Source organism: Nonomuraea sp. 10N515B (assembly GCF_052245915.1).
Taxonomy (GTDB): Bacteria; Actinomycetota; Actinomycetes; order Streptosporangiales; family Streptosporangiaceae; genus Nonomuraea.
The window spans coordinates 1-195,241 of sequence record NZ_JBQQBQ010000015.1 but is presented as its reverse complement, the minus strand read 5'-3'; the positions used below and the strand labels follow the sequence as shown (position 1 = coordinate 195,241).

Here is a 195,241-nt window from a genome sequence, read left to right as displayed (position 1 = left end):
GAGGTGCTCTCCAGCGACGGCATGTCCATCGAGATGCGCGACACCGACGAGGACGTCTTCCGCGCCGCGGAGGAGCTCGGCATCGATCTGTCCCGGCGTGAGCCGAGCAGCGTGGAAGAAGTCTGAGGGGGAGATCGCACAAAATGCTAGACGTCAACTTCTTCGACGAGCTCAGGATCGGTCTTGCGACCGCCGACGACATCCGTCAGTGGTCGCACGGCGAGGTCAAGAAGCCGGAGACGATCAACTACCGGACCCTCAAGCCGGAAAAGGACGGGCTCTTCTGCGAGAAGATCTTCGGTCCGACCCGGGACTGGGAGTGCTACTGCGGTAAGTACAAGCGCGTCCGGTTCAAGGGCATCATCTGTGAGCGCTGCGGCGTCGAGGTGACCCGGGCCAAGGTGCGTCGTGAGCGGATGGGCCACATCGAGCTGGCCGCGCCCGTCACGCACATCTGGTACTTCAAGGGCGTCCCGTCGCGCCTCGGCTACCTGCTCGACCTGGCCCCGAAGGACCTGGAGAAGGTCATCTACTTCGCGGCCTACATGATCACGCATGTCGACACCGAGATGCGTGAGCGTGACCTGCCCTCGCTGGAGGCGAAGATCTCCGTCGAGCGGCAGCACATCGAGCAGCGCCGCGACGCCGACGTCGAGGCCAGGCAGAAGAAGCTCGAGGCCGACCTGGGCGAGCTTGAGGCCGCCGGCGCCAAGGGCGACCAGCGCCGCAAGGTCCGCGAGGGCGCTGAGCGCGAGATGCGTCAGCTGCGCGACCGGGCCCAGCGCGAGCTGGACCGGCTCGACGAGGTCTGGAGTCGCTTCAAGAACCTCAAGGTCCAGGACCTCGAGGGCGACGAGCTGCTCTACCGCGAGATGCGCGACCGCTTCGGCCGCTACTTCAAGGGCGGCATGGGCGCGCAGGCGATCCAGGACCGCCTGATCAGCTTCGACCTCGATGTCGAGTCGGAGAACCTGCGCGAGACCATCCGCAGCGGCAAGGGCCAGAAGAAGGCCCGCGCGCTCAAGCGGCTCAAGGTCGTGTCCGCGTTCCTCAACACCACCAACTCGCCGCGCGGCATGGTGCTGGACTGCATTCCGGTCATCCCGCCGGACCTGCGACCGATGGTGCAGCTCGACGGTGGCCGGTTCGCGACCTCGGACCTCAACGACCTCTACCGCCGGGTCATCAACCGGAACAACCGCCTCAAGAGGCTTCTCGACCTCGGCGCGCCCGAGATCATCGTGAACAACGAGAAGCGGATGCTCCAGGAGGCCGTGGACGCGCTGTTCGACAACGGCCGCCGCGGTCGCCCGGTCACCGGTCCCGGCAACCGTCCGCTGAAGTCCCTCAGCGACATGCTGAAGGGTAAGCAGGGTCGTTTCCGCCAGAACCTGCTGGGCAAGCGAGTCGACTACTCCGGCCGTTCGGTCATCGTCGTCGGCCCGCAGCTCAAGCTGCACCAGTGCGGTCTGCCCAAGCAGATGGCGCTGGAGCTGTTCAAGCCGTTCGTGATGAAGAGGCTCGTGGACCTCAACCACGCGCAGAACATCAAGTCGGCCAAGCGGATGGTCGAGCGCGCCCGCCCCGTGGTGTGGGACGTGCTCGAAGAGGTCATCACCGAGCACCCGGTGCTGCTCAACCGCGCCCCGACGCTCCACCGCCTGGGCATCCAGGCGTTCGAGCCGCAGCTGGTCGAGGGCAAGGCCATCCAGATCCACCCGCTCGTCTGCACCGCGTTCAACGCGGACTTCGACGGCGACCAGATGGCCGTGCACCTGCCGCTGTCGGCTGAGGCCCAGGCCGAGGCACGCATCCTGATGCTCTCGACCAACAACATCCTCAAGCCGGCCGACGGCAAGCCCGTGACGATGCCCACCCAGGACATGGTCATCGGCCTCTACTGGCTGACCACCCAGAAGGACGGCGCGATCGGCGAGGGCCGCGTGTTCGGCTCGATCGCCGAGGCGCAGATGGCCTTCGACCGCGGCGAGCTGGAGATCCAGGCGAAGATCCAGATCCGGCTGAAGGACGATGTCCTGCCGCCGCGCGACTGGGTGGCACCCGAGGGCTGGGAGCAGGGCGACGCGATCAGGCTGGAGACGACCTTCGGCCGGTGCCTGTTCAACCAGACGCTGCCCGAGAGCTACCCGTTCGTCGACTTCCAGGTCGGCAAGAAGCAGCTGTCCACGATCGTGAACGAGCTGGCGGAGACCTACCCCAAGATCGAGGTCGCCAACTCGCTCGACGCGCTCAAGGACGCCGGCTTCCGCTGGGCGACCCGCTCCGGTGTCACGATCTCGATCGAGGACGTCGTCGCGCCGCCCAACAAGACCGACATCATGGAAAACTACGAGCGCAGGGCCGACAAGGTCCAGCGCGAGTACGAGCGCGGTCTGATCACCGACGAGGAGCGCCGTCAGGAGCTCATCGAGATCTGGACGCACGCCACGGCCGACGTCGAGACCGACATGGTCAACGCCTTCCCGGCGACCAACCCGGTCTGGATGATGGTCAACTCCGGCGCCCGTGGTAACAAGATGCAGGTCCGGCAGATCGCCGGCATCCGTGGCCTGGTGTCCAACACCAAGGGTGAGACGATCCCGCGGCCGATCAAGGCCTCGTTCCGCGAGGGCCTGTCGGTGCTGGAATACTTCATCTCCACCCACGGTCAGCGGAAGGGTCTGGCCGACACCGCGCTGCGTACCGCCGACTCGGGTTACCTGACCCGTCGTCTGGTGGACGTCGCACAGGACGTCATCGTGCGCGAGATCGACTGCGGCACCGACCGCGCGGTCCCGCTGCACGTGGCCGACCGCGACGCGTCGGGCAACCTGGTCAAGGCGGAGAACGCCGAGTCCAACGTGCACGGCCGCATCCTGGCCGAGGACGTCGAGGTCGACGGCAAGGTCATCGTCCCGGCGGGCGTCGACATCAACGACACCCACGTGACGAAGCTGGTCGCGGCCGGGGTCGAGACGGTGCGCACGCGTAGCGCGCTCGTCTGCGAGGCGAAGATCGGTGTCTGCGCGACCTGCTACGGCCGCTCGCTGGCCACCGGCAAGCTCGTGGACGTCGGCGAGGCGGTCGGCATCATCGCCGCCCAGTCGATCGGTGAGCCCGGCACGCAGCTGACGATGCGGACCTTCCACACCGGTGGTGTGGCCGGCGCCGACATCACCCACGGTCTGCCCCGTGTCACGGAGCTGTTCGAGGCGCGCATCCCCAAGGGTGTCGCTCCGATCTCCGAGGCCGAGGGCCGGGCTCGCATCGACGAGACCGACAAGACCAGGAAGATCGTCATCACTCCGGACGACGGCTCGGAAGAGATCGCCTACCCGGTGTCGATGCGGTCGCGCCTGCTGGTGCAGGACGGCCAGCGCGTCACGGTCGGCCAGCAGCTGGTCGCCGGTGCGGTCAACCCCAACGAGGTGCTGCGCATCCTCGGCCCGCGGGCCGTGCAGCTGCACCTGGTGGCGGAGGTCCAGCAGGTCTACCGGTCCCAGGGTGTGTCGATCCACGACAAGCACATCGAGATCATCGTTCGGCAGATGCTCAAGCGGGTCAACGTCCTGGAGTCCGGCGACACCGACCTGCTGCCCGGCGAGCTCGTCGAGCGGCCGCGCTTCGAGCTGATGAACCGCGAGACCGTGGCGGAGGGCGGCTCTCCGGCCGCCGGTCGTCCGGTGCTCATGGGCATCACGAAGGCCTCGCTCGCGACCGAGTCGTGGCTGTCAGCGGCGTCCTTCCAGGAGACGACCAGGGTGCTGACGGACGCGGCGATCCACGCCAAGTCCGACTCGCTGCTGGGTCTGAAGGAGAACGTCATCATCGGTAAGCTCATCCCGGCCGGCACGGGCATGCCGCAGTACCGGAACATCCGGGTGGAGCCGACCGAAGAGGCCAAGGCGGCCATGTACACCGTTGGTGGCTACGACGGCACCGCGGCGGACTACACCTTCGGCACCGGCAGTGGCGAGGCGGTCCCGCTGGAGGAGTACGACTTCGGCCAGTACAACCGATGAATTCTTGATCGCCAGTAGGTGACGCGCCCGGGTCTCTTGTCCAAGAGGCCCGGGCGCGCTGCGTTCCCGGCCGGGGTCCTTCTCGCACCAAGTCCGGGCGCGCTGCGTTCAAACCCGGGCCGTTTCCCGGCCGGGGTCCTTCTCGCACCAAGCGCGGGCGCGCTGCGTTCAAACCCTTCTTTCGTTACGGCGGTGCCGTGGCAGCCCAGTCGCCGCACGGGGCTGAGGGCCCTCCAGGGAGACGGTTTCTGAGCCCTTCAGTGGTGCACCGCCGTTACGACGCACAGTGGGCCGAGTTTCAGGGCGCGGCGTGAGCCGCTCGGCTCTACGGTGCGCTGTGGGCCGTGGTGGGGGGTGGCGATTGGTCGCGGTCGGGTGACGGTTGGGCGTACCGGGGACGGAAGGCGGCGGGAGCCTATATCATGTGCGTGGAGCTGTAGATGGGCTGGATGAGATAGGCCCCGGCGACCCGGAGTGGCATGGCTGATCAGCCTTGCCGCGCCGTTTTGACGTGTCGCATGGGCCTGGGTAGTCTTGGACATCGTGCCCGTCTCTATGCGGGCTCTCGACCGTGCGCTCATTACGAGTGCGGGACGGCTTCCTGGCTCGTAAACCTCGCGGGACGTCTGCGTGAATAGCGCGACACGCCCGAGCGCGGGGGCGCCGAGACAGGGAAAACCAGCAGGTCATGACACCGGCAGAACCTGCGAAATGCATCACAACTGACGTAACACCGGCCAAGGCACGAAACGGAGTGGCAGTGCCCACTATTCAGCAGTTGGTCCGCAAGGGCCGGCAGGACAAGGTCTCTAAGACCAAGACTCCTGCCCTCAAGGGGAGTCCGCAGCGGCGCGGCGTGTGCCAGCGCGTCTACACCACGACCCCGAAGAAGCCCAACTCGGCACTGCGTAAGGTGGCCCGCGTTCGGCTTACGAACGGCATTGAGGTCACGGCCTACATCCCCGGTGTGGGTCACAACCTGCAGGAGCACTCCATCGTGCTCGTGCGTGGCGGTCGTGTGAAGGACCTGCCTGGTGTTCGCTACAAGATCATCCGCGGTTCGCTGGACACCCAGGGTGTCCGCAACCGCAAGCAGGCCCGCAGCCGCTACGGCGCGAAGAAGGAGAAGAGCTAACAATGCCTCGTAAGGGTTCTCCTGGCCGTCGTCAGCTCATGGCTGACCCGGTCTACAGCTCGCCGCTGGTGACCGCCCTGATCAACAAGGTGCTCCTGGACGGCAAGCGCTCCATCGCGCAGTCGATCGTCTACGGCGCCCTCGAGGGCTGCAGGGAGAAGACGGGCAACGACCCGGTCGTCACCCTGAAGCGCGCGCTCGACAACGTCAAGCCCACTCTCGAGGTCCGCAGCCGCCGTGTCGGTGGCGCGACCTACCAGGTGCCGGTCGAGGTGCGCGCCGCGCGCAGCACCACCCTGGCCCTGCGCTGGCTGGTGCAATACTCCCGCGCCCGCCGCGAGAAGACCATGACCGAGCGCCTCATGAACGAGCTCCTCGACGCCAGCAACGGCCTCGGGGCGAGCGTCAAGAAGCGTGAGGACACCCACAAGATGGCCGAGTCCAACAAGGCCTTCGCCCACTACCGCTGGTAACAGCGGGTTCGACGAGACGACGAGGACGCGAGTTAAAGTGGCCGCTACGACCGCTCTTGACCTGGCCAAGGTCCGCAACATTGGGATCATGGCCCATATCGACGCGGGCAAGACCACCACGACCGAGCGCATCCTGTTCTACACCGGCATCAACTACAAGATCGGTGAAGTCCACGAGGGCGCTGCCACGATGGACTGGATGGAGCAGGAGCAGGAGCGCGGCATCACGATCACGTCTGCCGCGACCACCTGTGAGTGGATCGGTCACACCATCAACATCATCGACACTCCGGGCCACGTCGACTTCACCATCGAGGTGGAGCGTTCGCTCCGCGTCCTCGACGGTGCGGTCGCCGTGTTCGACGGCGTCGCGGGTGTCGAGCCGCAGTCGGAGACGGTGTGGCGCCAGGCTGACCGCTACGAAGTTCCCCGGATCTGCTTCGTCAACAAGATGGACCGGGTCGGCGCGGAGTTCCACCGCTGCGTCGAGATGATGGTCACCCGCCTGGGTGCGACCCCGGCTGTGATTCAGCTTCCGTGGGGCGTTGAGGCCGACTTCAAGGGCGTCATCGACCTCATCAAGATGAAGGGTCTCATCTGGAGCGCCGAGGCCGCCAAGGGCGAGATGTACGACACCGTCGACATCCCGGCCGACCACGCCGAGGCCGCTCGCGAGTGGCGGGACCGTCTCATCGAGACTGTCGCCGAGAACGACGACGAGCTGATGGAGCTCTTCCTCGAGGGCCAGGAGCCCACCGAGGAGCAGCTGGTGGCGGCGATCCGCCGCGCCACGCTGGCCAGCGCCATCAACCCGGTGCTCTGCGGCACCGCGTTCAAGAACAAGGGCGTGCAGCCCCTGCTCGACGCGATCGTCGCCTACCTCCCCGCCCCGACCGACCTCAAGGCCTTCAAGGGTCACGCGGTCGGCAAGGAGGACCAGGTGATCGAGCGTCACGCGGACCCGGCCGAGCCGTTCTCCGCTCTGGCGTTCAAGATCGCCAGTGACCCGCACCTGGGCAAGCTCACCTACATCCGCATCTACTCGGGCACGCTCGACACCGGTTCACAGGTTGTCAACTCTGTGAAGGGCAAGAAGGAGCGGATCGGCAAGATCTACCAGATGCACGCCAACAAGCGCGAAGAGCGCCCCTCGGCGATCGCTGGTCAGATCGTGGCGGTCATGGGTCTGAAGGACACCACCACCGGTGACACCCTCTCTGACCCGGCTAACCAGGTCGTGCTCGAGTCGATGACGTTCCCGGCTCCGGTGATCAACGTCGCCATCGAGCCCAAGACCAAGGGTGACCAGGAGAAGCTGTCGACCGCGATCCAGCGGCTGGCCGAGGAGGACCCGTCCTTCCAGGTCCGCCGTGACGAGGAGACCGGCCAGACGGTCATCTGGGGCATGGGCGAGCTTCACCTGGAGATCCTCGTCGACCGTATGCGTCGCGAGTTCAAGGTCGAGGCCAACGTCGGCCGTCCGCAGGTTGCCTACCGCGAGACGATCCGCCGCAAGGTGGAGAAGCTCGACTACACCCACAAGAAGCAGACCGGTGGTTCCGGTCAGTTCGCGCGGGTCATCATCAACCTCGAGCCGCTGGGCGAGGGCAACGACGGCTACGAGTTCGAGAACAAGGTCACGGGTGGCCGGGTCCCGAGGGAATACATCCCCTCGGTCGACGCGGGCGCTCAGGAGGCCGCCGAGTTCGGCGTGCTGGCCGGTTACCCGATGGTCGGCGTGAAGGTTACGCTGGTCGACGGTGCCGCGCACGACGTCGACTCCTCGGAAATGGCGTTCAAGATCGCTGGCTCGATGGCCTTCAAGGAGGCCGCGCGCAAGGCGGACGCCGTGCTCCTCGAGCCGATGATGGCCGTCGAGGTCACCACGCCCGAGGACTACATGGGTGACGTCATCGGCGACCTCAACGGTCGCCGCGGGCAGATTCAGTCCATGGACGAGCGGGCCGGCGCCCGTGTCGTCACGGCGCTCGTGCCGCTGTCTGAGATGTTCGGCTACGTGGGTGACCTGCGTAGCAAGACGCAGGGGCGCGCGAGCTACAGCATGCAGTTCGACTCCTACTCGGAGGTGCCTCCGGGCATCGCGAAGGAGATCGTCGCGAAGGCCCGGGGCGAGTAGTTCCTGGTCCGATCCCGCAAGGGATCGAGCCAGGACTTCTGTCCTGGTCCCTGGTGGGGTGGTGCGAGCCACCCCGCCGCCAAGGGGTTCGGGAGTTCCCGGGCCCGAGTGTGTAGACGAAAGTCAGTCAGATTCTCAAGGAGAGAACCAGTGGGCAAGGCCAAGTTCGAGCGGACCAAGCCGCACATGAACATCGGCACCATTGGACACATCGACCACGGCAAGACCACGCTGACCGCGGCGATCACCAAGGTGCTTCACGACCGTTTCCCCGAGCTGAACAAGGCGACCCCGTTCGACAAGATCGACAAGGCGCCGGAGGAGAAGGCTCGCGGCATCACGATCTCGATCGCGCACGTCGAGTACCAGACGGAGAAGCGTCACTACGCGCACGTTGACTGCCCTGGTCACGCGGACTACGTGAAGAACATGATCACCGGTGCCGCTCAGATGGACGGCGCCATCCTCGTGGTCGCCGCCACCGACGGCCCGATGCCGCAGACGAAGGAGCACGTCCTCCTGGCCCGCCAGGTCGGCGTCCCCTACATCGTCGTGGCCCTCAACAAGGCCGACATGGTGGACGACGAGGAGATCCTCGAGCTCGTCGAGCTGGAGGTCCGTGAGCTCCTGTCCGCTCAGGAGTTCCCCGGCGACGACCTGCCGGTCGTCCGCGTCTCCGCGCTCAAGGCTCTCGAGGGCGACGAGAAGTGGGCCGACAGCATCGTCGAGCTGATGAACGCCGTGGACGAGAACGTTCCCGAGCCGCCGCGTGAGACGGACAAGCCGTTCCTCATGCCGGTCGAGGACGTCTTCTCGATCACCGGTCGCGGCACGGTCGTCACCGGCCGTATCGAGCGCGGCATCGTCAAGGTCAACGAGCAGGTCGACATCATCGGCATCAAGCCGGAGAAGACCACGACCACCGTCACCAGCATCGAGATGTTCAACAAGATGCTCGACGAGGGTCACGCCGGTGACAACGCCGCCCTGCTGCTCCGCGGCATCAAGCGCGACGACGTCGAGCGCGGCCAGTGCATCATCAAGCCGGGCACGACGACCCCGCACACCGATTTCACGGGCCAGGTCTACATCCTGTCCAAGGACGAGGGCGGCCGCCACACGCCGTTCTTCAACAACTACCGCCCGCAGTTCTACTTCCGTACGACTGACGTGACCGGTGTCGTGCACCTCCCCGAGGGCACCGAGATGGTCATGCCGGGCGACAACACCGAAATGCGCGTTGAGCTGATCCAGCCCATCGCCATGGAGGAAGGCCTCAAGTTCGCGATCCGTGAGGGTGGCCGCACCGTCGGCGCCGGCCGGGTCGTGAAGATCATCAAGTAGCTAGACCGTCGGGGCGGCGGTCGGCCCCGAACATCTGGGTCCGACCGCCGCACCACGTAAGAGCCTCACGCAAAGCGCCGTGATCCAGCAGTAGCTTCGGCCTCGTGACCGAAGTCACTGCCGGATCACGGAAGAAATGGCAGATCGACTGCGTCTGCCTCGTGGGGTCAAGCGGGCTCTGGCCTGCACCAGCACAGCGGCAACAGGCCGCACGATACTTTTTCAGACGACAGCGAAGGACACCGAGGCCACTATGGCGGGACAGAAGATCCGCATTCGGCTCAAGGCCTATGACCACGAGGTCATCGACAGCTCGGCCAAGAAGATCGTCGAGACGGTGACGCGGACTGGCGCGAAGGTCGCGGGCCCGGTGCCGCTGCCGACCGAGAAGAACGTGTACTGCGTCATCCGCTCGCCGCACAAGTACAAGGACAGCCGCGAGCACTTCGAGATGCGCACGCACAAGCGGCTGATTGACATCATCGACCCGACCCCCAAGACGGTTGACTCGCTCATGCGGCTCGACCTTCCCGCGGGTGTCGACATTTCGATCAAGCTCTGAGGGAACGCACTGACATGGCTAAGACGATGAAGGGCGTCCTGGGCAAGAAGCTCGGCATGACCCAGGTCTTCGACGCGGACAACCGGATGGTTCCGGTGACCGTGGTCGAGGCCGGTCCGTGCGTGGTGACCCGCGTCCGCACCGCAGAGAAGGATGGCTACTCCGCCATCCAGCTCGGCTTCGGGCAGGTCGACCCCCGGAAGGTCAACAAGCCGCTCGGCGACTACCTGCGTAAGCACGACATCACCCCGCGCCGTTACTTCGCGGAGATCCGCACCGACGACGCGAGCGACTACACCCTGGGCCAGGAGCTGCTGGCCGACACCTTCGAGGCCGGCCAGTTCGTCGACGTGACGGGCAAGAGCAAGGGCAAGGGCTTCGCCGGTGTCATGAAGCGGCACGGCTTCGGTGGTCTGGGCGCGTCGCACGGTACGCAGCGCAAGCACCGCTCGCCGGGTTCCATCGGTGGCTGCGCCACCCCGGGCCGCGTTTTCAAGGGTCTGCGCATGGCTGGCCGGATGGGTAACGTCCGCACCACTGTGCAGAGCCTCAAGGTTCACTCCGTGGACGCCGAGAACGGTCTCATCCTGATCAAGGGTGCGATCCCCGGCGCCAACGGCAGCCTGGTCCTCGTCCGTACCGCTGCCAAGAAGGGGGCATCCAAGTGAGCACCACTATCGACGTCCTCGACCCCAGCGGGGCGAAGACCGGCACGGTTGACCTGCCCGAAAACATCTTCGGCACCAAGGTCAACGTTCCGCTGATCCACCAGGTGGTCGTGGCCCAGCTCGCCGCTCGCCGGCAGGGCACGCACAAGGCCAAGACCCGTGGTGAGGTCTCCGGCGGCGGCAAGAAGCCGTACCGCCAGAAGGGCACCGGCCGCGCCCGTCAGGGCTCGACCCGTGCGCCGCAGTTCGCCGGCGGTGGCGTCGTTCACGGTCCCCTGCCGCGTGACTACTCGCAGCGCACGCCCAAGAAGATGAAGGCCGCTGCGCTGCGTGGCGCCCTGTCCGACCGCGCGAGCGGCGGCCGCGTCCACGTGGTCAGCTCGCTGGTCACGGGGGAGACCCCCAAGACCAAGGCCGCGCTCGAGGCGCTGCGCAAGGTCACGCAGGCGCGGCGCGTGCTCGTCGTGGTCGACGAGGCCGACGAGATGACGTGGCTGAGCCTGCGCAACGCCCCTGAGGTCCACCTGCTGGACGCGGGGCAGCTCAACACGTACGACGTGCTCGTGTCCGACGACGTGGTCTTCACCCAGGAGGCGTACGACCAGGTCGTGGCCAGACTGAGCAACGGCGGGAAGGAAGAGGCCTGATGGACAAGATCGCCGACCCGCGCGACGTCATCATCAAGCCGGTCGTCTCTGAGAAGAGCTACGGCCTGATCGATGAGCACAACAAGTACACGTTCCTGGTGAAGACGACCGCGAACAAGACCCAGGTCAAGATCGCTGTTGAGCAGATCTTCGGGGTCAAGGTCACCGACGTGAACACGATCAACCGGCAGGGCAAGCGCAAGCGCACCCGCACCGGCTACGGCAAGCGTCCCGACACCAAGCGCGCGATCGTGAGCCTGGTTGAGGGCGATCGGATCGACATCTTCGGTCAGATCGGCTAGCAGCCACAGATAGTGCGCGGGCCGAACAGGCCCGCGGGGCGAGACCGTCGCACTTCGGTGCGGCGGGCTCACCCATGTAACCGACGAAGGATGAACGAAAAAGATGGGCATCCGTAAGTACAAGCCGACCACTCCGGGTCGCCGCGGATCGAGTGTCTCGGACTTCTCCGAGATCACCCGCAGCGAGCCCGAGAAGTCGTTGCTTGCGCCCCTTCACGGCAAGGGCGGCCGCAACGTACACGGCCGGGTCACCGCACGCCACCAGGGCGGCGGTCACAAGCGCGCCTACCGGATCATTGACTTCCGTAGGCATGACAAGGACGGCATTCCGGCCAAGGTCGCTCACATCGAGTACGACCCCAACCGCACCGCCAATATCGCTCTGCTCCACTACGCCGACGGCGAGAAGCGCTACATCATCGCGCCGACCGGCCTCAAGCAGGGCGACCGTATCGAGAACGGCCCCGCGGCCGACATCAAGCCGGGCAACTGCCTGCCGCTGCGCAACATCCCGACCGGTACCTTCATCCACGCGGTGGAGCTCCGTCCGGGCGGCGGCGCCAAGCTCGGTCGTAGCGCGGGTGCCCAGATCCAGCTGCTCGCCAAGGAAGGCCAGTACGCCACCCTGCGTATGCCGTCCGGTGAGATGCGCATGGTCGACGTGCGCTGCCGGGCGACGGTGGGCCAGGTCGGCAACGCCGAGCAGGCCAACATCAACTGGGGCAAGGCCGGCCGTATGCGGTGGAAGGGCAAGCGCCCCACCGTCCGCGGTGTCGCGATGAACCCCGTCGACCACCCGCACGGTGGTGGTGAGGGCAAGACCTCCGGTGGTCGCCACCCGGTGAACCCGAAGGGCAAGCCCGAGGGGCGCACCCGCCAGGCCAACAAGTCCAGCGACCGGCTGATCATCCGTCGTCGGAGCAAGAGGAAGAAGCGGTAGGAGCAGCCGAAATGCCACGTAGCCTTAAGAAGGGTCCCTTCGTGGACGACCACCTCGCCAAGAAGGTGGACGCCCAGAACGAGAAGGGCACCAAAACCGTCATCAAGACGTGGTCGCGGCGCTCCATGATCGTTCCCGACATGCTCGGGCACACGATCGCCGTGCACGACGGCCGCAAGCACGTCCCGGTGTTCGTCACCGAGTCCATGATCGGCCACAAGCTCGGAGAGTTCGCCCCCACGCGGACGTTCCGCAGCCACGTCAAGGAAGACCGCCGCAGCCGGCGGTAAGCGTCCCGGAAGTAGGAGAAAGCGATGGAAGCCAGGGCTCAGGCGCGGTTCGTCCGTGTCACGCCCCAGAAGGCCCGCCGTGTGGTGGACCTCATTCGCGGGCTGCCCGCTTCGGAGGCGCAGGCCGTGCTGCAGTTCGCTCCCCAGTCGGCGAGCGAGCCGATCTTCAAGGTGCTCAGCAGCGCCATGGCGAATGCTGAGCACAACTTCGACCTCGACCCGCAGACGCTCGTCGTCAGCCGGGCCTGGGTCGACGAGGGCCCGACGCTGAAGCGGTTCCGTCCGCGTGCACAGGGTCGCGCCTATCGGATCAACAAGCGGACGAGCCACATCACTGTGATCGTGGAGTCCCGCGAGCCGAAGGGAAGGACCCGATAGTGGGCCAGAAGGTTAACCCGCACGGGTTCCGCCTCGGCATCACGACCGACTTCAAGAGCCGGTGGTACGCCGACAAGCTGTACAAGTCGTACGTCGCCGAGGACGTGGCGATCCGCCGCATGCTGCAGAAGGGCATGGAGCGGGCCGGCATCTCCAAGGTCGAGATCGAGCGCACCACGGACCGCGTGCAGGTGGACATCCACACCGCGCGGCCCGGCATCGTGATCGGCCGGCGCGGCGCCGAGGCGGACCGTATCCGTGGCGACCTGGAGAAGCTGACCAAGAAGCAGGTCCAGCTCAACATCCTCGAGGTCAAGAACCCGGAGATCGACGCGCAGCTCGTCGCGCAGGGCGTGGCCGAGCAGCTGTCCAGCCGTGTCTCGTTCCGCCGTGCCATGCGCAAGGCGATGCAGTCGGCCATGAAGTCCGGCGCCAAGGGCATCCGTGTCCAGTGCGCGGGTCGTCTGGGCGGCGCTGAGATGTCGAGGTCGGAGTTCTACCGCGAGGGTCGCGTGCCACTGCACACGCTCCGCGCGGACATCGACTACGGCTTCTACGAGGCCCGCACGACCTTCGGCCGCATCGGCGTGAAGGTCTGGATCTACAAGGGCGAGGCTCCGACCAGCCGCGCCGAGCGCGAGGCGGCCGCCGCCGGTGCTCGTGCCGGCCAGCGTCGCGAGCGCGACGACCGTCGTGGCGGTGGCGAGCGTCCCCGCCGTGGTGGTGGCGACCGTCCGCGTCGCGGTGGTGGCCGCGCCCCCCGTACTGAGGCCGCCTCCCAGGCTGCCCCCGAGACCGGCCCGGCCGCGCAGCCGGGTGCTGAAGGGAGCTGACCATGCTGATCCCGCGCAGGGTCAAGCACCGCAAGCAGCACCGGCCCGACCGCAGCGGAGCCGCCAAGGGCGGCACCAGGGTCACGTTCGGCGAGTTCGGCATTCAGGCGATTGAGCACTCTTACGTGACCAACCGTCAGATCGAGTCCGCTCGTATCGCGATGACCCGTCACATCCGCCGTGGTGGCAAGGTGTGGATCAACATCTACCCCGACCGCCCGCTCACCAAGAAGCCCGCCGAGACCCGCATGGGTTCCGGTAAGGGCTCGCCGGAGTGGTGGATCGCCAACGTCAAGCCCGGACGCGTGATGTTCGAGCTGTCCGGCGTGGCGGAGTCGGTGGCGCGTGAGGCGCTCACCAGGGCGATTCACAAGCTCCCGATGAAGTGCAAGATCGTTAAGCGTGAAGTGGGTGAGGCGTGATGGCTAAGGGCCTGACCGCCGGCGAGCTGCGAGTGGAGGACCAGGACACCCTGGTCCAGAAGCTCAAGGAAGCCAAGGAGGAGCTGTTCAACCTCCGCTTCCAGGCAGCGACCGGTCAGTTGGAGAGCCACGGGCGGCTGCGTGCCGTCCGCCGCGAGATCGCCCGTATCTACACCGTGATGCGCGAGCGCGAGCTCGGCATCGTCACGGTCGAGAAGGAGACGAGCGATGGCTGAGACCGAGACCACTGAGAACACCACCGAGAACGCGCGGCACTTCCGCAAGGTCCGCGAGGGCCTGGTCGTCAGCGACAAGATGGACAAGACCGTCGTCGTCGCCGTCGAGGACCGCGTGAAGCACCGTCTGTACGGCAAGGTCATCCGCCGTACGACCAAGTACAAGGCACACGACGAGGCCAACGCCTGCGGCGTCGGCGACCGCGTGCTGCTCATGGAGACCCGCCCCCTCTCCGCCACCAAGCGGTGGAGGGTCGTGGAGATCCTCGAGAAGGCCAAGTAGGCCCTCTCGGATATACCGCGCCTCGTGGGGGCTCTCAGAGCCCCCATGACGGCGTCCAAGGACGCGGGGCCACCTGGTCCCGCGTCGCCTGCGGTGCGGCCCTCAGCGAGGGCTGTGGCCGTGGGAACAAGACAACGACGGTTCCGCCAGGCTCAGAAATGAGAACCGGCGCGACTAACAGGAGTTCAACGTGATCCAGCAGGAGTCGCGGCTCAAGGTCGCCGACAACACGGGCGCAAAGGAGATCCTTTGCATCCGTGTTCTCGGTGGCTCGGGCCGACGCTACGCCGGTATCGGCGACGTCATCGTCGCCACTGTCAAGGACGCGCTGCCCGGCAGCACTGGCGTCAAGAAGGGCGACGTGGTCAAGGCCGTCATCGTCCGCACGGTCAAGGAGCGCCGCCGGCCCGACGGCTCCTACATCCGCTTCGACGAGAACGCCGCCGTCATCATCAAGGACAGCGGTGACCCTCGCGGCACTCGTATCTTCGGCCCGGTCGGTCGCGAGCTGCGTGACAAGAAGTTCATGCGGATCATCTCGCTCGCCCCGGAGGTGCTGTGATGCCGAAGTCGTTGCATGTGAAGAAGGGTGACCTGGTTCAGGTCATCGCGGGCAAGGACAAGGGTGCCAAGGGCCGTGTGATCGCCGCTCTCCCGCGCGAGGACCGCGTGGTGGTGGAGGGCGTCAACATGATCAAGAAGCACGAGAAGGAGTCCAACCAGGGTCCGCGCGGCGCCAAGACTGGTGGCGTGCAGACCATGGAGGCCCCGATCCACGTCTCGAACGTGAAGAAGCTCAAGGACGACAAGCCCGCCGACAAGAAGGCCGACGAGAAGAAGGCCGACGAGAAGACGGGTGAGGACAGCTGATGACCGCCACGACCACTGAGACCGAGCGTCCGACGCCGCGACTCAAGACGAAGTACCGCGAGGAGATCGCGCAGCAGCTTCGCGAGCAGTTCGGCATCGAGAACGTCATGCAGATCCCGGCCCTGACCAAGATCAAGGTCAACATGGGCGTCGGCGAGGCGGCTCGCGACTCGAAGCTCATCGAGGGCGCCGTCCGCGACCTCACCGCGATCACCGGCCAGAAGCCGGCCGTGGTCCGGGCCCGCAAGTCCATCGCGCAGTTCAAGCTGCGTGAGGGCATGCCGATCGGTGCGCACGTCACGCTGCGCGGCGACCGCATGTGGGAGTTCCTGGACCGGCTGCTGGCGCTGGCGCTGCCCCGTATCCGGGACTTCCGCGGCCTGTCGCCCAAGCAGTTCGACGGCAACGGCAACTACACCTTCGGTCTGACCGAGCAGGTCATGTTCCACGAGGTCGACCAGGACAAGGTCGACCGGCCGCGGGGCATGGACATCACGATCGTGACCACCGCGAAGAACGACGACCAGGGCCGGGCGCTGCTGAAGCTCCTCGGCTTCCCCTTCAAGGAGGCCTGATCCAATGGCGAAGAAGTCGCTGATCGCCAAGGCGGGGCGCAAGCAGAAGTTCGAGGTCCGGGCCTACACCCGGTGCACGCGTTGTGGCCGGCCGCGCGCCGTCTACCGCAAGTTCGGGCTCTGCCGTGTGTGCTTCCGCGAGATGGCGCACCGGGGCGAGCTGCCCGGCATCACCAAGTCCAGCTGGTAGATACCCTAGGGGGCGGCCCAGCGTCGCCCCCCGTATATATCAAGAAGATCAGGACGCGCTTTGCGTCCGTGACCGCGCCGAAGGTCCACCGGCAGAGCTCCGCTTGGCCGACTGGAAACCGCGGCGAGGAAGGCCACTGGCCATCATGACGATGACCGACCCGATCGCAGACATGCTGACTCGTCTGCGCAACGCGAACTCGGCGTACCACGACAGCGTGTCGATGCCGTATTCGAAGATCAAGGCGCACATCGCCGAGATCCTCCAGCAGGAGGGCTACATCCAGGCCTGGACCGTCGAAGACGCCAAGGTCGGGAAGAACCTCGTGGTGGAGCTCAAGTTCGGGCCCACCCGTGAGCGATCGCTCGCGGGCCTGCGCCGGGTTTCCAAGCCCGGTCTGCGGGTTTATGCGAAGAAGGACAACCTGCCTCGAGTCCTGGGCGGACTGGGCGTCGCGATCATCTCGACGTCCCACGGCCTCATGACCGACAAGCAGGCCGGCAAGCGTGGTGTGGGCGGGGAAGTCCTCGCCTACGTCTGGTAGAGGGGAGGAACACAGCATGTCGAGAATCGGACGGCTGCCCATCCCTGTGCCCAGTGGCGTAGACATCACGATCGACGGCCAGGATGTCCAGGTCAAGGGCCCGAAGGGCACGCTCAGTCACACGGTCGCCGAGCCCATCAAGGTGGCTCGGGACGAGGACGGCTCCATCGCCGTCACCCGGCCCAACGACGAGAACAAGGTGCGTGCGCTGCACGGCCTGTCCAGGACGCTGATCGCCAACATGGTGCAGGGCGTCACCCAGGGCTACTCGAAGTCCCTGGAGATCGTCGGCGTCGGTTACCGCGTTCAGGCCAAGGGCCCGTCGCAGCTGGAGTTCTCGCTGGGCTTCAGTCACCCGGTCATCGTCGACGCCCCTGAGGGCGTCTCCTTCCGCGTCGAGAAGCCCACCGTGTTCCACGTGGACGGCATCGACAAGCAGAAGGTCGGCGAGGTCGCGGCCAACATCCGAAAGTTGCGCAAGCCTGACCCGTATAAGGGCAAGGGCGTGCGTTACCAGGGCGAACAGATCCGCCGCAAGGTCGGAAAGGCTGGTAAGTAGGCATGGCTCCGAAGACTGCGTTCAGCAAGCACACGGCTGCCCGCACCGTCTCGCGGGCTCGCCGTCACCGCCGCGTCCGCAAGAACGTCGTCGGCACGACCTCGCGTCCGCGCCTGGTCGTCAACCGTTCGACCCGTCACATGTTCGTCCAGATCGTGGACGACACCGTCGGCCACACGCTGGTGAGCGCGTCCACCATGGACCCCTCGCTGCGCTCCCTGGAGGCGGACAAGACGGAGAAGGCCAAGAAGGTCGGCGAGCTCCTCGCTCAGCGGGCCAAGGAAGCCGGGATCACGGCGGTCGTCTTCGACCGCGGTGGCAACCGCTACGCCGGTCGCATCGCGGCCCTGGCGGACAGCGCCCGCGAAGGCGGGCTCGAATTCTGATGGCAACTGAGAAGAGGAACCACTGATGGCTGCAGCTCCGCGTCGCGGTGGCGGCACCGGTGGCGAGCGGCGGGACCGTCGTGACGATCGCCGCGGTGGCGCCGCCGACAAGGGCGTCTCGTACATCGAGCGCGTAGTGAAGATCAACCGAGTGGCCAAGGTCGTGAAGGGTGGTCGTCGCTTCAGCTTCACCGCCCTCGTCGTCGTCGGTGACGGCAACGGCCTGGTCGGCGTCGGCTATGGCAAGGCCAAGGAAGTCCCCGCGGCCATCGCCAAGGGCGTCGAGGAAGCGAAGAAGCACTTCTTCAAGGTGCCCCGCATCCAGGGCACCATCCCGCACACCGTGCAGGGCGAGGAGGCGGCCGGCGTCGTCTTCCTGCGTCCGGCCTCGGCCGGTACCGGCGTCATCGCCGGTGGCCCGGTGCGTGCGGTGCTGGAGTGCGCGGGCATCCACGACGTGCTGTCCAAGTCGCTCGGCTCGGACAACCCGATCAACATCGTGCACGCCACTGTGGCGGCTCTGAAGGGCCTTTCCCGGCCCGAGGAGATCGCCGCCCGCCGTGGCCTGCCGATCGAGGACGTGGCTCCGGCCCGGATGCTCAAGGCTCAGCGCGAGGGCATCGCGGAGGCCGCGGCCGCCAAGGCGGTGAGCTAGTCATGGCACGCCTGAAGATCACTCAGGTTCGCTCGAAGATCGGTGGCAAGCAGAACCAGCGTGACTCGCTGCGTTCGCTTGGCCTGAAGCGAATCGGCGATGTCGTCGTCAAGGAGGACCGGCCCGAGATTCGCGGGATGGTCTCCGTGGTGACGCACCTCGTCGAGGTGGAAGAGGTCGACTAGTCATGACTGACAAGGCTCCGCTCAAGATTCACGACCTGCGTCCTGCTCCCGGCGCCAACAAGGCCAAGATCCGCAAGGGTCGTGGCGAGGCGTCGAAGGGCAAGACGTCCGGTCGCGGCACCAAGGGCAGCCACGCCCGTACGACGGTTCCCCTCGGTTTCGAGGGTGGCCAGGTGCCGCTGCAGAGGCGTCTGCCGAAGCTCAAGGGCTTCTCCAACGCCATGTTCAAGACGACCTACCAGGTCGTCAACCTTGACAGGCTCGGCGAGCTGTTCCCCGAGGGTGGCGAGGTCACCGTCGAGACGCTGGTCGCCAAGGGTGCTGTTCGCAAGAACCAGCTCGTCAAGGTGCTCGGCACCGGCGAGATCTCCGTCGCGGTGAACGTGCAGGCTCACGCCTTCTCGGCCGCCGCGAAGGAGAAGATCGCCGCCGCAGGTGGCTCCGTTACCGAGCTGTAGCAACGCTATGACGAGGCGTGGGGGTTCTGACAATGGGCCCCCACGCCCGTAGTGCGTTAGAGTTCGCAGACGGCAGGCTTCTGTCCGGCTCGTTTGACAATGAGACTCAGATGGCAGATCCCCGCACCATCGCCGCATACTCACATCGCCTTATAGGCGCGCAGGAGGGACCGTGCTGACCGCGTTTACCCGGGCGTTCCGGACGCCGGACCTGCGCAAGAAGTTGCTCTTCACCTTGGGCATCATCGCGCTTTTCCGTCTCGGCTCGGTTCTTCCGACTCCGGGAGTTCACGTACAGAATCTGGCGGCCTGTTTCAACCAGGCGCGCGCTGATCAAGACACCGGCAACATCTACGGGATGGTGCAGCTGTTCAGCGGCGGCGCCCTCCTGAAGCTTTCAGTGTTCGCGCTCGGCATCATGCCGTACATCACCGCGAGCATCATTCTCCAGCTGCTCGTCGTCGTGATCCCGCGCCTCGAGGCACTGAAGAAGGAAGGCCAGTCCGGCCAGACCAAGATCACGCAGTATACGCGTTATCTGACCATCGGACTCGCGGTCCTGCAGTCGACGGCGTTCATCGCGCTGGCCCGTACCGGCCAGCTCTTCCCGAACTGCCAGCAGGACGTCCTGCTCGACCCCGACAACATCTTCGGCATCGTCACGATGGTGGTCATCATGACGGCCGGCACGTCCGTCATCATGTGGCTGGGCGAGCTGATCACCGACCGGGGCGTCGGCAACGGCATGTCCATTCTGATCTTCACCCAGATCGTCGCGGTGTTCCCGTCCGAGCTGGCCAACATCTTCCAGGCCAACAAGTTCACCTTCGCGGTGGTCATGGTGGTCGGCGTCTTCATGATCGCCGCGGTGGTGTTCGTCGAGCAGGGGCAGCGGCGCATCCCGGTTCAATACGCCAAGCGGATGGTCGGCCGCAGGATGTACGGCGGCACGTCCACCTACATCCCGCTCAAGGTCAACCAGGCCGGCATCATCCCGGTCATCTTCGCCTCTTCGCTGCTCTACCTGCCGCAACTCGTCACGTCGCTCTTCCAGACGAGCGACAACGTGGTGATCCGGTGGATCTCTCAGAACCTGGCCACGGGCGACACTGCGATCTACATGGCCACGTTCTTCCTGCTGATCATCTTCTTCACGTACTTCTACGTGTCCATTACGTTCAACCCCGCTGAAGTCGCCGACAACATGAAGAAGTACGGTGGTTTCATTCCGGGCATCCGCCCCGGCCGGCCGACGGCTGAATACCTGAACTTCGTGCTCACCCGTCTGACCACGCCGGGCGCGATCTATCTGGGTCTGATCTCCATGGTCCCGATCGTCGCGCTGGCGATCGCCGGTGCGAGCCAGAACTTCCCGTTCGGAGGGACGAGCATTCTGATCATGGTAGGCGTCGGTCTGGACACGGTTAAGCAGGTCGAGAGTCAGCTGCAGCAGCGTAATTACGAAGGCTTCCTGCGGTAGATGCGTCTCGTTCTGGTCGGGCCCCCCGGAGCGGGTAAGGGGACACAGGCCCAGTACATCGCATCGAACCTGTCCATCCCGAAGATCTCGACAGGTGACATCTTCCGTGCCAACGTCTCGGGTGGCACGGATCTTGGCAGGCTGGCCAAGACATATATGGACCGTGGCGACCTGGTGCCCGACGAGGTCACCATCGCTATGGTTCGTGACCGCCTCTCGGAGCCGGACGCGCAGGACGGTTTCCTGCTCGACGGCTTCCCGCGCAACGTCGCGCAGGCCGAGATCCTGCGCGACATGCTCAAGGACTGGGGCCAGGCGCTGGACCTCGTCCTTGAGCTCGTCGTGGATGACGATGAGGTGGTCAGGCGGCTTGCCGGCCGGCGCACGTGCAGCCAGTGCGGCCGCATCTGGCACGTCGAGTTCGATGACAAGAAGGACGACAGGTGCGACGCGTGCGGGGGCGCGTTGTTCCAGCGGGACGACGACAAGGAGGAGACCGTCCGGCATCGCCTGGAGGTCTACCAGGAGCAGACGGCGCCGCTGGTCTCCTACTACGCCGACGAGGGCATCCTCGTGGGGGTCGACGCGACCGGGCCGGTCGAAGAGGTCACCCAGCGAGCCATGGAGGCGATCCGCCCGTTCATGGGCTAGCTGCGGCGGCACCGATCTGCGGAGGTGGCACGGGTTTCCGTGCCACCTCGCGGCTATTGTGGGGGAATTGGGCCCCCAGGTGGCCCGTTGAGACCCAGGGGGGCAGAACATGTTCAAGAGGAACCGCCACGGAATCCAGATCAAGTCACCGCAGCAGCTCGAGAAGATGCGGGCGGCGGGGCTAGTCGTCGGGCGCACGCTCGACCTGCTGAAGCGCTCGGTCGAGCCCGGCATGACGCCGCTGGACCTGGACTCCGTCGCCGAGAAGGCGATCAGGGGCGAAGGCGCGATCCCGTCGTTCAAGGGTTACCAGGGCTTTCCGGCGACGATCTGCGCGTCGGTGAACGACGAGGTGGTGCACGGCATCCCGACGAACGCCCGCAAGCTGCAAGAGGGCGACATCATCTCGATCGACTGCGGCGCCATCCTCGACGGTTGGCATGGCGACTCGGCGGTCACGGTCGCGGTCGGCGAAGTGGATCCCAAGCTCACGGAGCTGATGCGGGTCACGGAAGAGTCCATGTGGCGCGGCATCGCGGCGCTGCGGCCCGGCCGTCACCTGTCCGACATCGGCCACGAGATCGAGCGGTACGTCAGGTCGCAAGGCCGGTTCGGCATCCCTCAGGAGTACGGCGGCCACGGCATCGGCACCGAGATGCACATGGACCCCTGGATCGCCAACCACGGCCGGCCGGGGCGGGGCCCGGTGCTGGAGGAGGGCATGTGCCTGGCCATCGAGCCGATGGTCAACCTGGGCACGGAGCGCACGCGCGTGCTGGCCGACGACTGGACCGTGGTAACGATCGACGGCAAGGCCTCCGCACACTTCGAACACAGCGTTGCCGTGACACATAATGGTCCTTGGGTGCTAACCGCCCTAGACGGGGGCAAGGAGCGCCTCACTCAATTGCAGACCTAGCCGGGAGTGGGCGGGATGGCGAACAGCCCCGAAATGCGAGCATCCGACTCCGACCGCGACCGGGTGGCAGCCATCCTTCGCGAGCACACTGCGCAGGGCCGCATCACGATGGAGGAGTTCAACGAGCGGCTCGAAGACCTCTACAAGAGCAAGACCTACGGTGAGCTCGCCAAGCTGACGGCCGACCTGCCCGACGTGGACCTGCGCAACCGGCCCGCCAAGACGGCCAAGGCCATCGAGAGCAAAGACGGCATGCATTCGGGCATGAAGGCCGCCTGGGGCGCCTGGGCCATGGCCAGCGGGATCAACTGGGTCATCTGGTTGATCGTCAACCTGTCGTCGTCCGGCGACGTCTATCCGTGGCCGCTGTGGGTGATGGGGCCGTGGGGCGTGATTTTGCTGGTGAGCACCATTTTCGGCAGCAATCAGCCGAAGAAAAAGTAGGACATTGTGCATTAGTGCACTGTGTGGATTCGTGCGCAGAACGGATAAGCGCGACTTCCTAACGTGAGCGGTGTCGGGAAACACGACTCACGGAGGAAATCTCATGCGCAAGGTCCTCGCAGCTGCCGCCCTCGCCGGTTCGATCGCCGTCACCGGCCTCGCCGTCGCCGCCCCCGCCGCCCAGGCGGCCACCGCGACCCAGACCGCCGCCTCGACGGCGACGTCGATGGGCAACTGGGGCAAGTACTACTCCAGCAACCACAAGGCCTACACCTACGGCAAGACCTGGAAGCAGAACGGCAAGGTCTACACGAAGTGGTACGGCAAGGAGTTCACCGCGAAGCACGGCTACGTGTGGTTCAACTACTACTCCGGCGGTAGCTGGCACAAGTTCTACCGCCAGTGGGACGGGTCGTACAGCGAGACCTGGTCCAAGCACGGGATCAAGAAGCTCTACACCTACACCTGCTGGGGCGGCAAGTTCTCCTACTGCGGCTCCCCGCACCGCATCTACTAGTCCGCCCATGGTCGCGAGGCACCGCACTGCCCTGTGAGCCCTATCCCCTGGAAGGCCCGCCGAGTTCTCTCCCTCGGCGGGCCTTCCGCTGTGCGCCTTGGGCCCGATGATCCTGGGGTACACTATTACGTGGTTGTGTCAGGACACCTGGCACGCGTTTCGCGTTTTGGAGTCAGGTGTCGTACACTCCTTAGTCGGCTCACTATGACTATCACGCGTCGGCGGTCTTTGCTGACCGTCGCTCTCTTCGAAGCGTGAAGGTCGCGGCTGCGTAGTGAACCGGAGCCTCAGACGACCGATCAGTGAAACGCGAGGAATTTTGGCCAAGAAAGACGGCGCCATCGAGATCGAGGGCACTGTGGTTGAGTCGCTCCCGAACGCCATGTTCCGGGTGCAGCTCGACAACGGCCATAAGGTCCTGGCCCACATCAGCGGACGGATGCGGATGCACTACATCCGGATCCTTCCTGACGACCGGGTAGTCGTTGAACTGAGCCCCTACGACCTGAGTCGTGGGCGGATCGTCTACCGATACAAGTAAGACGTCTGAGGAACACGAAGGACAATGAAGGTAAAGCCGAGCGTCAAGAAGATCTGCGACAAGTGCAAGGTGATCCGCCGGCACGGTCGCGTCATGGTGATCTGCGACAACCTGCGCCACAAGCAGCGCCAGGGCTAGTCGCCGCAAGGCTTCTCCGAGTCCGCCCCGCGAGGGAGCGGGCTCGACGCATGAGGAGCCTGCAACGAGAAATAGCGTTTCACACCTGAGCAGGCGGGGTTCCGAACCGCTCAGGAGACCCCCGGTCGGAGGCCGGGGCCCTCACCCCGGGCATGGGGAGGGGTAGTGAGGCGCAAGACCTCCGCCACAACGAAGGAGAATGCCCGACCATGGCTCGCCTGGTTGGCGTCGACCTCCCCCGCGAGAAGCGGCTGGAGATCGCTCTCACCTACATTTACGGAATCGGCCGCACCCGCGCCCAGGAGATCCTCCAGGCCACGGGTGTCAGCGGCGACCTCCGCGTGCACCAGCTCTCCGACAACGAGCTCGTCCCGATGCGTGACTACATCGAGGCGAACTTCAAGATCGAGGGTGACCTGCGCCGCGAGGTCCAGGCCGACATTCGTCGCAAGATCGAAATCGGTTGCTACCAGGGCATCAGGCACCGCAAGGGCCTGCCGGTCCACGGTCAGCGCACGCAGACCAACGCGCGCACCCGCAAGGGCAAGAAGAAGACCGTCGCCGGCAAGAAGAAGCCCGGTAAGAAGTAGTCCACGCAGCCGCGGGACCGAAGACCTCAGGAGTAATGGCAAACAATGCCTCCTAAGAGCCGCCAGGGCGCGCCGAAGAAGGTGCGCCGCAAGGAAAAGAAGAACGTCGCTCACGGGCACGCCCACATCAAGAGCACGTTCAACAACACGATCGTTTCGATCACCGATCCCAGCGGGAACGTGATCTCCTGGGCCAGCGCCGGCCACGTGGGTTTCAAGGGCTCCCGTAAGTCCACCCCGTTCGCCGCTCAGATGGCCGCGGAAAACGCCGCTCGCCGCGCCATGGAGCACGGCATGCGCAAGGTCGACGTCTTCGTCAAGGGTCCCGGCTCCGGTCGTGAGACCGCGATCCGCTCGCTGCAGGCCACCGGCCTCGAAGTGGGTTCGATCCAGGACGTCACCCCGGTTCCGCACAACGGCTGCCGTCCGCCGAAGCGCCGCCGCGTCTGAATCCCAGGAGATAGAGAGAAATGGCTCGTTACACGGGCGCGGACTGCAAGCTCTGCCGTCGAGAGAAGACCAAGCTCTTCCTCAAGGGCAGCAAGTGCGAGTCCGCCAAGTGCCCCATCGAGATCCGTCCTTACCCGCCGGGTGAGCACGGTCGCGGACGTCCCAAGGAGTCCGAGTACCAGCTTCAGCTTCGTGAGAAGCAGAAGACCCGCCGCATCTATGGCGTCCTCGAGAAGCAGTTCCGCAACTACTACGAGGAGGCCGCGGGCAAGAGCGGCAAGTCGGGTGAGGTGCTGCTCCAGATCCTGGAGACCCGTCTCGACAACGTCGTCTACCGCGCCGGGTTCGCGCAGTCGCGTGACGCCGCTCGCCAGCAGGTGCGCCACGGCCACATCCTGGTGAACGGCAAGAAGGTGGACATCCCGTCCTACCGCGTTCGCGAGCACGACATCATCGAGGTCCGCGAGAACAAGCGCAACCTGCTGCCCTACGAGGTCGCTCGGGCGACCGCGGGCGAGCGCACCGTTCCCGCGTGGCTCGGCGTCGTGCCGGACAAGCTCCGCGTCCTGGTTCACCAGCTGCCGGTTCGCCAGCAGATCGACACCCAGGTGCAAGAGCAGCTCATCGTCGAGTACTACTCGAAGTGAGCCTTGGTCGAGGTGCGGATTTCCGCACCTCGACTACGCTTTATATCGGAGTGGCGTCATATAGCGGGCGCCACACGAAAAAAGGGGAGACCCACACATGCTGATCGCTCAGCGCCCGACTCTTCTCGAAGAGTCGATCGACGACACCCGGTCCCGATTCGTCATCGAGCCGCTGGAGCCGGGCTTCGGGTACACCATCGGCAACTCGCTGCGCCGCACGCTGCTGTCGTCCATTCCGGGCGCGGCCGTGACGAGCATCCGCATCGAGGGCGTGCTGCACGAGTTCTCGACCGTTCCCGGGGTCAAGGAAGACGTCACCGACATCATCCTCAACCTCAAGGAACTGGTCGTCTCCTCCGAGCACGACGAGCCGGTCGTGATGTACCTGCGCAAGCAGGGCCCGGGTGAGGTCACCGCCGCCGACATCGCGCCGCCGGCCGGTGTCGAGGTGCACAACCCCGAGCTGCGCATCGCCACGCTCAACGGCAAGGCGAAGCTGGAGATGGAGCTGACCGTCGAGCGCGGTCGCGGCTACGTCTCCGCCGCTCAGAACAAGCAGCCGGGTCAGGAGATCGGCCGGATTCCGATCGACTCGATCTACTCCCCGGTGCTCAAGGTCACCTACAAGGTCGAGGCGACCCGAGTCGAGCAGCGTACCGACTTCGACCGCCTCATCCTCGACGTCGAGACCAAGCCGGCCATGAAGCCCCGCGACGCGGTGGCCTCCGCCGGTAAGACCCTCGTCGAGCTCTTCGGCCTTGCCCGCGAGCTCAACGTCGAGGCCGAGGGCATCGACATCGGCCCGTCGCCGACCGACGCCGCTCTGGCCGCCGACCTCGCGCTGCCGATCGAGGAGCTCAACCTCACCGTCCGGTCCTACAACTGCCTCAAGCGCGAGGGCATCCACACCGTGGGTGAGCTCGTCGCGCGCAGCGAGCAGGACCTGCTCGACATCCGCAACTTCGGCGCGAAGTCGATCGAAGAGGTCAAGCAGAAGCTGCACGAGATGTCGCTGGCGCTCAAGGACTCCCCGCCCGGGTTCGACCCGAGCGCGGTGGCCGGGGGCGGCTACGACGACGACGACAGCGCGTACGTCGAGACCGAGCAGTACTAGACACATCCCGCGTGATCGTCTCCGCGCCTTTCGGAGGGCTGAGGTCCTTGGGGGAGGAGAGGAGCGGCGAGAGGTCGCCGCTCCTCGGTCTCCGGGGAAGCTCTCGGGGCGTGGGGGTGTGCGGGTGAAAGTAACGGTGTCGCGCGTTCGCGGCGCCGGCCCGACTCCGGTACCTGATACGGCCGGGGCGGGTTAATCCACAAGGAGAGATGACATGCCCAAGCCCACCAAGGGTGCACGTCTTGGCGGCAGCCCGGCGCACGAGCGGCTGATCCTGGCCAACCTGGCCACCGATCTGTTCCGCTACGGCAAGATCCGTACGACGGTCACGAAGGCCAAGCGCCTGCGTCCGCTGGCGGAGCGCCTGATCACCAAGGCGAAGAAGGGCGACATCCACAACCGTCGCCAGGTCCTGACCGTCGTCAAGGACAAGGGCGTCGTGCACCACCTCTTCACCGAGCTCGCGACGACGTTCGCCGAGCGTCCCGGTGGCTACACCCGTATCACCAAGGTCGGCCCGCGTAAGGGCGACAACGCCCCGATGGCGGTCATCGAGCTGGTGACCGAGCCGCTGAACGCGGTCACCACCCGCCGCACCGAGGCTCCGGCCGCCGCCGCGGCGCCCGCGCCGGCTGCGGAGGAGACCGAGGCGCCCAAGGCTGAGGAGGCCGCGGAGGCTCCTGAGGCCGCGGTCGAGGAGGCTCCGGCCGTCGAGGCCGAGGCGAAGAAGGACGAGGCCTGATCTCGGGCTGAAGAATTCGGGCCCGGACCCCCACGGGGGTTCGGGCCCTTTTCGGTTAAGGAGGATCATCGTGGTACGGCTCCGCCTCGACCTCGCCTACGACGGGACCGACTTCTCCGGGTGGGCCAGGCAACCCGGACGGCGCACGGTCCAGGGCGAGATCGAGCAGGCGCTCGGCCGGATCCTGCGCCTCGGCGAGCCTGCCATGTTGACCGTGGCCGGGCGTACCGACGCCGGAGTGCATGCCCGCGGCCAGGTCGCCCACGTGGACGTGCCCGACGGGTCGCTGGCCGAACTGGACGGGAACCGAGGGCCGCTGAGCGTGGATGAGCGGCTCTCTGCGCTCGTGCGACGGCTGGGCGGGGTCATGACACCCGATGTGCGTATTTATCGGGTCTCAGTGGCTCCTGAGGGCTTTGACGCCCGATTCTCGGCCAGCTTCCGGCGGTACGCGTACCGGGTGAGCGACGCCGTCGGCGGCGTCGACCCGCTGCGCCGGCACGAGGTGGTCTGGCACAACCGGCCCCTGGACCTGGCCGCGCTCAATGCGGCGGCGGCGCGGCTGATCGGTGAGCACGACTTCGCGGCCTTCTGCAAGAAGCGCGAAGGGGCCACCACGATCAGGGAGCTCCAGCGGCTGGAGTGGGTACGGGAGCCGGACGGCGTCCTGGTGGCCACCGTCGTGGCCGACGCGTTCTGCCACTCGATGGTGCGGGCGCTGGTCGGCTCCCTGCTTGCGGTCGGTGACGGGCGGCGGCCGGTGGAGTGGCCTGGGGAGGTGCTGACCCGCGCTGCACGGGACTCTGGCGTGCACGTGGCTCCCGCCCGCGGGCTGTGCCTGGAAGAGGTCGGCTACCCGCCGGAGCCTGAGCTCGCCGCGCGGGCCGAGGCCACGAGGCGGGTACGGATGTTGTCACCCCTTGGTGGCGCGGCGCTCGAGGACGAGTGAGAGCTGGTCGCGGAACGCGCCGCTGACCTTCGGCAGCGCCTTCTCCTTGGCCGCCGGGGTGTGACCGTCGGCATGGGTGGCGTAGCTGAAGACGATGTAGCGGCCCCACACCAGACCGGCCGCGTAGCCGCCGGCTATGTGCACCCGCTCCCCGCCTGACCCGTCCGCTCCGGGCAGGGGCCGGAACCAGACGTTCTTGCCGAGGTCCTTCTCCTGGTCGACGGCCGTGGCCGCGTCCTTGGTCGGGAGCACGGCGATACCCGTGGTGACGGCGTAGCGGCGCTTGTTGTCGACGTATGTGGCGCGTAGGACGCGGCTGCACTTCTGTTCCTTCAGCGCCTCGGCGAAGGCGCCACTGGCGGCCTTGTCGCAGGTCGTCTCCACGCTGGCCTTGACCCTGGTGAACGTGGTGCCCGCCGCGCTGACCTTCTTCTTCGGGAACGCCTCCGACAGCGACAACTTCTGCGGGTCGGTCTGCTCGGAATTGAGCACGGATGCGCCGGGCGGCTCGGAGGGCGTGACCGCCGGCTCTTCGGCGGGTGGCGTGGATGGAGCGGCGCTGCCGGGGGCGGCGGCCGTGGTGGGGGTGGGGTTGCTGACGGCCTGCCAGGCGAAGAAGCCGCCGGTGGCCACCCCGGCCAGGGCCAGCGCGCCCAGCGTCACCAGGAGGGCTCGTTTGCTCGTGCCTTGGGCGGCCGGCGGCGGGGGCGGGGTCTGGAACGGCGGTTGTTTGAACGCTCCAGGCGGGAAGGCCGGGCCGCTGCCTTGGGGCTGCGTGGGCAGGTCGAGCGCGGTCGAAGGCCTCTGGCCCCAGGCCTCCCGGGAGAATGGCAGGTCCGGGAGTTTCTGGGTGACGGGAGAGTGCGGCGGCCAGACCGGTACGTCACCGGGCTCGGCGGGGCGGGCGGTTGCCGGGGTCGGGGCGTTGGGGTCGAACCCGTGGGCGGTGGCAGGGTGGGGCTGGTCCCGCTTGGCCGCCTTGGGGTCGAAGAACTGGCCCGGGAGCCCGGTCCCGTCGGAGGACGGTCGGGTGGTGTCCTCGCGGGCGATGGGGCGGGTGTCCTCGCGCTCCGGGGCGATGGGCGCGGCGAGGGGGACGGTGGTCCGCTGCTGGGTGGTCCCCTGCGGTGCGCCCTGGTCCGGCGTGCCTGTCTCCGGTGCGTCGTCGTGTGGCGTGCTGTGAGCTTCCCTCGGTGCGGTCTGTCCCTCCGTGACGCGTGCCTGCGGAGGGGTCACCTGAGGAGCGGTCGCCGGGAAGGGGATCGTCTGAGGGGCGATTGTCTGAGGAGCGGATGGCTGCGCACTGCCCGGCTCAGCGGCGCCAGGGAGTCCGCTGCCCGGCTGATCGGGTTGCTGCTGGGCGGCTTCCCGTCGTGCGGCCTCGGGGTCGAAGTAGTGGGCCGGTCGGGTGACGCCGTCCGGCTCGGTGGCGTTGGGGTCGAAGGCGGCGGGGGTGTCCGGCTCGTCGGCGTCCGGCTCGGCCACCAGCTCGCCCGTGGCGGCCGGCCACGGCGGCAAGGCGTGCGGGTCCGAGACGGGGCCCGGCCACACCGGCATGCCGGCGGCCGCGGCGGTGAACGCGGGCGGCGGCTCCCACGGCGGCGCGCCCGGCACCACCGGCTCGATCGGCCAGGCCGGCGCCTTCGCGGACCAGGGGGCGGTGGGTGGGTCGGCCGTCGGCGGGTGACCGGGGCGGGGATCGGTGTCGGTGTGGTCGGCGAACCAGTCGTAGGGCGCGGCGTCGTCGCCGGGCACCTCCCACGGCTGCGCGTCCTCACGTATCGGCCCGGGCAGCTCGGGCGGAGGTCCCTTGATCAGGGGGACGACGGACAGCGTCTCGTCGTCCGCCTCCTCGAAAGGCGCGAACGCCGGTGGAGCGTCTCCCCCGTTGGTCTGGCCGAAGCTCGGCGGTGGCGTCGCAGGTCTGGCCGAGCCGGCGGCCTCCCTGTGATCGTGCTCGGACCCGGGTTCCTGACCACGCATAGGGCGAGCCTAGCGAGAGTAGCGAGATCGTTATGTCGGTATGAGGGTTCCCAGAAGCATCGGGCATCCCGTTTGGGTGCTTAAGGCCTGCAAAGCCGGGTTACGTCAGCGGGCTGCCGGTCAGCGTACGGTTGTCCAGGGCCTTGAACACGGTGGCCTGGGTGATGTCATCGATGGCCTGGAAAAGCCGCTTCGAGCCCTTCTTGTCGGGCTTCGTGCCGTCCTTGTTCTGGAACCAGACCATGATCGCGTAGTGGCCGTGCGTCCAGATCTTGGCGCCGCCGCTGCCCGAGCCGAGGAACTTGGTGACACTGTCCTTACCCGACAGCGGTTTCACGTAGTTCTTCTCGTCGCCGCTCTTGGCCACCTTGCCCGCGGTCTTGCTGGTCGTGAGGTTGGCCACGCCGACCGTGCCGATCACCTTGCCGTCCTTGTCGCGGAAGCTGGCCCGGACGAGCTGGTTGCACTTGCCGTCCTTGAGCGCCTTCTGCAGCTTGTCGCCCAGGGCGCCGTCAGTGCACTTCTTGTCCTTGCTGGTGATCGTCATCTCGTAGCCCCGGCCGGAGACCGTGAGCTTCTTCTTCGAACCGAAGATCTCCTTGAGCGTGATCGCCTCGGGGTCCGTGGTACGGGACTCCGCGAAGCCGTACTTGCCGGGCGGAGGCGACGGCAGCGGCGCTGACGTCCGGCGGGCGGTGGCGGTCTCGGCGGTGCTGGGGCCGCCGGCGTTCCACATCACCGCGATGCCCCCGCCGAGCAGCCCGAGCACCAGCACGCCGCCGATCGTGAACCAGAGCGGCGCGCGCGAGCGGGGGCCCTCGTCGTACGGGCTCCAGCCGATCCTGCTCTGCGGCGCCTTCTCGGCCTCGCCGGCAGGCCCTTCCTTGCGAGAGGCCGGCTCTTCCTTGCGAGAGGCCGGCTCTTCCTTGCGGGAACGGGAGCGGGAGCGGCGCGAGGTGGGGGCCGTCTCCTCCTGAGGTGCGGCCGGCTCCTGTGGAGCGCCTCCCGTGCCGGGAGCCTGCGGGGCGCCTCCGAAGCCGCCACCCTGCGGGGCGCCTCCGAAACCGCCACCCTGCGGAGGGCCCCCGAAACCGCCACCCTGCGGGGCGCCGCCCGCTCCGTTCGCCGGCGGGGCGCCTCTCATGCCGTCGGCCTGCGGGGCGCCTCCCATGCCGGACCACGGCGGTGGGTTGCCCATCCCGTAGGGGGCGCTGCCCGTGCCGTTTTCACGTTCCTCGGGAAAAGCCATGCGGCGACATTACCGTGATGAGCGTCATTGGGTTCCGAAGTCCTGAGTCCACCATGGGCCGTTCGGGCCGGAGGCGACGCCGACGCCGATGGCCTTCAACCGGCAGTTCAGGAGGTTCTTGCGGTGGTCGGGGCTGGCGAGCCACCCTTGCACCGCCTCGTTGGGGCTGCTGTATCCGGCGCCGATGTTCTCGGCGGCGCCGTAGCGGTATCCGGCGCGCTCCATGCGGTCCCACGGGGAGGCGCCGTCGGGGGAGTTGTGCGTGAGCTGCCCCATCCTGGCCATCTCCAGCGAGTGCGTACGCGCCGAGCGCATGAGCCCTTGGTCGACCCTGAGCGGCCCGCAGCCGTGCTGGGACCTGGCCCTGTTGGTGAGGGAAACGACCTTGGACGCCATGCCGGGGATCACCGCGACGGACGGCTGCTCACCGGTGAACGTCTGGGTGGGGTCGTCCTGGGAGTCGTAGCCGGGGATCTGGCCGTCGGACGTCCTGCCGGTGGGCTTCGGGGTGCCCGCGCCACGCGGGACCTTCTTGGTCGTGACCTCTCGTGGCATGCTCTCCAGCTGCTGCAGCGCCTTCTTCGCCGTGGTCGGCGCGGGGTTGGCCGTGGCGGCGGCGGGCGGGGCGGTCCCGTTGAGGTAGATGTGCGGGTTCGGCTCGGAGTCGTCGGTCAGCCGGCCGATCAGCACGCCGGTGAACAAGACCGCCGCCATGAGGCAGGTCAACACACCCAGATGACTCCGGCGCCGAGCGCCCCGCTGGGTTGGCCGGGTGTGAGAGTTCTGCCGCATACCGCTGACAACGATAGAGATGTCGGGTCCTGGGAAAGAAGGGGTCCCAGGGAAACGAAATCGAACCGTTCTGCGGTCGGGTAGACTCGTGCGAGGTTACCGGTCTTTTGACCAGCACGCCTGTGGGCGGGTAGCCTAATCGTTCGTTGTGTGCATAGGTCCAGCGCGACCAATGCGCGGCGCGTCCGGCGTCATCTCCCGTAGCGAGGAGACGGAAGGTCCGGGCTGCCGTGTGCCCGCACCGACCGACCAATGTAGCTGTCGCATCCGACAGCGCCGAAGACGCGAGCATAAAGAAGGCTACGACCGTGCGCACGTACTCACCGAAGCCCGCCGACGTCCAGCGTCAGTGGTACGTCATCGACGCGACCGATGTCGTGCTGGGCCGGCTGGCCAGCCACGTCGCGACCCTGCTCCGCGGCAAGCACAAGCCGATCTTCGCCAACCACGTCGACACCGGTGACTTCGTCATCGTCATCAACGCGGACAAGATCGTGCTGAGCGGCAACAAGCTTGAGCAGAAGAAGGCTTACCGCCACTCGGGCTACCCGGGCGGTCTGCGTTCCGTCTCGTACGGCGAGCTCATGGAGAAGCGGCCGGACAAGGCCGTCGAGAAGGCCGTCAAGGGCATGTTGCCCAAGAACTCCCTCGGCCGGAAGATGATCAAGAAGCTGAAGGTCTACGCGGGTTCCGAGCACCCGCACCAGGCCCAGCAGCCGGTGCCGTTCCAGATCACCCAGATCGCCCAGTAGTAGTTCGAAAGAGTTAGAGGAGAACCGTGGCTGAGCCCACCGGTGTCGAGACGGCCGTCGAGGCCGAGCTGGAGGAAATCTCCAGCGAGGACTTCCCGTCCGAGTACACCACTGAGTCCGCCGCCAGCGCCGAGGCGCCCGTGCGTAAGCCCGTCACGACGGGCAACTCGTACGGCACCGGCCGCCGCAAGGAGGCGATCGCCCGCGTGCGCATCGTCCCCGGCACCGGCAAGTGGACGATCAACGGTCGTTCGCTGGACGCCTACTTCCCGAACAAGGTCCACCAGCAGATCGTCAACGAGCCCTTCGTGGTGCTCGGCGCCGAGGAGGCGTTCGACGTCATCGCGCGCATCGACGGCGGCGGCGTGACCGGCCAGGCCGGCGCGCTGCGCATGGGCCTGTCCCGCGCCCTGGCGATCCTGGACGTCGAAGTCAACCGCCCGCCGCTGAAGAAGGCCGGCTTCCTCACCCGTGACGCCCGCGCCACGGAGCGGAAGAAGTACGGCCTCAAGAAGGCCCGTAAGGCTCCGCAGTACAGCAAGCGCTAACGTTGGCGCGCCTTTTCGGCACCGACGGGGTACGCGGGGTCGCAGGCCGCGACCTCACGGCCGAGCTCGCCATGGACCTGTCCGTGGCAGCGGCCCACGTCCTCGGCGATGCAGGCGCGTTCGCCGCCACCGGACGCCGTCCGGTGGCGGTCGTAGGCCGGGACCCGCGTGCCTCGGGAGAGTTTCTCGAGGCCGCCGTGGTCGCCGGCCTTGCGGCGTCCGGAGTGGATGTGCTGCGCCTCGGCGTGCTGCCCACCCCGGCCGTCGCCCACCTCACGGCCGCGCTCGGCGCCGACCTCGGCGTCATGTTGTCGGCGTCGCACAACCCGGCGCCGGACAACGGCATCAAGTTCCTGGCCCGTGGCGGCTTCAAGCTGTCCGACGCGGTCGAGGACGAGATCGAGCGCAGGCTCGGCGAGGAGTGGAGCTTCCCGATCGGCTCCGGCGTGGGCCGGGTACGGGACGCGTACGGCGAGGCCGACCGCTACATCTCGCACGTGCTGACCACGATGAGCGCCGCACTCGACGGCCTCAACGTCGTGATCGACTGCGCTCACGGGGCCGCTCACATGGTGGCTCCCGAGGCGCTGGTCCGCGCGGGCGCCAGGGTCGAGGCCATCGGCGCCCGGCCGGACGGCCTCAACATCAACGCCAGCCACGGCTCCACTCACTTGGACAAGCTCCAGCAGGTGGTCATCTCGCGCGGGGCGGACCTGGGCGTGGCCTACGACGGCGACGCCGACCGCTGCCTGGCGGTCGACCACACGGGCGCGATCATCGACGGCGACCACATCATGGCCATCCTCGCGGCCGCCATGCACGGCGAAGGGTTACTGGCCAAGGACACCGTGGTCGCGACCGTCATGTCCAACCTGGGCTTCAAGCTGGCGATGCGCGAGGCGGGCATCACCGTGGTGGAGACCGCGGTGGGCGACCGCTACGTGCTCGAACGCATGAAGTCCGACGGCTACAACCTGGGCGGCGAGCAGTCGGGCCACGTCATCATGCTGGACCACGCCACCACCGGCGACGGCCTGCTCACCTCGCTCCACCTGCTGGGCGTGGTGGCCAAGTCAGGCGTGCCGCTGAAGGAGCTGGCCTCGGTGATGACGCCGCTGCCGCAGATCCTGATCAACGTCAAGGACGTGGACAAGGGCAAGGCGTCCGTGCCCGAGCTCGCCGAAGCGGTTGCTCTGGCCGAGGCGGAGCTGGGTGAGACGGGCCGGGTCCTGATCCGGCCGAGCGGCACCGAGCCCATGATCCGCGTCATGGTCGAGGCCGCGTCGGAGGAGCACGCCACCCAGGTGGCGGGCCACCTCGCGGACGTGGTCCGCAAGGCCTGCGCTTCCTGATCGGGTACGGCACGTTTGACGTGCCGTACCCGATTTTTTTATTCGTCGCCCGTGAGTGAGAAGGCCCGCAGGCGCTGGCCTGCCCAGAAGACGCCGCCGACCGTCACGATGATCAGGGCCGGGACGGCGAAGCTCAGCGTGACGTCGGCCCGGAAGAACGGCGAGGCCGAGATCTGGTCGGCGATCGTCGTGCCCCAGTGCTGAATCGAGAACTTCCGCGCCCCCGTGATGACATTGCCCACCACGGTCTCCCACACCAAGGCGTAGATTACGCCGATCGTGACCGCGTGCCGGGTGACGATGCCCAGCAGCAGGAAGACGGCGGCGTAGGCGATGCCGGCCACCAGGGCGCCCAGCGCGAAGCCAGCGGCGATGCCGTCCTCGTTGCTGACCAGGAGCCAGGCCGCGAAGTACGTCGGCACGGCGCCGAACAAGACCAGTACCGAGGCCGCCACCAGGAACTTCGTCTGGACGATCAGCGGGCGAGAGATCGGCTTGGACATCAGGTGGATGATGGTGCCGTCGTCGATCTCCGGGGCGATGACGCCGGTGCCCGCGATCACGCCGAGCAGCGGCAGCACGGTGCCGATGGCGAATTTCGACAGCACGACGGCCGTGTCCTGGTCGCCCTCGCCGAGCAGGCGGAACAACACGGCCATGCTGACGAGGGCCAGGGGCAGCAGGAGCAGCAGGATGATCCGGCGGCGGCCCAGCAAGGCGCGGTACGTAATCCCCGCAACCACTGTGTTCATTCAGGTGCTCCGGTTGATCAGGTAGGAGAAGACGCTTTCCAGGTCCTCGTCGGCTGGGGAGACCTGGTGCAGGCGTACGCCTTCCGCCTGGGCCAGCTTGGGCAGGAGGCGGGCGAAGCGGCGGAACTCGGTCGCCTGGACCTCCAAGCCGTCGGGGCGGAGGGTGATGCCTCCGGCCGAGTGGTCGCGGATGAGTGCGGCGGCGAGTTTCCTGTCGTCGCTCGAACGGATCAAGAACAGGTGGGGCCGGTCCGTCATCAGCCGCCTGATCTCGCGGAAGTTGCCCGACGCCGCGTGCCGCCCCGCCACCAGGACCTCGATGTGCTGGGCGACCCGCTCCACCTCCTCCAGGATGTGGGAGCTGAACAGGATGGTCTTGCCGGCCGTGCCCATCGCGCGGATCAGGTCCATCAGGTGGAGGCGCTGGCGCGGGTCCATGCCGTTGAACGGCTCGTCGAGCAGGAGCACCGGGGGGTCGTGGACGAGCGCCGCGGCCACCTTGACGCGCTGGCGCATGCCCTTCGAGTACGTCTCCACGCGGCGGTCCTTCGGCTCCTCCATCTCCACCGTGGCCAGCGCCTTGCGGGCGGCCTCGACCGGGTCGGGCAGCCCGTGCAGGCGGGCGGCCGAGAGTACGAACTGCCAGCCGGTCAGGAAGCCATACACACCTTCCCGTTCCGGGACTAGGCCGATATTTCGGTAGATGTGGTGGTTCTTCCAGGCCTTGCTGCCGTCCAGCGTCACCGTGCCGCCGGACGGCGACAGGAAGCCGGCCATCATGTGCAGGAGCGTCGACTTGCCCGCGCCGTTCGGGCCGAGCAGGCCCGTCACGCCCGGGCCGATCGTCATCGTCACGTCGTTGACCGCCACCACGTTGCCGTACCAGCGGGACACCTGCGAGAGCTCGATCTTCATCGCGAGGCCGCCTTCCTGTAACGCAGCGCGAGGGCGGCCAGGCCGAGGCCGAGCAGCACCACGAGGATGGCCGCAGGGGCAGGGCCGCTGGGATAGGTGCCCTCGAGGGCGTGCGACGGGGTGCCGAACAACCAGGACTGTACAGAGTCGACCAGCCAGAACGGGTTCAGCAACCACGCCCAGGCGGCGCCCTCCTCGTTGCCGGACTCGGCCAAGATGCCGTAGACCATCGGGACCGCCGCCGACGACAGCAGGTAGACGACGATCACCGAGGCCACGCCGAGTCCGCGCCTCGGCGTGAACGAGGCCAGCGCCAACCCGATCACCGACAGCAGCAGCGCCAGCACCACGGCCATGACCAGGGCGCCAGCGTACTCGCCTGTGGCTGGCGGGCCGGGCATGTCCACGACCAGCTCGCCCACGTAGATCAGCGTGAGGGGCACCGCGACCAGCAGGAACAGCGCCACGGTCATTGCGGCGACCTTGGCGGCGACGTACTCGGTGATCGAGACCGGACGCGACAGGTAGAGCGGCAGGACGCGGAAGCGCAGGTCGGGGGCGACGACGGTGGGGGCCTGCGAGGCCAGGAAGATCGCCACCACGGGCTGCATGGCGACCGCGAATCCGCTGTAGGGGATGCCGCGCTGCTGGAGCAGGGCCATCATGGCGATGTTCACCACGGCAGGCAGCAGCATGATGGTGAACAGGGCGAACGGAATGATCTTGCTGCGGGCCGGGCGGCCCAGACCGAAGACGCCACGCAGGCTGTGCACGGCCAGCGCCCTGGTCGAGTAGCCCCGCCCCAGCCGGGGGCCGTCGTAGTGCCGGTAGCCGATGTCGTAGATCTCAGACACCCGCGACCTCCTCCCTGAAGACGTCCTCGATGCGGTGACGCCCCTGCTCCAGGCGGATCAGGCAGAGGTCGAGGTCGGCGGCGGCGTCCCTGATCGCGTCGTACGTCTCGGGCCCCTCCACCTTGACCACCAGCATGCGGCCCTGCTGCGAGACCGTCTGCCCGGCCTCGGCCAGGCGGGCCGCGAGCGGATCCATGCCCTCGTCGACCTCCACCGTGACGGTCTGCGTGGCCTGCGTGAACTCGCCGATGGCCGAGGAGCGCAGCAGCCGCCCGGCGTCGATGACGATCACGTGGTCGCAGATGCGCTCGAGCTCGCCCAGCAGGTGCGAGGTGACCAGGACGCTGATGCCGAACTCGGTGCCGATGCGCCTGATCAGCATGAGCATCTCGTCGCGGCCGCGCGGGTCGAGCCCGTTGGTCGGCTCGTCGAGGAAGATCAGCTTGGGGTCGTGGACGAGGGCCTGGGCCAGCTTGACCCGCTGCTTCATGCCCGTGGAGTAACCGCCGATGGGCCGGTAGCGCTCTTCGGCCAGGCCGACGTGGCGCAGCACGTCGGCGGCGCGCTCGCGGGCGGCCGTACGCGGCAGCCCGGACATCTGTGCGAGGTGGACGACTAACTCGGTGGCGGAGACGTCGGGCGGCAGGCATTCGTGCTCCGGCATGTAGCCGACGAGCCTGCGGATCTCGGCGCCCTGGGCGGTGACGTCCAGATCGAGCACGCGCGCCGCGCCGCCGGTGGGCGGCAGCAGGCCGAGCAGGATCTTGATCAGCGTCGACTTGCCGGCGCCGTTGGCCCCTACCAGACCGGTGACTCCGGGTCCCACGGTGACCGATAGCTGGTCGACCGCGGTGACGGTGGGGAACCGTTTGGTCAGCCCCTCGGTGGCGAGGATGTGCATGTGCCGGACCCTACCTGGGCGGTCAGGGCCGTGGCCTCGGTCATAGGGATGAACGTCGTCCTACTTGAGGCCAGAATCTGCGCTGGACCGCGAGCGTCGCCGTGCCCGAAAGGATCATTCCGGCGATGTTGACCGCGAGTTGCCCGACCGAAGTGCCGACCTCCAGCCAGTGGCCCAGCGCCAGGGCCACGGCCACATAGCCGGCCGCGGGCACCGTGGTGACCGAGATGAAGACGCCGACCAGGGCCGACGACTTGCCTGCCGTGATCGACAGCACACCGGCCGCGCCGGCCAGCAGCGCCACGATGAACGACCATTTGTCGGGCTTGACGATGAACTGCACCTCCGCGTTCGTCCAGAGGTTGGCGTCCCCGATCCAGCCGAACCACGTGGACACGAGCGCGCACGCGAAGGTGATCGCGATGGCCACCGCGAACCCCACGGCCAGGGTATTGAGCGAGGTCGTGATCAGGCCCCACCGGCGTTGCAGCAGGCCGAAGCAGATGGCCGCGACCGCGCCGAACTCCGGCCCGAGCACCATCGCGCCGACGATCAGAATGGGCGAGTTCTGCAGGATGCCGATGCCGGCGATCTGCGTGGCGACGGCGAGGAAGGCCAGGTACGCCCACGTGATGCGGGAGTCGGCGGAGACGCGTTGCGCCAGCTCCTCCCAGATCACCGCGTCGTCGGGCTCGCCCGGCGCCTCCTCGACGGCCTCCTCCGCGGCCTTCGACAGCGACAGATCGACCCGCTCGATGGCGATGGAGCCCTCGTTCTCCAGCCACTTGAGCCGGCCGATCACCTCGTTCGCCGACTCCCTGGCCGCGTCGCAGAAGACCACATCGCCCTTCGGCTCGCGGGCGGCGCCGGGCAGGACGACGATGTTGGTGACGCCGGGGCAGTCCTCCAACACCGCCGTCACCTCATCGGTGCGCGCGGGCGGGCTGATCAGTCGCAGATGTAGCACTCGCCCATTGTTGTCCATCGAACGTTGACATCGGTTTGATGCGCGTATCCGAGGCGCTCAGGTTCGGCGAAGCCGCACCCGCCGGACCGAGTGGTCGGCGCCCTTCTGCAGCACGAGGTCGGCGCGGCCCCTCGTGGGGGCGATGTTCTCGACCAGGTTGCGCTCGTTGATGTCGCGCCAGACGTTGACCGCGAAGGTGGTGGCCTCGTCGTAGGACATATCCGCGATGTGCCGGAAGTACGACTTCGGGTCCTCGAAGGCCGTCCGGCGGAGCTTGTGGAAACGTTCGACGTACCAGGTGCGGATGTCCTCGACCTTGGCGTCGACATAGATGGAGAAGTCGAAGTAGTCGTTGACGGCGAGGGAGGTGGGTGGGGCGGGCTGGAGGACGTTGAGGCCCTCGATGATCAGGATGTCAGGACTTTTCACGGTCTGGGTGGTGCCGGGGACGATGTCGTACTCGAGGTGGCTGTACACAGGGGCGTGGATCTCCGCCGCGCCGGCCTTCACCTCCGCTACGAACCTGACCAGCGCCCGCCGGTCGTAGCTCTCCGGGAAGCCCTTGCGATGCATGATCCCCTTGGCCTCCAGCACCGCGTTCGGGTAGAGGAAGCTGTCGGTGGTGATCAGCTCCACGTGCGGGTGCTCGGGCCAGCGGGCCAGCAGCGTGTGCAGCAGCCGCGCCGTCGTCGACTTGCCCACCGCGACGCTGCCCGCCAAGCCCAGGATGTAGGGGACACGCTGCTCGGGATGTCCGAGGAACGCGCTCAGCACGCTGCTGCGTCGCTTGGATCCGGTGAAGTGCAGGTTGAGCAGCCGGGTCAGCGGGAGATAGATGTCGGTGACTTCGTTGAGATCGATGGGGTCGTCGACGCCGCGCAGCTCTTCCAGCTCTCCTGCGGTGAGAGTCAAGGGCGTGTTCTTGCGGAGCTCGCTCCACCGCTCCCTGCTCAGTTCCACGTAGCCGTTATTCACCTAGGCAGCGTAGCGATCGTCGGCAAACCGGCCGTCGGGCGGGGTGTGTCCACAAGCTGTGGATAAAGACGTGGGATTACCGAGATTCAGTTCGGGGAAAGGGATACCGTCTCAGATTGTGCATCGTCGACGCTTCCTCTCCCATGTGGTGGCCGGCATCGCCGGTCCCTTCGCCGGCGTCGCGTGCGCAGGAGCGCAGGGTGGGGCCAAGGCGGCGCCCGGCGCGTACGGGCCGCTGCGTCCCGTACGCGACCTGCGGGACGGCAAGGTGCGGCTGCACCTGCCCGAGGGGTTCAAATACCGCTCGTTCAGCGCCGCGGGCGAGAAGTTCAGCGACGGGTCGGCCGTGCCGGGCCGGCACGACGGCATGGCGGCCTTCTCCGGTCCCGGCGGCAGCACGATCCTGATCCGCAACCATGAGGTCAACGGGCCCGTCGGCGCGTTCGGCGACAAGGACAGGGCCTACGACCCGATGGCCGGCGGCGGCACGTCGACCCTGCGGGTCACTCGCTACGGCGAGGTGATCAAGAGTGGGCCGTCGCTGAACGGCACGATGATGAACTGCTCGGGCGGTCCCATGGCGTGGCGCGCCTGGGTGAGCTGCGAGGAGACGGTCAACGGCCCCGACGTGGCCGACGACTTCTCCGGCGGCGACAACTCCAGGCTGACCGAGAAGCACGGCTACATCTTCGAGGTCCCGGTCGGCCGCGCGGCCACGGCCAGGCCGATCAGGTCGGCGGGGCGCTTCCCGCACGAGTCGGCGGCCTTCGACCCGTCGACGGGCGCGATTTACCTGACCGAGGACAACTTCGGCTTTCCCTCCGGGTTCTACCGGTATCTGCCGCCGAAGCACCCGGTCCTGGCCGGGAAGCTGCTCGACGGCGGCCGGCTGCAGATGCTCGCCGTCAAGGGCGCCAAGCGCAAGGACCTGTCGCTGGGGCAGGAGCCTGGAGCCGCGTACACGACCGTGTGGGTGGACATCGGCGACCCCGACCCCGACTTCCGCGGCAAGCCGTCCAACGACGAGGTCGTGCAGGCCGTCGGCCGCCAGGGCCGGGCCCAGGGGGCGGCGATCTTCTCCAGGCTGGAGGGCGCGGTCTTCCACCAGGGGACGGTCTACTTCGTCTCCACGCAGGGCGGCGACACCGATCCCGCCGACCCGCCGCCGTCGGGGTTCGGCAAGGGCCGGGGGCAGGTGTGGGGGTACGAGACGTGGAGCGGCCGGCTCAAGCTCGTCTACGAGTCGCCGCGCTCCACGGCGCTCGACCTGCCCGACAACGTGACGGTCAGCAGACGCGGCACGCTGGTGTTGTGCGAGGACGGCGAGGGCGCCAACTACCTGCGCGGACTCACCAGGTCGGGGCAGATCTTCGACTTCTGCCGTCTGGAGCCGATCAGTGGCGACCCGGGCGCCGAGTTCGCGGGCTCCACGTTCGGGCCGGGCGGCCACACGCTGTACGTCAACGTTCAGGCCAAACAGGGCAGATCCATCGCGATCTGGGGCCCGTGGGAGCGCGGACTGTTTTGAGTAACCTGGGACGGTGATCCTGGGCATCGGCGTGGACGTCGTGGACATCGCCCGCTTCGAGGCGGCGCTCGAACGTACGCCGCAGCTGCGCGAGCGGCTGTTCACCGACCTCGAGCGGCCGCTCCCGGTGCACTCGCTGGCCGCCAGGTTCGCCGCCAAGGAAGCCGTCGCCAAGGCGCTCGGCGCGCCCAAGGGGCTGGGGCACCTGGAGGCGGAGGTGCGCTGCGACGAGCTGGGCAAGCCGGAGTTGCGGGTCACCGGCAAGGCCGCAGAGGTCGCCTACGACCTCGGGGTCAAGCGCTGGCACGTGTCGCTCAGCCACGACGCGGGGGTGGCCGTGGCCTATGTGATCGCGGAGGGATAGCTTCGGATCATGCGCACTGCCTACACCGCCGACCAGATCCGGGCCGCCGAGCAGGTGCTCATGGCGAAGCTGCCGCCGGGCACGCTCATGCAGCGGGCCGCCGCCGGGCTCGCCGCCGTCTGCGCCGACCTGCTCGGCAGCGTCTACGGCAAACGCGTCGTGCTCCTCGTCGGCAGCGGCGACAACGGCGGCGACGCGCTCTACGCCGGTGAGCGCCTGGCCAGGCGCGGGGCGTGGGTGGGCGCCATCCTGGCCGGGTCCAGGACGCACCAGGCGGGCCTGGCGGCGTTTCAGGAGGGCGGCGGGCGAGTGGTCGACCTGGCGGCGCTCGACCGGGCCGACCTGATCGTCGACGGGCTCGTCGGGATCGGGGCGAGCGGGGGGCTGCGGGAGCCGTACCGTGAGCTTGTCCAGGAGGCGAACGCGGCCCGCGGCCCGATCGTCGCGGTGGACGTGCCGAGCGGTGTCGACGCGAGCACCGGGCAGGTGCAGGGGACGGCCGTGCGCGCCCGGGTGACCGTCACCATGGGCGCCTACAAGACGGGACTGCTCGTCGATCCCGGAGCCGACTGCGCGGGGAGGGTCGAGCTGGTGGACATCGGGCTCGGGTCCTATCTGCCCGACCCCGACGTGGCCGCGCTCACCGACGGCGATGTGGACGTCCTACTGCCGCGCCCGGGCAAGGAGTCGGACAAATACCGCAGGGGCGTGCTGGGCGTCGCGGCCGGAAGCGATCTGTACACGGGCGCCGCGGTGCTCGCCGTGGGCGGGGCGCTGCGTGCCGGGGCGGGCATGGTGCGCTACGCCGGGCCGGCCGCCCCCGTGGCGCAGGTGCGCGCGCACTGGCCGGAGGCGGTGATCACCCAGCTGGAGCGGCCTTCGATCGATGACGTCGGGCGGGTGCAGGCCTGGGTGCTCGGGCCGGGACTCGGCACCGACGACTGGGCGCACGAGCTGGCGACCAGGGTGCTCGAGTCGCAGGTGCCGGTGCTGATCGATGCCGACGCGCTGACGCTGGTGGCCAGGGAACGCTCGCTGCTGTTCCGCAGCGCGCCGGTGCTGATCACGCCGCACGCCGGGGAGCTGGCCAGGCTGATCCGGGCCGACCGCGACGACATCGAGGCCGCCAGGCTGGAGCACACCCGCCGGGCGGCCGCCGAGCTGGGCGTGACCGTGCTGCTCAAGGGGTCGACCACGATGATCGCCGAGGACTCCAGGCCGGTACGCGTCAACGGCACCGGCACGTCCTGGCTGGCCACCGGCGGCACCGGCGACGTGCTGTCCGGCGTGGCGGGCGCGCTGCTCGCCCAAGGGCTGAGCTGCTACGACGCCGCGGCCTGTGCGGCATACCTGCACGGGCTGGCCGGCCGCCTGGCCGCCGACGGCGCCCCGCTCGCGGCGGCCGACGTCGCTACGGCGATCCCGGCGGCCATGCGAGCGGTGAGCACCGACAACACCTGACGGGCCGCACGGCGTGCCCGTGCCGGGCAGGGCGGCTTGCCCGGCGCGTGCGTTCTGCGGGCGGGGCGGCTTGCCCGGCTCATGCGTTCTGCGGGCGGGGCGGCTTGCCCGGCTCATGCGTTCTGCGGGCGGGGCGGCTTGTGCCCGGCGCATGCGATCTGCGGGCGAGGCGGGGTGATGTGGGGCGAAAGTCCCGGGGCAGCGGCGTGAGCGGTGCGAATCGCGCTCGACCACACGTCTGAGCTGCCACACTAGAAGGATGTACTCCTCGATGGCCACGCCCGCGCAGGCACGGGTGGACTTGGCCGCGATCAGACACAACGTGGCCCTGCTCAAGGAGCGGGCGGCCGGCACCGAGCTGATGGGCGCCGTCAAGGCGGACGCCTACGGACATGGCCTGGTGCCGTGCTCCGCGGCCGTGCTGGAGGGGGGCGCGAGCCGGCTCGGCACCGCGTTCGTCAGGGAGGCGCTGGAGTTGCGCGCGGGCGGTGTGACCGCGCCGATCCTGGCCTGGCTCATCACGCCGGGCGAGCCGCTCGATGAGGCGCTGGCGCAGGACGTCGAGCTGTCGGCCGCCGACGAGCGGCTGCTCGACGAGATCGCCGCCGCCGCCCGGCGCACGGGACGCACCGCGAAGCTGCACCTGGAGGCCGACACCGGCATGAGCAGGGGCGGCTCGCCGCTCGCCACCTGGCCGCCGTTGCTGGCCAGGGCTCTGGAGCTGCGGGCCGAGGGCGTCATCGAGATCGTCGGCCTCTGGTCCCACTTCGCCTGCGCCGACATCCCCGGTCACCCGTCGATCCAGCAGCAGCTGGAGGCGTTCGAGGCCGCGCTGAAGCTGGCCGAGCAGGCAGGCGCGGCCGGCTCCCACGTGATCAGGCACATCTCCAACTCCGCCGCCATCGTGACGCTCCCCGAAGCCCGCTACGACCTGGTCAGGTCCGGCATCGCGATGTACGGCCTGAGCCCGATCCCCGAGCTGGGCGACTTCGGCCTCCGGCCGGCCATGACGCTCACCGCTCAGGTCGGGCTGGTCAAGCGGGTCCCTGAGGGCTCGGGGGTGTCCTACGCGCACCTCTACGTCACCGACCGCGAGACCACGCTCGGACTCGTCCCGCTCGGCTACGCCGACGGCATACTCAGGCACGCCACGGGCAGGGCCGAGGTGCTGGCGGGCGGCCGCCGCAGGCTGATCGCCGGCCGGGTGTGCATGGACCAGTTCATGATCGACATGGGTGACGACCCGCTCGCGGCGGGCGAGGAGGTCGTGCTGTTCGGCCCCGGTGACGGGGGCGAGCCGACCGCTCAGGAGTGGGCGGATACGCTCGGCACGATCACGCATGAAATCGTGACGAGGATCGGCTCGCGAGTGCCGCGGGTTTACCAGGGTCGGGCATAAGAAGGATCGGGGAGATGACGACGACAACACGGCGCAGGGTAGGGATCGCCGGCGCGCTCGTCGGCGCGGCGTCCGCCGGTGTCGCGGCGGCGGCGCTGGCCAAGCGCTACGCGGTCGGCCGGATCAGGCTGCGCCCCGACACCGAGGCCAGCGAGCCGTTCGGCGAGCTGCGGGGCAGGGAGCGCACGCTCGTCACCTCCGACGGGGTGGCGCTGCATGTGGAGATCGACGGTCCCGAGGACGCCCCGCTGACCATTGTGCTCTGTCACGGCTACTGTCTCAGCCTGGAGTCCTGGCACTACCAGCGCAAGGACCTGCGCGAGAACTACCGCGTCGTCCTGTGGGACCAGCGCTCGCACGGCCGCTCCCAGCGTGCCGGCGCCGACGACAGCACGATCGACCGGCTGGGTGAGGACCTCGCCGAGGTGATCGAGGAGTTCGTGCCGGGCCCGTGCGTGCTGGTCGGCCACTCCATGGGCGGCATGACGATCATGGCGCTCGCCGACCGCTATCCGGATCTGTTCGGCGAGAAGATCCGCGCCGTGGCGCTCATCGCGACCTCGGCGGGCAAGCTGGCCGAGCTGACGCTGGGCCTGCCGGCGATGGTCTCCAAGGTCGTGCACAAGGTCGCGCCGTCCACGGTCTCAATGTTGGGCAAGCGAGGCTCACTGGTCGACAGGACCCGCAGCGCCGGCAGCGACATCGCCTTCCTGATCACCCGCTTCATCGGCTTCGGCGACTCCAAGAACATCAGTCCCACCGTCGTCGACTTCGCCGAATCCATGATCAGGGCGACGCCGACCGAGGTGGTCGCCGACTTCTACCCGGCGCTGATGAACCACGACAAGCTGTCCGCCCTGCACGTGCTCGACCCCGTGCCGACCGCGATCGTGGTCGGCGACCGGGACTGGCTGACCCCGCCCGATCACAGCAGGGCCATGGCCGCCGCGCTGCCTAAAGCCCAGCTGACGGAGGTGCCCGACACCTCCCATCTGATCCAGCTCGAACGCCCCGGCGTCGTCAACGACGCGCTGCGCGACCTGGTCAAGCGGGTGGAAGACGAGTGAGGGCGGCGAGCGCCGAGGACATGCGCGCGTACGGCGCCCGCCTGGCCGCGTTCCTGCGCGCCGGCGACCTGGTCGTGCTGTCCGGGCCGCTCGGCGCCGGCAAGACCACGCTCGTGCAGGGGCTCGCCGAAGGACTCAAAGTACGCGGGCCCATCACCTCGCCCACGTTCGTGATCGCCCGGGTGCACCCGTCGTTGCACCAGGGCCCGCCGCTGGTGCACGCCGACGCTTACCGGCTGGGCGGCGACCTGGAAGTGGACGACCTGGACCTGGACACCTCGCTGGATGAGTCCGTCACGGTCGTCGAGTGGGGCGAAGGCCTGGTCGAGGGCCTGTCCGAGGACCGGCTGGAGGTCCACATCGACCGCGAGGCCGGCGACGAGGTCAGGATCCTGACGTTGCGCGCCGTGGGCCCGCGATGGGCCGACACGCCGTTTGATCGGCTAGAAGATTAAAATCTCGATCAATCCCCGGCAAAGCTGGCACTCTTGACGTACCGGGCCGATGATGTAAATCATGATCGTTGGCTAGGGATTCGCCCAGATTTTCTGGGTATCAGGAGGGGCGACATCCACGTTTTGGGTGGATGCTGGTGGCAAGACGGCAAAGTGGGGTGCGGCCGGTGCTCAGGGTCAGGCGAGTCGCGTACGCGGGAGCCATCGTCATGGTCGGTCTGACGACCGGCTGCACGGCCTCGGCCGAAACCACCCCCACAGCCACACCGACACCCACAGCCACCGGCACGGCCACCACCCCGGGTGGGACCCCCACAGCCACCCCGACGTCGGCCAGCCCGCAACCGAGCGTCACCCGGCCCACCATCCAGGTCCAGCTCAACCCCGACCGTGTCACGGCCGGCCAGACCTCGACGGTGTGGATCCTGGCCAACTGCCCGCTCCCGAGCGGTGGTCCCGCGCACACCGGCACCGCCACGTCCACGGCGTTCGTCAGCGGCGCCACGCTCGACCCGGTGCCCTCGGGCGGGAGCTCCCCCACACCGACCGGCGCCGCCGGCGGCTCACCCTGGGTGCGCGGCTCGGCGCAGGTCGGGGGAACGGTCAGACGCGGCACGTACACCGTCAACGTCAAGTGTGACGGCACCAACGACATGGGCACGGCCCGGCTGCGGGTCGTCTCGGGCGAGGCGCTGCCGACCAACGTGCCGACCAAGGCGCCCAGGGCCGGCGGCGGCGGCACGTACGCGCAGGACGTCAGTGACGAGTCCTCGATCCCGCTCGGCCCTGCGGGCGTGCTGATCGCCCTGGCCCTGGCCGGCGGCATCGCCTTCGCGGTCAAGCGGCGTAACCGGGCATAACACGATGGCCCGCCCAGGACGGGTGGTGCTCGCCGGGGCCGTGACGGGCCTGCTGCTGTTCGCGTTCGGCAGGGGCATGCAGCAGACCGACTCCACTCCCGTCGCGAACGTCGTACCCGAGAGCATCGACATCCCTTCCATCGACGTCGAGGCCCAGCTGATGAAGCTCGGCCTGGAGAAGAACGGCGACGTCGAGCTGCCTCCATACGAGAAGCCCAAGCTGGCCGGCTGGTACTCGGGCAGCGCGGTGCCCGGCGAGAAGGGCGCCTCGGTGATCATCGGCCACGTGGACACCAAGACCGCGCCGGCCGTGTTCTACAAGCTCAGGCAGTTACGCAAGGGCGAGACCGTGAAGGTCGAGCGCAGCGACGGCAAGACCGTGACGTACAAGGTCGACTCGATCGAGCAGGTGCACAAGGACAGCTTCCCGATCAGACGCGTGTACGTCGAGGACGGGCTCAAGCTGGTGACCTGCGGCGGCAAGTTCGACTACGCCAAGGGCGAATACCTGGACAACATCATCGTCTACGCTTCGCAGGTATGAGCCACCCGCCTCCCGCGCTCGATTGGCTGCGGCGGCGTACCGGCTGGTCCTGACGATACGGCCGGGTGAGAGCCGCCCTGCAGGTAGGCTAAACAGTCGTGCTGGTCCTGGCTTTTGATACCGCGACGCCCGCCGTCACCGCCGCGCTTCACGACGGCGAGCGGGTGCTCGCCGAGTCCACGACGATCGACGCCCGGCGTCACGGCGAGTTGCTCGTGCCCACCATCGAGCGGGTGCTGGGCGAGGCGGGGGCGGCGCTGCGCGACGTGACCGCCATCGTGGCGGGCAGCGGCCCCGGTCCTTACACCGGGCTGCGCGTCGGGCTGATGACCGCGCAGGGGCTGTCCACGACGCTGGGCGTGCCCGCGTACGGCATCTGCACGCTTGACGCGGTCGCGTACGGCGGCGGCCTCACCGAGCCGTTCCTGGTGGCCACCGACGCGCGGCGCAAAGAGGTCTTCTGGGCGCGTTATGCGGACATGCGCACCAGGCTCGACGGTCCCTTCGTGGACCGGCCCGCGCAGGTGCCGGTCGACGGGTTGCCGGTCGTGGGGGCCGGTGCAGACCTATATCCCGATGTTTTCGGGCAGAGCGACGCTCCTCTTTACCCCTACGCCGGCGCTCTGGCTTCACTCGCGGCCGAGCGGCTCGCGGAGGGCACTCCGCTCGACCCGCCCCGCCCGATCTACCTACGCCGGCCCGACGCCGTGGTGCCAGGGGCGCCCAAGAGGGTGACGGCGTGAAGCTCCGGCCGATGACCGAGGCCGATCTGCCGGCGGTCATGGAGATCGAGCGGGCCACTTTCCCCCTCGACGCGTGGAGCGAGAGCATGATGCGCGGCGAGCTGGCCGACATGCCGCGCTCGCGCCACTACGTGGTGGCGCTGGTCGATGACGAGATCGTCGCCTACGCCGGGCTCGCCGCCGCGGCCGACCAGGCCGACGTGCAGACCATCGCGGTGCTGGAGAAGCACCAGGGCACCGGCATCGGCAGCGCGATGCTGACCGAGCTGCTGGCCGAGGCGCGCCGCAGGGGAGCGCGGGAGATCTTCCTCGAAGTACGCGCCGACAACCCGCGCGCACAGGCCGTCTACCGGCATTTCGGTTTCGAGGAGATCGGCACCCGCCGCCGCTACTACGACGACGGCACCGACGCGATCATGATGAGAAGGAACCTGGATGGCTGACGAACCACTGGTCCTGGGCATCGAGACGTCCTGTGACGAGACCGGCATCGGCATCGTCAGGGGCCACACGCTGCTGGCCAACACCATTGCCTCCAGCATGGAGGAGCACGCCAGGTTCGGCGGCGTGGTGCCCGAGGTCGCCTCCCGCGCCCATCTGGAGGCCATGACGCCGACCGTGGAGGCCGCGCTGGCCGCATCCGGGCTCAAGCTCACCGACCTCGACGCCATCGCCGTCACGGCCGGTCCTGGGCTGGCGGGCGCGCTGCTGGTCGGGGTCGCGGCGGCCAAATCCTACGCGCTCGGCCTCGGCGTCCCGCTCTACGGCGTCAACCACCTGGCCGCCCATGTCGCCGTCGACCAGCTGGAGCACGGCCCGCTGCCCAAGCCGTGCATCGCCATGCTGGTCTCCGGCGGTCATTCGTCGCTGCTGCTCGTGCCTGACGTGGCCGAGGACGTGATCTCGCTCGGTTCCACCGTGGACGACGCGGCCGGGGAGGCGTTCGACAAGGTGGCGCGGGTGCTGGGGCTGCCGTTCCCCGGCGGCCCGCACATCGACCGGGCCGCCCGCGAGGGCTCCGGCACGGCGATCGCCTTCCCTCGCGGCAAGATCGACGACGGCACGCTCGACTTCTCCTTCTCCGGGCTCAAGACGGCCGTGGCTCGCTGGATCGAGGCCCGCGAAAGGGCGGGCGCGTCCATCCACGTGCCGGACGTGGCCGCCTCCTTCCAAGAGGCCGTGGTGGACGTGCTGACCCGCAAGGCGCTGCAGGCGTGCCGGAAGTACGACGTGGCGGACCTGCTGATCGGGGGCGGCGTGGCGGCCAACTCCCGGCTGCGGGCGCTGGCCCAGGAGCGGTGCGACGCGGCCGGGGTGCGGCTGCGGGTGCCCCGTCCCGGGCTGTGCACCGACAACGGGGCCATGGTCGCGGCGCTGGGCTCTGACCTGGTCGCGGCCGGTGTCGCGCCGTCGAGTCTGGAGATCCCGGCCGACTCCTCCCTGCCGATCACCACGGTCCACGTCTGACGCCCGCACGCCCAGGGCGCGCGAGCACAGACCAGCACTCAGTCCTTGGACCTGCTGGGGCGCAGCAGCGCCTCGGCCAGGACCAGCATCGTCTCCTCCAGGGCGCTCAGGCGCTTGGTGAGGTCGGTGGCCGCGGGCTCGACGATGCCGGTGACCGTCTGGGCCAGCTCGTCGCGGTCGGGACGGGACCTGACGAGGTCGGTCAGCGTGTCGGCGGCCGCGGCCAGGCGTGCGGCCTGCTCGCCTGCCTGCGACTGGAGCTCGGAGCCCAGGGCCGCGGGGAGCCGCCCCACACGCTCGTGGACGGCCTCGATGCGGTCGTCCACCGCCTCCAGATGAGCGCCGGCCTGCTCGGCGCGGGTGGCCAGGCCGTTCATGTGGGTGGCGAGGCCGTTGAAGCGGGTGTCGAGCCCGCCGAGGTGGCCGTCGATCGCGTCGAAGCGGTCGCTCAGGTGCTCCTCGGCCTCGCCGAGCCGCTCGTCCATGGCGTCCATCTGGCTGTCGAGCCGGTTGAAGCGGCCCTCGTTGCGCGTGGCGGTCTCGCCCAGGCGCTGGTCGGTGGCGGCCACACGCTCGTCCAGCGCCGTGAAGCGGGTGTCGATGCGTACGTCGAGCCTGTCGAAACGGTCATCGTGCCTGCCCAGGTGGCCGTCCATGGTGCCCAGCCGCTCGTCCACCGCGCCGAGCCGGCCGTCCATGCCCCCGAGCCGCTTGTCGACGCCGCCCATCCTGCCGTCGAGGCCGTCGAGCCTGGCGTCGATGTCGGCCAGGCACTCGTCGGCGGACTCCAGCCGGCCGTCGAACCCGGTGAGCCGGGTGTCGAGCCCCGTGAGCTTGGTGTCGAACCCCGTGAGCTTGGTGTCGAGCCCGTGCAACCTTCCCTCGACCCGATCGAGCCTGGAGTCCACGCCGTCGAGCCTGGCCGTCAGGCGCTGCTCGCTCTCGCCGAGCTGCACGGCCAGGTGCTGGTCGGTCTCGTCGAGCCGGGTGGTGAGGCGCTGCTCGACGTCGGTCAGGCGGTCGTTGAGCTGCGCGTCGGCCTCCTTGAGGCGTGTGGTGAGCCGCTCGTCCGCCGCGTCGAGCCGGCCGGACAGCCGCTCGTCCGCCGCGTCGAGCCGACCGGACAGCTGCTGGTCCGCCTCCTCGAGCCGGGCGGACAGGTGCCGATGGCTCTCCTCCAGCCGGGCCGTGAGCCGCTCGTCGGTCTCGTCGAGCTTGGTGGTGAGGCGGCGGTCGGCCTCGTCCAGTTTGGTGGTCAGGCGGTGGTGGGTGTCGTCGAGCCTGAGGGTGAGGCTCTGGTCGGTCTCGTCCAGCCGGGAGATCAAGTGCTCGCCGGTCGCCTCCAGGCGGGTCGTCAGGCGCTGCTCGGCCGCGTCTACCTTGCCGGCCAATTGCTCGGCCGCGCCGGCCAGCCGATCGTTGACGTCCTCGGACAGCGCGCCGACCGCCGACTCCACCCGGTCGGTCCGGGTGACGAGCTCGGCCACCGACTTGTCGAGTCTGGTGAAGCGGCTGGCGGCGGCTTCCATGCTGGCGTTGAGGCCGGCCAGCAGTGTGGCGAAATCGGACATGCCCTTGGTGATGCCATCGGTGGTGTCGAGCACGGACTGCAGGCGCTGGCCCACGCGCTCGTCGACGGTGTCGACGTGGTCGCGCACCGCCTCCACGTGCTGGGCCAAGCCCTCCGCCCACATCGGCGGCTTGATGGTGATGTCCTCCAGCCGCCCGTTGACCGACTCCAAGGTGCCGCTCAGACCGCCCAGCTCGCGCTCGCGTACCTCGCGAAGCAGCCACTCCATGCCCTCGAGCCGCTGGCGGATCTCGTCGAGCACGGCGCCCTGCGTGCGTTGCTCGTAAACGTGATCCTGGGCGGCGCGCTGGAGCAGGTCGCGCATCCTCTCGGAGATGGGGGAGTGGCCTCCTGCCTGAAGAAGAAGGGTGGTGTGATTGGAATTGTCCACCGAAAGGCTCCTTCGCGTCGCCGACGGTCTGCCGCGCAGCGGTGGGGTAGGTCCGGTTTGCAGATGAAAAGGCGAGAACGCGGGTAACCGCATTCGGGGAGAACTCCCGCCCGCCCACCTTAGCCTTTCGATCAAGGTCCGTCAGGGCTGAAATTGAAAGATCGCGGTTAACGCAAGAATGGCCGGTTTCCCTGTTCAGGCAGGTGGGGAGGTGTCGCAGATGAGGGCATATGGCCGCGCCATGATCCGCGTCAAGATGATTACCGCCGACTTTTCCCCATTGAGCCGCAGATCTGTGCGCAGGCGCTCGATGTCGAGGGCGGAGGCGCGCTTTTTGATGGTGACATTTCCAATTTGCCGTTCACGGAGGGCCGCACGTAGCTTTTTCAGCGAGAACGGCATGATGTCCTCGACTTCGTATCTCGCGGCCCATGGGGTGTCCACCGGCTCGTCGGCCGCGATGTACGCCACCAGCGGATCGAGCAGGCGGCCGCCGACCAGTTCGGCCACCTCGCCCACGAGGTGAGCCCTGATGGCGGCGCCGTCGGGCTCGTAGATGTAGCGTCCCATCGCGCCGACCGGGGCCTTGACGTCGGCGGAGGTCAGGGTGTGACCGCCGGGCAGCAGCGTGGCGCGGCGGGTCGGCCGCTCCCCGGTCCAGAGGCTGGCCTCCTTGACCTCGCCCTTGTACGAGACCCACTCGGCCTCGGCCTGCGCCGGGATGAACTCGTACGGGATGCCCGGTGCGACCTTGAGGCAGGCCCGCTCGGCCCTGGAGACCAGGCCGAGCACCACGGGCCAGGGCGGCGAGTAAGTCAGGGGGTCGAACGTCCTGCCCCGGCTCGTCCGCCGTGCCGGGTCGGCGAACAGCACGTCGTAATCCTCCGGCCGGACGGCGGCCGCGTCCCCAATGGTCACCGTCACCCGGTCGGCCAGCCCAAGCGCCTCGGCGTTGGCTCTGGCCACGGCGACCGTCAGGGGGTCGATGTCCACGGCCGTCACCGTGCAGCCGGCGCGGGCCAGGGCCAGGAAGTCGCCGCCGATGCCGCAGCAGGCGTCGACGACCGAGGCCCCGGCCAGGCGGCGGGCGCGGTGCGCGGCCACCTCCGCCCGCGTGGACTGCTCCAAGCCGTGGTGCGTGAAGTACATCCCCCGGGCGTCCTCGCCGAATTTGGCCTTGGCGCGTTCCCGCAGGCCGGCTTGGGTCAGGGCGGCCGAGGTGAGAGGGGCGTCATACGTTTTGCGCAGCTTCGTGGCGGCGGCGACCGGGTCGGCGCCGGTGAGCTCACCGGCCTCGGCCAGCGCCCGTTGGCCGCGCGTCGTCAGCAGCTCGTTGAACGCGTCGAGGTCCACGTCACACGACGTTATCGCGCCCTCGAGACCCCTCGAGACGGCTCCCGCGACCTCGGGGCGCGGCCCTGTCACACGGGTGCGGTGTCGCCGAGGGAGAGGAGGAGTTTGCGGAGAAGGCCGGCCAGGGCGTCGCGGTCGGGGGCGGAGAGCCCGGACAGCAGGTGGTCCTCGTTGGCCGTGTGCCGCTCCAGCAGGTCGTTGGCCACCCGCCGCCCCTCGTCCGTCAGCGTGACCAGCGTCATCCTGCGGTTGCCCGGCGCCGGCCAGCGCTCCACCAGGCCGCGCTCCACCAGGCGGTCCATACGGTTGGTGAGCGCGCCCGGACTGATCATCGCGGCCGCCGACACGTCCTTCATGCACATGGTGGCGTCATCGCCGCTCCTGAGCAGCGTGGTCAGCATGTCGAACTCCCACGCCTCCAGCCCGTGCTCGGCCAGAAACTCCTTGACCCCCCGCTCCAGCAGCCGCGACGCCCGCGACACCCGGCCGATCACACCTAGCGGGGACACGTCGACGTCGGGCCGGGCGCACGCCCACTGTCCGAGTATCGCGTCGACCGCGTCGTCCATGCGGGTAATCGTACGACATTGAAATGTTTGACGGCGTGCTATACCTTCTGCGGGGAAATGTTCAATGTCAAAATTTTTGAGGTGGGACAATGAAGGTGCTAGTCGCCGGGGCGACGGGCTACATCGGCGCGGCCGTGGTGGAACGGCTGATCGAGCGGGGTCATGAGGTGGCGGCGTTCGTGCGGCCCGCGGCCGGCGGAGCCAAACGGGTGCCGGCCGTGGCCGAGGAGCGGCACGGAGATCTGGCGGACGCCTTGACCCTGCAGGCCGCGATCACCCCCGACATCGACGCGATCGTGCACGCGGGCCAGTTGACCGGCGAGCAGGGCACCGACCTGGCGACCATCGCCGCTCTGGCCGGGTCGGGCAAGAGGGTCGTCTATGTGAGCGGCGTGTGGGTGCTCGGCGAGACCGACGGCGCGGACGAGGACAGCCCGGCGAATCCGATTCCGCTCGTGGCGTACCGGCACGAGGTGGAGCGGCTCATACTCGACGGCGGCGGCTCCGTGGTGCGCCCCGGCGTCGTGCACGGGCGCGGCGCCGGCATCCCGGCGCTGCTGCGCGGCCAGGCCGCCCAGCGCGGGACCGGCGTGTACGTCTCAGCCGGCGGCGAGGCGCCGACGTGGACGTTCGTGCACGTGGAGGACCTGGCCGAGCTGATCGTGACCGCGGTCGAGAAGGGCGAGGCGACCGTCTACCACGCCGTCAGCGAGGAGGCCGTGCCCGTGGCCGCCGTGGCCGAGGCGGCGGCCAGGTCGGCCGGCGTCAAGGAGACGGCCGAGCCTTGGCCGCTCGAGGAGGCGGCCGAACCGCTCGGGGAGGGCTTCGCGCACGCGCTGTCGATCAGCCAGCGGGTCAGCGCCGCCCGCACCCGCCAGGCCCTCGGCTGGAGCCCCGTCCGGCCCGGCATCGTGGCCGACCTCACGCGGGGTTCGTACGCCGAATGAGGCCTGATCGCTCTGAGCAGACGCGTTCGTGTTGACTGTCAAGCCCCTCTTGCATATGTTTCCTGTTGGCACTCTCACCTTGAGAGTGCCAACGTGCGACGAGGCAGGTCTGACACCCGCGACGGCAGGCCCAGCTGGTCGCCTCTTCTAGATCATTCATATCTGAAGGGGAGGTCCGATCGTGACGACCGCCACTAAGGTTCCCGTTAAGCCGCTCGGCGACCGCATCGTGGTTCAGCCGCTTGAGGCTGAGCAGACGACCGCTTCCGGTCTGGTCATCCCAGACACCGCCAAGGAGAAGCCGCAGGAGGGCAAGGTCCTCGCGGTGGGCCCTGGCAACTGGGACGAGGACGGAGACAAGCGGATTCCGCTCGACGTCTCGGAGGGCGACATCGTCCTCTACAGCAAGTACGGCGGCACCGAGGTCAAGTACGGCGGCGAGGAGTACCTCGTGCTCTCCGCCCGCGATGTTCTCGCGATCATCGAGAAGTAAGCCGGATGTGTCGAGCCCCGGGCGCTCTTCAGGGCGACCGGGGCTTTCGACGCTAGGAGAGGACTTTCAGCAATGGCGAAGATCCTGGAGTTCGACGAGGACGCCCGCCGCGCGCTTGAGCGCGGCGTCAACGCCCTCGCGGACGCCGTGAAGGTAACCCTCGGCCCGCGTGGCCGCAACGTCGTCATCGACAAGAAGTTCGGTGCGCCGACGATCACGAACGATGGTGTGACCATCGCTCGTGAGATCGAGCTGGAGGAGCGCTACGAAAACCTCGGCGCCCAGCTCGCCAAGGAAGTGGCGACCAAGACCAACGACATCGCGGGTGACGGCACCACCACCGCGACCGTCCTGGCCCAGGCCATGGTCCGCGAGGGCCTGCGCAACGTCGCCGCCGGCGCCTCGCCGCTGTCGCTCAAGCGCGGCATCGACAAGGCCGCCAAGGAGATGAGCGACAAGCTGCTCGCCAGCGCCCGCCCGGTCGAGGACAAGAAGGAGATCGCGAATGTCGCCACGATCTCCGCTCAGGACGCGCAGATCGGCGACCTGATCGCCGAGGCGTTCGACAAGGTGGGCAAGGACGGTGTCCTCACCGTCGAAGAGTCCAACGCCATGGGCATGGAGCTCGAGTTCACCGAGGGCATGCAGTTCGACAAGGGCTACCTGTCGGCCTACATGGTGACCGACCCCGAGCGGATGGAGTCCGTCCTCGAGGACGCCTACATCCTGCTCACCCAGAGCAAGATCTCCTCCATCGCGGACTTCCTGCCGCTGCTGGAGAAGATCGCGCAGACGAAGAAGCCGCTGCTCGTGGTCGCCGAGGACGTCGAGGGCGAGGCCCTGGCCGTCCTGGTCACCAACAAGATCCGCGGCACGTTCACCTCCGTGGGCGTCAAGGCCCCCGGCTTCGGCGACCGCCGCAAGGCGATGCTGCAAGACATGGCCATCCTCACCGGCGGCCAGGTCGTCAGCGAGGAGGTCGGCCTCAAGCTGGAGCACGTCGGTCTCGAGGTGCTCGGCCAGGCCCGCCGCATCGTGGTCACCAAGGACGCCACGACCATCGTCGACGGCGCCGGTGACCAGCAGGCCATCGAGGACCGCGTCAAGGAGATCAGGCTCGCCATCGAGCAGTCCGACTCCGACTGGGACCGCGAGAAGCTGCAGGAGCGTCTGGCCAAGCTCGCCGGCGGTGTGTGCGTGCTGCGTGTCGGCGCCGCCACCGAGGTCGAGCTCAAGGAGAAGAAGCACCGCCTCGAGGACGCGATCTCCGCGACGCGCGCCGCGATCGAGGAGGGCATCGTCTCCGGCGGTGGCTCCGCGCTCATCCACGTCTCCAAGGACCTCGGCGACCTCGGTCTGTCGGGCGACGAGGCCACGGGTGTCGGCGTGGTCCGCCGCGCGCTGGTCGAGCCGGCCCGCTGGATCGCCGAGAACGCCGGTCTCGAGGGCTACGTGGTCACCCACAAGATTGCCGAGCTGCAGCCTGGTCACGGCCTCAACGCCGCGACCGGCGAATACGGCAACCTGCTCGACCAGGGCGTCATCGACCCGGTGAAGGTCACGCGGTCGGCCGTGCAGAACGCGGCTTCGATCGCGGGCATGCTGCTCACCACCGAGGTGCTCGTGGTGGACAAGCCCGAGGAGGAGGCCCCGGCCGCCGGCCAGGGCCACGGTCACGGCCACGGCCACTGACCCGTCCGTCCGCCGTACGGCCCGCGTCCCATGCGCATGGGATGCGGGCCGTACGGCGTTCTACCGGAGCTCCGCGAGGCGTCCGGTCAGGAACTCCCGCTCGGCCTCGTTCGTGGTGAGCTCCAGTGCCTTCCGGTACGCGGCCGACGCCTCCTCGGTGCGGCCGAGCTCGCGCAGCAGGTCCGCCTTGATCGCGGGCAGATACTGGTATCCCGCGAGGCGGGTGTCCTTCTCCAGCTCCTCGACCTCGGCGAGAGCCCGCGCCGGGCCGCAGACGCGGGCCAGGGCCACCGTGCGGTTCAGCGCCACCACCGGGGACGGCCATAGCTTCAGCAGCTCGTCGTACAGGGTCACGATCTGCGGCCAGTCCGTCCGGTCGTAGGCCGGCGCCTCGGCGTACAGGGACGCGATCGCGGCCTGCAGCACATAGCGCCCCGGCTGCCCGCCGCGCAGGCCGCCCACGATCAGCTCGTGCGCCTCGGCGATCGCGGTTCGGTCCCATCGCGACCGATCCTGCTCCTCCAGCCGCAGCAACCGGCCGCGGGAGTCCACCCTGGCGGCCCGCCGGGCGTCGGTGACCAGCAGCAGGGCGAGCAGCCCCCACACCTCCCGCTCGTCGGGCATCAACTCGCGCAGCATGCGGGCGAGGTGCAACGCCTGGTCCATCAGGTCCGTACGCATAAGCGACGCACCCGACAGCGCGGTGTACCCGGTGGTGAAGAGCAGATGGATCACACCGAGCACCCCGCGCAGCCGGTCGGGCAACGCCGCCGCGCCCGGCACCCGGTACGGGATCCTGGCGACCGAGATCTTCTTCTTCGCCCGGGTCAGCCGGGCGGCCATCGTCGTCTCCGGCACCAGGAACGCGCGGGCGATGTCCCCGGTGGACACCCCGCACACCAGCCTGAGGGTGAGCGCCAGCTGCGCCTCTTGCGCCAGCGCCGGGTGGCAGCACATGAAGACCAGACGCAGCCGCTCGTCCGGCACCGCGTCCTCGGGTCCGTTCATGTCGTCCTCGTCCGCCGGCTCCTCCGGCTCGGGCTCGATCAGCAGCGGCAGCTTCGAGCGGAACACCCGCTCGCGCCGCACCGCGTCCATGGCGCGACGCCTGGCCGTGGTGGTGAGCCAGGCCGCCGGGTTGTCGGGGATGCCGTCGCGCGCCCAGCCGGTCAGCGCCGCGGCGTACGCTTCCTGCACGCACTCCTCGGCCAGGTCCAGGTCCCCCGCCACGCGCGCCGTGGAAGCGAGGACCAGGGCCCACCGGCGGCGGTGCGCGTCCGCGACCGCCGCTTCGACGTCCGTCATCCCCTGACGAACCCGCTCGCCACGGGCCGCACCTCGACGCCGCCGCCCAGCTGGGTGATGGGATTGCGGCGGGCCATTTCCAGGGCGGCGTCCAGGTCAGGGGCCTCGATCACGCAGATCCCGGCGACGACCTCCTTGGCATCGACGAAAGGCCCGTCCGTGACGGCGTCGCCGCGGATGGAGGTGGCGGTGGTGCTGGGCTGGAGCGCGAACGCCGTGAGCATGGCGTCGCCCAGCTCGTCGGCGTGCCGCTGGTGCGCCTCGCGCTGCTCGGGGGTCAGCTCGTCGGCATCGGCGGGGGCCTTTGCGTACAGGAGGATCGCGTACTGGGCCACGGGGTCTTCCTTTCAGTGGTGGACTTCGTACCTACACCCTTATGTCGGACGGCCGGCCGGAATTCGACAGCTCTGTGCCGAAGGGATTGTCGATGACTTACCGCCAGCGCCCGTCGGGACCGACCTCGTCCTGTCCGGTCGGCTGGCCCATCTTGCCGAAGCGGGCGTCGTGGATCGGCGCCGGGAGCCCGGCTGCCGCCGCTGTAGCGGCGTCGCCGAGCGCAACTCGTACGCTGGTCGCGAGCCGAACGTGAGGAGGGGGCGCACGATGCAGTACCGGCGGGCGGTCGAGAGGGTGCGGATGCTCGCCGAGGCGTGTGACCAGACCAGACGGGTGCCGGCGGCGCAGCCGTTCCTGCGCGAGGCGTACGTCTTCGGTGACCTGCTGGAGGGCGCCGATCCCATTGATCACATCGAGGCCGTCTTCGTGCTGAACCTGCCGCCGGAGGAAGTGACCTGGGGCTCTCAACCGCCCGGCACCGCGTGGCTGGTCGACTTCCTGCGGCTGGACCAGGGCGGCATCGTCTACTACTGGCGGTCTTTCCGGGATCCGGTGTGGAACCACGTCATTCGGGGGCCGGTCCGGTTCTGGTCGCTGGAAGGGCCCGACAGGGGTGTGCTCGACGCGCTGGGCGAGCGGCGCTTCGATCGGCTGCGCCGGGTGACGGCCGGCGCCGAGGAGGAGCGCACGCAGGTCGCCGGCGAGCTCGAAGCGGCTCTCGAGCACCTGCGTGCCGTGCATCGCTCGTACTGGGAGCGGCAGTGGCGGCGAGAGCACCGGGGGATCGGCCGGTATCCGGAGCATCACCTGTGGGAGGCCGTTCAGGGGTATCTGGAGTTGCTCGACGCCCGCGATGAATGATCCTTTATAGGGCGGCCACCCCGGCACTGCGCCGGATCGGGCAGGGATGGGCAGCGTGCCGGTTCGGGCAGCAGATCATGCCGATGGTGGCGAACCGGCCACCTTGCAGCCATTCGCCCCACTGCACGTCCACACCGCGCGGCAGCAGGTCCCTGGCGCCGGCCAGCCGATCCTCCAAGGGGATGCGGTCGGGGACGAGGAGCGCGTCGCCTATGTCGCCGTACGCGGCCGCGAGCCAGTCGACCGCCGCCTCGACGTCGTCGAAGCTGGCCGCGATCCGGGAGGCGGGCTTGGCCAGCCAATCGCCCGTCCGCATCGGGGGCAGGGCGGACGCCCGGAAATCGGGCGAATCCGGCCGCCGCTCGGCCTCGTTGTCGCGGTCGGCGCCGGCCCCCGTCCACTGGTAGGCGTGCCAATGCATGACGATCCGCGCCTCCCGTAGAGCGCTGAGGAGCCTCTCCCTCCTGGTGATTCCCGCCGCGCAGCGCGGCACGCGGGCCGGCGCAGAACCCTCATCGCCGAGTCCTTCCGCGCGGGGTGACCTGGCCCGACATGGGGAGAAGTGGGGGAAAAGGTGGCTTATTGGAGTAAACCGGGAGTGGGTGATAAGCGTCTACGGTCTGACAATTGTCGCGCATTTCGGGTTGTGGAGTGAAATATTATGTCGAGCAATAAAGCCTTAGTGTGGCCGATTGATTACTGCTCGTTATCGTCGCTTCAATGTGACCAATCCGTAGCCGTTCGCCATGACGACATGCAGGATCAACGCGGGCATCATGCCTATCGTGAGCGAGGGAAGCGTCGCCGACGCCAAAATTGGGGTAAGGCTCGCGTCGAGACTTCCGGCACGGACGGATGACTCCGACCTTAGGGAACTGACGAGCCTCGCCGTGCAGGGAGATCGCAGTGCGATCGAATCTCTGCTCGGTGAGTTGCGTCCGATGGTGGTGCGGTATTGCCGCGCCAGGCTGGGCAGGGTTTCAGGGCAATATCACATTGCCGATGACGTTGCCCAGGAGGTGTGCATCGCGGTGTTGTCCGCGCTGCCGCGGTACCGGGACATGGGGCGGCCTTTCGCGTCCTTCGTCTTCGGGATCGCCTCGCACAAGGTGGCCGATGCGCTGCGGAGTTCGGTGCGGTCGGCCGTGCCGACCCAGGATCTGCCGGACGGCCCGGACGACGGGCCGGGACCCGAGGAGACCGTGGTCCGCTACATCGAGGTCGAGCACGCGCGCAGGCTGCTGGCCCGGCTGCCCGAGAACCAGCGGGAATTGTTGCTCATGCGAGTGGTCTCAGGGCTGTCCGCGGAGGAGACCGGTAATGTACTCGGTATGTCACCAGGTGCGGTCCGCGTCGCCCAGCATCGGGCGTTGGCCAGGTTGCGGCAGATGGCCGAGCTGGAGTCGGCTTGACGCCAGAGGAGGAGACCGACGCGCTGCTCGAAGCGCTCGGCCGTGGAGAGGACCCTCAGAGCGTCCGTCAGAGCATGCTCCACCGAGGCTCGGTCCACCACGGCGATCCGGCTGTACGGTTGCTGGCCGCTCTCGTCACAGATGTCCTTGATGGTGACGAGGGTGATCTCCGGTGTTCCTCCGTGTTCGGGGGTGGCGGGTCGGGCTCTTCCGCGATCGGTGACGGTGACCGAGCCGGCTCATCCGTGCTCGGTGGTGTCGGTCAGCGGCGTTCCTCCGTGTCGATGACGCCATCGACGTAGCCTCTGGCGTACTCCCAGGTGACGTAGTCGGCCGGGTCGGGGTGAAAGGCCGGCTCGTGGACCTGGGGCTGGCCTTTCTCGATCATTTGTCGTAGGTTGCCGCGCAGCAGCTCCCAGTCGAAGAAGTGCTGCTCGCCGCATTCCGGGCAGTCGAGCACGAGACCCAGCACCCCCTGCGGTTCGAGCAGAGAGCGGAAGACCTCGACGTCGGCGAGGTCGGTGATGGCCTCGTCACGCTCTTGCGCGGTCAATGGCTCCGCGTCGTCGAGCGCGCCCATCGCCGAGGAAGGGTCGTTCGGGTCGTCCGCGAACGGGTCGCGGGGGACGTCTTCCAGCACCTTCCCACCATATGACCGATGCGGCCTGAGCGGAGAGTATTAGCTCAGCCATCCACGCCGGGTGGCCTCCACACCTGCGTGGAAGCGCGACTGTGTGCCCAGCTCGGCCATGGCGTCGGCGAACCTGGCGCGTACCGTCCTGACCGACACGCCCAGCTGGCGGGCGATCGACTCGTCGCACATGCCCTGCGCCGCCAGGCGCAGGACCTGCACCATCCCGTCTCCTTTGCGCCCCCAGGGGAGGGGCACGGCCCTGGCCCACAGCTCGCCGAAGAGCGTGTGGAGCACGCCGACCACGATCGGCGTGCGGACGAGATAGAAGTTGTACGCGTGGTCGGGCAGGTTGCCGCCCCAGAGCGCGGGCAGGCCCGCGACCTCCGGCCCGGCGGTCATGAACCAGCTCGGGACGCGGCGCAGCGTGCGTACGCTGCCGCCGGTCTCGGCGAGTTCGATCAGCTGGTCGCGGACGCCGGGCAGGGTGAGGGTGGCGACCGGGATGACAGCGCGAACCGTGAGAAGCTTTCGTTTTTGCGCATCTATCCACGGGTCCGCAAATTTACGGACAAAGTCGGTCATTGTGCGCTCATCCGGAATGGCGGTCAACAATTCCATCCCGGGCGACTGCACGGCTATGCCGACCACGCTTTCGTAGAGCACGTCCGCGCCGCTCGCCATTTCCACGGTGAACGGGCCGCTCTGGTAATCCCGGCCGGCGTCGTAGTCGTGGACCAGGGCCCGGATCGAGCCGAGCGCCGAGTCGATCATGCGGCTCTCCTCGGCCAGCCGGTCCAGGCGCTCGGAGATCAGCCGGCCGAGCGCCGCGGCCGGGTGCCTGGCCAGGTATTCGCCCGATCGTTCGTCGACCACCCCCAGCTTGACGAGGGCGTCGAGTTGGCGGCCTACGCTCTCCACCGGCCCGTCCATGGCCTGTGCGAGATCCGTGCGCGTTGCTCTGTGCAGCCGCAGAATGGCCGTGTAGAGCGCACGCTGGGCAGGATCGAGGCCCAGCGTCTCGAAGGGATCTGACCGGATGCGGGACTCGTTGCGCATTGTGTGCGACTCCGTAGGGGGTTCACGGCGTGCCGCGAGAATAACGCCGCATTCCGCTGGTGTCCGCTCCTTGCGCCGACTCGCAACCCCTGCGATGCAACTTCGTGCAATTGCACGTTTTTACCTTGCGATGTTCCGTTGAGTAACGCAGGCTTTACTTAGCGTCGGCATCGTCAAGAAGCAGTGGTCGCGCCGCTCATCAGAACGCGGAGGGGGGTTCGGTGGGCGCGTCGCGTCACCACAGCGGATGCCGGTGGCCGGGGGATGGGACGGATCACCGACCGTCCCATCCCCCGGCACTTTTGATGCCGGGAGTACGACGGACCGTGGGGGTCATCGTCCTCCCGGCATCGCGACTTCCCAGGCGCCGAGACTCGGTTTGGACGCAGGCCCTAGACTTGGTCCAATCAAGGCAACGGCAGAGGGGGCGGCAGCATGTCCAAGTTCACCGATACGGGATTGACCTTCGATGACGTGCTGCTGGTGCCCGCCTATTCTGACCTGCAGCCGGGAGAGGCCGACACCAGATCCCGCCTGTCGCGCGGCATCTCGCTGTCCATCCCGCTGGTCTCGGCGGCCATGGACACCGTCACCGAGGCGCGCATGGCGGTCGCCATGGCCAGGCAGGGCGGCATCGGCATTCTTCATCGCAACCTGTCGATCGAGGAGCAGGCGCAGCAGGTCGATCTGGTCAAACGCTCCGAGGCGGGGATGGTGACCAACCCGGTCACCTGCAGCCCGGACGACACGCTGGCCGACGTGGAGCGGTTGTGCGCGACGTACCGGATCTCGGGGGTGCCCGTGACCGACATGTCGGGCACGCTGGTCGGCATCGTGACAAATCGCGACATGCGCTTCGAGACCGACCAGTCGCGGCCCGTCCGCGAGGTCATGACCAAGATGCCGCTCGTCACCGCCCCGGTGGGGGTGTCCAGGGACGAGGCGTTCGCGCTGCTCAGGCACAACAAGATCGAGAAGCTGCCCCTGGTCGACGCCGACGGCAGGCTGCGCGGCCTGATCACGGTCAAGGACTTCACCAAGAGCGAGCAATATCCGCTGTCCACCAAGGACGCCGACGGCCGCCTGCTCGTGGGCGCGGCCGTGGGCGTCGGCGGCGACGCCGAGCTGCGTGCCAAGGCTCTGATCGAGGCCGGGGTGGACGTGGTGGTCGTGGACGTGGCCCACGGCCACTCCAAGGGACTGGCCGACATGATCGGCAAGCTCAAAGCCAACAGCAAGGTCGAGGTCATCGGCGGCAACATCGCGACCAGGGCGGGCGCGCAGATGCTGGTCGAGGCCGGCGCGGACGCGGTCAAGGTGGGGGTCGGGCCCGGCTCCATCTGCACCACCCGAGTGGTGGCCGGCGTGGGCGCGCCGCAGGTGACGGCCATCTACGAGGCATCCAAGGCGTGCGCGCCGGCGGGCATCCCGGTCATCGGCGACGGTGGCCTGCAATACTCCGGCGACATCGTCAAGGCCATCGCGGCCGGTGCGAACACGGTCATGCTCGGCTCGCTGCTGGCCGGGTGCGAGGAGTCGCCCGGTGAGCTGATCTTCATCAACGGCAAGCAGTTCAAGTCGTACCGGGGCATGGGATCGCTCGGTGCCGTACGCAACCGCGAGCGCGGTGGCACCTCCTTCAGCAAGGACCGCTACGCGCAGGCCGACGTCGGCGGCGATGACAAATACATCCCCGAGGGCATCGAGGGGCAGGTGCCCTACCGCGGGCCGGTCGCGGCCGTCGCGCACCAGCTGGTCGGCGGGCTGCGCCAGGGCATGTGGTATGCCGGGTGCCGCACGATCGAGCAGATGCACACCGACGGGCAGCTCATGCCGATCACGGCGGCGGGCCTCAAGGAGAGCCACCCCCACGACATCCAGATGACCGTGGAAGCTCCGAACTATCACAGAAGGTAAGTTCATGACTCAGCAGGTGGAGATCGGCCGGGGGAAGACCGGGCGCCGGGCGTACGCGCTTGACGAGATCGGCCTGGTGCCCTCGCGGCGCACTCGTGACCCGGAGGAGGTCTCGATCGCCTGGCAGATCGACGCCTACCGGTTCGAGCTGCCCGTGGTCGTCGCACCCATGGACAGCGTGGTGTCGCCGGCCACCGCCATCGAGATCGGGCGGCTCGGCGGGCTGGCCCCGCTCGACCTCGAAGGGCTCTGGACGCGCTACGAGGACCCGTCGCCGCTGCTGGAGGAGTGCGCTGCCCTGGATGCGGCGGCGGCCACCAAGCGCCTCCAGGAGATCTACGCGGCTCCGATCAAGGAGGACCTGATCGGGCGGCGCATCGAGGAGATCCGTGCCTCAGGCGTGACGACTGCCGTACGCCTGTCGCCGCAGCGCACGGTCCAATACCACAAGGCCGTGATCGACGCCGGCGTGGACATCTTCATCATCCGCGGCACCACGGTCTCCGCCGAGCACGTGTCGGGCCGGGCCGAGCCGCTCAACCTCAAGCAGTTCATCTACGAGCTGGACGTGCCGGTCATCGTGGGCGGCTGCGCCACCTACACGGCCGCCCTGCACCTCATGCGCACGGGCGCGGCCGGGGTGCTGGTGGGCTTCGGCGGCGGCGCCTCGCACACCACGCGTAACGTGCTGGGGGTGGCGGTGCCGATGGCCACCGCGATCTCGGACGTCGCGGCGGCGCGGCGGGACTACATGGACGAGTCGGGCGGGCGCTACGTCCACGTGATCGCCGACGGTGGCATGGGGACCTCGGGGGACATCGCGAAGGCGATCGCGTGCGGGGCGGACGCCGTGATGGTGGGCTCGCCGCTGGCGCGGGCCGCCGAGGCGCCGGGGCACGGGTTCCACTGGGGGTCGGAGGCGCACCACCCGGATCTGCCCAGGGGGCGGCGGGTCGAGTTCGGGACCGTGGGGACGCTGGCGCAGATCCTGCACGGGCCGTCGAGCGTGGCGGACGGGTCGATGAATCTGATGGGTGCTTTGAAGCGGACGATGGCGTCCACCGGTTACTCCGACATCAAGGAGTTCCAGCGGGTCGAGGTCGTGGTGGCGCCGACCCAGCGCTGACCCTGACCGGTCTCGGGAAGGTCGGCTTCCCGAGACCGGGCCTCATTCCCAGGGCTTCCAGTCGTCCGTGGGAATCTCGATCCTGATCGGGTCGGGCAAGGTGATCGTCTCTCCGAGGCTCCAGTTCTCCTTGTGGAGGTAGGCGGCGGAGGCCTGGTCGGGTATCGAGTAAAGGGTGACGGCGGAGACAGCCGGGTCGAGATCGACGAGCAGGTAGTAGGGGATCTCGGCCCGCGCATATCCGCACCACTTGCCCTTGCCTGACTGCTTGTCGGCCGGGGGGCGGTCTCGGTTTGCCGTCGAGGGAGATGTCACTTCGACGACCATTTCGGCTTGGTCGGTCATCAAGTGCATCTGGTTGAGCTTCAACGCCTCCTGCGTGACCTCGGAATCCATGACGATGACATCCGGAATGTAGCCGTTCTCCTCGGCGACGAAGTTCAGGCCGTTGCCGAGGACGCTGCGCCATCGGTAGGACGGGTCTGCATGACGCGCGCGACCGATGATCTCGGCGATCTCCGTGCAGATGATGTTGTGCATCAGGCGGGGGGCGGGGGACACGACGATCTCTCCATCGATGATTTCGACTCGGGTGCCGTCGTATGGGATGTGGAGATAGTCCTGGAGATCGCCGTCAACCCACATCTGATAGGACGAGGACGAGCTCGGCAGGATGAAGCGAAGCTCCTCTGGCAATCTGGCGACTGCTGTCACTTCTTGTGACTCCTCCCTCACGGTCAGCTCCCGTCATCGTAGAGGCCCTGCTTACTGACTGTACTCAGGATCATGCAGGCCGTTGCATTCATCCGCATTTTTGCCATGCCAAGGATTCCGTGCTCGCCCGCAGGGGCGGGCACGAGGGCTACGCCGAGCGGCCGGGCGGAGTTCGCGCGGCAACTCGTGCGCGTGCTGCTGGATCCGGACGCGTAGTGTTTCGACCATGGAATCCGTAGAGGACAGAATTGCCCGGCTTGAGCGGCAGGTTGCGGATCTTCAGCGGCATCTCGGCATCGATCCCGAGCTCGCGAACTCCGGCGGCCCGTTCCTGCCGCCGGAGTTCTACCACGCCTTGGAGAGGAGGAAGACGATCCTGGCCATCAAGATCTACCGCGAGGCGACCGGGGCGTCCCTGCTGGAGGCCAAGAACACGGTGGAGTCGATGGCGCGCCGGGGGCATTGAGGCGGGTTCATGCCCGAGATCGAGCGGGTGTTCCGGGGGGAGTACGGCCGGGCCGTGGCCGTGCTGGTGCGTGCCTTCGGGGACATCGACCTGGCCGAGGAGGCCGTGCAGGAGGCGTTCACGGTCGCGGTGCGGCGCTGGCCGGTGGACGGGGTGCCGCCGAGCCCGGCGGGATGGATCATCACCACCGCCCGCAACCGGGCCCTCGACCGGCTGCGCAGGGAGTCGGTGCGGCAGGACAAACATGCTCAGGCCGCGCTGCTGCAGTTCCGCGACGAGCCTCCGGAGGAGGGGCCGGTACGCGATGACCGGCTGCGACTGATCTTCACCTGCTGCCATCCCGCGCTCGCCGTCCACGCCCAGGTCGCTCTGACGCTGCGGTTGCTCGGCGGCCTGACCACGGCGGAGATCGCGCAGGCGTTCCTGGTGCCCGAGCCGACGATGGCACAGCGGCTGGTCCGGGCCAAGAACAAGATCCGTGCTGCGAAGATCCCGTACCGGGTGCCGGAGGAACGCGATCTGCCTGAGCGGCTGCACGCCGTGCTGGCCGTGATCTATCTGATCTTCAACGAGGGGTATACGGCCAGCTCGGGCGATCGGCTCGTGCGCGAGGAGCTCTGCGCGGAGGCCATCAGACTCGGGCGGCTGTCGGCCGCGCTCATGCCGGAGGAGCCCGAGGTCATGGGGTTGCTCGCGCTCATGCTGCTCATTGAGTCGCGGCGGGCCGCGCGCATGGGGCCGACGGGCGAGCTGGTGCCCCTGGCCGAGCAGGATCGAGGGCTTTGGGACCGCGGGCTCATCGAGGAGGGACAGGTCCTCGTGCGGAGCTGCCTGCGGATCGACCGGCCGGGGCCGTACCAGATCCAGGCCGCGGTCAACGCGGTGCACAGCGACGCGCCGAGCGTGGCGGACACCGACTGGGATCAGATCCTGCGGCTGTACGATCAGCTCCTGACGTACGACCCTAGCCCGGTCGTGGCCTTGCACCGGGCCGTGGCGGTGGCCGAGACGGAAGGGCCCGAGAAGGCGTTGGCCCTGGTCGACGGGCTCGACGTGGCGGGCTATCACCTGTTCCACGCCGTGCGTGCCGACCTGTTGCGGCGGCTGGGGCGGCATGAGGAGGCGGCGCAGGCGTACGAGGCGGCCATCGACCGGGCGGGCAACGAGGTGGAGCGCGAGTTCCTGCGACGCAGGCGCGAGGCAAATGAGCAGGGGCATTGATGGCGGGTCGGGTATGCGTGGTCACGGGGGCCAATCGGGGGATCGGGCTGGAGGTGGCCCGGCAGCTCGCGCTGGCCGGTGACACGGTGCTGCTCGCCGCCAGGGACCTGGCCAAGGCCGAGAAGGCGGCTCAGGGGCTGGGCGGCGAGGTGGTGCCGACGCGATTGGACGTCTCGGATCAGGAGTCCGTGGACACGTTCGCCGAGGGCGTGCGGGAGTCTCATGAGCGGGTGGATGTCCTGGTCAACAACGCGGCCATTCACTACGACACCTGGCAGCGGGCCGTGGACGCGGATCTCGGCGTGGTGCGGGAGGCTTTGGAGACGAACCTGCTGGGGGCGTGGCGGGTGACGCAGGCGCTCCTGCCCCTCCTGCGAGGCGGACGAGTGGTGAACGTGTCCAGCGAGATCGGGTCCCTGGCGTCCATGAGGGCGGGCACGCCGGCGTACGCGGTGTCGAAGGCCGCGCTCAACGCGCTGACGAAGATGCTGGCCGCCGAGCTGCGGCAGGACCGGATCCTGGTGAACGCCGTCTGCCCCGGCTGGTCGGCGACGGACATGGGCGGTCCGGGCGGGCGGCCCGTCGCCGAGGGGGCGAGGAGCGTGCTGTGGGGCGTCGATCTGCCGGATGATGGACCGACCGGTGGTTTCTTCCGCGACGGGCGGCCCCTCCCCTGGTGACGGGGGTCCACGGGAGTAGGGCATGGCCGGTGCCGGTCAGGCCCGGTGGCGGGTGGAGCGGTTGCTACCCTGACGTGTGGCTGATCTTCAACATACGCACGAGGTGGTCTTCGACGGGGACGTCGTCACCAAACGGTATGTGGACGGCAAGCAGGGCGGGGCGGAGCGCGAATGGCGGGCGCTGACTCTGCTGGCCGAGCACGCTCCGGGGCTGGCGCCGGAGCCGATCGCGTTCGAGGCCGGCGTGGTGTCGATGACGAGGATCGACGGGGTGTCGCTGCGTGGGCTGTCCGTGGGGGATGCCCAGGTCGCGGCCATGGCCGAGGCGCTCGACGTGCTGTATGCGGCGGTGCCGCCTGCTGTGCTCGAGACCGTCCCGATACGCCCGTGGCAGCGGGCGGCGGTCCGCGACTGGGTCCGGCGGCGGGGCGCGGAGTGGCGGTCGCGGGATCCGCTGGCGGATCGGGCCGTGGAAGAGGGCTTGCGGTGGCTGGAGAGCTGGACTCCCGGTGAGTCGGGGGTGACACCGGTGTTCGGGGGCGGCGACGGCAACCTGGCGAACTTCCTGTGGGACGGCGCCCGCGTCCGCAGGGTCGATTTCGAGGACTCCGGACGCAGCGACCGGGTGTGGGAGCTGGCGGAGATGGCCGAGCACGTGTCCATGTGGGTGGAGGGCGAGGTGGACATCGTGGGGCGGTTCGAGCTGAGCCCGCCGGAGGAGCGGCTGATGCGCGACTACCGCAAACTGCACGGGATGACCTGGTTGTTCCTGCTGTCGCACGAGAGCCCGCGCAATCCGCCGGGGACCTTCCGGCGGCAGGTCGAGCGGGTGCTGGCAACATTGGCCGCATGAGACTTGCCCGGCCCGAGGACAGAGCCGACGTTGAGCAGCTGGTCCACGCCGCCTACGAGCCGTGGATCGAGGTCGTCGGCATGCGGCCGGTCCCGATGGAGGCCGACTACGGCGCGCTCATCGAGGCCGGGCGGGTGCACGTCACCGACGACCTCCGAGGGCTGATCGTGCTCGTGCCCGAGGACGGGGTCCTGCTGGTCGACAATGTCGCCGTACGGCCCGAGAGCCACGGCAAGGGCATCGGGCGGGGGCTGCTGGCGTACGCCGAGGAGGAGGCGCGCCGGCTGGGGCTGCCCGCGCTGCGCCTCTACACGAACGTCAAGATGGCCTCCAACATCGCCTTGTACACGTCGCTGGGCTACGTCGAGACCGGCAGGGAGGGCGTCAAGGGCCGCTCCGCCGTGATGATGCGGAAGGAGCTCAGCCCGTGAGCACGCCGAGCAGGTGCGTGACCTCGCGCGCCACCGCGTCGCGGCCGGCCTTGACGTATTTGCGGGGGTCGACGACGCGCTCGTCGTGGGCCAGGTAGTCGCGTACGGCGCCGGTGAACGCCTTGTTCAGGTGCGTCGCGATGTTGATCTTCTTCATGCCGCGCCGTACGGCCTCGCGCAGCACGTCGTCCGGCACGCCCGACGAGCCGTGCAGCACCAGCGGCACCGGCACCGCTGCCCGCAACTCGGCGACGAGCTCCAGGTCCAGCACCGCGTCCTTGCTGGTCATCGCATGCGAGGTGCCCACGGCTACGGCCAGTGCGTCCACGCCCGTCCTGGCCACATAGCCGACCGCCTCGTGCGGCTTGGTCCGGGCGCCTGGCGCGTGCACGCCGTCCTTGCCGCCGACCTCGCCCAGCTCGGCCTCCACCCACACGCCCCGCTCGTGGCACCAGGCCGCCACCTCGGCGGTCGTGCGGACGTTGTCCTCGTCGGGCAACGCGGAGGCGTCGTACATGACCGAGCCGAGCCCCAGCTTCACCGCCTCCTCGACGAGCGCGCGGTCGGTGGCGTGGTCGAGGTGGACGGCGACCGGCACGTCGGCTTGCCGGGCCACTGCGAGCGAGGCCAGCGCGATCGGCTCCAGCGCGCCGTGGTAACGCACGCAGTTCTCGCTGATCTGCAGGACGACCGGCAGGCCGAGCGCCTCGGCGCCGGCCACGATGGCGCCGGCGTGCTCCAGCTGGATCACGTTGAAGGCGCCCACCCCCGCGGGCGACTGGCGGACGATGTCGCCGATGGCGGCGAGGGGCATGGCGGGGCTCCTTACGTGATGACGATCTGTGGATGGATGGCGGCGTAGACGTCATGGTCGAACGCGCCGGCCACCGGCGCGGCCACGGCCGCCGCGCCGAGCGCCGCGGCCCTCCTGAGCCGGTCGGGCCACGGCCGCTCCACGTCCATCGCCAGTCCCGCGACGAGGGCGTCGCCGGCCCCGGTCGGGTTGCCCACCACGGTGTACGGCATCCGCGCCCGGAATGTCCCTTCCCCGGTCACGGCCAGCAGCCCGTCGGCGCCCATGGACACGACCACGGCCTCCGCACCCTGGCTACGCACCTCCTGCGCGCCCTGTCCGCCGGGAAAGGCCCTGGCCAGCTCCTCGGCGTTGGGTTTGACGACGGCGGGGCGGCCCTTGGGCGCGTGGCGCAGGGGGTCGCCGTCCGCGTCCACGATCACGGGCGCGTCGGGGATGCCGGCGAGCGTGGCGTAGATGTCGGCGGGCACACCGCGCGGCAGGCTGCCCGAAAGGACCACCACGTCCGCCTCCCGCGCCAGGGACGTGTAGCGCCGCACGAAGCCGGCCAGCTCGTCGGGTGTGACGTCGGGGCCGGGCTCGTTGAACAGCGCCGTGCGGCGGGTCGTGACCTTCTCATGCGGGGCGCCCGGCTCCTGCGGGGCGGTCGGGCCGGCGGTCTCGCAGACGGCCAGCGTCGTGCGGGAGTCGCCGGCGATGCGGCACAGCTCGCTCCGCAGTCCCGCCGCCTCCAGGTCCTCCTCGATGGCCCGGCCGGTGGGCCCACCCACCAGGCCGGTGACCAGCACCTGGCGGCCGAGCGCGGCCAGCACGCGGGCCACGTTGACGCCCTTGCCGCCCGCGCGCCGGTGCACGGCGCCGACCCGGTTGACCCCGTCCCAGTCGACGGAAGGCACCTCGTAGGTCACGTCGAGCGCCATGTTGAGCGTCACGGTGAGGATCATCGGGGCTCCGTGACCCAGACGCCGTCCTTCATCACCCCGGCCACCTCCAGCTCATCGGAGAGCACCACGAGGTCGGCCGCCTTGCCGACGGCAATCGAGCCGATCCTGTCGGACAGCCCCAGCACCCGTGCCGGCGTCAGCGAGGCGACCTGGACGGCGTCGGGCAGCGACATGCCCACCTCCCGCACGGCGCGCCGGAAGGCGACGTCCATGGTCAGCGTGGAGCCCGCGATGGAGCCGCTCTTGACGAGCCGGGCCACGCCGCCGTCCACGCGTACCTGCATGGAGCCGAGAGCGTAGTCGCCGTCGCCCAGCCCGGTGGCCGCCATCGCGTCCGTGACCAGCGCGGTCCTGCCGGGCCCTGCCACCTCGTACGCCAGCCGCAACATGGCCGGGTGCACGTGCACCCCGTCGTTGATCAGCTCGACCGTCACGCGCTCGTCGTCGAGCAGCGCCGCCACGGGACCCGGGGCGCGGTGCCCGAGCGGCGGCATGGCGTTGTAGAGGTGCGTGGCCACGCTCGCGCCCGCCTCGATGCCGGTGATCGTCTGGTCGTAGTCGGCGTCGCTGTGCCCGATGGCCGCGATCACGCCTTCGGCAACGGCCATGCGGATCATGTCGAGCGCGCGGGGCAGCTCGGCCGCGATGGTGATCATGCGTACGTGCCCACGCCCGGCCTTCACCAGCCCCGCGAACTCCTGCGTCGAGGGCTCGCGCAGCAGCGTCGGGTCGTGCGCCCCACAGCGGCTCCTGGCGATGTAGGGGCCCTCGAAGTGGATGCCCGCCAGCAGCCCTTCGTCGCACAGCTCGGCCAGCGCCGCCGCGGCCCGGGTCAGCCCGTCGAGCGAGTCGGTGACCAGGCTGGCCATGGTCGTCGTGGTGCCGTGCCGCCGGTGCAGCGCCACCGCGTCGCGGGCCCGGTCCTGCTCGCCGGTGGGGAACGAGCCGCCCGCGCCGCCGTGGTTGTGGATGTCCACGAACCCGGGGACGATGTGCCGCCCGCCCAGGCTCAGGCCCGGCCCCGGCGCGGATCCGTGGCCGACGTGCGTGATGCGGCCGTCTTCAATGGTCAGCCACCCCTCGTGCACTCCCTCGGGAGTCACGATCCTGGCGTCGGCGAGAGTAAGGCTCATGAGGAAAGAATCACAGATCGCGTGAGGTGCATGGGCTCGTCAGGGTCCAGCCCACGCGCGAAGGCCCTGGCGACGGCCACGCGCTGGGCGCGGATCAGCTCGGCCATCGGGTCGAGCCCGCTCTCGACGAACGTCCCGCCGGTCTGCTCGACCTGCGCCCGCAGGCCGCCGGGGGCGGCGCCGAGCATCCACGTCACGCGCCCGGGCGCGGCGATGCTGATGGGGCCGTGCCGGTATTCCATGGCCGGGTAGGCCTCCGTCCACGATCGGGACGCCTCGCGCATCTTCAACGCCGCCTCCTGCGCCAGCCCGACCGACCAGCCGATGCCCAGGAAGCTGAACTGCTCGGCCTCGACCAGCGTGTCCAGCAGCGGCGCGGCCACGGCCTCCTCGGCGTCGGCGATCGCCTGCGTGAGGTCCTCGCCGAGGCCGGCACGCAGCAGGGCGAGCTGCGTGGTGGCGAACCTGGTCTGCACGACCGACCGCTCGTCGGCGTAGTCGAGCACCACGACCTCGTCGGCGGCCGTCATGATCGGGGTCGTGGGATCTGCGGTGATGGCCGTGGTCGCCGTGTCGATCCGGGCCAGCAGCTCCAGCACCTCCGTCGTGGTGCCCGAGCGGGACAACGCCAGCACGCGGTCGTAGCGGCGGCCGACGGGGAACTCGGAGGCGGCGAAGGCGTCGGTCTCGCCGTGCCCGGCGCGCTCGCGCAGGGTCGCGTACGCCATCGCGATGAACCACGACGTGCCGCAGCCCACGACGGCGACCCGCTCGCCCCGGCGGGGGAGCACGTCAACGGGAACGTCCTCGATGGCCCGCCGCCAGCACGACGGCTGGGACGCGATCTCGGCCTCGGTGTGCGTGGTCACCGCATGCCTCCCATGATTGATTGTTTCTGCACTATTTATAGCAGAAAAGCGCAGCAATGTGCAGTAGTGGCTCGGGCTGCGGTGGTGTGCCACGCTTGCTGCTGACCACATCCGCTAGGAGGCCTCGTGTCCCGCTACGACCGCTGGAACGCCATCCTCGAGCTGCTGGCCCAGGAGGGCAGGCTGTCGGTCGAGGAGGCCGCCGAGGCGCTCGACGTCTCCACCGCGACGATCAGGCGGGACTTCGACCAGCTGGCCCAGCAGCAGATGCTCATGCGCACGCGGGGCGGGGCGGTCGCGCAGAGCGTGAGCTATGACCTGCCGCTGCGCTACAAGACAGCCAGGCACGCCGACGAGAAGCACCGCATTGCGAGCGCGGCGGCCGAGCTGGTCACGCCGGGGGCCGTGGTGGGGCTCAACGGCGGCACGACCACTTCCGAGCTGGCGCGCACCCTCGCCACGCTGTCCACGCTGGAGAGCGGCTTCACGATCGTCACGAACGCGCTCAACATCGCCGCGGAGCTCACCGTACGCCGGCACGTCAAGATCGTGGTGACGGGCGGGGTGGCCAGGCAGCAGTCGTACGAGCTCATCGGGCCGCTGGCGTCCGGCGTGCTGGAGCAGGTGACGCTGGACGTGGCCTTCCTCGGCGTGGACGGGCTCGACGTCGAGCTGGGCGCGTCGGCGCACCACGAGGGCGAGGCCAGCGTCAACCACCTGATGATCAGCCGGGCCGCCCAGGTGGTCGTGGTGGCCGACTCCTCGAAGATCGGTAAACGGGCGTTCTCCCGCATCTGCCCCATCAACCAGATCGACACGCTCGTCACCGACGCGCAGCTGTCTGACGCCCTCGCCGGGCAGCTCTCCGACGCCGGCGTCAAGGTCGTACGCGCGTGACAGCGGCCCCCTCGCCGGAGGCAGGGGTCGTATGGGGCCGGGCTTGGGTAGGTATGGAGCGCAGGCGATAGGGGGAGCTATGACGTCGGGAAGGAGCGTGGCGCGGCTCGGGCCCGCGGAGCGCGCCGCGGCACTGGAGGACATGGCCGCGCGGGAGCTCGACGTGGTCGTGGTCGGCGGCGGTATCGTCGGCGCGGGGATCGCGCTCGACGCCGCGACCCGCGGCCTCGATGTCGCGCTGGTCGAGGCCAGGGACTTCGCTTCGGGCACCTCATCACGCTCCTCCAAGCTCATCCACGGGGGCCTGCGCTACCTGGAGCAGCTCAACTTCGAGCTCGTACGCGAGGCGCTCCAGGAACGCGCGCTCCTGCTGCAGCGGATCGCGCCTCACCTGGTCAGGCCGGTGCCGTTCCTCTTCCCGATGACCCATTTCGGCTGGGAGCGCCCCTACGTGGGCGCCGGGGTGGCGCTCTACGACACGCTCGGATTCGCCTCCGGGCTCAGCCGCGGCGTCCCCGGCCATCGGCACCTGTCCAGGTCGCGGGCGCTGCGGCTGGCCCCGGCGCTGAAGAGGGCCGCCTTCACCGGCGCCGTGCAGTACTGGGACGCCCAGGTGGACGACGCGCGTTACGTGATGACGACGCTGCGCACGGCGGCCACGTACGGCGCTCTCGTCGCGCCCCGGTCGCAGGTCGTGGGGTTCCTGCGGGAGGGGGAGCGGGTCACCGGCGTGCGGGTGCGGGACCTGGAGTGCGGCGAGGAGCTGGAGGTGCGCGCCCAGCAGGTGGTCAACGCCACCGGCGTCTGGACCGACGACATCCAGGAGCTGGTGGGCGGGCGGGGCCAGATCCACGTCCGCGCGTCCAAAGGCATCCACCTGGTCGTGCCGCGCGACCGGATCCACTCGCTGACCGGGATCATCCTGCGTACCGAGAAGTCGGTGTTGTTCGTGATCCCGTGGGGCCGCCACTGGATCATCGGCACCACCGACACCGAGTGGACGCTGGACAAGGTCCACCCCGCGGCCTCCCGGGCGGACATCGACTACCTGCTCGACCATGTGAACGCCGTGCTGTCGGTCCCGCTGACCCGCGACGACGTCGAGGGCGTCTACGCCGGGCTGCGGCCGCTGCTGTCGGGCGAGTCCGACGAGACCTCCAAGCTGTCCCGAGAGCACGTGGTGGCGCACCCGGTGCCGGGGCTGGTGATGATCGCGGGAGGGAAATACACGACCTACCGGGTCATGGCGCGCGACGCCGTGGACGCCGTGGCGCATGGGCTCGACCAGCGGGTGCCGCGCTCGTGCACCGACCGCATCCCGCTCGCCGGCGCCGAGGGTTACCAGGCGTTGTGGAACTCCAGATATCGGCTCGCCCAGAGCTCGTCCCTGCACGTGGCCAGGATCGAGCACCTGCTCCAGCGGTACGGGTCGCTGATCGACGAGGTGCTGGAGCTGATCGAAGGGGACCCGTCGCTGGCCAGGCCGCTGACCGGGGCCGACGACTACCTGCGTGCCGAGATCGTCTACGCCGCCACCCACGAGGGCGCCAGGCATCTCAACGACGTGCTGACCCGGCGTACGCACATCTCCATCGAGACCTTCCACCGCGGCCAGGGCGTGGCGCAGGAGGCGGCCGAGCTGCTGGCCGGGCCGCTCGGCTGGGACGGGGAGCAGGTCAAGAGGGAGGTGGAGTACTACACCAAGCGCGTGGAAGCCGAGCGTCGCTCCCAGGAGCAGGACTCCGACCAGGAGGCGGACGCGACCAGGCTCGGCGCGCCCGAGATCGTCCCCGTGGTCGCACCGGAGTGAGCATGACCGACCGTCCAGGCCGCTCGGTGCGGGCGGCCCGGAGGCCGCCCGCTGACACTGCTACGCCGGGGGCGGGTAGCGCGTGGCGTCGTGCACGTCGAGCAGCGGCTCCTTGACGCCGTCGCCCGAGTCATCGGTCCAGTTGGAGTTGCCCGTGGCGATCAGTGTGCTGCGTACGGCCAGCGAGCCCGCCCTGGTCGTCGGCTTGCGGGCACCCGAGGTGAGGATGCCGGCCGCGCCCGCCACGTGCGGCGAGGCCATCGAGGTGCCGCTGATCGTGTTGTAGCCGCCGTTCCGCCACGTCGAGTAGATGCAGGTGCCCGGCGCGGTGATCTCGACGGCGGCGCCGTAGTTGGAGTAGAACGCCGAGGTGTCGTCCTGGTCGGTCTCGCTGCGGCACGACAGCGTGCTGCCGCCGGCGCCGCCGGGCAGGCCGTCGTTGTCGGTCAGGGCCGAGACGGTGACCACGTCGGGGTGGTTGGCGGGGAAGAAGGTCGAGGTGTTCGCGTGGCTGTTGCCGGCGGCCACGACGACCACGACGCCGCGGTTGACCGCGTTCGCGATCGCATTGCTGATCGCGCTGCTGGAGCAGCCGTTGCAGCCCAGGCTGAGGTTGATGACCTCGATGGTGGACGCGCGCGCCACCACCCAGTCGATGCCGGCGGCGATCCCGGACAGGGTGCCGGAACCGGACGCGTTGAGCACCTTCACACCGTGGATCCGGGCGCCGGGCGCGACGCCGACCGGGCCGATCGCGTTGTCGATGGCTCCCACAGTGCCCGCGACGTGCGAGCCGTGGCCGTTGTCGTCAGTGCCGTTGTTGTCGCGGCAGAGGCCGTTCACGCAGTTGGTGCGCGCCACCACGTTGAGGTCGGGGTGGGTGTAGTCGACGCCGGTGTCCACGACGGCCACGTCCACGTCGATGCGGACGTCGTCGGTGCCGTCGATGTCGAGGTTCGGGTTGTCGGGGCCGAAGATCCGCCGTACGCCGGTGGGCGTGGTCTGCGGGAAGGCGGTGACCTCGGCGTCGGGCTCGACGCTGAGCACGTTCGGGTTGCGCTTGAGCTGCTCGGCGGCGGCCGCGCTCAGGCGGGCGGTGTAGCCCTTGAAGGCGTGCTCGTAGACGCCGATGAGCTGGCCGCCGTGCTGGGACACCTGGTCCTGGGCGGCGCCGCGGGGCGCCCGCATCGCCGGGTTGAGCTGGACGATGTACGTGCCGTCCGGTGCGGTGGCAGAGACGGGGATGGGCGTCAGGGGTAACGCCAGAGCGCCGATGAGCAATGCGAGCAGGGGGGTGAGTGGTCGCATGAAAGCCCTTCCTCGACAGGGAGCTGTCAGTAAAGCTTTCATCATTTGTCTGGAAAAGTCCATAAAAAAGGTGCCGGTTCGTCACGAACCGACACCTCTTGGTGGCTTAACGAAGCGGTATCCAGGCTTGTGAGACGAGCGTCGCGGCGTCGTTGACCTGGATGCCCTCCTGCGAGAAGGTCCAGATCGTCTCGCCGATGACCATCGAGCGCTGGATGCCGGGCTGGTAGTCCTGGCCCTCCTGGACAGGGTGCTTGATCATGCCCAGTTTCGACACACCCGAGTCATCGATCTTGAGGACGAGTGCGCCCGACTCGGTCTGCTGGGTCAGCGGGATCACCGACAGGCCCGTCTTCGGCCAGTACAGGAACGCGTGCGGATCCCACTCGGCCTCCGACCCTGAGTCCTTCTGGAACAGCTGCGACAGCCGGCGCGGGCTGGCGGGGTCGCTGACGTCGAACAACGACACCTGGGTGCCGAGCGTCCTGCCCTGCTCGCTCGCCTCCTGCCCGATGCCGATCAGCCGGCCCTCACCGCCGGGGTGCAGGTATGCCGAGTAGCCGGTGATCTTCAGCTCGCCGGTCACCTTGGGGGCCGCCGGGTCCCGCAGGTCGAGCGTGTAGAGGGGGTCTACCTGCTTGAACGTGACGCAGTAGCCGATCGGCCCGATGAACCTGACCGAGTAGATGCGCTCACCCTCGCCGAGCCCGCCGACCTCGCCGCTCTTGGCCAAGGTGTCGGCCTTCAGGACGTGGACGGTGCTGGAGCTGTTCTTGCCGTCAGCCGAGGTGAGCGTGGTGGCGACGCGGAGGTGGCCGTCGTGCTCGGACATCGAGTATTGGTTCAGCAGCCTGCCGTTGACCTTGCCGGAGGCCACGTAGGAGGGCGGTCCAGGGGAAGCGACGTCGAACCGGTGGATCTCGGTCTCCTCCGGCGGGATCGTGGGGGTCGGCTTCGGCTCTTCGGGGGTGGGCTCCTCCGCCGGGGCGGCGTCCGGGGTGTCCTCGATCGGCATCGGGAACGACCACCAGCGCGGGTTGCTGGCCACGTACAGGCTCGTGCCGGTGCCGTACACGATGTCGCCGTCGGCGGCGAGGCTGATCGGGTCGGTGCCCGTCGCGGTGACGCCCTGCGCCAGGTCGAGCGTGTGCACGGTCAGCAGCGAGGTGCCGGTGTAGTCGGCGGGGTGGCTGACCCGCTCGCACCGGACCGCGTCCTTCCTGACGGCGCCTGCCGCGTCCGTGATCTCGATCTTCGGGAGCCAGGCGTCGATCGGGGCCTGGCGCACCGCGGCCTGGTTCGCCTTGATGCGCTCGGCCTCCGAGGCGTCTTCCTTGGGCTGCGGGAGCGTGATCTCGGGCTGGCTGCGGGTGACGATCCTGACGGTGGAGCCGACCATCCTGGCGTCCACGTAGGTGCCCTGGGGCTTGACCGTGCTGAGGACCTTCGGTTCGCCGGACAGGTCGACCAGCACGTAACGGGTGTCGCCGAGCGGGACCATCGAGCGCCCCTTGACCATGATGTCGCCGTAGCCGCGGAACAACACGAGCGCGCGGTCGCCGGACAGCAGCAGGTCGGCGGGGGCGAAGACGCGCTCGTCGCCTTCGGTCAGCTTCAGCGTCGAGGTGACCTTGCGCGTGGCGGTGTCGACGACCCGCAGGGTGCCGCCGGTCACGGTGATCACCCGGTTGCCGTCGGTCTTGACCAGGTCGGGCTCGTCCACGCCGGCCTCGTGCACGTTGGTCGTGGAGTGCTCGGGCACGGCCGTCTTCGCGTTGGGGGTGATCGCCGCCGTGTCCTCCGCCCGCGCCGTCAGGGGCATGACGCCGCCGAACCCCCACGGGCCGACGTTCGCCGCCGCCTTCTCCCGCAGGCCCGCCAGCATGTCGTCGCAGCTGGTGTAGGCCACCAGGCGAACCGCCCCGAGGGTCGTCTTCTTCGGGGGCACCGGCGCCTCTCCCGTGGAGGAGGTGCAGGCGGCCGCCACCGTCACGAGTGCCGCGGCGGTCACGGCCGTACGGATCAGCGTCTTCATGACCTCATCACGGCTTTCCCTACCGGATGGTTCAGGAGCCCCGCTGCGGGTTGATGGTGAAGGCGGGGCTGAAGTCCACGTTGTTGGGCACCTCCAGCAGCTTGCGCAACAGCTTGCCGGAGAAGTCGATCACCTGGATCTCGTCATTGAGGCCGTTGTCCTGCTCCCAGCAGTAGAGGTGGCTCTCGTCGTAGAAGCCGAGCACCTTGTCGCAGTCGGAATAGAACTTGCGCAGGCGCTCGCCGGAGGCGGCGTCCCAGATGCAGTGATCGCCGTCCCCGCCGTTGGGGCAGTTGGTGACGAACGTCTTGCCCGACGGCGAGAAGATGTCCTGCGTGCCGGCCGACAGCGTGCCGATGCCCGGCATCGAGCGCGTGGCCTTGCCCTGGGCGTCGAAGAAGCGCAGGCCGCGGTTCTTCTCGCTGCCGTAGGCGTTGACCACGCCCTCGTCGGCGCCGTCGAAGCCGAAGGCCGTGTCGCGGACAGAGGAGTCGGACACGTCGACCTTGGTGGCCTCCTTCGTGGCCAGGTCCACGAGCACGAAGCCGAGATAGATCCACTTGTCCTTCCCGGTCTTCCGCTCCGTGTTGAGCAGGATCTTCGACCCGTCCTTCGACCAGGCCCTGATGCTGCTGATCAGCGGTTCCTTGACGGTCTTGATCGTCGTACGCTCACTGGACTGCCGGTCGGTGATGTAGATGAAGTCGTAGCCGTCGTCGCTGTACTGTCTGCCCCTGCTGGCCAGGTAGCGGCCGTCCGGCGAGACCATGGACTCCCAGTTGCCGGAGTATTTGGTGAACGGGCCGCGGAGCGAGCCCCTCGCGTAGTCGATCCAGTCGTCTTTGGCCTTGTCGAAGATCTCGTAGGAGGTCAGGACGATCGCGTCGGACGGGTTCTCGTACAGCGAGACCTTGCCGGGGAGCGTCTGCTTGGTGCCCGTCCGCGGCACGGCGGCCGTGGACGACGGGTTGGGGCTTGGTCTGGCGCTGGTGTCCGTGCCGGTGCCAGAGCTGGGGCTGGCACTGGTGCTGGTCCGCGTGCGACCGGGCGTCGCCGAGTCGGACGGTCCCGCCTGCACCGACGCCGCCTTGTCCATCTGGATGACCACGATCACCCCGGCGAGCAGCAGCAACGCGACCGCCACCGTGATGCCGGCGATCAACGGGGCCTTGCTCTTCTTCGGCGGCGGGTTGTACATGCTCGCGTACGTCGGCTGTCCGTACGGAGGCGGCGGCGTCGGCGGCTGCCACTGCTGCTGGGGAGGCGGCGGGACCTGCCCGGAATGCGCGGCCGGCGCCGGGTGCGGGAAGTGGCCGGGATAGGGAACCGGCACGGACTGAGGATTCGACGGCGGGCCGGCCTGCGGACCCGAGGGCGGGCCCGGCTGCGGACCCTGCTGCAGGCCGGGCTGCGGACCCGAGGGCGGTCCGGTCGGCGGCGCGAAGGGCGCCTGCGGGGCCGCTTCGGCGGCGGCCTGCGCCAGCATGCCGGGCTTGGGCGCCGGGTGCTGCAGCAAGCGCATGATCACCTGCTCGGCGGTGGGCCGCTGGGCCGGATCCTTGTTCAGGCAGGCGGCCACCACGTCACCCAGCATCCCGTCCAGGACGCCCAGATCCGGCTGCTGGTTGAGCACCCGGTTGATCACGGCGGGCATCGTGTCGCTGCCGAACGGCGCCCGCCCCGAGGCGGCGAACACCATCGTGCTCGCCCACGCGAACATGTCCGCCGCCGGACCCACGGTATGCCCCATGATCTGCTCGGGCGGCATGTATGACGGCGTGCCCACGACCGTGCTGCTGACGGTGGAGGTGGCGTTCAGCGCCCTGGCGATGCCGAAGTCGATCACCCGCGGCCCGTCCGCGCCGATGATCACGTTGGCCGGCTTGAAGTCGCGGTGCACGATCCCGGCCTGGTGAATGGCGGCCAGCGCGGTGGCGGTGCCGATGGCCAGCCGGTGCAGGACGGTGCCCGCGCGCGGGCCCTCCTCCTGCACCACCTGCTGCAGCGAGGGCCCCTCGATGAACTCGCTGATGATGTACGGCCGGTCCTGCTCGACTCCGGTGCCCAGGACGGCGGCGGTGCAGAACGGCGCCACCTGCTGGGCCACCTGGACCTCGCGCAGGAACCGCTCGACGCTGGCGTGGTCGCCGGACAAGTCGGGCCGCAGCCATTTGACCGCGACATGTCCGCCAGAATGGTCTTTGGCGAGATATACGACGCCCTGGCCGCCCTCGCCGAGCCTGCCGAGGAGATCCAGGCCCCCCAGCCGTTGTGGATCTCCGGGTCGTAGCGCAGCGTAGGTTGCCATGAAGAGATTCTGTCGCTATGGCACGGATCCGCAAAAACTACCCATGGGTAGCTTTAAGAATGTCCTCTGGTATGCACGTGACGTCCAGCGCCGGTACATGGGACGTCCATCTTGGTCAACTGCCGCCAAACCCCGCTGAGCTGCCACGATGTGTCGGGGTGGCTTCCGCGTGCTCTGCCACCGGGCGACCTGGCGGATCGACGACGGGCTCCGGGCGGAATAACCCGGCGTGGCGCCGTGTCGTTGACGTTCATGGAAATCCGTTATATCGGCGGGCCGACCGCGGTGCTGGAGCTGGGCGGCGTGCGGCTGCTGACCGATCCCACGTTCGACGCGCCCGGCGAATACCCGATCGGGAACAGGGTACTCACGAAGACCGCAGGTCCCGCCGTCGGGGCCGACGAGGTCGGGCCGGTGGACGTCGTGCTGCTCTCCCACGACCAGCATCCGGACAACCTGGACAGAGCCGGGCGCGCCTATCTGGCGTCCGCGCCGCTGGTGTTGTCCACAGGGGCGGCGGCCGAGCGCGTGGGCGCGCCTGTGCGTGGGCTGCCCAACTGGACGTCCGTCGACGTGGGTGGTGTGGTGCGGGTGACCGGGGTACCGGCCCAGCACGGGCCTGACGGGACCGAGCACCTGGTGGGGGAGGTGACCGGGTTCGTGCTCGCCGGGGAGGGGCTGCCGACCGTCTATGTGAGCGGGGACAACGCCTCGCTCGACGTCGTGCGGGCCGTCGCGGAGCGGGTGGGGCCGGTGGACGTGGCACTGCTGTTCGCGGGCGGGGCGCGGACGCCGCTGGTGGACGGGTTCCTCACCTTGCCGAGTGCCGACGCCGTCACGGCCGCGGAGATCCTCCAGGCCCGGTACGTGGTGCCGCTGCACTTCGAGCACTGGGCGCATTTCACGCAGGGCAGGGACACGGTGGAGCAGGCGTTCGCGGGGTTCGGCGACCGGCTCCGGCTGCTCGGGCCGGGCGAACGGACGTACCTGGACGTGTGATGCTCGCCTGTGGCGAACAGGCGCTGTCTTCCTGATCAGCGCCTGACAGGGTGGAGCGGTGAGCTGGAACGCGCGAGCGCTGGACGTCCTGGCGGCTGGGCCGCCGACCCCGTTGATCGACTTCCCGGTGCCGGCGCCCGGGATCAGGCTGCTGTTGAAGGACGAGTCCGCGCAGCCGACGGGAAGCCTGAGGCACCGGCATGCCAGGGCGTTGTTCCGGCAGGCCATCCTCGATGGGCTGGTCGTCGAGGGCACGACCGTGGTGGAGGCGACGGGCGGGAATGCCGCAGTTGCGCAGGCGTGGTTCGCGCAGCGGCTCGGGTTGCCGTACGTCGTGGTCATGCCGGGCGAGCGCAGCCAGGCGCGGGCGCGGGCGGTGGAGGCGCTGGGCGGGGAGTGCAGGTTCGTGACGCCGCCGCTGGCGATCTACGACGCGGCCCGGCAGATCGACGGGCACTTCCTCGACCAGTTCGGGCGGGCGGCGCAGCACGACCTGGCGGAGGAGTTGTTCGGCCAGGTGAGCCCGGACTGGGTGGTGACAGGCGCAGGCACAGGTGCGACCTCCGCCACCCTCGGCCACTGGCTACGCTCCCACCGCCCAGCCGACGGCCCCGACGGCGCCTTTCCAGGGGTCTCTGCCGAGGGGTCCGCGCCGGGCGTCGGTGGGAGGCCCGTGCCAAGCGACGAAGCGGCGGGTGGCGGGGAACGCCGGTGCCGGGTCGCGGTGGCGGATCCTGATAACTCGGCGTATTTCCCGGGTTGGACCCTCGACACCCCCGACTACGCGACCGGCATGCCCTCGCGCATCGAAGGCATCGGCCGGCCGCGCATCGAGCCCGGTTTCCGCCCCGACCTCGTCGACCTGGTCATCCCCGTGCCGGACGCGGCGAGCGTGGCGGCGGCCAGGCACATCAGGGAGGTGACAGGGCTGCCGGTGGGCGGCTCCTCGGGCACCGCTCTCTGGGCAGCGTTGGAGCTGGTCGAACGCATGCGCGCGAGAGGTGAGACCGGCACCGTGGTCTCGCTGATCGGCGACGCCGCCGACCGGCATCTGGCGACCTACCACGATGACGCGTGGGCCGTGGGGAAGGGCCTGGACGTCGGTCCTCACCTGGCCGAGCTGCGCCGCCGTACGACCGTTTAGCCCAGCGGGTGGCTGACCCAGACGTTCGGCTCCACATAAACGGCGTGGTCGTGCTCCACCGAGCAGTGCACCGGGTTCAGCGCGCCCGGCACCTCGACGGCGCCCGTGCGGTCGAACGGCAGGCCGGACCACATGCGCCATTCCGCCGGCGTGCCCGCGATCGTCATCGACCGCGGCGCCACCTTGACGATCTTGCCGCCCGCGCGTACGTGCACCCGCAACCACCCGTCGTACGGCAGGCCGTCGTCGCGGGTGCGGTAGGCGTACTCGCTCATCGGGGTGTGCGGTTCGAGGTGCTTCATGTTGGGCCGGACCGGTGCGACCAGCTCGCTGAAGCCGTGGCGGGCGGCACGCTCGCGCATCGCCGCGAGCATCATCGACGACAGGCCCTTGCCCTGCAGGTCACGGTGGACGGTGATCTCCAGGGCCGAGACGGCGTCGGGCCGCGTGCCGCGCTGGCGGGCCAGCCAGCCCCGCCGGACCACGCCGTCCCAGCCGTCGTCGGGCAGCTCGTCCCCGTCCGCCCGGTACGGGATCATGCATGCCCTGGCGACCAGCCGGCCGGGGTCGAGGTCGTCGTCGGCCACGAGCACGTACTCGGGGTAGATCGTGTCGGCGAACGGGTAGAAAAGATCGGCGATCGGATCCTGGAACATGAACTCGGGCCAGGTGTGGTCCATGTTCCACAGCGCCGCCCCGAGCTCCGGGCGCTCGGCGAGGGTCGTGATCTGGAGGGCCATGCCGAGCATTCTCACATCATGATTTGCCGGGAAGCGCATGATTTATCGGTGCGATACCCGTGCGCTAGCGTCGGCGGCATGACGGAACTTGATCACAGGCTGAAGGCGGTCACCGACCTCATGGTGGCCGAGGCGCGCGAGGGCGGCGGCAGGCACGAGTACGACGGCCGGATCCAGGACCTGTCGCCCGACGGCGTACGGGCCGGGCTGGCGCGGCTCGGCGAGGGGGCCGCGCCGGCCGACCCGCACGACGCCGAGCACCTGGAGGTGTTCGAGGAGAGCCTGCGGTTTCAGTTCGGGGAACTGCAGCTGCACCGCAAGAACCCCATGGCGCACCTGTCGAACTTGGATCTCGCCTGCTACGACCGCGACTACGGCCCCGAGGCCGAGCGCGCCGCGGCCAAGGCGGCCCATCTCGCGCTCTGGCCGGACGCCGTGGACGGCGCGATCGTCGCGCTCGACCAGATGAGCGCGCCGGTCGCGAAGTCCCTGATGGGCGCCGCCAGAGGGCTGGCGGCCGGTGTCACGGACGAGCAGGCGCTGGCAGCGCATGGCAGGCTCGTCGCCCACATGGAGCGGGCCGCGGCGGAGGGCGAGCCCGACGCCTCGCTCGGTGGCGACGTGCTGGCCAGGCTCATGGGCACCGCCGAGGGCCTGCCGGTGGACCTGGGCCGGCTGGCGGAGCGGGCCGACGCCGAGCGCGACCGGCTCATGGGCTTGCTCGCCGAGGCCTGCGCGCGGCTGGGGCGTTCGGGACCGCCGCTGGACGTCGTACGTGAGCTCGTCAAAGACCACCCCGACGCGGACGGCGTGATCGAGGCGGCCAGAGCGGGCACCGAGAAGGCCATCGCGTTCACCCGCGAGAAGGACCTCGTGCCCTACCACGACGGCGAGTGCCTGGTCGGTCTCGCGCCCGAGTCGCGCCGCTGGGCCATGGCGATGATGGCCTGGAACTCGCCCGGCGAGCCCGAGGGGCCGTCCTGGTACCACATCACGCCGCCCGACCCCTCCTGGCCCGAGCAGGACCAGGAGGAATGGCTGGAGGTCTTCAGCCACACGACGCTGCCGGCGATCAACGTGCACGAGGTGGCGCCGGGACACTTCTCGCACGCCCGAGCGCTGCGCCGGGCGCCGTCGGACGTGCGGCGGCTGCTGCAGTCGATGGCCTTCATCGAGGGGTGGGCGCACTACGCCGAGGAGTTGTGCGTCGAGGAGGGGTTCGAGGCCGGCGACCCGCGCTTCGAGATCGGCGTGTGGGTGGAGGCGCTCATCCGCGTCACCCGGCTGGCCTGCGCGATCGGCGTGCACACCGGGCAGATGACGGTCGAGGAAGGCGCCAGGCGCTTCGAGTCGGACACGCATCTGGCGGGGCCGGCGGCGCTGTCGGAAGCCCGGCGGGCCACCTTCGACCCGACGTACGGCCGCTACACCTGGGGCAAGCTGCTCATCCTCGACCTGCGGGAGCGGGCGCGCACGGAGTGGGGGACCGGCTTCACCGTGCAGCGCTTCCACAAGGCGCTGTTCGATCTGGGCTCGCCGCCCCTGGGACTGATCGGCGCGATCCTGTAGCGTCGATCACGTGCGCGAGCTCGTTGGCAAGGTTGCGGTGGTGACGGGCGCGGCCAGCGGCATCGGCCGGGCCCTGGCCCTGCGGTTAGCGGCCGAGGGCATGACGCTCATGCTGGCCGACGTCGACCACGGCGGGGTCGCGGAGACCGCCGCGCTGGCCGGGGACGGCAAGGTGCTCACGCAGATCACCGACGTCTCCGACGCGGCCGCCGTCGCCCACCTGGCCAATCGTTGCTTCGGCGAGCTCGGGGCCGTGCACGTGCTCTGCAACAACGCCGGCGTCTTCCAGGGCGGCCACATGTGGACCCGCGGCGAGGAGGACTTCGCCTGGCTGCTGGGCGTCAATCTGTGGGGTGTGCTGCACGCCGTCCACGCGTTCGTGCCGCGCATGATCGAACAGGACACCGAGGGGCACATCGTCAACACGGTGTCGGTGGCGGGGTTGTTCGCCGTCTCCGGGTCGGGTGGTTACGCGCTCAGCAAGCACGCCGCCCTGGCCGCCTCCCAAGCGCTCGCCCAGGACCTGGCCACCGTGGGCGCCAAGCTCCGGGTGACCGCCCTCTGCCCGGGGGCGGTCAGGACGCGGATCGCCGAGTCCGAGCGCGTACGCCCGTCCGTTCTGGCCGGCAGCCCCACCCAGGACGAGGTGGAGGCGCTTGAGCAGGTCGGCAGGGCCGCGGCGGGCGGCATCGAGCCGTCCGAGGTCGCTGATCTGGCCGTGCAGGCCATCCGCGAGGAGCGGTTCCTGGTGCTGAGCGATCCCAAATACGCCGCCAGGCTGCGCCTGCAGACCGAGACCCTGCTGACTGGAAACCTGCCGTCCTACCAGTGACGCTCGTGGGCGAGCACCCTGACCACGATGCCGCTGCGCGGCTTGACGACCAGCCGGACCGCGTCGCCCGGCAGCACGTCCTTGTAGACACCCTGCTCCACGCGGAACGCCGTGGCCTTGTCGGAGCTGCCGTCGTGCAGCGCGATGTAGTAGTCCCGCCGCGACCCGTGCTCGCCGCCCGACTCGACGTGGACCCACCGCTTGACGACGTGGCCGGTGACCTCCTGCCGCTTGTGGCCCGGCCAGGCGGCTTCGGCGGGTTCGATCTCCACACCGTGCCAGCCGCTGCCTGTGAAGATCCACTCCTGCTCGGGGTTGAGGGGCGCGGCCTCAGGCCCGGCGATCTCCCGGCCGCGCGCGGTCGGGAGGAATCCCCGCCCGCCCATGAGCAGGCTTATCCCCGCCACGAACGACACCATCGTCGCGATCCCGCCGGCCCACGACACCCCTGACCTGGTGATGGTGGCGTACCAGGGGACGACGAGCGCGGCCGCCAGGAGGACCGGCACGATCATGGTGGGCCAGCGCCGCCGCGCCAGACCGAGATCGATCGCACTCTGCCGGACCAGTGGCATGAACGCGCGCTCCAGATCGTCGCCGTCCGGCATGAGCGCGACGACCGGCGCGTCCGCCGCCCCTTTCATCCGGGCGGCCACCCGATCCAGCACCCAGCGCTCGTACGGCAGCAGCGGCTCCCGCCGTGGGGTTGTCAACGCAAGACGGTCCCCCTCGACCGTCGCCCACCCGCGCCCGGCCAGCTCGAACAGCGCCGCATGGAACACCTCCTGCGCCCGCATGTCGCGCAGAAGCTCCACCACGGGCTGAGGCGCGTCCCGCGCAGGAGGCGCCTTCGGCGGCCGCTCGCGGCTGGACACCTTGAAGGCGGCGGCCAGCGCGGCGACCCACACGGCCCACGCGGCCACCGGCCAGACAAGATCCATCTTTCTGTGTTAGCACGAGTCTCCCCGGCAGGCCAGGCGCAATATTCGGGGCCGATAGACTGGGGGTACCGCATTTCGCCTTTGGGGGGGTTCTCACGGTGTCTGAATTCGACACAGTGCTGGTGGTCGACTTCGGCGCGCAGTACGCACAGCTCATCGCCAGGCGGGTGCGCGAGTGCCACGTCTACTCCGAGATCGTCCCGTCGACGATGCCCGTCGAGGAGATGATGGCCAAGAATCCCAAGGCGATCATCCTCTCCGGCGGTCCCTCCTCGGTCTACGCCGAGGGCGCGCCGCCCGTGCCGCATGGGTTGTTCGAGACGGGCGTGCCCACGTTCGGCATCTGCTACGGCTTCCAGGCCATGGCGCAGGCGCTCGGCGGCGAGGTGGCCCGCACGGGCGTGGCCGAATACGGCGGCACCGCGCTGGAGGTGCTCGACGAGGGCATCATCTTCGCCGGCCTGCCGGCCAGCCAGAAGGTCTGGATGTCGCACGGTGACAGCGTCGCCGCCGCGCCCGAGGGCTTCCGGGTGACCGCCTCGACGCGCGAGACCCCGGTCGCCGCCTTCGAGCACGTCGAGCGCGGCCTCTACGGTGTGCAGTTCCACCCCGAGGTCCTGCACTCCGAGCACGGCCAGGTGGTGCTCAAGCACTTCCTCGACGCGGCCGGTTGCCGCCCGACCTGGACGATGCTCAACATCGTCGAGGAGTCCGTCGAGGCCGTACGCCGCCAGGTCGGCGAGGGCCGCGCCATCTGCGCGCTGTCGGGCGGCGTGGACTCGGCGGTGGCCGCCGCGATCGTGCAGCGGGCCATCGGCGACCGCCTGACCTGCGTGTTCGTCGACCACGGCCTGCTGCGCAAGGGCGAGGCGGAGCAGGTCGAGCGCGACTTCGTGGCCGCCACCGGCGTCAAGCTGCGGGTGGTCGACGCCTCCGACCGCTTCCTCAAGGCGCTGGACGGGGTCACCGACCCCGAGGAGAAGCGCAAGATCATCGGGCGCGAGTTCATTCGCGTCTTCGAGGACGAGCAGCGCGCCATCATGGCCGACGGCCCCGTGGACTTCCTGGTCCAGGGCACGCTCTACCCCGACGTGGTCGAGTCGGGCGGCGGCACCGGCACCGCCAACATCAAGTCCCACCACAACGTCGGAGGACTGCCGGAGGACCTGCAGTTCAAGCTGGTGGAGCCGCTGCGCGCGCTGTTCAAGGACGAGGTGCGCCGGGCGGGCGAGGAGCTCGGCCTGCCCGCCGCCATGGTCTGGCGCCAGCCGTTCCCCGGCCCCGGCCTCGGCATCCGGATCGTCGGCGAGGTGACCCGCGAACGCCTGGCCCTGCTGCGCGAGGCCGACGCGATCGCCCGCGAGGAGCTCTCGCGGGCCGGCCTCGACCGCCAGATCTGGCAGTGCCCAGTGGTGCTGCTGGCCGAGGTGCGGTCGGTGGGCGTGCAGGGGGACGGGCGCACGTACGGCCACCCGGTGGTGCTGCGGCCGGTCACCTCGGAGGACGCGATGACGGCGGACTGGGCGCGGGTGCCGTACGACGTGTTGTCGCGGATCTCGACCCGGATCACCAACGAGGTCCGGGAGATCAACCGGGTCGTCGTCGACGTGACCAGCAAGCCCCCGGGCACCATCGAGTGGGAGTGACGTAAGCCGAACTCTCGACAGCCCACCAGCGTGGCTACTTCGCCGCAGCCCAGGCCATCGGAGGACGGCTATGCCTACCAAGCGCGGCACTACCACGTCGACACCGGTAAAGGGGTGCGCGTCGATCGCGGCGTCTATCGCCTCCGTGAGTTCGCCGATCTCCCTGCGGGCGAACATGACCATCTCGTCCGCTGGGCACTGTGGAGCCGGGGACATGGGGTGATCTCTTGATCTACGCATGCGGTAGCGCGTAGGGACGGCCGGACTCGCTCCAGTAGGTGCTGTCCGGCCGTCGGCAGGCGGGTGCCTACTGGGTCAGCAGTTCCTGCCGCCGTTGATGCACTGCACGACCTTGTCCATGAGCTGCTCCGACATCACGACGACGGCGCCGGCGTGGTCGGTGTTCGGGCTGTTCCCTTCGCTGGCGAAGCTGTCCACGGCGAACGGGATGTCCGTGCCCTCGGGCTCGGTGGTGGGGACGTCGTCGTACGTCAGCGTCAGGCGCAGTTGCGGCACGGCCTCGGTGCCGCTCGGGCAGGCCCCCTCCTCGTCGGGGAAGGTGAGGTGGGTGCGGTGGTCGGCGCTGTCGAGGTTCTCGCCGTCCCAGCAACTCGGCATGTCGAAGACGCGGACCAGGTCGCTGCCGGAGGGGCAGATAGGGTACTTGTCGGTCAGGCGGTCGGTGAAGCCCGTACAGGTCCACGTCGGGCGGGCTTCGGCGCCGCCGTTGGTCGCGGCTCTGGCGTCGCCGGCGAGCATCCTGAGGAACTGCGGTGGCGCGGTGACCTCGGAGGTCGCGTTGCCGCGGTATTCCAGTCGCACCGACGACGGCTGTATGGCCGTGCCGGTGGCGTCCGCGTCCGTCTCGGCGCCGAGTACGCGCAGGGTCGGCCAGAAGTAGGCCGACTGATCGGCTTGGTTGCGGCAGGTGGTGTCCGCGTCGGAAAGGCTCTCGTTGGTGGAGACGGCGTCGGTGGACATGTTGCCGACGTAGTCGTACTGGGCCTGGGTCCCGTTACTCACGCCGGGGGCTGTGATGACGTTGTCGTTGTTGCTGTGGCCCTCGCTGCTCGTGCCGCATCGAGAGACGAACGTGCCGGTCGAGCCGCTCTCACTCGGCTCCGGTTGCTCGGAGGCGGCAACCTGCTGGATGTCGACGAAGTCGGCGGCCGACAGCGCGGCGTTCCCTGCATCGCCGAGGGTGCAGTTGGCCAGGTTGTCGAGGCCGGTGGGGCGTTGGGCGGTGCGGCCGATGGCGATGGCGATGCGGTCGATGGTGGCGCCTCGCTTGGAGGCGAGGGGGCCGAGGATGGCGTTCTGGACGAAGTTGGGGCCTCCTTGGCCGACGGAGCGGGCTAGTCGGTCGTTGGCCTCCTGGAGTTGTTTGTCCAGGAGGGCGAGGTTGCGGTCGACTTCGGCCTGGGCGGTGGCTGGTATTTGGGGAAGTTTGTCCGCGACGCTTGGGCAGACGATGCTCTGTGCTGCGGCCGTGCCGGCGTGTGCGAACGCCGGGGAGCCCGACAGGGCGAGCGCGATGCTCCCGCAAGCGGCCCCCAACCACGGTCCGAATCGTCTTCCCCCCGATGGAATCCGCATGCGGCCCCTCCTTCTGGTGTCGGGATAGTCCGATCTTCGAGAGGTACGGCGCCGCAAACCGAAGGGTTCATCCGGCCGTGGCCGGGCTCGAATGCGTATTTATCCACATTTCCGGATTGAACCCAGCGGACGACGCGGGGCGTACCACCCTGCGTCACCTCCGCTATGGGGGCTTCACCTCGTGAGGCCTCGAAAGGGTCGATCATGACGAAGCGCATCCTCACCGTCCCCGGCCTCGCGCTCGCCACGGCGTTGATCTCCACTGGGCTGATCAACGCCTCCCTCAGCCCGGCCGCCGCCCAGGTCGAGTCGAGCACCCCGATGTACTTCGCGGCGAAGCTCTACGGCAAGAACGAAGTGCCCGCGCCGGGCATGAAGGTCGGTGACGGCAACGGCAGTGCGATCGCCGTGTTCCGCATCCATGGCAACCGCGTCGACTACGCCATCCGCTGGCACAAAGTCGCCCCGCCGACCGGCTTCCATATCCACCGGGGCGACGCCGGCCAGAACGGCGACGTCCGGATCCCGTTCTTCGGTCAGGCGTTGCCCGCCTCGCTCAGCGCGATCAAGGGGACCGTCTACGTCAAGGACCTCGGGCTGCTCAACAGGATCATGCACAACCCCATGGGCTGGTACGCCAACCTGCACACCGGCGAGTTCCCCGGCGGCGCCGTACGCGCGCAGTTGCACCGGGTCCGGCCGGTGGTGCTCGAGTCAGTGCTGGCCGTCGGGAATCGCAGCACGCTCACCGCGGTGGCCGACGGCGACCAGGAGGTGCCGGCGCCCGGCATGAAGGTCGGCGACCCGGACGGGCGCGCCGCCTGGCTCGTCTGGGTGAAGGGCACCAAGGTGCACTTCGCCACCGCCTGGAACCGCGTCGCCGCGCCGACCGCCGCCCACATCCATCGCGCGCCCAAGGGCAAGAACGGCCCCGTGGCCGTGCCGTTCTTCGCCGCCGAGAAGGGCCTGCCGGCCGGCGTGAACGGCCTGGCCGGCACCGCCACCGCTCCCTCCCAGGTGGCCTTCCGCATCAAGAACAACCCCAAGAATTGGTACGCCAACCTGCACAACGCCGAGTTCCCCGGCGGTGCGGTCCGCGGCCAGCTCCACAGGGGCGGCTGGTAGAGATCTCCCGAACCCGACGCCGAGACGCCTCGCCGCTCAGGCCGGCGGGGTGTCGCTAGGCCGCTGTCACGTGTTGCTCCATGTCCGGAGTCTCGGCTGGCCCTCGTTGGTGCAGCCGGGGTGGTCGCCGGCGAAGCGGTTGCCCGGCGGCATCAGGCTCCAGTCCGGCAGCGTGCCGCCGTCGTAGGCGGCGCCGATGTCATTGGAGTAGAAGACGTTCCCGTGTGATGCGCACTCCTGGGAGGCCGGCCGGTCGCACCCGGTCGTGGGATGGCAGAACCACTCCTCGTACGCGCCGCGCACCCCGGTCCTGCGGAAGGTGTTGTCGAAGAGGCGATTGCCGTTGCTGTCGTTGCGTGCCCGCGTCGCGTCGCCGCTGACCAGCTCGAACCGGTTCCGCGTCACCGTGTTCCCATTGCTGTGGGTCTCCAGGTAGACGCCATGCATGAGCTTGCCCTCGGAGCCCGTGTTCTCCAGCTGCTTGAAATGGCTGGCCTCGACCCGGTTGCCCTTCGAGTTGGCCAGCGACAGCGCCGCGGTACCGGCGGTCTGCGGTGCGTGCTTGTTGCCGAGCCTGGTGAAGGTCATGCCCCAGATGATGTTCTTGTTGGCTCCCTTGGTGGCGGGCAGGCGCCGCCCGCCAGACGTGGTCAACCCGCCGACGATCTGGAGCCCGTTGGCGTAGTTCTGCACCTGCAGGTAGTAAAACCGCAGCATGGTGGCGCCGCCCGGATGTCCGCTCGGCAGCGTGGCCTTGAACCACCACCCGGCGGCGCCGCCCCCGTCGAAGATCGGCACGCCGTCGGCCGGCCTGCCGTTGCCGGGCGTGTAGCCGGTGGGCAGGAAGGAGATGGCGTGGCCTGGCACGTAGTGGTCCCACGACACCTGACTGGTCTGCCGGTAGGTGCCCCGGGCGATGCGGACCTCGACGTCCTTTCCTGGGGCGGCCGCCTTGAGCAGGGCCTGTACCCGAGCGAGGCTCGCCACCGCGGTTGAGCGCGTGCAGCCGTCGGCGGCGTCGGACCCGTCTGCGGCCATGAAGATCCGGTATACCTCGCCGCTGGTCGGGCAGGCCGCGGCCGGCTGCAGCGGATCCGCGGCGGCGTGCGCGGTCCCGGCCGCCCAAGCAGCTTGCGCGATCACGACGGCGGCGGCAAAAGCCGCCCTGGTGGTTCTCATATCGGTTACCTCAGGAGAAGGTTCCTACCGCGCGTCAAGGGCCCGCGGGGTAGCGGAGGTGGAGGCGGATGTTCGTCCAGTTCTGCACGCAGGAGGTGTCCGCGCAGTTCGACGGGTCGCGCACGCCGACCAGTTCCGGACTGGACCGCCAAGTGCGCCCGTAGTCGGTGGAGACCGTGAAACGGGTGCCGCGGTCCGGATCCGCCGCGTCGTACGCCGTCCTGACGTACATGCCGAAGATCGGGGCGATCGCCTCCCAGCCGGGGAAGACGGACAGTTGCCCGTCCACCAGATAGGGAACCCGGCGGTCCAGCAGCGCCTTGTCCGCTCCGGTGGGGCCGACGATCAGCCACTGCGGCAGGCCGATGAACGAGTTCTGCCCGAGCCGGTGGCTCAGCCACTTCACGTGGTTGGCCGGCACGATCTGCAGGCCGCCGCGCACGTTCTCGTCGTGGCTGAACCCGGCGTACGGCGAGGTCGACAGTGTGAGGGCGCCGGGATGGTTGGTGTCGACCTGGCCGGCGTGGGCGAACTCGGTGCCGCCGAACCGGCCCACGCCCGTGACTCGCTGCAGGACGTCGGCGATATGGACCGGTTCGCGGCCCGGGTAGCCCAGCAGGACGCGGCCGTTGGCGGGGTGCTCGACGCCGGCGACGGTGTCACCCGCCGCCCAGTTCTCGAACTCGATGGAGGAGGGTGATCCGTGCTGCGTGACGGGCTTGTAGACGGTGAACCGCAGCTTGCGCGGCGGCGGCTTGGTGTAGTCGCCGGCGAAGTAGGCGGTGACGGGCCGCCACTGCCGGGCGGCCTCGTCGTAGTAGGTGAAGGGAGAGCCGACCGGCGGCGAGCTCGCACCGCCGAAGATGCCCGTCCCGCCGACGATGTCGGTGTAGATGGTGTCGGCCTGCCAGCGGCCGCTGTCGGCCTCGTGGTACCTGTCGGGGCGGATGTTGATCAGGCTCGTACGCCAGTCCTGCGGGTCGCCCGGCCGCCAGGTGCCGTAGAAGCGCGGGTCGTACACCCGGTCCGGCCCGGCCTTGAGCCGCAGCACGTAGACCGAGGCCGCCAGGACATGTCCGCCGCCCCCGTTCACCGCACGGGAGTACTTCGACGCCCAGAACCCGTCCCCGGCGGCCATCGGCCGCGTCGCGGGTCGTTCCACCGACCCGATCCGCGTGCGCTGCCCGGCGGCGCCGACATGGGTGATCGCCCCGCCGGCGACGTTGACCATCTCGATGTCGAACTGCCGCTGGAGTGTGGCCTGGTTCTCGGGCAGGACGACTTCGGGTGTGGGGTTCCCGAACACGTTGTTGGTGCCGTGCGACACGGGATCCTGCCGCGCCGATGCCGACGCCGGCGCTGCGGCTGTGACCAGAACCATCGCAACCGACATCACCGCCGGGCACAGAACGCGTCGGGTGAGGCGCATTCCGAACCTCGATCGCATCAGATCAGCCCAACCGCGGCACGTGCTGCACGTACGGACCTTCGAGCATGCCCTCGGGGCACGGTAACGGGCCTCCCTGGCAATATTGCATCCATCCGAGCACGGTGCCATCGCCGCTGACCGTCATGTCCCCGTGGTGGCCGAATTCGAAGACGAGCTGTGAGGTCTTCGCCACCGTGTCTGCGATTCCGAGCCGGGGAGTGCCTGTCGAGTTTGCGCCGTCCATATATGCCATGACTCGCCCGTTTGTGCTCAGGTCCATCGGGGATGACAGGCTTTTCACGACCACGTCCGCCTCGGTGATAGACCTCGCCGTGATTGGCACGACTGCGGTACTTTCCCTCCTTTGGTTGTTATAGATGACTGCCACCTTGGCGCCGTCGCTGGAGATCACAGGGTCGCGTGCGTACTCGTTGGCGGACGCGTTCTGCATGAGGTTGGTCCGCGTGCCCCCTTCCCAAAGCATGGGGAGTCTTTGGTCTATCGCAAGGTCCCTGTCCCTGCGCGTGTACACAATGCGGTTGCCGTCGTGCGACACGCTGACGGCGATGTCACATGGCTGGCGCTCCCGCGCGCATGGGTCGACCAGCTCCCGCCCAGCGTTCCGCTGCTTGCGCCAGATGGGCTTGTCGGCGTTCAGGTCTTCCTCATCCATCTCCTGGTACACCAGGACATTCCCATTCCCGGAGAGTTCCGCTACCACCGGCGCCGTGCCGTCGCTCGCCGGTGCGCCCTCCCAAGTTGTCAGCTCGGCCATGTCGTGAACGAGGACACGCTCCGAGCTTCCACCCGCGGCTGGGGTGATGAATGCCACGCTGTTTCCGTCGTAAGAAGGCGACGATGGATGAGAAAACGACGTCTGGATCGGGTGCGGGGTGTGTCCATCCATGCCTCGGGACGCCAGGTCGATCTCACCAGTGGTCAGATCCTTGCGTATGAGATAGATGACGGTGCTGTTCGGGTCATAGATCTCGGGTGGGGCCAGGTTGCTGCGGGCCTCGATCCCGAAGAAGGCATACCTTCCGTTGTTGGAGAGCGCGAATCCGTGCACACCATACTTTTCCGGGTTGCCGTTGGCGTCTGCGGCGATGTAGGTGGGCGAGCCGAGGCGGCCCAGCAGTTCAGCGGGGGTCGTCGGTCCTACCCAGCCGGACGTCGAAGACAGCCCCGCGGTGATCGCGGTGACCTGGACGTAGTAGGGCTTGCCGAGCTTGAGTTGGCCGGTGTAGGCGGAGTAGTTGGCCGCTCCGGCGCGGGCGGGCACGTAGGTGGTGGAGGTGGGCGGATGGGTGGTGATGGCGTACTCGGTGACCGGGCTGTCGCCGGGTGTCACCGCCGGCCAGGTCACCCCTAGCGACAACGGAGCGGGCTTGACCTCGACCTTCGGAGGGCTGGGCCGGGTGCCGACCCGGATGCCCGCCCGGGCGGGTTGTTTGTCGCCCTGCGTTGGAGCGGCCTCGATCTCGGCGACGCCGCGTTCGTCGGAGGTGTAGACGCCGTCCTGGTTGACGGTGCCCGGGCCGGAGACCACTCGCCAGCGCACCGGCGGTGGGGTGCCGTTCGCGGTGACCTTGAGGGTGAGGGATTCGTTCAGCCCGATGTCGGCGCTGCTCGGTTGGATGAGGATGCCGTCCCAGGCGCCGGGAGCCCGGGCGATCACGGTGTTGACGTCCCCGATGGGCCAGTCCTTGGACAGTTCGAAGGTGAAGAGCTTCAGCTTCAGTGAGACGCTGGCCGAGATTCCCGCCCGGACCTCCCACCAGGGATTCGCGCCGACGTCGACGGTCGCCTTGACGTACGGGCCGGCGCTGAACTCCGGGCCCGCCACGCCGTACACCTTGAGCAGCAGGCCTACCGACACCCCGGCCTGGGCGCCGACCGAGCCGTAGGCCTGGAGGTCGTCCAGGTAATTGCTGCTGCCCGGCTCGTTGATCACGTTGAAGTCGGTGACGGTGGCGTTGTGCGTGCGCATCTCGCCGGCGATGACGCGGGAATAGCCCGCCGAGACCCGGATGCCGACGGAGCCGTTCACACTGACCGTGGCCTTGAAGGTGAGTTCGGGGACGAGCACGATCGGGGCCGGCCCGGCGGGGATGGTGATCGGTGCGGTGGTGAACGAGCCCAGCGGGATCGTCTGCTTCAGCTCGCCGCCGATGCCTGCCTTGAGTGTCGCGTTGGCCCGGGTCTGCGCACCCAGCTTCAGCCGGGTCTTGACACCGTCCACGCCGATGTCGATGCCTCCCTTGAGGATGGGGCGCAGCCCGGCCTCGGCTTGGAGCGAGGCGTAGGGGAAGCCGTTGACGCTGGTGGAGAAGCTGATCACGGCCTCGCCGTCGCGGATTCCGATGCTCGCGCCCCGGGTCGCGCGTGGGGCGCCCTGCTGGAGGGTGCGGCCTTCGACGATGGGTTGGACCAGGGTGACGCCGGGCGAGGCGGGCTTGAAATCGCGGATCTCGGCGGCGCTGATCGTCTCGTCGTAGGCGACGGCTCCCGCGCCGAGCACTTCGTCGAGACCGGCGTGGGCGGTGAACACCACGAACAGCCCGCTCATCTCGCGCGCGCCGGTGACCTTGCGGAACAGGCCCTCCGGCAACCGCGGATGCGAGGTGGCGATGATGAACGTCCCCGGTGTCAGTGAGGTGATCTCGGACGGCGGCTGGACGAAGTCGAGCGTCCCGTCGGGGTGGGCGGTCTGAAGGGTGTTCAGCGCCGCGTTGGAGAGCACCTTGGGGGTTGCCTTGACGGACAGGTCGGGCATCACTGGCCCGGTAGCCTCGCTGGCCGTGCCGATGCCGTGCGTGTTGGTGGCGGCGATCGTGATCGTGTAGCCGGTGTCGGCGCGCAGGCCGGTGAGGGTGGCGGAGGTCCCGGTCACGGTCGCCGACTTGCCGCCCGTTCCTGTGGCGGTCACCGTGTAGGAGGTGATCGGCGCGGTCCCGGTGTCCTCCGGCGCGGTCCACGTCACCTTGATCGAGCCGTCGGCCACGACCGAGGCACGCACGTCTGTCGGTACGGCCGGGGCCCGGCTCGCGTCGGGCGTCAGCGGGTCGGTCGTCGCGGCCGGGCTGGTGCCGGCCTTGTTCTTGGCCACCACCGACAGGGTGTACGCGGTGCCGTTGGTCAGCCCTGAGACCGACGCGACGGTGGTGTCGGGCGGGGTGTCCACGGTGCGCCCGCCCGGCTCGGCGGTCACGGTGTAGCCGGTGATGGCCGAGCCTCCGTCGGCCGCCGGCGCCCACTGGATGTCGATCCTGCCGTCCAGCGGCACCGCCGCGGTGATCAGCGGTTTCACCGGAACCTCCGCCTCGGCCGGTGAGACCGGTTCCGACGTCGGCGACGGCTGTCCCGACCCGTTGCCGTTGGCCGCGGTCACCGTGAACGTGTAGACGGTGCCGTTGTCCAGGCCGGACACCACGGCCTCGGTCTCCTGGGGGCTCGCCTTGACGCTCGCGCCGCCGGGTTCGGCGGCCACCACGTATTCGGTCACGCCGGCCGCGCCGGTCTCCGGCGGGCTCCAGCTCACTCGCACCTCGCCGTCGCGCGGGAACACCTCGGTGATCAGCGGACGGCCCGGGGGCTTCGGGTCGGCCGGGATCGCCGGGGTGGAGTGCGCCGACGGCGGCGAGGTCCCCAGGCTGTTGGTGGCTGTGACGGTGAAGGTGTACGCGGTGCCGTTGTCCAGGCCGGTGACCGTCGCCGTCGTCGCGCCGGTGGTGGTGGCGGTCCTGCCCCAGGGGTACGCGGTCACCGTGTACCCGGTGATGCGCGTACCACCGTCGAAGGGCTTCTGCCAGGAGACGGTGACCTGCTTGTCTCCCGCCTCCGCCTTGACCTGGGTCGGTGCGTCGGGCTTGGTCGCAGCCTCGGCATAAGCGTATAAGTCTCCCCAGACCTGGACGGGGCTGGCGCTGCCGTTGTAGATGCGGATGGTGCCGTTGTCCGAGGTCTTGGTCCACACCAGGTTGAAGCCGGTCCCGTTGGCGGGGAACTGCACCGACGACGGATCGGGGGCGCTCGTCCCGCCCGGGTAGACGGTCAGGAAGCTCGCGTGCGCCGAGCCGCGGGCCGACAGCAGCAGCGCCACCCCCGACACCCCCGACTGCGGGACTCCGGCCGTCCCGCCGACCCTGAGCACCTTGGTGCCCTTGGCGGGGATCGGTCCGCCGTCGGCGGCGGTGTCCAGGACCCGCTGCGGCTTGACGGGGATCACGCCGGACGTGGGCACCGCCGACGGCGCCGCCCGGTAGTAGCCGACCACGTCGGCCAGGTAGTGCGTACTTCCCTGACCGGCGTTGCGCAGCGACAGTCGTCCGTCCGTGGACAACTTGGTTATCACGGTGTTGGACTTGTGACGGCCCGCCACGAAATGACCGTGCCCGTAGCGGGGGGAGGAGCCCGCCGGATAGACCTGCCAGGATCCCGTGGCGGTCGTCTGGACCGCGGTCACGTTCAGCACGACCGCGCCGATCTGGGAGGCGGCGGGCAGCCCGCCCTTGCCGGCCACCTGGAAGGTGATCGACGAGTTCGGCCCGACCGGGGTGGTGGTGGAGACGCCGACGCCCTCCTTGGTGTTCAGGATCCTGCTCTGGACGGCGGGGACGAACCGCAGGCCCTCGGGCACGGCGTCCCTGACGTAGTAGCCGTTGACATCCACGACAACGCGCACGTTCCCGGTGCTGTTGTTGAGGAAGCTCGCCTCACCCGCCGCGTTGAGCCGGATCATCGCGTGGGCGGACGACCACTGGACGTTCGCGTCGAAGGCGACCGTCGTCACTTGCGGCACCGGGTCGCCGGCCGCCCAGGCGCGCAGCGATCCGGCGGCCGGCGGCGATCCGACCGCCACGTGCGCGGCCACGGCCACGACCCCCTCGGCGGGGATGCCATTGCTTCCGGCCAGCTTGCGCGTCACCGTCCCGCCCGCGGCCACGCCTCCCGCACCGGTGTCGACCATGCGCTCCGGCAGGTCGAGCGGGACGTACTGGCCGACCGACCTGCTCGCGGACGCGGTCGCCGCCTGATCAGCCGTCGGCTCGGAGCCTCCAGGTCCTCCCGGATCGGCAGCCGCGGGCGGCGCCGTGCCGCCCACGGTCAGCAGGACGGCGACCACCAGGGCCCGAAGCATCTTCTGTAACACGTGTTGCCTCCCTAGAGGGGAACGGCTGTACCAAGCGCATGATCAGCCTTGTCCCCGCCCTCCTCTTCGATCTGCGCCCGGAGGAGAGTGCCATGTTGTGATCCGCGCTCAAGGATGGGGGACGCCGCCCTCGGTCCGTCATTGATTCATCCCTGATCCGTCCTTGGTCCTCGGTATGCTGGCCCACGCGCCGACCTGACCGACTCCTCCCGGAGGTGGGGCCCGTTGCTGGAGTTCCGGATCCTGGGCCCGCTCGACGTACGCCGGGACGGCCGGCGAATCCGGCCGGGCGGCCCTCGACAGAACAAGATCCTTCTCATGCTGCTGCTCGAGCCCGGCAGGGTGGTGTCGATCGAAGCTCTCATCGAGGCGGTGTGGGACGGCAACGAGCCTTCCACCGCACGCAAGCAGGTGCAGAACGGCGTCGCCGACCTTCGGCGCGCCTTGGCGTCAGCCGGGGAAGCAGACCGGATCGTGACCGATGGACCCGGATACCTGCTGCGGCTGGACGATGACGCCCAGCTCGACTGGCAGCGGTTCGAGCACCGGGTGGCCGAGGCGGGCCCCCTCGCCGGCGAAGGCCGCCTCGATCGCGCCGTAGAGGCGCTGCGTGCCGCTCTCGCGTTGTGGCGCGGCCCGGCTCTGGGCGGTCCCGCCGGTGGGCCCCTGACGTCGGCCGCCGCCCGCATGGACGAGCAGCGCCTGGCCGCCATGGAGCAGTGCTGGGAGCACCGGCTCGCGCTCGGCGAGCACCGCGAGCTGGTCGGCGAGCTGACCGCGCACGTGGCCGAGCACCCGTTCCGTGAGCATGGGGTCGGACAGCTCATGCGCGCCCTGCACCAGGGCGGGCGCACCCCCGAGGCGCTGAGTGTCTACGCCGCGGCGCAGCGACGCCTGGCGGAGGAGATGGGGCTGGAGCCGGGTGCCGGGCTGCGGCGGCTCCAGATGGACATGCTGCAGGCGGGCGGCGACCAGGTTCCGACGCGTGCCGACCCGGCGGGTTACACGGGCCGCCATCCGCCGCCCGTCCAACTGCCGGCGGGAATCCCGGACTTGGCAGGGCGCGGGGAGCTCCTCGAACGGGTCGTCACGGCCCTGCGCACCGCGGACGCCGCCACGTCGCCGCGCGTGGTCATCACCGGTCCCGGCGGCATCGGGAAGACGGTGTTCACCGTACGGCTGGCCCACGAACTGCGGCGCGACTACCCCGACGGCATCCTTTGCGCGAGGCTTTCGCCGTCAAGCCGGTCCGAGGCGTTGCTCGGACGGTTCCTTGAGGCATTCGGGGTACCGCCGCAGGAGCTTCCCGACAGCATTGACGACCGCGTCGACATGTTCAGGGGGATACTGACTGGCCGGCGCGTGCTCGTCATCATCGACAACGCCCAGCAGGAGAACCAGATCGGCGCCCTGCTGCCCGAACGGCCCGGCTCCGCCGTACTGATCACCAGCAGGCGGCGGCTGGCGGGCACCGACGCCTGGCTGTCCCTGCAGATGCCCCCGCTACCGGAGGCCGGCGCCGTCGAGTTGCTCCGTGAAGCCGCCGGTGAACGGCAGGACCTGGCGGCCGCCAGGCAGATCGCACGCTACTGCGGCGGCTTCCCGCTGGCGGTCCGCATCGCGGCAGCACGGCTGGCGACCCGGCAGAACTGGACCCTCGCCGACCTCGCCGACCGCCTCGGGGACGCGAAAACGCGCCTCGACTGGCTGCGGCTCGGTGACGCCGCGGTGCGGACCGGCATCCTGGACAGCTACAGCGACCTGACCGGTGACCAGCAGCGGCTGTTCTGCTGGCTCGGCTTCCTGCGGATCAATCCTTTTCCGTCCTGGGTGGCCACCGCGCTCATCGGCCCGGGGGCGGAGCTCGTCCTCGATGAGCTGGTGGAGGCGCACCTGGTGGAGCCCGCGGGGCGCGATGCCACCGGTCCCCGCTACCGCATGCACGACCTCGTCCTGCTGTGCGCGTCGGAGCTGGCGGCGCAGGGCGGCGACGCCGGGCAGCGCGATGCGGCGGTCCGGCGCGCCACGCACGGATGGTTCGCCCTGGCCGCCGCCGCCGATGACGGGCTGGCCCACTGGGTGGGGGTTGACCGTGCCCCCGAGCCGTGCTGGCGACCACCCGACGCGATCGTCGAGCGCGTGCGAGACCGTCCGGTCGAGTGGTTCGACGAGGAACGCGAGACTCTGGTCTCGCTCGTCCGCCGCGCGGCGGACGCAGGCGGCGACCCGCACGGTGACTCAAGCGGTTGCTCAGGCGCTGACCCGGACGGTGACTCGAGCGGTGACTCAGGCGGCGACGCGGGGCTGGCCTGGCCGCTCGCGCAACGCCTGTCGAACATCCTGGAGTTGCAGGGTCGCCACGACGAGCGGGTGGCGGTGCTGTCATCCGGCCTGCGGGCCGCAGAACGGCTCGGCGACGACCAGGGCAGGGCCACCATGCTCGGCCTGCTGATGCTGGTCGAGAGCGACCGCGACGACTATCTGGCCGCGCTCGGCTACGGCGAACGCGCGCTGAGGGCCTACCGGCTGGCCGCCGGACCTGGATCCGATCCCTCTCCGGCTCCCGTCTCCCAACCGGAGCCCCATCAGGGCACGGACGGCGACTGGTTGTCAGTCGGGCTCGTGACCGCCCGCCGGATTCTCACCTGGCGCCACCAACACCGCGAGGGCGACTACCTCAGCCTGTTCGAGCGCGCCCGGGATGCCTTCCGCGCCAGCCGGACCCCCCTTCTGGAAGCCTGGGCCCTCCGCTGCACCGGTCTGATCTACTGCAGGCAACAGCGGTTCGCCGAGGCCGAGGTCTGCCTGGAACGGGTGCGCGCCATTCTGCTCGCCGTTGGCGAACATGCCCATCTCGCCCATGCAGGTGGGGACCTCGCCGGGTTCTCTGCGGCCCAGGGGAGATGGGCCGAGGCCGAGGCGATCGCCTCCGAGGCCATCGAGCAGGCACATGTCCACTCGGATCCGTGGGGCCTCGGACGGGCGCTGATCACCATGGGCGAAGTGTTCCGGGCTCGAGGGGCCGCCGCGTCCGCCGCGGACGCCTACCGCCAGGCGCTCGCCATCTGGCAGTCGCTGCGCATACCCGCCAGGGAGACCCAGGCGCGGCAAGCGCTGGCCGATCTCATGGAGGCAGAGCCCACGCCGTACACCGCTCGGCCGTCCGGCTGAGCGCCTTCCATCTGCGCAACTCGGTACAGCGGTGACGCGCGACGAGATACGTGACGATGCCGTGGAGTCACGGCCGCACCTGGCGATGGAGCGGCGCCTTCTTGCCCGAAGCCCGCGATGCTTCACGCGGATGTCGTGGGCCTCATGGTTGCTCGCGCTCAGCAGGCTCAGCCGCAGGCTCGGTCCCGGTCCCGGTCCCGGTCCCGGTCTCCGCCTCCGTCGCGGGCTCGGGCGACGGCTCAGGCGAAGGTAGGAGTTCGGGCTGTGGTGGCCGTACCGGGTGCCGGCCCCGCCGTACGAGCCGCATAACCAAAACGCCCACGCTCCTCAAGAGGAACGGCACCAGCAGCACCCCGACGAAGATCGGCGAGGCCATGTACCGGAAATCCTGCGCCGAGATGTTGGCCAGCACCGCCAGCTGCTGCCCGGCCACCACGGCCGCCACCCCCACCGCATACCGGTTGCGCACCACCACCGCCCCCAGCGCCACGGCCAGGTACGACAGGTACGCCCACGACGCCCCCCGCCACAACGCCCAGTCGTACCCGGGCTCCAGCGAAGCCGTCAGCCACCGATCGGCCACCTGGTTCAGCTCCGACGACAGCGGCCGCAGCGTGTAGACCTCGCGTCCGGGGAAGTCCGGCACCTTGGCCGGCCCGACGTAGGTGTCCGCGGTGGGCCGGCGCGAGAAACGATACGTCGCCCCACCCGTCATCAAGGGATCCTGCACAGGCTTCCAGGCGATCGCCCCTCGGCAGAGGCGCGCGTCGACGATCAGCCGCGGCTCGCTGAGCAGCAGTCGTTTCCACAACTCGAGCAGCTCGGTGGTGTGCGCGTCGGCCTGCTGCCAGCTGAAGTCGCCCCGCCAGATCAGCGGGTTGATCGTGTAACACGTCCCGCCCCACCACCATCGCTCCAGCGGCGCCACCGACGCCATCAACGTCTTGTCCCGCGCGCTGAACAGGTCGGGCCGGTCCCGGAACGCCACCGCGATGTCCCCGAAGGCCGTGTGGTAGACGTACGTCTTCGACGGGGCGACGATGCCGAACTGGGGGAAAATGAGGTTCGTGAGCACGAGCGGAAGCGCCGCCGCGACCGTACCGGCAAGGAGCAGGCGCACCCGCATGGTCGTGACGACCAGCACGAGCACGACGACGGCCACGCCCACGACGAGGAAGCCGTTCGCGCGGAACAACCCCAGCGCCAGCATCAGCCCCCCGAGCCCGGCCAGCCCGGGCCAGGTGATCGCGCGCCGGGCCGCGAAGCGCGCGCACACCCCCGCGATCGCCACCGCGCAGATCGTGAACGGCACGTCCTTCCACAACGTGACCGCGAACGCCCCCACAGGCGGCGCCAACGGCATGAGCACCGCCACCGCCGTGGTGGGCGCACGCGGGGCGCCGAGCGCCTTCAGCGACTGGGCCAGGAAGGTCAGCGCCGCCGCCATGGCCGTGGTCTGCGCGAACGTGACCACGCCCAGGTCGCCGGTCGTCCGGAAGCTCAGCCACAGCAGCGCGTCGTAGACCACGGAATGGTCGCTCACCCAGGGGCCGACGACGGTGTGGCTCAGGTAGAGGACCGAGTCGCGGCTGAACAGGCCGGGGTAGAAGGCCGCCCACCAGCACCCGAGCACCGCCTGGACGGCGAGGAAGGTGGCGAGGGCGCCCCACGGTTTGGGCTTCTCGACGGTCGTGTCGCTCCCCATGTCTCCGATCCCGAGCTGCCGGAGGGCCCCCTAGAAGTAGCTCACTCCGGCCTTCGGCCCCTTGCCGCGCAGCAGTGTCGGCACCGTGACGAGGCGGTAGCCGCGCTTCTTGAGCTCCTTGACGATGCCGGGCATGGCCTTCACGGTCGCCGGGACCGTGTCGTGCATGAGGATCACGCCGTTGCGCTGGGCCAGCCTGAGCACGGCCGCCTTGATCTTCTTGGCGTCACGCAGTTGCCAGTCGAGCGTCGTGCCCGTCCACATGATCTGCGCGAGCTCTGCCTGGTCGGCCAGTCCCAGCACCCGCTCGTCCGTGTGCCCGTACGGCGGGCGGAACATCACCGGCGACCGCCCCGTGGCCTGCTGGATGATCTCCTGGGTGCTCTGGAGCTCCGCGACGATCTCGTCGTCGAGAAGCGTCGGCAGTGAGGGATGCGAGTAGCTGTGGTTGCCGATCGCGTGCCCCTGCGCCACCACCTGCGCGGCGATCTTCGGACGCACCTCCACCTGTTTGCCGACCAGGAAGAAGGTCGCCTTCGCCCCCGCCTGCTTCAACGTCTTGAGCAGGGCGGGCGTGGTCTCTCCCGGACCGTCGTCGAACGTCAGCGCCAGGCACTTCACCCGGGAGCAGTCGATCTGCGCGTGGGCAGCGGCAGGCGCGGAGGTCAGGGCCAGCGAGGCTGCGAGTAAGGCGTGAATCACCACAAATGACAGCCTAGGCCAACGCCGTCCGCCGTTCTCACGCCCCGAGCCTGGCATGCAGGAACAAGCTCACGCCTTTGAGCGACTTGACCGGCAGGTAGCGCTCGGCCGCGACGATCGCCGACAGGCCCGCATTGACCACGGCGGGCATCTTCCGCAGGTCGCTCCCCCGGGAGCGGCGGCGGTGCCGGACCACGAGGGGCCGCAGGAGAACGTTCCAGCTCCAGACCCGCTGAACCTGGAGTCCCGCCTTCTCGACGACGCCGGTCAGGGAGTCGCGGTGATATCTGCGGACGTGGCCCACGGCGTGGTCGTGGGCCGACCACAGCGCCATGTCGCACGGCACCGCGATCAACGCGTGCCCGCCCGGCGCCAACACTCTGGCGATCTCCTCGGTGACCAGGTGGTCCTCGCGAATGTGCTCGAGCACGTCGAACGCGGTCACCAGATCCATGCTGTCCCGTTCGAACGGCAGCGCCCGCGCGTCCGCCCACACGGCCTTGACGCCACGCTGCCTGGCGAGCTCCACGGCCGTCTCGCTGCTGTCCGTCGCGGTCGCGTCCCAGCCCGCCTCGGCCAGCACCCTGGTGTTCCCGCCGCCGGCGGCCCCGATGTCCAGCGCTCGTCCGGGACGGCCGAGCCCACGCAGCTCTCGGCGGAGGATGGCCCGGCGCTCGCGGTACCACCAGTGGTGGTTCTCCAGCGCGATCAGGCGGCGGATCTCTGTGGCTTCCATCGGTGTGTTCAACTCCTCGTGCGGGAGAAGACCCAGCGGTCCAGCGCGGTGAAGCGGATCACGGTCAGCAGGCAGTACGTGGCCACGACCGCCCCGACCTCGGCCGCTCGCCCGGCCTCCGGCGGCACCGCCAGCACGGCGGCAGTGGTGAGCGCATAGGTGGTGGCGGAAAGCACCGTCGCGCGGACATGCATGGTGCTGCGTCGCACCCGGCCGAACGTCCACCGGCGATTCGCCTCGGTATTGACGATTCCCGTGAGGACGAGCGCGGCCAAATTCGCGGTGGCCGGAGACCAGAATGCGCGCAGCGGGAGGTAAATGAGCGTGAACAGGATGACGGACAACACGCCTATCGCGGCGAATGAGGTGAATCTCGCCAGCGTCACCGCCCGCGGCCGGGCCACGACGGCGTCCGGATGCCGTGGCACGGGCTCGGCCCTGCTCACCCGGACGCCGGCCCGGCCCGTCGACATCGACCACGCCAGCCTGGCCAGTCCCTTCAGGTCGTCGGCCGCGGTCCTGACCACGCGTACGCGCGAGTCCATGTCCTCGATCCAGTCGACCGGCACCTCGTGCACCCGCAGCCCGTTGTGCTCGGCCAGCAGGAGCAGTTCGGTGTCGAAGAACCAGCCGTTGTCCTCGACCTTGTCCATGAGCGGCCGCACCACGTCGGTCCTGGCCGCCTTGAAACCGCACTGGGCGTCGCTGAACCCGGCGCCGAAACCGTATCTGAGCAGGGCGTTGTAGGAACGCGACACAACCTCGCGGCGCAGCGAGCGGCGGGTGCGCGCGCTGTGCGCGAGCCGGGTGCCGATGGCAATCTCGGAGTGTCCGCTTGCCACCGCCGCGACCAGCGGGAACAAGGCGTCGAGGTCGGTGGACAGGTCGACGTCCATGTACGCGACGATGTCGGCCGGGCTGTCGCGCCAGGCCGTGCGCAACGCGGCTCCCCGGCCGCGTACGTCGATCCTGCGGGCGTGCACCTGGTCGAACTCCCCGGCCAACGCGGCGGCGAGCGGCCAGGTGGCGTCGGTGCTGCCGTTGTCCATGATCGTGATACGCCACGGCAGCGGGAATCGGTCGTCGAGGAAAGCGGCCAGCGTCCGCACGCAGCCAGGCAGGGCACGCTCTTCGTTGAGCACGGGGATGACGATGTCGACGCTGGCGAGCCGGGCCGCGGTGTCGAGGACGCGGGGGGCCGGCTTCGTGGCGGCACGCGTGTCCATGAATTCCCTGATCCTTTGCCTGTGGCCGTACGTCCAGGGAAATGTTGCTGGGATGTCCAACGGGCCGCGCGGGGTTTCCCCTCATCATTCCGCTGAGCGGAGGGTGACTTTACCTTTCTGTGAGCTCGTAAACCGAGATGGACGCGCTGCGGAACCGCAGCCGGGCGAATTTCCACAGGTTCGGATTTCGCCCGGTGAAGAGCCATTTGACCCCGTATTCTCGGGCGAGGCGCCGGACGTTCTCCGCCGTCGGCGCCGCGAACACCGCGTCGTTCGCCGCCAGCCGGGCAGGGTCTGCGAACGGCACCGACAGGTACGACGTCACGAACAACTCCGTACGCGACTGCGTGCTCTCGGCGTACCCCCAGCCCTCCACGAGCACCCGGCGTTCGGTGAACCCCGACACCCAGTAGTGCCTGCTGTCGCACGGATGCGGCGCGACGGGACGGCAATGCAGGTCGGTGGCCACCACGTCGGCGGGTGAGGAGTGCTCGCGCAACCACCGCCCGGCCTCCAGCGCGCCGTCGGGGATCAGCCGCTCACGTTCCCCCGGCGCAGGCGTGACGTGCGCGACCACGTCGCGCACGGAGGCCGGGACCGAATACCCGGCGAGCAGCGCCACCACCGCCAGCACGGACCCGCACCGCCACACCACCACCGCCGCGACCGCGAGCAGCAGGTACGGCACCACGACCCGCTCCAGCGCATCCCCGGGCACGTCGAGCTGCGCTGCCATCACGGCGGCGCCCGCCCCGGCCCCTGTCCACGCCACGGCCCGCCAGGGCTTGTTCATGGTCGCGCCGGCTTCGCTCCTCGCTCTCTCGTCGCGATCTCCTCCGCTTCGGAGGGCAAGCATCCCGCACACGGCCGCGATCGACAGGTAGGGCCGGACGCCTTCCAGGAAATAGAGCTGCGACTCCGACGGATGTCCCAGCAGCGTGGCCGCGCCGATTCCGGCCACGCCCATCCCGAGCAACAACACCATCGGCGGCTCCAGCACCCGCCGCCCGAGCCCTGCCACCCCACCCCACACACAACCGAGGCAGAACAGGTGCACGACGGTGAGCACCACCAACGGGCCCAGGGACGCGGAGGCCAGTGCGGGCATCTCGATGCCGGCCACCGCCCCCCACACCACCCGCATCGTCGCGGACGGCGAGACCGCCATCCCATGAGACCCCCGCCCGAAAACCACGAAGTGAGCGATGAGCAGGCACACCAACGTGAGTGCCGCCGCGGCCGCCCACCTGTGCGGCAGCCGCCGCTCCACGACCCACCGCACGGCGACCACGGCCAGCAAGCCCGCCAGCAGCAACGGCAGAAACGTGGCCTTCGCCCCGGTCAACGCCAGCAGGAGCACGACCAGCGCCACCCACCCTCGCCGCGACCAGCCGGCGACCAGCAACACCACCACGGGCGCGAACAACAACGCCCCGAACGTCTGCGTGGGACTCGCCCAGGCGGTGAACATCGAGCGCGCCGTGAAGGACACGCCGTCCTGCAGGACCGGGCTGAGCAGGAAGTACGTCACTCCGACCGCCGCCGCCCCGGCCCCCCAGCGCCCGCCGAGCCGCCGCCCCAGCACCGCCACCAGCACGACCATCGCCGCCATCATCGGCAGCGTGGACAACTTGTACACCAGCGTCACCGGCTCGATCCCGGTGACCCAGCTCGTCGCGGCCATGTCGGCATAGACGAACCAGTGGTAACAGAGCCGCTCACCCAGCACGGACGGCAGCGTGGGCGGCAAATGGTGCTTGACCTCGCCGACCAGGGCCAGGTGGTAGGGCATGTCCACGTACGCGCTCGCGATCGGCACCCGGTACAGGGACAACGTGCTCCACGTGATCAGGTATCCGATCACCCCTGCCAGCATCCATGCACACCACCCGGGCATCCGCTCGGCGATGGCCCGGCCCCGCCAATGCCGCCGCAGCCCCGGCGCGATCAGGAAGGTGCCGAGCACGGCGACGGGCGGGACCAGCACGAGCAGCGGCATCCCGGCGGCCCTCGCCGGGATGTAGGCCAAGACCTCCATCGCGTAGCCGAGCGCAAGACCGGCCGCGACGTCCTCGGCCGTCGACCGACCGCCCCTTGTCAGTGCCCGCCAGAGCAGGGTCCCCGGCAGCGCCACCCCGAGCCCGACGTACGCCGCGAACGCCGCCAGATCGCGGGCCGAGACCCCGCACCACAGGAACACGGCCACCGCACCGGCCGCCACGATCCCCGCAGGCCACCACCCCGGGCTCAGCCGGCGGCCCGAGGACCGCACCGGAGCGGCATATATGCTCTTGAGCGGCGCGATCGTCATGAAACCGAGGACCACCGGCACAGCACCGCGCGAACCATCGTCATCGGGCCACCGTGCGAACAGTCGTCATCGGACCACCGTCACCAGCCGGGTGAACTCGGCCGGCAGATCGACCCCGTCCCACACCCGATGGAAACTGAGCGCGCTGCCGACCGGCACCATGCGGTCGACCCCGCGCCCCGCCAGTGCCCTGGCCAGCTCCTCCAACTCCGGTCGCCCGAACCCGTAATGGGTCATCGTCTGATCCCGCCGCTCGACCAGTCCCGCCAGCTCGGCCGGCGAGCCGAGCCTGGCATGGGCGAACGTCCCCGCGCCCAGCCACCGCCTCGGCGCCTGGTCGGCAGCCGCCAGGGTCACGTTGGCCAGCGCGTTCCCGCGGAACTCCACGCTCTGCGCGACTCCGTCCGCGGCCAGCCCATAGGTGGAGACCCGCTTCTCCACGGCCATTGCCGCATCGACACCCCAGCCGCGTGCCGTGATCACCCGCGACACGTGATCGATGAAGTCGGCCCGCGCCGCGTCGCAATCAACCTCCGCGCCCACCCAGAACACCGTCCGCGGCGACGAGCAGGCCGCCTGGTCGAACCAGTAGGTGTCGTTGACGAACCCCTCCGCCACGCTCACCCGCGCGGCTCGCGGCGCGCACAACCACGCCGCCGCCCGTATCACGGCGAACGAGGAACGATCAGGGAAGACCAGGTCACGGGCATGCGGGGGGAGCGGGTATCGGCGCACGTCCTGCACCGTCCGGTCGCCGCCCCACACCACCCGCAGGTCGCAGGCCGCGGAGAGCGCGGCGGTGACGGCCTCGGCTTCGCGTTCGTAGGAGATGATCCGCTGCGTCTGGCCGACGACGGGGTCGGCCTCGCGCAGCGCCTCCTGCAGCGTCTCGACGATCGCCTCGGCGACCGCGCCGGAACGCGGCGAAAGGCGTACGACGTTGCGGTTGCCCATCAGGGCCGACAGGGCCCAGGAGTAGACGAAGACCGTGTCCACGTTCGCGGGCGGGATGTGGAAGATCAGGCCGCGTGGCACGCGTACGTGCTCGCCGGCCATCCCCTCGATCGTGCGGGCCAGCTCGCTGGGCCGCAGGAAGAATCCGAGCGACCCGAGCTCAGGGTGCCGCCGGGCCAGGGCCGGCCGCAACAGCCGCCTGCCGAATTCGGCCAGGAACTCCCGAACCCGCCGATCCCCGACCTCGAGTCGGCCCCGCACCTGCCCGAGCAGCACCTCCACGGGTACGCGCTCCTCCCACGGAAACCGCACCCGCACCACCGCAGCGCCACGCGCCTGTGGGGTGCCGCCATGCGCCTGTGAGGTGCCCCCGCGCGCCTGTGAGGTGCCGCCACCCGCCTGTGAGGTGCCGCCACCCGCTGGGGACGCGCCGCCACCCGCCCGAGTCGCGCCGGTATCCGCCCCGGATGTGTCCCGCATCAGCCGGCCTGCCCCATCGTGTCGCTGCAGCCCCGGGCCTCTGCCCGCGGCAGCCTGCCGAGGACCTCGAACCGCTTCCCCGGCCAGGCCCCGTCGTCGACGCCCCGCACCACTCCTAGATCCTCCGTGAGCAGCACATGACCGGGATACGACGTCGGCAGCGTGCTGACGACCTCGATCAGCCCGGGCACGCCGTTCGGCGCCTCCTGCCACGTCTCCGGATCACGAATCACGACATTGGCGAAATCGGGGCAGTAAAGCCCATCCCCATGGGGCCCTTCCAGAAAGATCGTCCCGATCTGCTCGACCATCCCGTAGAAGTTGTGCACCCTGGTCAGCCCACACTCCGCCGCCAGCCGCCGCCGGAACTCGGCATTGTCCACCGCCTGCTCGGCGAGGCGCTTCCACCCACCGGAGTGGATCAGCACCCCCTGCGACAGATCCGCCCCCAGGTCCCGCAGCCAGAGCCACACCATGAACGTGAACCCGAAGATCAGGAACCGCCGGCTCCCATGCCGCTCAAGGAACCCCTTGACTGCCTCCGCGTCCACCCGCCCCTGCTCGTCCAGCACGAACGTGTGATCCCTGCCGAAGTTCATCATCCCGAGCACTCCGGCCCCGCGAGCGCTCAACGTCGGATCGCGCACCACGGAACGGGTGTCCACGACCAGCATTGGTAGCCGCCGCTCACCCAGCACCACCCTGAGCGTGGCCGCCAGCATCCGCGTCTGGGCCGCGGCCGCCTCCCGGTCCAGATAGACCCGGCTCGGCTGCTGCCCGGTCGTCCCGCTGGAGGTCAGCACCCTGAACACCTGCTCCTGCGGCACGCTGCGCAACTCGTGCGTCTTGAACAGCCGCACCGGCAACCACGGCAGGTCCATCAGGCGCTGGTAGGGAGGCACCGCACCGATCGCGTCGAGAATCCGACTGTAGGGCCGGCAGGCCGCCCTGTGCTGCTCGGTCAGGGCGGCCAGCTCGGGCACCAGCACTGCCTCCCGCTCGGCCTCATCCATCGTGAAAACGCTCACCAACGCCCCCCACGCCATTGACCACACACCAACACGCGACCCACCCACCCGGCCCTATCCCCGCAGACGCCGCCTCGGGGATCGCGGATTGCCCCCTCCGGGATCGCGGACCACCCCCGGGGCCGCGTCGCCCCTCGGGATCGTGTCGCCCCCGGGATCGTGTTGCCCCTCGGGATCGTGTCGCCCCTCGGGATCGCACGTCGCCCCGGGATCGTGTCGCCCCCGGGATCGCGTGGCCCTCGGGATCGCGTTGCCTCCTGGATCGTGTCGCCCCCCGGGATCGTGTCGCCCCCGGGATCGCACGTCGCCCCGGGATCGTGTCGCCCCACGGGACCGCGTAGCCCCACCGGATCGCGTGCCCCCGCGATCGCGTTGTGCCCGGGATCGGGCGTTCCCCCCGGGATCGCGTCGCCCCCGGGAAGTGGACCCACCCCGGGAAGCGGACCGCCTTGTGCATGGGCTTGGCCGACAGTCGCGCCGATCGCCTTGCCAGGTGGCGTGCAGAGCGCCGCCGTCGTGCCCTCCACGACGCGTCGCTAGGCCGTCCGCTGGGGGGCGTGGCGCCTGACCGCGGGACGCGCAGAACACCAAGGAGGTGCGGTGCGCCGCGCACCAGGAGGAACGACGAGGCCGTCATGAGCGGGCTTCCAGGGCACGGTAGTCGATCTTGCCGGTGGCCAGCAGGGGAAGATGGTCGATGCCGCGTACGTCGAACCCGCTCCAGTGCACCCGCAGCTCGGCCCCCAGCCGCCGCGCAAGTCCCACGCACCCGGCCGCGTCCAGCCCTTCGGCCCACACCGTCACCCGGTCGTCCCCGCTGGTGGCCGCCACCGGCCCGGAGTCCCGCAGGAGGCGCTCGACGTCGTCCAGGTTCACCCGTACGCCGAAGATCTTGGCGATGCGCTTGAGCCGTCCCGTGATGGAGAGGAAACCCTCGGAGTCCAGCCGCCCCAGATCGCCGGTGCGCAGCACACCGCCCAGATCGTCCCCTAGGGCCAGGTCCGCCGCCGTCTCCGCGTATCCCATCATGACGTTGGGACCGTGATAGACGACCTCGCCGTCCTCGACGTCCAGTCGCCCTCCCGGGACGGCCACCCCAACCGAGCCCGGCTTGTCGGCGAGCCGGTCCGGGGGCAGGATCGCGATGCGGGCGGTGGCCTCCGTCTGGCCGTACATGACGAAGAACCGGTCCGCCTTCTCCGAGAACTCCGCGATGAGCTCAGGGCTGAGCCGCCCGCCGGCCTGGGTGAGCGTGGCGATCGTCGGATGCTCCGACCGGTCGTATCGGAGTCGGCGCAACATCTCGTACTGGTAGGGGACGGCGGCCAGTGACGTGCACCGGTGCGCGTCCAGATGCGTCCAGAACGACCGCTCCAGCAGCCCCGCCTCGGTCAGCATCACGGTCGCGCCCGCCGCCAGATGGCTGTTGAGCACGGACAGGCCGTAGCTGTAATGCAGCGGCAGGCTCGTGGGCGCGATCTCGCCAGGCGTGATGGACAGCGCGGTGGCGATGGCTTGGGCGTTGGCCAGGACGGCCTGGCGGGACAGGCGCACGAGCTTGGGGTTGCCGGTGGAGCCCGAGGTGGCGAGGAGGATGGCGAGGTCGGGATGCGGATCAGGCACCTCGCGCCGCGCCGGCGGGGAGCCGTCGGCCGCATGCGTGAACCCGACCAGCGCGGCCGGCCGGAACCGGCCCACCAGATCGGCCAGGATCCCGGCAGGGAGGTCCGGATCCAGCAGCGCGATCGGCCGGCCGGAACGCCAGGCGGCGAGGTAACGCAGCACGGAGGCGAGGTTGTTGCGCATCCCGCAGAACAGCGGCCCCGGCCGCAGCCGGGAAAGAGCCTCCGCCGTGCGTGTGATGTGGTTGCCCAGCGCATAGCCGCCCAGGCCCGCCGCTTCCCCGGCCACCACGAGCCGCGCCTCCGAGTGCGGGAAGACCGCACCCCGAAGCCCGGCCTGCGGGCGTGGCGATGGCTTGGCGAACGTCATGGCGTCAGCCCGCCGTCCACCCCGATGACCTGCCCGGTGATGAAACCCGCGGCGGGCGAGAGCAGGAACGCGACGGCACCGGCGACATCGTCGGGTGCGCCGAGTCTGCCGAGCGGGGTCGCCGCGATCGTCGCCTCCCGGGCGTCGCCGTCGAGCGTGGCGAGCATGTCCGTCCGGATGTAGCCGGGAGCCACGGCATTGACCCTGATCCCGGCCGGGCCCAGCTCCTTGGCCGCGGCCAGGGTGAGGCCGATGACCGCCCCCTTGGTCGCGGAGTAGACCGCCTGTCCCCGGCCGCCCGCGCGGCCCATGACCGAGGAGACCAGCACCACGGCGGGAAAGGCCCCCCGGCGCAGTAGCCTGAGCGAGGCCTGCAGGGTGTGTGTCGCGCCCATGGCGTTGACCTCGAACAGCCGGTTGATCGTGTCGTGGCGGATCATGCCGAGTGGGCCCGCGGCGTGGATGCCGGCGTTGATCACGAGGGCGTCGAGCCGCCCGTGACGCTGGTAGATCTGCCGCATCATGGCCGAGACGAGCGAAGGGTCCGCCACGTCGCCGTGGACCGGGTGGGCCGGCCCGCCGGTCTGCGCCGCCACCTCGGCGGCAGCCTTGGACGCACGCTCCTCGTCGCGGCCGTGCACCTCGACGGCGTATCCGGTCGCGGCCAGCCACATCGCGATCGCCCGCCCAATGCCCGCCGTCGATCCCGTGACGAGCGCGACACGTGGCTCGGACGACGGCGACGACAACGGTGGCGGCGTGGTGGTAGTGGGCTCTGACGAGATGGCGGCACGGGGCGCAGGCGGCACGGCTGCGCCGGGCTCAGACGGCGGCGGCGCCGATGCCATGCTTCTCCAGCAGCTCGGCCGCCTTCGCGAACGAGCTCATGTCGATCATCTCATCGGTGTCGATCATGATGGAGAACTCGTCCTCCATCGCGGCGATCAACGCCATGTGGGCCAGCGAGTCCCACTGTGGGACAGCCCGGTATTGGAGGCCGTCGACATCGGCGTCGGCGGGAAGGTTGAGCGCCCTGCGGAAGACGGCCCGCAGGCGATCGAGATGACTCATGATCACTCACTCTCTGTCCTCAAGCCACGACGTAGTGTAGCGGCACTTTCGGGTCCGGAGAAACCAAGCCCCCGTCTCGAGTAATGGAACCGTATAACGGCGAGTGGGGCACGTTGGTCACTGGGAATGTCGGGCTGGGGCGCGCGAACCACTACAGGGGGAAATGATGGACGAATCCAATCATTGGTACGGGCACTCCCGCATACTCGCCAGATACTGCGGCCTGCCCGACGAGGTGCCAAAACGCATCCAAGGTTTCCTTCAGCACGGATGGAACTATCTCCATGGATTTCCCCCGAACGACCACTGGTGCAGCCCCGGATACCCCCGCTTCATCTGGTCCGACGTGCTGCGCCGCCGCGGCTGGTCGATGGGCAGGAGGGGGCACTACCTCATCGGCGCCCCCTGGATTTACCTCCTTTATCTGGAGCCTGAGCTGGGCGTGACGCCGGAGCGTCAGGGTACGATCTGGTATCCCTTTCATGGTTGGGAGAAGTATTCCGTCACTGGCGACCACGCCCGCCTGGCCGACGAAATCCGAAATGTCGAGACCGGTCCGGTCACGGTCTGCCTTTATTGGTTGGAATTCGCAAATCCGGACATTCGGCGGGCGTACGAATCGAGGGGATTTCGAGTCATCTGCCATGGCGAGCGCGGATCCCGCTGGGAGGGCAAGGGGCGGGACTTCCTGCGCAAGCAGCTGGTCCAGTTGCGGCGCCACCGCAGGGTGGCCTCCAACCGGCTCGGCAGCGCGCTGTTCTACGGCGCCTCAGTGGGGTGCGAGGTGGCCGTGTACGGGGACCCGATGCAGTTCGAGGACGAACGTCCCGAGTACGGCGGCACGGCGCGCCGCATGCGGCTCTGGCCCGAGCTGCACGGCACACGCGTCGATCCGGAGCTGGCGGCCGAGGTGGCGCGGCGCGAGCTGGGATTCGAGTATCAGGCGACACCGGAGGAGCTACGGCGAATGTTCGGATGGAAGCGGGTGGGCGAGGGAGCGACGCCGCCTGGAGCAGAGGCGGGAACGAAGCGACCAGCGCGGGGGAAGGCGGCGGTATCCGGGCGACCGAGCCGCCGGACGGAGTGAGGCCATGAACACGTGTATGAGTGGCGAGGCGCCCGAGAACGTGCATTTGATCGGTGGCGAGATGCTGCTTTGGTCTGACATGTCCAACATGGGTGGTGCGACAGACTGGCGGGGCGCGGCACTGGAGCTGATCAGGCGGATGCTCCCGCCGAGCGGCCGGGTCCTGCTGGTCGGACCGCATCCGCAGCTGGTCGTGGACGAGGTGGCGGCACATGCCTCTGCGGCGCACGTCTCTGCGGCGCACGTCTCCGCGGGGCATGCCTCCGCGGGGCATGCCCCCGCAGCGCATAGCCCTTCGGCGGCCGTGCTCCTGCGGTCCTACCCCGACGCCTGCGCGCTCGGCGAACGCCATCCGGGGCTGGCGGTCTTCTGCGGACGGCTGGAGGTGTTCGCGGCAGACGAGCCGTACGACCTGGTGCTGGCCCTGGACGGGCTGCTGCGCACGCACTCCGCCGAGGCGCCGGCCGCGGCCTGGATCGAGTCGCTCGACGCGCTGGCCGCACTCGTCACGCCGGGCGGGCGCCTGGTGCTCGGCGTACGCAACGACCTCGGCGTGGATCGGCTCGTCGAGGCCCGGCCCGCCGATCGGGACGGCGCCGACGACCAGTGGGCCCCGCACGGCTTCGACCCCAGCTACCCCAGTGGACCCGGCGCTCTGGACGCCGGGCTGGAGTCGGCGGGGCTGACGGTGCAGCGGTGCTACGCCGCGTATCCGGGCAGGCAGGCGCCTCGTGCCCTGCTCGCTCGCGAGGCCCTGACCGCCGAGCTGCCGGATGCGCTCACGTTCCCGCTGAGCTCCTGGGGCGGTGACGGCATGCTGGTGGCCGACCCGCTGCGCCTGACCCGCCTGGTGTTCCGGCATCGCCTGGGGGAGGAGCTTGCCCCGCTGTGGCTCGCCGTGGCCACCCGCCCTCCGCTGATCACCGAGAGCCCGATCGGCGCCGACGATGCGGGAGAGCTGCCGCTCGGCCTCATCGAGGAAGGGCCGGCCCTGTACGAGCTCACCCGCGCCGGACTCAAACACCTCCCCGACGGCGCGGAGCACCCCGTCCCCACAGGCCGGGTCGTCGAAGAGATCCTCGTCGAAGCATGCGCCCGCGAGGACGTGAAGACCGTCCGCGAGCTGCTGCAAAACCTGGCCACCTGGCTGGAGCAGGGCGGCGACGCGGCCGCCGGCACCGACAGCCTGGTGTACGACGGCGAGCGGTTCGCCGCCATCGGCCCCATGGCGGCGCTCCCGTCCACGCCCCCCGAGCCGCGCGTCGTGCTGTGCCGGATCCTGCGGCGGTTCGCGGTCAGGCTGCTGGCGGCCGGCCACCATCACCCGTGGCCATGGCCGCTGGAGGCGGACCAGCTCACGCTGACCCTGTGCGGCATGGCCGCCCGCCCCTGCGATCCAGGCGACCTCGACCGGGCCCGCAAGCTCGACGCCGAGCTGGGGCAGCCCGTCGAGCTGGCGGAGCAGGCGCCGACGTACCGGGACCTGGTCGGCGCCCGCGACCGCCTGACCGACCAGCTCACCGCCGCCCTGGCGCGCGTCGCGCGCCTGGAGACCAAGTTGTCCTACCGGGAGCGTGAGCTGGTCAGGGCCAGGGCCAAGCTGCGCAGGACACATCGCAAGGCCACCGCCTACCGCAGAACGCTCGGCTACCGGCTCTCGCGCCGCCTGGCCCGCCCGCTCAGGGTCGCCCGCAAAGTGTTCCGCTTGTTGTCCGGCTGACGAGGAGGAGTACAGGTGCCGGTTCTGTCGGTCATCGTCCCGTTCTACAACGTCGAGAAGTACATCGGACCCTGCCTGGACTCCATCGCCGCCCAGAGCCTGAAGGATCTGGAGGTGATCTGCGTGGACGACGGCAGTGACGACGGCGGCCCGGCCGTCGTCAGGGACCGGCAGGCCGGCGACCGCCGCATCCGTCTCATCAGCCAGGACAACCAGGGTGTGGGACGGGCCCGCAACGTCGGCCTGCGCCAGGCGACCGGCCGCTACCTGGCCTTCGTGGACGGCGACGACACGGTGCCCCCGGGCGCGTTCGGCCGCCTGGTGTCCTCGCTCGAGTCCTCGGGCTCCGACCTGGCCTGCGGAAACGTCATGCGGCTCTACAGGAACCTGCTGGTCCGCTCGTGGGCGCACAAGGAGGCCTTCGCCAAGCCCGTCAAGGGCACCCACATCACCCGCCACCGGCTGCTGATCCGCGACCGCATGCTCTGGAACAAGATCTACCGCCGCTCCTTCTGGGAGGAGCTCGGCCTGAGCTTCCCCGAGCGCATGTACGAGGACCAGCCCGTCGCCATCGCCGCCCACGTCGGCGCGCGCTCGGTGGACGTGCTGGCCAAGGTCGTCTACCACTGGCGGCAGCGCGACGAGCCAGGCTCCTCGATCACCCAGCGCCGACTGGAGCCGGGCAACCTGCGCGACCGCCTCCTGTCGGTGCTGGAGACCGCCGACCTGGTGGCCCGCCGCGCGCCGCGGCTCAAGCCGGACTTCGACCGCGACACGATGGAGATCGATATGAGTGTCGCGGTGGAGGCCGTGGCCGCCATGGGCGACTCGGCGGACCCCGCGTTGATCGACCTGATCGTCCGCTATCTCGACGGTGTGTCGCGCGAGGCGTGGCAGAGCGTGCCGTTCGCGCACCGGCTTCAGATCCACCTCCTGCACGAGCGCCGCCTGGCCGAGCTCGCCGACGTGCACGCCCAGGTCCGCGACGGCCGGTTGCGGCCCCGGGTGCGCCCGGCCGGGTTCGTGCGCAGGCGCTGGTACGGCCGCCACCCATGGATGCCGGGACAGTTGTCCGAGGTGTCGGCCGAGCTGGACCTGTCCGCCAGGCTCGTGGAGCTCGACTGGCGGGACGGCCGGCTCGCCGGCGCGGGCTGGGCGGGCGTCGGCCGTTTCGACGTCGGCGCGCTGGGCCAGGCACGCGTACGCGTCTGGCTGGAGGAACGCAGGACCGGCGAGACCGTGCAGCTGGGCGAGCAGGACTCCGCGCCGGTCTGGGAGCACTTGACGGACGAGGACGGCGACACGCTGCCCCAGCACGTGTTCCCGTTCAGGTTCGCCCTCGACCCGGCCGCGCTGACCGCGGCTCAGCTCGCCAGACGCGGCCTCTGGGACCTGCGGCTCGACCTCAAGGGCCAAGGGCTGCGGCTCGACGGCAGGGTGGGCGGGCCGCGCTGGCTGCCACCCGAGATCCCGGCGCCGCGCCGCAGGTCAGGGGTGTGGCTGGTGCCGGTACGCAGCGTCAAGGGCTCCTGGGGCCTGCGGCTGCGTACGGCGGAGGCGATCATCGCGGAGTGCCGGGTGAACGGCGGCGACCTGGTGTTCTCGGGGGAGATGTCCGACGTCGGCGACGGGGAGCCGGTGCTGCGGTTGAGACGCAGGAGCGACGGTGAGGAGATGTACTTCCCGGTGGCGCTGTCGGGCCGGGACTTCCACGCCCGGGTGCCGCTGGCGGACGTCGACGAGCGGGTCGGCGACGAGTCGTGCTGGGAGGTCGTCATCGACCAGGGCAAGGCGCTGCGCCCGCTGGTGCGCACCCGCCAGCGTCCCGTCGCGACCATCGCGGAGCGGCGGTTTCTGGTGGACCGGGGCGAGGACGGCTGCCTGCTCCTCGCCGAACGCTAGGTCAGGATCTTCGCCAGTGTCTCCACGACCCGGTCCTGCTGGGCGTCGGTGAGATCGGGAAACAGCGGCAGCGACAACTCCTCGGCGTAGTAAGCCTCCGCACGCGGGCAGAGGCCGCGCCGGTAGCCGAGGTCGGCGAAGACCGGATGCCAGTAGGCGGGGATGTAGTTGACCTGGACGCCGATGCCGGCCGCCCGCATGCGCTCGTAGACTTCGCGCCGCCGACCGTCGCGGACGCGTACGGGATAGAGGTGCCAGCTCGGGGACACGTAGGCCCGCTGCGCGGGCAGCCGCAGCCCCGGCACGTCGCGCAGCAGCAGGTTGTAGCGGGCGACCAGCTCGCGCCGCCGCTCGCGGAAGCGGGCCAGCCGCCGCAGCTGGCTGATGCCGAGCGCGCACAACACATCGGGCAGCCGGTAGTTGAGCCCGAACGCGTGCACCTCCTGGTGCCAGCCGCCCACGTCCGGCTCGCGCTGCTCGGCGGGGTCTCTGACCAGGCCGTGGTTCTTGAAGCGGGCCGCCCGCGCATGCTGCTCCGGGTCGGCCGCCGCCACGGCGCCGCCTTCTGCGGTCGTCACGGTCTTGGTGGGGTAGAACGAGAACGTCGTCAGGTCCGCCAGCGACCCCACGGGCCGGTCCTTGTAGGCCGCCCCGATCGAGTGCGCCGCGTCCCCCACCAGCGACGCGCCCACCCGTTGTGCGACCGCCCGCAGCTCGTCGTAGTCGGCGGGGTGGCCGGCGTAGTCCACCGCCGTGATCGCCCGGGTCCGGGAGCCGGCCAGCGCGGCCACGGCGTCCGGGTCGAGATTGCCGGTGTCGGGCTGCACGTCGGCGAAGACCACCCGCGCGCCGAGCAGCGCCGCCGTGGCGGCCGTGGCCACGAACGTGAGCGGCGACGTGATCACTTCGTCGCCCGGGCGCACTTCCGCCGCCGCGTACGCGACGTGCAGCGCGGCCGTGCCCGAGGTGACCGACACGCATGGCACGCCGCCCGTCCAGCGGGCCAGCTCCGCCTCGAACGCGGCCACCGCGGGCCCGGTGGTCAGCCAGTCGCCGCGCAGCACCTCGGCTACGGCCTCGACGTCGGACTCCGCGATCGACTGCCGCCCGTAGGGGAGCATCAGCCGGCCACCAGAGTGCGCAGGTCGTCCACCGACAACCACTCGTCGTTGGTGTCGGAGCGGTAGGCGAAGCCCTCCGGCAGCATCTCGCCGGTCTGCGGTGGCTTGTAGCCCCACGTCGCGATCGTGGGCTGGACGACGAAGCGGTCGGCGAGCCGCAACGCCCTGCGGCCGTCGTCCGGGCCGATCATCTCCTCGTGCAGCTTCTCCCCGGGACGGATGCCGATCTCGTAGATCGGGCTGTCCGGCGCCAGCGCCTCGGCCAGGTCGGTGATGCGCATGCTGGGGATGCGCGGCACGTAGAGCTCGCCGCCCCGCATCAGGTCGAACGAGTCGACCACGAACCTGACCGCCTGGTCGAGCGTGATCCAGAATCTGGTCATGCGCTTGTCGGTGATCGGCAGGCTGGCGCCCCGCTCAGCCAGGCGCAGGAACAGCGGCACCACCGAGCCCCTGCTGCCCACGACGTTGCCGTAGCGGACCACGGCGAAGCGGGTCACGTGCGCGGCGGCGTAGTGATTGGCCGACACGAACAGCTTGTCGGCGACGAGCTTCGTGGCCCCGTAGAGGTTGATCGGGCTGGACGCCTTGTCGGTGGAGAGCGCGACCACCTTGCGCACGCCGCAGTCGATGGCGGCCTCCACCACGTTCTGTGATCCGGCGACGTTGGTGCGGACGTATTCGAACGGGTTGTATTCGGCCGTGTCCACCTGCTTGAGCGCCGCCGCGTGCACGACGTGGTCGACGCCGTGCATGGCGCGGGTCAGCCGGTCGCGGTCCCTCACGTCCCCGATGAACCAGCGCAGCCGCTCGTCGTCGTTGAAGAGCTGCCTGCTCTCGTATTGTTTGAGCTCGTCGCGGGAGAAGACCACCAGGCGGCGCACCCCGAGCGTGTCGAGAGCGTGGCGGATGAAGGCCTTGCCGAAGGACCCCGTCCCGCCGGTGATCAAAATTGATGATCCGCTGAGAATGCTCACGTGCCCCCCGAAATTCGCGCTTACGCACTGTTGTCGTCATGCTCGGCGGTAGCATAGCGCGATCGATCAATGACGCACTGTCACACGGGGAAATGGGGCTGCTGTGCGTATTGTCGGGATCATTCAGGCTCGTATGGGCTCTACGCGGTTGCCGGGTAAGGTGCTGCGGCAGCTAGGGGGCGGCGGGCGTTCGGTGCTGGGGTGGGTGGTTCGCGCCGTACGCGAGTCGCACGCCGTGGACGACCTCGTGGTCGCCACCACGACCGAGGATGTCGACGACGTGGTGGTCGCCGAGTGCTGCCGCCTCGGCGTGGACTGGCATCGGGGACCGGTGGACGATGTGCTCACGCGGTTCATGCAGGCGCTGGAGGAGCGGGAGGCAGAGGCCGTGATGCGCTTCACGGCGGACTGCCCGCTGCTCGACCCTCAGGTGATCAAGGAGGCGGCGCTCGTCTACCGGGCCGTGCCCGGGCTCGGCTACCTGAGCACGAGCCTGGCGCGTACGCTGCCGCGCGGGCTCGACGTGGAGATCGTCGGCCGGGAGGCGCTGGAGCGGGCCGACCGGGAGGCGGCCGCCTACCACCGCGTGCACGTGACCTCCTACGTCTACGAGCATCCAGGCGACACGCGGCTGCTCGGGCTCACCTACCAGCCCGTCGCCGACGATCTGCGGGTCACGCTCGACACCGAGGACGACTGGCGGCTCATCTCCCGGGTGGTGGACGAGCTGGGCGACGGATGCGTGCCGGTCGGGACGCTGGTGAGCTGGCTGCGCGACCGGCCGGAGGTGCGTGAGCTCAACGCCCACGTCCAGCAGAAAGCGCTCCAGGACGCGTGACGGGCGGCTTGCGGGTCGGCTTCCGCTGCGACGCCGGGGTCGGGCGCGGAGCCGGCCATCTGGTGCGTTGCGTGGCGTTGGCCGAGGAGCTGTGCGCGCGGGGGGCGCACGTCGTCTTCGTCGGTGCGGTGGACGGGTCCGAGTGGGCGCGGGCGCAGCTGCGTGAGCGTGGGCTTCCGCTGGTCGCCGCGCAGGAAGACCCGGTCCGGTTGGCGCGGCTGGCCCGTGAGCTCCGGCTGGACGCCGTGGTGCTCGACTCCTACGACCTGCCGGAGGGCACGGGGGCGGCGCTCAGGGATGCGGGTCTGGCGGTGTTCGCGATCGTCGACGGCGATCCGCTGGGCCAGGCGGCCGACCTCTACCTCGACCAGAACCTCGGCGCCGAGCGCCGGCCCTTCCGCGCCGGCCGTCGGCTGGCCGGGGCGCGTTACGTGTTGCTGCGCGACAGCGTGCGGCGATGCGAGCGGGCGCCGCGGCGGGGCATGGCGGTGCCGCGGGTGTTGTGCTTCTTCGGCGGCACCGACAGCGCGGGCGTGGTCCCGGCGTGGACACGGGCGCTCCTGGCGACCGGCGTGCCGTTCGAGGGCACGGTGGTCAGCCCGGCGCCGTTCGCCGCGGGTGACGCGATCACCGTCATCCCGCCGACGAACCGGCTGCCCGCGCTCATGGCCGAGGCCGACCTCGTGGTCACCGCGGCGGGCTCGGCCGTCTGGGAGCTGCTCCATATCGGCGTGCCCACGGCGCTGACCTGGGTGGCCGGCAACCAGCTGATCGGCTATGAGGAGCTGGTGGGCAGGGGCGTCGCGGCCGGGCTCGGCAACACGCCCGGACCGCAGGCCGTCGGCACGCTGGCCCGCCTGCTCGCCGAGCCCGCCGCCCGCGAGGAGCACGGCCGGCGGGGCAGTGGCCTGGTGGACGGCAAGGGCCGGGAACGCGTCGCCGACGCCCTGCTCGAACTGCTCTAGATCAGGTCCCAGGTCAGCGGCGTGCCCTTCGGGACGTCCCGGGCGAAGCGCCGCCCCATCACGTCCCGCGCCGCGTCGGGAGGCAGCCCACCGGCCGGCCGGATCGACCGTACGTTCTCCGCGCTGACCGTCTCCCCGGCCCGCACCTCGCGGACCACGTACAACGATCGCCGGAACCGCAGCCCTTCGCGTTCGGAGGCCCGCGGCCCGATCACGGCGCTCCCCAGCGCCTCCCAGGCCCGCTTGCTCTCCGTCACCAGCGTCGCCAGCTCGCCGGGCTCCAGCGAGAAGGCGGCGTCCACCCCGCCGTCGGCCCGCGACGCGGTCACGTGCTTCTCGATCAGGCATGCCCCCAGCGCGACGGCGGCCAGCGGGACCCCGATGCCGGGCGTGTGGTCGGAGACGCCCACCACGTCCCCGGTGAGCGCCGCCAGCAGCGGCAGCGCCCGTAGGTTGCTCTCGGCGGGCGAGGCCGGGTAGGAGGCCGTGCACGCCAGCACGGCGAGCTGTGTGCACCCGGCTTCCCTGGCGGCGGCCACGGCGGCGTGAATCTCCCCGGTCGATGCCATCCCGGTGGAGATGATCAGCGGCTTGCCGGTCCCGGCCGCCAGCCGGATCAGCGGCAGATCCACGATCTCCGATGAAGCGATCTTGTACGCCGGCACGTCGAGCTTCTCCAGGAACTCGACGGCCGTCGGATCGAAGGGTGAGGAGAACACGATGAGCCCGTGCGAGCGCGCGCGCTCGAAGATCGGCTCGTGCCACTCCCACGGCGTGTGGGCCCGCTCGAAGAGCCGGTAAAGCGTCTCTCCGCCCCACAACTCGTGCCCGTCGCCCACGCGGAACGCCGGCCCGTCGGCGTCGATGGTGAGCGTGTCCGGCCGGTACGTCTGCAGCTTCAGCGCGTGCGCCCCGGCCGCGGCCACCGCGTCCACGATGGCCAGCGCCCGCTCCAGGCTCCCGTTGTGGTTGCCGGACAGCTCGGCCACGACGAACGGCGGATGACCAGGACCGATCGCCCGCCCCGCAATGGAGATCATGTGTGTTCCTTCCTCAGCTCGATGGCCACGACCTCACGCGCCACCCCGTCCACGTCCCGCCGGTAGAACCCGACCTCGACGAACCCGAACCGCCGGTGCAGCAGCCTGACCGGCTCGTTGTCGGCCAGCACGGAGCCGCGCAACGTCGTCAGCCCGAGCGGCCCGAAGGCGTGGTCGATGGCCGCCCGCTCCAGGCCGATCCACGCCCGCAGCAGCCTCCCCGACCGTTCGAGCCCGTCGAAGTCCAGGTAGAAGCCCCAGCAGGCGCTCGCCGCCGACAGGTCGGCGTAGGTCACCACGCCCGCGGCGGTCCCCTCGTGGTCGTAGATCAGCACGTGTGTGGCCGGATCGGCGCGGGTGGCCGCCCACCAGCGGGCGTGCTCGTCCGCCCCGATCTCGTGTGTGGTGAAGCTGGCGGCCCGCACCTGCGGGTGGTTGCGCCAGCGCCGCATGACCGGCAGATCGTCGTCCCGGACGCCTCTCAGCATCGCGCTCCCAACTAAGCGTGACACATCCCTTGCCCAACGTAGCGGATGGCGCGTCGGGTAAAGAGCTCATCAGGCTCAGGTCTCGGGTGCGGATTCCAAGGCATGCTGCCCTCGATCCCATCCTGAGATCCGAGGAGCAAATTCGGCATGATCCCCCATCTCAGCATCGTCGTTCCGTACCACAACGTGGAGTCGTACCTCACCGAATGCCTGAAGTCGCTGGCCGTCCAGACGCTGGAGGACTTCGAGGTCGTCATGGTCGACGACGGCTCCAGCGACGGCAGCCGGCGGATCGCCGAGGACTTCGTCGCCAAGGACCGCCGCTTCGTCCTGATAGAGCAACACAACATGGGGCCGGGGCCGGCCCGCAACGCGGGGATCGAGCGGGCCACGGGCGCGTACCTGGCCTTCGCCGACGCCGATGACGTCGTGCCGCCGCACGCGTACGAGCGGCTCGTCGCCAAGCTGGCCGAGACCGGCTCCGACCTGGCGTGCGGCGCGGTGGGGCGGCTCGTCGACGGCGTGCTGGAGGAGTCGATCCTGCACGAGAAGGTGTTCAGGCGGCCGCAGCTGTGCACCCACATCACCGACAAGCCGGTGCTCATCAGAGACCGCACGATCTGGAACAAGGTCTACCGCCGCGACTTCTGGGAGCGCGCCGGGCTGCGGTTCGCCGCCGGCATCTACGAGGATGTGCCGGTCGCCATGCGGGCGCACGTGCTGGCCACCCGTGTGGACATGCTGGGCGACGTGGTCTATCACTGGCGCAGGCGGGAGTCGTCCATCACGCAGTGCCGGAACGAGCTGCCCAACCTGCACGAGCGGCTGGCCGCCATCCGCTCGGTCCGGGCGTTCCTCGACGAGCGGGCGCCTGAGTTGCTCGACGGCTTCGACGCGCTGGTGCTGGAGAAGGACATCCTCTTCCTGTTCCAGGCGCTGGAGGTCAGCGAGGAGCCGGAGCCGCTGCTCGAGCTGGCCCGCTCCTGGGTGGCCTCGCTGGGCCAGAACGCCCTGAACACCGCGCCGTCGCTGCGCCGCCTTGAGCTGCACCTGCTCGGGCGCGGCCTGGTGGCCGAGCTGCGGAAGATCCGCGAGTTCCGCCGCGCCCGCGAGGACGCCGCCCGCATCGTGCCGCGTGGCTGGCGCAACACCGGCTGGTACGGCGACTACCCGTTCTTCCGCAACCGCCGGCTCAAGATCCCCGACGCCGTGTTCGACGCCCGCGACGAGCTGAAACTGCACGCCAGGGTCGAGAGCTGCGAGTGGACGGGCACGGAATACCGGGTACGCGGGCACGTCTCGATCCACCGCGTCGACCGCCGGGTCGGCCAGATCGACCTGTGGCTCAGCGACGGCCGCCGCAAGGTCCCGCTGGAGGTGCGGCGCGCCGGACGGCACGGGATCGTCACGACCATCGACCCGGAGCGGCTGGCCGGCGGTGGCCCGAGCTGGCGGCTGCAGGCGCGGACCGAGACCCGCGGGCTGGTGCTGAAGGGCTGGTTCAGGGACGTCGAGGCGCACGCGTCGTGGCGGTTCACGGCATCGGGAGTGCCGGGTTGGTCAAGAAGCGGCATGGACATGCCCCAGTAGTTCCAGACAGTAATCGCAAGAGTGCGTGTCGTGTTCATGCTGGTCTCCATGAGGACCTATTCGCTCGATGACGTCTACGGGACACGCAAGCGGAGAGACTCCTGGTGGACCGTGTATTTCGTGGACCCGGTCGCCTGCCGGGTCGCTCTTCCGGTCGCCAACCGCACGCGGCTGACGCCGAACGCGCTCACCGTGTTTTCGCTGGTCCTCGGCATGGTGTCGGCCGCCTGCCTCGCGATGAATCAGCTCGTCGCCGGCGCCCTGGTCTTCTATCTCAGCTTCATGATCGACTGCGTGGACGGCAAGATAGCCAGGCTCAAGGGCACGGGGACGCCCTTCGGCCTCTGGCTCGACTACGTGGGGGACCGGGTCAGGGTGGTCCTGTGTGCCGGCGGGCTGGCGTACGGGCAGTACACCTTGACCGGGGATGTGCGCTACGTGCTTCTCGGCGCGGGAGTGGCCGTGCTGGACCTTTTCAGGTACGTCAACGCGCCGCAGATGAAGCGCGTGCGCGAGGCCGTCAGGGAAGAGCGGCAGTTGCCGGAGGTCGATGAGGATCCCGGCCCGCTGGACCCCGTGGACCCCGCGCTGCTGGACCAGCTGCCGCTGGCCCGCGAGCCGCTGGAGCAGATGGCGCCGCAGCGGGCGCCACGGCCACGCAGCTTTTACCGGCGGCTCAACAGGTCCCTGGCCCGGCGCCGGGTCCGCTCGCACCTGATCAGCGGCATCGAGTTCCACGCCGCGGTGTTCGTGCTCGCGCCCCTCGCGGGGGCGTGGGCGCTGATCCCGGTCGCCGCGACGGCAGGGGTCCTGCTGCTCGTCAACGAGGTCGTCCTTGTCTACCGGATGTGGCTCTTCACACGCAGGTACGCCGTGGCCTCCTCTCAGGAGAGCCGAGAGCGCGTTCTCGTCTAAGTTTTCGGGGGGTTAGTACGAAATGTCCGACCGACCAGTCTTCGTCATCGGATGTCCGCGCTCCGGCACCACGATGCTCCAGCTCATGCTGCACTCGCACCCGCGCATGGCGGTGCCGCCGGAGACCCGCTTCCTCGTTCCCGCGTATTACCGCCGGCGCAAGTGGGGCGACCTGCGGGTGGCCCATCGCCGCCGCGCCCTGGCGCAGTGGATCGCGACCGACCGCAGCACGAAGTTCCGCGAGCTCAAGATCGACAAGGACGAGTTCGTCAGGCAGGCGGTGGCCGGTCCGGGCACGCTCGGATCGGTGATCGGCACGGCCTTCCGCATGTACGCCGACCGCTTCGACAAGAGCCGCTGGGGCGACAAGCGGCCCAGCTACGTCAAGCAGGTGGACATGCTGCTGAGGCTGTTCCCCGACGCCCAGTTCATCCACCTGATCAGGGACGGCCGCGACTGCGTGTCCTCGCTGAAGGAGATGCCCTGGTACACGCTGGACTCCTACCACGCCATCTCCACCTGGGCCGAGGCCATCGACGCGGGCGGCCGGCTGCGGCGCACCCTGTCCGAGGACACGTACTACGAACTGCGGTACGAGGACCTCACCGACGATCCGGCGACCGAGCTGAAAAAGCTCTGCCACTTCCTGGAGGAGGACTTCTCCCCATCGATGGTCTCCCCACGTGAGGCGGCCAGCGTGGCGGTGCCGCAGCACAAGGTCTGGCACAGCAACACGCACGGCGAGGTCATCCGCACCCGGGTGGGCAGCTGGGCCAACCGGCTGGACGACTGGGAGATCGCGCTGTGCGAGCACATGCTCGGCGACCGCCTGGAGTCCATGGGCTACGAGCTGACCGGCGTGCCCAAGCCGGCCAGGGAGCACATCGCGACCTGCCAGAAGACGATGCAGAAGCGCAAGGCCAGCCGCATGCGCAAGCACATGCGCGACCGCTTCAACCGGCTGCGCGAGCCGAGCCCGGTGCCTGCCCTGCTCACCTCGCGCCAGCGCTCGCTCGCGGGGGTCCCGCAGCAGCGGTCGGAGCTGACCGTTTAGCGCTCGATGTGGGCGAACAGCCGCTCCCAGCGGTCCAGCACGTGGTCGAGGCGGAAGGACTCGGCCCGTGCGCGGGCGGCGGCACCGAGGCGCCGCCGCTCCTCCACCGAGTTCATGAGCCTGGACAGTTCGGCCCCGAACGTGTCCACGTCCCCCGGCGGCGCCAACACCGGCCCGGCGGACCGCACGCCGCCCGACACGTCGAACGCCACCGACGGCACCCCGTGCGCGCCCGACTCCAGCAACACGATCGGCAGGCCCTCGTGCTCGCTGGTCAGGCCCAGGATCGCGGCGTTCAGGTATTCGGCGGGCAGGCGCGCGGCCGGCACCAGGCCCCTGAAAACCACGCGGTCGCCGACGCCCTCCCTGTCCGCGCACGCGCGGAGCCGCTCCCGCTCGGCGCCGTCGCCGATCAGGTGCAACTCCCAGGGCGGGGGTGCCCCCGAGCGGGCGAACGCGCTGATCAGCCGGTCGAACCGCTTGACACCTTCCAGCCGGCCCACGCCCAGCACCCGGGGTGAGCTGAGCGTGGACGTGCGCTCCGGCCAGGCGGCCAGCGGGTTCGGCAACGTCCAGGCGTTGGGCAGCAGCGCGTCCTCGGAGAAGCGCCATGTATCGTCCTCGCTCAGGAAGACCGCCTGGTCGAGCTTGGGGTAGTGCTTCCTGATCGAGCCGAGGTGCCAGCAGCCGCGGGCGTGGTCGTACGAGCCGTGGTATTGGCCGATCGGCCGGAGCCCGGCGGGCAGCAGCTCCCACAGCTTGATCACCACCGACGGCGAGGTCATGATCGCATATCCCGGTCCGATCGCGGCGAGCAGCTTGCGTGCCTTCCGGCCGGCCTCCACCACGTGGCGGTGGTAGAGCGGCCGGTCAACGTACGTGAACGGCGCCAGGGACCGCTGCAGGCCGATCACGTGCACCTCATGGCCGCGCTCGGCCAGCCCTTGGGCGAGCGTGTGCGTGACCTGCTGGATGCCGCCGAGGGTGTCGGCGTCCACGCAGGCGAAGACCACGCTCACCTGACCTTCTCCAGGAGGCCGGACCCGAAGAAGTCGTCCACGATCCGCGCGGCGGCGTCCCCGCGCTCGTCGGCGCACCACAGGTGGCGGAAGGCCGTGTACCGCTCGGCGTAGGACGCGTGCAGGCCGGGCAGCCGCCTGAGCACGCTCACCAGCTCCTCGGTCGTCGTGACGCACGGGCCGGGCGCGATGGCGGGCAGGTCGTGGTAGACGCCGCGCTCCGACAGCCGGTAGTCGTCCCAGTCGTCGATGAAGAACACCATGGGCTTGCCGGTGATCGCGTAGTCGCACATCACGGACGAGTAGTCCGTCAGCAGGGCGTCCGAGGCCAGCATCAGATCGTTGATCTCGGGATAGGACCCGGCGGACCGTACGAAGTGCTTGAGGTGCTCGGGCGGGCTGTAGTGCTCGACCGGATGGGTACGCAGCACCAGCACCCAGTCGTCGGCCAGTTCCTCAGCCAGCAGCTCCAGATCGACCCGTACGGATTTACCGCTTCCCTTCGCCCAATCCCGGTAAGTAGGCGCATAAAGCAGGATTTGTCGCCCACGCGGGATCTCCAGCCGCCCCCGGACGTCCCCGACGGCCACGCCCCTGACCAGCGCGTCGCAGCGCGGCGTCCCGTACCGGTAGACCCTGCCCGTATACCCGTTGGACGGCACAAAGATCCGGGAGAACTCCGCGCTCGGCGACACCAGCGCGTCCCACCGTGCCACCGCCGCCCGCCACTGGTCTCGCGGCTTGTCGAAGTCGGCGCGCAGATCCGGCGCGTCGAACCCGATCGACTTGATCCCCTGGCCGTGCCACGTCTGCAGGTAGCGGGTGCCGCGCGGCTTCGGGTAGTCCAGCGGGAACCCGTGGCTGTCCACCCAGATCCCGGCCCGCGCCATCGTCCAGAGATAGCGCCAGCTGCCGCGCCGCACGAGCCGCACGCCAGGAGGGAAGTTCCGGCGGTTCCCGGCCACCGACCACACCACCTCGATCGGCAGGTTCCGCCGCCGCAGCTCCTCGTAGACGGCCCGCGGGCTGCCGCTGCAGCTCTTGCCGACGTCGGCCTCGAACAATGCGAGGTCCCGCCGCCGCGGCAGCACCTTGATCAGCACCTTGTAGGCACGCAGCTTGGTGCGCGGCGTGTTGAACCGCCTCAGCACGACCTGCTTGACCCGCTGCCACACCGACCGCGCGGTGGGATCGGGCCGCACGCACAGGTACGCGGCATAACCCTCGACCAGCACCCGGCACCGCGGCAGCTCGATCGGCGGGGTGTGCGGGTCGGCGATGATCCGGTCGGTCGTGGTGTGCCCGTCGGAGATCCTGGTGAAGCCGATGCGCGGATCGCACCTGCCGGACGGCGTGAAGACGACCTCGCTGAGATATCCCCCCTCGCCGGACGGCTCCGGCTCGATGGGAATCCTCTCCCTGCCGAGCTGCAGGAACGCCGTCCAGTCCACCGGCAGCGCGCCGAACGGGTCGTAGGTCCGCACGGTCATCCGCACCCGCTCGCCCTCGCAGGTGATCTCCGACGCCTCGTGCCGCAGCCGGGAGGCCGAGAAGGGCAGCTCGGCCAGCCGCAGCGCGGTGATGTCCAGCCCGGGTGAGACCGAGGTGCCCCAGTACGTACGCCCGTTGAGCTGCACGGCCGCCCGTGGCGCGGCCCGCGGCCCGGTCAGCGATCCCGCCGCGACCCGCAGGTCCTCGATCCGGTCGTCGAGAATGAGCCGGCAGCAGACCCGTTCGAGCGGCTCGGCCTCGCTCACCACGTCGGCCGGGATCTCCTCCAGGTACGGCCGGACGATCGAGGCGAACTCCTTGACCCACACCAGATCCCGCGCCGGCAGCGGATTGAGGTAGACCCGCAGGTCCTGCCGCACGAACCGGCGCTGCCGGTGCGGCACCAGGTCCTCGGCCCCGTACGTGCGCAGGAGGTCGTCGCTGAGCCGGGCCGCGATGACCCGCTGCCGCACGTTCTCCATGTCGTCGACGCTCAAGGAGATCGAGGAGTTCGCCGGCGAGCGGTGCCAGTGGTAGACCACCCACGGCACGACCGCGAACCTCCGCGACACCGCGTACAACTCGGTGGCGAAGACGTGGTCCTCGAAGTGGATGTCCTCGGGGAAGCGCAGCATCCGCTCGCGCAGCCGGCCCACGTCATAGAGCTTGTTCGTGCTGAAGCTGTCCAGGAACAGCTCGGGCTCCTCGCGGATGCCCTCGACCACGCGCCGGCGGGCGAACAACGACGGGTAGTACGGCTGCAGCCGCCCGCTCGCCTCGAACAACCGCGAGATCTGCCCCGACACGAAATCCGCCCCGGTCCGCTCGATCTCGGTGAGCAGGCTCTTGCACGCGTGCCTGGGCAGCTCGTCGTCGCTGTCCAGGAACATGACGTACGGCGCGGCCGCGGCGTCGATCCCGTCGTTGCGTGGCGCCCCGCAGCCCCCGCTGTTGACGCCCCTGCGCAGATAACGCACCCGCGGATCCAGCGCGGTGAGCCGGGCCGCCACCTCCGGCGTGCCGTCCGTGCTGGCGTCGTCGGCGATGATCACTTCGAGGTCGCGCAGCGACTGGCCGAGCACGGAGCGCACGGCCCTGGGCAGGCGGGCCGCGTCGTTATACGTGATCACGACAACGGTGCAGTCCGGCATCCCCAAGTCCCCCCGCTGGTCCAACTGCCTGCGGGGATGGCACTTCCCTCGGGGAGGGCGAAGTGTCCGGACTTGATGGACTTTTGCCCAAAAGCCGGAGCTTTGCGGTCAGCGCATAACCCGACGAATCACCCAGGCGATGATCAGCAGACCCACGATCGCGGCGGCGACGGGCGCCAGCCGCTTCAGCACCGGCTGTCCGGCGATCTCCAGCAGGTCGAGCGCCTCCTCATCGGGCGTCCGCGACGTCCGCAAGGTGCCGGCGGGGCGTACGTCCTCGTCGGGAGTGGGCACGGCGCTCAGGTGCCGCTCCTCCTCCTGCGCCGCCTGCGGCTGGGCAGGCTCCACGGTGGGCTCGGACAACAGCGCGGCCAGGTTTTCCGCGAACTTGTCGATGAGCTTCGCGCCCACCTCGGCCATCACGCCCCGCCCGAACTGGGCGGGCCGCCCGGTCACGTTGAACGTCGTCTCCACGGTCACCGCCGTGGCCCCCTCATGCGGCGCCATCCGGGCCTTGACCGTGGCCGAGGCCGTGCCGGAGCCGCGGGCTTCCTTGCCCGAGGCCTGGATGGTGAGCGTGTGGGAGTCCTTGTCCACGTCCTCGAACTTGGCCGTCCCCCGATAGGTCACCATGATCGGGCCGACCTTGACCTTCAGCCTGCCGGTGAACTCGTCGCCTTCGAAGATGTCGAGTGCCGCCCCGGGCAGGCACGGCGCCACCCGCTCTACGTCGAGCAGCACCGCCCAGGCCTGCTCGATCGGGACTGGAACAGTGAACTCGTGCTCGAACCGCATCGCCATCGATCCGCTCCTTATGCCGATGTTGCGACACTACGACGGGCGGGGGCGCCCCTGGAAGAGGCGCCCCCGGAGGTGGCCTAAGGCGCGCCTGCCGCGGTGCGTACCGCGCGGTGGGTCAGGACCTTGGCCAGGTGCCGGCGGTAGTCCGGCTGGGCGTGCAGATCCGACGGCGGGGAGGTGTCCGCCGCCGCTTGCTCGCACGCCTGCCGGATCTGGTCGCTCAGCTCCATGCCCTGCAGGGCGGACTCGGTCGCGCGGGCGCGCACAGGCGTCGGGCCCATGCACGTCAGCCCGATCCTGGCCTCGGCGATCGCGCCGTTGGAGCGCTTGACGGCCGCCGCCACGCCGACGATGGCCCACGCCTGCGCGGTGCGATGGAACTTCTCGTAGTGGAAGCCCCAGCCCTCGCCCAGCTTCGGGATCTTCACCCCGGCCAGGATCTCTCCCGGCTCGAGTGACGACTCCAGGTAGTCGACGAAGAAGTCGGCGGCGGGGATCTCCCGCTCGCCCTGCGCCGACCTCGCCACGAACACGCCATCCAGGGCCAGCACCACGGCCGGCAGGTCGCCTGCCGGGTCCGCGTGCGCCAGCGAGCCGCCGAACGTGCCCCGGTGCCGGATCGCCGGGTCCGCCACGTGGGCGGCGGCCAGCGCCACCAGCGGGCAGCCGGCATTGACCACGTCGGAGCGCATGACCTCGTCGTGCGTGGCCATGGCGCCGATGAACACGTGGTCGCCGCGGTCGTGCACACCCTTCAGCTCCGTCAGCCGCCCGACGTCGACCAGCGTCGACGGGTAGGCAAGCCGCAGCCGCAGCAGCGGCAGCAACGACTGCCCGCCGGCCAGGACCTTGGCGTCCTCGTCCGCCGCGAGCGCCTGCGACGCCTCGGCGAGCGAGTCCGGGCGCACGTACTCGAACTGCGCGGGGATCATGACCGCACTCCTTCCAGCGCGCGCCAGACGCGTTCCGGCGAGCACGGCATCTCGATGTCGTGGATGCCGAGCGGGCGCAGGGCGTCCACGATGGCGTTCACCACGGCCGGGGTCGAGGCGATCGTCCCGGCCTCGCCGACGCCCTTGACCCCCAGCGGGTTGCTGGTCGCGGGCGACTCGGTCCGGTCGAGCGTGAACGTCGGCAGGTCCGCCGCGGACGGCAGCAGGTAGTCGGCCATCGTCGTGGTCAGCAGGTTGCCGTCGGCGTCATAGACGGCCTCCTCGAACAGCGCCTGCGCGATGCCCTGCGCGATGCCGCCGTGCAGCTGGCCGTCGACGATCAGCGGGTTCACCACCTTGCCGATGTCGTCCACCGCCACGTACGAGCGGATCTTCACCATGCCCGTCTCGGTGTCCACCTCCACCGCGCACAGGTGGGTGCCGTGCGGGAAGGAGTAGTTGTCCGGGTCGAACGTGGCCTCGGAGTCGAGCCGCGCCTCCACGCCCTCGGGCAGGTCGTGCGCCAAGAACGCGGCGAACGCCAGCTCCTGGATGGTCTTCTGCGACTCCGTGCCCCGCACCTTGAACGCCCCGGCCTCGAACTCCAGGTCGTCCGGCGAGCACTCCAGCAGGTGCGCGGCCAGCTTGCGCGCCTTGTCCTTGACCTTCTCGGCCGCCTTCAGCACCGCGATGCCGCCGATGACCAGCGAGCGCGAGCCGTAGGTGTCCATGCCCTTGTGCGCGATCGCCGTATCACCATGCAACACCGTGATGTCGTCGAACGGCACCCCCAGCGCGTCGGCCACGATCTGGCTCCACGCCGTCACATGCCCCTGCCCGTGCGGGGACGTACCGGTGATGACCTCCACCTTGCCCGTGGGCAACATACGCACCGAGCCGTGCTCCCAGCCGCCCGCGCCGAAGTTGGCCTGTCCGAGCAGCCTGGACGGCGCCAGGCCGCACATCTCGGTGTACGTGCTCACGCCGATCCCCAGCTGCACCGGGTCGCCCCGGTCCCGCCGGTCGCCCTGTTCGGCACGCAGCTTGTCGTAGCCGAACATCGCGGTCGCCTTGTCGGTCGCCGCCTCGTAGTTGCCCGAGTCGTAGGTCAGCCCCGAAATCGTGGTGTACGGGAACTCATCGTGCTTGATCCAGTTGCGCCTGCGCACCTCCAGCGGGTCCATGCGCAGCTCGGCGGCCAGCTCGTCCATCACCCGCTCGATGCCGAACGTCGCCTCGGGGCGGCCCGCGCCGCGGTAGGCGTCGGTGGGCATCTTGGTGGTGAACACGCCGGTGCAGCCGAACTCGTAGGCGTCCATCTTGTAGATCGCGTTGAACATCGACGCGCCCAGCAGTGGGATGCCCGGCGTGATCAGCATCAGGTACGCGCCCATGTCGGCCAGCAGGTCCACCTGCAGGCCTCGGATGCGCCCGTCGGCGTCGGCGGCCAGCCGGATGTGCTGGAGCTGGTCGCGGCCATGGTGCACGGTCAGGTTGCCCTCGGAGCGGGACTCGGTCCACTTGACCGGCTTGCCGAGCTTGCGCGCCAACAGCAGGCAGAGCACCTCCTCGGCGGTGACCTGCAGCTTCGAGCCGAACCCGCCGCCCACGTCGGGCGCGATCACGCGGATCTTGTGCTCGGGGATGCCGGTCACGACCGCCAGCATGACCCGCAGCACGTGCGGGATCTGCGTGGACGACCACAACGTGTACGACTCGCCGTCGGTGTCCGCCATGACCGCCCGCGGCTCCATCGCGCTCGGGATCAGCCGTTGTTGCCGGAACGTCCGGTCGATGACGATGGGCGCGTCCCTGAACGCGGCCTCGACGTCACCCGAGGTGATCTTGGTACTGAACGCCTTGTTGCCCGCCTCGTGCACCTTCGGGCTTTCCGCGGTCAGCGCCTCCTTCATGTCGAGCACCGCGGGCAGCTGCTCGTACTCGACGTCGATGGCCTCCAGCGCGTCGGCCGCGCGGTAGCGGTCCGTCGCGATCACGCAGGCCACGGCCTCGCCCACGTACCGCACCTCCGACACCGCCATCGGCGGGTGGTCGGGGATGACCACGTCCTCGCTCACCGGCCACGCGCACGGCAGGCTGCCCTGCTCGGCGGCGAAGTCCTGACCGCTGAACGCCGCCACGACCCCCGGAAGCTCACGTGCCCCCGACACGTCGACCCTGGTGATCCTCGCGTGCGCCATCGGGCTGCGCAGGAACATCACGTGCAGGAGTCCCGGACGCGTGAGGTTGTCCGTCCACTGCGTGCGCCCCGTCAGCAGCCTGGCGTCCTCCTTACGCTTCCTGGGCCTGCCGACTTCCTGGCCGACTTCCTGGATCGTCATGGCGTGCTCACCGCCTGCCCCATCTCCTGCGCGCCCTTGCGTACGGCGCGGACGATGTTGCAGTAGCCGGTGCAGCGGCAGAGATTGCCCTCCAGGCCCTGCCTGATCCTCTCCTCCGACGGGTCGGGATCGTCTCTGAGCAGGTCTATCGCGGCCATGACCATGCCGGGCGTGCAGTAGCCGCACTGCAGCGCGTGCTCTTCGTGGAAGGCCTGCTGCATGGGGTGCATCGACCCGTTGACTCCCAGGCCCTCGATCGTGACGACGTCGAAGCCGTCGGCCTGGACGGCGAGGACCGAGCAGCTCTTCACGCTCTTGCCGTCCAGCATGACCGTGCATGCGCCGCAGTTGCTGGTGTCACAGCCGACAGGCGTGCCGGTCTTACCCAGCCGTTCTCGTAGCAGATGAACGAGAAGGAGTCGCGGCTCGACGTCCTCCTCGTACTTGATCCCATCGACGGTGACGGTGATCCGGGGCATACGTCCTCCCTCAGGAGCAGGGGAAAGGCGGACACACCCGAACCTACGCCGGTGTTACTCCCGGTCAAGGGTTACTTACCGCGGACCGCCCGTGCGACGATCGCGACAAGCCCTGCGAACGCCAATCCCAGCACCGTGACGCCGATCAGGACCAGCGGATCCCTGATCGCGCGTGTCACGATCAAAATACCCACAACGACGAAGAGCACGCCGCTGAGCAGGGCCATCCAGTCCGTCCTGTGGAGCTGACGCGGGCGCTCGACCTCACGCGGCACGCCGCACCTCCATGTCGCCGAGCCCGCCCCTCAGGTTGAGCACGATCGTCGAGACCTCGCCCTTGGGCTCGATCTCCGGCTCCAGCACCTTGTCCAGCCGGATGTCCACGCCGCCCCGGACCGACTGGTCGACCGTGATGTCGCCGACCTTGTTGGAGGCGTGCACCTCCAGCCTCACCGTCGGCGGCACGATCACCTCCAGCTCGCCCAACGACACCGCGGCGCTGACCGTCGCCGTCGTGCCCGGGGCCAGCTTCAGCTCCGACAGGTCCAGTCGGCCGTCGCCGACGCCGACATCGTAGGTGGCGTTCAGCTCGGTGAGCGTCGTCGGGGCCCACTCGGACGAGCCGATGTTCCGTGGCAGGCCGCCCAGCATCAGGCCCGCGCTCACGATGAGCGCCACCGCGGTCCCGGCCGCCACCAACCCGGCGCCGCGGCCCCACCAGGCCGCTATCAGCAGTCCGGCGCCGATCGTGATGAGCATCGCGCCGCCGACGATGGTCGGGCTCACTCCGGCGGCCGACCTGGCTTGGACCGCCACGACGATCCCTCCAATGATGATTGCCAGCAGGATGGTGATGGCGCCGATGAACGACTTCGGCCTTCGCTCCTTCTTCGGGAGCGGGCGGCCGTACAGGACCGGGTCGTACGGCGAGTAGCCGCCGGCCCGCTTGGCCGGATCCAGCGGTTGGTACGGGCCGCTGGGCGCGAACGGCTCGCCGTACGGGGTGTAGTTCCGCGCGGAGGCCGCCGCTTCGCGCTCCCGCGTCTCGTCGGCCAGCGGTGCCGCCCTGCTCGTGCGGGCTGCCGCCTGATCCCTGCGCGCTGCTTGATCCCTGGGCGCCCCGTGATCCACGCGCGCCGCTTGATCGTCGTGCGCCGCGTCCCCGTGCGCCGCCTGCGCGTGCGCCGGGTCTTCGTGCGGCGCCTGCGCGTGCGGCGCCTGCGCGTGCGGCGCCTGCGCGTGCGGCGCCTGCGCGTGCGGCGCCTGCGCGTGCGGCGCCTGCGCGTGCGGCGCCTGCGCGTGCGGCGCCTGCGCGTGCGGCGCTTCGCGGGCCGCGGACGGCTCCCGATCGAGCTGCTCGCCGCCCTTCCACGCTGCAAATGCCGCCGTCTCTGCGCTCGGCGTCGCGGCTTCTGCGCTTGGCGTCTCTGCGCCCGCGCCTGGCGTCTCCGCGCGTGCGCCTGGCGTCTCCGCATCCGCGCCCGGCGCCGTCGCGCCAGCGCTCGGCGTCTCTGCGCCGCTTGGCGTCTCCGCACGTTCCGCACCGACGCCCGGCGCCTCCGGGGCCGGCGGCATGCGGTCGCCGGCCCGGTGCGGCCCTGGGGCCGGCCTGAACGTGGGCGCGGGCCGGGCGGTGGGCGTCGGGCGTACCGGGGGAGCGGCCTGCCGGCCACCATAGGACGGCGCGGCCCGCTCCTCCACGCGCCTGCGGCTGAGCCGCTCCGGCATCGACCGGGCCAGCCCCAGCAGATCCACCCCGCTCGAGTGCGCCGCCAGCAGCGACACGGCCAGGAGCACCCCGACCACCAGCGTCCCCGTGTCGAACCAGATCGTGGCCAGGTTGATCGCCAGCCCGAACGCCAGCACCGCCGTCAGCAGCGCCAGCACGGCCTCGGCGTCGAAGTCGCGCCGGGTCCACTGCTCGATGATCCCCGGCCCGCCGTTCGGCTCCTTCATCAGCAGGAACGCCGCCAGATACAGGAACAGGCCGACGCCCGAGCCGAGCAGCAGCACGGCGAAGGTCACCCGGAACACCACGGGATCGATGCCGGTGTACCGCCCGAGGCCCGCGCACACTCCCATGAGGAAGCGTCCCTCGCTGCTGCGTCGCAGCACCTTCGGGCCGGCGGCCGGTTCTCTGGGCGGAGCTTCTGTCATGGAACCATCGTGGCCCGGCGCGCGGTGTGCTCGCATCCGGGACACCCCTGACCCGACCCGGGGGTTGTTCCCTGATGCCCAGGACATCCCCGACATGTGACGATGGCCATGTTATGGCTGACCAGAAGACTCTCGCCGAGCCCAACGGCGACGCGCCGTACCGGCGCATGATGCGCCCCATGGAGGGCCGCCTGCTCGGCGGCGTGGCCCAGGGGCTGGCGACGCAGCTCAAGCTTGATCCGGTGGTGATCAGGCTGGCGTTCGTGCTGCTCAGTGTTGTCGACGGGGTCGGCGGTGTGGTGTACGCGGTGTTGTGGATGATCACTCCGAAGGAGCCGTACCAGGGCCAGCCGGTGCAGCGGGACTGGAGCCAGCTCGCGGCGTTCACCGCGATCGGGGTGGCGTTGCTGGCGTTCGGGCTGCTCACGGGGGCCTCGCAGGGCGGGATCGGCATGCTGCCGTTCGCGGTGGGCGGCATCGGCGCATTGATCCTCTGGCAGCAGGCCGACCCCGAACGCCGCCGGAGCTGGATGAGCGGGGCCGCGCTCAGCATCAGGAAGAACCGCGTGCGCACGCTGCTCGGCGTGGTGCTCGTGGTGATCGGCGCGGCCGGATTCCTGTACTCGCAGGGCGAGCTGGCCCAGGCCAGGCCGGGGTTGCTGTTCACCGTCGTGGTCGTCGGCGGCCTGGCGGTCGTCGCCGCGCCCTGGCTCGCGGGCCTGTGGAAGGAGCTGCAGCTGGAGCGGCGCGAGCGCATCAGGCAGGAGGAGCGCGCCGAGGTCGCGGCCATGGTGCACGACTCGGTGCTGCACACGCTCACGCTGATCCAGCGGGTCGCCCACGACCCGCGCGAGGTCACCCGCCTGGCCCGCTCCCAGGAGCGAGAGCTGCGCAACTGGCTCTACCAGCCCGCTCAGGACGCCGACGCCACGCTGGCGGCCGCCGTACGCAGGATCGCGGCGGAGGAGGAGGACGCGCACGGCGTGCCCATCGAGGTGGTCTGCGTGGGCGACATGGATCTCGACGGGGGCGGCAGGCTCGGCGCCATGCTGAAGGCGGCCAGGCAGGCGATGGTCAACGCCGCCAAATACTCTGAAAGTCCCTCCATTTCCGTCTACGCGGAAGTAGAGGGTGAAGAGGTCACGATTTTCGTGAAGGATCGGGGCAAGGGGTTCGACCTCGAGGCGGTGCCGCTCGACCGGATGGGGATCAGGCAGTCCATCATCGGGAGAATGGAACGTCACGGCGGCGCGGCCCGCGTACGCACCGAGCTCGGCGAGGGCACGGAAGTGATGTTGACGATGAAGGTGGAGAAGGCATGACGCGCGTGTTGATCGTCGACGATCACCGGTTGTTCCGGTCCGGGGTGCGTGCCGAGCTGGGCGACTCGATCGAGGTGGTGGGCGAGGCCGAGGACGTCGAATCGGCCGTCAAGGCAATCGCCGAGCACCAGCCCGACGTGGTCCTGCTGGACGTGCACATGCCCGGGGGCGGCGGCCAGGAGGTGCTGCGCCGCGTGCTGGGCTCCGGCTCCCAGGTCCGCTTCCTGGCGTTGTCGGTCTCCGACGCGGCTGAGGACGTCATCGGCGTGATCAGAGGCGGCGCGCGCGGCTACGTCACCAAGAACATCAGCGGCAAGGAACTGACGGACGCCATCCGCCGGGTGGCCGAGGGGGACGCGGTGTTCTCGCCGCGGCTGGCCGGGTTCGTGCTGGACGCGTTCGCCTCCTCGGAGGCGCCGCCGATCGACCCTGAGCTCGATTCGCTGACGCAGCGTGAGCGCGAGGTGCTGCGGCTGATCGCGCGCGGGTATGCGTACAAGGAGATCGCCAAGGAGCTGTTCATCTCGGTCAAGACCGTGGAGACGCACGTCTCGTCCGTCCTGCGCAAGCTCCAGCTCTCCAACCGACACGAGCTGTCCCGCTGGGCCACCGCCCGACGCCTCGTCTAATACGCCGTTACGCGAAAGTTATCCGTTTTCGGCAGTCGAAACATCCGTCTCAATTGTCACACAAGGAGGTAGATAGGCACTTAGTCCAGGAGTACCCCTTTGAAGCGCGTCATCCGGATGCTTCCGGCCATGATCGCACTGGTCGCCGCGACGGCCTGTGCGGCGGAGAGCGTCCCCGTATCGCGAGCTCAAGCCGCCGCCGCGCCCCAGCCGGCCGGCGCGGTCGCCGCCCCGGCGAAGAAGGTCAAGCTCGGCATCGCCGACATCACTCCCATGGGGGAGAAGACCGAGAAGGTGGGCGTCGGCTTCCCGATCATCGTCACGTTCGACCGTGACGTCAAAGCCAAGGACAGGGCGGACGTCGAGGCTCTGCTGGAAGTGACACCGGAGAAGCCGGTCGAAGGCGCCTGGCGGTGGGTGTCGGCACGCAAGGTCATCTATCGGACCAAGGCGTACTGGAAGCCGTACCAGAAGGTGCTCTTCACCGCGAGGCTGTCGGAGCTGCCGGGCAACACCGGCGCCGAGGACGTCTCCCGCCGCTTCGCCGTCGGTGCGCAGCACATCTCCGTGGTCAACACCCGCTCGCACACGATGAAGGTCTACCGGAACGGCAAGCTCGCCAAGAAGATCCCGATCAGCGCAGGAAAGGGCGGCCTGATCAGGAACGGCGTGGACGTCTACCTGACCACGAGCGGCATTCACCTCACGATGGGCAAGAAGGCCGTCGAGACCATGACCTCCTCCTGGATGGGCGTGACGGATCCGAAGGACCCGCGCTACTACAAGGAGGAGATCCCGTGGGCGGTCCGCATCTCCGACAGCGGCGAGTACGTCCACCAGAGCGCCGGCTACTACCACTTCCTCGGGCGTTCCAACCAGAGCCACGGCTGCGTCCGGGCCACCCCGGCCGGGGCCAAGTGGTTCTACACGATCGCCCAGCGCGGTGACGTCGTGAAGATCACCGGCACCAAGCGCAAGCTCCAGTGGAACAACGGATGGAGCTACTGGCAGCTCAACTGGACCCAGTGGAAGAAGGGCAGCGCCCTGTAGAGGTGAGGGCGCAGGCGGGCCCGGAGCTCGGGGATCACAACTTCTCGAGCGGTGCGTATGCCAGCAGCAGCGTCTTCTCCCCGCCGCTACCGAAGTCGATCTTGACCTTGGTCTTCTCCGCGACCCCGTCCACGGCCACCACCGTGCCCAGCCCGAACGCGTCGTGCGAGACCCGATCCCCGGGCGTGAGCGACGGCACCTTGCGCCCGCCCGCGCCCCCGCTCTTCGCCGGCGCGGGCCGGGCGGCGGGCTCCCGCCGGGTGGCCGCGCTCCAGGCCGACTTCTCCGGATCAGTACGCCAATCGATGAGCTTGCCCGGCACCTCGTTGACGAAGCGCGAGGCGGGATTGAACGACGGTGCCCCCCACGAGCTGCGCACGGCCGCCCGTGTGATGTAGAGCCGCTTCTGCGCCCGCGTGATCCCCACATAGGCCAGCCGCCGCTCCTCCTCCAGCTCCTTCGGCTCGCCCAGCGACCGGATGTGCGGGAAGACACCGTCTTCCATGGCCGTCAGGAACACCACGGGGAACTCCAGCCCCTTGGCCGTGTGCAGGGTCATCAGCGTGACGACCCCCTGACCGCCGTCCGCGTCGGGAATCTGGTCGGCGTCGGCCACCAGCGACACCTGCTCCAGGAACTCCACCAGCGTCCCCTCCGGATTGGCCTCCTCGAACTCCGAGGCCACGGAGATGAGCTCGTTGAGGTTTTCCAGCCGCGACTCGTCCTGGGGATCCTCGGAGGCCTCCAGCTCGGCGCGGTAGCCGGTGGCCACCAGCACCTCCTCCGCCAGGGCCGACGGCGGCATGCCCTCCGCCTTGGCGATCAGCTCCTCGATCATGGCGACGAACTCGCGCACGGCGTTGAGCGACCGCGTCGCCATGCCATAGGCCTCCTCGGCCCTGCGCAGCGCGTCCCAGAACGTGATGCCCTCACGCGACGACAGCGCTTCGACCGTCGCCTCGGCCCGCTCGCCGATGCCGCGCTTAGGCACGTTGAGGATGCGCCGCATCGACACCACGTCGGCCGGGTTGGCCAGCACCCGCAGGTAGGCCAGCAGGTCCTTGACCTCCTTGCGCTCGTAGAAGCGCACGCCCCCGACCACCTTGTAAGGCAGACCGGTGCGGATGAAGATCTCCTCGAACACCCGGGACGCGGCATTGGTCCGGTAGAAGACGGCGACCTCGCTCGGCTTCACGCCTTCCTCGTCGCTGAGCCGGTCGACCTCCTGGGCCACGAACATGGCCTCGTCATGCTCGTTGTCGGCGACGTATCCAACGATCTTGGGCCCGTCGCCCTGGTCGGACCAGAGGTTCTTGGGCTTGCGCGACTCGTTGCGCGCGATCACGGCGTTGGCGGCGGCCAGAATGTTCTGGGTGGAGCGGTAGTTCTGCTCCAGCAGGATGGTCCGCGCGTCAGGGTAGTCGCGCTCGAACTCCAGGATGTTGCGGATGGACGCGCCCCGGAAGGCGTAAATGGACTGGTCGGCGTCGCCCACCACGCACAACTCGGACTGGTCGGCCCCCGACCGCACGACGTCGCCGTCCGCCGTCCGCAGCTCAGGATGCCCGACCAGCTCCCTGATCAGGATGTATTGGGCGTGGTTGGTGTCCTGGTATTCATCCACCAGCACGTGCCTGAACCGCATCCGGTAGTGCTCGGCCACCTCGGGGAAGAGCTGGAACAACGTCACCGTGTTCATGATGATGTCGTCGAAGTCCATCGCCCCGGCCTCGGTCAGCTTGAGCTGATAGGCCTTGTATGCCTGCGCGAGCGTCTTCTCCAGATGCGAGCCCGCCTTGTCCATCGCGGTCTCGTAGTCGATCAGCTCGTTCTTGAAGTTGCTGACCTGCGCCGAGAACGAGCGCGGCGGGTAGCGCTTCGGATCGAGCTCCATCTCCCTGCAGACCATCGCCATGAGCCGCTGCGAGTCCGCCTGGTCGTAGATCGAGAAGCTGGAGGGGAACCCGAGCCGCTTGGCCTCCCGCCGCAGGATGCGCATGCAGGCGCTGTGGAACGTCATCACCCACATGGCCTTGGACCGCGGCCCGACGAGCTTGTCGATGCGCTCCTTCATCTCACGGGCGGCCTTGTTGGTGAACGTGATCGCCAAGATCTCGCCTGGGTGCACCTTGCGCTCGGCCAGCAGGTAAGCGATGCGATGGGTGAGCACCCGCGTCTTTCCGGACCCCGCCCCCGCCACGATGAGCAGTGGACCGCCGTGATGGATCACGGCCTCGCGCTGCTGCGGGTTGAGGCCGTCGAGCAAGGGGTGGTCAACAGAGACTTGGGTGGGCACGCGTCTAGGTTAAGACTCCCCACCGACAAACGGCGCACGGAATGCCATAGGCAGGACTCCGGTTGTCTTTCAACGGAAGGTCAAGAAGGGGGAGCGATGCTGCCGGAAGCCGAGATCAACAGGGTGCTCGTCGTGACCGCGCATCCCGACGACGCCGATTTCGGTGCCGCTGGGAGCGTGGCGCTGTTCGTGGACCGGGGAGTGGAGGTCACTTACCTGCTGATTACGGATGGTGACGCGGGCGGCAACGAACGTACTCTGGACAACTCCGGCATGGCCGAACTCCGCAGGAGCGAGCAGCGTGCCGCGGCCAAGGCCGTCGGCGTGACGGACGTGCGCTTCCTCGGCTACTCCGACGGGCAGGTGGTGCCTTCGCTGGAGCTCCGGCGTGACATCGCCCGCGTGATCCGCCAGGTCCGACCGGACCTCGTCATCACCCACCACCCGGATCGCAACTATCGATTCATCGCCCCCAGCCACCCCGACCACCGCGCGGTCGGCGGCGCCACCCTGGACGCCGTCTACCCGGACGCCCGCAACCCCTACGCCTTCCCCGAGCTGCTCAGGGACGAGGGCCTGGAGGCGTGGACGGTGCGTGAGGTCTGGCTGAACGGCGGTCCGACCCCGAACCACTGGGTGGACATCACCGACGCCATGGACCGCAAGCTCGCGGCCTTGCAGTCGCATGTGAGCCAGGTGTCGCACGTGGAAGGCTTCGCCGAATTCGTCAGGGGCCGCTTCGCCGCCTGGGCCGAAGAGGCCGGCTTCGGCGAGGGCCGCTACGCGGAGGCCTTCCAAGTGGTCCCCACCGCCTGAGATTTTTACGGGACGGAACCGGGCGGCACGACCCATAGCGCGCGCTGCCCGGTGACCTGGGCGATGATGTCGAAGTCGAGGTCGTAATGCAGGACCGTCGCCCCGTGCACCTCGGCGCAGGCGGCGATCAGCAGATCCTCCGGCCTGATGCCGCGGTGCTGAGAGCGCTTGACGAGCTCTATCTGCACCTCGATGGCCCGCCTCTGCACCTCTTGGTCTACGGGGAGCGAGATGCACCGGCGCTGTGCCTGCAGGATGCGCTGGTAGTGGCCGAAGTCTCTGGCGCTGTAGAGCACCTCGAGGTCGATGACGCTACAGGTCGCCACGACGCGGGCCGCGTAGAGCGGATGGAGTGCCTTGGCAATCACCTCGCTGGTGCGTATGCGTGCCAGGGCGCTCTTGTCGAGCAGATACATCAGTCCTGTCGTCGCCACGCGTGCTTCATGACCTCCGGATCGAGCAGATCCGGGCTCCCTTCCGTGCGCCAGAACTCGAACGCGTGGATTGCGCTGGCCCTTTCCGTGTCCCGTTCGACGACTGCTCGGAGCGCGGAGTGAACCGTTTCCATCATGGTCGCCGTCCCGAGCTTTTTCTGGGCCGCTTCGAGAAGCTCCTTGTCGATGTCGATGACCGTACGCATGCAACACCACCTCCATACCTCCAGCGAATATCAGAACTTGTGATCTTGATATACGCGCTCCCGGAGACGGCACCGGCCTCAGGGAGGGCGTCCCGAGAGACCGTAAAGCATCGAGGTGAGGCGTATATGGAACGCTCCATGGAATGGGGGAGGATCCTCATCCATAGGTGAAGAACTCTCATTCAAAGAATGACCGCAGCACGCGGACTTACTTCTTCTTCGCGGCAATCCGGGCGAAGAGATAGCCCAAAGAGTTGGTCGCCAGGTGCAGCATGGCCGGAGCCAGGAGCCCGTTGTGGCGGCGTAGCTCGCAGAAAAGCACCCCCGCCGCCGCAGTGGACACGACACTTCCCGCCACCACTCGCGCCATGTCCAGATGGTTAGGGGACTCGCCGGCCGTCAGGGCACCCAGGGCCGGGTTGGCGCGGGCCATGTCCATGGCAGGCAGGACGTGCCAGAGGCCGAACAGGGTCGAGGAGACCGCCGTGGCGGCGACCGTGCCGTGCCGTTGGCGCAGCATGGCGTACAGGGCCCCGCGGAAGCCCACCTCCTCCAGGAGGACCGTGCCCAGCGGGACCTGGAGGAGGGCTTCTTCCAGGACGCGGGCGCGGGAGAGCGACAGGGCGCGCTCGTCGTGGAAGAGCGGCCTGGTGCGCGGGTGCGAGATCCCCACCGTGTACGCGGTGGCCACCGCCGCCGCCAGGGCGCCGCCCGCGATCGCGCCGCGGCGGCCGTGCTCGAAACCGAGCTCCTCCCACGACAGGCCGGACCTGCGGGCCATCGCCACCAGCGCGGCCGTGGCGGCGGTCGAGGTCAGCGGGCCCAGGCGGGGGGCGACCTTGTTGTTCATGAGGTTGGCGGCGGCGAGGAGGGCGATCGAGCGGAGGAGCACCCTTGCAGGCTACGTCGCGACGCGCCCGTCTCGCCCCGCCTCGGGCCAATCGCCCCCCGTCGCCGGAAGGACCCCGGTCAGGAGGCGGCGGCCGAGTTGCGCCAGCCCGCCGGGAAGCGGGTGCGGCGGCGCTCCTCCGGGGTGAGGCCACCCCAGATGCCCTCCGACTCGCCCGCTCGTAATGCGTAGGAGCGGCACTCCTCCATCACCTGGCAGCCCGCGCAGACCGCCTTGGCGCGCGCTTCCTGCAGAGGCGAGGGGGCGAGTGGGAAGAAGAGGTCAGGGTCGCTGGATCTGCACGCCCCCCGGCGCAGCCAGCCGATCTCCTCCAGTGGCATGGGTCAACGGTACGGCCTGGTCATGATCGACCACATCATCCTCTGGGTTGATCGAGGCATACACCCCCGGGAGACCTCATGGCTTCAGCAGGCGCCCACTCCGCCTCGGTAGCCGTTCGCGAACGACGCCTGCCGCTGCTCGGCCGTGCCGTGGGCGGCCGGGTTCAGCCAGTCGTCGGTGGGGTCGCCGGCGGCCGCCAGGCTGGTCAGCAGCTCCTCTTCGTCGCCCGGCTGCGCCGTCAGCGCGCCGGAGTTCACCAGTGCCGACAGGGTGCCGCCCGCGTAGCAGTCGGCCTGCAGCTCCATCTGCACGTTCAGCTGGAAGTCGGACCGTAGCTGGGCCTGGATGGAATGGCCGAACTCATGGGGAATGATCACATAGACCGACCCGTCCCCCATCTCGTTCCAGAGGCCCTCCATCCAGGCCTCGTCATAGGCGATGAAGTGGCCCACGGGGCAGTAGAAGGCGTTGTTCGGCACGGAGGGCTGACCGCCGCAGCTCGGCCCCGAGTCGCCGGAGTACGGGACGAAGTCGGCGATAGGCCGATATGTCTCCCCAAGCTGGGCGAACTGCTGCTTCCAGAATTCCTCCGCCAACGTCCGCGCCGTGCGGACATCGTCTTCGAACCGGTCTTCGTCCTGCGGATTCATGGACGGCGGGCGGGCGATGCCGCAGGAGGCCAGCAGCAGGACGAGGAACACGATCAGCGGACGGAGGGTCACGGGCTTCAGACCTCCCACAGGTGCACCGGCTCATTCGTGTGCATGCGCTCGATGTACTCGAGGGTCATGGCACGCAGTGCCTCGTGCCGGTCGCCTCCCTGCGCGTTGACCCGCTCCACCTGCCAGGTCGCCCCTGTACGCCCTGCCAGGCAGCGGCCCTCGATGATGGCGAGCAGCCGGTCGGCGACGGGCTGGGAGACGCCCCATTTGGCCAGCCCCTCGTGCGCCATGGGCAGCAGCCGGCGCAGGATCAGCTCGGCCGCGGGCACCTCGCCCATCCCCGGCCAGTACAGCCGCGCGTCCAGCCCGTGCCGCGCCGCGGCGCTGAGATTGTCCTCCGCCGCCTGGAACGACATCTGACTCCAGATCGGCCGCTCGGCGTACGGCAAGACGCGCATCAGACCGTAGTAGAAGGCGGCATTGGCCGCGACGTCGGCCACGGTGGGCCCGGCGGGCAGCACGCGGTTCTCCACGCGCAGGTGCGGCATGTCGTTCACCACCGCGTACACGGGCCGGTTCCAGCGGTAGATGGTGCCGTTGTGCAGGGTCAGCTCGTGGAGCTGGGGTGTGCGTCCCTGTTCGAGCTCGGTACGCGGGTCCTCGTCCTCGCAGAGCGGCAGCAGGGCCGGGTAATAGCTGACGTTCTCCTCGAACAGGTCGAAGACGCTCGTGATCCACCGCTCGCCGAACCACACGCGCGGCCGCACGCCCTGCGCCTTGAGCTCGGCCGGCCGCGTGTCCGTGGCCTGCTCGAACAGCGTGATCCTGGTCTCGCGGTGCAGCTCCTTGCCGAACAGGTAAGGGGAGTTGGCCGCGACCGCGACCTGCACCCCCGCGATGGCCTGGGCGGCGTTCCAGTGCGCGGCGAACGCCTCGGGGCTCACCTGCAGGTGGAGCTGCACGCTCGTGCAGGCGGCCTCGGGCGCGACGCTGTCGGCGTGCGTGTCGAGGCGTTCGACGCCTTCGATGCACAGATGCAGGTCCTCGCCGCGGGCGGCGAAGATCTGCTCGTTCAGCAGGCGGTAGCGGGGGTTCGCCGAGAGCGTGCCCTCGCCGATGTCCTGCTCGCGCAGCGTGGGCAGGATGCCGATCAGGACCAGGTGCCCGCCCTCGGAGCGGGCGCGTGACTCCGCATGGTTGAGCCGGGCCCGCACGTCGTTCTCCAGGTGGAGCGCGCCCTCGCCGCTCAGCTCCTGGGGTTGGATGTTGATCTCGATGTTGAACTGGCCCAGCTCGGTGGCCCAGTCCGGCTGCTCGATGGCCGCGAGCACCTCGGCGTTGCGCATGGCGGCCTCGCCGTCCGCGTCCACGATGTTGAGCTCGATCTCCAGGCCGGCGAGGGGGCGTTCGAGCTCGAAGCGAGCTTCACGCAGCATCTGGGCGAAGACGTCGAGACATCGTCGCACCTTTTCACGATATTTCCGCCGATGTTCGCGGCTGAAGACCACCACCGGCACGTCCCTGCCCATATCTGGAAATGTCGCACGCCAACGCCCCCAAGACCAGGTCACCCACCCACCCTTTCCTCCAAACCTTTACCGAACCCGACCCAGGCGAAGGCCTTGCGGCGTCTTGGTGGGCCTGGGTCCAGCGGTGACCACGGACTTGGCCCAGGATGCGCTCCGTAACGGTGCTTAGCCACTGAAGGGCTCAGAGGCCGTGTTCTTGGAAGGCCCTGCTCATGGTCGCGCTCGCACGGGGCTCCGCTGGTCACGCAAGCTGCCGCTCTCCGCCCCAAGCTCGCCGCGCTGTGTCTATGGTCGCGCTCGCACGGGGCTCCGCTGGTCACGCAAGCTGCCGCTCTCCGCCCCAAGCTCGCCGCTCCGCCAGCCGAAGTGCGGCGGGTGGCGGCCCAGTCGGCGAAGCCGTACAAGATGGGGGTTTGAAAAGCCTAGCCATGTACGGCGCCGCACGAAGATAGGGTTCGGGGATGCGTGTTTTGGTTAGTGGTGGGGCGGGTTATATCGGCAGCACGATGGCCTCGGCGTGTCTGGATGCCGGGATCTCGCCCGTGATTCTCGACAGTCTCGTGACCGGGCGGCGGGAGTTCGCCGACGGGCGGGCGTTCTACGAGGGGGATATCAGCGATGGCCCGCTGATTGACAAGATATTTGCCGAAAACCCCGATATCGAGGCTGTCATCCATTGCGCGGCACTCATCGTCGTGCCCGACTCCGTGGCCGACCCCATCGGCTACTACCGCGCGAATGTGGCAAAGAGCCTGGAGTTCGCCGACCATCTGCTCCGCAATGGCTGCACCCGGATGATCTTCAGCTCCTCCGCCTCGATCTACCGCACGGGCGAGGACCACACGGTGGACGAGGACTCCCCGCTCGACCCCATGAGCCCGTATGCGCGGACCAAGGCGGTGTGCGAGGCCATGTTCGCCGACATCGCCGCCACCCGCCCCATCAAGATTCTCTCCTTGCGTTACTTCAACCCCATCGGCGCCGACCCGAAGATGCGTACCGGCCTGCAACTGCGGCGCCCCAGCCACGCCCTCGGCAAGATGATCGAGGCGTACGAGGACCGGGTGCCCTTCCAGATCACCGGCACCGGCTACCCGACCAGGGACGGCACCGGCATTCGCGACTACGTCCACGTCTGGGACCTGGCCGCCGCGCATGTCGAGGCCCTACGGCGATTCGACGATCTGACGGCAAGCGTGATCAACCTGGGCACCGGAGCGGGCACCACCGTCCGCGAGCTGGTCGAGGCGTTCAATCGCGTCGTCGACAGCCCGATCGAGGTCGTCGAGGCCCCTTCCCGCCCCGGCGACGTGGCCGGCGCCTACACCCGCAGCGACCGCGCCCGCAGCCTGCTTGGCTGGCAGGCCCGCTACTCCGTCGAGGAGGGCATCAGGCACTCGCTCGAATGGGCGCGCCTGCGCGAGTCGCGACTCGGATAGACCCTGGACCGGGGCAGCGTCTCGTCATACGATTCGTATACGAACTGTTCGTACACGAAAGAAATCATGGAAGAAGCTGAGGCGGCCCGCGAGGTGGCACGGCTCTACCCGGCGGTCTACCGGCGATTCAAGGCGTCGAGAAAGCCGATCGCGGCCGGGCTGACCGCCCGGATGCACGCTGTGCTCGGCCACCTGCTGGCTGCGGGGCCGCTCACGCTGAGCGAGCTGGCCGAGCACCTGCAGCTGTCCAAGGCCGCGACCACCGAGCTGGTCACCCGGGTCGAAGAACGCGGCCTGGTGGCCAGGATCAGGGACGAGCGCGACCGGCGGCGGGTGTTCGTCTGGGTCACCGAAGAGGGAAGGGCGGCCGCCGCGGCGGCGGCGCCGCGGGTGCTCGAGGACGACCTGCTGGCGCAGGCCGTGCGGACGATGACACCGCAGGAACGCCAAGGGCTCGTGACTGGGCTGCGCGCGCTCCTGAGAGACGGAGAGGACGGGTCGTGAGCTGCGAGAGCTGCGGAATGCCGATGGAGAGCGCCGAGGACCACGCGCCGGGCCACCCCGGCAGCACCTGGTGCCGCTACTGCTCCAACACCGACGGGACGCTGCAGGACTTCGACGAGCGGTTCGAGCGCATGGTGCAGTGGGAGGTCCAGCGCACGGGCCGGCCGAGGCCCGAGGCCGAGGAGGCCACCAGGGCCTACATGCGCACGATGCCCGCCTGGCGCGACCACCCGAGGCTGATGTCATGAGGATCCTGGGCGTCGACAATGTCCTGGTCGGCGTGGCCGACCTCGATCGGGCCAAGGAGTTCTATGGTGGCGTGCTGGGGCTGAAGGAGAAGTTCTCGACAGGGGAGATGGCCCTCTACGCGATCGGGGAGGAGACCCCCGGCCTGCTGGTACGCGTCCAAGAGGCCGGTCCCGGCTCCATGCGCGTCTGGCTTGAGGTCCCCGACGCCCGCGCCGCGGCGGCCGAGCTGGGCGTGGAGCCGTTCGAGGTGTTCACGGGCTGGACGGTGGAGCTGGCGGACCCATGGGGGAACGTCATCGGCCTCACCGACTACGCCAAGCAGCCGCACCTCTCCCGCCTGGCGACGGGAGAGGGCTGAGATGATCAGATAGCTGGATCAGCTGCCGACGTTGGCGAGCGAGTCCCAGATGACGGACGCGTCGTCCTCACCGTTCTCGAACTCGGTAGCGATCTCATCCGCCGGCGGCGCCTTGATCGACACGGTGGTGCCCCAGCCGGAGAACCTGGTGTCCACGCTCACGCTGCCCTTCCCGCCGGACAGGACGGACATCGGGAAGGTCGACACCAGCCGGGTGGGCAGGCCGGCGGAGTTCACCGCGAGCCGCCAGCTGATCGTGCTCTTCAGGGCCTTCGCCGAGGGCTTGGAGACCCCGGTGGCGCGGAACCACGGGGACACCTTCCATAGGTCGCCCACCGTGATCTTGCCGGCGTAGCCGCCACTGGTGGGCTTGGCGCTCTTGAACAGGGTCTTGAGCGTGGCGGGCTCGGCGAGGTTCACCGGCTGGCTGTAGGTACCGGTCACGCCACCGGTCGGGCCCTTGGGGAGCTTGAACCAGTTCTTGTCCTCGGGCAGCATGGTCGCCCACATGCCTCCGGACAGGTACGACGTGGTGCCGACCCGGATCGTGCGCTCCGGTGAGGCCAGCGCCTTGAGCAGCTCCGGGGCGTCGTCCGCGTCCGCGCCCAGGTCCTTCAGGGAGATGTTGAACCTGCCGGTGCTGTCCGAGGCCGCGATGCCGGACTTGCTGAACTGCAGGGTGCCGCTGCGCCGGACGAAGATTGAGCGATCCCCCTCGACGTCGAGGGTGGTCCGCTCGGTGAACTTCACTCCCTTGCCGGGAACGAGCTGCTTCTTCACCGCGACGACGGGGTTCTTCGGTGCGGCGGCCATGGCGGGGGTCGCGGCGACCAGGGTGGCAGTGGTGGCTAACACCACGCCGGCGAGCATGCGCTTCATGCGGATTCCTTTGTTGAGGGGGATTACCGGTGCTTCCCGCCGAAACTTTCGTGCCTCGGGGTGAAGCGAGGTAGGGAAAAGCTGGGTCGTGATCCTAGCGTTCCGGTACGCGTCGTGGATATCGGTGATCCTGCGCATACACGTAACGTCCCATGGCGATCACGGACGGGAATGGCCCTCGGTTTCCTTCGAATCGGATAACCGGGGGCCCCAGGAATCCTGGCCATTAAAGATCACGGCCATATATCGGCACTCGGGCGCTCCGGCGGCGAATCGGTGCATTTCTCGTGCAGATCATCATCTGGGCACCCTTGCCGGAAGTGAGACCGGAGGTGAGGCTTGGAAGTGAGATCAGCGTCACATAGTGGGAGAACCATGACCCGGTGACCTGGGCAGGTCAAGCTTGGGGCTAGGCTTCACTGGCGGAAACGCCCGGCACGCACGGGTTGCCCGGGCCGTCGAACATCAGTCGGATAAGCAAGGACGGACCCTCGTGGACCTGTTCGAACATCAGGCGAAGGAGCTCTTCGCTGACTACGGCATCCCGGTGCCGCGCGGCATCGTCGCCCACACGGTGGAGGAGGTGCGGGCGGCCGCTGAGCAGTTGACCGGCCGCGTCGTCGTCAAGGCCCAGGTCAAGACCGGTGGCCGGGGCAAGGCCGGAGGCGTGAAGGTGGCCGATGACGCCGCCGACGCCGTCGAGAAGGCCACCGCCATCCTGGGCATGGACATCAAGGGCCACACGGTCCACAAGGTGCTCGTGGAGGAGGCCAGCGCGATCGCGGAGGAATACTACTTCTCCTTCCTGCTCGACCGTGCGAACCGTACGTTCCTCGCGATCTGCTCCGCCGCCGGCGGTATGGACATCGAAGAGGTCGCCCACAGCGCCCCCGAGAAGGTCGCCAAGGTGCCGGTCTCGGCGCTGACCGGCATCGACCGGGCCAAGGCCCGCGAGATCGCGGTGGCCGGCGGGCTCCCGGAGAAGTCGCTCGACGGCGCCGCCGAGCTCATCGAGAAGCTCTGGTGCTGCTTCGTCGACGAGGACGCCACGCTCGTCGAGGTCAACCCCATGATCCTGTCGGCCGATGGCCAGGTGAAGGCGCTCGACGGCAAGGTCACGCTCGACGACAACGCCTCCTTCCGCCAGCAGGAGCACGAGGCGCTGGCAGACAAGGCCGCCGAGGACCCGCTCGAGGCCGCGGCCAAGGAGAAGGACCTCAACTACGTCAAGCTCGATGGCGACGTCGGCATCATCGGCAACGGCGCGGGCCTGGTCATGTCCACCCTCGACGTCGTGGCCTACGCCGGTGAGGCGTTCCCCGGCAAGCCGTCCCCCGCCAACTTCCTCGACATCGGTGGTGGCGCGTCGGCCGAGGTCATGGCCGCCGGCCTGGAGATCATCCTCTCCGACCCCGACGTGAAGTCGATTTTCGTGAACGTCTTCGGCGGCATCACCGCCTGCGACGCCGTCGCCAACGGCATCGTCTCGGCGTTCAAGCTGCTGGAGAGCCGGGGCGAGGCCGTGACCCACCCGCTGGTGGTCCGCCTCGACGGCAACAACGCCCAGCTCGGGCGACAGATCCTGGCCGACGCCGCGCTCCCGCGGGTCGAGCTGGTAGACACGATGGACGACGCGGCCAAGCGTGCCGCCGAGCTCGCTGCGGTAGGTGCGTAACTCATGGCCATCTGGTTGACCGAGAACAGCAAGATCATCGTTCAGGGCATGACCGGCGGGGAGGGCACCAAGCACACCCGCCGCATGCTCGCCTCCGGCGCCAAGGTCGTGGGCGGCGTCAACGCCCGCAAGGCCGGCACCGTTCACGAGAGCCTGCCCGTGTTCGGCACGGTCAAGGAGGCCATGGAGCAGACCGGCGCCGACGTGTCGGTCGTGTTCGTGCCTCCGGCGTTCACCAAGGACGCCGTCAAGGAGGCCATCGACGCCGAGATCCCGCTCGTCGTGGTGATCACCGAAGGCGTCCCGGTGCACGACAGCACCGAGTTCTGGGCCTACGCCGTCACCAAGGGCAACAAGACCCGCATCATCGGCCCCAACTGCCCCGGCATCGCCTCTCCCGGCGCCTCCAACGCCGGCATCATCCCCGCCGACATCACCACCGCCGGCCGCATCGGCCTGGTCTCGAAGTCCGGCACGCTGACCTACCAGCTCATGTACGAGCTGCGCGACTTCGGCTTCTCGACCGCTGTCGGCATCGGCGGCGACCCCGTCATCGGCACCACGCACATCGACGCGCTCCAGGCCTTCCAGGAGGACCCGGGCACCGACGCCATCGTGATGATCGGTGAGATCGGCGGCGACGCCGAGGAGCGGGCCGCGGCCTATATCGAGCAGCACGTGACCAAGCCCGTGGTCGCCTACGTGGCCGGCTTCACCGCGCCCGAGGGCAAGACGATGGGCCACGCGGGCGCCATCGTGTCCGGCTCGGCCGGCACCGCCCAGGCCAAGAAGGAAGCCTTGGAGAAGGTGGGCGTCCGCGTCGGCAAGACCCCGTCGGAGACGGCACGCCTCATGCGCGAGATCATGCAGGCTCGTTGATCATCGCCAAGAGGGCCCCGCGCGGCACGCCGCGCGGGGCTTTCCCATGTGTGGACAGCGCAGATCGTCTGATGGGGGGAGACGCCGCGTGGGGCACGAGGCGTCCGTCAGCCGCCCGGTGAGCGGCCCACGGATCACCACGGAGTCGGCCCACGGGCCTCCGTTGGCATCGTGCCTCGCTCTCTCCGGCCCAGGCTCATCGCTCCTGCTTATGGTCGCATTCGCTACGGGCCTCCGTTGGCATCGTGCCTCGCTCTCTCCGGCCCAGGCTCATCGCTCCACTGACCGGGTCAGAAGGCGTCCCCTGGACAGAGGGCGACCAACGACGGTGCTGGGGCGGCCACGTTGCAGCATAAAAGATTGAATATTAATCCCCCGGCGCGTCAACCAAGCACTGGTTGGGAAAGGTTGAGAAAATCACCTACTGTGACGGCGATTATCGACCAGTTGCGCGCTGCCCCCCGGTCGGTGCTCGGCAAGCTCCCCCGGGTCCCTGGCGACGACGACGAGTCCAGGCGACCGCTGCCCGTGTCGGGCATGCTGGCCGCGGCATGCACGCTGGGCGTCGGCTTGGCCGCACTCACCACGCTCACGCTGATCGGGTGGATCGCCGCCCCGCGCGGCACGCTGGGCTCCGGGCTGCCGGGTGTGTTCCGTACGGCGGCGCAGCTCTGGCTGGCCGCGCACCACGCCGGGTTCGCGATCCCCGGCGGGCGGGTCGGGTTGTTGCCACTAGGGCTGATCATGCTGCCGGCCGTGCTGCTCTATCGGGCGGGACGCTGGATGGCGCGCGATGCCGACCTGCGGCTCCGGCTGCCCGCGCGGCTACCCAAGAACAGCCCGCGGGAAAAGGCCCAGGCTCGCCGCCGGGCCCAACTGGTGCTGGTGGTGCAGGCGGGAGTGTCGCTGGCGGCCCCGTACGCGCTGCTGGCCGGGCTGATCGCGCTCGTGGCGAGCAACGACATCACGCAGCCGTTCATCGGTGAGGCGTTGTTCAGCCATTTCGTGCTGGCGTTCCTGGCGGGGGCGCTGGCCACCGCGCGGATGATCGGGCCCTGGCGGGTGATGCTCCGGCTGTTGCCCGAGCGGGTGCGCGCGCTCACCGTCGGCACGGCGATGGCCACCGCGTTGTTGCTGGTGGCCGGGCTGGCACTGGTGCTGGTCGCCGTCGTGCTGAACTTCGACCAGGTCAGGGAGCTGTCCAGCGTCCTGTCGCCCGGGCTCGTGGGCGGGCTACTCCTGGTGCTGCTCCAGTTGCTCTATCTGCTCAACGTCGTCATCTGGGCGTTCTCGTATATCGCCGGACCGGGGTTCGCCATCGGTGCGGACACTCTGGTCGCGCCCACGGGCGTGCAGCTCGGCACGGTGCCGAGCCTGCCGTTGCTGGGGGCGTTGCCGGAAAGCGGGCCGGTGCCGGCGTGGATGATGGCGGTGATCGCGCTGCCGTTCGCGGCGGGGGCCGTGGCGGGGGTGATGGTGGCCAGGATCTCGCCGTCGCCGTCGTATGAGGCGGCGCCGCTCTGGGGATTCCTCACGGGAGTGTCCACCGGGGTCGTGGCGGGGGCGCTGGCGGCGCTGTCCGGTGGGCCCATCGGCGGCGGACGGCTGGCGGCGATCGGTCCCTCACCTTGGGAAGTGGCGTTGTCGGTAGCGCTCGAGGTCGGCGTGGCCGCGGGCATCTCCGCCGGCGTGACGAACCTGCTGCTGATCAATAAGCGGGCCCGCGCGCCGCTCGACAAGGCGGCCGCCCCGGTACGCAAGGCGGGCGCGGCGATCGCCAAGGCGGCGAGCAAGGTGGGCTTGGCGGAGTCGGACCCGCGCCCGCTGCCCGGCCACTGGATGGACGCCACCGAGGCGGACACTCAGGAGATCCCGGTCATCAGGGACGACTGGCAGGACGAGCACGCCTCGGCGGCCGAGGAGACGCTGGCTCAGGCGCGTCCCCGCGTGGCGGAGACACGCCCGCCGCGTAACGACATCGTCGACGAGTCCGACGACCGCGGCGGTCATGTGATCTATCTCGATCCCTATGCTTGGGACAAAGACTGATCCGTTTTTCCTTTACGCTGCGACGTGGTTGCCCCACGCGCCGTCGTGGGTTGCCCCTCTGTCCCGGGAGCCTGGGTCGAAGAGAGCGCGGCACGATGCCAACGGCAGGCCCGTAGCGAACGCGACCATAAACAGGGCGCGCCGCCGTGACGCCGCACAGTGAGTGCGCTGCCGGGTGGCGACGACCGGAAAACCTGGCCGGCTCAGGGCTGCATGGCGCCCAGGAGTTCGAGGACGTCCGGGGGCAGCTTGCGCTCGGCCGCGTCTCGGAACTGGGTGAAGCACTCGCCCTGCGAGGACACCGTGCCGGCGCCCTTCATGCACTCCTGGTAGGCGGCGTATTCATCCATCAGGTAAAGCTGCATCCCCGTGGCCATGGCCGACAGTGCCAGCGCGATCGAGGAGATGGTGATGCCGCCCACGGCCATCCCCGTGGGCTTGCTCGCGGCTTTCAGCAGCGGCAGCGCCCGGATCCCGGCCGCCAGCGCGAACAGCGCCATGACCAGGCCGGCGAGCGGCAACATGAACGTCATGGCCAGCGCTGCGATGGACAACCAAATCGCTCGGCGACCCGCCGATTCGGCGGGCTGCTGGCCTGCCGGTGCCTGCACCGGTGTCGACACCTGACCTCCTCTGCGTCGCCGGGTGAGGAACAGATACCCTGGCAGCCCACCCTGTTTTCCTCTTGGAGAGTGCGCGTGTCTAAGGCTGGGCGGCTCGTCGTCCTCGTCTCCGGCTCTGGAACCAACCTACAGGCCCTGCTGGACGCTTCTGCCGACCCGTCGTACGGGGTTCGCGTGGTGGCGGTCGGCGCCGACAGGGAGGGGATCGAGGGGCTGGTCCGGGCCACCAAGGCAGGCGTCCCGACTTTTGTCGAAAAATTGGGCAATTATCCGACAAGGGCGGATTGGGACCGCGCGATCGCGGCCAAGATCGCATCGTACGAACCCGACCTGGTGGTGTCGGCAGGCTTCATGAAGATTTTGGGTACGCCGACGCTCGAGGCCTTCCCTGTGCTCAACACCCACCCGGCGCTGCTGCCGTCCTTCCCGGGCGCGCATGGCGTGCGCGACGCGCTGGCCCACGGGGTCAAGGTCACCGGCTGCACGGTGATGCTGGCCGACGAGGGAATCGACACCGGGCCCATTGTCGCCCAGGAGGCGGTGCCCGTGCTTCCGGACGACGACGAGGCGGTCCTGCACGAGCGCATCAAGACCGTCGAGCGCCGTCTACTCGTCGAGATCGTCGGCCGGATGGCCCGCGAGGGCTGGACGGTCAGCGGACGCCATGTCCGCATCGGCAACCAATCAGGAGGGGAAACCACGTGACTCGCATCGCCATCCAGCGTGCGCTGATCGCTGTTTACGACAAGTCCGGGCTCGAGGAGCTGGCCAGGGCCCTCGACGGCGCTGGGGTGGAGATCGTCTCGACCGGCGGCACGGCAGCCGCGATCTCGTCGTACGGGATCCCGGTGACGAAGGTCGAGCAGCTGACCGGGTTCCCCGAGTGCCTCGACGGGCGGGTCAAGACGCTGCACCCGCGGGTGCATGCCGGGCTGCTGGCCGACGTCACCAAGCCGCACCACGTGGCCCAGCTGCAGGAGCTGGAGATCGACCCGTTCCAGCTGGTGGTGGTCAACCTCTACCCGTTCCAGCAGACGGTGGCCTCCGGAGCCTCCGACGAGGAGTGCGTCGAGCAGATCGACATCGGCGGGCCCGCCATGATCCGCGGCGCCGCCAAAAACCACAACACCTGCGCTGTCGTGGTCGATCCCGGCTACTACGGCGACGTGCTCACGGCCCTGGCCGAGGGCGGCTTCACCCTGACCGAGCGGCGGCGGCTCGCGGGCATCGCGTACGCACACACGGCTTCCTACGACGTGGCCGTGGCCAACTGGTTCGGGAGCGCGTACGAAATGGAAGAGCTCCCGGCCTTCACGGGGGCCGCGTACGAACGCAAGTCGACCCTCCGCTACGGCGAGAACCCGCACCAGCGTGCCGCGCTCTACACGGCCGGCGCCGGCGGGCTGGCCAACGCCGAGCAGTTGCACGGCAAGGAGATGTCCTACAACAACTATCTCGACGCCGATGCCGCGTGGCGGGCCGCCTGGGACTTCTCCGACCCGTGCGTGGCCATCATCAAGCACCAAAACCCGTGCGGCATCGCGATCGGCTCCGACGTGGCCGACGCGCACCGCAAGGCGCACGCCTGCGATCCGGTGTCGGCGTTCGGCGGGGTGATCGCCGTCAACCGGCCGGTCACGGTGGAGCTGGCCAGGCAGATCGCCGACGTGTTCACCGAGGTCGTCATCGCGCCCGCCTTCGACGCGGAGGCGCTGGAGGTGCTGCGCGAGAAGAAGAACCTGCGGCTGCTGGCGTGCGCGGAAGGGCCGGCGCAGCCGACGGAGTTCCGCAAGATCGACGGTGGGCTGCTGGTGCAGACCGTCGACCGGGTCGACGCGCCCGGCGATGCGGCGTCGCAGTGGGAGCTCAAGACCGGCGAGCCTGCTTCACCCGAGGTGCTGGCCGACCTGGAGTTCGCCTGGCGCGCCTGCCGCTCGGTGAAGTCCAACGCCATCCTGCTGGCCGGCGACGGCGCCACAGTCGGGGTAGGCATGGGGCAGGTCAACCGGGTGGACTCCTGCCGCCTGGCGGTCACCAGGGCGGGGGAGCGCGCGCCTGGCTCCGTGGCGGCCTCGGACGCCTTCTTCCCGTTCCCTGACGGGCTGGAGGTGCTGGCGGAGGCGGGCGTGAAGGCGATCGTCGAGCCCGGCGGCTCCATCCGGGACGACCTGGTCGTGGAGGCCGCGGAGAAGGCAGGCATCACCCTCTACTTCACTGGCACCCGCCACTTCTTCCACTGATCGTCCGCTAAAAGGCGACATGAGCGATCATGTCGCCCTTTAGTGCGTTTGGGGGGCGAGCACGGGTCATGTCCGGTTAGCCTGAGTGCCTCCCCGCTGAGCCCATTCACACGGAGTTCTCCTTGCTCGATGCGATCCTGCAGGCGTTCGTCACCATGAACGGCTTCGCCACCAGCCCCGTCGTCCTCCTGGTGCTCGCCTTCGTCGGCGCCTACCTCGGCAGCCGAGTCGTCGAGATCATCCCGTTCACCCGCCGGATCATCGAGCGCAGAGAAGCCCAGGGCGCCGAACGCGACTAGCCCTGGTCATCGAGCCCGCCTCAGGGTGTGCCTCACGTGTGCGGTGGATGCAGCCGCCAGGCCAGCTTGGCGGCGCCGGCCAGGCTCGCACGCACGCCCAGGATGCTCTGCCTGACCTGGACCGCCCGGACAAAGGGCAGGCCGGCCACATCGTCGAGCGCCCGCTGCAAGGGCTCGAACAGCACCTTGCCCGCGGCCGACACACCGCCGCCGACCACCACGGTCTGGACCTCTGCCGCGGCCGCGGTGGACGCGATCATGCCGGCCAGCGCTCTGGCGCCGCGCTCGAATGCGGCGAGCGCGATCGCATCCCCCGCCGCAGCGTCCCGCGCCAGGGCCCGCGCGTCCGCCTTCACCTCGGTACGACCGGCCCCGGCTGAGCCGGCGGGCTCCGCTGGGCCGGGGAGCTCCGCTGGGCCGGCGGCCCCCGCTGGGCCGGCAGGCTCTGGTGTGCCTGCAGGCTGTGCGGCGCCGACGATCTCTTTGGTGCTGGCGGTCTCAACGGTGCCGGCCTGATCGGTGCGGGTGGCGGCGGCGGGGTCGGCTGACGACGCGCTGGGTGACCAGCCGTTCTCCAGAGCCCAGCGGGCAAGGTTGGGGCCGCTGGAGTAGCGCTCCACGCATCCCCGGCCACCGCATTCGCAGCGTTCCCCGTAGGGGTCGATACTCATATGCCCGACATGTCCGGCGTTACCGGTCGGGCCCAGGAGCGGTGCGCCGTCGAGCACGATGCCGCCCCCGATGCCGGTGGACACGACGATGCCGAGCAAGGACGCACTGTCGCGCCCCGCACCCAGCCAATGCTCCCCGAGCGCGAAGCATTGTGCGTCGCCCGCCAGCACGGTGGGCAGCCCCGTGAGCTTCTGTACCTCCTCGCGCAGTGGGAAGCCGCGCCAGTTGGCGATGTTGACCGGGCTCACGGTGCCGGTGGCGAGGTCCAGCGGGCCCGCACAGCCGATCCCGGCGGCCACCGGTGGCGGGCCGCTCTCGGTCACCTCCGTGATGAGAGCCGCCAGGGCGGACATGACGTCCGTACGCGGCGTGGGCCGGGTAGCGGAGCACAAGACGGAACCGGCCTCGTCCACCAGCGCGGCGGCGAGCTTGGTTCCTCCGATATCAATGGCAAGTACGCAGGTCATCAATGTTTGTGGTGGTTGTCGGGCTGGCGAGGGTCGCCAGGGTGTTCCAGTCCGGGCACTAGCTTGACCTTCTCGGCACGCAGCTCATCGAGCCGGCGGGCGAAGGCCCTCCGCCGCGCGGCCTCCAGCAAACCATCCGCCGGCAGGGCGGAGGTGCTGTGGTGGCGTGGAGGGCCGGGGGATCCAGGAGATGGGGAGATTCCTTGCTCTGGCGTCGGGGCGACTCCTTGTCCGTGTGCGGAGGTGACGGCTGGGTGATGGGGGCCGAATGAGGCGGGAACGGCTGGTTGCTCGGGGCCGGGTGAGGCGAGAACGGCTGGGTGATCAGGGCCGGGTGAGGTGGGGACGGCTGTGGCCAGGTGCCAGCCCAGGGCGTCCTCGACCGGGCCCACGAGCGCGCCGTACGGCCGGTGCAGGATCGCCTCGGCGATCGCGGCCGGCAGCGAGTCGAGGCTCACGGCGCCGAGAGGTTCGAGGTCGTCCGGTCCGGCCTGCTCGGCGCTCGTCCGGTCGGCGAACAGACGGTGGTGGACAACGTGCCTGGGGGAGCGTTGAGGGGAGGTGCGGGCTCGCCACTCCGCTGGGATCTCTGCCATGGCGGTGACGTGCTCGAACAGGGTGCGCACCCACGGGCTGCCGTTGTAGGCGGCGGCGTTGATCGAGCCCAGCTCGACGGCCGCCACCCGATCGAGCGGCCCGCCCTCCACAGGAGCAAGGCCCAAGCCTCTGGCGGCGGTCTCGCACAGGGCTTCGGTGAGGATGACCTGGGTCAGCCACCGGGCCAGCTGGCGGTCTTCAGAACTGCCTGGAACGGGCAGCGCCGCGCGGAGCGGGCCGCCGCGTAGGCCGGCGAGGCGCCGGTCGAGGCGCTCACGTGGGATCGGCCGGTCCCCGACCCAGCCGATGACACCGTCCGGTCCCGGTGCGGTGGCGCGGGAGCCAGGAGCGGCGTGCGCGGGCACCGCTGGGCGGTGATGGAAGTGATGGCTCATCGGGGCACCTCGCGGCGGGCTGCCCGGCCGTGGCGGCGATCGACCGTCACTAGGGCACCATCCTTACTGCGAGGGCCGCGTAGGGGTCTCATCGGGTCACCTCCAGGCGGATCGCCGGGGAGTATTGGCAACGGCCGTACCACATGACCTTGGCGAGTGCCCAGGCATGCCCGTCTGGTGCGTCCTCGGGCACTTCCACCGGGAACGACACCTCCGCTATTTCGCCGGCCGCCACGGTGAAGCCCTGGATGACGCGGGGGAGCAGAGTCCACGTGCCCCAGGGTGATGCCAGCTGGGACTCACCACGGATCTCGTCTGCCGTGGTGTTGGTGAGTCGGAGGACGAGGGCGGTGCGGTCGCCGGGATGGAGGGAGAGGACGTCCGTGACCGGGCTGACCGAGAGGCCGGTCGAGCGGGCCTCGGGCGAACTGGTGCCCTTGACAGCGGTGCCCGAGGCCGGGGGCAGGCCTGGGACGGGAAGTTCGGGGGCGTCGCCCACGGCCACGGTGGCGACGTCCTCGATGAGCTGGCCGGCGACGAAGGTGCGGGCGGAGACGAAGTGCAGGCCCGTGTCCGGCTGCGGCGGCGTCACGGTGACCGGGAAACGTACGTGGCCACCAGGGGACAGGCGGAAGGGGCGTTGGACGGGGGTGGCGATCCAGCCGGGCGGGACCCGGAGATCGACCACGCCTTCGTGGGGCTCCTCGGTCAGGTGGGAGGAGACCACGACCTCCAGCTCAAAGGGGCCCTCTGGTGAGGTGACGAGGCCGGGGCCGACCGCGATGGAGATCGGGAGGTAGCCGAGCGGCGCCGGGCCCTTGTTGTGCAGCCAGTAGCGGCTGTAGACGGGCTGGGCCTGCTCGGTCGTGGGTCCGAGCTCGGGCCGTGCCGGTGGGGGCGGGGCGCTGGCCAGGAAGGTCGCGACCTCGAAGCCGGTCATGGTGAGGTCGAAGGCCGGTGCGCCGGGACGTTCGAGCAGGTCCGCATGGGTGAGGTCGGTCAGCGGGAGGATCGGGGAGTCGATCTCGACCTGGGCGCCCAGGCCGGTCGATTCGATCAAGCGGATGGTCACGCCACGGCCGGGCTCGGCGGTGCGGCCGTGGGCGTGCGGGTTGCCGGTCGCCTTGATGGTGCTCACGAGCACATCGCGGGGCGGCGAGAGCGTGAGGAGCGAGTGGGCCGGCGGGAGCTCGCCGTCCTGGGCGTTCAGCGTGCGGGGCAGGAGCGGGGTGATGTGCTCCTGGCCTGCGGCGGGCAGGCGCAGGGCGCGCCAGTCGCCGTCGCCGGCGACCAGTGCGTAGGAGAACTCGTGGGTCCAGTGCTGGAGCTGGAAGCCCGAGCCGTCCGGGGTCGTGCGGTGGGGCGGATCCAGCCAGATGCCCGAGGGCCAGCCCGTGCAGGAACGCATCAGCGACAGGTGCAGAGCCCCGTCCGGGTCGACGGCGAAGCCGGGCAGGCCGTACGTCAGCAGCGCGACCGTCCGGTCCTCCAGGCGCTCCGCCCCGAGCGGGCACACGGCGTCGATCGTGGCGTCGGCCAGGTCGGCCACCAGGTCCGCGATGGGACCGGCGACGATCAGGGCGGGCAGGGCACGGAGGTCACGCAGGTCGGCGCTCGGCTGCCAGACCTCCGCCAGCGGGCGTTCGGCGGGGACCCACACGCGGGGCGCGCCCGACTTCAGGGCATCCAGATAGACGGGGTCGGCCTGGGCGAGCAGGTCGGCGGCCACGGGGTTGGTGTCGGGGCCGCCCACGACGATGCGTACGTCCGGGAGGTTCGAGTCGACGTCCAGCCAGCCGTATCGGGTGCCGGAGGCCGACGACGTGGTGGCGGTCACGCCCGCTCGGGCCAGCGCCACCACCAGGTCGCGGGCCTCCGGGGCGTCGGCGAGCGTAGGCACCACGACCTCGGCCACGCCCAGCGCCCGCGCGCCGGCCTCGCCGAGATCGACCTTGGCGGTGGCGGACAGGCCGAACCACGTGTTGGCCGGGTTGTCGAGCGTCCATGGATGCTCGGCCGTGTCCACGTCGGGGAGCGCGAAACCGCGGCCCACCACGGCGCCCGACACGTCCGACACCGGCAGCGCGCCTTCGACCCGGGCGGGGAAACGGACGCGGAACAGGCGGTCGGCGCCGGTGTGGTCGAGCACGCGGGTGGCGAAGTCGATGCGGTCGGAGCCGGTGAGCAGGGTGACGGTCTGCTCGTACGAGACCTCCCCCACCTCGCCGGTGACGATCAGGCGCCGGCCGATCGCGCTCGTCTCCGTGCGGGCGCTCAGTGTCCGGGTGCCGGCCGAGCCGACGGCGTGGCCTGTGGGGATGAGGTGCCAGGGGCCCTCGCCCATGTCAGGGTGCTGGGGGTATTCGTGGTAAAGGCGCAGCTCGTTGCCGAGCCCGGACAGCAGCTCCTGGCCCGAGGCCCGGTCGAGGATCGAGGTCAGGCCACCGCCTTGGGAGGGGTCGGCGGTGATGCGCCAGCGGTCATTCTCGATCGTGATGGCGCCGTGCGCCGGTGCGGGCTGCCAGGTGGTGGGGGAGCCGGGAACCATCCGGTAAGTGCGCCAGCCCAGCGAGGGAACGTCCTGGGCCAGGAAGGTCACCGTGCCGTCCTCCACCACGGCAGGCACGCCGGCCACCGTGTGACCGGCAGGCAGGCGCACGCGTGCCAGCCCGTCACGGGCGAACGGCAGCGTGTTCGTGACCACGACGCTCGGCGCGTCCACCGCGATCTGACCGGTCAGGGCGTCCAGGGCGGTGTCCCTGGCGGCCGTGGCCAGGTCGTAGGCCTCCCGCCAGCCGGTCAGCAGGTCGATGTAGACCTGATCGGACTCCGAGCCCGTGATCGCGTCGTGGTGCGCGCCGTAGGCCAGCTGCCGCCACACCTTGTCCAGCGCCGTGTGCGGGTAGCGGCCGAGGCCGAGCGCCTGCGCGAACGCCGACAGCCGCTCGGCGTCGAGCGCGGCCACCTCGGCGGCGCGCTGCGCCTGCTTGGTGTCGATGTAGGAGACGTCTTTGCCTGTGTAGATGGGGTTCATATCGCGGGTTTGGGGGCTGAAATGCGACATGTCGGCGCGGACAGCGTTCAGGAAGTCCCGCGGGGTGGCGCACACGAACCTCGGCCACACATAGCGGGCCGCCCACGTGCGGTGGACGTCGGTGATCCACTTGTTGGGCGGTGTGTAGTCGGTGCCCACGGGGAGCAGGACGTGCTTCGTCGCGGCCACGGGCTTGAGCGACCGGTAGAGGTCGTAGACCGCCTGGCAGGCGCCCTCCAGCGTGGGCGCGGAGTCCATCCACCAGCCCGCCGAGTAGTGGGCGGGCATGTAGTGGGTGAGCACGCCCTGCCCGGATGGCGAGATCCACTCGAACTCGCTCGGGAACTGCATCATGGCCGCGTCGTTCTTGGCCTGCTGGAAGTTCTTGTGGATCGGCCCCCACTGGTGGAACGGCCCGCGCGCCCACGCGCTGCCGGTCAGCCCTGCCGCCGCCAGATAGCCGGGGAACTGCGGGTCGTGCCCGAACACGTCCAGCTGCCACGCCGTGCGCGGATCGCCGCCCAGGATGTCGCGCTGGTAACCGATCCCGTAGACGAGGTTGCGGATGGTGCTCTCGGCGCCGGTCAGATTGGTGTTGGGCTCGTTGTAGGTGCCGCCGATCAGCTCGGCCCGCCCCTCGGCCATGAGGGCGCGCAGATCGGCCCGTCGTTCGGGATGGGTGTCGAAGAACGGCTTGAGGTAGTCGACCTCGGCCAGCACGAAGCGGTAGTCGGGGTCGCGCAGCGCCAGCTCGATGTGCGCCTCGACCAGCGCGAACGCGTTTCGCTCCCAGAGGGGTCTGGTGGTGGCGTCGGCGGAGAGCAGCTCCCACGGGCTGGTGTAGGCCGCCTGGGTGTTCCACCACACGGGGTCGTAGTGGAAGTGGGACACCATGTGCATCGTCCAGCCCGGCTCCTCGGCCGTGACCGTGATCTCCAGGGACTCCTCGCCCAGCGTCACCACGCACGGCAGGGCGGCGCCGGGCGGTGCCGTCAGGGTCAGGGGAATCTCCAGAACGCCGGAGGCGGTGGCGGGCACGGTCACCGGCTCGGCCAGCCGCACGCCCTCGCCGCGCAGCTCCAGGGGCGTGTCGCGCTCTCCCTGTGCGACGGTGACGCGGAGCACCTGGTGCGGCTCGGCCTCGGAGCCCACGAAGAGGTCGGTCGACTCGGCGGACAACAGGCGGACAGGCAAGGGGGACCTCCGGGGACAGCGTGATGCTGGCGCCCGTAACACTAAGCCCTTCGAAGATCAATGACAACGATGTCAAAGACCGCCTGTGGATAACTTGTGCTGGTTGGCTGGGGTCTGTGGATAACTTGCGAGCGCTCCTCCTCCTGCGCGTGCGCCGGCGGGTCAGGCCGGTGCGAGGGGCGGACGGAGGCATGGAAGGATTGCCTGCATGAGCGCAGTGAAACTCGATGGCAAGGCGACCGCCGCCAAGATCAAGGCAGACCTCACGACCCGAGTGGCCGCGCTCAAGGAGCGCGGCATCACACCCGGCCTGGGCACCGTGCTCGTGGGCGACGACCCGGGCAGCCAGATCTACGTGGCAGGCAAGCACCGTGACTGCGCCGAGGTGGGCATCGCCTCCATCCGCGTCGACCTGCCGGCCACCGCCACGCAGGCCGAGGTCGAGGCGGCCATCGACGAGCTCAACGCCTCCCCCGAGTGCACCGGCTACATCGTCCAGCTCCCCCTCCCCAAGCACCTCGACACGATGGCCCTGCTGGAGCGCATGGACCCGGCCAAGGACGCCGACGGCCTCCACCCGGTCAACCTCGGCCGCCTCGTCCACATGGTGGACGCGCCGCTCCCGTGCACCCCGCACGGCATCGTGCTGCTCCTGCAGGAATACGGCGTGCCGATCAAGGGCGCCGAGGTGGCCGTGGTCGGGCGCGGCATCACGGTGGGCCGCTCGCTGGGCCTCCTGCTGACCCGCCGCAGCGAAAACGCCACCGTGACCCTGTGCCACACCGGCACCCAGGACCTGGCCGGCCACGTGCGCCGGGCGGACATCGTGGTGGCGGCGGCGGGCGTGCCCGGCCTGATCACCCGCGACATGGTCAAGCCCGGCGCGGCCGTCCTCGACGTGGGGGTCTCCCGAGTGGACGGCAAGATCGCCGGCGACGTGGCGCCGGACGTGGCGGAGGTCGCCGGCTTCCTCACGCCCAACCCGGGCGGCGTCGGCCCCATGACCCGTGCTCTCCTGCTCTCCAACGTGGTGGAGGCCGCAGAACGCCAAGCAAGGTGAACGATTGCAAGGCGCCGAGATCCCCGGCGCCTTGCAGTCTCGCTAGAAGGGGTACGCGGCCACGTCCCCCTGTACGGTGACCCACTGGGTCTCCGTGAAGGCGTCCGCGTTGGCGGGCCCGCCGAACCTCGTGCCGGTCCCCGAGGCGCCCACCCCGCCGAACGGCGCCACGGCCTCGTCGTCCACCGTCTGGTCGTTGATGTGCACGATTCCCGTCGGCACCAGGTCGGCCAGCGCCAGCCCCTTCATGACGTCGCGGGTGAGGATGCCGAGCGACAGGCCGTACTCCGTGTCGGCGGCCAGCGCCGCCGCCTGCTCCAGCGAGGAGAACGTCATCACCGGCGCCACCGGCCCGAACACCTCCTCCGCGTACGCCGGCGCGTGGGCCGGCACCCCGGCCAGCACGGTGGGCCGGTAGAACAGCCGGTCGTACGTCCCGCCCGCGGCGAGCCTGGCCCCGGCCGACACGCTGTCGGTGACGAGCCGGTGCACCCGGTCCCGCTGCCCGGCGTCGATGAGCGGGCCGAGGGCGACCTGACCGGTGGCCGGGTCTCCGACCGGCAGGGCGTCGGCCTTGGCGGCGAGGCGTTCGACGTACTCCTCCGCCACCGATTCGTGCACCAGGTGCCGGCCCGCCGTCATGCAGATCTGCCCCTGGTGGAAGAACGACGCCCACGAGGCGGCGGACACGGCCGGCTGGAGGTCGGCGTCGTCGAAGACGACCAGCGCCGAGTTGCCGCCCAGCTCCAGGTGCACCCGTTTGAGCAGGCGCGCGCCCGCCTCCCCGACCTTGCGCCCGGCCGCGCTCGACCCGGTGAAGGAGATCACCGGGATGTTCGGGTCGGTCACCAGGGCCTGCCCGGTCTCGGCGCCGCCGGGGAGCACGTGCAGCAGGCCGTTCGGCAGCCCCGCCTCCTCGAAGACGCGGGCGAGAGAGAACCCGCCGCAGACGGCGGTGCGCTGGTCCGGTTTGAAGACGACCGCGTTCCCGAGCGCGAGCGCCGGAGCCACCGACCTGGTGCCGAGGATCAGCGGGAAGTTGAACGGCGCGATCACCCCGACCACGCCCACGGGCACCCGCCGGGCGAAGCTGAGCCGCTTGCGCGAGGTCGGCAGCACCTCGCCGAGCGGCTGCGAGGCCAGCGCCGCCGCCTCGTAGCACTCCTGCGCCGCCACGTGCGTCTCGAAGGCGGCCTTGCCGGGCACCCCGCCGGACTCGCGGACGATCCAGTCCTGGATCTCCTGCGCGTGCTCCTCGAAGAGCCGCCCGGCGCGGCGCAGCACCGCCGCCCGCTCCTCGTACGGGGTGGCCGCCCACGCCCGCTGCTCCTGGCGTGCCCGCAGGGCGGCCGCGGCCACGTCGTCGGCGCCGGCCGTGCCCGCACGGCCGAGCTCGTTGCCCGTCGCCGGCTCGACGACCGGCGCGTCACCGGCGCGCGAGGCCGTCCAGCCGCCGTCGAAGACCAGGCCGGTCCAGATCTTGGGGTCCAGGAATGTCATGGTGAGCCTCCTCAAGGTTGGAAGTCGGGGTCCACCGCTACGGTGACGTCGAGCAATAGGGGTTCCTCGCGGGCGGAGAGCCCCGGCACCACGTCGTCGAGTGCCGCCGTCAGCTCCTCGTACGTCTCCACGCGCCGCGCAGGGCAGCCGAGCGACCTGGCCAGGGCACCCATGTCCACCTCGGTGAACGGCGGCCACGGCGCCTTGCCGCCCCGCTGGTCGGCCAGCCGGTCCATGACCGCGTAGCGGCCGTTGGCGAGCACCACGAACAGCGCGCCCACCCGGTAGTGCGCGGCGCTCCACAGCGCGTGCATGCCGTAGAGCGCCGACCCGTCGCCCACGACCGCGACCACGGGGCGGCCGGGGAGCGCCATCCTCAGCCCGACCGCGGCCGGCACCGCGAAACCGAGCCCGCCCATGGCCGCCGACAGGAAGCCGAGCGGGTTCCTGGCGGGCACGAGCCGGTGCAGGTCGGGGCGGGAGGACGGGGTCTCCTCGAGGAGCACGGTGTCGGCGGGCAGCCGCACGGCCAGCTCGCGCAGCACGTGCGCGGCCCGCAACGGCCACCCTCCCTCCGGCACCGGCGGAACGGCGGCCGGCCGCGTCCCAACGCCCCCGCCGCCGCCGGCCGGTCGCCCCTCGACGCCGCCTCCGCCGTCGGCCGGTCGCCCTTCAACGCCGCCTCCGCCCCCACGGTCCTGTCCACCGGGGGACAGCAGGGCGGTCAGGCGGGCGCAGACGGCCGACGGCGCGGCCAAATACGCCAGGTCGGCCGGGCTGCGATGCGCCTCCGAAGGGTCTTCCGTGATCACCGCGACCGTCGTCCCCGCCGCCACCAGCGGCCCCGGCGCGTACGGGTACTGCCGAAACACCGGGGCGCCCACCGCCACCACCACGTCGTAGCCCGCCAGCGCGCCCCGCAGCCGCACCCTGTCGGCAGGCAGCACCCCGGCATACTGCGGATGGTCCTGCGGGAACCCGGCTCGCGCCCCGAAAGACTCCTGGAACACCGGGCATCCGAGGCGCTCGGCCAGCCCGATCAGGGACTCCCAGCCGGCGCCCGCCCCGGCGACGATCGCCGGCGCCCGGGCCCCCGCCAGCAGCGACACCAGCGGCGCGAGGTCGGGGTCCGCCACGGCGAGTGGCCGCACGACCTGCCGGGCGGCCGCGGCGATCTCTCCTTCGAAGGCGGCGTCCCAGTCGTCCATCGGCACCACCACAAGCGCGGGCCCGCGGAAGGTGACCGCCTCGTGGCAGGCCCGCGCCACCGCTCCCGGCACGTCCTGGGCCCGTACGGGCTGATCGACCCACACCGGATAGTCCCCGGCCAGCCCGTCCAGCCGGCCCGCCAGGAACGGCTCCAGTGCCAGGTGCCGCCGGTCCTGCTGCCCGACGAGGATCACCAGCGGCACCCGGTTGACCCGGGCCGTGGCGACGGCGCCGACCGCGTTGCCGAGCCCGGCCGTCGTGTGCAGCACGACGAGCGCAGGCCCCCCTCTTATTGGCTCGGGAGCTCCGCTCCCTTCGTGGTGACCGATCGCCCAGCCCGTGGCCATCCCCACCACGGATCCCTCGTGCAGGGCCAGCACGAAACGCAGGTCGTCCGGCAGCCCGGTCAGCAGGGACACCTCCGTGGAGCCGGGATTGCAGAAGATCGTGCTCAGCCCGTACCGCCTGAGCACGTCGAAAGTGGCGTCGCGCACTGTCGTCATCGTGTCCCCCTGGCTCGCTGGATCTGCCGGTAGACGTGCCCGCGCAGCGCGCCGAAGCGCGGCAGGGACCGGGTGGTCAGCTGGTCGCGTTCGGGGGGCAGGTCGATCTTCAGGTCCTCCATGACCGTGGTGGGCGAGGAGGACAGGATGATCACCCGTTGTCCCAGGTAGACGGCCTCGTCGATGTCGTGGGTGACGAACAGCGTGGTCACCCCGAGGTCGCGCCACAACCGCAGAATCAGGTCCTCCAGGTCGGCCCGGGTCTGCGCGTCGACGGCCGCGAACGGCTCGTCCATCAGCAGCACCTGCGGCTCGTACGCCACCGCCCGCGCGATCGCCACCCGCTGCTGCATGCCGCCGGACAACTGCCACGGATGGGCGTCCGTGGCGTCGCTGAGCCCCACCGCCTCCAGGGAGCCGGTCACCAGCTCCCGCCGCCGCGCCGCGGGCAGGCGTTTCTCCTTCAGCGGCAGCTCGACGTTCTGCCACACGGTCATCCAGGGGAACAGGCTCCGGCCGTACTCCTGGAACACCACGGCCATCCGCGGCGGCGGCCCCGTGACAGGGACGCCGGCAACCCGCACCGCGCCGCCGCTGACCGGCAGCAGCCCGGCCACGCACCGCAGCAGCGTGGTCTTGCCGCAGCCCGACGGGCCCACGACGCACACCAGCTCGCCGGCCTCGACGCCCACCGTGACCGAGCGGATCGCCTCGACCCGGCGGCCCGGGCTCTCGTAGATCTTGTTCAGCGCGGAGATCTCAAGCACGGGCGGCTCCACTGCCGTAGTACCAGGACAACACCCACCGCTCGACGCGGCGGAACAGGACGGACAACCCCAGGCCCAGCAGGCCGAGCAGCAGGATGCCGCTCCACATCTCGGCGATCTGGAACTGCCGCTGGAACAGCACGATCGTGAACCCCAGCCCGCTGGAGCTGGCGAACATCTCGCTGATGACCATGAGGATGATCCCGATGGACAGGGCCTGCCGCAGCCCGGTCATGATCTGCGGGCTCGCGCCGCGCAGCACGAAACGCCGCATCCTCGAGGCGCCGCGCACGCCGTACATGCGGCAGGTGTCGGCGAGGACCTCGTCCAGCGCCCGCACGCCCTCCACGGTGTTCAGCAGGATCGGCCACACGCAGCCGGACACGATGACCAGCACCTTCATCGGCGTGTCGATGCCGGCCAGCAGCATGATCAGCGGCACCAGCACGGGCGGCGGGATGGCGCGGAAGAACTCCAGCACCGGCTCTAACGTGGCGCGCAGCCGCGCCGACAACCCGATCAGCACGCCCAGGCCGACCCCGAGCAGCCCGGCCAGCGCGTACCCCGCCAGCAGCCGCCCCACGCTCGGCACCACGTCCTCGGCCAGCCGCTCGGAGAACCAGGTCTCGGCGAACGCCTGCCCCACCCGGACAGGGCTCGGCAGGTAGAACGAGCTCCCGCTGACCGCCCACCAGACCAGCACCAACGCGACCGGCAGAGCCAGCAGCCTGACCGCACGCACCCCACGACCCCAGACCGTCACCCCGCGACCCGGGACCGTCCGGCGAGGCTTCACGCGGCGACCTCCGATCGCACGGCCGGATGCCAGGCCAGCACCCTGCGCTCCAGCAGCCGCACGGCGGCGTTCACGGCGATGCCGACGACCCCGGCCACCACGATCAGCGCGTACACCGTGGGCACGGCCCCGCTGCTCTGCGCCACCTGAATCTCGGCCCCCAGACCCGGACTGCCGATCACCAGCTCCGCCGTCACCGCCAGGATGAACGCCACCGCCGCCGCCAGCCTGAGCCCAGTCATGACGTACGGCAGCGCGGTCGGCCACACCAGGTGCCTGACCCGCGACCAGGCCGACAGCCCGTACGACCTGGCGGTGTCGTAGGCCACCGCGTCCACGGCCGCGACGCCGTACAGGACCTGGATGAGCACCTGCCAGAACGCGGCGTACACCACGAGCATGAGCGTCGAGCCGAGCGACGGCCCGAACAGCAGCGTGGCCAGCGGCACCAGCGCGACCGACGGGATCGGGCGCAGGAACTCGATCGTGGAGTTGGTCAGCGCCCGCAGGCCGGGGACGATCCCGATGACCACCCCGGCCACGACCGCCGCGCAGAACGCCATCGCCAGGCCCAGCGCCCACCCGCCCATGGTCTCGCCGAGCGCGATCCACAACTGCGGCGCCGCCAGCTGCGCGGCCAGCGTGCTCAGGATCAGCGACGCGGGCGGCAGGAAACGCTCGTCGACCAGGCCGAGCCGGGGCACCGCCTCCAGCAGCGCCAGGAGGCCGCCCAGCCCGGCCAGGCCGTAGAGGAGCCTGGTCACGGCACCAGCGCCGACACGTCGATCTTCTCCTTGAGCACCCCGTCCGCCAGGGCCAGGTCGGCCACGGTCTGCACGGAGGCCTTGTTCACCTCGACCGGCCACTTCGGCAGGTTGATCTTCGCGATCACCTCGGGCGCGATCTTCGTGTACGTCTTCAGCACCTCTCTGACCTCATCGGGGTGCGCATCGGCGTACTCCAGCGACTTACGCATCGCCGCCGTGAACCGGCTGGTCAGGTCGGCGTCGGTCCGGCTCGTGGTGAAGTACATGGCCACGGTGAGGTTGGGCGCGGCGTCGGCGAAGTTCCAGGCCACGGGGCGCGCTCCCTGGCTGATCGCCTGGCTGACGAACGGCTCGACGACCCAGATCGCGTCCACCTGGCCGCTCTGCAGCGCGGCGGGCGCGTCGGGGAAGGGCAGCTCGACGAACTCGATGCCGGTGGGGTCGCCGCCCGCGTTGCGGACCGAGGCGCGTACGGTCGTGTCGCCGATGTTCTTGAGCTGGTTGACCGAGATCTTCTTGCCGGCCAGATCCTTGGCGGTCTTGATCGGGCTGTCCGGTTTGACCAGCACGGCGCTGAAGTCCTTGCCCTGCTGGCCCGTCGAGGAGACGCCGTTGGCGACCACCTTGACGTCGAGGCCCTGCTGCTTGGCGGTCAGCAGCGAGGTCGTGTTCGCGAAGGCGAACTGGAACTGCCCGCTCACCGCGCCCGAGATGCTCGCCGCGCCGCCGGGCACGGAGGTGATCGTGAGGTCGATCTTCTGCTCGGTGAAGAAGCCCTTGGCCTTGCCGAGGTGGATCGGCGCGGTGTCGACGATGGCGATCACGCCGGCGTTGACCTTGCTCATCCCGCCGGAGGACTGCTGGCCGGGTGCCGCGGGCTGGGTGCCGCCGCAGGCGGCTGTGACGAGTAAGGCGGCGAAGACGATGAGAGCGCGACGCACGGTGGCTCCTGTTTGTTCGCGATGCGCACAGGTATTCTCTGACCGAACAAACCCCGTATCGCGGAAGTTACGCCTCTGCCGTGGCCTGTCAAGGGGATCTCGATGGTCGATCATGTGCAGTCGCTGGCCCGCGGGCTCGCGGTGATCCGGGCGTTCAGCGCCGCCGAGCCTGAGCTCACGCTCAGCCAGGTGGCCCGCGCGACCGGGCTCAGCCGGGCGGCGGCCAGGCGTTTCCTCCTCACCCTGGCCGACCTGGGTTACGTGCGCAGCGACGGGCGGCTGTTCGCGCTCACGCCGCGGGTGCTGGAGCTCGGGTACGCGTACCTGTCGAGCCTGTCCCTGCCCGAGGTGGCCGACCCGCACCTGGAACGGCTGGCCGCGGAGGTGCACGAGTCGGCCTCGGTGGCGGTGCTGGACGGTGAGGACGTGGTCTACGTGGCGAGGGTGGCCACGGCCCGGATCATGCGGGTGACCATCAACATCGGCACCCGCTTCCCGGCTTACTGCACGTCCATGGGGCGGGTGCTGCTCGCGGCGCTCCCGCCGGACGAGTTGGACGCCTACCTGGAGCGGGCGTCGCTGCGCCGGCTCACGTCACACACGATCGTGCTGCCCGCGGCGCTGCGGGCCGAGCTGGACCGGGTGCGCGCCCGCGGGTGGGCGATGGTGGATCAGGAACTGGAGGAGGGGCTGCGCTCCATCGCCGCCCCGATCCGGGATCGTTCGGGCCGCACGGTGGCCGCGGTGAATGTGTCGACGCACGCCAGCCGCACGACGTTGCAGCAGGCCAGACGGCAACTCCTCCCACCGCTGCTGGCCACGGCCGCCAAGATCGAGGCGGACCTGACCTCGTTGTCGGTGGCCCGCGCCTGACCGCCCGGCGACGGCCGTGGGTCACCGGTTCCGGTAGCGGTCCGTGGCGTCCCGCGTAGCCCGGATGGCGGCGTCCGCCGTCTCATACGTGCGCTGCGCCAACCCCACGAAGATGCAGTCCACGATCAGCAACTGGCTGATCCGGCTGGCCAGCGCCCCGGGCCGGAACGCCGTCTCCCGCCCGGCCGACACCAGCGTGTGGTCGGACAGCTCGGCCAGCGACGACCGCGGATTGTTGGTGATCCCCACGACCAGCGCCCCGGCCTCGGCCGCCGTCCGGGCAGGGACGAGCACATCGGGGGTCTCCCCGCTGCAGCTGATCGCCACCGCCACGTCCCCTGTCTTCAGTAAAGCCGCACTGGTCAACGCCAGATGGGCATCGCTGAACGGATGGCTGGACAGCCCGATCCGCAGCAACTTCTGCGACATGTCGGCCGCGACCAGCCCCGACGCCGCCACGCCGTAGACGTCCACCCGCCGTGCCACGGAGATCGCCGACACCACCTCGCCCAGTTGGTCGGGGTCGAGCTGGGCGGCCGTGTCGGCCAGCGCCTCGGACTCGGCCCGCGCCACCTTGGCGATCACGTCCGTCAGCGGATCGTCCGGCGCGAGGTCCCCGGGCACCAGCCGCTCGGGCTGCTGGGCCACGGCCGCCGCCAGGGCGAAGCGCATCTGTGAGTAGCCGGAGAACCCGAGCGCCCGCGACGTCCGCACGATCGTGGCCTCGCTGGTCCCGGACACCGCGCTGAACTCGGTGATCGTGCTCCGTACGACCACTCCAGGGTCGTCCAGGATGATGCGGGCGATGGACTGGGCCGCCGGCGTGAGCGACGGCAGCACGGCGCGTACGGCGGCGACGGGGTTCGCCGGCTCGGTGGTGCTCATTGGGTCAGCCATTCCGCCGCGGCCTGCGCGGACACGCGTGAGATTCCGTGGGTGGCGATATGGGCGGCGCCGACCGGTGGGCCGGGGATGCCGGTGTCCACCACGATCACGTCGGGCCGCGCCGCCACGGCCTTGGCCACGACGTCGCGTACCCAGGCGTGCCTGGCCGCGTCGTGCACGACCAGCACGATCGGCCGGTCGTCGAAGGGCGGTAGCTCGCCGTCGGGCTCCAGCCGGAGCCTGGCCGTGTTGGGCAGCAGCCGGGTGAGCGCCGCCGTGACGCCGGTCGGTGTGGCCGGGTCCACGGCCTGGCTGTGGCGGGTGTTGACCTCGACGACCAGCGGCCCGCGCTCGAGGGTGGCGGCTCCGGTCGTCGTCAGCGCGGCTCTGGCCGCCTCCAGGCCGACGCCGGGGTCGACGTCGGCGCGGGCCTGTTCCCGGAGCGGGCCTTGGGCGGCGTACCAGCTCGAGAGCGCCAGCACCCGCGCGGCCGCCTCGGCCAGCCGCTCCTCGGGCAGGCCCCCTTCCCGTACGGCCGTCACGATCGCGTCGCGGATCTCGTGGAGGCTCTCCTCGGTGCACAGCCCCACGCATATGGCGTCGGCGCCGGCGGCCAGCGCCCGCACCGCGATCTCGCCGGGCGCGAACATGGCGGCCACCGCCTGCATCTCGATCGCGTCGGTGACGACCATCCCCTCGAAGCCGAGCTCACCCCGGAGGAGCTCGGTCAGCACGGTGTGGCTCAGCGTCGCCGGGAGCGCCGGATCGAGCGCGGGGACGAGCAGGTGGCCGGTCATGATGCTTTGCACCCCGGCGCCGATCGCGGCCTGAAACGGCGGAAGGTCACGCTCGGCGAGCACGTCGCGCGAGGCGTGCACGGTGGGCAGCGCCAGGTGGGAATCGGCGACGGTGTCGCCGTGGCCGGGGAAGTGCTTGGCACAGGCGGCCACACCCGCGCGCTGCACCCCGTTGACGTAGGCGACCGTATGCCGGGCGACGAGGCCGGGGTCCGGGCCGAACGAGCGCACGCCGATCACCGGGTTGGCCGGGTTCGCGTTCACGTCGGCCGAGGGCGCGTAGTTCAGCGTGATGTCGACCTCGGCGAGCATCCTGCCGATCTGGCGGCCGACCCGCTCGGTGAGGTCCACGTCGTCGGCCACGCCCAGCGCCCGGTTGCCGGGAAAGGAACTGCCGGACAGGACCTCGAGCCGGGTGACCGTGCCGCCTTCCTCGTCGATCGCGACGACGGTGGCCGGATTCTCGGCCCGCAGCTGCCCTACGAGCTGAGCGTTGATGGCGTTGCGGGTGAACAGGACGACCCCGCCGAGACCATCGCCCAGCGCACGGCGCAGCCAGTCGGGGGCTGAGGTCCCCTCGAACCCCGGATGCAGCACCGTCATCGCCAGTCTGCACAGGTCACGGCTCATCGGCATTTTCCTTCATCGATATTGATCTGAAGGTAATTTTCTGTCATTGTCACCCTCGATACAACCACATCCCCCGAGAGGCCATCCCCCCATGCCGAGCAGAAGGACTCTCTTAAAGGGCCTAGCCCTCGCCGCCGCCGCTTCCGCCGTCCCGCTGCCTGCCTTCGCTCAGGCCGACTACGTGCCGCCGCTGCGCCAGATGCGCGGCATGTGGATCGCTTCCGTCGTCAACATCAACTGGCCGTCGAAGCCGGGGCTGAGCGCCGACCAGCAGAAGGCCGAATACCTCGCCTGGCTCGACGTGGCCGTGCAGCGCAAGCTCAACTCGGTGTTCGTGCAGATCAGGCCGACGGCTGACGCGTTCTGGCCGTCGCCGTTCGAGCCGTGGTCCCAATATCTCACCGGCACGCAGGGCCAGGATCCCGGCTACGACCCGCTCGGGTTCGCCGTGGAGGAGACGCACAAGCGCGGCCTGGCCTTCCACGCCTGGTTCAACCCGTACCGCGTGTCGATGCAGGCCGACCCCGCCAAGCTGCACCCCGACCACCCCGGACGCAAGCACCCCGACTGGATCGTGCCGTACGGCGGCAAGCTCTACTACAACCCCGGCATGCCGGAAGTCCGCAAGTTCTGCCAGGACGCGATGATGGACGCGGTCACCCGCTACGACATCGACGGCCTGCACTTCGACGACTACTTCTACCCGGTCAACAGCACGGCCTTCGACGACAGCGCGACCTTCGCGAAGTATGGTGCCGGCTTCCCCGACCTGGCCGCCTGGCGGCGCGACAACGTGAACCTCATGGTGCGGGAGATGCAGCAGCGGGTCCTGGAGAGCAAGCCGGACATCGCCTGGGGCATCAGCCCGTCGGGCATCTGGCGCAACAAGGCCACCGACCCGCTCGGCTCTGACACCAACGGCGGGCAGTCGTACGACAACCTGCACGCCGACACCCGCGGCTGGGTGAAGAAGGGCTGGCTGGACTACATCGCGCCGCAGCTCTACTGGTACATCGGGCAGCCGCCGGCCGACTACTCCAAGCTCGTGCCGTGGTGGTCGGACGTGGCGAAGGGCACGAACACGCTGCTGTGGATCGGGCAGCCCGCGTACAAGGCGGGCGACCCTGCCCAGCCCGCGCCCGAGTGGAAGAACCCCGCCGAGCTGTCCAACCACCTGACGCTCAACAGGAACCACCCCGAGATCGGCGGCGACATCTGGTACAACGCCAACGACGTCAAGGTCGACAGGATCGGCTCCATCACGACCGCCGTCAATGAGCACTACCAGCGGCCCGCACTCGCGCCCGTGCTGCCCAGGCTGGCGAACGGGGAGCCGCCGCGGCGGCCGGTGGTGGCGTACGCGCTGCGCCGCGACGGCGGGGTCGAGGTGCGGGCGGTGGCCACGGGCAGGGAGGAGCCGTTCCTGTTCGCGATCTTCCGCTTCGGCCGGCACGCGTCCGCGGGCGCCTTCGCCGACGCCCGCAACCTGGTCGCCGTCGTGCCGGGGGACCGGCAGATCCGCTGGACCGACCCGGACGGCAAGAGCGGCGACCACTACTACGCGGTGGCGGTGGACCGGGCCAACCGGACCAGCAAACCCAGCAACGGATTCCGGGTCATCTGAAATGCGCCGGCAACGCGGTGGTGAGCGTGCTTCGCCCGCACGTGTCGCCGGCCCGTGCCCTGACTGTCACTGAACCCGGCGGGCCGCCGCACACCGAGAGGCGTGCGGCGCCCGCCGTTCTCATGAGCATGGTGTTGTCCAGGTTCCGACGCTGCCGGAACCCCTCGCCGAAGCCCCGGTCGCGATCCGGTCCCTATGAAGCCCTGCGTCCAGCCGCCGAAGGCTGCTCGGCCGTGGCTCCCGATGACCGCTGCGGCGGCACCACAGGGGTCGGGCGCACCAGGCCCAGCGCGACGACCTCGTTGGCCAGCCGCGTGCGCCGGTTGGTGCCCTCGGGAATCCTGAACTTCTGGTAGAGCCGCAGCAGATGTTGCTTGACCGCGGCCTCGGTCACGACCAGGTCGTCGGCGATCTCGCGTGCGGTCGCCGGGGCGACGAACGCCTCATCCGACAGCGCCGGCCTGCAGAGTGAGGTCAGCACGTCGACCTCGCGCCTGGTCAGCTCGGGCGCCGCGGCCCTGCGCAGCTCCACTTCGGGGGTGAAGTCCTCACGCGGGATTCCGCCGATGCGGCCCCGCGCCGCACCGAACGAGACGACGTCGCCGTCGTCGAGGACCCTCCGGGCGATCGGCCTGCCGTTCACCCGCGTGCCGTTCCTGGACAGCCCCAGGTCGACGACGTACAGGTAGGGTCCTCGTCTGACGAACTCGGCATGGAGTCGAGAGACGCTGGGATCGGTGAGCCGGATGTCCACACCTCGGCCTCGCCCGACCGTCGTGATCTCGGGGCGCAACGGGATCACTTCACCAGTGTCCTCGATGCGTATGAACGGCCCCTCCACGGCAGTTCCTCCCCAGGTAGCCCGCCGTAACTATTACTACAGCTCCGGCTTACCCAAACGAGGGGATGCGGAATCTCCTTTGCCGAAAGGAGAATCCGACGTGAAATTGGTCTGGACCTTTGCGGACGGTTTTGCCTGCTCACGGGTAGACTTCGGACGAAGATAAGCGGAGGAAACACTCATGGCGGACAAGCCCACGAAAGGCCTGGCCGATGTCGTAGCCGCGTCCACAGCGCTGAGCGACATTGACGGAAAGGCCGGTCGCCTCTTCTACCGTGGATACGACATCCACGACCTGGCCGGCCGCGCGACGTTCGAAGAGACCGCACACCTGCTGCAACGTGGCAAGCTGCCCACCCGCTCCCAGCTGGACGCCTACGGTGCGGAGCTGGCCCGGGGAAGGGCGCTCGGCGCCCTGGTGTCCGCGAACATCGCGGAGATCGCCGAGAAGCAGAAACCCATGGAGGCGCTGCGCTCGCTGGTCTCGCTGTCCGGCGCGGACGATGCCGACAAGGACTCCATCGCCCCTGAGGCCAACCTGCGCAAGGCTGCCCGGCTGGTCGCGCAGCAGCCGCTGCTGGTCGCCCGCTATCACGCCGCCCGCACCGGCGGCAGCATCCCCGACGCTGACCCGTCCCTGAGCATCGCGGCGAACTTCCTGCTCCAGGTCACCGGGCGCACCCCCGCGCCGCGCGAGGTCGAGATCTTCGACGAGTGCCTGGTGCTGCACGCCGACCACACCATGAACGCCTCCACGTTCGCCGCCCGCGTCTGCGCCGCGACGTTGTCGGACATGCACTCCGCCATCGTCGCCGCCATCGGCACCCTGAAGGGTCCCCTGCACGGCGGCGCGAACGAGCAGGTCATGAAGACGCTGGAGTCGATCCCGGCGGACGGGGTGGCCCAGGCCGTACGCGACAAGCTCGCCGCGCACGAGAAGATCATGGGCTTCGGCCACCGCGTCTACAAGACCGAGGACCCGCGGGCTACCCACCTGCGCAGGATGTCCGCGGAGCTGGCCGAGGCCACGGGCGATGACACCTACTACAGGATGTCCAAGGAGATGGAGGAGGTCGTCTTCGAGGAGAAGGGCCTCTACCCGAACGTCGACTTCTACGCTGCTTCCGTGTATCACTATCTCGGCATCCCGACGGACCTGTTCACGCCGGTCTTCTCGATCAGCCGCATGTCCGGCTGGACGGCTCACGTCATCGAGCAGCACGCCGACAACCGTCTGATCCGCCCCGACAGCGAGTACATCGGTGAGACGGATCAGAAGTGGAAGCCGCTAGAAGAGCGTTGAGCGACTGTTGAGCGACCGGGGGACCGAACGCGAGAGCTGGGGACCGTACCCGCTGATCCTGGCGGGTGCGGCCGTCGGCGTGGTCGCGATCTTTTTGATGGACCCGCGCTGGGGCGGGTTCGCGCTGGGCGCCGTCGTCATGGTCGCCGCCGCGCTGCGTTTCGCCGGCTACGGCGGCCAGTTGTCCGTCCGCAGCAAGACGACCGACGTCACCACGCTGGCCGCGTTCGGCTTCGTGCTGGTCCTGACCTCGCTGTTGCTGGACAACAACGAGCTCAAGGCGTTCATCCTGTCCCTTTTCGCCCGTTGACCGGACGGTCCGATAGCCTCAACGCATCGATTCATTGAAGGGGAACCATTCGCATGCCCAAGATCAAGGTGGAGGGTCCGGTCGTCGAGCTTGACGGCGACGAGATGACCCGGATCATCTGGCAATTCATCAAGGACCAGCTGATCCTTCCCTACCTCGACGTTGACCTGAAGTACTACGACCTCGGCATCGAGCACAGAGACGCCACGGACGACCAGGTCACCATCGACGCCGCCAACGCCATCAAGAAGTACGGCGTCGGTGTGAAATGCGCCACCATCACCCCGGACGAGGCGCGGGTCGAGGAGTTCGGTCTCAAGAAGATGTGGAAGTCCCCCAACGGGACCATCCGCAACATCCTCGGCGGCGTCATCTTCCGCGAGCCGATCATCATGTCGAACGTGCCGCGGCTCGTCCCGGGCTGGACCAAGCCGATCGTCGTCGGCCGTCACGCCTTCGGCGACCAATACCGCGCCACCGACCTGAAGGTCCCGGGCGAGGGCACGCTGACCCTGACGTTCACCCCCAAGGACGGCTCCGAGCCGATCGAGCTGGACGTCTACGACTTCCCCGGCGGCGGCGTCGCGATGGCGATGTACAACCTGGACGAGTCGATCCGCGACTTCGCCCGCGCGTCGATGCGCTACGGCCTGGCCCGCAACTACCCGGTCTACCTCTCCACGAAGAACACGATCCTCAAGGCGTACGACGGCCGCTTCAAGGACCTGTTCGCCGAGGTCTTCGAGAACGAGTTCAAGGACGAGTTCGAGAAGGCCGGCCTGACCTACGAGCACCGCCTCATCGACGACATGGTCGCCGCGGCGCTCAAGTGGGAGGGCGGCTACGTCTGGGCGTGCAAGAACTACGACGGCGACGTGCAGTCCGACACCGTCGCCCAGGGCTTCGGCTCGCTCGGCCTGATGACCTCGGTGCTGATGACCCCCGACGGCAGGACGGTCGAAGCCGAGGCTGCGCACGGCACGGTCACCCGCCACTTCCGCCAGCACCAGCAGGGCAAGCCCACCTCCACCAACCCGATCGCCTCGATCTTCGCGTGGACCCGTGGCCTGGCCCACCGGGGCAAGCTCGACAACACTCCCGCCGTGACCGAGTTCGCCAACACGCTGGAGCAGGTCTGCATCGAGACCGTCGAGAGCGGTCAGATGACCAAGGACCTCGCGCTGCTGGTCGGCGCCGACGCCCAGTGGCTCACCACCCAGGACTTCCTGGCCGCGCTGGACGAGAACCTCAAGAAGAAGATGTCCGCCTAGTCGAATACGGCCCTCTCCCTGCGGTTTCGCCGCATGGTAGGGGCCGTTTCGCATGCCTGGGCCGTCTGTGGGCCGTCACGGCTTCGGATCGGGCGCGAACACGGCGACGACCGTGTTGCGGTTCCGCACCGTGTGAACCAGGCCGGCTTCGCGCAGACTCGTGGTGTGTTCACTCGCGCTGGCCGGGGCGATGCCGATGCGCGCGGCGAGTTCTTTCGTGGACCAGGCGGGATGCTCGGCGATGGCATGGAGCATGGCGGCTCGGGTGCGGCCCAGGACCGACGCCAGCGACGACGACGCTCCCGGAGATGTGGGCTGCGCCGGCGGGGCGCCCAGGGGCAGTGCGCGGGATTGCTGCTCAAGGCCCGCGGGGTAGGTCAGCATCGGTTGGGGCTCGGCGTAAGGATCGAGGGCGGGCGCTGCGAAACCGAAAACCGAGGGGACGAGCAGCAGCCCCCTGCCGTGCAGGTGTATGTCGCCCTCATGACCCGAAGCCATCGCGAGCTCCAGTACGGGTGGATTCCAGCGGATGGGCCGCGGGTTCAGCGAGGCGAACAGACGTTCTAAGTGGTCCTAACAAAATGATCTAGGAATAAAAGGTGATCACCTTCAGGTTGATCATCGCTGTGAGGAAGGGCGAGCAGCCACCGTGGATCGTGCCCCGATGAGTTGTGGGCGCGGATTGAGCCGTTGTTGCCGATCGTGCCACGCCGTGGCGATCACCCGGGCCGCAAGCGTCTGGATAACAGGAAGGGCCTGTCGGGCATCCTGTTCGTGCTCTACACCGGCATTGCCTGGGAGTTCCTGCCGCAAGAGCTTGGCTTCGGTTCGGGGATGACGACCGTCTGTACGCCGACCGCGGCTACGACCACGACAAGTACCGTCGCCTGGTCTGGCGCACCGGCATCAAACCGCACATCGCCCGCCGCGGCACCCCGCACGGCTCCGGCCTGGGCGTTCACCGCTGGGTCGTGGAACGCACGATCGCGCTTCTGCACTGGTTCCGCCGCCTGCGCATCCGCTGGGAAGTCCGCGACGACATCCACGAAGCCTTCATGACCCTCGCCGCCGCAATCATCTGCTGGCGACGGCTCACGAGAAGCTGATAACAGGTCAGCGATCTGATCCAACCGCCGAGAGGTCCCCAACGGCGTCGGCGTAGTAGGCCGAGTCGGCCAGATGGAACGCGATCTGCCGGAATGTCCAGCCCGCACCGGGCGACCGGTCGAGCTGGTCTGGAGTGAGCGCGGTCAGGCGGCCGGCCCAGATCTGGCCGAGCCGGGTGAGCCGGCTTCTGGCCTCGTCCAGGTCTTGGTCGGTGAAGGGCGCCAGATCGGCAGGGGTTGTGCTCGCCGACGCATGCCAGCGATCAGGGATCGTGGGATTGCCGGCCAGCCGTGCTTCCACCTCGGCGAGGTGATCGATGAGGTGATCGGTGACTCGGCGGACTGCCTTGTGCGGGGTGTAGACCCGCTCATCGACGCACACCGGGCGACCGTCCCACGTTGTCCAGGTCGCCGCCAGGTCGAGTACGTGGTCGATCATCAACGTCACGACCAGCGCCGGTTCGCGATTATCAGTGGTCGGAATCTCACCGGACATTCTCGGCCTCCAGCTCAATGCGTTACACGATCGGACAGGGCACACTCACTGACCCCAACCTGGCGCGGAGACCGACAACGGCTCCGGAACGCAACCTAGGCCTCAGACATCTCGATGGGCATCGAAGCATGGATGCACGGCCGGTCAAGATTCACTCTGTTAGAACCTCTAAACCGCCGGTGGTCATCTGCCGGACACGCGCTCCTTGATCGGCCGCGGTGAAACTGGCGATCTGTGGCCAGTGCGGGTCCATCAAGCGGTCGTACACGTGCTCCAGGCCGATGAGCACCTGGCGCAGCACGTCGCGGTCGTCCGCCAGGTGGTGGGCCCACGACGGTAGTGGCTGGCGTTCGGCCACGAAAGCCAGGCTTGTACGGATCTGGGACCGGGGTGTGGAGCGTACTTGCTCCAGCATCTCCTGCGGGCTGCCGAGGCCGGTATGGGCCAAGAAGGTCGGCACCCAGCCACGGGGCGGGGTCAGCTCAAGCACCATCCGGGCCGGAGGGAACAGGCTGGCGCGGGCACGACGTCGCCAGGCTCTGGGCGATTCTTCCGGAATGTCGTTGTTCGGGCTAGGCCGAATCACGTAGAGCAGCGATCGCGAGGACGCGGAAGCTGGACACGACGCCGACGGCCACCTCGCACGCTCTGGAGGATCACCTGGCGGAATGGTCGCTGCAGACCGGGGTCACGGTGGAGATATGGGCCCTGCTGAAGCAGCCGCTTCCCGCCCTCATCACCGAGATCGTCCATGGCGCGATCCGTGACGTTCCGCAGGAGGTGGAACGGCAGGCGCAGGCCCATGCCGTCGCCATTGCCCTCACCGTGGCACCCGGCGGGCTGCGCTTGACCGTTAGCGATGACGGCCTCGGTACGTCGGCCGATGCGTATGAGGCCAATCTGAGTGGACGGGGCATGCCACTCAGGTCGACGGCGTATACGCAGGCCGCCCGCCATCCCACCGGCGAGCTCATCCTCGACGCGGCGGCCGGCATTCGGCTGATCCCCGGCACCGGCCAGTCGCCCCCGACCATCCCGCAACCGAGTGATCTTCAACTTCAGCTCCTGGACCTCCTCGATATCGACCCACGAGATCTCCGCTGAAGATCACTCACGTGCGGAAAACGGGGCCAGCGGGCTCAACAGATCCTCAACACAAGCTCAACGAATGAGTTCCTATCGTCCATGGCATCGATGGTTCAGGCGAAGGGGGAACGGTATGGGGCACATGGTCAAGACATTCGGAGCGCTGGCGATCGCGGGCGCAATGGGGGCGGCCCTGCTGAGTGGATCGGCCGCGGCGTCGGCCGCCACGCTGCCCGGGTGCGGCGGGCCGAGTCCGGTCAACGTCGACGACGGCTGGGGCGTCATGCGAGGGTCGTTCAACCTCAAGACCGCTCCGTACGCCGCGTGCGGGAACGTCACCAGGCTCCACGCGGGCCAGGTTCTGTACTTCCACTGCTGGACGCGGAACAACTACGGCAAGCACTGGGTGTACGTCCGCGTCAAGGGCACCGGGACGCACGGCTGGATGAGCAAGGACAACCTGCGCACCATCAGGAACACCCAGAGGCAGGACTGCGGCGTCGAGGAGCACCGCGACTTCATCTGACGGGCCGGATGAGCTGGGGCCGACGAGCCCGCCGCAGCCACTGGCCACTGAGAACCGCCGGGAGTCGGCACACGGACGTGTGATCTGTGAAAGGCCGTCACGCCTCCAGGCGCGTGACGGCCTTTCAGGAAAACCGCACCACAGCGGTTGCCGCCCGATGTCGATGGAGGGATGGGCTGTGGCGGAAGTCCCGGACGAGGGCGGCGAGAGCAGGCGGGCTCGGTTGCTCATGGAAAAGGTGCATCTCGGGGAGTTGGACCGCGCGGCAGACGCCCTGAGCGCCGAGCGAGAGGCCATCGCCATCTACCGACGGCTGGCCGCGGCCTCCCCCGAGCTCTACCTGACCGAGCTCGCCACCTGCCTGACCAGTCTCGGAGTGACCCTCTCCGAGCTCGACCGGCATGGCGAGGCGTTGAACGCCGAGCAGGAAGCAGTCTCTGTCTACCGACAGCTGGCCGCGGTCTCCCCTGGCCGCTACCTGGCCGATCTCGCCGATGCCCTCATCAACCTTGGGACGACTCTGGCGGAGCTGGACCGGCCGGCCGACGCCCTGCGCGCCGAGCGAGAGGCCATCGCCGTCTACCGACGACTGGCTGCGGCCTCCCCTGACTGTTACCTGGCCGACCTCGCAGACGTGCTCGTCGACCTCGGCGTGACCCTGACCGAACGCGGCCTGCCGGCCGAAGCGCTGCCCTTGGCAAAAGAGGCGGTCACCATTCATCGGGGGCTGGCCGCAGCCTCCCCTGAGCAGCACCACGCCGGCCTCGCCCATGCCCTGGCCGGCCTCGACGTCGTCATCTCGGCGCTCGGCCACTGTCCATGAGCACATCCCCCAACAACCCAAGAGAGGACGAAACATATGCGTACAGCGATCACACTTCTGGCTGGCGTCACGCTGGCCGGTGGCCTGCTGGCGGTTCCCGTCCAGGCGGCAACCGGATCCAGCGGATCCGTCGTCGAGCTCAAGAACGTCGCCACCGGCATGTGCCTGGCGATCGGTGGCGGCGAAGAGCGCAGGGGCAAGTCCGCCATCCAGTGGCCGTGCACCCATTCTCCGGAGCAGCGCTGGCTGATGTCCGACGGGTACCTGGCCAACGTCGCCACCGGCATGTGCCTGGCGATCGGTGGCGGCGAAGCGCGCAGGGGCAAGTCCGCCATCCAGTGGCCGTGCAACGGCGGGTGGGCGCAGCGCTGGAAGCCCAAGCGGCTGTTGCGAGTCAAGGGCGTCCCGGAGGACGAGCTCCGGGCGTATCACTTCATGAACGGCGCGACCCAGATGTGCCTGGCGATCGGCCACGGCGAAGCGCGCAAGGGCAAGTCCGCCATCCAGTGGCCGTGCAAGAGGGGAGGGAGCGAGCAGGCTTGGCAGATCACCAAGGTCGGCTAGCGGTCCGCATCGGCGACGCCAAAGAGCTGCACCGCGAGGACGTCCGCCACCTGCCGGCGGTTCAGGCGAGTGCCAGGAGGGCGCGGGCGTTCGCGCTGCCCTGGTGGTCGCCGGTCTGCTCGAAGACCTCCAGCGCCGCGCCGGCCAGCTCGCGCGTGCGCTCGGCCGCGCCCTCCGCCCAGTTGACCTTGGCCAGCGCCAGCAGGGCGTGCGCGTCGAGCAGCCGGTCGCCGAGGCGTACGGCGATGCCCCTGGCCTGCTCGGCGGCGGCCCTGGCGGCCGCCTTGGCGCCCTGCGCCAGGTGCACCGCGGACAGCTCCAGCAACGTGTCGGCCTGCCGGTGCCGGTCGCCCAGCTCGGCCAGGTGCTCGACGGCGGCCCGCAGCCGGGCGGCTGCCTCGTCGAGCCGGCCCGCGCGGCGCAGCACGAGGCCGAGCACCTGCTCGGCGTCGGCGGCGTCGCGCTCGTTCTCCGCGCCCTCCAGGCACGTGAGCAGAGCCCGCTCCGCCTCCTCCAGCCGTCCCAGCTCCAGGTGCACGCGGCCGAGCCGGCGCCTGGTGTGGTTGACGTCGCGGCTCCTGCCTGATTGCCCGGCCTGGCGCAGGAACATGGCCAGCGCCACCCGCAGCTTCGCGTGCGCGTGGTCCCACTCCCGCTCGGCCAGGTGCAGGTCGCCCTGGTCCAGCAGGGCGAGCGCCTCGCCCCGGTCGTCGCCCGCCCGGCGCGCCGACTCCAGAGCCGGCCCCGCCACGGCCCGCCAGTCGTCGAGGAACCGGTGCCGCTCCAGGAACGGCACCAGCAGGTGCGCCAGCCGCCAGCACCCGTCGTCCAGCCCCGCCGCGTGCAGGTCGGCGACGAGGCTCACGAGGAACGCCCGCTCGGCCGCCAGCCAATCGACGGACTCCCTGATGTCCCTGGTCGCCACGGCCGTGGCCGGATCGCCGGACACCAGCGAGAACCGCGACGCCCGCACCCTGGCCTGCACCACCTCCGACAGGGTCGCCAGCACGCCGGGCACCGGCTGCTCGCGGGCGAACAGCCGGGTCAGGCCGTGCAGCCGGTAACGCACCTGGCCCGCCACGTCCACACCGTGCGTCTCCAGCAGGCCGGCGTCCACCAGCGCCTCCGCCTGCCCGCCCAGCCGCTCGGTCACCCAGTCCGCGAAGTCGGGCGCGGACAGCGCGCCGAGCCCGCGCAGCGTCAGCTTGGCCACCTCGGGCAACCCGTCGAACCCGATCGCGAACACGCTCCGTACCGTCAGATCGCCCGCGTGCAGCCGGTCCAGCCGCTCGTGCTCGTCCTCCAGCAGCCCCACCAGGTAGTCGACGGTCCACTCAGGGCGGGCCGCCAGCCGGGAGCCCGCGATGCGCAACGCGATCGGCAGGCCGCCGCAGAAGCGCGCCAGCCTGCGCAGAGCGTCGTCCGCGGCCCGTCCTGAGCTCCTGACCAGCAGCTCCAAGGCCTCGGCGTCGTCGAGCACGCCCACCGACAGCCGCAGCGCGCCGGTCAGGCCGCCGAGCGGGGAACGGCTGGTCACGACCGTCGGGCACGCGCTCAGCAGCGGCCGCACCTGCGCCTCGCCGGCCGCGTTGTCCAGCACCACCAGCAGCCGGCGGTTGGCGGTGTAGGTGCGGAACAGCCGTTCGCGCTGCCCCGGCGACGCCGGTATCGCCTGCGCCGGACAGCCCAGCCAGCGCAGGAAGTCCTCCAGCACCGCCGCCGGGGTCGTGGTCTCGCGCAGGTCGGCGTACAGGATGCCGTCGGGGAAGCGCTCACGTCGCAGCCACGCCGCATGCGCGGCCAGCGCCGACTTGCCCACCCCCGCCTGGCCGTGCAGCACGACCAGTCCGCCTTTCACCCGCTCCAGCAGGTCCGCGCGGCCGGTGAAGTCGGTCATGTCGGGCGGCAGCAGCACCGGCGGCCCGGCCGAGACGTGCAGCGACACGTCGTCGTGCAGCATGCGGTGGTAGAGGAGCTGAAGCTCCGGGTCGGGCTCGATCGCGTGGCCGCCGTCGAGCTGGTCGCGCAGCACCGCGTACGCCGCCAGCGCGTCCACGCGGCGGCCGCTGCGGTAGAGCGCCAGCATGTACTGCCCGCGGAAACGCTGCCACATCGGGTGCTGCTTGGTCAGCTGCCGCAGCTCGGCCAGCAGCTCGCGGTGCCGGCCCGCGTCCAGGTCCGCCTGCACCCTGCGCTCCAGGGCGAGCAGCCGCAGCTCTTCCAGCTCCTCGCGCAGCAGCCGGGTCTCCACCCAGCGCTCGCCCTCGGGGTCCATGTCCGCCAGGACCTCACCCCGCCACAGGGCCAGCGCGTCCTCGTACGCCCCCTGGTCCACGAGCAGCCGGAACCGGTCCACGTCCAGGAGGCCGTCACCGAGGTTGAGCACGTACGAGCCGGACACGGTCGTGATCACGTCCGGGCCGATCAGCCGGCGTAACTGGCCCACGTAGCCGCGGATCAGGGAGTCGGATCGGTCGCCGCCCTCACGCGACCACAGCAGCCGGCGCAGCCGCTCGGCCGTCAGCGGGCGACCGGCGTTCAAGAGGAACATCGCCAGCAGGTCGCGGTGCTTCGGCACGGTCGGCGTGCGGTCCCGCCCGTCGCCGTCACGCACTTCGAGCGGCCCCATGATGCGAAATTCCATGCGATCTTCCTTTTCGGGGGGAGATGTCGATCAGAATGGCACACCTGATGACTCCTCTCACTCCCGCCGACCCGGCTACAGCTCCATCGGCGCGGCGCCGAGCCTGCGTCGGGCTGCACCGCTTCCAGCAAGATCACCTTCACAAGGACCTCGCCTTCTGCGCTCGTGGCGCACGTGAAGGACAAGCTAAGGGCAAGGGCGAAAGGGCTCGATTTCGGGCAAGTACGTCCGCCACTCCTCGGCGGTGAGCCCGCGCCCGGCTCGCTCGCACACCGTCCCCGCAACGCGATGCTCGTCGATGTCGTGCGTGCGGAGCGTCCCGTCTTCCGTCAGGCTGACGAGCTTCCTGCCGTCGGCGGAAAACTCCAGCCAGAGCCCGTTCGTGTCGCCGCCCAGCCCGTCGAACACCACGCCCAGCGGACGCCTGCTCGCCACGTCCCACAGCCTGATGCGCGCGCCGCTCTCGAAGCCGGCGATCATGCTCATGTCAGGCGACCAGGCGAGTATCCGCGGGTCGCCGTCAGGGGCGTAAGGGAAGGAGCCGAGCCGGGTCTTGAGCTCCCCGTCCCAGAGAGAGATCCCGTCAGGCTGACTGAGCGCGATCCTGCTGCCGTCCGCGGCCACGGCGAAGGTGTCCGCGACAGGCGCGGCCCCCGGGGCGGCGGGCCGGCCCTTCACCGGATCGACGATCCTGACCTCGGGAAACGGCATGATCAGTCCGCCGTTCGGCAGGAACTCCATCGGCCCGTAGCCCGAGATCGCGGTGACCCTGGACGACCCGTGCTCCAGATCCAGCAATTCCAACGGCGTTTGGTAGTCCCATTCCGACGGCATTTGGCCGTCGAATCCGGACGGAATGACAGCCAGTGTCCGGCCGTCCCGGCTGAAGACCATCTGGTCGGACGTCGTCGCCCCTTTGGAGGCGAGCCGGAACCGCGCCGTGACCTTGCCTGAGCTGGTGTCGATGATGAGGACCGTCGTGCCTTCGGTGGTGGCCAGCCGCCTGCCGTCGGGGCTGAACGCCATCACGGTTCCGGTGTCGTTCGTCTTGATCGCCGGGACCAGCGGCCGGCCCGACGCCGTGTCCAGCAGGTTGAGGATCCCGGCCCGCTTGACGGCCAGGACCCGTGCCCCAGGGCCTGGACGCAGGTCGTCCAGTGCGTGATCGGTGAATGAGCTGTCGAAAAGGTGGGCGACGTCGATCGTGTGGACGGTGCCGCTGTCGGTCAGGACGCGCAGTGCCCGGCCCTTGGCGTCGAGGCGGACCTCGCTGACGTGGTCCGGCAGATCGAGTCGCACCACGATCTGCCCGTTGGCCCCCCGCCATAACACCACCTCTCCCCTCGAGGCCCAGGCGGCGACGAATCCGCCGTCGAAACTGTAGTCGACGACCTGCCCCTCCTCGCCGTCCTCGATCAGCCAGGGGGACCCAATGTCCAGGTAGAGCGCGCGCACCCTGGGCCGCTCCGAGCCCGGCACCTCTTCGACGATGGCCAGCTCCTGCGCGTCCTCGCTGAACCTGGCCCTGAGGACGCTCCCGGAGCGCGGCAGCCAGGAGGCTCTCATGCGGACGCCGCGGCGCAGATCCCAGAGCTCCGCCCGCTCGCCCGCCCCCGTGGACGCGAACCCGAGGCGGCCGTCCGCGCTGATGGCGGTCAGTGCCGTCCCTGACGGCGCGGTGCGTCGCCGGCGGGTGGCGACGTCCCACAACTGCTCGCTCGTCGAACCGACAGGGACGCTCAGCAGGCGCCCGGTCAGGTCGAACTCCAGCCTGGCGTACACCTCGGAATATTCGGCCTTGGCGGCGAACCAGCCGCCGAGCGGGCGGCCCGTGCCGACGTCCCACAGCCGCACCCCCTTGGGGCCCTGCACGGCCATGACGCGGCCGTCCGGGCTCAGCGCGACCTTGTGCAGGCCCTCGCCGAGCCCGGAGAACTCACGCAGGCGCCGCCAGCCGGCGACGTCCCAGATCTGGGCCTTGCCGCCCCCGACCGCCACGAGCGTGCGGCCGTCGTGGCTGAGCGACCGCATCTCCGCGTCGGTGATCGAGGCGTCGCCCGAGATGCGTGCCGTGGGCTGCGACACGGAGTCGTAGAGCGCGCCGCGGGTCTCCGGCAGTTCCGGGCTCAGCCGCCAGGCTGCGACGCTGAGCAGCCGCGCCAGCTCGGGCTGGACCTCCCTCAGGTCGGCAGCGCGCAGGACCAGTTCCTTGGAACGGGCGTCGTCACGCTGCCGGTTGGACTCCCTGCGCAGGTATTCGGCCGTGCCCAGCCCGCCGAGTGTGGCCACGAGTAGCACGGCCAGGGCGGCCGCGACCAGGTTGCGCCGCCTGGACTGCCTGCGGGCCTGCCGGGAGGCGGCGTCGAGGTATTCGCGTTCGCGTCTGGCCAGCGTGAGGTCCTTGCGCTCGGCCGCGGCCCAGTGGAGCGTCCGGTCCAGGGCCGAGCCGTGCATCAGATCGGCGGGTCTCCTGCCGTGCGACTCCCACTCGGCGGCGGCGTCGGCGAGGCGGCGGTGCACGGGCAGTCCCTCGCGGTTGCCCGCCACCCAGTCCCGGAGCCTGGGCCAGGCGTGGAGGAGGCCGGGCTTGGCCAGTTCGTAGGCCGTGCCGGTGCTCGTGACCAGGCCGGCGGCGGCGAACACGGCCAGCATCGCGTCGACGGCCTCCGTCTCCGGCAACTCGTCCCTGGCGACCGGTCTGAGCGTGTCGCCGTCGATCATCCGCAGGAAAACCTCGGGCACGCTCGCCCGCTCAGTCTCGGTGAGCTCGGCATAGAGCTCCTCGGCGATCGCGCCCAGGTCGGGCTCGGCCGGGCCGCGCAGTGTTCCCGCCTGCGTGCTGCCCCAAGTGAGCAGATCGTGGCTCTCGCTTTCGTCCTCACCGACGAGACGCAGCAGGACGTCCTTGGCGGCGGGCCGGGCAGCGGGGTCCGCGGCGAGTGAGGCGGCCACGAGAGGGCCGAGCGGGTCGGGCAGCCCGGCGGTGTCAGGCTCGAAGGCGAGCACGCGGCCGACGACCGCCATCGGCTCGCCCGGCGCGATCGCGTCGCTTCCCCGGGCCGCGAAGAGCACCACCATCGCCCAGGCCCACAGGTCGGCCGCCTCGGTGGCGCCACTCCCGGCGAGCACCTCAGGCGGCATGTAGGCGGGGGTGCCCATGAGCGGCCCGCTCGTCGTCGGCCCGACCTCCCTGGCCACCCCGAAGTCGATCACGCGCGGGCCGTCGGGGCCGACGATGATGTTGTCCGGCTTGAGATCGCGGTGCACGATCCCTGCCCGATGGATGGCGGTCAGCGCTGTCGTCACGCCGATGGCCAGGCGGCGCAGCCGGTCCCCTCGGTACGGCCCGGACTCGTCCACGACCTGCCGCAGGTTGGGACCCGGCACGAACTCGCTGACAATGTACGGGACGGGCACGTCCACCCGGGCCTCGATCACCCGCGCGGTGCAGAACGAGGCCACCCTCTCGGCCGCCGCGCTCTCCTGCGCCAGTCTGGCCCGCGCCTGCGCATTGTCAAACCTGGGCACCTTGACCGCGACCCGCTGGCCGTTGTCACCGTACGCCTCGTAGACCACGCCCTGACCGCCCTGGCCGAGGCGGCCGGCCAGCCAGTAACGCCCCAGGCGGTGCGGATCGGAGGGAGCCAGAGGGGCCATCAAGATCCTTCCTCCACCGAAGTCGTGTGGTGATATTCCGTACCACGCCGGAGTCCGCGCGGCGCCTCTGCCTTATGAGAAATGTCCCTTGAGACCGTGCCGCTCGATCAGCACCCGCGCGGCACGGGCCAGCATCCGCGACGCCTTCTCGAGCCCCGGCAGCGTGGCCAGGCGCTGTTTGTCGGATTTCATGCCCCGGCAGCCCAGCACACCTGTCCCTCCTTCGGCTGGCGACCTCTCCGTGTCGCAAAGGTGCTTGCGACCCCGGTCTTTGCGCGGCACGCGAGCGCTTGCCGCCGGACTGGGCGGATCCTCAACATCGCCTCAACATCCGCCGCCCTATGGTCCGTGACGACCCCGATCGAGCAGAATGGCGGTCTTGATGGTT

Annotated in this window: 185 protein-coding genes and 1 pseudogene; 107 read left to right on the top strand and 79 right to left on the bottom strand. The window is 69.5% G+C overall.

From position 1 onward, the window contains the following. The first annotated feature begins 143 nt into the window (after positions 1 to 143). The 39 genes from ACTWQA_RS24630 to truA all read left to right on the top strand — a co-directional run bounded on the left by ACTWQA_RS24630 (position 144) and on the right by truA (position 28,276). Positions 144 to 4,022, top strand: coding sequence for a DNA-directed RNA polymerase subunit beta' (locus ACTWQA_RS24630; RefSeq protein ID WP_443161443.1), 3,879 nt, complete (start codon positions 144 to 146; stop codon positions 4,020 to 4,022). A gap of 760 nt (positions 4,023 to 4,782) precedes the next feature. Further along, complete coding sequence (rpsL, locus tag ACTWQA_RS24625) at positions 4,783 to 5,157, top strand: 30S ribosomal protein S12 (protein ID WP_020542315.1); 375 nt, start codon at positions 4,783 to 4,785, stop codon at positions 5,155 to 5,157. Between the two features lie 2 nt (positions 5,158 to 5,159). Continuing rightward, positions 5,160 to 5,630, top strand: coding sequence for a 30S ribosomal protein S7 (gene rpsG, locus ACTWQA_RS24620; protein WP_020542314.1), 471 nt, complete (start codon positions 5,160 to 5,162; stop codon positions 5,628 to 5,630). 88 nt (positions 5,631 to 5,718) lie between these two features. Next, positions 5,719 to 7,767, top strand: coding sequence for an elongation factor G (fusA, locus tag ACTWQA_RS24615; RefSeq protein WP_371825977.1), 2,049 nt, complete (start codon positions 5,719 to 5,721; stop codon positions 7,765 to 7,767). A 150-nt stretch (positions 7,768 to 7,917) separates the two neighbouring features. Next, complete coding sequence (tuf, locus tag ACTWQA_RS24610) at positions 7,918 to 9,111, top strand: elongation factor Tu (protein WP_305924403.1); 1,194 nt, start codon at positions 7,918 to 7,920, stop codon at positions 9,109 to 9,111. A 253-nt stretch (positions 9,112 to 9,364) separates the two neighbouring features. Beyond that, complete coding sequence (rpsJ, locus tag ACTWQA_RS24605; protein ID WP_012887830.1) at positions 9,365 to 9,673, top strand: 30S ribosomal protein S10; 309 nt, start codon at positions 9,365 to 9,367, stop codon at positions 9,671 to 9,673. 14 nt (positions 9,674 to 9,687) lie between these two features. Beyond that, positions 9,688 to 10,341, top strand: coding sequence for a 50S ribosomal protein L3 (gene rplC / locus ACTWQA_RS24600; RefSeq protein ID WP_305924404.1), 654 nt, complete (start codon positions 9,688 to 9,690; stop codon positions 10,339 to 10,341). Further along, on the top strand, positions 10,338 to 10,988 hold the full coding sequence (gene rplD / locus ACTWQA_RS24595; protein WP_305924405.1) for a 50S ribosomal protein L4: 651 nt from the start codon (positions 10,338 to 10,340) through the stop codon (positions 10,986 to 10,988). The genes rplC and rplD overlap by 4 nt, the downstream gene beginning before the upstream one ends. After that, a complete protein-coding gene (gene rplW, locus ACTWQA_RS24590) occupies positions 10,988 to 11,290 on the top strand; it encodes a 50S ribosomal protein L23 (protein WP_305924406.1) in 303 nt (100 codons plus the stop codon). Before rplD ends, rplW begins: the two co-directional genes overlap by 1 nt. A 103-nt stretch (positions 11,291 to 11,393) precedes the next feature. Then, positions 11,394 to 12,230 carry a 50S ribosomal protein L2 gene (rplB, locus tag ACTWQA_RS24585; protein WP_127939590.1) on the top strand — a complete coding sequence of 279 codons (837 nt, stop codon included), beginning with the start codon at positions 11,394 to 11,396 and terminating at the stop codon, positions 12,228 to 12,230. Positions 12,231 to 12,241: 11 nt separating this feature from the next. Further along, the gene (gene rpsS / locus ACTWQA_RS24580) at positions 12,242 to 12,520 is read left to right on the top strand and encodes a 30S ribosomal protein S19 (RefSeq protein ID WP_219539599.1); all 279 of its coding nucleotides are present in this window, start codon (positions 12,242 to 12,244) and stop codon (positions 12,518 to 12,520) included. A gap of 24 nt (positions 12,521 to 12,544) precedes the next feature. Beyond that, positions 12,545 to 12,898: a 50S ribosomal protein L22 gene (rplV, locus tag ACTWQA_RS24575; RefSeq protein ID WP_305924407.1), complete on the top strand. Its 354-nt coding sequence runs from the start codon at positions 12,545 to 12,547 to the stop codon at positions 12,896 to 12,898. After that, positions 12,898 to 13,731: a 30S ribosomal protein S3 gene (gene rpsC / locus ACTWQA_RS24570; RefSeq protein WP_305924408.1), complete on the top strand. Its 834-nt coding sequence runs from the start codon at positions 12,898 to 12,900 to the stop codon at positions 13,729 to 13,731. The genes rplV and rpsC overlap by 1 nt, the downstream gene beginning before the upstream one ends. Before the next feature lie 2 nt (positions 13,732 to 13,733). After that, positions 13,734 to 14,153, top strand: a complete 420-nt coding sequence (gene rplP / locus ACTWQA_RS24565; protein ID WP_305924409.1) for a 50S ribosomal protein L16 — start codon at positions 13,734 to 13,736, stop codon at positions 14,151 to 14,153. Then, complete coding sequence (gene rpmC / locus ACTWQA_RS24560; RefSeq protein WP_080047279.1) at positions 14,153 to 14,389, top strand: 50S ribosomal protein L29; 237 nt, start codon at positions 14,153 to 14,155, stop codon at positions 14,387 to 14,389. Before rplP ends, rpmC begins: the two co-directional genes overlap by 1 nt. Continuing rightward, positions 14,382 to 14,672, top strand: coding sequence for a 30S ribosomal protein S17 (rpsQ, locus tag ACTWQA_RS24555; protein ID WP_305924410.1), 291 nt, complete (start codon positions 14,382 to 14,384; stop codon positions 14,670 to 14,672). The genes rpmC and rpsQ overlap by 8 nt, the downstream gene beginning before the upstream one ends. Before the next feature lie 190 nt (positions 14,673 to 14,862). After that, positions 14,863 to 15,234, top strand: coding sequence for a 50S ribosomal protein L14 (gene rplN, locus ACTWQA_RS24550; protein WP_026214151.1), 372 nt, complete (start codon positions 14,863 to 14,865; stop codon positions 15,232 to 15,234). Between the two features lie 11 nt (positions 15,235 to 15,245). Next, positions 15,246 to 15,542, top strand: coding sequence for a 50S ribosomal protein L24 (gene rplX / locus ACTWQA_RS24545; RefSeq protein WP_305924476.1), 297 nt, complete (start codon positions 15,246 to 15,248; stop codon positions 15,540 to 15,542). After that, positions 15,542 to 16,117 (top strand): 50S ribosomal protein L5, encoded by a 576-nt coding sequence (gene rplE, locus ACTWQA_RS24540; RefSeq protein ID WP_138670601.1) that lies wholly within the window; start codon positions 15,542 to 15,544, stop codon positions 16,115 to 16,117. The genes rplX and rplE overlap by 1 nt, the downstream gene beginning before the upstream one ends. 4 nt (positions 16,118 to 16,121) lie before the next feature. Beyond that, the gene (locus ACTWQA_RS24535) at positions 16,122 to 16,307 is read left to right on the top strand and encodes a type Z 30S ribosomal protein S14 (protein ID WP_090769707.1); all 186 of its coding nucleotides are present in this window, start codon (positions 16,122 to 16,124) and stop codon (positions 16,305 to 16,307) included. 145 nt (positions 16,308 to 16,452) lie between these two features. After that, the gene (gene rpsH / locus ACTWQA_RS24530) at positions 16,453 to 16,851 is read left to right on the top strand and encodes a 30S ribosomal protein S8 (RefSeq protein WP_020542297.1); all 399 of its coding nucleotides are present in this window, start codon (positions 16,453 to 16,455) and stop codon (positions 16,849 to 16,851) included. A 16-nt stretch (positions 16,852 to 16,867) separates the two neighbouring features. Then, positions 16,868 to 17,410 (top strand): 50S ribosomal protein L6, encoded by a 543-nt coding sequence (gene rplF, locus ACTWQA_RS24525; RefSeq protein ID WP_305924411.1) that lies wholly within the window; start codon positions 16,868 to 16,870, stop codon positions 17,408 to 17,410. A 2-nt stretch (positions 17,411 to 17,412) separates the two neighbouring features. Beyond that, on the top strand, positions 17,413 to 17,796 hold the full coding sequence (gene rplR / locus ACTWQA_RS24520) for a 50S ribosomal protein L18 (protein WP_443161442.1): 384 nt from the start codon (positions 17,413 to 17,415) through the stop codon (positions 17,794 to 17,796). A 25-nt stretch (positions 17,797 to 17,821) separates the two neighbouring features. Further along, positions 17,822 to 18,451, top strand: coding sequence for a 30S ribosomal protein S5 (rpsE, locus tag ACTWQA_RS24515; RefSeq protein WP_049572667.1), 630 nt, complete (start codon positions 17,822 to 17,824; stop codon positions 18,449 to 18,451). A gap of 2 nt (positions 18,452 to 18,453) precedes the next feature. Beyond that, positions 18,454 to 18,636: a 50S ribosomal protein L30 gene (gene rpmD, locus ACTWQA_RS24510; protein WP_080043226.1), complete on the top strand. Its 183-nt coding sequence runs from the start codon at positions 18,454 to 18,456 to the stop codon at positions 18,634 to 18,636. A 2-nt stretch (positions 18,637 to 18,638) separates the two neighbouring features. Beyond that, positions 18,639 to 19,094, top strand: coding sequence for a 50S ribosomal protein L15 (rplO, locus tag ACTWQA_RS24505; protein ID WP_443161441.1), 456 nt, complete (start codon positions 18,639 to 18,641; stop codon positions 19,092 to 19,094). Between the two features lie 172 nt (positions 19,095 to 19,266). Further along, positions 19,267 to 20,574, top strand: coding sequence for a preprotein translocase subunit SecY (secY, locus tag ACTWQA_RS24500; RefSeq protein WP_443161440.1), 1,308 nt, complete (start codon positions 19,267 to 19,269; stop codon positions 20,572 to 20,574). Further along, entirely contained in the window at positions 20,575 to 21,225 is a 651-nt protein-coding gene (locus tag ACTWQA_RS24495; protein ID WP_305924415.1) for an adenylate kinase, read from the top strand. It abuts the gene before it with no gap. Between the two features lie 109 nt (positions 21,226 to 21,334). Next, a complete protein-coding gene (gene map / locus ACTWQA_RS24490; RefSeq protein ID WP_443161439.1) occupies positions 21,335 to 22,144 on the top strand; it encodes a type I methionyl aminopeptidase in 810 nt (269 codons plus the stop codon). Between the two features lie 15 nt (positions 22,145 to 22,159). Continuing rightward, positions 22,160 to 22,588, top strand: a complete 429-nt coding sequence (locus ACTWQA_RS24485; RefSeq protein WP_443161438.1) for a DUF1707 SHOCT-like domain-containing protein — start codon at positions 22,160 to 22,162, stop codon at positions 22,586 to 22,588. 103 nt (positions 22,589 to 22,691) lie between these two features. Next, a complete protein-coding gene (locus ACTWQA_RS24480; protein ID WP_443161437.1) occupies positions 22,692 to 23,105 on the top strand; it encodes a hypothetical protein in 414 nt (137 codons plus the stop codon). A gap of 319 nt (positions 23,106 to 23,424) precedes the next feature. Then, on the top strand, positions 23,425 to 23,646 hold the full coding sequence (gene infA / locus ACTWQA_RS24475; RefSeq protein WP_012887858.1) for a translation initiation factor IF-1: 222 nt from the start codon (positions 23,425 to 23,427) through the stop codon (positions 23,644 to 23,646). A 24-nt stretch (positions 23,647 to 23,670) separates the two neighbouring features. After that, positions 23,671 to 23,784, top strand: coding sequence for a 50S ribosomal protein L36 (gene rpmJ / locus ACTWQA_RS24470; RefSeq protein WP_003956441.1), 114 nt, complete (start codon positions 23,671 to 23,673; stop codon positions 23,782 to 23,784). 209 nt (positions 23,785 to 23,993) lie between these two features. Then, positions 23,994 to 24,374 carry a 30S ribosomal protein S13 gene (rpsM, locus tag ACTWQA_RS24465; RefSeq protein ID WP_253768386.1) on the top strand — a complete coding sequence of 127 codons (381 nt, stop codon included), beginning with the start codon at positions 23,994 to 23,996 and terminating at the stop codon, positions 24,372 to 24,374. 45 nt (positions 24,375 to 24,419) lie between these two features. After that, on the top strand, positions 24,420 to 24,824 hold the full coding sequence (gene rpsK / locus ACTWQA_RS24460; protein ID WP_012887860.1) for a 30S ribosomal protein S11: 405 nt from the start codon (positions 24,420 to 24,422) through the stop codon (positions 24,822 to 24,824). A 20-nt stretch (positions 24,825 to 24,844) separates the two neighbouring features. Further along, the gene (rpsD, locus tag ACTWQA_RS24455; RefSeq protein ID WP_127939604.1) at positions 24,845 to 25,471 is read left to right on the top strand and encodes a 30S ribosomal protein S4; all 627 of its coding nucleotides are present in this window, start codon (positions 24,845 to 24,847) and stop codon (positions 25,469 to 25,471) included. A gap of 97 nt (positions 25,472 to 25,568) precedes the next feature. After that, the gene (locus ACTWQA_RS24450) at positions 25,569 to 26,585 is read left to right on the top strand and encodes a DNA-directed RNA polymerase subunit alpha (RefSeq protein WP_103960866.1); all 1,017 of its coding nucleotides are present in this window, start codon (positions 25,569 to 25,571) and stop codon (positions 26,583 to 26,585) included. A 214-nt stretch (positions 26,586 to 26,799) separates the two neighbouring features. Further along, positions 26,800 to 27,327: a 50S ribosomal protein L17 gene (gene rplQ / locus ACTWQA_RS24445; RefSeq protein WP_443161436.1), complete on the top strand. Its 528-nt coding sequence runs from the start codon at positions 26,800 to 26,802 to the stop codon at positions 27,325 to 27,327. Between the two features lie 70 nt (positions 27,328 to 27,397). Further along, a complete protein-coding gene (truA, locus tag ACTWQA_RS24440) occupies positions 27,398 to 28,276 on the top strand; it encodes a tRNA pseudouridine(38-40) synthase TruA (protein WP_443161435.1) in 879 nt (292 codons plus the stop codon). Here the strand turns inward: truA and ACTWQA_RS24435 are convergent. From ACTWQA_RS24435 to ACTWQA_RS24425, 3 genes are all read right to left on the bottom strand, one after another. Next, positions 28,241 to 30,259 carry a hypothetical protein gene (locus tag ACTWQA_RS24435; RefSeq protein ID WP_443161434.1) on the bottom strand — a complete coding sequence of 673 codons (2,019 nt, stop codon included), beginning with the start codon at positions 30,257 to 30,259 and terminating at the stop codon, positions 28,241 to 28,243. The two genes, truA and ACTWQA_RS24435, sit on opposite strands and share 36 nt — an antisense overlap. Before the next feature lie 100 nt (positions 30,260 to 30,359). Next, positions 30,360 to 31,508, bottom strand: coding sequence for a hypothetical protein (locus ACTWQA_RS24430; protein WP_443161433.1), 1,149 nt, complete (start codon positions 31,506 to 31,508; stop codon positions 30,360 to 30,362). Between the two features lie 24 nt (positions 31,509 to 31,532). Next, on the bottom strand, positions 31,533 to 32,222 hold the full coding sequence (locus ACTWQA_RS24425; protein ID WP_443161432.1) for a CAP domain-containing protein: 690 nt from the start codon (positions 32,220 to 32,222) through the stop codon (positions 31,533 to 31,535). Positions 32,223 to 32,608: 386 nt separating this feature from the next. On the opposite strand from ACTWQA_RS24425, the gene rplM reads away from it, so the two are divergent. Genes rplM through glmM form a run of 3 tightly spaced genes read left to right on the top strand, consistent with a single transcriptional unit; the run spans position 32,609 to position 34,952 of the window. Next, positions 32,609 to 33,052 carry a 50S ribosomal protein L13 gene (gene rplM, locus ACTWQA_RS24420; protein ID WP_305924424.1) on the top strand — a complete coding sequence of 148 codons (444 nt, stop codon included), beginning with the start codon at positions 32,609 to 32,611 and terminating at the stop codon, positions 33,050 to 33,052. Positions 33,053 to 33,078: 26 nt separating this feature from the next. After that, complete coding sequence (gene rpsI / locus ACTWQA_RS24415) at positions 33,079 to 33,600, top strand: 30S ribosomal protein S9 (protein ID WP_443161431.1); 522 nt, start codon at positions 33,079 to 33,081, stop codon at positions 33,598 to 33,600. 2 nt (positions 33,601 to 33,602) lie between these two features. Next, the gene (gene glmM / locus ACTWQA_RS24410) at positions 33,603 to 34,952 is read left to right on the top strand and encodes a phosphoglucosamine mutase (protein WP_327585740.1); all 1,350 of its coding nucleotides are present in this window, start codon (positions 33,603 to 33,605) and stop codon (positions 34,950 to 34,952) included. Positions 34,953 to 34,990: 38 nt separating this feature from the next. On the opposite strand, the gene ACTWQA_RS24405 is transcribed toward glmM, so the two are convergent. The 6 genes from ACTWQA_RS24405 to coaA are packed head-to-tail and all read right to left on the bottom strand — an operon-like array spanning position 34,991 to position 40,301. Next, positions 34,991 to 35,704, bottom strand: coding sequence for an ABC transporter permease subunit (locus tag ACTWQA_RS24405; protein WP_327585739.1), 714 nt, complete (start codon positions 35,702 to 35,704; stop codon positions 34,991 to 34,993). Further along, entirely contained in the window at positions 35,705 to 36,619 is a 915-nt protein-coding gene (locus ACTWQA_RS24400) for an ABC transporter ATP-binding protein (RefSeq protein WP_443161430.1), read from the bottom strand. Continuing rightward, the gene (locus ACTWQA_RS24395) at positions 36,616 to 37,473 is read right to left on the bottom strand and encodes an ABC transporter permease (protein WP_443161429.1); all 858 of its coding nucleotides are present in this window, start codon (positions 37,471 to 37,473) and stop codon (positions 36,616 to 36,618) included. The genes ACTWQA_RS24400 and ACTWQA_RS24395 overlap by 4 nt, the downstream gene beginning before the upstream one ends. Next, entirely contained in the window at positions 37,466 to 38,374 is a 909-nt protein-coding gene (locus tag ACTWQA_RS24390; RefSeq protein WP_443161428.1) for an ABC transporter ATP-binding protein, read from the bottom strand. The genes ACTWQA_RS24395 and ACTWQA_RS24390 overlap by 8 nt, the downstream gene beginning before the upstream one ends. Before the next feature lie 40 nt (positions 38,375 to 38,414). Then, positions 38,415 to 39,341 (bottom strand): DUF389 domain-containing protein, encoded by a 927-nt coding sequence (locus ACTWQA_RS24385; RefSeq protein ID WP_443161427.1) that lies wholly within the window; start codon positions 39,339 to 39,341, stop codon positions 38,415 to 38,417. A 57-nt stretch (positions 39,342 to 39,398) separates the two neighbouring features. Continuing rightward, positions 39,399 to 40,301, bottom strand: coding sequence for a type I pantothenate kinase (gene coaA, locus ACTWQA_RS24380; protein ID WP_443161447.1), 903 nt, complete (start codon positions 40,299 to 40,301; stop codon positions 39,399 to 39,401). Positions 40,302 to 40,434: 133 nt separating this feature from the next. Between coaA and ACTWQA_RS24375 the strand changes: the two genes are divergently transcribed. The 11 genes from ACTWQA_RS24375 to tsaD all read left to right on the top strand — a co-directional run bounded on the left by ACTWQA_RS24375 (position 40,435) and on the right by tsaD (position 50,204). Next, entirely contained in the window at positions 40,435 to 41,844 is a 1,410-nt protein-coding gene (locus ACTWQA_RS24375; protein ID WP_443161426.1) for an alkaline phosphatase PhoX, read from the top strand. Between the two features lie 13 nt (positions 41,845 to 41,857). Further along, positions 41,858 to 42,208 carry a holo-ACP synthase gene (locus tag ACTWQA_RS24370; protein ID WP_305924433.1) on the top strand — a complete coding sequence of 117 codons (351 nt, stop codon included), beginning with the start codon at positions 41,858 to 41,860 and terminating at the stop codon, positions 42,206 to 42,208. Positions 42,209 to 42,217: 9 nt separating this feature from the next. Continuing rightward, positions 42,218 to 43,669 carry an NAD(P)H-hydrate dehydratase gene (locus ACTWQA_RS24365; RefSeq protein WP_443161425.1) on the top strand — a complete coding sequence of 484 codons (1,452 nt, stop codon included), beginning with the start codon at positions 42,218 to 42,220 and terminating at the stop codon, positions 43,667 to 43,669. 271 nt (positions 43,670 to 43,940) lie between these two features. Next, the gene (gene alr, locus ACTWQA_RS24360; RefSeq protein ID WP_443161446.1) at positions 43,941 to 45,068 is read left to right on the top strand and encodes an alanine racemase; all 1,128 of its coding nucleotides are present in this window, start codon (positions 43,941 to 43,943) and stop codon (positions 45,066 to 45,068) included. Between the two features lie 14 nt (positions 45,069 to 45,082). Beyond that, positions 45,083 to 46,135 carry an alpha/beta fold hydrolase gene (locus ACTWQA_RS24355; protein ID WP_443161424.1) on the top strand — a complete coding sequence of 351 codons (1,053 nt, stop codon included), beginning with the start codon at positions 45,083 to 45,085 and terminating at the stop codon, positions 46,133 to 46,135. After that, positions 46,132 to 46,590, top strand: a complete 459-nt coding sequence (gene tsaE / locus ACTWQA_RS24350; RefSeq protein WP_443161423.1) for a tRNA (adenosine(37)-N6)-threonylcarbamoyltransferase complex ATPase subunit type 1 TsaE — start codon at positions 46,132 to 46,134, stop codon at positions 46,588 to 46,590. The genes ACTWQA_RS24355 and tsaE overlap by 4 nt, the downstream gene beginning before the upstream one ends. A gap of 137 nt (positions 46,591 to 46,727) precedes the next feature. Further along, positions 46,728 to 47,450 carry a hypothetical protein gene (locus ACTWQA_RS24345; protein WP_443161422.1) on the top strand — a complete coding sequence of 241 codons (723 nt, stop codon included), beginning with the start codon at positions 46,728 to 46,730 and terminating at the stop codon, positions 47,448 to 47,450. Between the two features lie 4 nt (positions 47,451 to 47,454). After that, positions 47,455 to 47,994 (top strand): class F sortase, encoded by a 540-nt coding sequence (locus tag ACTWQA_RS24340; protein ID WP_443161421.1) that lies wholly within the window; start codon positions 47,455 to 47,457, stop codon positions 47,992 to 47,994. Between the two features lie 98 nt (positions 47,995 to 48,092). Next, positions 48,093 to 48,737: a tRNA (adenosine(37)-N6)-threonylcarbamoyltransferase complex dimerization subunit type 1 TsaB gene (tsaB, locus tag ACTWQA_RS24335; protein WP_443161420.1), complete on the top strand. Its 645-nt coding sequence runs from the start codon at positions 48,093 to 48,095 to the stop codon at positions 48,735 to 48,737. Between the two features lie 11 nt (positions 48,738 to 48,748). Further along, a complete protein-coding gene (gene rimI / locus ACTWQA_RS24330; protein WP_443161445.1) occupies positions 48,749 to 49,180 on the top strand; it encodes a ribosomal protein S18-alanine N-acetyltransferase in 432 nt (143 codons plus the stop codon). Beyond that, positions 49,173 to 50,204 (top strand): tRNA (adenosine(37)-N6)-threonylcarbamoyltransferase complex transferase subunit TsaD, encoded by a 1,032-nt coding sequence (tsaD, locus tag ACTWQA_RS24325; RefSeq protein WP_443161419.1) that lies wholly within the window; start codon positions 49,173 to 49,175, stop codon positions 50,202 to 50,204. Before rimI ends, tsaD begins: the two co-directional genes overlap by 8 nt. Before the next feature lie 38 nt (positions 50,205 to 50,242). On the opposite strand, the gene ACTWQA_RS24320 is transcribed toward tsaD, so the two are convergent. The 3 genes from ACTWQA_RS24320 to ACTWQA_RS24310 form a co-directional block, all read right to left on the bottom strand. Further along, the gene (locus tag ACTWQA_RS24320; protein WP_443161418.1) at positions 50,243 to 52,165 is read right to left on the bottom strand and encodes a hypothetical protein; all 1,923 of its coding nucleotides are present in this window, start codon (positions 52,163 to 52,165) and stop codon (positions 50,243 to 50,245) included. A 195-nt stretch (positions 52,166 to 52,360) separates the two neighbouring features. Beyond that, positions 52,361 to 53,518, bottom strand: a complete 1,158-nt coding sequence (locus tag ACTWQA_RS24315; protein WP_443161417.1) for a class I SAM-dependent methyltransferase — start codon at positions 53,516 to 53,518, stop codon at positions 52,361 to 52,363. Positions 53,519 to 53,586: 68 nt separating this feature from the next. After that, complete coding sequence (locus ACTWQA_RS24310; protein ID WP_443161416.1) at positions 53,587 to 54,087, bottom strand: MarR family winged helix-turn-helix transcriptional regulator; 501 nt, start codon at positions 54,085 to 54,087, stop codon at positions 53,587 to 53,589. 89 nt (positions 54,088 to 54,176) lie between these two features. Here ACTWQA_RS24310 and ACTWQA_RS24305 point away from each other — a divergent pair, with 89 nt between their 5' ends. The 3 genes from ACTWQA_RS24305 (at position 54,177) to groL (ending at position 57,219) form a co-directional block, all read left to right on the top strand. Further along, on the top strand, positions 54,177 to 55,034 hold the full coding sequence (locus tag ACTWQA_RS24305; RefSeq protein WP_443161415.1) for an NAD-dependent epimerase/dehydratase family protein: 858 nt from the start codon (positions 54,177 to 54,179) through the stop codon (positions 55,032 to 55,034). Positions 55,035 to 55,215: 181 nt separating this feature from the next. Further along, positions 55,216 to 55,527, top strand: coding sequence for a co-chaperone GroES (gene groES, locus ACTWQA_RS24300; protein ID WP_043623565.1), 312 nt, complete (start codon positions 55,216 to 55,218; stop codon positions 55,525 to 55,527). Between the two features lie 72 nt (positions 55,528 to 55,599). Further along, entirely contained in the window at positions 55,600 to 57,219 is a 1,620-nt protein-coding gene (gene groL / locus ACTWQA_RS24295; RefSeq protein ID WP_443161414.1) for a chaperonin GroEL, read from the top strand. A 60-nt stretch (positions 57,220 to 57,279) separates the two neighbouring features. Here groL and ACTWQA_RS24290 read toward each other — a convergent pair whose 3' ends face one another. Both ACTWQA_RS24290 and ACTWQA_RS24285 read right to left on the bottom strand, forming a co-directional pair. Continuing rightward, positions 57,280 to 58,524, bottom strand: a complete 1,245-nt coding sequence (locus ACTWQA_RS24290; RefSeq protein WP_443161413.1) for an RNA polymerase sigma factor — start codon at positions 58,522 to 58,524, stop codon at positions 57,280 to 57,282. Beyond that, the gene (locus ACTWQA_RS24285; protein WP_443161412.1) at positions 58,521 to 58,859 is read right to left on the bottom strand and encodes a YciI family protein; all 339 of its coding nucleotides are present in this window, start codon (positions 58,857 to 58,859) and stop codon (positions 58,521 to 58,523) included. Before ACTWQA_RS24285 ends, ACTWQA_RS24290 begins: the two co-directional genes overlap by 4 nt. A 268-nt stretch (positions 58,860 to 59,127) precedes the next feature. On the opposite strand from ACTWQA_RS24285, the gene ACTWQA_RS24280 reads away from it, so the two are divergent. Further along, positions 59,128 to 59,721, top strand: coding sequence for a DUF7711 family protein (locus tag ACTWQA_RS24280; RefSeq protein WP_443161411.1), 594 nt, complete (start codon positions 59,128 to 59,130; stop codon positions 59,719 to 59,721). Between the two features lie 4 nt (positions 59,722 to 59,725). Here ACTWQA_RS24280 and ACTWQA_RS24275 read toward each other — a convergent pair whose 3' ends face one another. Continuing rightward, positions 59,726 to 60,142 carry a hypothetical protein gene (locus tag ACTWQA_RS24275; RefSeq protein WP_443161410.1) on the bottom strand — a complete coding sequence of 139 codons (417 nt, stop codon included), beginning with the start codon at positions 60,140 to 60,142 and terminating at the stop codon, positions 59,726 to 59,728. 355 nt (positions 60,143 to 60,497) lie between these two features. Here ACTWQA_RS24275 and ACTWQA_RS24270 point away from each other — a divergent pair, with 355 nt between their 5' ends. Further along, positions 60,498 to 61,133 (top strand): sigma-70 family RNA polymerase sigma factor, encoded by a 636-nt coding sequence (locus tag ACTWQA_RS24270; protein WP_305924480.1) that lies wholly within the window; start codon positions 60,498 to 60,500, stop codon positions 61,131 to 61,133. 262 nt (positions 61,134 to 61,395) lie between these two features. On the opposite strand, the gene ACTWQA_RS24265 is transcribed toward ACTWQA_RS24270, so the two are convergent. Together ACTWQA_RS24265 and ACTWQA_RS24260 are read right to left on the bottom strand one after the other, a co-directional pair. Beyond that, positions 61,396 to 61,773: a DUF5319 domain-containing protein gene (locus tag ACTWQA_RS24265; protein ID WP_127939638.1), complete on the bottom strand. Its 378-nt coding sequence runs from the start codon at positions 61,771 to 61,773 to the stop codon at positions 61,396 to 61,398. 39 nt (positions 61,774 to 61,812) lie between these two features. Then, positions 61,813 to 62,823 (bottom strand): helix-turn-helix domain-containing protein, encoded by a 1,011-nt coding sequence (locus tag ACTWQA_RS24260; protein ID WP_443161409.1) that lies wholly within the window; start codon positions 62,821 to 62,823, stop codon positions 61,813 to 61,815. 435 nt (positions 62,824 to 63,258) lie between these two features. Here ACTWQA_RS24260 and guaB point away from each other — a divergent pair, with 435 nt between their 5' ends. Both guaB and ACTWQA_RS24250 read left to right on the top strand, forming a co-directional pair. Then, positions 63,259 to 64,740, top strand: coding sequence for an IMP dehydrogenase (gene guaB / locus ACTWQA_RS24255; RefSeq protein ID WP_443161408.1), 1,482 nt, complete (start codon positions 63,259 to 63,261; stop codon positions 64,738 to 64,740). Positions 64,741 to 64,744: 4 nt separating this feature from the next. Next, on the top strand, positions 64,745 to 65,866 hold the full coding sequence (locus ACTWQA_RS24250) for a GuaB3 family IMP dehydrogenase-related protein (protein WP_305924452.1): 1,122 nt from the start codon (positions 64,745 to 64,747) through the stop codon (positions 65,864 to 65,866). 42 nt (positions 65,867 to 65,908) lie between these two features. On the opposite strand, the gene ACTWQA_RS24245 is transcribed toward ACTWQA_RS24250, so the two are convergent. After that, the gene (locus ACTWQA_RS24245; RefSeq protein WP_443161407.1) at positions 65,909 to 66,580 is read right to left on the bottom strand and encodes a Uma2 family endonuclease; all 672 of its coding nucleotides are present in this window, start codon (positions 66,578 to 66,580) and stop codon (positions 65,909 to 65,911) included. A 226-nt stretch (positions 66,581 to 66,806) separates the two neighbouring features. Between ACTWQA_RS24245 and ACTWQA_RS24240 the strand changes: the two genes are divergently transcribed. The 5 genes from ACTWQA_RS24240 (at position 66,807) to ACTWQA_RS24220 (ending at position 70,231) form a co-directional block, all read left to right on the top strand. After that, the gene (locus ACTWQA_RS24240; protein WP_443161406.1) at positions 66,807 to 67,046 is read left to right on the top strand and encodes a hypothetical protein; all 240 of its coding nucleotides are present in this window, start codon (positions 66,807 to 66,809) and stop codon (positions 67,044 to 67,046) included. 9 nt (positions 67,047 to 67,055) lie between these two features. After that, positions 67,056 to 68,267, top strand: a complete 1,212-nt coding sequence (locus ACTWQA_RS24235) for an RNA polymerase sigma factor (protein WP_443161405.1) — start codon at positions 67,056 to 67,058, stop codon at positions 68,265 to 68,267. Beyond that, positions 68,267 to 68,947: an SDR family NAD(P)-dependent oxidoreductase gene (locus tag ACTWQA_RS24230; RefSeq protein WP_443161404.1), complete on the top strand. Its 681-nt coding sequence runs from the start codon at positions 68,267 to 68,269 to the stop codon at positions 68,945 to 68,947. Before ACTWQA_RS24235 ends, ACTWQA_RS24230 begins: the two co-directional genes overlap by 1 nt. A gap of 76 nt (positions 68,948 to 69,023) precedes the next feature. After that, entirely contained in the window at positions 69,024 to 69,800 is a 777-nt protein-coding gene (locus ACTWQA_RS24225; RefSeq protein ID WP_443161403.1) for a phosphotransferase family protein, read from the top strand. Continuing rightward, the gene (locus ACTWQA_RS24220; protein WP_443161402.1) at positions 69,797 to 70,231 is read left to right on the top strand and encodes a GNAT family N-acetyltransferase; all 435 of its coding nucleotides are present in this window, start codon (positions 69,797 to 69,799) and stop codon (positions 70,229 to 70,231) included. Before ACTWQA_RS24225 ends, ACTWQA_RS24220 begins: the two co-directional genes overlap by 4 nt. Here ACTWQA_RS24220 and ACTWQA_RS24215 read toward each other — a convergent pair. Genes ACTWQA_RS24215 through ACTWQA_RS24200 form a run of 4 tightly spaced genes read right to left on the bottom strand, consistent with a single transcriptional unit; the run spans position 70,221 to position 73,991 of the window. After that, entirely contained in the window at positions 70,221 to 71,045 is an 825-nt protein-coding gene (locus ACTWQA_RS24215) for a class II fructose-bisphosphate aldolase (protein ID WP_443161401.1), read from the bottom strand. The two genes, ACTWQA_RS24220 and ACTWQA_RS24215, sit on opposite strands and share 11 nt — an antisense overlap. 11 nt (positions 71,046 to 71,056) lie before the next feature. Then, on the bottom strand, positions 71,057 to 71,989 hold the full coding sequence (locus tag ACTWQA_RS24210; protein WP_443161400.1) for a 1-phosphofructokinase family hexose kinase: 933 nt from the start codon (positions 71,987 to 71,989) through the stop codon (positions 71,057 to 71,059). Continuing rightward, the gene (gene nagA, locus ACTWQA_RS24205) at positions 71,986 to 73,122 is read right to left on the bottom strand and encodes an N-acetylglucosamine-6-phosphate deacetylase (protein ID WP_443161399.1); all 1,137 of its coding nucleotides are present in this window, start codon (positions 73,120 to 73,122) and stop codon (positions 71,986 to 71,988) included. Before nagA ends, ACTWQA_RS24210 begins: the two co-directional genes overlap by 4 nt. Next, positions 73,119 to 73,991, bottom strand: coding sequence for an SIS domain-containing protein (locus ACTWQA_RS24200; RefSeq protein WP_443161398.1), 873 nt, complete (start codon positions 73,989 to 73,991; stop codon positions 73,119 to 73,121). Before ACTWQA_RS24200 ends, nagA begins: the two co-directional genes overlap by 4 nt. A gap of 126 nt (positions 73,992 to 74,117) precedes the next feature. Here ACTWQA_RS24200 and ACTWQA_RS24195 point away from each other — a divergent pair, with 126 nt between their 5' ends. Beyond that, on the top strand, positions 74,118 to 74,888 hold the full coding sequence (locus tag ACTWQA_RS24195; RefSeq protein ID WP_443161397.1) for a DeoR/GlpR family DNA-binding transcription regulator: 771 nt from the start codon (positions 74,118 to 74,120) through the stop codon (positions 74,886 to 74,888). 79 nt (positions 74,889 to 74,967) lie between these two features. Then, positions 74,968 to 76,698, top strand: coding sequence for a glycerol-3-phosphate dehydrogenase/oxidase (locus ACTWQA_RS24190; RefSeq protein ID WP_305924464.1), 1,731 nt, complete (start codon positions 74,968 to 74,970; stop codon positions 76,696 to 76,698). A 60-nt stretch (positions 76,699 to 76,758) separates the two neighbouring features. Here the strand turns inward: ACTWQA_RS24190 and ACTWQA_RS24185 are convergent, their stop codons facing one another. The 3 genes from ACTWQA_RS24185 to ACTWQA_RS24175 all read right to left on the bottom strand — a co-directional run bounded on the left by ACTWQA_RS24185 (position 76,759) and on the right by ACTWQA_RS24175 (position 82,349). Continuing rightward, on the bottom strand, positions 76,759 to 78,006 hold the full coding sequence (locus ACTWQA_RS24185) for a S8 family serine peptidase (RefSeq protein WP_443161396.1): 1,248 nt from the start codon (positions 78,004 to 78,006) through the stop codon (positions 76,759 to 76,761). A 106-nt stretch (positions 78,007 to 78,112) separates the two neighbouring features. Then, complete coding sequence (locus tag ACTWQA_RS24180) at positions 78,113 to 80,041, bottom strand: beta-propeller domain-containing protein (protein ID WP_443161395.1); 1,929 nt, start codon at positions 80,039 to 80,041, stop codon at positions 78,113 to 78,115. Positions 80,042 to 80,072: 31 nt separating this feature from the next. Continuing rightward, the gene (locus tag ACTWQA_RS24175; RefSeq protein WP_443161394.1) at positions 80,073 to 82,349 is read right to left on the bottom strand and encodes a protein kinase domain-containing protein; all 2,277 of its coding nucleotides are present in this window, start codon (positions 82,347 to 82,349) and stop codon (positions 80,073 to 80,075) included. 252 nt (positions 82,350 to 82,601) lie between these two features. On the opposite strand from ACTWQA_RS24175, the gene ACTWQA_RS24170 reads away from it, so the two are divergent. Both ACTWQA_RS24170 and ACTWQA_RS24165 read left to right on the top strand, forming a co-directional pair. Beyond that, positions 82,602 to 83,348, top strand: a complete 747-nt coding sequence (locus ACTWQA_RS24170) for an MBL fold metallo-hydrolase (protein WP_443161393.1) — start codon at positions 82,602 to 82,604, stop codon at positions 83,346 to 83,348. 58 nt (positions 83,349 to 83,406) lie between these two features. Beyond that, positions 83,407 to 84,492: a PLP-dependent cysteine synthase family protein gene (locus ACTWQA_RS24165; RefSeq protein ID WP_443161392.1), complete on the top strand. Its 1,086-nt coding sequence runs from the start codon at positions 83,407 to 83,409 to the stop codon at positions 84,490 to 84,492. Here the strand turns inward: ACTWQA_RS24165 and ACTWQA_RS24160 are convergent. Then, positions 84,489 to 85,232, bottom strand: a complete 744-nt coding sequence (locus ACTWQA_RS24160) for a GNAT family N-acetyltransferase (RefSeq protein ID WP_443161391.1) — start codon at positions 85,230 to 85,232, stop codon at positions 84,489 to 84,491. The two genes, ACTWQA_RS24165 and ACTWQA_RS24160, sit on opposite strands and share 4 nt — an antisense overlap. Before the next feature lie 78 nt (positions 85,233 to 85,310). Between ACTWQA_RS24160 and ACTWQA_RS24155 the strand changes: the two genes are divergently transcribed. Further along, positions 85,311 to 86,801 carry a DUF885 family protein gene (locus ACTWQA_RS24155; RefSeq protein ID WP_443161390.1) on the top strand — a complete coding sequence of 497 codons (1,491 nt, stop codon included), beginning with the start codon at positions 85,311 to 85,313 and terminating at the stop codon, positions 86,799 to 86,801. Positions 86,802 to 86,811: 10 nt separating this feature from the next. Further along, on the top strand, positions 86,812 to 87,633 hold the full coding sequence (locus ACTWQA_RS24150) for an SDR family NAD(P)-dependent oxidoreductase (protein WP_443161389.1): 822 nt from the start codon (positions 86,812 to 86,814) through the stop codon (positions 87,631 to 87,633). Here the strand turns inward: ACTWQA_RS24150 and ACTWQA_RS24145 are convergent. Beyond that, positions 87,624 to 88,574 carry a hypothetical protein gene (locus ACTWQA_RS24145; RefSeq protein ID WP_443161388.1) on the bottom strand — a complete coding sequence of 317 codons (951 nt, stop codon included), beginning with the start codon at positions 88,572 to 88,574 and terminating at the stop codon, positions 87,624 to 87,626. The two genes, ACTWQA_RS24150 and ACTWQA_RS24145, sit on opposite strands and share 10 nt — an antisense overlap. A gap of 98 nt (positions 88,575 to 88,672) precedes the next feature. On the opposite strand from ACTWQA_RS24145, the gene guaA reads away from it, so the two are divergent. Next, complete coding sequence (gene guaA, locus ACTWQA_RS24140) at positions 88,673 to 90,220, top strand: glutamine-hydrolyzing GMP synthase (RefSeq protein WP_305924474.1); 1,548 nt, start codon at positions 88,673 to 88,675, stop codon at positions 90,218 to 90,220. A gap of 315 nt (positions 90,221 to 90,535) precedes the next feature. Here guaA and ACTWQA_RS24135 read toward each other — a convergent pair whose 3' ends face one another. Next, positions 90,536 to 91,816, bottom strand: coding sequence for a DUF1996 domain-containing protein (locus tag ACTWQA_RS24135; RefSeq protein WP_443161387.1), 1,281 nt, complete (start codon positions 91,814 to 91,816; stop codon positions 90,536 to 90,538). A 204-nt stretch (positions 91,817 to 92,020) separates the two neighbouring features. Between ACTWQA_RS24135 and ACTWQA_RS24130 the strand changes: the two genes are divergently transcribed. Next, the gene (locus ACTWQA_RS24130) at positions 92,021 to 92,941 is read left to right on the top strand and encodes a CHRD domain-containing protein (RefSeq protein ID WP_443161386.1); all 921 of its coding nucleotides are present in this window, start codon (positions 92,021 to 92,023) and stop codon (positions 92,939 to 92,941) included. Between the two features lie 66 nt (positions 92,942 to 93,007). Here the strand turns inward: ACTWQA_RS24130 and ACTWQA_RS24125 are convergent, their stop codons facing one another. The 3 genes from ACTWQA_RS24125 to ACTWQA_RS24115 form a co-directional block, all read right to left on the bottom strand. Further along, the gene (locus tag ACTWQA_RS24125; RefSeq protein WP_443161385.1) at positions 93,008 to 94,120 is read right to left on the bottom strand and encodes a hypothetical protein; all 1,113 of its coding nucleotides are present in this window, start codon (positions 94,118 to 94,120) and stop codon (positions 93,008 to 93,010) included. Positions 94,121 to 94,154: 34 nt separating this feature from the next. Further along, a complete protein-coding gene (locus ACTWQA_RS24120; protein ID WP_443161384.1) occupies positions 94,155 to 95,447 on the bottom strand; it encodes a hypothetical protein in 1,293 nt (430 codons plus the stop codon). A gap of 124 nt (positions 95,448 to 95,571) precedes the next feature. Continuing rightward, complete coding sequence (locus tag ACTWQA_RS24115) at positions 95,572 to 100,701, bottom strand: fibronectin type III domain-containing protein (protein WP_443161383.1); 5,130 nt, start codon at positions 100,699 to 100,701, stop codon at positions 95,572 to 95,574. A gap of 225 nt (positions 100,702 to 100,926) precedes the next feature. Here ACTWQA_RS24115 and ACTWQA_RS24110 point away from each other — a divergent pair, with 225 nt between their 5' ends. After that, positions 100,927 to 103,872: a BTAD domain-containing putative transcriptional regulator gene (locus ACTWQA_RS24110; protein WP_443161382.1), complete on the top strand. Its 2,946-nt coding sequence runs from the start codon at positions 100,927 to 100,929 to the stop codon at positions 103,870 to 103,872. 142 nt (positions 103,873 to 104,014) lie between these two features. On the opposite strand, the gene ACTWQA_RS24105 is transcribed toward ACTWQA_RS24110, so the two are convergent. The 10 genes from ACTWQA_RS24105 to ACTWQA_RS24060 form a co-directional block, all read right to left on the bottom strand. Next, positions 104,015 to 105,577, bottom strand: coding sequence for a hypothetical protein (locus ACTWQA_RS24105; protein WP_443161381.1), 1,563 nt, complete (start codon positions 105,575 to 105,577; stop codon positions 104,015 to 104,017). A gap of 30 nt (positions 105,578 to 105,607) precedes the next feature. Beyond that, the gene (locus ACTWQA_RS24100; protein ID WP_443161380.1) at positions 105,608 to 106,282 is read right to left on the bottom strand and encodes a polysaccharide deacetylase family protein; all 675 of its coding nucleotides are present in this window, start codon (positions 106,280 to 106,282) and stop codon (positions 105,608 to 105,610) included. A gap of 34 nt (positions 106,283 to 106,316) precedes the next feature. Continuing rightward, entirely contained in the window at positions 106,317 to 107,015 is a 699-nt protein-coding gene (locus ACTWQA_RS24095) for a class I SAM-dependent methyltransferase (protein WP_443161379.1), read from the bottom strand. Positions 107,016 to 107,023: 8 nt separating this feature from the next. Further along, a complete protein-coding gene (locus ACTWQA_RS24090) occupies positions 107,024 to 108,241 on the bottom strand; it encodes a glycosyltransferase (protein WP_443161378.1) in 1,218 nt (405 codons plus the stop codon). 109 nt (positions 108,242 to 108,350) lie between these two features. After that, positions 108,351 to 110,552: a hypothetical protein gene (locus ACTWQA_RS24085; protein ID WP_443161377.1), complete on the bottom strand. Its 2,202-nt coding sequence runs from the start codon at positions 110,550 to 110,552 to the stop codon at positions 108,351 to 108,353. Between the two features lie 66 nt (positions 110,553 to 110,618). After that, positions 110,619 to 111,788, bottom strand: coding sequence for an acyl-CoA reductase (locus ACTWQA_RS24080; RefSeq protein WP_443161376.1), 1,170 nt, complete (start codon positions 111,786 to 111,788; stop codon positions 110,619 to 110,621). Between the two features lie 197 nt (positions 111,789 to 111,985). Next, the gene (locus ACTWQA_RS24075) at positions 111,986 to 113,014 is read right to left on the bottom strand and encodes a LuxE/PaaK family acyltransferase (protein ID WP_443161375.1); all 1,029 of its coding nucleotides are present in this window, start codon (positions 113,012 to 113,014) and stop codon (positions 111,986 to 111,988) included. A gap of 633 nt (positions 113,015 to 113,647) precedes the next feature. Continuing rightward, positions 113,648 to 115,006, bottom strand: a complete 1,359-nt coding sequence (locus ACTWQA_RS24070) for an AMP-binding protein (protein WP_443161374.1) — start codon at positions 115,004 to 115,006, stop codon at positions 113,648 to 113,650. Further along, complete coding sequence (locus tag ACTWQA_RS24065; RefSeq protein WP_443161373.1) at positions 115,003 to 115,755, bottom strand: SDR family NAD(P)-dependent oxidoreductase; 753 nt, start codon at positions 115,753 to 115,755, stop codon at positions 115,003 to 115,005. The genes ACTWQA_RS24070 and ACTWQA_RS24065 overlap by 4 nt, the downstream gene beginning before the upstream one ends. 73 nt (positions 115,756 to 115,828) lie before the next feature. Further along, positions 115,829 to 116,077 carry an acyl carrier protein gene (locus tag ACTWQA_RS24060; RefSeq protein ID WP_305920081.1) on the bottom strand — a complete coding sequence of 83 codons (249 nt, stop codon included), beginning with the start codon at positions 116,075 to 116,077 and terminating at the stop codon, positions 115,829 to 115,831. 346 nt (positions 116,078 to 116,423) lie between these two features. Here ACTWQA_RS24060 and ACTWQA_RS24055 point away from each other — a divergent pair, with 346 nt between their 5' ends. The 3 genes from ACTWQA_RS24055 to ACTWQA_RS24045 all read left to right on the top strand — a co-directional run bounded on the left by ACTWQA_RS24055 (position 116,424) and on the right by ACTWQA_RS24045 (position 120,786). Continuing rightward, a complete protein-coding gene (locus ACTWQA_RS24055; protein WP_443161372.1) occupies positions 116,424 to 117,164 on the top strand; it encodes a hypothetical protein in 741 nt (246 codons plus the stop codon). A 105-nt stretch (positions 117,165 to 117,269) separates the two neighbouring features. After that, on the top strand, positions 117,270 to 117,455 hold the full coding sequence (locus tag ACTWQA_RS24050; RefSeq protein WP_443161444.1) for a pentapeptide repeat-containing protein: 186 nt from the start codon (positions 117,270 to 117,272) through the stop codon (positions 117,453 to 117,455). Between the two features lie 1,444 nt (positions 117,456 to 118,899). Then, positions 118,900 to 120,786 carry a glycosyltransferase family 2 protein gene (locus ACTWQA_RS24045; RefSeq protein WP_443161371.1) on the top strand — a complete coding sequence of 629 codons (1,887 nt, stop codon included), beginning with the start codon at positions 118,900 to 118,902 and terminating at the stop codon, positions 120,784 to 120,786. Here the strand turns inward: ACTWQA_RS24045 and ACTWQA_RS24040 are convergent. Beyond that, the gene (locus ACTWQA_RS24040; RefSeq protein WP_443161370.1) at positions 120,783 to 121,907 is read right to left on the bottom strand and encodes an aminotransferase class I/II-fold pyridoxal phosphate-dependent enzyme; all 1,125 of its coding nucleotides are present in this window, start codon (positions 121,905 to 121,907) and stop codon (positions 120,783 to 120,785) included. The genes ACTWQA_RS24045 and ACTWQA_RS24040 overlap by 4 nt on opposite strands. Beyond that, a complete protein-coding gene (gene pseB, locus ACTWQA_RS24035; protein WP_305920086.1) occupies positions 121,907 to 122,884 on the bottom strand; it encodes a UDP-N-acetylglucosamine 4,6-dehydratase (inverting) in 978 nt (325 codons plus the stop codon). Before pseB ends, ACTWQA_RS24040 begins: the two co-directional genes overlap by 1 nt. A 103-nt stretch (positions 122,885 to 122,987) precedes the next feature. Between pseB and ACTWQA_RS24030 the strand changes: the two genes are divergently transcribed. Continuing rightward, positions 122,988 to 123,722: a cytidylyltransferase domain-containing protein gene (locus ACTWQA_RS24030; protein ID WP_443161369.1), complete on the top strand. Its 735-nt coding sequence runs from the start codon at positions 122,988 to 122,990 to the stop codon at positions 123,720 to 123,722. After that, the gene (locus tag ACTWQA_RS24025) at positions 123,719 to 124,687 is read left to right on the top strand and encodes a PseG/SpsG family protein (protein WP_443161368.1); all 969 of its coding nucleotides are present in this window, start codon (positions 123,719 to 123,721) and stop codon (positions 124,685 to 124,687) included. Before ACTWQA_RS24030 ends, ACTWQA_RS24025 begins: the two co-directional genes overlap by 4 nt. Here ACTWQA_RS24025 and pseI read toward each other — a convergent pair. After that, the gene (pseI, locus tag ACTWQA_RS24020; RefSeq protein ID WP_443161367.1) at positions 124,684 to 125,727 is read right to left on the bottom strand and encodes a pseudaminic acid synthase; all 1,044 of its coding nucleotides are present in this window, start codon (positions 125,725 to 125,727) and stop codon (positions 124,684 to 124,686) included. The genes ACTWQA_RS24025 and pseI overlap by 4 nt on opposite strands. Further along, on the bottom strand, positions 125,724 to 126,215 hold the full coding sequence (locus ACTWQA_RS24015) for a GNAT family N-acetyltransferase (protein ID WP_443161366.1): 492 nt from the start codon (positions 126,213 to 126,215) through the stop codon (positions 125,724 to 125,726). The genes pseI and ACTWQA_RS24015 overlap by 4 nt, the downstream gene beginning before the upstream one ends. 147 nt (positions 126,216 to 126,362) lie before the next feature. On the opposite strand from ACTWQA_RS24015, the gene ACTWQA_RS24010 reads away from it, so the two are divergent. Genes ACTWQA_RS24010 through ACTWQA_RS24000 form a run of 3 tightly spaced genes read left to right on the top strand, consistent with a single transcriptional unit; the run spans position 126,363 to position 129,774 of the window. Beyond that, positions 126,363 to 127,805: a glycosyltransferase family 2 protein gene (locus ACTWQA_RS24010; protein WP_443161365.1), complete on the top strand. Its 1,443-nt coding sequence runs from the start codon at positions 126,363 to 126,365 to the stop codon at positions 127,803 to 127,805. A 48-nt stretch (positions 127,806 to 127,853) separates the two neighbouring features. After that, positions 127,854 to 128,720 carry a CDP-alcohol phosphatidyltransferase family protein gene (locus ACTWQA_RS24005; protein ID WP_443161364.1) on the top strand — a complete coding sequence of 289 codons (867 nt, stop codon included), beginning with the start codon at positions 127,854 to 127,856 and terminating at the stop codon, positions 128,718 to 128,720. Positions 128,721 to 128,742: 22 nt separating this feature from the next. Next, the gene (locus ACTWQA_RS24000; protein WP_443161363.1) at positions 128,743 to 129,774 is read left to right on the top strand and encodes a sulfotransferase family protein; all 1,032 of its coding nucleotides are present in this window, start codon (positions 128,743 to 128,745) and stop codon (positions 129,772 to 129,774) included. Here the strand turns inward: ACTWQA_RS24000 and ACTWQA_RS23995 are convergent. The 8 genes from ACTWQA_RS23995 to ACTWQA_RS23960 all read right to left on the bottom strand — a co-directional run bounded on the left by ACTWQA_RS23995 (position 129,771) and on the right by ACTWQA_RS23960 (position 140,146). Continuing rightward, the gene (locus ACTWQA_RS23995) at positions 129,771 to 130,793 is read right to left on the bottom strand and encodes a glycosyltransferase (RefSeq protein WP_443161362.1); all 1,023 of its coding nucleotides are present in this window, start codon (positions 130,791 to 130,793) and stop codon (positions 129,771 to 129,773) included. The genes ACTWQA_RS24000 and ACTWQA_RS23995 overlap by 4 nt on opposite strands. Continuing rightward, on the bottom strand, positions 130,790 to 133,435 hold the full coding sequence (locus ACTWQA_RS23990; protein ID WP_443161361.1) for a bifunctional glycosyltransferase/CDP-glycerol:glycerophosphate glycerophosphotransferase: 2,646 nt from the start codon (positions 133,433 to 133,435) through the stop codon (positions 130,790 to 130,792). The genes ACTWQA_RS23995 and ACTWQA_RS23990 overlap by 4 nt, the downstream gene beginning before the upstream one ends. Positions 133,436 to 133,543: 108 nt before the next feature. After that, positions 133,544 to 134,236, bottom strand: a complete 693-nt coding sequence (locus tag ACTWQA_RS23985; RefSeq protein ID WP_443161360.1) for an SRPBCC family protein — start codon at positions 134,234 to 134,236, stop codon at positions 133,544 to 133,546. 77 nt (positions 134,237 to 134,313) lie between these two features. Next, positions 134,314 to 135,168: an FAD binding domain-containing protein gene (locus tag ACTWQA_RS23980; protein WP_327585659.1), complete on the bottom strand. Its 855-nt coding sequence runs from the start codon at positions 135,166 to 135,168 to the stop codon at positions 134,314 to 134,316. Further along, a complete protein-coding gene (locus tag ACTWQA_RS23975; RefSeq protein ID WP_443161359.1) occupies positions 135,165 to 137,510 on the bottom strand; it encodes a xanthine dehydrogenase family protein molybdopterin-binding subunit in 2,346 nt (781 codons plus the stop codon). The genes ACTWQA_RS23980 and ACTWQA_RS23975 overlap by 4 nt, the downstream gene beginning before the upstream one ends. Further along, positions 137,507 to 137,989 (bottom strand): (2Fe-2S)-binding protein, encoded by a 483-nt coding sequence (locus ACTWQA_RS23970; protein ID WP_443161358.1) that lies wholly within the window; start codon positions 137,987 to 137,989, stop codon positions 137,507 to 137,509. The genes ACTWQA_RS23975 and ACTWQA_RS23970 overlap by 4 nt, the downstream gene beginning before the upstream one ends. A 71-nt stretch (positions 137,990 to 138,060) precedes the next feature. Next, entirely contained in the window at positions 138,061 to 138,264 is a 204-nt protein-coding gene (locus ACTWQA_RS23965) for a hypothetical protein (RefSeq protein ID WP_443161357.1), read from the bottom strand. Continuing rightward, the gene (locus ACTWQA_RS23960) at positions 138,254 to 140,146 is read right to left on the bottom strand and encodes a PspC domain-containing protein (RefSeq protein WP_443161356.1); all 1,893 of its coding nucleotides are present in this window, start codon (positions 140,144 to 140,146) and stop codon (positions 138,254 to 138,256) included. Before ACTWQA_RS23960 ends, ACTWQA_RS23965 begins: the two co-directional genes overlap by 11 nt. A 113-nt stretch (positions 140,147 to 140,259) precedes the next feature. Here ACTWQA_RS23960 and ACTWQA_RS23955 point away from each other — a divergent pair, with 113 nt between their 5' ends. From ACTWQA_RS23955 to ACTWQA_RS23945, 3 genes are all read left to right on the top strand, one after another. Beyond that, on the top strand, positions 140,260 to 141,468 hold the full coding sequence (locus ACTWQA_RS23955; RefSeq protein ID WP_305920102.1) for an ATP-binding protein: 1,209 nt from the start codon (positions 140,260 to 140,262) through the stop codon (positions 141,466 to 141,468). After that, positions 141,465 to 142,097 (top strand): response regulator transcription factor, encoded by a 633-nt coding sequence (locus tag ACTWQA_RS23950; protein ID WP_327585655.1) that lies wholly within the window; start codon positions 141,465 to 141,467, stop codon positions 142,095 to 142,097. Before ACTWQA_RS23955 ends, ACTWQA_RS23950 begins: the two co-directional genes overlap by 4 nt. Before the next feature lie 99 nt (positions 142,098 to 142,196). Further along, positions 142,197 to 143,147, top strand: a complete 951-nt coding sequence (locus ACTWQA_RS23945; RefSeq protein ID WP_443161355.1) for a L,D-transpeptidase — start codon at positions 142,197 to 142,199, stop codon at positions 143,145 to 143,147. A 34-nt stretch (positions 143,148 to 143,181) separates the two neighbouring features. Here ACTWQA_RS23945 and pcrA read toward each other — a convergent pair whose 3' ends face one another. After that, on the bottom strand, positions 143,182 to 145,413 hold the full coding sequence (pcrA, locus tag ACTWQA_RS23940) for a DNA helicase PcrA (RefSeq protein WP_327591217.1): 2,232 nt from the start codon (positions 145,411 to 145,413) through the stop codon (positions 143,182 to 143,184). Between the two features lie 126 nt (positions 145,414 to 145,539). On the opposite strand from pcrA, the gene ACTWQA_RS23935 reads away from it, so the two are divergent. Then, positions 145,540 to 146,259 (top strand): PIG-L deacetylase family protein, encoded by a 720-nt coding sequence (locus ACTWQA_RS23935; protein ID WP_443161354.1) that lies wholly within the window; start codon positions 145,540 to 145,542, stop codon positions 146,257 to 146,259. 5 nt (positions 146,260 to 146,264) lie between these two features. Here the strand turns inward: ACTWQA_RS23935 and ACTWQA_RS23930 are convergent, their stop codons facing one another. The 6 genes from ACTWQA_RS23930 to ACTWQA_RS23905 form a co-directional block, all read right to left on the bottom strand. Further along, positions 146,265 to 146,693, bottom strand: a complete 429-nt coding sequence (locus ACTWQA_RS23930) for a PIN domain nuclease (RefSeq protein WP_443161353.1) — start codon at positions 146,691 to 146,693, stop codon at positions 146,265 to 146,267. Next, positions 146,675 to 146,899, bottom strand: a complete 225-nt coding sequence (locus ACTWQA_RS23925) for a type II toxin-antitoxin system VapB family antitoxin (RefSeq protein ID WP_443161352.1) — start codon at positions 146,897 to 146,899, stop codon at positions 146,675 to 146,677. Before ACTWQA_RS23925 ends, ACTWQA_RS23930 begins: the two co-directional genes overlap by 19 nt. A gap of 208 nt (positions 146,900 to 147,107) precedes the next feature. Beyond that, positions 147,108 to 147,791 carry a lysostaphin resistance A-like protein gene (locus ACTWQA_RS23920; RefSeq protein ID WP_443161351.1) on the bottom strand — a complete coding sequence of 228 codons (684 nt, stop codon included), beginning with the start codon at positions 147,789 to 147,791 and terminating at the stop codon, positions 147,108 to 147,110. Positions 147,792 to 147,868: 77 nt separating this feature from the next. Beyond that, positions 147,869 to 148,129 carry a WhiB family transcriptional regulator gene (locus tag ACTWQA_RS23915; RefSeq protein WP_305920109.1) on the bottom strand — a complete coding sequence of 87 codons (261 nt, stop codon included), beginning with the start codon at positions 148,127 to 148,129 and terminating at the stop codon, positions 147,869 to 147,871. A gap of 84 nt (positions 148,130 to 148,213) precedes the next feature. Next, positions 148,214 to 148,852 (bottom strand): neutral zinc metallopeptidase, encoded by a 639-nt coding sequence (locus ACTWQA_RS23910; protein ID WP_443161350.1) that lies wholly within the window; start codon positions 148,850 to 148,852, stop codon positions 148,214 to 148,216. A gap of 5 nt (positions 148,853 to 148,857) precedes the next feature. After that, the gene (locus ACTWQA_RS23905; RefSeq protein ID WP_443161349.1) at positions 148,858 to 150,258 is read right to left on the bottom strand and encodes a glutamate--cysteine ligase; all 1,401 of its coding nucleotides are present in this window, start codon (positions 150,256 to 150,258) and stop codon (positions 148,858 to 148,860) included. Between the two features lie 524 nt (positions 150,259 to 150,782). On the opposite strand from ACTWQA_RS23905, the gene galE reads away from it, so the two are divergent. From galE to ACTWQA_RS23885, 4 genes are all read left to right on the top strand, one after another. Next, positions 150,783 to 151,760 (top strand): UDP-glucose 4-epimerase GalE, encoded by a 978-nt coding sequence (galE, locus tag ACTWQA_RS23900; protein WP_443161348.1) that lies wholly within the window; start codon positions 150,783 to 150,785, stop codon positions 151,758 to 151,760. 66 nt (positions 151,761 to 151,826) lie between these two features. After that, positions 151,827 to 152,264, top strand: a complete 438-nt coding sequence (locus ACTWQA_RS23895; protein ID WP_443161347.1) for a MarR family winged helix-turn-helix transcriptional regulator — start codon at positions 151,827 to 151,829, stop codon at positions 152,262 to 152,264. Next, positions 152,261 to 152,512, top strand: a complete 252-nt coding sequence (locus ACTWQA_RS23890) for a zinc ribbon domain-containing protein (RefSeq protein ID WP_443161346.1) — start codon at positions 152,261 to 152,263, stop codon at positions 152,510 to 152,512. Before ACTWQA_RS23895 ends, ACTWQA_RS23890 begins: the two co-directional genes overlap by 4 nt. Continuing rightward, positions 152,509 to 152,871, top strand: coding sequence for a VOC family protein (locus tag ACTWQA_RS23885; RefSeq protein WP_443161345.1), 363 nt, complete (start codon positions 152,509 to 152,511; stop codon positions 152,869 to 152,871). The genes ACTWQA_RS23890 and ACTWQA_RS23885 overlap by 4 nt, the downstream gene beginning before the upstream one ends. An 18-nt stretch (positions 152,872 to 152,889) precedes the next feature. On the opposite strand, the gene ACTWQA_RS23880 is transcribed toward ACTWQA_RS23885, so the two are convergent. Continuing rightward, the gene (locus ACTWQA_RS23880; protein WP_443161344.1) at positions 152,890 to 153,750 is read right to left on the bottom strand and encodes a hypothetical protein; all 861 of its coding nucleotides are present in this window, start codon (positions 153,748 to 153,750) and stop codon (positions 152,890 to 152,892) included. Positions 153,751 to 154,243: 493 nt separating this feature from the next. On the opposite strand from ACTWQA_RS23880, the gene sucC reads away from it, so the two are divergent. The 3 genes from sucC (at position 154,244) to ACTWQA_RS23865 (ending at position 158,353) form a co-directional block, all read left to right on the top strand. Continuing rightward, positions 154,244 to 155,425, top strand: coding sequence for an ADP-forming succinate--CoA ligase subunit beta (gene sucC / locus ACTWQA_RS23875; RefSeq protein WP_327585643.1), 1,182 nt, complete (start codon positions 154,244 to 154,246; stop codon positions 155,423 to 155,425). A gap of 3 nt (positions 155,426 to 155,428) precedes the next feature. Next, positions 155,429 to 156,304: a succinate--CoA ligase subunit alpha gene (sucD, locus tag ACTWQA_RS23870; RefSeq protein WP_443161343.1), complete on the top strand. Its 876-nt coding sequence runs from the start codon at positions 155,429 to 155,431 to the stop codon at positions 156,302 to 156,304. A gap of 426 nt (positions 156,305 to 156,730) precedes the next feature. Continuing rightward, positions 156,731 to 158,353 (top strand): cell division protein PerM, encoded by a 1,623-nt coding sequence (locus ACTWQA_RS23865; protein WP_443161342.1) that lies wholly within the window; start codon positions 156,731 to 156,733, stop codon positions 158,351 to 158,353. Positions 158,354 to 158,556: 203 nt separating this feature from the next. Here ACTWQA_RS23865 and ACTWQA_RS23860 read toward each other — a convergent pair whose 3' ends face one another. Continuing rightward, positions 158,557 to 158,976 carry a hypothetical protein gene (locus ACTWQA_RS23860; RefSeq protein ID WP_443161341.1) on the bottom strand — a complete coding sequence of 140 codons (420 nt, stop codon included), beginning with the start codon at positions 158,974 to 158,976 and terminating at the stop codon, positions 158,557 to 158,559. Between the two features lie 75 nt (positions 158,977 to 159,051). Between ACTWQA_RS23860 and purN the strand changes: the two genes are divergently transcribed. From purN to ACTWQA_RS23845, 3 genes are all read left to right on the top strand, one after another. Beyond that, positions 159,052 to 159,681, top strand: coding sequence for a phosphoribosylglycinamide formyltransferase (gene purN, locus ACTWQA_RS23855; protein ID WP_443161340.1), 630 nt, complete (start codon positions 159,052 to 159,054; stop codon positions 159,679 to 159,681). Then, complete coding sequence (gene purH / locus ACTWQA_RS23850; protein WP_443161339.1) at positions 159,678 to 161,216, top strand: bifunctional phosphoribosylaminoimidazolecarboxamide formyltransferase/IMP cyclohydrolase; 1,539 nt, start codon at positions 159,678 to 159,680, stop codon at positions 161,214 to 161,216. Before purN ends, purH begins: the two co-directional genes overlap by 4 nt. A gap of 122 nt (positions 161,217 to 161,338) precedes the next feature. Beyond that, complete coding sequence (locus ACTWQA_RS23845) at positions 161,339 to 161,515, top strand: hypothetical protein (RefSeq protein ID WP_305920123.1); 177 nt, start codon at positions 161,339 to 161,341, stop codon at positions 161,513 to 161,515. A gap of 32 nt (positions 161,516 to 161,547) precedes the next feature. Here the strand turns inward: ACTWQA_RS23845 and ACTWQA_RS23840 are convergent, their stop codons facing one another. The 3 genes from ACTWQA_RS23840 to ACTWQA_RS23830 all read right to left on the bottom strand — a co-directional run bounded on the left by ACTWQA_RS23840 (position 161,548) and on the right by ACTWQA_RS23830 (position 167,874). Beyond that, a complete protein-coding gene (locus ACTWQA_RS23840) occupies positions 161,548 to 162,654 on the bottom strand; it encodes an ROK family protein (protein WP_443161338.1) in 1,107 nt (368 codons plus the stop codon). Further along, complete coding sequence (locus ACTWQA_RS23835; RefSeq protein ID WP_443161337.1) at positions 162,654 to 163,646, bottom strand: DUF7158 domain-containing protein; 993 nt, start codon at positions 163,644 to 163,646, stop codon at positions 162,654 to 162,656. Before ACTWQA_RS23835 ends, ACTWQA_RS23840 begins: the two co-directional genes overlap by 1 nt. Positions 163,647 to 163,734: 88 nt before the next feature. After that, positions 163,735 to 167,874 carry a glycoside hydrolase family 38 N-terminal domain-containing protein gene (locus ACTWQA_RS23830; RefSeq protein ID WP_443161336.1) on the bottom strand — a complete coding sequence of 1,380 codons (4,140 nt, stop codon included), beginning with the start codon at positions 167,872 to 167,874 and terminating at the stop codon, positions 163,735 to 163,737. A gap of 208 nt (positions 167,875 to 168,082) precedes the next feature. On the opposite strand from ACTWQA_RS23830, the gene ACTWQA_RS23825 reads away from it, so the two are divergent. Then, positions 168,083 to 168,934 (top strand): bifunctional methylenetetrahydrofolate dehydrogenase/methenyltetrahydrofolate cyclohydrolase, encoded by an 852-nt coding sequence (locus ACTWQA_RS23825; RefSeq protein WP_443161335.1) that lies wholly within the window; start codon positions 168,083 to 168,085, stop codon positions 168,932 to 168,934. Between the two features lie 42 nt (positions 168,935 to 168,976). Here the strand turns inward: ACTWQA_RS23825 and ACTWQA_RS23820 are convergent, their stop codons facing one another. The 6 genes from ACTWQA_RS23820 to ACTWQA_RS23795 are packed head-to-tail and all read right to left on the bottom strand — an operon-like array spanning position 168,977 to position 175,417. Then, positions 168,977 to 170,434, bottom strand: a complete 1,458-nt coding sequence (locus tag ACTWQA_RS23820; RefSeq protein WP_443161334.1) for a benzaldehyde dehydrogenase — start codon at positions 170,432 to 170,434, stop codon at positions 168,977 to 168,979. A gap of 11 nt (positions 170,435 to 170,445) precedes the next feature. Continuing rightward, entirely contained in the window at positions 170,446 to 172,146 is a 1,701-nt protein-coding gene (locus ACTWQA_RS23815; RefSeq protein ID WP_443161333.1) for a thiamine pyrophosphate-dependent enzyme, read from the bottom strand. After that, complete coding sequence (locus ACTWQA_RS23810; protein WP_443161332.1) at positions 172,143 to 172,913, bottom strand: ABC transporter ATP-binding protein; 771 nt, start codon at positions 172,911 to 172,913, stop codon at positions 172,143 to 172,145. Before ACTWQA_RS23810 ends, ACTWQA_RS23815 begins: the two co-directional genes overlap by 4 nt. Continuing rightward, positions 172,906 to 173,655 carry an ABC transporter permease gene (locus ACTWQA_RS23805; protein WP_443161331.1) on the bottom strand — a complete coding sequence of 250 codons (750 nt, stop codon included), beginning with the start codon at positions 173,653 to 173,655 and terminating at the stop codon, positions 172,906 to 172,908. The genes ACTWQA_RS23810 and ACTWQA_RS23805 overlap by 8 nt, the downstream gene beginning before the upstream one ends. Positions 173,656 to 173,705: 50 nt before the next feature. Then, positions 173,706 to 174,473, bottom strand: coding sequence for an ABC transporter permease (locus tag ACTWQA_RS23800; RefSeq protein ID WP_443161330.1), 768 nt, complete (start codon positions 174,471 to 174,473; stop codon positions 173,706 to 173,708). Next, positions 174,470 to 175,417 carry an ABC transporter substrate-binding protein gene (locus ACTWQA_RS23795; protein WP_443161329.1) on the bottom strand — a complete coding sequence of 316 codons (948 nt, stop codon included), beginning with the start codon at positions 175,415 to 175,417 and terminating at the stop codon, positions 174,470 to 174,472. Before ACTWQA_RS23795 ends, ACTWQA_RS23800 begins: the two co-directional genes overlap by 4 nt. A 102-nt stretch (positions 175,418 to 175,519) precedes the next feature. Here ACTWQA_RS23795 and ACTWQA_RS23790 point away from each other — a divergent pair, with 102 nt between their 5' ends. Next, positions 175,520 to 176,290, top strand: coding sequence for an IclR family transcriptional regulator (locus ACTWQA_RS23790; RefSeq protein WP_443161328.1), 771 nt, complete (start codon positions 175,520 to 175,522; stop codon positions 176,288 to 176,290). A gap of 21 nt (positions 176,291 to 176,311) precedes the next feature. Here the strand turns inward: ACTWQA_RS23790 and ACTWQA_RS23785 are convergent, their stop codons facing one another. Beyond that, on the bottom strand, positions 176,312 to 177,175 hold the full coding sequence (locus tag ACTWQA_RS23785) for a MurR/RpiR family transcriptional regulator (protein ID WP_443161327.1): 864 nt from the start codon (positions 177,173 to 177,175) through the stop codon (positions 176,312 to 176,314). Then, positions 177,172 to 178,602, bottom strand: coding sequence for a glycoside hydrolase family 3 protein (locus ACTWQA_RS23780; protein ID WP_443161326.1), 1,431 nt, complete (start codon positions 178,600 to 178,602; stop codon positions 177,172 to 177,174). Before ACTWQA_RS23780 ends, ACTWQA_RS23785 begins: the two co-directional genes overlap by 4 nt. Positions 178,603 to 178,693: 91 nt before the next feature. Between ACTWQA_RS23780 and ACTWQA_RS23775 the strand changes: the two genes are divergently transcribed. Then, complete coding sequence (locus ACTWQA_RS23775) at positions 178,694 to 180,226, top strand: glycoside hydrolase family 10 protein (protein WP_443161325.1); 1,533 nt, start codon at positions 178,694 to 178,696, stop codon at positions 180,224 to 180,226. Positions 180,227 to 180,419: 193 nt separating this feature from the next. On the opposite strand, the gene ACTWQA_RS23770 is transcribed toward ACTWQA_RS23775, so the two are convergent. Next, entirely contained in the window at positions 180,420 to 181,067 is a 648-nt protein-coding gene (locus ACTWQA_RS23770; RefSeq protein ID WP_443161324.1) for an FHA domain-containing protein, read from the bottom strand. A gap of 181 nt (positions 181,068 to 181,248) precedes the next feature. Between ACTWQA_RS23770 and ACTWQA_RS23765 the strand changes: the two genes are divergently transcribed. From ACTWQA_RS23765 to ACTWQA_RS23755, 3 genes are read left to right on the top strand one after another with little or no spacing between them, the layout of a single operon-like run. Continuing rightward, positions 181,249 to 182,370, top strand: a complete 1,122-nt coding sequence (locus ACTWQA_RS23765; RefSeq protein ID WP_443161323.1) for a citrate/2-methylcitrate synthase — start codon at positions 181,249 to 181,251, stop codon at positions 182,368 to 182,370. A gap of 7 nt (positions 182,371 to 182,377) precedes the next feature. After that, positions 182,378 to 182,680: a DUF3017 domain-containing protein gene (locus tag ACTWQA_RS23760; protein WP_443161322.1), complete on the top strand. Its 303-nt coding sequence runs from the start codon at positions 182,378 to 182,380 to the stop codon at positions 182,678 to 182,680. Between the two features lie 53 nt (positions 182,681 to 182,733). Then, complete coding sequence (locus tag ACTWQA_RS23755; RefSeq protein WP_443161321.1) at positions 182,734 to 183,951, top strand: NADP-dependent isocitrate dehydrogenase; 1,218 nt, start codon at positions 182,734 to 182,736, stop codon at positions 183,949 to 183,951. A 75-nt stretch (positions 183,952 to 184,026) separates the two neighbouring features. Here ACTWQA_RS23755 and ACTWQA_RS23750 read toward each other — a convergent pair whose 3' ends face one another. Continuing rightward, a complete protein-coding gene (locus tag ACTWQA_RS23750; RefSeq protein WP_443161320.1) occupies positions 184,027 to 184,449 on the bottom strand; it encodes a winged helix-turn-helix domain-containing protein in 423 nt (140 codons plus the stop codon). A gap of 171 nt (positions 184,450 to 184,620) precedes the next feature. Between ACTWQA_RS23750 and ACTWQA_RS23745 the strand changes: the two are divergent. Further along, positions 184,621 to 185,057, top strand: a pseudogene (locus ACTWQA_RS23745) (transposase). Positions 185,058 to 185,064: 7 nt separating this feature from the next. On the opposite strand, the gene ACTWQA_RS23740 reads toward ACTWQA_RS23745, so the two are convergent. Together ACTWQA_RS23740 and ACTWQA_RS23735 are read right to left on the bottom strand one after the other, a co-directional pair. Beyond that, complete coding sequence (locus ACTWQA_RS23740; protein ID WP_443161319.1) at positions 185,065 to 185,553, bottom strand: hypothetical protein; 489 nt, start codon at positions 185,551 to 185,553, stop codon at positions 185,065 to 185,067. 151 nt (positions 185,554 to 185,704) lie between these two features. Continuing rightward, the gene (locus ACTWQA_RS23735; protein ID WP_443161318.1) at positions 185,705 to 186,013 is read right to left on the bottom strand and encodes a hypothetical protein; all 309 of its coding nucleotides are present in this window, start codon (positions 186,011 to 186,013) and stop codon (positions 185,705 to 185,707) included. Between the two features lie 233 nt (positions 186,014 to 186,246). On the opposite strand from ACTWQA_RS23735, the gene ACTWQA_RS23730 reads away from it, so the two are divergent. The 4 genes from ACTWQA_RS23730 (at position 186,247) to ACTWQA_RS23715 (ending at position 188,552) form a co-directional block, all read left to right on the top strand. Beyond that, on the top strand, positions 186,247 to 186,657 hold the full coding sequence (locus ACTWQA_RS23730) for a hypothetical protein (protein ID WP_443161317.1): 411 nt from the start codon (positions 186,247 to 186,249) through the stop codon (positions 186,655 to 186,657). Between the two features lie 124 nt (positions 186,658 to 186,781). After that, positions 186,782 to 187,165, top strand: a complete 384-nt coding sequence (locus ACTWQA_RS23725) for a hypothetical protein (protein WP_443161316.1) — start codon at positions 186,782 to 186,784, stop codon at positions 187,163 to 187,165. A 178-nt stretch (positions 187,166 to 187,343) separates the two neighbouring features. Then, on the top strand, positions 187,344 to 187,988 hold the full coding sequence (locus tag ACTWQA_RS23720) for a tetratricopeptide repeat protein (protein ID WP_443161315.1): 645 nt from the start codon (positions 187,344 to 187,346) through the stop codon (positions 187,986 to 187,988). A 36-nt stretch (positions 187,989 to 188,024) separates the two neighbouring features. Beyond that, positions 188,025 to 188,552, top strand: coding sequence for an RICIN domain-containing protein (locus ACTWQA_RS23715; protein WP_443161314.1), 528 nt, complete (start codon positions 188,025 to 188,027; stop codon positions 188,550 to 188,552). A gap of 61 nt (positions 188,553 to 188,613) precedes the next feature. Here the strand turns inward: ACTWQA_RS23715 and ACTWQA_RS23710 are convergent, their stop codons facing one another. Next, positions 188,614 to 191,196: a BTAD domain-containing putative transcriptional regulator gene (locus ACTWQA_RS23710; protein ID WP_443161313.1), complete on the bottom strand. Its 2,583-nt coding sequence runs from the start codon at positions 191,194 to 191,196 to the stop codon at positions 188,614 to 188,616. Positions 191,197 to 191,382: 186 nt separating this feature from the next. Beyond that, the gene (locus tag ACTWQA_RS23705) at positions 191,383 to 194,853 is read right to left on the bottom strand and encodes a protein kinase domain-containing protein (protein WP_443161312.1); all 3,471 of its coding nucleotides are present in this window, start codon (positions 194,851 to 194,853) and stop codon (positions 191,383 to 191,385) included. Between the last annotated feature and the right edge of the window lie 388 nt (positions 194,854 to 195,241).

Bases quoted from the DNA above. Each gene is read 5' to 3' on its own strand.
- ACTWQA_RS24630 (WP_443161443.1), top strand. From the start codon at position 144: ATGCTAGACGTCAACTTCTTCGACGAGCTCAGGATCGGTCTTGCGACC.
- rpsG (WP_020542314.1), top strand. From the start codon at position 5,160: ATGCCTCGTAAGGGTTCTCCTGGCCGTCGTCAGCTCATGGCTGACCCG.
- fusA (WP_371825977.1), top strand. From the start codon at position 5,719: ATGGCCCATATCGACGCGGGCAAGACCACCACGACCGAGCGCATCCTG.
- rpsJ (WP_012887830.1), top strand. From the start codon at position 9,365: ATGGCGGGACAGAAGATCCGCATTCGGCTCAAGGCCTATGACCACGAG.
- rplC (WP_305924404.1), top strand. From the start codon at position 9,688: ATGGCTAAGACGATGAAGGGCGTCCTGGGCAAGAAGCTCGGCATGACC.
- rplW (WP_305924406.1), top strand. From the start codon at position 10,988: ATGGACAAGATCGCCGACCCGCGCGACGTCATCATCAAGCCGGTCGTC.
- rplB (WP_127939590.1), top strand. From the start codon at position 11,394: ATGGGCATCCGTAAGTACAAGCCGACCACTCCGGGTCGCCGCGGATCG.
- rpsS (WP_219539599.1), top strand. From the start codon at position 12,242: ATGCCACGTAGCCTTAAGAAGGGTCCCTTCGTGGACGACCACCTCGCC.
- rplV (WP_305924407.1), top strand. From the start codon at position 12,545: ATGGAAGCCAGGGCTCAGGCGCGGTTCGTCCGTGTCACGCCCCAGAAG.
- rplP (WP_305924409.1), top strand. From the start codon at position 13,734: ATGCTGATCCCGCGCAGGGTCAAGCACCGCAAGCAGCACCGGCCCGAC.
- rpmC (WP_080047279.1), top strand. From the start codon at position 14,153: ATGGCTAAGGGCCTGACCGCCGGCGAGCTGCGAGTGGAGGACCAGGAC.
- rpsQ (WP_305924410.1), top strand. From the start codon at position 14,382: ATGGCTGAGACCGAGACCACTGAGAACACCACCGAGAACGCGCGGCAC.
- rplE (WP_138670601.1), top strand. From the start codon at position 15,542: ATGACCGCCACGACCACTGAGACCGAGCGTCCGACGCCGCGACTCAAG.
- ACTWQA_RS24535 (WP_090769707.1), top strand. From the start codon at position 16,122: ATGGCGAAGAAGTCGCTGATCGCCAAGGCGGGGCGCAAGCAGAAGTTC.
- rpsH (WP_020542297.1), top strand. From the start codon at position 16,453: ATGACGATGACCGACCCGATCGCAGACATGCTGACTCGTCTGCGCAAC.
- rplF (WP_305924411.1), top strand. From the start codon at position 16,868: ATGTCGAGAATCGGACGGCTGCCCATCCCTGTGCCCAGTGGCGTAGAC.
- rplR (WP_443161442.1), top strand. From the start codon at position 17,413: ATGGCTCCGAAGACTGCGTTCAGCAAGCACACGGCTGCCCGCACCGTC.
- rpsE (WP_049572667.1), top strand. From the start codon at position 17,822: ATGGCTGCAGCTCCGCGTCGCGGTGGCGGCACCGGTGGCGAGCGGCGG.
- rpmD (WP_080043226.1), top strand. From the start codon at position 18,454: ATGGCACGCCTGAAGATCACTCAGGTTCGCTCGAAGATCGGTGGCAAG.
- rplO (WP_443161441.1), top strand. From the start codon at position 18,639: ATGACTGACAAGGCTCCGCTCAAGATTCACGACCTGCGTCCTGCTCCC.
- ACTWQA_RS24495 (WP_305924415.1), top strand. From the start codon at position 20,575: ATGCGTCTCGTTCTGGTCGGGCCCCCCGGAGCGGGTAAGGGGACACAG.
- map (WP_443161439.1), top strand. From the start codon at position 21,335: ATGTTCAAGAGGAACCGCCACGGAATCCAGATCAAGTCACCGCAGCAG.
- ACTWQA_RS24485 (WP_443161438.1), top strand. From the start codon at position 22,160: ATGGCGAACAGCCCCGAAATGCGAGCATCCGACTCCGACCGCGACCGG.
- ACTWQA_RS24480 (WP_443161437.1), top strand. From the start codon at position 22,692: ATGCGCAAGGTCCTCGCAGCTGCCGCCCTCGCCGGTTCGATCGCCGTC.
- rpmJ (WP_003956441.1), top strand. From the start codon at position 23,671: ATGAAGGTAAAGCCGAGCGTCAAGAAGATCTGCGACAAGTGCAAGGTG.
- rpsM (WP_253768386.1), top strand. From the start codon at position 23,994: ATGGCTCGCCTGGTTGGCGTCGACCTCCCCCGCGAGAAGCGGCTGGAG.
- rpsK (WP_012887860.1), top strand. From the start codon at position 24,420: ATGCCTCCTAAGAGCCGCCAGGGCGCGCCGAAGAAGGTGCGCCGCAAG.
- rpsD (WP_127939604.1), top strand. From the start codon at position 24,845: ATGGCTCGTTACACGGGCGCGGACTGCAAGCTCTGCCGTCGAGAGAAG.
- ACTWQA_RS24450 (WP_103960866.1), top strand. From the start codon at position 25,569: ATGCTGATCGCTCAGCGCCCGACTCTTCTCGAAGAGTCGATCGACGAC.
- rplQ (WP_443161436.1), top strand. From the start codon at position 26,800: ATGCCCAAGCCCACCAAGGGTGCACGTCTTGGCGGCAGCCCGGCGCAC.
- ACTWQA_RS24435 (WP_443161434.1), bottom strand. From the start codon at position 30,259: ATGCGTGGTCAGGAACCCGGGTCCGAGCACGATCACAGGGAGGCCGCC.
- ACTWQA_RS24430 (WP_443161433.1), bottom strand. From the start codon at position 31,508: ATGGCTTTTCCCGAGGAACGTGAAAACGGCACGGGCAGCGCCCCCTAC.
- ACTWQA_RS24425 (WP_443161432.1), bottom strand. From the start codon at position 32,222: ATGGCGGCGGTCTTGTTCACCGGCGTGCTGATCGGCCGGCTGACCGAC.
- ACTWQA_RS24405 (WP_327585739.1), bottom strand. From the start codon at position 35,704: ATGAACACAGTGGTTGCGGGGATTACGTACCGCGCCTTGCTGGGCCGC.
- ACTWQA_RS24400 (WP_443161430.1), bottom strand. From the start codon at position 36,619: ATGAAGATCGAGCTCTCGCAGGTGTCCCGCTGGTACGGCAACGTGGTG.
- ACTWQA_RS24390 (WP_443161428.1), bottom strand. From the start codon at position 38,374: ATGCACATCCTCGCCACCGAGGGGCTGACCAAACGGTTCCCCACCGTC.
- ACTWQA_RS24365 (WP_443161425.1), top strand. From the start codon at position 42,218: ATGCGCACTGCCTACACCGCCGACCAGATCCGGGCCGCCGAGCAGGTG.
- alr (WP_443161446.1), top strand. From the start codon at position 43,941: ATGGCCACGCCCGCGCAGGCACGGGTGGACTTGGCCGCGATCAGACAC.
- ACTWQA_RS24355 (WP_443161424.1), top strand. From the start codon at position 45,083: ATGACGACGACAACACGGCGCAGGGTAGGGATCGCCGGCGCGCTCGTC.
- ACTWQA_RS24340 (WP_443161421.1), top strand. From the start codon at position 47,455: ATGGCCCGCCCAGGACGGGTGGTGCTCGCCGGGGCCGTGACGGGCCTG.
- rimI (WP_443161445.1), top strand. From the start codon at position 48,749: ATGACCGAGGCCGATCTGCCGGCGGTCATGGAGATCGAGCGGGCCACT.
- tsaD (WP_443161419.1), top strand. From the start codon at position 49,173: ATGGCTGACGAACCACTGGTCCTGGGCATCGAGACGTCCTGTGACGAG.
- ACTWQA_RS24310 (WP_443161416.1), bottom strand. From the start codon at position 54,087: ATGGACGACGCGGTCGACGCGATACTCGGACAGTGGGCGTGCGCCCGG.
- ACTWQA_RS24305 (WP_443161415.1), top strand. From the start codon at position 54,177: ATGAAGGTGCTAGTCGCCGGGGCGACGGGCTACATCGGCGCGGCCGTG.
- groL (WP_443161414.1), top strand. From the start codon at position 55,600: ATGGCGAAGATCCTGGAGTTCGACGAGGACGCCCGCCGCGCGCTTGAG.
- ACTWQA_RS24290 (WP_443161413.1), bottom strand. From the start codon at position 58,524: ATGACGGACGTCGAAGCGGCGGTCGCGGACGCGCACCGCCGCCGGTGG.
- ACTWQA_RS24280 (WP_443161411.1), top strand. From the start codon at position 59,128: ATGCAGTACCGGCGGGCGGTCGAGAGGGTGCGGATGCTCGCCGAGGCG.
- ACTWQA_RS24275 (WP_443161410.1), bottom strand. From the start codon at position 60,142: ATGCATTGGCACGCCTACCAGTGGACGGGGGCCGGCGCCGACCGCGAC.
- ACTWQA_RS24270 (WP_305924480.1), top strand. From the start codon at position 60,498: ATGCCTATCGTGAGCGAGGGAAGCGTCGCCGACGCCAAAATTGGGGTA.
- ACTWQA_RS24260 (WP_443161409.1), bottom strand. From the start codon at position 62,823: ATGCGCAACGAGTCCCGCATCCGGTCAGATCCCTTCGAGACGCTGGGC.
- guaB (WP_443161408.1), top strand. From the start codon at position 63,259: ATGTCCAAGTTCACCGATACGGGATTGACCTTCGATGACGTGCTGCTG.
- ACTWQA_RS24250 (WP_305924452.1), top strand. From the start codon at position 64,745: ATGACTCAGCAGGTGGAGATCGGCCGGGGGAAGACCGGGCGCCGGGCG.
- ACTWQA_RS24240 (WP_443161406.1), top strand. From the start codon at position 66,807: ATGGAATCCGTAGAGGACAGAATTGCCCGGCTTGAGCGGCAGGTTGCG.
- ACTWQA_RS24235 (WP_443161405.1), top strand. From the start codon at position 67,056: ATGCCCGAGATCGAGCGGGTGTTCCGGGGGGAGTACGGCCGGGCCGTG.
- ACTWQA_RS24230 (WP_443161404.1), top strand. From the start codon at position 68,267: ATGGCGGGTCGGGTATGCGTGGTCACGGGGGCCAATCGGGGGATCGGG.
- ACTWQA_RS24220 (WP_443161402.1), top strand. From the start codon at position 69,797: ATGAGACTTGCCCGGCCCGAGGACAGAGCCGACGTTGAGCAGCTGGTC.
- ACTWQA_RS24215 (WP_443161401.1), bottom strand. From the start codon at position 71,045: ATGCCCCTCGCCGCCATCGGCGACATCGTCCGCCAGTCGCCCGCGGGG.
- ACTWQA_RS24210 (WP_443161400.1), bottom strand. From the start codon at position 71,989: ATGATCCTCACCGTGACGCTCAACATGGCGCTCGACGTGACCTACGAG.
- nagA (WP_443161399.1), bottom strand. From the start codon at position 73,122: ATGAGCCTTACTCTCGCCGACGCCAGGATCGTGACTCCCGAGGGAGTG.
- ACTWQA_RS24190 (WP_305924464.1), top strand. From the start codon at position 74,968: ATGACGTCGGGAAGGAGCGTGGCGCGGCTCGGGCCCGCGGAGCGCGCC.
- ACTWQA_RS24185 (WP_443161396.1), bottom strand. From the start codon at position 78,006: ATGCGACCACTCACCCCCCTGCTCGCATTGCTCATCGGCGCTCTGGCG.
- ACTWQA_RS24180 (WP_443161395.1), bottom strand. From the start codon at position 80,041: ATGAAGACGCTGATCCGTACGGCCGTGACCGCCGCGGCACTCGTGACG.
- ACTWQA_RS24175 (WP_443161394.1), bottom strand. From the start codon at position 82,349: ATGGCAACCTACGCTGCGCTACGACCCGGAGATCCACAACGGCTGGGG.
- ACTWQA_RS24170 (WP_443161393.1), top strand. From the start codon at position 82,602: ATGGAAATCCGTTATATCGGCGGGCCGACCGCGGTGCTGGAGCTGGGC.
- ACTWQA_RS24160 (WP_443161391.1), bottom strand. From the start codon at position 85,232: ATGGCCCTCCAGATCACGACCCTCGCCGAGCGCCCGGAGCTCGGGGCG.
- ACTWQA_RS24155 (WP_443161390.1), top strand. From the start codon at position 85,311: ATGACGGAACTTGATCACAGGCTGAAGGCGGTCACCGACCTCATGGTG.
- ACTWQA_RS24145 (WP_443161388.1), bottom strand. From the start codon at position 88,574: ATGGATCTTGTCTGGCCGGTGGCCGCGTGGGCCGTGTGGGTCGCCGCG.
- ACTWQA_RS24135 (WP_443161387.1), bottom strand. From the start codon at position 91,816: ATGCGGATTCCATCGGGGGGAAGACGATTCGGACCGTGGTTGGGGGCC.
- ACTWQA_RS24130 (WP_443161386.1), top strand. From the start codon at position 92,021: ATGACGAAGCGCATCCTCACCGTCCCCGGCCTCGCGCTCGCCACGGCG.
- ACTWQA_RS24125 (WP_443161385.1), bottom strand. From the start codon at position 94,120: ATGAGAACCACCAGGGCGGCTTTTGCCGCCGCCGTCGTGATCGCGCAA.
- ACTWQA_RS24105 (WP_443161381.1), bottom strand. From the start codon at position 105,577: ATGGGGAGCGACACGACCGTCGAGAAGCCCAAACCGTGGGGCGCCCTC.
- ACTWQA_RS24095 (WP_443161379.1), bottom strand. From the start codon at position 107,015: ATGGAAGCCACAGAGATCCGCCGCCTGATCGCGCTGGAGAACCACCAC.
- ACTWQA_RS24090 (WP_443161378.1), bottom strand. From the start codon at position 108,241: ATGGACACGCGTGCCGCCACGAAGCCGGCCCCCCGCGTCCTCGACACC.
- ACTWQA_RS24085 (WP_443161377.1), bottom strand. From the start codon at position 110,552: ATGACGATCGCGCCGCTCAAGAGCATATATGCCGCTCCGGTGCGGTCC.
- ACTWQA_RS24070 (WP_443161374.1), bottom strand. From the start codon at position 115,006: ATGACGTTCGCCAAGCCATCGCCACGCCCGCAGGCCGGGCTTCGGGGT.
- ACTWQA_RS24060 (WP_305920081.1), bottom strand. From the start codon at position 116,077: ATGAGTCATCTCGATCGCCTGCGGGCCGTCTTCCGCAGGGCGCTCAAC.
- ACTWQA_RS24040 (WP_443161370.1), bottom strand. From the start codon at position 121,907: ATGCTCCCCTACGGGCGGCAGTCGATCGCGGAGTCCGACGTCGAGGCC.
- pseI (WP_443161367.1), bottom strand. From the start codon at position 125,727: ATGATCTCCATTGCGGGGCGGGCGATCGGTCCTGGTCATCCGCCGTTC.
- ACTWQA_RS24015 (WP_443161366.1), bottom strand. From the start codon at position 126,215: ATGCTGAGAGGCGTCCGGGACGACGATCTGCCGGTCATGCGGCGCTGG.
- ACTWQA_RS24010 (WP_443161365.1), top strand. From the start codon at position 126,363: ATGATCCCCCATCTCAGCATCGTCGTTCCGTACCACAACGTGGAGTCG.
- ACTWQA_RS24005 (WP_443161364.1), top strand. From the start codon at position 127,854: ATGAGGACCTATTCGCTCGATGACGTCTACGGGACACGCAAGCGGAGA.
- ACTWQA_RS24000 (WP_443161363.1), top strand. From the start codon at position 128,743: ATGTCCGACCGACCAGTCTTCGTCATCGGATGTCCGCGCTCCGGCACC.
- ACTWQA_RS23990 (WP_443161361.1), bottom strand. From the start codon at position 133,435: ATGCCGGACTGCACCGTTGTCGTGATCACGTATAACGACGCGGCCCGC.
- ACTWQA_RS23985 (WP_443161360.1), bottom strand. From the start codon at position 134,236: ATGGCGATGCGGTTCGAGCACGAGTTCACTGTTCCAGTCCCGATCGAG.
- ACTWQA_RS23980 (WP_327585659.1), bottom strand. From the start codon at position 135,168: ATGATCCCCGCGCAGTTCGAGTACGTGCGCCCGGACTCGCTCGCCGAG.
- ACTWQA_RS23975 (WP_443161359.1), bottom strand. From the start codon at position 137,510: ATGACGATCCAGGAAGTCGGCCAGGAAGTCGGCAGGCCCAGGAAGCGT.
- ACTWQA_RS23970 (WP_443161358.1), bottom strand. From the start codon at position 137,989: ATGCCCCGGATCACCGTCACCGTCGATGGGATCAAGTACGAGGAGGAC.
- ACTWQA_RS23960 (WP_443161356.1), bottom strand. From the start codon at position 140,146: ATGACAGAAGCTCCGCCCAGAGAACCGGCCGCCGGCCCGAAGGTGCTG.
- ACTWQA_RS23955 (WP_305920102.1), top strand. From the start codon at position 140,260: ATGGCTGACCAGAAGACTCTCGCCGAGCCCAACGGCGACGCGCCGTAC.
- ACTWQA_RS23950 (WP_327585655.1), top strand. From the start codon at position 141,465: ATGACGCGCGTGTTGATCGTCGACGATCACCGGTTGTTCCGGTCCGGG.
- ACTWQA_RS23935 (WP_443161354.1), top strand. From the start codon at position 145,540: ATGCTGCCGGAAGCCGAGATCAACAGGGTGCTCGTCGTGACCGCGCAT.
- ACTWQA_RS23925 (WP_443161352.1), bottom strand. From the start codon at position 146,899: ATGCGTACGGTCATCGACATCGACAAGGAGCTTCTCGAAGCGGCCCAG.
- ACTWQA_RS23915 (WP_305920109.1), bottom strand. From the start codon at position 148,129: ATGCCACTGGAGGAGATCGGCTGGCTGCGCCGGGGGGCGTGCAGATCC.
- galE (WP_443161348.1), top strand. From the start codon at position 150,783: ATGCGTGTTTTGGTTAGTGGTGGGGCGGGTTATATCGGCAGCACGATG.
- ACTWQA_RS23895 (WP_443161347.1), top strand. From the start codon at position 151,827: ATGGAAGAAGCTGAGGCGGCCCGCGAGGTGGCACGGCTCTACCCGGCG.
- ACTWQA_RS23885 (WP_443161345.1), top strand. From the start codon at position 152,509: ATGAGGATCCTGGGCGTCGACAATGTCCTGGTCGGCGTGGCCGACCTC.
- ACTWQA_RS23880 (WP_443161344.1), bottom strand. From the start codon at position 153,750: ATGAAGCGCATGCTCGCCGGCGTGGTGTTAGCCACCACTGCCACCCTG.
- sucD (WP_443161343.1), top strand. From the start codon at position 155,429: ATGGCCATCTGGTTGACCGAGAACAGCAAGATCATCGTTCAGGGCATG.
- ACTWQA_RS23840 (WP_443161338.1), bottom strand. From the start codon at position 162,654: ATGACCTGCGTACTTGCCATTGATATCGGAGGAACCAAGCTCGCCGCC.
- ACTWQA_RS23835 (WP_443161337.1), bottom strand. From the start codon at position 163,646: ATGAGCCATCACTTCCATCACCGCCCAGCGGTGCCCGCGCACGCCGCT.
- ACTWQA_RS23825 (WP_443161335.1), top strand. From the start codon at position 168,083: ATGAGCGCAGTGAAACTCGATGGCAAGGCGACCGCCGCCAAGATCAAG.
- ACTWQA_RS23820 (WP_443161334.1), bottom strand. From the start codon at position 170,434: ATGACATTCCTGGACCCCAAGATCTGGACCGGCCTGGTCTTCGACGGC.
- ACTWQA_RS23815 (WP_443161333.1), bottom strand. From the start codon at position 172,146: ATGACGACAGTGCGCGACGCCACTTTCGACGTGCTCAGGCGGTACGGG.
- ACTWQA_RS23790 (WP_443161328.1), top strand. From the start codon at position 175,520: ATGGTCGATCATGTGCAGTCGCTGGCCCGCGGGCTCGCGGTGATCCGG.
- ACTWQA_RS23785 (WP_443161327.1), bottom strand. From the start codon at position 177,175: ATGAGCACCACCGAGCCGGCGAACCCCGTCGCCGCCGTACGCGCCGTG.
- ACTWQA_RS23780 (WP_443161326.1), bottom strand. From the start codon at position 178,602: ATGAGCCGTGACCTGTGCAGACTGGCGATGACGGTGCTGCATCCGGGG.
- ACTWQA_RS23775 (WP_443161325.1), top strand. From the start codon at position 178,694: ATGCCGAGCAGAAGGACTCTCTTAAAGGGCCTAGCCCTCGCCGCCGCC.
- ACTWQA_RS23765 (WP_443161323.1), top strand. From the start codon at position 181,249: ATGGCGGACAAGCCCACGAAAGGCCTGGCCGATGTCGTAGCCGCGTCC.
- ACTWQA_RS23755 (WP_443161321.1), top strand. From the start codon at position 182,734: ATGCCCAAGATCAAGGTGGAGGGTCCGGTCGTCGAGCTTGACGGCGAC.
- ACTWQA_RS23750 (WP_443161320.1), bottom strand. From the start codon at position 184,449: ATGGCTTCGGGTCATGAGGGCGACATACACCTGCACGGCAGGGGGCTG.
- ACTWQA_RS23740 (WP_443161319.1), bottom strand. From the start codon at position 185,553: ATGTCCGGTGAGATTCCGACCACTGATAATCGCGAACCGGCGCTGGTC.
- ACTWQA_RS23725 (WP_443161316.1), top strand. From the start codon at position 186,782: ATGGTCAAGACATTCGGAGCGCTGGCGATCGCGGGCGCAATGGGGGCG.
- ACTWQA_RS23715 (WP_443161314.1), top strand. From the start codon at position 188,025: ATGCGTACAGCGATCACACTTCTGGCTGGCGTCACGCTGGCCGGTGGC.
- ACTWQA_RS23710 (WP_443161313.1), bottom strand. From the start codon at position 191,196: ATGGAATTTCGCATCATGGGGCCGCTCGAAGTGCGTGACGGCGACGGG.
- ACTWQA_RS23705 (WP_443161312.1), bottom strand. From the start codon at position 194,853: ATGGCCCCTCTGGCTCCCTCCGATCCGCACCGCCTGGGGCGTTACTGG.